We start from the raw sequence: 226,689 nt of genomic DNA, 5'->3' as shown, positions 1-226,689 counted from the left end.
TCCAGCCGGGACCGGAAGACCTCCAGGCCCGGGTCCTCGCGGCAGGCCTCGGTCGTCCCGAACAGGCTGGTGACCAGCCGGTCGATCCCGTTGCCCGACGACGTGCCGAGATCGACGTCCGGGTCGCCGCGGTAGACCGCGATCCGGGTGAGCAGCGACTTCACCTGGTCGACCTGGATGGGCCGCTGGCGCAGGATCCGCCAGATCTCGTCGACCAGCTTGTCCAGCACGCTGTCGTAGCCGATCTCCTCGGCGACGTGCCGGAACAGGTCCCGGATCAGCTGCGCGGTCCGGCCCTGCCGGGTCCGCTCCGCCTCGCTCGGCGGCGTGAACAGCAGCTCCAGGTTCATCGCGAGCACCTGGGACAGGAACTCGTGAGCGTCCTCGGCGGACATCGTGGGGTGCACGTACTCGCCGCGGGCCACCGCCAGCATGCGCAGCTCGCTGGTCGCCTCCATGACGACCGTGTCGGCGTCCCCGGAGTGCAGCCCCGGCCCGACGAACGACGGGACCAGGATCTCCGGCGACGCCCAGTCGGTGCCGAGGAACAGCCCGGCCTCCTCGAGGGCCTGCGCCCGGGCCTGGACCCCGGCGGCACCGCCCGGCTGCAGCAGCACGCGCCGCAGCTGCTCGAGGACCCGCCGGAGCTTCGTGGGCTTGCCGAAGTCGGGGGTCTGGGCCAGGGCCCGGGTGGCGTCGTCGAGCGAGGCCAGGCGCTTGTCCAGCACCGTGGCCCCGCCCGGGACGTCGGCGATCGGTTTCAAAGGCTTCCTCAGACGTAGAAGTCGAGTTCTTCCTGCTTCTTCAACAGCTCACGCATGCGGTACGGGTCGTCACCGAAGAAGTACAGCAGACCCCAGTGGGTACCGAAGGCGGTCCGCTTGGTGACGGTCTCCTCCAGCGGGGCCGAGAGGTCGTGCGACTCGTAGTAGTCGTCGTCCTCGGTCTCCTCCGGGATCTGCAGGTCGCTGACGACCCGCCGCCGCGGGTAGACACCGAAGCAGCCGGCGACGCCCGACGCGTCCTCGACCTCCTTCGGGAAGAAGGCGTCGATCTCCTCCTCGGTGGTCTTCGGGTCGAAGGCCAGCACGAGAGCCTGGTACGCGTTGAACCCGTATGCCCGCTCCAGCAGCTCGAAAACCTTGAAGCCGGGCGGCCGGTAGGCGACCTCGCCGAAGTACATCTCGCCGTCGGAGGTGACGAAGTACTCCGGGTGCACGAACCCGAACTCGATGTCGAAGGTCTTGATCAGCTTCTCGATCTGGGCGGTGATCGCCGGCCGGTACCGCTCCAGCTCGGGGGTGGCCGGGACGAACACGGAGTAGCCGAGCGTGACGTACTCCGAGATGTTCAGGAACTTGATCTTGCCCTTGTGCACCCACGCCTCGACGGCGAACTCCCAGCCGTCCAGGTGCGACTCCATCAGGACCGGGAACTCCTCGTCCGGAATGGTGTCGACCTCGTCCGGCGTGCGGATCACCCGGTGCCCGAGGCAGCCGGCCTTGTCGAACGCCTTGAGGTGGATCGGGTCGTTCGGGTCACCGTCGAGCTTGAGCAGCGTCTGGTTGACCCGCTTGAGGAAGCGGATGACGTCGTCGCGGTCGTGGGCCTCCTCGAAGATCCCGACCCGGATGCCGCCCAGCTGGGCCCGGCGCTTCATCAGCGCCTTGTCCCGCAGCAGCATCGCCTGACCGAACAGACGCGGATTGTCGAGCAGCACCGAATTGATCGCGCCGGCCCATTCGACGGTTTCCTCGAACAGCGGGATCGCGACGTCGACCTGCATTTCCTGCAGGGTCTCGGCGATCTCCATCGAACGGTCGTTGAGCCGCTCGAAGTTCCAGGGAACGTACGGGATGTCGTGCTCCTGGCAGTACTCCTCGGCCCAGTCCGGGGCGACGACGACGTACCTGCGGTCGAACCGGGCCAGCGCCTCGACCGCGTTCAGACTCCAGCCGAGGAGCGCCACGAAACCCTTTTCTGGATTCTTTCCGACCGGCTCGGCCTGAGGCATACAGCAATTCCTCCCAGTTCAGCGAATTCACGTCCACATATTTCGATCACCCCGACCATACCTGGCACCGGATTTTCTCGTGGATCGTGGCGTCGCTCAGGGGCGGCCGGCCCGCTCCTCGGCGCACCGCACGAGCCGCCGCAGCCGGCCCGCGACGGTGTCCTTCGACAGCGGCGGATCGGCCAGCGTGCCGAGCCGGGACAGCGACAGCGTGGCGTGCTCGATCCGCAGCAGCCCGGCGGCGCGCAGCAGCGGCGGGGCGTCCGGGCCCAGCACGTCGAGGGCCCACCGGACCCGGGCCGCGGTCCGGTCGGCGGCCTCCGCGCTGCGCCGCGCGTTCACCGTCTCCAGCATCGGGTTCGGCGCGGCCGAGGGCTCCCGCTCCGGGACCCGGGCGCAGCGCAGCAGCAGATCGGCGACGCCGGGCGCCCCGGTCGCGCGCAGCAGCGCGTCGATGCTGCCGGGATCGCGGATCAGCACCCGGTGCCCGCCCGCGGTCTCCTGCCCGGTGGCCAGCGCGCCGAGCGCGCGGGCGGCGCCGACCAGCGCGAGCGCGACGGCCGGTCCCGGGCAGGTCACCAGCAGCCGGACCCGGCCCGACGAGCGGGCGATCCGGCCTCGGGCGAGCAGCGCGCCGCGCCAGATCCCGGCCGCGACGGTCGCCCCGCCGGCGACGACGGCGGGCGGGAGCCCGTGCACCGGCCGGCCGAGCCGGTCCACCAGCCCGGTCGCCCTGGCCAGGTCGGAGCCCCTCGACGTCATCCTGACGAGATAGCGCTGGGGGCGGCCGCCCGCGGTCACCACGTCGCCGCGGCCGCAGGTGCGGCCGTAGAGCTCGGTCAGGTCCCGGCGCAGCCGGACGGCGGCCTCGGGGGTGTCGAACTCGGCACGGACGACGGTGCGGCCGCCCGCCGTGCTCACCTCGCCGGCCAGCCGCAGCTGGGTGGCGACGCCGGCGTGCCGGACCGCCGGCCGGTCGTCGCGGACCGCACCGAGCTCGCGGTGCAGCTCCGCCGTGAGGCGCTCGGGATCGAACACAGGCCCTCCTGCGGGTGCGCACGAGGGCGGGGTGGGATCACACGTCCCCCGAGGGTGATCCCACCCCGCCGGCCGGACGGGGCGGTGGGACAGCCCCGTCGTGGTCGTGGTCAGGCCCCGTCGGGGGCGGCGTGCATCGGACAGCGCGGATCGACGCACGGGTCCTCGACCGTGCCCGAGCGGTACGCCGCGTTGGCCAGCACCGAACACAGGCAGCCGCGGGCCTTCGCCCGTGGTCCGCCCGGCGCCAGGTCGTCCGGACCGCCCGGTTTCGGACGTTCCGCCTCCCGGTCGCTCGTCCCCTCGATCATGGATCCCCCTCCGCACGCGATGCGCCGGCCTCCCGCGCGGGAGGACCGATTGCATGTACACGCAGTAATCAACCGGCTTGCGATAGTTGCGCACCGTGCCGACCGGGCGGGAGATTACTCTATACGCGGAGTAACGACTATTTCGGACCACTGGCCGTTGGGAGGGGTGCATCCGGGTCGAGCACCAGGCCGTGCTGGCGCGCGATGCCGTCGATCTGCGCCCAGATCAGCACCGTCAGGTGCTCGGTGACCACGTCCCGCTTCATCGTCCGGTGCACCAGCCACCACTCCGCGGTCGCCTGGACCGCGCCGACCAGCGACTGCCCCCACACCTGGACCAGCTCGGGCTCCTCGAACCCGAGCGAGCCCAGGTAGTCGGCCAGCAGCCCGGTCAGCGCGCCGGAGACGAACTCCCGGCCGGCGTCGACGACGTCGCCGCCCTGACCCGGCAGCCGCCGCCGGAACAGCAGATGGACGTTCGGCGAGTCGTCGAGGAACCCGACGAACGCGCCGACCGACGCCCGGATCCGCGGCCGGATCGCGCCGTCGTCGTAGAGGGCCGGCATCAGCCGTTCCATCAGCAGGTTCGTCGCCCGCTCGGCCATCGCGTCCAGCAGCGCCGCCCGGTCCCCGAAGTGCCGGTAGATCACCGGCTTGGTCACCCCGGCCTCCAGCGCCACCTGGTCCAGGCCCAGGTCCCGGCCCTCCCGGCCCAGCACCAGCAGCGCCGCGTCCACCACCTGCTCCCGCCGGCGGGCGCGATGGGCGTCCCAGCGGGTGCTCCGGCCGTCGGCCGGCCGCTCCGCACCGGGGCCGTTCGCATGGCGATCGGGGGACACGGTCGCGATGATCCTCCTTCGGAGCGGCTCCGCACGCCCCCGGACGGACCCGATCGGGCGCGATCACCGGGAGTGGATCACGTCCCGGGCCCGGGTGCCCACCCGGTCCGGACGGCGGGCCGGCCGCCGACCACGATGCGAGGAGGCGCGATGCGACGGGTGCTCTGCCGGGAGTTCGCCGATCCGGAACGGCTGACCGTCGTCGAGGAGCCGGATCCGGTCCCCGGCCCGGGCGAGGTGCTCGTCGAGGTCGAGGCGGCCGCGGTCAGCTTCGTCGACGGCCTGATCGCCCGCGGCGGCTACCAGCTGCGGCCGCCGCTGCCGTTCACCCCGGGCAGCGCGGTCGCCGGGCGGGCCGGCGGCGACCGGGTGCTCGCGCTGCTGCCCTCGTTCGGCGGGTTCGCCTCGCACCTGCTCGCCGATCCGGACCGGCTGGTGCCGGTGCCGGACGGGGTGGACCCCCGGATCGCCGCGTCGTCGGCGGAGAACTACGGCACCATCGCGTTCGCCCTGCAGCACCGGGTCGCCGTCCGGCCCGGCGAGTGGGTCGTCGTGCTCGGCGCGGCCGGCGCGATCGGGCTGGCCGCCGTCGACTGCGCCCGGGCCGCCGGGGCCCGGGTGCTCGCCGTCGCCTCCGACGAGGCGAAGCGGGCCGCCGCGCTCGCCGCGGGCGCGCAGGCCGCCACCGGGTACGACGACCTGAAGACCGCGATCCGCGAGCACACCGGCGGCGGCGCGGACGTCGTCGTCGACCCGGTCGGCGGCCCGGCGGCGGAGGCCGCGCTGCGCGCGCTGGGGCCCGGCGGGCGGTTCTGCGTGCTCGGCTTCACCTCCGGGGAGATCCCGCGGCTGCCGGCCAACGTGGTGCTGCTGCGCAACCGGACCGTGGTCGGCGTCGACTGGGGCGACTGGTCGCGCTCCGACCCGGCCGCCGCCCGCGACCTGGCCGCCGACGTGCTGCGCCGGATCGCCGCCGGCGAGCTGCACCCGCCGGAGCCGGCCGGGCTCCCGCTCACCGGGGCCGGCACCGCGACCCGCGCCCACGCCGAGCGCACCGCCGTCGGGAAGTACGTGCTGGTCCCCTGATCCCGGCGGATCCGCAGCTGGCCGGGACCGGGCACCCGCGGGCATCATGGACGTGGTGAACGAACCGGTGCATCCCGACCAGGTCCGGATCTCCGACGCCGACCGGCAGGCGATGGCCGACCGGCTGCGCACCGCACACGACGACGGCTTCATCGACCTCACCGAGTTCGACGAGCGGATCGCCGAGGTGTGGCGGATGCGCACCCGCGGCGAGCTGGGCCGGGTCACCCGCGACCTGCCCCCGCCGCAGCGCCGGCGCAACGACGGGCTGGTCTTCGCCGACTCGCCCGGCGGCGTCGCGATGAAGGTGCTGGCCGTCATCTGGCTGTGCCTGACCGCGGTCGCCGTGTCCGGCTGGGGGATCGTCGCGCTCACCGCCGGCGTCGAGTACCCGTGGTTCCTGTGGGTGTCCGGCCCGCCCGGGGCGGTCCTGCTGACGCTGTGGCTGACCGGGGCCGGCCGGCCCCGGCGCGGCGACCGGTAGACGATCCGACCGTCCACCGCCGGATGAACGGCCGGTGTACGGACGTTCATCCGGACCCGATACGTTTCCGATCATGGGACACCGCGAGGAGCTGCTGGACGGGGCCGCGCAGTGCCTCTACGAGAAGGGCTTCGGCCGCACGACCGCCCGCGACGTCGTCGCCGCGTCGGGCACGAACCTCGCCTCCATCGGCTACCACTTCGGGTCCAAGGACGCGCTGCTCGTCGAGGCGCTGCTGCGCGCCACCGCCGCCTGGGGCGAGGAGCTGGACCGGGCGCTGGCCGAGCCCGGGCCCGAGCCGGGTCATCCGGACCGGGTCGAGAGCACCTGGAGCCGGGTGGTCGGGCTGTTCACCACCCAGCGCCGGCTGTGGTCCACCCACGTCGAGGCGCTCGCCCAGGCGGAGCGGCTGCCCGAGCTGCGGGCCCGGCTCGCCGAGGCCCAGCGCGAGGTGCGCGAGGGCCTGGCGCTGACCTTCCACACGGTGTCCGAGGAGGACCCGGCGGCCGCCGACCGGCGGGTGCACGTGCTCGGCGCCGTCTACCAGGCGCTGCTCACCGGCGTGATGGTGCAGTGGCTGCTCGATCCCGACACCGCGCCGACCGGCGCCGACATCGCCGAGGGCCTGCGCGCCATCGCCGAGCGCGCCGACGAGCTGGTCTGACCCGCACCGGCCACCCCGGCCACCCGGCCGCTCAGTGCCGGGGCTGCACCCGGCCGATGATCGTCCCGCCGCGGTCCTCGCCGGGCTCGGTGACCCGCACCGACAGCGTGCCGAGCGCGATGAACCGGACCGTCACGGTGCCGCCCGCCGTCACGTCGACCCGGCGCCCCTGCTCGGGGATCAGCACCCGGCGGGCCACGTCGCTGCCGACGGTGAGCACCACCGTCGTCCCGCGCGGGACGATCACCGTCGGTACCGCCTCGACCGGCTCGGTGGAGCGGTGGTCGAACCGGACGGGGGTCATCCCGTCGGCGCCGGCGGTCGCGACCGTCGTCGGCCCGGCCGGCCCCGCACCGGCCACCGGCACGCCGCAGGCCGTGGTCGCGACCAGCACCCCGGCGAGCATCAACCCGGCCGCCCTCCGCATGACCCCATGCTGCCGCAAGGGGCGTTGCGACCCCCTCCCGGCACACCCGATCGTGGCGTTCGGCACCATCGCGTGGTGACCTCCCATCCCGCCGCTCCGGTCCCCGCGACCCTCTTCGACGACGAGCGCGAACAGCGCTGGCGTTCCCGGTTCACCGCGGTGCGGATGTCGAGGCCGTCCTGGGCGGAGGACGCGCCGGACCGCACCGTCTACGTCTCCAACGCGACCGGCACCTTCGAGATCCACGCCTGGGACCGCGGCACCGGTGAGCACCGGCAGGTGACCGACCGCCGCAACGGCACGACGTCGGCGGTGCTGCCGCCGGACGGCGCGCAGGTGTGGTGGTTCGCCGACACCGACGGCGACGAGTTCGGGCACTGGGTCGCCCAGCCCTACGACGCCGTGCCCGGCGCGCCCACCGGGCCCGCCGTGCCCGGGGCCGGCGACGGCTACCCGGCCGGACTGCAGATCGGGCGGCGCCGGACCGCGGTCGGCGTCTCCACCGACGACGGCACCACCCTGCTGGTGCACGAGCGCGGCGCCGCCGACGACGCCCGGATCGTCTACCGGCACACCGAGGACGCCGCCGTCGGCGCGCTGTCCGAGGACGAGACGCTGCTCGCGATCTCGCACTCCGAGCACGGCGACTCCCGGCACCCGTCGCTACGGGTGCTCGATCTCGACGGCGGGGACACCGTCGCCGAGCTGCACGACGGCCCCGGCCGCGGCCTGGACGCGCTGGAGTTCTCGCCGGTCGCCGGGGACCAGCGGCTGCTCGTCGGGCACGAGCGCCGCGGCCGCGACGAACTGCTGATCTGGAACCCGGTCACCGGCGAGGTCACCGAGCTCGCGATCGACCTGCCGGGTGAGCTGGTCGGCGGCTTCTACCCGGACGCCTCGGCGCTGCTGGTCGCGCACACGCACGCCGCCCGCACCCGGCTGCACCGTTACGACCTGGCCGGCGGCGAGCTCACCGAGCTGCCCACGGCGCCCGGCTGCGTCGGTTCCGCCGACGTCCGCCGGGACGGCTCGGTCGAGTACTCGTCGTCGTCGGCGGCGACCCCGTCCCAGATCCGGGTGCTCCGCCCGGACGGCACCGACGACGTGCTCCTCACCCCGCCGGGAGAGCGCCCGCCGGGCTCGCTGCCGGTCCGCGACGTGTGGGCCGACGGGCCGGGCGGCGCCGTGCACGCGCTGGTCACGGTCGCCCCCGGGACCGGCGGGCGTCCGGCACCGGCGGTGTTCGTGCTGCACGGCGGCCCGCACGCGGCCGACGAGGACCGGTTCGACGCCGGCCGGGCCACCTGGGTGGACGCCGGGTTCACCGTCGTCGAGGTCAACTACCGGGGCTCCACCGGTTACGGCTCGGCGTGGCGGGACGCGATCGAGGGGCGGCCCGGGCTGACCGAGCTGGCCGACGTCGCCGCGGTGCAGGACGCGCTGGTCGCCGACGGCACCGTCGATCCGGACCGGTGCGCCGTCGACGGCTGGTCCTGGGGCGGCTACCTGGCGCTGCTGGCCGCCGGGACCCAGCCGCAGCGGTGGGCGGCGGCCGTCGCCGGGGTGCCGGTGGCCGACTACGTCGCCGCCTACGCCGACGAGATGGAGCAGCTGCGCGCGTTCGACCGGGCGCTGTTCGGCGGCTCCCCGGACGAGCTGCCCGACCTCTACCGGGAGACGTCGCCGCTGACCTACGTCGACGACGTCCGGGTGCCGGTGCTGGTGCTGGCCGGCGAGAACGACCCGCGCTGCCCGATCCGGCAGATCGACAACTACCTCGACGCGCTGGCCGCCCGGGCCGCCCGCGGCGAGCCGGTCGCCTACGAGGTCAGCCGGTTCGACGCCGGGCACGGCTCGCTGGTCGTCTCCGACCAGCTGGACCTGATCGCCACCGAGGTCGACTTCGTCCGGCGCGCGCTCGGCTGATCCGGCGTCCCGGGGGCGCCGCTGCGGGCGCACCCGGGACCCGGATCACGATCGGGCGTCGAGCAGGGACAGCACGTTCTCCGGCGGCCGGCCCAGCACCGCCCGGTCACCGGAGCGCACCAGCGGCCGCTCGATCAGCCGCGGCTCGGCGGCCAGCGCGTCGAGCAGGGTGTCCCGGTCGGCCCCCGTGAGACCCTGCTCGCGGAACGCCGGCTCGCCGGTCCGGGCGAGCGCCAGCGGATCGTCGGTGCCGAGCTCGGCCAGCGCCCGCTCCAGCTCGGCCCGCGACGGCGGGTCGTCCAGGTAGCGGCGCACGGTCGGCTCGACGCCGTGCTCCTGCAGCAGCGCGAGGGTGGCGCGGCTCTTCGAGCAGCGCGGGTTGTGCCAGATCTCCACGCCCCGAGCCTAGGAGGCCCGCACCGCCTGCTCGATCCGGTCACCGATGCCCTTGTCGACGTTGCGCCAGTACTCGAAGGCGCGCTGCAGGATCGGCTCGGACACCCCGTCGGACAGGTGCCCGGCGACGTTGTTCACGAACCGCTCGCGGGCCGCGTCGTCGAACACCTCGCGGACCATCGTCCCGGCCTGGCCCCAGTCGTCGTCCTGCTCGTGCAGCACGTTCGCGGTGCGGATCATGTCGCCGTCGGCGTGCCAGAGCGCCTCGGCGACCCGCTTCGGGTCGGCCTCCGGCCCGCCGTAGGAGTTCGGCGCGTAGATCGGGTCACGCGAGTTCGTGATCCGCATCGCGCCGTCCTTGGCGTAGTTGTTCACCTCGGAGCGCGGCGCGTTGACCGGGATCTGCTTGTAGTTCACGCCGAGCCGGGCGCGGTGCGCGTCGGCGTAGGAGAAGCCGCGGGCCAGCAGCATCCGGTCCGGGGACAGGCCGGTCCCGGGCACCAGGTTGTTCGGCTCGAACGCGGCCTGCTCCATCTCCGCGTGGTAGTCCTCGACGTTCCGGTCCAGGGTCAGCGTCCCGACCTTGATCAGCGGGTAGTCCGCGTGCGGCCACACCTTGGTCAGGTCGAACGGGTTGAACCGGTAGGTCTTCGCGTCGGCGAACGGCATGACCTGCACGTGCAGCGTCCAGGACGGGTGGTTCCCGGCCTCGATCTGGTCGTAGAGGTCGCGCTGGTGGTAGTCGGCGTCGGCGCCGGCGAGGTGGTCGGCCTCCTCCTGGGTCAGGCACTCGACGCCCTGGTCGGTCTTGAAGTGGTACTTGACCCAGAACAGCTCACCGGCGGCGTTGATCCAGCTGTAGGTGTGGCTGGAGTAGCCGTTCATGTGCCGCCAGGTCTTCGGCACGCCCCGGTCGCCCATCAGCCAGGTGACCTGGTGCGCGGACTCCGGCGACAGCGTCCAGAAGTCCCACTGCATGTCGTGGTCGCGCAGGTTGTTCGCGACCCGGCGCTTCTGCGAGCGGATGAAGTGCTGGAACTTCATCGGGTCGCGGACGAAGAACACCGGCGTGTTGTTGCCGACCATGTCCCAGACGCCCTCGTCGGTCCACAGCTTCAGCGAGAACCCGCGCGGGTCGCGCCAGGTGTCCGGGCTGCCCCGCTCACCGGCCACGGTGGAGAACCGGATGACGCCGCGGGTCTCCGCTCCCGGCTGCAGGAAGCCGGCCCGGGTGTAGGCGCTGACGTCCTCGGTGGTCTCGAACCTCAGGAACGCGCCGCCGCCCTTCGCGTGCGGCTGGCGCTCCGGGATGCGCTCCCGGTTGAAGTTCGCCATCTGCTCGATCAGGTAGTGGTCGTTCAGCAGGAGCGGACCGTCCGGGCCGACGGTCAGCGAGTGCTCGTCACTGGCGACCGGGCTGCCGGAATCGGTGGTGGTCGGCTTGGGCTGCGAGCTGGTCACTGCCGGGCCTCCTCGTGGTGGGTGGTGCGTCCCCGGCTGGTTTCCCGTGCCCCCCGGAACCAAACAAGTGCCCGCCGGAAACCGCTGGACGGCACGACGCAGGATGGACGGGTGCCCGACGCCACCCACCCCACCGGACCACCGCGTACCGGGCTCGGCGCCTTCGCCGACGTGCTGCGCCATCCCGGCGTCCGCGCGGTCACCGCGATCGGGATGGCCGCCCGGATCCCGGTGACGGCCGTGTCGGTCACCCTGACCCTGCACACCGTGCTGACCCTCGGCCACGGCTTCGCCGCCGCCGGGCTGGTCGCGGCGGCCGTCCCGACCGGGATGGCGATCGGCGCCCCGCTGCTCGGCTCGGTCATCGACCGGTACGGCCTGCGCCCGGTGCTGCTGCTGACGATGACCTCCGGGGTGGCGTTCTGGTCGGTCGCCCCGCTGCTCGGCTACGCCGGGCTGCTGGGTGCCGCCTTCGTCGCCGGGGTGTTGACGCTGCCGGTGTTCTCGCTGGTGCGGCAGGTGATCGCGGCGATCGTCCCGGCCGGGCGGCGGCGCCCGGCGTTCGCGCTGGACGCGATGTCGGTCGAGATCTCGTACATGACCGGCCCGGCGGTCGGGTCGCTGCTGACCCTGTGGCTGGGCAGCGCGGTCGCGATGCGGGTGGTCGGTGCCGGTTTCGTGCTCGCCGGGCTGGCCCTGTGGTGGCTGAACCCGCCGGTCCGGTCGGACGGCCACGCCCCCGGCCGGGAACGACGGCCACCGGTGCGGAGCTGGCTGACCCGCCCGCTGGTCGGCGCGCTGCTCACCGTGTCCGCGGCGGTGCTCGCGATCATGGGCACCGAGTTCGCGTTCATCGCGGCGCTCACCGACGCCGGTGAGGTGTGGGCGATCCCGGTCGTGCTGGCCGGGTGGGGCCTGGCGTCGATGGTCGGCGGCTTCGTCCACGGCGCCGCCCGGCGCACCGTCCCGCTGCCGCTGCTGCTGGCCGTGCTGGGCCTGGCGACGCTGCCTGCCGCGCTGGCCTGGTCGTGGTGGAGCCTGCTGTTCCTGCTGGTACCCGCCGGCCTGGTGACCGCGCCGACGCTGGCCGCCGGCAGCGACGCGATCGGCGGGCTCGCCCCGGACCGGGTCCGCGGGCTGGTCACCGGCCTGCAGGGCTCGGCGACGATGATCGGGGTCGCCGTCGCCGGGCCGCTGTCCGGGTTCCTGGTCGACGTGGCCTCCCCCGCGGTCGCGATCGTCGTGTGCGGGTCGGTCGCGACCGTGCTCGCCGGTGTCGCCGCGCTGCTGATGCGCGGCGGCGGACGCTCCGCCGCCGGGACCGGACGGCCGGGCGGGGACGGCGAACGGCCGATCGCGCAAGCCGGTGGCTGAGAGGCTCCACAGGCGATCGGCGCATCACACCGCCGATCCCGGCGGCGGCACCTCCGGCTCGGGCAGACTTGACTCTCGTGAGCGCGCCGCCCCACCCCGACGCCGAGACCCAGCCGATCCGCCGCGAACGGCCCCGCCGCCGGGTCGGCGCACTCCGCTGGGCGTTCGCGCTGCTGCTCGCCGCGGGGGCGGCCCTCGCGGTCCTGCCCGACCAGGTCGGCCTGGACACCCGCTCGCCGTTCGCGCAGGTCATCGCGTTCCGGCCGCTGATGGTGGCCGGGCTGCTGGTGCTCGTCGTGCTGGGCGCGCTGATCACCGTGTTCGCCCGCCGGTTCTGGCCGGTGCCGGTGGCCCTGGCCGTGGTGGCGCTGATCGGGGCCGCGCTCGTGCTGCCGCGCACCGTCCCGGTCACGACGACGCCCACGGCCGGCGGGCCGACGTTGAAGGTGCTCGCGGCCAACGTGTACGAGGGCCGCGCCGACGCCGACTCGCTCGCCGCGCTGATCGAGGCCGAGGACCCGGACGTGGTCTCGATCCCCGAGTCGGGCGCGAACTACGAGTCCCAGCTCGCGCCGCTGCTGGAGCCGATGGGCTACCGGACCGCGGCCAGCGTCGGGCCGTGGGAGCGCGACGTCACCGGCAACACCGTGGTCTGGGCCGACCGGCTCGGTGACGTGCGGACCCGGATCGGCGAGGACACCCGGTTCCCGTACGTCGAGATCACCGGCGGCGGGCTCGGCGAGCTGCGCTTCGTGGCCTTCCACTCCGTCGCCCCGGTGCCGCGCTCGGTCGCCACCTGGCGGTCAGACCTGTCCGAGGTGCAGAAGTGGTGCTCCAGCGGGTCCCCGGCGATCATCGCCGGCGACTTCAACGCCACCCTCGACCACTCGGTCTTCCGGGACACCATCGCCGGCTGCGGCGACGCCGCGGCGCAGACCGGCAACGGGCTGGCCGGCACCTGGCCGACCTGGGCCCCGCAGTGGCTGGGCCCGCAGATCGACCACGTCCTCGCGACCGCACCGATCACCGCGGAGTCGTTCGAGACCCGGCTGGTGCCGGGCTCGGACCACCGGGCGATCGTCGCGACGCTGCGGCTGCCGGCGTCCTGAGCGGGCGGCCCGGTGCCCGGCCGGGCTCCCCGGCCGCGGGCCGGTGCCGCCCGCGCAACGGCGACGGCCGCCACCCCGGGATGCGGGGCGGCGGCCGTCGTCGTGCTGCCGTGCGCGGGGCTCAGCCCGCGGCGGCGACCGCCTCGGCGACCTCGTAGGTGTTCAGTGCGGCGCCCTTGCGCAGGTTGTCACCGCAGACGAACAGCTCCAGGGTGTTCGGGAAGTCCAGCGACTGCCGGATCCGGCCCACCACGGTCGGGTCCCCGCCGACGGCGTCGGCCGGGGTCGGCCACTCGCCGGCGGCCGGGTCGTCCTTCACCACGATCGTCGGCTGCGCGGACAGCACCTTGCGGGCCGCCTCGACCGACACGTCGCGGGAGAAGGTCGCGTGGATCGCCAGCGCGTGCGTGGTGACCACCGGCACCCGCACGCAGGTCGCGGAGACCTTCAGCTCCGGGATGCCGAGGATCTTGCGGGACTCGTTGCGGACCTTCAGCTCCTCGGACGACCAGCCGTCGTCCTTCAGCGAGCCGGCCCAGGGGACCACGTTCAGCGCCAGCGGCGCCGGGAACGGGGAGCCGTCGCCGACCGGGACGCCCGCCGCCTTCAGCGCGTCGGCGACATCGCCGGAGACGCTCCCGACCTGCTTGCCGGCCAGCGCCTCGATCTCGGCGTAGAGCTGGTCGACGCCGGGCTGGCCGGCGCCGGAGGCGGCCTGGTACGAGGAGACGACGAGCGCCTCCAGGCCGAACTCGCGGTGCAGCGCACCCATCGCCGCCATCATCGACAGCGTCGTGCAGTTCGGGTTCGCGATGATGCCCTTGGGGCGGTCGGTCACCTTGTCGGCGTTGACCTCGGGCACGACGAGCGGGACGTCGGGGTCCATCCGGAACGCACCGGAGTTGTCGACCGCGACCGCGCCGCGGGCGGCCGCGACCGGCGCCCACTCGGCGCTGACCTCGTCCGGGACGTCGAACATGGCGATGTCGACGCCGTCGAACACCTCGGGCTTGAGCTCCAGGACGGTGACGTCCTCGCCGCGCACCTGCAGCACCTTGCCGGCGCTGCGGGCCGAGGCGATCAGCCGGACCTCGCCCCACGGCACCGACTCGCGGGAGCCGATGATGTCGATCATGGTCGTGCCGACGGCGCCGGTGGCGCCGACCAGCGCGAGAACGGGCTTGTTCATGGCCATCTCAGCTCACCGGCCCGTTCCCGCGGCGACCACCGCGTCGTCCTCGGCGCCCAGCCCGAACGCCTCGTGCAGCGCCTGCACCGCGTCGTCCAGCTGGTCCGACCGGCAGATGACCGAGATCCGGATCTCGGAGGTGTTCATCGTCTCGATGTTGATCCCGGCGTTCGACAGCGCCTCGCAGAACGTCGCGGTGACGCCCGGGTGGTTGCGCATGCCGGCGCCGACCAGCGACACCTTGCCGATGTCGTTGTCGTAGATCAGCTCGGAGAAGCCGATCTCGCCCTTCGCGCGCTCCAGCGCCGCGACGGCGGTGTCGCCGTCGGTGCGGGGCAGCGAGAACGTGATGTCGGTCTTCTTGTCCGACACGTTGGAGATGTTCTGCAACACCATGTCGATGTTGATCTCCGCGTCGGCGACCGTGCGGAAGATCTTCGCCGCCATGCCCGGGGTGTCCGGCACACCGGTGACGGTGATCTTGCCTTCGGACCGGTCGTGCGCGACGCCGGTGATGATCGGATTCTCCAACGGGATCTCCTCGATCGAGCCGGAGACCAGCGTGCCCGGCTTGTCGTTGTAGGAACTGCGCACCCGCAACGGCACGCCGTAGCGGCGGGCGTACTCGACGGCGCGCAGGTGCAGCACCTTCGCGCCGGAGGCGGCGAGCTCGAGCATCTCCTCGTAGGTGACGGTCTCGAGCAGGCTGGCCCGGGGGACGATCCGCGGGTCGGCCGAGTAGACGCCGTCGACGTCGGAGTAGATCTCGCAGACGTCGGCGTTCAGCGCCGCGGCCAGCGCGACGGCGGTCGTGTCCGATCCGCCGCGGCCCAGCGTGGTGATGTCCTTGGAGTCGGCGCTCATCCCCTGGAAGCCGGCGACGAGCACGATGTAGCCCTCGTCCAGGGCCTCCCGGAGCCGGTACGGGTTCACCTCGGTGATCCGCGCGTCACCGTGCCGCGAGGTGGTCAGCATCCCGGCCTGGGAGCCGGTGAACGACCGCGCCTCGGCCCCGAGCGAGTGGATGGCCATGGCCACCAGCGCGTTCGAGATGCGCTCACCCGCGGTGAGGAGCATGTCCATCTCGCGGGCCGGGGGTTTCGGGGAGATCTGCTCGGCGAGGTCGGTCAGTTCGTCGGTGGTGTCCCCCATGGCGGACACGACGACGACGACGTCGTGTCCCTCCTTGCGGGTACGGACGATCCGCTCGGCGACCTTCTTGATGCGCTCTGCGCTCTCGACCGACGATCCGCCGTACTTCTGCACGACGAGGGCCACGCCGACCTCCTGTCCTGGCTCCGCTTCTCGAAGCCGTCGGGTGCTCTCTTCGGCCGCGGGCGAGCGTGGGTGGAACGCCCGCGGCGCTGGTCGGAAAGGCACACTACCGGCGGACGGCATCCGATTTCAGGCTCTGACCGGCCGTCGATGACTCAGGACACACGGGCGTGTCACCGGCGCGCCCGTCCGGTATCCCGCAGCGCGCGCGGCCACGGATGATGATGCCCCGCCCGGCCCGCCGGGCGGGGCCGTCAGGCGGCCCGCCCGGACTGGCGGAGCCGGTGCCTGCGGACCGCGTCGGTGTTGCCGCAGCGGGCACTGCAGTAGCGCTGCCTGCCGTTGCGCGACACATCGGCGAAGATCCGCTCGCAGCCCGGCGCGGCGCACCGGCCGAGCCGGTCCATCCCCCGGGTCGCCAGGTGCGTCGCGGTGCCGATCGCGATCAGCGCGTGCAGCACCGCGGCCAGCCCCAGGCCGTCGTCGCGGTGGTGCAGGTGCCAGTGCCCGTCGTGGTCGGTCAGCCGCGGCGGGCCGGTCCCCTCGGCGAGCAGCGCGTTCAGCAGCTCCGCCCGCGCACCGGCCGCCGGCGCGTCGACCACCTCGGCCCAGCGGGCCAGGAAGGCCGTGACGGCGCCGAGATCGGCCGGCTGCGGCGTCCACTCCCGGGCCAGCCCCGCCGCGACGCAGCGGTCGGCCAGCTCGGCCACCGACGACGGCGGGTCGTTCGCCAGGTCGGCGGCCAGCAGCACCGGATCGCGACCGTAAGGGTTGATGTGCACCAAGCCATTACAGCAGGGTCGGACGGGTGAGCACACCCCTGGACCACGAGTGGGAGACGGTGTCCCGGCACCGCACGTCGGACGGGACCGTCCGCTACCGGCGGTGCCGGTGCGGCGCATGGCGGATCGAGCCGGGCGGCGACGTGCCGCCGGCGGTCGTGCTGCCGGGTCAGACCCGGCGCAGCAGCCGGACGACGACGGTGGTCAGCACCAGCCAGAGGACCGCGGCGACGCCGTAGTTCAGGGTCACCGCCAGCTTCGGCTGCTCGGGCGTGAACAGGTCGCCCAGGCCAAGGTTGAACTGCGCGGCCCAGCCCGCGACGAACTCGGTGAGGAAGTTCGCCGGGTTCGCGTCGAGCAGGGTCAGGACGATGTGGGCGACCAGGATGCCGACGATCACCAGCCCGACCACGCGCACGATCGTCGCGATGATGCCGAGCCCCTGTCGCAGGGTCGTTCCCACGGTTGCCGCCATCAGCACACCTCTCCCGTCGTGACGGACGCCATGGTCCCATCCGGGCGCCCTCGCCACCCCTTCAACGACGCGGGCGGCGGCCGGTTGTGATCTCTTCGTTGCGACCGCACATCGCCCCGGCCGAGATCCGCCCGAGATCCACCCGGTCACCGGGTTGCCGCGCAACGGGGGTACCGGGCTACGGTGGACACATGGCGCGCCTGCTCCTTCGCCGCCGCGGCGGGGTCTGACCGACCGGCCCCTCGTCGCGGGGTCTCGCGTGTCCGCCGGTCGCCACGGCCGTCCGGCGAACACAGCGACATCGCCACACTGCGACACATCAGGAGCACCTTCCCGTGACCACGTCTCCCGACGCCTTCGAGTCCCGCGCCCGCAGCAACGTCCGCACCCCGCAGGGCGCACCGCACGACGGGCAGCCCGCGTGGAACCGCCAGCGCGGCTCACAGCTGCCGTTCCACCGGTACAAGCCGTTCCATCAGCTGGTCGAGCCGGTCTCGCTGCCCGACCGCACCTGGCCGGACAAGGTGATCGACACCGCGCCGCTGTGGTGCGCGGTGGACCTGCGCGACGGCAACCAGGCGTTGATCGACCCGATGAGCCCGCTGCGCAAGCGGCGCATGTTCGACCTGCTGGTACGCATGGGCTACAAGCAGATCGAGGTCGGCTTCCCGGCGGCGAGCCAGACCGACTTCGACTTCGTCCGGGAGATCATCGAGCAGGGCGCGATCCCGGACGACGTGCAGATCCAGGTCCTCACCCAGGCCCGGCCGGAGCTGATCGAGCGCACCTTCGCGGCCTGTGAGGGCGCGCACTCGGCGATCGTCCACCTCTACAACTCGACCTCGATCCTGCAGCGCCGGGTGGTGTTCCGGTCCGACCGGCCGGGCATCACCAAGATCGCCACCGACGGCGCGGAGCACGTCCGGCGGATCGCCGAGAAGTACCCGAGCACGGACTGGACGTTCCAGTACTCGCCGGAGTCCTACACCGGCACCGAGCTGGAGTACGCGGTCGAGATCTGCGACGCGGTCAGCGCGGTCTGGGAGCCGACGCCGGAGCGCCCGATGATCGTCAACCTGCCCGCGACGGTGGAGATGGCGACCCCGAACGTCTACGCCGACTCCATCGAGTGGATGCACCGCCGGCTGGCCCGCCGCGACGCGCTGGTGCTCTCGCTGCACCCGCACAACGACCGCGGCTCCGGCATCGCCGCCGCCGAGCTGGGCTACCAGGCGGGCGCCGACCGGATCGAGGGCTGCCTGTTCGGCAACGGCGAGCGCACCGGCAACGTCGACCTGGTCGCGCTCGGGATGAACCTGTTCACCCAGGGCGTCGACCCGCAGATCGACTTCTCCGACATCGACGAGATCCGGCGCACCGTCGAGTACTGCAACCAGCTGCCGGTGCCCGAGCGCCACCCGTGGGGCGGCGACCTCGTGTACACGGCGTTCTCCGGCTCGCACCAGGACGCGATCAACAAGGGCTTCGCAGCCATGCAGGCCGACGCCGCCGAGGCCGGCCGGCCGGTCGACGACCACCCGTGGGAGGTGCCCTACCTGCCCGTCGACCCGCGCGACATCGGCCGCACGTACGAGGCCGTGATCCGGGTGAACTCGCAGTCCGGCAAGGGCGGCATCGCCTACATCATGAAGACCGAGCACCAGATGGACCTGCCGCGCCGGCTGCAGATCGAGTTCAGCCACGTCATCCAGGCCTACACCGACACCGAGGGCGGCGAGGTCGAGCCGAAGGCCATGCGCGACGCGTTCGACGTCGAGTACCTGGGCCGGGAGACGCCGCTCAAGCTGGTCCGGCACCGGATCACCAGCGACGGCGAGGGCCGGGACGAGATCGTCGCGACCGTCCGGGTGGAGTCCGACCTGCACGAGATCACCGGCTCCGGCAACGGCCCGATCGCCGCGTTCGTCGATGCGCTGGCCGGGATCGGGTTCGACGTCCGGGTGCTCGACTACCACGAGCACGCGATGGGCGGCGGGGACGACGCCCGCGCCGCCGCCTACGTCGAGTGCGCCGTCGAGGAGAAGGTGTTCTGGGGCGTCGGGATCGACAGCTCGATCACCAGCGCCAGCCTGAAGGCCGTGGTCAGCGCGATCAACCGCGCCCTGCGCTGAGGTTCAGCGGCCGATCGCGTCGGTCACCGAGAGCGCCGGCCCGGGAACGTCCGGGCCGGCGTCCGGGCCGGTCGCCGGATCCGCCGCCTGCGGGGTGACCTCGTGCGCGGCGATCCGGCCGTCCCGGATCGCCTCGGCGTGGTGGCAGGCCACCCGGTGCCCGGGCCCGATCTCGCGCAGCACCGGCCGCTCGGTGTCGCACCGGTCGGCCTGCCGCCACGGGCAGCGGGTGTGGAAGCGGCACCTGGGCGGCGGCGCCGCGGGCGAGGGCAGGTCGCCGGTGAGCAGGATCCGCTCCCGGGCGTCCTCGGCGGCCGGGTCCGGCTGCGGCACCGCGGACAGCAGCGCCCGGGTGTAGGGGTGCAGCGGCCGTGCGTACAGGTCGGCCGCCGGCCCCTCCTCGACGATCGAGCCCAGGTACATCACGCCGACCCGGTCCGACACGTGTCGCACCACCGCCAGGTCGTGCGCGATCACCAGGTAGGTCAGGCCGAGCTCGCGTTGCAGCGCGCGCAGCAGGTTCAGCACCTGGGCCTGCACCGACACGTCCAGTGCGGACACCGGCTCGTCGGCGACGACCAGGTCCGGCTCGACGCAGAGCGCCCTGGCGATCCCGATCCGCTGCCGCTGCCCGCCGGAGAACTCGTGCGGGTAGCGGTTCAGCGCGGCCTCCGGCAGGCCGACCGCGCCCATCAGGCCGCGCAGCCGCTCCGCGGTGATCGGCAGCCCGTGCGCCGCCATGCCCTCCCGGAGCATCGACCCGACCGACTGCCGCGGGTCCAGGCTGGACAGCGGGTCCTGGAACACCATCTGGAACCGGCGCCGCATCCGGCGCAGCGGCTCCCCGGACAGCGACGCGACGTCGGTCCCGTCGAACCGGACCGAGCCCGCGGTCGGGGCGGTCAGCTTCAGCACCGCCCGGCCCAGCGTGGACTTGCCGCAGCCGGACTCCCCCACCAGCCCGTAGGTCTCGCCGCGCGGGATCCGCAGGGACACCCCGTCGACGGCCCGGACGTGCCCGACGGTGCGCGACACCAGCACGCCCTGGGTGATCGGGAAGTGCACCTCGAGATCGTCGACCTCCAGCAGCGCGTTCATGCGTCGGCTCCGATCGGCTCCGGATTGTGGCAGCGCAGCAGCCCGCCGGCGCCGACGGCGGCCGGCGGGGTGAGCTCGGTGCAGGTCCCGAGTGCGCGCGGGCAGCGCGGCGCGAACGCGCAGGCGTGCTCCCACGGCAGGTTGTCGGCCACCGAGCCGGTGATCGCCGGCAGCTCGTCGGCCGGGTCGGAGTCCAGCCGTGGGATCGAGTGGATCAGGCCGGAGGTGTACGGGTGCCGCGGACCGGCGAACAGCGCGTGCCGGTCGGCCCGCTCGACGACCCGGCCGCCGTAGAGCACGTTGACCCGGTCGCACAGCCCGGCGACGACGCCGAGATCGTGCGTGATCATCACCAGCGCCGTCCCGGTCTCGGCGACGAGCTCGCGCAGCAGCTCCAGGATCTGCGCCTGGATCGTCACGTCCAGCGCCGTCGTCGGCTCGTCGGCGATCAGCAGCCGGGGGCGGCAGGCCAGCGCGATCGCGATCAGCGCTCGCTGCCGCATGCCGCCCGACATCTGGTGCGGGTAGGACCGCAGCCGGAGCACCGGATCGGGGATGCCGACCCGGTCCAGCAGGGTGAGCGCCTCGTCCCGGGCCGCCTTCCGGTCCATCCCGCGGTGCCGGGTGAGCGCCTCGGTGATCTGCACGCCGACCGGCACCACCGGGTTCAGCGACGACAGCGGGTCCTGGAAGACCATCCCGATGTCGCGGCCGCGCCGCTGCCGCAGCTCGGCGTCGGACAGGGTGAGCAGGTCGACCGGCGGGCTCCCGTCGAGCAGTACCGAGCCGGACACCCGGGGGGTGCGCCCGGGCAGCAGTCCCATGATCGCCAGCGAGGTCACCGACTTGCCGCAGCCGGACTCGCCGACCAGCCCGACGACCTCGCCCGGCCGGACGTCGAACGACACCCCGTCCACGGCGACGACGTCGGCCTCGCCCCGGCGGACGAACCGGACCGACAGGTCCTGCACGGACAGCAGCGGGTTCACCGGCGCCCCTTCGGGTCGAGTGCCTCGCGCAGCGACTCGCCGAGCAGCGTGAACCCGAGCGCGACGACGATGATCGCGACCGCCGGGTAGATCGCCAGCGCGGGCCGGATGTCCAGGTAGGGCTGCGCGGAGGCGAGCATCAGGCCCCACTCGGCGCGGGCCGGGTCGGCGTCGCCGAGACCGAGGAAGGACAGTGCGGCGGCGTCCAGGATCGAGGTGGCCAGGGTCAGCGTGGCCTGCACGATCACCGGGCCGATCGCGTTGGGCAGCATGTGCCGCAGCACGACGGCGCGCCGTCGCACCCCGAGCGCGGTGGCCGCCAGCACGTGATCGGACTCCCGCTGGGCGAGCATCGAGCCGCGCAGCAGCCGGGCGAAGATCGGCACGTTCACCAGTGCCACCGCGATGATCACGGTGGTCTGGCTGGGCCGGGCGGCCAGCGCCGCGACCGAGATCGCGAGCAGCAGCGACGGGATCGACAGCAGCACGTCGGTGACCCGCATCAGCACCGTGTCGGCCCAGCCGCCGAGCGCGCCGGCGACGCCGCCGATCAGCGCACCGACGGCCAGCCCGAGCAGGGTGGCGAGCACGCCGACGAGCAGGGTCTGCCGGGAGGCCAGCAGCATCCGGGAGAACTCGTCGCGCCCGTTCTGGTCGCTGCCGAGCGGGAAGCCGTCCTGCGGGCCGGGGATCGAGCCGGGGCGCAGCTCGTCGAGCAGCTCCGGGAACGCCTGCGCCGGATCGTGCGGCGCCAGCACCGGCGCGAGCACCGACACCAGCACGAACAGCCCGACGATCAGCACGCCGACGATCGCGGTGGGGCTGCGCCGCAACCGGCGCAGCGCGTCGGCGCCGAGACTGCGCCCGGCGGTGTCGTCGATCCGCTCGCGGCGCCGGCGCGCCCACGTCGTGGTGCTCACCGCAGCCTGACCCGCGGGTCGATCACGGCGTAGGAGAGATCGACGAGCAGGTTCACCAGCACGTAGATCAGCGCGCCGAGCAGCACCACGGCCTGCAGCCGGGGATAGTCCCGGCGCTCGATGCCCTCGGCGACCAGGGTGCCGATGCCGGGCCGGTTGAACACCTTCTCGGTGAGCACCGCGCCGGCGAGCAGCAGGCCGGTCTGCAGGCCGATCGTCGTCGAGACCGGGAGCAGCGCGTTGCGCAGCACGTGCCGGCCGCGGACGGTGCCGGGGGCCAGCCCCTTGGCGTTCGCGGTGCGCACGAAGTCGGACTCCAGGACGTCGAGCACCGAGGCCCGGGTGATCCGGACGATCACCGCGAGCGGGATGGTGGCGAGGGTGACCGCGGGCAGCACCAGGTGGGTGAGCGCGTCCCAGCTGGCGTCGAACTCGCGGGTGAGCAGGCCGTCGAGGGTCGGGAAGCCGGTGACCGTGGTGGCGTCGATCCCGGTGGCCTGCAGCCCGGACGGCGGGAACCAGCCCAGCTCGACGGCGAAGACCTGCTTGAGCACGTAGCCGAGGAAGAACACCGGGACGGCGACCCCGACCAGGGTCCCGACGATCGTCACGTTGTCCCAGGGCCTGCCCCGGTGGCGGGCGGCCAGGTAGCCGAGCGGGATGCCGGCGAGCACCGCCAGCAGCAGGGCGCAGACGGCCAGCTCGACGGTCGCGGGCAGCGAGCGCCCCAGCTCGCCGAGCACCGGATCGCCGCTGACCAGCGACGCACCGAAGTCGCCGGTGACGGCCCGGCCGAGATAGCGCAGGTACTGGACCGGGATCGGCTGGTCCAGGCCGAGCGTGCGGTTGAGCGCCGCGATCGACTCCGGGGTGGCCTTGTCGCCGAGCAGCGCCCCGGCCGGTCCGCCGGGCAGCGAGCGCAGCCAGGCGAACAGCAGCAGGGACAGGATCAGCAGCGTCAGGATCACCTGGAGCAGGCGGCGCGCGACGAAACGCAGCATGCGGGGAGGTCCTCGTGGTGGGAGGGCGCGAGCCCGGGTGCCGCGAGGTCGTCGCGGCACCCGGGTGCGGACGTCAGTTCTTGGTGACGGTCGAGAAGCGCTCGTCGGTCAGCGGGGACGGGACGAGGCCCTGCACGCCGTCCTTCACGACGATCGCCGGGCCGGTGGTCAGGATCGGCACGGCGGGCAGGTAGCGCGCCATGATGTCCCGGTTGACCTGCTGGTACGCGGCGGCGTGCCCGGCCGGGTCCGGGATCGAGTCGGCGGCGGCGAGCGCGGCGTACATCGCCGGGTCCTGCGGGCCGAACTCGGCCTTCTCGCGGCCGAAGAACGTGCCGACGAAGTTGCCGGCGTCGTTGTAGTCGCCGGTCCAGCCGAGCATGTGCAGGTCGTGCTTGCCGGCCTTCTGGACGTCGTCCTTGTAGCCGCCGTTCCACGGCCGGGCGACCGGGTTCACGGTGATCCCGACGGCCTGCAGGTTCGCCGACATCGCGGAGAACAGGTCGGCCGGGTTCGGCATGTAGGGCCGGGTCACCTCGGTCGGGTAGTAGAAGTTGAGGGTCAGGTTCTGCGCCCCGGCCTCGGCGAGCAGCTGCTTGGCGCGCTCCGGGTCGTAGGGGTACTCGGTGACGTCGTCGGCGTATCCGGCGACGGTCGGCGGCACGAACTCCTTCGCGACCGCGGAACCCTCCGGCATCTTGGTGCGGACCAGGGACTCCCGGTCGATCGCGTGCGCGATCGCCTGGCGCACCCGGACGTCGGCCAGCGCCGGGTTGTTCGTGGTGTTGATACCGAGGTAGAGGATCGAGAACGGGTCCCGGATGAGGACCTGGTTGCCCTGCTCGGTCAACGTGCCGTAGTCCGCGGGCGAGGGGTAGTCGTAGCCGTCGATGGTGCCGGCGGCGAGCTCCTGCTTGCGCGCGTTCTCATCCGGGATGATCTTGAAGATCAGCCGGTCGACCTTGGCCTTCTCGCCCCAGTAGTCGTCGTTGCGGACCAGCGTGATGGTGCCGTTCGCCTTGTCGAAACCCTCGAACCGGAACGGTCCGGTACCGGTCGGGTGTTCGGTGGCGTAGGCGGGATAGGTGAACGAGTCGCCGCTCTGGCTGACGTTGTCGGCGTCGTAGCGCTCCAGCGCGGTCGGGCTGGAGATCGACAGCGAGGTCAGTCCGAACGCCGCCGGGAACGCACCCTTGAAGGTGTTCAGCGACAGCACCGCGGTGGTCGGGTTCTCGGCGGTGCAGGACTTGTAGACCGGATCGCCCGAGGCGTCGCCCTCGTTCTGCTCGAAGCCGCCGAAGACGTCGCCGTAGTAGATCATCTGGCTCTGCGCGGCGGCGCCCTTCATGGTGAACCAGCGGTCGAAGTTCGCGCAGACGGCGGCCGCGTCGAACGGGGTGCCGTCGTGGAACGTCACGCCGTCGCGCAGGGTGAAGGTCCAGGTCCGGCCGTCCGGCGAGGACTCCCACGCGGTCGCGAGCCCGGGCTCCAGCTCGGTGCTGCCCGGCTTGTAGGTGATCAGCGTGTCGAACATCTGCCGGGCGGGCCGGAAGCTCTCGCCGTCGTCGTTGAAGATCGGGTCGAAGTTCTTCGGCGCCCCGGCGGCGCCGAAGACGAACGTGCCCCCGGTCGCGCCCGCCTCGCCGGCTGCGTCCCCGCGCTCCGACGTCGCACAGGCCGCCATCGTCAGCGCCAGCAGACCCGCGGTGACCGCGGTACTCCACCGTCTGGCTCGCATCCATCCCCCAGTCATCGGATGACTGGGGAACCTATAGCGTTGCGTTACTCAACGGTAGATCGTTGCGTCACGATCGTGCTACGAACTGGCACGGGCGTACCAGGTCGGGTCCGGGCGGTGCGCGGGGCCCGTTCAGCCCAGGGTCCGCTCCAGGTCGTCGAGGATCAGCCCGGCGCCGGTGGGGCCGATCGCGAGCATCCAGGCGTCGTCGTCGACGGTGAAGGCGCGGCCCTCCCGCACCGCGGGCAGCGTCTCCCAGAGCGGCGCGACCTGCGCGAACGGCTGGTCGTCGGCGAGCCCGTAGGAGGTCACGTAGACGACGTCGGCGTCGGCGGACCCGATCTGCTCCGGGCCGATGCGGACCGCGATGTCCGGCTCGTCGCGGACGATCTCCGGCTGCGGGAAGCCGGCGTCGGCGAGCACCGAGCCGACGAACGAGCGCGGGCCGTAGAGCCGGATCTCCTCGGGCAGGAAGCGCACCACGCTCACCGTGCGATCGGCCGCGCCGAGCCGGTCGCCCACCTCGGCGGCCCGGGCGGTGTGCGCGTCCAGCAGGTCGCGGCCATGCTGCTCGCGGTTCAGCGCGCCTGCGTAGAGCGCCAGGTTCTCCTTCCAGGCGTCGCCGGTGCGCTCGGCGAACACGGTCGGCGCGATCGCCGACAGCTGCGGGTACAGCGCCTCGTGCCGCAGCTTCGAGGACAGGATCAGGTCCGGCGCGAGCGCGGCGATCGCCTCCAGGTCGGGGGTCGCCATCGGGCCGACCACGGTGATCCCGTCCGGGACCTCCAGGTAGGACGGCAGCGCACCGTCCGCCGCGGCACTCGCCACCCCGACCGGCTCGACGCCCAGCGACAGCGCCACGTCGAGCTCCTGGCTGTCCAGCACGACGACCCGCGCCGGCGACTCCGGGACGGTGGTCGTGCCCATCGCGTGCGCGATCTCGCGCCCGCCCGGATCCGGCGCCGGCTGTTCGCCGGGGGCCGCGGAGCAGCCGGCGAGCAGGGCCGCGGCGAGCAGGAGCAGGACGGGACGAAGCGGACGTACGGTCACCGGCGGAGTGAATCAAGGCGCAACGGGTTCGGCAAGCCTCACCTTGCCGGTGCGGCGATCGTCATGATCAGCCGGCGGCGGCGACCGCGGCGGCGCGGTGCCGGTCGCGGTGGTGCGCGATCAGCGCCCGGGACGCCTCCGGCTCCAGCGCGTCCGCCCGCGCGTCGGCCAGCACCCGGCGGTAGGTCTCCAGGTCCCGCGCCGTGTCGAGGAACGACTCGCCGGCGTGGCCCTCGGTGTGCACCAGGTCCGAGCCCAGCTCGTCCGGGATCGCGAGCACCGAGAACCGCCCGGCGTGCGCCCGCTGCACGCCCGCCGAGAACGGCAGGACCAGCAGGATGACGTTGGGCAGCCGGGACAGCTCCAGCAGCCGGTCGAGCTGGTCGGCCATCACCGACGGCCCGCCGGTCGCCCGCGCCAGCACCGACTCGTCGATCACCGAGCGCAGCCGCAGCGGCGGGTCCGATGTGAGGGCCTCGTGCCGGCGGCGGCGCAGGTGCACCAGCTGGTCGATCTCCCAGCCGTCGTGGCCGGGGAGCCGCGCGGCGAGCACCGCGCGGGCGTAGTCCGGGGTCTGCAGCAGGCCGTGCAGCACCGACAGGTCGAACGCGTCGACGCCGGTCGCGTCGGTCTCGACGGCGGCGTACCGGCCGGGGGCGGGCAGCACGTAGCGCTCGGTGCGCAGGCCCTCGGTGAAGGGTTCCCACCAGCCGCGGGTGCGGCTCTGCGCGACGAGCCGGCGGAGCATCTCCGCCTCCATGCCCTCGACGCCGCCGTAGAGGGCCAGCAGGGCGTCCACGTCGACGGGGCGGGGCACGCCCTTCCCGTTCTCCAGCCGGCTGATCTTCGACGCCGAGCACCTCAGCCCGCGGGCGGCGTCCTCGAGCTTCAACCCGGCGTTGAGCCGCAGGCGGCGCAGCTCCGCGCCGAGCCGGCGCCGCGCGCCGGTGGGCTCCTGCTCCACCTCGTCCTCCTGTCGTCGGGGCCACCCGCTGTCGGTGTCGTCGGAGGGCGCCCGCTGCCAGTGCACTGCACACCTCCGGCTCGTGCAATCCGCCGCGCCGTGCAACTTTCATCAGGAATGCAATTGCACAGAGGCGGGAGGTCGGGCACCCTGGGAGATGCTGGAAGTGACACACAGCACAGTTCGGAACGTACGACGGCCGGGAGGAACGACCAGCACACACACCGAAGGGGGAGGAACATGATCGGCACATCTTCGATCGGCACGGCACGGGTGGGGTGGCCGCGGGCCGACGCGGGGCGGTGGACACCATGACCGCACTGGTGGTACTGGCCGCGGTCGGGATCGTGGTGCTCGGGATCACCGCGATCGTGATCGGCGTGATCGACTCCAGGCGGGCCGGGGCCCGCAGGCGGATCGCCGCCGAGCGGCGGCTGGCCTGGGAGCGGCGGCAGCGACAGCTGCACGGCGGCCCGTACGAGGTCGACGCCTGGGGTGACGAGGACACCGACTGACGGGTCGGCAGGACGGCGCGCCCGGTGGGGGCCGGCGCGCCGGGGCCGGTCGCGTCCGGGGCGTACCCGGCGGGACCGGCCGTCGTCGTGTCCGGGGGCCGTGCGGGTGCTCTGCGGCTGCGGTGCGACTGCCGTGCAGTTGCTCTGCGGGTGCTAGAGCGCGCGGCGGCCGGCGAGCGCCCGGCCGAGCGTCATCTCGTCGGCGAACTCCAGGTCGCCACCCATCGGCAGCCCGGACGCGAGCCGGGTCACGGTGAGCCCCGGGAAGTCGCGCAACAGCCGGACCAGGTAGGTGGCGGTCGCCTCGCCCTCGGTGTTGGGGTCGGTGGCGATGATGACCTCGGCGATCGCGGTCTCGTCGGACGCGGGGCCGGTGCCGCCGAGCCGGGCGAGCAGCTCCCGGACGCGCAGCGTGTCCGGTCCGATCCCGGCCAGCGGGTCCAGCGCGCCGCCGAGCACGTGGTAGCGCCCCTTGAACTCCCGGGTCCGTTCGACGGCCAGGACGTCCTTGGGTTCCTCGACCACGCACACCAACGTCGGGTCGCGGCGCGCGTCGGCGCAGTACCGGCAGCGGGTGTCCGCCGAGACGTTGCCGCAGACCTCGCAGAACGCGACGCCCTGCTTGACCGTCTGCAGGACCTCCTGGAGCCGGGCGATGTCCGCCGGGTCGGCCGCCAGCAGGTGGAACGCGATCCGCTGGGCGCTCTTCGGGCCGACGCCGGGCAGCCGGCCCAGCTCGTCGATCAGGTCCTGGACCGGCCCCTCGAACACCTCAGGCGCCCGGGAGGCCCAGGCCGCCCATGTCCAGACCGCCGGCGAGCGGGCCCATCTTCTGCTGCTGCAGCTCCTGGGCGCGGCGGACGGCGTCGGCGAGCGCACCGGCGACCAGGTCCTGCAGCGTCTCCACGTCGTCCGGGTCGACCACCTTCGGGTCGATCTTCACCGAGCGCGGCTCGAGGCCGGCGGTCACGGTGACCTCGACGAGGCCGTTGCCGGCCTGGCCGGTCACCTCGGCGGCGGCGAGCTCGGCCTGTGCCTCCTGCAGCTGCTGCTGCATCTTCTGGGCCTGCTGCAGGATCATCTGCATGTCGGGCTGACCGGGTTGCACGCGTACCCCTCGCTGTTGCTCCCGGCTCGCGGTCACGGGGGAATCCCCCGACACGGCCGGCGCGGACGTCTCCGCACACCAGGGTAGCCGTGTCAGGCTCTCCGACCGTGCACGCCCCGATCCGTCCCGTCGCCGTCGTCCTGGCCGCGGTCGCGCTCTGCGCGGCGTGCGCCGGAGCCGCCCCGGCCGCCCCGGTCACCCCGTCCGGCACCCCGGAACCCGTCCCACCCGCGCCGCCGCCGGTGGTCGTGCTCGATCCCGGGCACAACGGCGGCAACGCCGCGGACCCGGCCGCGATCAACCGTCCGGTGCCGGACGGCCGGGGCGGGACGAAGGCCTGCAACACCACCGGGACCGCCACCGACGACGGCTATCCCGAGCACGCCTTCAACTGGGACCTCGCCCAGCGGGTCCGGCAGCGGCTGGAGGCCGCGGGTGTGCGGGTGGTGCTGACCCGGCCGGACGACGACGGCGTCGGCCCCTGCGTCGACGAGCGCGGCGCGGCGGGTGGCCGGGCCGGGGCCGCGGCGGTGGTGTCGCTGCACGCCGACGGGGCGGCGCCGGCCGCGGCCGGGTTCCACGTGGCGCACGCCGATCCGCCGGTGCACGGCACCGGACCGGAGGCGCTGCGGCTCGCCGGCACCCTGCGCGACGCGCTGCGGGCCGGGGGTTTCACCCCGGCCGGCTACATCGGGCAGGACGGGCTGGACGGCCGCCCCGATCTCGCCGGGCTGAACCACTCGACCGTCCCGGCGGCGCTGGTCGAGGCCGGGAACATGCGCAACGCCGCGGAGGCACGGGTGCTGTCGAGCCCGGAGGGCCGGGAGCGGTACGCCGACGCGGTCAGCGCCGGGGTGCTCGGGTACCTCGGGCGCTGACCGGCACCGTCATTTCGGGTCGATCGTGCGCGCGCCCAGGTGGGTGGTGAGGATCTCCAGCGCCGCCGCCTCCGGGTCCCGCCGGACGCCGGGCGTCGCCGCCTCGGCCGCGGCCTCGGCGAGCATCGACTCCTCCACCTCGGCCTCGCTGACCGGCCGGGCCGGGCGGGCCACGCCGCCGGACCGGCCGCCGGTCTCGTTCGGATCGGGCGGGGCGTCGTCCGGGGGCGGCTCGGGCGGCAGCGGGATGTCGGAGTCCGGACCGGCCGGGCGCCGGGCCGGGCGGCCGCCGCGCTGCTGGTCACCGCCCTGTCGGTCACCGCCCTGTCGGTCGCTGCCCTGGTGGTCACCGCCCTGGTGGCCGCCGCCGGGCCGCTGGGACGGGCGCTGCGGGATCGGGCGTTGCGGGCGCTCGGCAGCCGGCCGGTTGCGGGCGGCGGTGGCCTCGCCCTGGTCGCAGCGGACCTGCCACTGCACGCCGAGGACGGCCCGGAGCGCGTCACTGATCACGTCGGTGTTGCGCTGCTCGGAGAGCCGCCTGGCCAGCGGCGGCGCCCCGATCGCGAGCACCAGGGTGTCCCCGTCGACGGCCCGGACGGTCGCGTTGACCAGCAGCGCCTCGGTGCTGCGGCTGCGCTTGCGGACCGCGGCGAGGATCTCCGGCCAGACCCGCCGGACGGCGGTGGCGTCCAGCGAGGCCGCCATCGGGGCGGGCTGCGCGGACGCCGGCGGCGCGGCGTCCGGCGGTGCCCCGTCCCGCGGCGGGGCGGGGGTGGTCGCCGGTGGGGTCGGTGGGGCCTGCTCGGTGGGCCCGTCCGGAGCCGGTTTCGCGGAACGCGCCGCGGGCGGTCCGGCGGCGTCGCCCGGCCCGGCGGCGTCGCCCGCGCCCGGACCGGTGGGGTCGCCCGCGCCCGGACCGGCCTGCCCGGCGCCGGTCGGTTCCGCGGAACGCGCCACCCCCGGGTCGGCGGTCTCCCCCGAACCCGGCCCTGCGGCAACCCCCGCGGCGCGTTCCGCGGAACGCGCGCCGGTGTCCCCCGTGCCCGGCCCGGCCGACCCGGCGCCCGCCGGTCCCGCGGAACGCGCAGCGCCCGGTCCGGCGGTCTCGCCCGTGCCCGGTCCGGCGGGCTCGCCGGTGCCCGGTCCGGCCGACCCGGCACCGGCCGGTTCCGCGGAACGCGCGGCCCCCCGATCGGCGGTCTCCCCCGAACCCGACCCTGCGGCAACCCCCGCGGCGCGTTCCGCGGAACGCGCGCCGGTGTCCCCCGTGCCCGGCCCGGCCGACCCGGCGCCCGCCGGTCCCGCGGAACGCGCAGCGCCCGGTCCGGCGGTCTCGCCCGTGCCCGGCCCCGCTCCGGCCGGTCCCGCGGAACGCGTCGCACCCGGTCCGGCGGTCTCACTGGTGCCACGGCCGGCCGGCCCGGCAGCGGTCGGTTCCGCGGAACGCACGGCGCCCGAGCCCCCGGCATCCCCGGCAGCCGGTTCCGCGGAACGCGCCGCGCCCGATCCGGTGGCCGGCTCCGGTGCGGCGGAACCGGCCGCCGCGGGCCGGGATCCCGCCGCGGGACCCGGCTCGGCGGGCCGCTCGCTGGGCCGCACGAACTGCCGGGCCCGGCCGCCGTCGTCGGCGCCGGGGCCGGCGGGATCGGAGACGATCGCGTTCCGCCGCTCGATCCGCTCCAGCCGTTCCAGCAGGCCGCCGTCGGAGGTGGTCGCCGCGGGCAGCAGCATCCGCGCGCACAGCAGCTCCAGGAGCAGCCGCGGCGCGGTCGCCCCGCGCATCTCGATCAGGCCCTGGTGCAGGATCTCGCCGTAGCGGGTCAGCGTCGCCGGGCCGACCCGGGCCGCCTGGTCCGCCATCCGGGACAGCTCGTCGGCAGCGCCGTCGACCAGGCCCTGCTCGGCGGCGTCGGGCACCGCCTGGACGAGCATCAGGTCGCGGAAGCGCTGCAGCAGGTCCGAGGCGAAGCGGCGCGGATCGTGACCGGCCTCGACCAGCCGGTCCACCGCGCCGTAGACGGCGGCGCCGTCGGCCGCGGCCAGCGCGTCCACCGTGTCGTCGATGAGCCCCGCATCGGTGACGCCGAGCAGCGCGACCGCCCGCTCGTAGGTCACCCCCTGCGGACCGGCGCCCGCCAGGAGCTGGTCGAGCACCGACAGCGTGTCCCGGGCCGAGCCGCCACCGGCCCGGATGACCAGCGGGAACACCGGCGGGGCGACGGTCACCTCCTCCTCGCCGCAGATCCGCTCCAGCAGCGAGCGCATGGTGCCCGGCGGGATCAGCCGGAACGGGTAGTGGTGCGTCCGCGAGCGGATGGTCGGCAGGACCTTCTCCGGCTCGGTGGTGGCGAACACGAACACCAGGTGCTCCGGCGGCTCCTCGACGATCTTGAGGAGCGCGTTGAAACCCTGGTTGGTGACCATGTGCGCCTCGTCGACCACGAACACCCGGTAGCGCGACTCGGCCGGCGCGTAGAACGCGCGGTCGCGCAGCTCCCGGGCATCCTCGACGCCACCGTGCGACGCCGCGTCGAGCTCGACGACGTCGATGTTGCCCGGCCCCTCCGGGGCCAGTGCCACGCACGAGGAGCACTCGCCGCAGGGGTCCGGCGTCGGCCCCTGCACACAGTTCAGCGAGCGCGCCAGGATCCGCGCCGACGACGTCTTCCCGCAGCCGCGCGGGCCGGAGAACAGGTACGCATGGTTGATGCGGCCCGCGGTCAGCGCCGTCGACAGGGGCTCGGTGACGTGCTCCTGCCCCACGACGTCGGCCAGCTTGGCCGGGCGGTACTTGCGGTACAGAGCCAGAGCCACGACCGCGAGGCTACCGAGGGGGTCCGACACTCCTCGAGGCGCGGGACGGGCCGCGACACCGGCCCGGAACATGAGGGGACCCCGCGCACCCGCCAGAGCCTGTTGACCCTTGCTGCCTTCCGGCCCTGGGGGAGTTCACAGGATGGACGCCGCACGGGGTCCACGGACAGTGTGCCACGCCGGGGACCCCGCAGCGCGAGGGGGCGGTGACGGTTCGGGAGAGACGGCAGGTAGCCTTCTCCGCGGAGGATTCGCCTAGTGGCCTAGGGCGCACGCTTGGAAAGCGTGTTGGGAGCAATCCCTCACGGGTTCAAATCCCGTATCCTCCGCCAGCCGCAGCAGGCAGAGCGCCGGGCAGCCCCTCGTGGGCGGCCCGGCGTTCGGCGTTCGGCGCTGTTGCGAGACGGCCCTCGGCCCGTGACCCCGCGCCGCCGGCTCCCACCGGAGACCCCGATCCGGGCGGCCCCGCCCGGCCGTCCGGCACGCGACGTGGCCGGCGCCTCGCGGCGGAGTGGCACCCGGCCGGGCAGGGCCGGCGCCGGTAGCATCGCGCCGCGCCTGGCGCCCTTCGTCGGAGACTCGATTCCCGGGACCGGCACTTCTCCGTCGTGGTGCGACCTGGTGAACTGCGATCCGATCGACGCGGTCGGCACAGGAGGACGAGTGAGCTTCGCCGACCAGGTCCGACGTGCAATTGCCCGCACCGAGGACCTGAACTCACTCCGCTATGCGGACCAGCAGGAGATTCGCGAGGCCTGGAGCAAACTCACAGGCCAGGCGGTCGACGACTCGTTCCACCTGATACCTCCGGTCTACTCGGACCACGGGGTCGGAATTCGGGTCGGCCGGAACGTCTTCATCAATCAGAACTGTCGCTTCAATGATCTCGGCGGCATCGAGATCGGTGACGACGTGATGCTCGGCCCGGGCGTCAGCCTGATCTCCTCCGGCCACCCCGTGAGCCCGGAGGAGCGGCGGACCGGGGTGACCACGGGGGCGATCCGGATCGGACGCAACGTGTGGGTCGGCGCCTCGGCGATGATCATGCAGGGCGTGTGCGTGGGCGACGACGCAGTGGTCGCAGCCGGAGCCGTGGTCACCCGTGACGTGCCTGAGCGGACCGTGGTGGGTGGCGTCCCGGCGCGGGTCATCAAGGTCATCGACTGACGGGTCCGGACGAACGGGGTGCGATCGACGGCGGCGTACGCCGGCCCGGAACGCCCTCCGTACCTGCCGGGCGCACGCACACCGAAGTGCCTTTTGTAGACCCTCCACAACTCACCCATGATGCTGTTACGAACCAGCAGTGAGGTAGGAGAGGGACGATGGTTGATCAGGCACCGCACCCCGGCGGTTCGACGTTCGCGATCGAGTTCTGGTCGGATCTCGGCTGCCCGTGGTGCTACCTGGGGAAGCACCGGCTCCGGACCGCGATCGCCCGGCGCCCGGACGCGGGCCGGTTCGAGATCCGCGTGCGGTCGTTCGAACTGAACCCCGCGGCGTCCCGTGAACCGGAGACGATCGAGCAGGCATTCATCCGCACCCACGGCGGCACCGCCGCCGACGTCCTGCGGGGCGAGCAGCAGATCCAGGCCGTCGCCCGTTCCGAGGGCCTCCCGTTCACCCTGGACCGACTCAGCGCCAACACCTTCGACCTGCACCGCGTGGTGCAGTACGCCACTGATCAGGGACTCGGGTTCGAGTTCTTCTCCGGGGTTCAGGACGGGTTCTTCTCCGGAGACCTCGATCCGTACGCCCCTGCCGCCCTGGCCGCTGCGGCGGAGTCGGCCGGGATCGACGGCCGGCGCGTCCGCGAGATCCTGGCGGGCGACGAGTACGCCGACCGCGTGCGCGCCGACCGGGCCGAGGGCCTGGCGCTGGGCGCGACCGGTGTCCCGTTCGTGGTGATCGACCGCCGGGTCGGCGCTCCGGGAGCCCAGGCGGTGCAGGTCTACGCGCAGCTGCTGGCGCAGGTGGCCGGCCCGGTACCGGTCGAGCGTGCGTCGTGAGCGAACCGCGCGACGGCCTGCACATCGTCGCGGCCCCCGCAGCCGGCTGGTGCGAGCCCGACACCGGGACCTGCCGGATCGACCCCTCCGACGACGGGGCCACCGACCCGGATCCGACGGATCGGTCGGCAGGGCCGGCCTCCGACCCGTCTACGTCGTGACCCGAGCCCTGCCCCGACCGACCCCGGTCCGCTCGCTGGTGGCCCGGTTGGCGGCGATCTCCCGGTGGTGGGCGACCGCCCAACCGGCCATCGCCATCACCGCGTCCATCAGCGACCGGCCCAGGCCGGTCAGCTCGTAGTCCACCCGCGGCGGGACCTGGGCGTACGCGGTCCGGGTCACCAGTCCGTCCCGCTCGAGATGCTTGAGCGTCCGGGTCAGCATCCGCTGCGAGATCCCGGGGATGCTCGCCTGCAGGTCGGAGTAGCGCAGCGGGCCCGTGCTCAGGGTGCTGATGATCAACACCGTCCATTTGTCGCCGATCCGGTCCAGCACCTCCCGGATGAACGCGCCGTCCCCGGGCCACGCCTGACAGGGACCGGCGATCTGTCGTGCTGCCGCCACCTCGACACCTCCATCTCAGCAGGTAACCGCACCAACAGTATGTGACGACGTCCCACGACGACCGACCCGAACAGGAGATCCCGTCATGCCCGTCATCGCCATCGTCGGGGCCGGCCCCGGCCTCGGCCTGTCCATCGCCACCACCTTCGGCAGCCACGGCTTCTCCGTCGCGCTCGTCTCCCGCACCCGGGACAAGCTCGATCAGCTCGCCGACGGGCTGACCCGCAACGGCATCGAGGCGGCCGGGTTCGCCGCCGACGTCATGGATCCGCCGTCGATCGCTGCGGCGTTCGACCGCATCAAGGGCCGCTTCGGCGCCGTCGACGTGCTCGAGTACTCGCCCGCCCCGCACGATCCCGTTCCCGGCCCGGCCGATCCGGATCCGCTCCGGGCAACGCGCGACGATCTCCAGCCCCAGCTGGACTACTACCTCTACGGCGGCATCGCCGCCACCCGGCAGGTCCTCCCCGACATGGTCGAACGCGGCAGCGGGACCGTGATCTACACGACCGGCGGCTCCTCCATGGATCCGCTCGCAGCGCCGACCGAGTTCACCGCGACCGCCATCGGCAGCGGCGCGCTGCGCACCTATGCGCTGAAGCTGCACCAGGCCACCGCCGGTACCGGTGTGTACGTGGCGCACGTCCCGATCTTCACCTGGATCGGCGCCGGCGGGCCCGCGACCCGGGCCGACACCATCGCCCGGCACTACTGGAACCTCTACCGCACCCGGGACGGTGCCGAACATCCCTACGCCGCCCCGTGAGGAGCTCGACGGGCCCGGGCCCGGCCGTCCGCCGCTCAGGAACCTGCCGGCGGTGGGCTGTCGATGGCACTGCGCAGCCCGTCCAGCCAGGCGAGGTGGCCCCGCAGGGCCGCGCGACCGGCCGGGGTGAGGCGCAGCCAGGTCCGTGGTCGGCGACCGACCGAGCCCTTGCGGACCTCGAGGTGACCGGCCTCCTCCAGGGTCCGGCTGTGCTTGGAGACGGCGGAGTCGCTGACCCCGACGAGATCGCGGACGGTGCCGAACTCGACCCAGTCCGCGCCCTGGAGCAGGGCGCACAGCGCCAGCCGGGGGCCGGTCTCGAAGATCGCGTGCCGCTCGCCCGCGGCCGCGTCGCCGGCGCCACCGCTCACGGCGTGACCCGGCCGGCCGCGATGTCGTCGCGCATCCGGGAACGGATCCGGACCTGCCCCAGGAAGACGGCCACGGCGACGACCACCAGCAGGACCAGCGCGGCCGGCCGGAGCCCGTTCGCGACCAGCAGCTGGATACCGACGAGGCCGGCGACGGTGGCGACGAGGACGGCGAGCCACAGCCGCCGGGCACCGGGGTAGGCGCCGATCCGGCGCGGGAGGTGCACCCCGGACCGGCGGCGGCCGATCACCGCGTGGGCGGCCGCGGCCAGGGCCACCACGAGCAGGGCCCACTGGACGCCCGGGAGCCCGCCGGGCAGGTACGACGCCCAGATCGGGATTCCCGCGATCAGCACGAGCGCTATCCCGTAGAGGGCCCAGTAGGTCCGTGGGAGCTCGGCGTGCACGGAGAGCCTGCGGCGCGCCTCGGCGACCTGGTCGAGCTCGGGGGTCCCGGACATGTCGTTCTCCCGTCTGCATCAACTTTCGATATGGAAAGCGTATGCGAGTTCGACAGGACAGGTCAACCGGGCAGGTCACCGCGCACTCGACGGGGCGCGACCGGTCGGGCATGGTGGGTGGCAGCGCGACTGGCGGGACGAGGATGGGGAACCATCGGGAAGCCGGATCGCGGGTGCCGACCGCCTGGGTGCCCGCCGAGGCGGTCCCATGACGATCTCCCCCTCCCCCGCACGCCTGCTGCCCGGCGCACCCGTCGCCGAGGCGGTCCTCGCGTCCGTGACGGCCCGGGCCCGGGTGCTCCGCGAGCGCGGCACCGTCCCCTCGCTCGCGACGATCCTGGTCGGCGACGACGACGCGAGCGCCGGCTACATCCGGATCAAGCAGCGCCGGGCCGCCGCGCTCGGGTTCCGCTCCCCGCACGTGCACCTGCCCGCCGACACCACGCAGCAGCAGCTGCACGACGCGATCCGCGCCCTCAACGACGACCCGGACGTGCACGGCGTCCTCGTCCAGCACCCGCTCCCGGCGCACCTGGACCACGGCGCCGCGCTCGAGATCGTCGCCCCGGACAAGGACGTCGACGGCATGCACCCGGTGAACCTGGGCCGGCTGGCGGCCGGGCTGCCCGCGCCGACGCCGTGCACGCCGGCCGGGATCGAGGCACTGCTCGACCACTACGACATCCCGGTCCGCGGCCGGCACGTCGTCGTCCTCGGCCGGGGCGCGACGCTGGGCCGGCCGCTGTCGATCCTGCTGTCGCAGAAGCGGGAGACCGCCGACGCCGCCGTCACGGTCGTGCACACCGGGGTGCCGGACTGGGGCGCCCACACCCGGGCCGCCGACATCCTGGTCGCCGCCGCCGGGGTGCCGGGGATCGTCCGGCCCGAGCACGTCCGGCCCGGCGGCGTCGTCATCGGCGGTGGGGTGCGCTACGACGGACGACGGCTGCTGCCCGACGTCGACGAGTCCTGCGCCGGGACGGCCGGCGCGATCACCCCGCGGGTCGGCGGGGTCGGACCGACGACGGTCGCGATGCTGTTCCGGAACACGATCGACGCCGCGGAGGCGATGGCCGCCGGAGCGTGAGGCGGCACCCGGATCCGGCCGCGCGGCTCACCCGGCCCGCAACTACAGCAGGCAGAACTCGTTGCCCTCCGGATCCCGCATGACGATCCACTCGGCGGCCTCGCCCTGTCCGATGTCGACGCGCGTCGCACCGCGGGCCTCCAGGAGCTCGACCGCAGCGGCCCGGTCCTGCACGCGGAGATCGAGGTGCAGACGGTTCTTCGTCGTCTTGCCCTCGGCGGCCGGTTCGAAGAAGAGGCTCGGACGCCGTCCGTCCGGCGGACGCACCTCGAGCCCGTCCGGAGCGACCTCCCAGCCGAGGGTCTCGGCCCACCAGCGGGCGCAGGCCCGCGGGTCCCGGGCGTCCACGGTCAGCGCTTCCCAGGAGAAGAACACCGGCGGACGGTAGGGGTCAGGCCTGCGCGTTGCCCAGCCGGATCCCGCTGAACCCGAGCGTGCTCGCCGCGACGGCCGCCCAGAAGTCGCCGATCCGGGGCAGCACCCGCAGCCCGATCCCGGCCGCCTCGTGCAGCGCGAGCAGGTCGCCGACCGGTTCCGGCGGCCCGAGCGGCCGGAACCGTCGCGGTCGCGACGTGCGCGTGCGGCTCCGGCTCCCCGAGCGGCGTGAACGGCTCCGCGGGCAGCCGGTAGGCGAACAGCTCGACGCTCCGGATCCGGTCCAGCCACGCGTACTCGACGGCGTGCACGCGCGAGCCCGCGCCGGGGCCGATGATGTGCGCGGCGTCGGCGGTCGTCGTGCGCGGCGTGGTCCAGGCCATCGCCCGGGGGCACTGTCGCGGGAACCAGTAGGCCGGTGCCCGCTCGGCGTCGACGGCCCACACGTAGGCGGCCGCCTGCCGGGAGGTCCGGGCGACGTGCGGCGCGAACACGGTGATCGTCGGGTCCTCGGAGAAGTGCAGCACCTGTCCGGCGTCGGGACGCATCACCCCATCGTCCCGCAGCCGGGGCCGCGGGTCCCCGGGCTCAGCCGACCTGGTTGACCCGGATCAGGTTCCCGGCCGGGTCGCGGAAGGCGCAGTCGCGCACGCCGTAGTCCTGGTCGATGGGTTCCTGGACGACGTCGGCGCCGGCGGCCTGCAGCCGCTCGAACAGCCCGTCGAGGTCGTCGGTGGCCAGCGTGACGGCGGTGTAGGCGCCCTTCGCGATCAGCTCCAGGATCGTGCTGCGCTCGGCGTCGGTGACCCCGGGATCGGCCGCCGGGGGGTGCAGCACGATCGAGGTGCCGGCCCCGCCGGCCGGGCCGACGGTGATCCAGCGCATGTCCTGGTAGCCGACGTCCTGCCGGATCTCGAAGCCGAGCGTGTCGCGGTAGAAGCCGATGGCGGCGTCGGCGTCGGTGTGCGGGAGGAAGGCGTAGTGGATGCTGAGGCTCATGGCGACGACCCTAGGGACGGTCGTCCGGTCCGGGCTTCTCGATTCCTGACCGGTTCCGGACCGGCCTCGTGACCTGCTTCGCCAGGCACGGCGGGATGCCCTCGGCGGCCTGCGAGTGGTCGCGCCGGTAGACGCTCGGGGACACACCGACCAGCTCGGTGAACCGGGTGCTGAAGGTGCCCAGCGACGACGAGCCCACCGCGAAGCAGACCTCGGTGACGGTCAGGTCCCCGCGGCGCAGCAGCGTCATCGCCCGCTCGATCCGCCGGGTCATCAGGTACGAGTACACCGACTCGCCGTAGACGCGGCGGAACTCGCGGCTCAGGTGACCGACCGACATGTGCGCCCCGCGGGCCAGCGCCTCGACGTTCAGCGGCCGGGCGTACTCCCGGTCGATCCGGTCGCGCACCCGCCGGAGGACGACGATGTCGCGCAGCCGCTGCTCCTCCGTCCGGCCCCCGCCCATGCCGTCATCGTGCCACGGGCGGGACCGCACCCTCCGTGACCGGGACCGGTCACCCGTCCGGCATCTCCCGATCGGGGAGTCCGTCGCCCCGGGTCGCCGAAAACTCCCGTTCCGGTCGCATTCCGGCCGAATCGATTTCACCCCATTCAGCGAGTATCGGAACCGTCGGTAATTCATTAGCTCGATGGGGTTGCGCGCATTGCTTTGCAGGCCAACGGATCGCGATCATTCTCGGCAGTCGGTACGGGCTCCCACCTGTTCGTTGTGCCGACACGGAGGGGCGGGCTCTCGGGCACGGCCACGACACATCAGGAGCAAACTGTGCTGAAGAAGGCTGGAATCGTCGTTGCGGCATCGGCGGCGGCCCTGCTCGCCATCAGCCCGATGGCGTTCGCCTCGGACGGCGGCAGCGAGATCGACAAGGACGCCAAGGGCCTCATCGCGGGTCTGAACGGCAACAACGTCAACGTGCCGGTCCAGGTCTGCAACAACAACGTGCCGGTCAACGTGCTGGGCGTCCAGGTTCCGATCGAGGACGCGGCGGCGGGCAACGGCCTGACCGGTGCCCTCGGCATCCTGGGCGACGCCTCGGCCAAGAGCGGCGACTCGGTCACCGACCAGTCCGACGCCTGCGCCCAGTCCTCCGGGGCCGGCGACAGCATCGGCTGACAGCTGACGAGGTCCGCATCCGCGGACACCAGGACGGGCCCCGGGGCGACCATGCCCCGGGGCCCGTCCTGCGTGGGTTGCCTCGCTGTGGGCGATATCTCGTCGGTGTGACGAATCAGCCGCGGCGGTGTCCCAGCGGTCGGTGGCGGGACCGCACCGCCATGAGGTCCCGCCACCGCCCCGCCCGCCTCGACCCGGTGACGGTGACGACGATGCCCCTGCCCGAGACCACCGCGACCGGCACCTGCCCCACGTACCGGCTGGCCACCGGCGCGTTGTGCGCGACGGCGTTCCACCGGCCGGGTGGACGCCTGGTGGTGTGCTGCCTGGGCGCGGTCGACGGCGCGTCCGCCGCCGCCCTCGGCAGCTTCCTGCGGGAGCTGACCGGGCCGGCCCGCTGCGTGGTGCTGGACCTGTCCGGCGTCGAGCACCTCGGCACCGCCGCGATCGAGACCCTCGTCGCGGTCCGCCGGGACGGCACCCGGGTCCGGATCCGCCGCGGACGGACCCGGGACGTGCACCGGGCGCTGGCCGGTAGCGGCGCGCTGACCGTCCTGGAGGACGGCTGAGCAGGGCCCGGGCCGCTCAGCTGCCCGCCGGCACCGGCCGCCGCGCGCCGCGGTACCGGGCGATCACCCCGTGCCGCGGCCCGAACAGGTAGGCCAGCACGAACGCGACGGCGAGGCTGAGCACGACCGATCCGCCGGTGGAGACGTTCGCGTAGTAGCTGACGTAGCTGCCCACCACCCCGGACAGCACGGCCACCGCGACGGCGACCGCCAGCATCGGCTCCATCCGGTCGGTCAGCAGGTACGCGGTCGCCCCCGGGATGATCAGGACCGCGACGACCAGCACGATCCCCACCGCCTGCAGCGCGACCACGACGGCCAGCGCGAGCAGCCCGAGCAGCAGCGCCTCGACCCGGCGCGGATCGATCCCGATCGCGTGCGCGTGCACCCGGTCGAAGGCGACGAGGGTGAAGTCCCGGTGCCGCAGCAGCACCACCGCGACGGTGACCAGCCCGAGCACGACGATCTGCACGACGTCACCGGTGGAGAGCCCCAGCAGGTTGCCGAACAGGATGTGCGACAGGTCGGTGTCGCTGGGCGTGCGCGAGATCAGCACCAGCCCGAGCGCGAACAGCCCGGTGAACACGACGCCGATCGCGGCGTCCTCCTTGACCCGCGAGGTGCGGCGCACCAGCCCGATCAACCCGACCGCGCCGGCCCCGAAGACGAACGCGCCGACGCCGAACGGGATGCCGACGATGTAGGACAGCACCACCCCGGGCAGCACCGCATGCGACACCGCGTCCCCCATCAGCGACCAGCCGACCAGGGTCAGCCAGCAGGACAGCAGCGCGCCGACCGTGCCCGCCACGACGGCGACCAGCAGCGCCCGCTGCATGAACCCGAACTGCAGCGGCTCCAGCAGCCAGGCGATCATCGGGCCTCCCCCTCGCGGACCGGCGGGATGCCGAACACCCGGCCGAGCACCTCCGGTGTGACGACGGCGGACGGCGGGCCGTCGGCCAGCAGCCGGCCGGCCAGCAGCACCGCCCGGTCGCACAGCGTGTCGACGCCCGCGATGTCGTGCGTGGAGACCAGCACGGTCCGGCCGTCGTCGCGCAGCTCGTGCAGCACCGTCGTCATGGCCTCCTGGGTGCCCCGGTCGACCCCGGCGAACGGCTCGTCGAGCAGCAGCAGCGGGGCGTCCTGGGCGATCGCCCTGGCCAGGAACACGCGCTTGCGCTGCCCGCCGGACAGCCGGCCGATCTGGCGGCCCGCGAGATCGGCCAGCCCGACCCGGGCGAGCGCGTCGTCGACGGCCGCCCGGTCCGCGGCGCGGGCCCGGCGGGCGATCCCCATCCGGCCGAAGCGCCCGGTCAGGACGACCTCGCGGGCGGTGACCGGGAAGTCCGGGTCGATCGCCTCGGCCTGCGGCATGTAGGCGATCGCGGCGGACCGGCGGGCCGACCGGACGTCGCCGCCGAGGATCCGGACGGTGCCCGCGTACGGCCGGAGCAGGCCCATCGTGGCCTTGAACAGGGTGGACTTGCCGGAGCCGTTGGCGCCGAGCAGGCCGCACACGGTGCCCGTGCCGAGCTGCAGGTCGACCGCGTCGAGCGCGGTCACCTCGCCGTAGCGGACCGAGACCCCGCGGACGTCGAGCACCGTCACCGGACACCCCCGGTGAGCCCGTCGGCGATCACCCGGGCGTCGTGCCGGAGCAGCTCCAGGTAGCTGGGCACCGGACCGTCCGGTTCGGACAGCGAGTCCACGTAGAGCGGGCCGGCGAGGCGGGCCCCGGTCTCGGCCGCGACCTGGCGCTGCGCGGAGTCGTTGACGGTGCTCTCGCAGAACACCGCGGGGACGGCGTTGTCCCGGACGAAGCCGATCGTGCTCGCGATCTGGTCCGGGGTGCCCTCGGCGTCGCTGTTCACCGGCCAGAGGTACGCCTCGCGCAGGCCGAGATCGCGGGCCAGGTAGGAGAAGGCGCCCTCGCAGGTCACCAGGGCCCGCTGGGTCTCGGGCAGGGCGCCGAGCTCGGTCCGCAGGTCGTCGCCGACCCGGCGGATCTCGGCGGCGTAGCGCTCGGCGTTCGCGGTGTAGACGTCGCGGCCCGCCGGATCGAGCTCGATCAGCGCGTCCCGGATGTTCTGCACGTACCGCTCCCCCGCCACCGGCGACATCCAGGCGTGCGGGTTCGGCCGGTCGCGGTACTCGCCGGCCACGATCGGCAGCACCTCGACGCCCTCGCTGACGGTCACCGAGGTGGCCTCGGAGCGGTCGACGAACTGCTCGAACCAGCGCTCCAGGCCCAGGCCGTTGTCCAGCACCAGATCCGCCCCGGCCCCGCGGACCAGGTCCCCGGGCACCGGCTCGTAGTCGTGGATCTCCGCGCCCGGCCGGGTGATCGACTCGACCCGGACCCGGTCGCCGCCGACCTCGCGGGCCATGTCGGCGATCACCGTGAAGGTCGCCAGCACCACCGGCCGCGGGTCGTCGTCGGCGGCGCCCGGGGCCGGTCCCTGGCCGCACGCGCCGGCCAGCACCGCCACCGCGAGCAGGACCGCCGCGAGCGCCGGAGTTCGCCGCGGCAGCCAGCGCGAGTTAGGCATGGCGAACACTATGTGGCACGAGCCGCCACACGGCAAGGACAGGAGATTGAGATCAGGTGCGGAGCCCGCCGAGCACGCGATCCAGCTCGTCGAGGCAGGCCAGCCCGGCGGAGACCGAGTACCCGTCCCACCAGGCGAGCGGATCGACCTGCGCCACCCGGCCGGCCCGCACCGCGGGCAGCTGCTCCCACAGCCCGCCGGCGGTGTAGCGCTCGAACGTCGCGTCCGCCTCGTCGACCAGGCCGCCGCCCCCGAGGAAGTAGAGGAGCACGTCGGCGTCGGCGAGCACACCGACCGACTCGTCGCCGATCGGCACGTGCGTCTGCTGCGGCGAGGGCAGGTCGGTGGACGGCGGACGGGTCAGCCCGGCGTCGGCCAGGACCGCGGAGCCGAAGATCTGGCCGCGCACGATCCGCAGCTCGTCGGTGGTGAACCGGAGCAGTGCGACGGTGTACCGGTCGATCACCCCGGTGTGCGCCGACCGCACCTGGTCCAGGCGTTCGGCGTAGGCCGCCAGCCTCCGCTCGATCTCCTCGCCCGCGCCGAGCACGTCGCCGATGGTGCGTACCGCCTGCTGCCAGACGGCGCCGCGCCCGGCGTTCTCGTAGGCGACGGTCGGCGCGATCGCGGCGAGCCGGTCGTAGTGCTCCTCGATCCGCTGGGTGTTGCCGATGATGAGATCCGGGCCCATCGCGACCAGCTGCTCCAGGTTGAGCTGGTTGAACCCGAGCGGGGTGAAGTCCGCCGCCGGCGCCGGCAGGTAGGGCGGCACCGGGGCGGCGCCCTGCAACGTCTCGGAGGCGATCAGCGGCACCCCGGCCTCGAGCGCGACCTGCAGGCCGCCGTTGCTGTCCAGCGACACGATCCGCTGCGGCGCCACCGGCACCTGCGCCGTCCCCAGTGGATGCTCGACCGTCCGGCCGCCGTCCGGGGCGTCACCGGCCGGGGCGGCGGGCGAGCACCCGGCCGCGGCGGCCAGACCGGCGAGCGCGCCGGCGGCGAGGAAGCCGCGCCGGTCCAGAGCGGAGCGCGGACGGGCGGTCACGGTGCGGGGGCGGTCCGGCGCGAGCAGCACGATCCGGACGGTAGAGGCGAGCCCTACTTCCGTCCAGCGAGGTCGGAGGCGGCCCACTTCCGGGCCCGCTCCCCGGCGTCGAGCACCGGGCAGGTCAGGCACATCCCGTGCACGCCGTCGGTGAAGTCCAGGCAGCAGGCGCCGCGGACGCCCCACACCTGGTCGTCGGTGGCGCCGTAGCGGACCAGGGCCGGCACCGAGCGGCGCGGCAGCCCGGCCTCGAACAGGTGCCCGGCCAGCGTCTCGGCCCGCCGCCAGGCGGGTGCGCGCTCCCGGCCGAGCTGACGGGCCACGTTCATCATCCCGAAGTGGAGCATGTCGACGACGTAGCTCCACAGTGTCCGCGAGCCCACCCGGGTCCGCTCCCCCAGCAGCCCGACGAGCGGGGCGAGGGTGCCGACGAACGCGGGGGCCAGCTCGCGATCGGCGGCCGGGGCGCCGTCCACCACCAGGACCCGCCCGGTGACGGCGCCGGACTCGACCCGGCAGAGGTAGCGCTGCGGCGACGGCGCAGGGGCGGTCCCGGACAGGTACACCGAGCCCGCCGTCGCGAAGACCAGCTCGCGGACCAGGTCGCGCAGGGTGTGCACGGCGCGCGGGCCGGGCGGTGCGTCGCGGCGGGCGTCGAGCAGCCGGTCCAGGATCGGGTCGCCGGGATCGGCGATCCGGGCCAGCGGGACCCAGCCGGGGCCGGTGGGCGGCGCGGTCGCGAACCCGGGGAGCGGGGCGAACGCCAGCGGCGCGCAGCGCTCGCGGAGCTCGGCCATCGGTCCGCCGGGGCCGGTGTCGGTCATGGCACCAGGGTCGCACGAACCCGCGTCCCGGCCGGCCCGGTCCGATCGGTCACCATCGGGTCCCCCGGGCGGGCCGGTCCGGCATGCTGGGTCCCGGACCGCCGCACGGCGGCACCCCGGACGAGACGCGCCGTACCCGGACCGCCAAGACGACGCACCCTTCGGGAGGACGTGCGTCATGGCGTGGATCTACCTGGTGGTCTCGGGTGTGCTGGAGACGGTGTGGGCGGCGGCGCTGTCGCAGAGCCGGGGTTTCTCCCGGCTCGGGCCGTCGCTGCTGTTCGGCGGCGCGCTGTTCCTGAGCATGGGCGGTCTGGCGCTGGCCCTGCGGGAGCTGCCGGTCGGGACCGCGTACGCGGTGTGGGTCGGGATCGGTGCGGTCGGCACCGCGATCTACGGGATGGTGGCGCTCGGCGAGCCCGCGACGACGGCGCGGCTGCTGTGCCTGCTGGCGATCGTCGCCGGCGTGGTGGGCCTGAAGGTCCTGCACTGAAGGACCGGCCCAGAAGGATCAGGACTGAAGGATCAGTACTGAAGGATCAGGACTGAAGGATCAGGACTGACGGACCGGCCCTGCGGGACCGGGCGGCCCGGGAACGACGGCGGGGCCGCACCCCGTGTGGGATGCGGCCCCGCCGACCGGGGAGCCCCTTTACTCGAAGGGTCCGTTCTTGATGAGCCCGCCGACCGGCCCCTCGACGTAGCCGGCGTTCAGCGGCGGGAGCTCGGTCTCGGTCCCGCTGACGCCGTCCGGGCGGTTGCTCGGCAGGTAGCTGTCCGCGGCGTCGACGAAGCCGAACTGCGCGGTGTCGACCAGCGAGCCGACGGCGTCGATCGCCTGGGTCGGGCTCTGGGTGCTCGGGAAGCCGGTGGTGGCGTCCTCCGCGCCCTCGTCGGCCGCGGCGATCCCGGCGAGCGGGAAGGCCACGGCGCCCAGGGCGCCGACGGCGATCAGCGAGCGTCGCATCCGGTTCTTCATCGAATCCGTCCTTCGTCTGGGGAGCGAGCAGGCCGTCACTCTAACGGCCTAGTGGCGTGCGGCGTATGGACCACGCCGCACGACGATCACATGTTGTCCGCGCCGGTCTTGATGGCCTCGCGGATCCGGTTGTAGGTCCCGCAGCGGCAGATGTTGCGGATCTCGTCCAGGGCCGCGTCGTCGATCTTGCGCCCCTCCTCCTTGCACCGCCGCACCAGCGACACCGCAGCCATGATCTGACCCGGCTGGCAGTACCCGCACTGCGCCACGTCGTTGTCGATCCACGCCTGCTGCATCGGGTGCAGCTCGTCACCGTCGGCCAGACCCTCGATCGTCGTGACCTCGTCGGACTCCGACAGCGCACCGACCGGCACCGCGCAGGGGTTGAACGCCTTGCCGTTCACGTGCGACGTGCACGCCTTGCAGACGTTGATGCCGCAGCCGTACTTCGGCCCGGTGACGCCGAGGACGTCGCGGAGCACCCAGAGCAGGCGGACGTCGTCCTCGACCTCGACCGAGACGCGCTCGCCGTTGAGCGTGAAGGTGTGTGTGGGCATGGGGAAGCTCCTGCTCTCAGCGGGCCAGCTCGAGGCCGTTGGTGGGGGCGGGCGGCACGGGCGGGATCGTCGGGTACGGCTCGAACGGCAGCGGGTCCTTGTGCAGGATCGGGAAGTACTGCGGGACCGTGCCGGTGGCGCGGGCGTAGGCGCAGGCGATCGCGCCGCAGGTGGCGGCGACGCCGAACTCGCCGGCGCCGCCGGGCTCCGGGGCCTCGGAGTCGTCGATGATCACGATGTTCATCTCGGGCGGGGTGTTCCACTGCCGGGTGTAGAAGTAGTTGTCCCAGCTGGCCTCGACGAAGTGCCCGTCGACCAGGTGCAGCCCGGAGGTCAGCGTCATCGCGATGCCGTCGTTGATGCCGCCCATCATCTGCGCCTCGAGCCCGCGCGGGTTGATCACCAGGCCGATGTCGACGACGTAGGTCACCTTGGTGACGCGCGGCCCGGTCCGGGCCTCGCGGATCCGGCGGTTCACCGTCTCCGGGCGGCAGTCGAGCTCGACGACGGCGCAGGCGATGCCCTTGTACTCCTGGTGGATGGCGATGCCCTGGGCGGTGCCCTCCGGCATCGACTTCCCCCAGTCCGCCTCCTCGGCGGCCCGGTCGACGACCTTCTTGAACCGGTCGAGCTTCACGAAGCCGGACCGGAACTCGTACGGGTCCTTGCCGAGCTTCGCGGCGACCTGGTCGATCATCAGCTCGCGGGCGGTGGCCGTGTCCGGCGAGTAGATGTTGCGCATCGAGCAGGTGTTGAAGCGCATGTCGACCTCGTTGAGCAGTGAGGTCGCGACGCCGACGTTGTACGGGTTGGTCTGCGTGGTCAGGTAGATGGCCTGGGAGACCGAGTAGTTGCCGAGCGGGAGCTTCGCGACCGCGGCGGTGATCCCCTCGGAGAAGCCGGGATTCACCTCGGTGGACACGCTGGTGTGCCGGATCTCGAAGCTGGACACCGACTCGCCGGTGACCTGCGCGCGCACCCGGGTGGTGGCCAGCGGGTGCACCCGGCCCTGCCGGGAGTCGTCGGCCCGGGTCCACATGAGCTTGACCGGCTTGCCCATCACCTTCGAGACCTCGGCGGCCTCCTGCAGCGCGTCGAAGAACAGCCGCCTGCCGAACGAGCCGCCGCCCTCGGTGACGTGGATGGTGACCGCGTTCTGCGGCAGCCCGAGCTCCTGGGCGATCTCGGCCTGGGCCGCGATCGGGCTCTTGGACGGGCCCCACAGCTCGGCCGAGCCGCTGCGGACGTCGGCGATCGCGCAGTTGGTCTCCAGTGCGGAGTTGCTGCGGAAGTAGAAGACGAAGTCGCCCTCGACGGTCTCGCCGGGCGCCTGCGGCACGGCCAGCGGCAGCTCGGCGCGGCGCACCGCGGCCAGGATCGACTCGTCGTCCTCGCCCTCGACGGTGCCGCCGTCCCAGCTCACGTCGAGCGCGTTGACCGCGTCGACGGCCTGGCCGAAGGTGACCGCGCGGACCGCGACGCCGGTGCGGACCTGCTCGACGTCGGTGACGCCCGGCATGTTCCGGACCTCGTCGAGGTTGTTCACGCCGGTCGGGGCGGAGTTGAGGTTCGGGCCGCGGCAGATCACGGTCGGCAGCGCGTCCGGGATCTGCAGGTCGGTGAGGAACTTCTTCCGGCCGGTGACCATCGCCCGCGCGTCGGACTTGGTCCGCGGCGTGCCGATGACGGTGAACTCCTCGCGCGGCTTGAGCACGACCTCGACGGCGTCGTCCACCGGGCTCGCGGCGAGCTCGGTGAGCTCGCCGAACGGCAGCTCCTCGCCGTTCTGGCCGAGGATCAGGCCGGTCCGGCTGGTGAGGACGCTCTTCTCCTGGCCCAGCTGCGCGGCGGCGGCGTCGAGCAGCCTGCCCTGGGCCAGCGCGGCGGCGACCCGGATCGGGGTGTAGGTGGAGAACGTCGTCGTCGAGCCGCCGGTGAGCTGGTTGAACACCAGCTCGGGGCGGGCGTCGGCGAGGGTGACGACGACCTGGTCCGGGTCCAGGTTCATCTCCTCGGCGATGATCATCTGGGTGGACGTGATGATGCCCTGGCCGTTGTCCGAGCGGGGCAGCGCGAACGAGACCGTCCCGTCCCGGTTGACCTCGATCCGGATCAGGTTCGCGGTCGGCCGGGCCGCGTCGCGGACGGCGTCGAGCAGGTCGTAGACCTCGGCGGGCAGCGGCGGCGACGGGATCGCCGCGGCGCTGGCCTGCGGCACGCCGCCGCCGAACAGGGTCTGCCGGCCCATCTCGGCGGCGACCACGAGGGTCGGCGCCGCGACGAGGTAGCCGAGGAAGCGGCGTCGGCTGACGTTCGACCGGGGGCCGTCGGACGCCGGACGCTCGGGGGCGGGGGCGCGATGAGCGGGCATCGTTGTCCTCTCCAGGGTGCTGCGGTGACCCACGTGGCGCCCCGCGTGCGGGGAGCGGGGGCGCCATGGGCTCTCGGGGCAGGCAACGAGGCCGATCGTTCGACGGTTACGCGCCGGTAGGCCTTTCCGGTGTCGATCGAATCCGCGCGTCCGCTCGCGGCCGATCACGTTCTTCGCAGGTCAACGAGGTGCCACTCAGGGGAGCCTTACCCGCATCTGCGGAGAAAACACCCTGCACGGCCCCGCACGGCCGCCGTTTCACCCTGTGAGGTGAACCACCCGTCCGGGTGAGGGTCGCTGATTGACACCGAACCGCTGAGGGGGTGTCGTCCGAAGGGGGTCACGTCCGCCGCCGGGAGCCCTGGCGGCGGACGCGACGACCCCGGCGCGTCACCGTGGGCGTCTCACATGGCGTCGGCGCCGGCTCTGATCGCCTCGCGGATCCGGTTGTAGGTCCCGCACCGGCAGATGTTGCGGATCTCGTCCAGGGCCGCGTCGTCGATCTTGCGACCCTCCTCCTTGCACCGCCGCACCAGCGACACCGCAGCCATGATCTGACCCGGCTGGCAGTACCCGCACTGCGCCACGTCGTTGTCGATCCACGCCTGCTGCATCGGGTGCAGCTCGTCACCGTCGGCCAGACCCTCGATCGTCGTGACCTCGTCGGACTCCGACAGCGCACCGACCGGCGTCGCGCACGGGTTGAACGCCTTGCCGTTGATGTGGCTGGTGCAGGCCTTGCAGACGTTGATCCCGCAGCCGTACTTCGGCCCGGTCACCCCGAGCAGGTCGCGCAGGACCCACAGCAGGCGGACGTCGTCGGCGACCTCGACCGAGACCTGCTCGCCGTTGAGCGTGAAGGTGTGTGTGGACATGTGGTGGGAGCTCCTCAGATCGGGCGACGCGTCAACGGGCCAGCTCGAGACCGTTGGTCGGCGAGGGCGGGATCGGGGGGACGGTCGGGTACGGCTCGAACGGCAGCGGGTCCTTGTGCAGGATCGGGAAGTACTGCGGCACCGTCCCGGTCGCGCGGGCGTAGGCGTTCGCGATCGCCCCGCAGGTCGGCGCGACGGAGAGCTCGCCGACGCCGCCCGGCTCGGGCCGCCCGCTGTCGACGATGAAGATGTCCATCTCGGGCGGGGTGTTCCACTGCCGGGTGTAGAAGTAGTTGTCCCAGCTGGCCTCGACGAAGTGCCCGTCGACCAGGTGCAGCCCGGAGGTCAGCGTCATCGCGATCGCGTCGTTGATGCCGCCCATGATCTGGGCCTTGTAGCCGAGCGGGTTGATCACCAGACCGCCGTCGCTGGCGAACACGACCTTGGTGATCCGCGGCCCGGTGCGGGCGGCGCGGATCTCCCGGCCCACCGTCTCCGGCCGGCAGTCGATCTCCACCAGGCAGGCCGCGAAGCTCTTGTACTCGACGTGGAACCCGAGGCCCTGGGCGGTGCCGTCCTTCATGGACCGGCCCCAGTCACCCTCCTCGGCGACCTTGTCGAGGACCGCGCGCATCGCGTCGTTGCGCAGGAACTCGCGGCGGAACTCGTACGGGTCCTTGCCCATCTTCGCGGCGATCTGGTCGACGATCAGGTCGCGCGCGGTGCCGACGTCCGGTGAGTACACGTTGCGCATCGATCCGGTGTTGAACCGCATGTCCACCTCGGACAGCGTGCGGGTCTGCACACCGAAGTCGTACGGCGTGTTCTGGGTGAGCTCCCAGATCGCCTCGGCGACGCCGACCTGGCCGAGCGGCGCCTTGGCCGCGGCGGCGGTGACCGCGTCGCCGAAGCCGTGCCCGAAGTCGCAGGCCACGCTGGTGTGCCGCTGCTCGAAGCTGACCACCGACTCGCCGGCGACGACCGCGCGGATCCGCGAGGTGGCCAGCGGGTGCACCCGGCCCTGGCGGGAGTCGTCGGCCCGGCTCCAGATCAGCTTGACCGGCTTGCCGATCTTCTGCGAGATCTCGGCGGCCTCCATGGCGGCGTCGCCGAACAGCCTGCGGCCGAACGATCCGCCACCCTGGACGATGTGGATGGTCACCGCGTTGACCGGCAGGCCGAGCTGCTCGGCGATGTCGTACTGCACGGTGATCGGGATCTTCAGCGAGGTCCAGATCGTCGCCTTGCCGTCGCGGACGTCGGCGATCGCGGTGTTCGTCTCCAGCGCCGAGCTGCTGCGGAAGTAGAAGGCGAACTCGCCCTCGACGGTCTCGCCGGGCACGGACGGCACGGCGAGCGGCAGCTCCGCGGCGCGGACCTTCGCCAGGATCGACTCGTCGTCCTCGCCCTCGATCGTGCCGGCGTCCCAGCGCACGCGCAGCGCGTTGACGGCGTCGACGGCCTGGCCGTAGGTGTGCGCGCGGACCGCGACGCCGGTGCGGACCTCGACGACGTCGGTGACGCCCGGCATGTCCCGGACCTCGTCGGCGTTCGCGACGCCGAGCGGTGCGGAGTTCAGGTTCGGGCCGCGGCAGATCAGCGTCGGCAGCGCGTCCGGGATCTTCAGGTCGGCGATGAACTCCTTCTTGCCGGTGACGATCGCGCGGGCGTCGTTCTTGGTCCGCGGGGTGCCGATCACCCGGAAGTCCTCGCGCGGCTTCAGCGCGACCTGCACCTCGCGGGTGACGTCGCTGGCCGCGGCCTCGGTGAGCTCGCCGAACGGGATCGCGCTGCCGCCGGCACCGGTGATCAGGCCGGCCCGGCTGGTGAGCGTGTCGACGTCCTGGCCGAGGATGTGCGCGGCCGCGTCGAGCAGCCTGCCCTTGGCGAGCGCCGCGGCGACCCGGATCGGGGTGAAGGTGGAGAACGTCGTGCTCGAACCACCGGTGAGCTGGTTGAACACCAGTTCCGGCCGGGAGTCGGCGAGCGTGACGATCACCTGCTCGGGCTCCAGGTCCATCTCCTCGGCGATGATCATCGCGGTCGAGGTGACGATGCCCTGGCCGTTGTCCGAGCGGGGCAGCTGGAACGACACCGTGCCGTCCCGGTTGACCTCGACCCGGACCAGGTTCGCGGTCGGCCGCGAGGAGTCGCGGACCGCGTCGAGCAGGTCGTAGACATCGGCGACCTGGGGCGGCGAGGGGATCGCCGCGGCCGACGCCCCGGGCGGGGCGAACAGCTGCTGGCGACCCAGCTCGGCCGCGACGACCAGGGTGGGCGCGGCGACCAGGTAGCCGAGAAAGCGCCGTCGGCTGACGTCGCTGCGTGGTGTGCGTGCACGAGTCGGGGCAGACATCGTCGTCCTCTCCATCACCTCCGGCAGCTGTGAAGCAGGGGAGCCGCTCGCCGGAGTCCGTCGAGGGCGAAACGAGGGCCGGTTCGCAGGGATGCGCGCAGCGGTTCGACCCCGATCCGGGGTACTTCTCCGCAGCATGTGCGGTCATCCGCCGGGTTCCCGCAGGTAGATCGGCCACCGTCGAATCTCACGATTCCGCAGATGCGGATGACAGTCGTCACGTTAATCCGCATTAACACGTTGCGGGACGGATTTCGCGATGACCTGTTCGTGTGAGCGTGGACACCTTCTTCGGTGGGTAGGCGCCCGTTCCGGCGTCAGCGGCGGCCGGCCCTCAGCAACCGGACGAAGGTCCACGGCAGCACGACGAGCACGGCGACCGCGGCCAGCACGAGCCCGATCGCGATCGTCCAGGCCGGGGCCCCGCCCGCACCGGACAGCACGCCGAGCACCGGCAGCGCCGCCGGCACGACGACGACCGCCGGCCACACCAGCGTGCCCAGCCACTTCTCGCCGACCGTCCACGCCCGGCCGGTCCAGAGCATCACCACGCCGGCCAGCCAGCCGACGACCGGCAGCACGAAGCCGCCCAGCATCAGCATCAGCACGGTCAGCACGGGGTAGGCGTCCGGGTCGCCGGCGCTGCGCGGGGCCGGGCCGGTCGGGTCGGTCGGGTCGGTCGTCATGGTGGCCATCTCCTGCTCCTCCGTTCCGCGCCGGGTTCCGGCGCCGTGTCCACAGCGTCTCCCGGGGCCGGGGTGCGGGGCATCGGAGCAGGGACGGATCGTGCGCGTCGGACCGTGGTCGGACGCCGGGCGCCGGGGCTCAGCCCCGGTCGGCCAGCGCGCCGTCGAGCACGGTGTCCAGCAGCGCCGCCAGCTCCGCCGCGAGATCGAACGGGGGCGGCTCGACGTGGATCCAGCGCACCACGGCCGAGTAGTAGCCCAGCGAGAGCAGCCGGCCGACCCGGGTCGGGTCCGCCGAGGGACGCAACCGCGCCCCACCGGCCGCGATCAGCTCGGCCAGCTCCTCGCCCAGGTCGTGCCCGAGCAGTGTGTTGCTGTTGCGCAGTGCCACCTCCATCAGCGCCGTCGTCTCGCCGCGGGTCGCGACGTTGAGCGCGGCGAGCGCGGCGAGGTAGCCGCCGAGCAGCTCGCGCAGCGACCGTCCGGCGGGATCGGCGGCGTCCAGCGAACGGGCCGCCGCCTCCCGGCGCCGGCGGGCCCACTCGTCGAGGAACAGCGCCTTGCGCGGGAAGTGGTTGAACACCGTCGTCCGGGCGACCCCGGAGCGGAGCGCGATCTCGTCCATCGAGGTCGCGTCGAAACCCTGCTCGACGAACAACTCGACGGCCGCGGCGTACACCCGGTCCCGGCGCTCGTTGCGCTTGCGGGTGCGCCGGGTCAGCGGCGGCGGGGCGTGCACCGCGGTGGACTCCATCCGGTTCAGTACAGCACAGCTCGACGGACGAAGTTGTACTCGGGTCTTGCTTCGTCGCGGCTCCGAGCCTACCTTCGGCCACACCGAATCTGTACTTGAGTACGGCTTCTCAGGCGAGAGGGACGGTGCACCGTGGCATCAACGACGACCATCCGGGACGTGCTCCGACGGGCGAACCCATGAGGTGGGTGACCTACGACGCCGGGTCCGGCCCGCGCGCCGGGCTGCTGGACGGGGAGACGGTCCGCGGCCTGCCCGCCGGCGTCACCCTGCTCGGACTGCTCGGCGACGACGGCGAGCAGCTCGCCGACGCCGGTGCCACCGCCCGGTCGGCGCCCGCCGAGGTGCATCCGCTGGCCGGCGTCCGGCTGCTGGCCCCCATCCCGCGACCCCCCTCGGTCCGGGACGGTCTGTGCTTCCTGGACCACCTGCGCGGCTGCTACCGGGCCCTCGGCCGGCCCGCCGACCTGCACCCGGCCTGGTCGCAGACCCCCGCCTTCTACTTCGGGAACCCGGCCGCCGTGATCGGCCCGCACGACGACGTCCCGATCGCGCCCGGATCGCGCTGGTTCGACTTCGAGCTGGAGGTCGGCGCCGTCGTCGGCCGGGGTGGCCGTGATCTGCACCCGGACACCGCCGCGCGGCACATCGTCGGCTACACCTTCTACAACGACTGGACCGCCCGCGACCACCAGCTGCGCGACATGGCGCAGGGCATCGGGATGGGCAAGTCGAAGGACAGCGCGATCACCCTCGGCCCGGCCCTGGTCACCGCCGACGAGGTGCCGCCCGGGTTCGAGGTCGCCGCCGCCGTGAACGGCCGGGAGATCGCCCGCGGCTCGCTGTCCGGCATGGACTGGAGCTGGGGCGAGCTGCTCGCGTTCCTCTCCCGCGGCACCGACCTGGTGCCCGGCGACGTGATCGGGTCCGGCACCGTGCCCGGCGGCTGCCTGCTCGAACACGTCGACACGCCCGATCTCGGGGCCTTCACCGGGTGGCTCGCCCCCGGCGACGAGGTCGTGCTCTCCGCGACGGCGCTGGGCGAGACCCGGCAGACCGTCCGCCCGGCCGTAACACCGGTGCCCCTGAGTTCCGGGCACTGAGTTCCGGCACCGAGTTCCGGCACCGAGTTCCCGGCACCGAGCTCGACCCGCCCACCCCCCATCACCCGACGTCAACGCAGACGGAGGACCTCGTGTCCGTTGTCCCACCCCCCGCCGGAACCCCTGCCCCGCAGGCGTCCGCCCCCGTGGAGTCGCTGTTCCTCGGCGGGCTCGCCGATCCCTACCCGCTCTACGCCGAGCTGCGCGAGACCGGCGACGGTGTCCACTGGTCCGACGTGCTGGGCGCCTACGTGGTCACCCGCTACGCCGATGTCCGGCGGATCGGGGCCGACCCGAAGCTCTTCTCCAGCGACGTCTTCCACGACGCCGCCCCGAGCATGCACGACCCGTCCGACCCGGAGCACCTGCGCTTCCTGGACGCGGCGTCGCGGCTGTTCATGTTCGCCGATCCGCCGGTGCACACCCGGATCCGGTCGACCTTCCGGCACGTCTTCACCGCGCAGGCCGTGCAGCGCTGGCGCCCGCTGGTGGAGCGGGTCACCGCGGAGCTGATCGACCGCTACCCGCGCGGCGAGGAGTTCGACATCATGCCCGGCTTCGCCGCGGACGTGCCGGTCGCGGTGATCGCCGCGATCCTCGGTGTGCCCGACGAGATGCGCCCGCGGTTCCGGGACTGGTCCTACGCCTACGCGTCCACGTTCGACCCGGTCGTCCAGGGACCGCGCCGGGACCGGGCGATCGCCACCTCGCTGGAACTGTTCGACTATCTCGGCGAGCTGGTCGCGGCGCGCCGAGCCGAGCCCCGCGACGACCTGATCAGCACCCTCGTGCAGACCGAGACGATCGACGGCGACACCCTCGGCGACATCGAGCTGCTCGCCCAGCTGGCGCTGCTGCTGGTCGCCGGCAACGAGACCACGACCACCCTGATCGGCGCCGGCCTGACCCTGCTGTTCGACCACCCCGAGGTCCGCGGGCGGATCGAGACGGACATGTCGCTGCTGCCCGCGGCGATCGAGGAGATGCTGCGGATCGACCCGCCGCTGCACCTGGTGATCCGCAAGACCACCGCCGACGTCGAGATCGGCGACCGCACGCTCCCGGCCGGGACGATGCTGTTCCCCAGCCCCGCCGCGGCCAACCGGGACCCACGCCGGTTCGACGCGCCGGACACCTTCCTGGTCCCCCGCGAGGACAACAAGCACCTGGCCTTCTACCACGGGGTGCACTTCTGCGTCGGCGCACCGCTGGCCCGGCTGGAGGGCCAGGTCGTGTTCGAGAGCATCCTGCGGTCGTTCCCGGACGCCCGGCCCGGCACCGTGCCGGCGGTCCGCCGCACCACCAACTCGGTCGCCCGCGGCTGGGAGAGCCGGCCGGTGATCCTGTGATCCCGGTCGTCCATCCGGAGTTCTGCGCCGGGAGCGGCGCCTGCGCCCGGGCCGCGCCCACCGTGTTCGGCCTGGACGACCGCGGCTGGGTGGAGCTGCTCGACAGCCACCCCGGGCCGGAGCGGGCCGCCGCACTGCTCGAGGCCCGCGACGCCTGCCCGCTCGCCGCGATCGAGGTGCTCGACGAGCACGGCGATCCGGTCGGCTGAGGCACCCACCGACGATGAGGAGCACCATGAGCACATCGGACTACCGCCGGGGGCTGCACGACCTGGGTCGCGGCTGCCACGCCTGGCTGCAGCCGGACGGCAGCTGGGGCTGGAGCAACGCCGGCCTGGTCACCGGCTCCGGGACGTCGCTGATGGTCGACACCCTGTTCGACCTGACACTCACCCGGGCGATGCTCGACGGCATCGCCCCGGTCGTCGACGAGTTCCCGCTGCGCACCCTGGTCAACACCCACCACGATCCGGACCACACCTTCGGCAACGAGCTGCTCGCCGCCCGCGACGTCGAGATCGTCGCCACCGCCGCGGCCGCCGCGCTGATGACCCAGGAGGCGGCCGACGCCGTCACCGGGGTGAAGCAGCTGGACGGCGCGCTCGGCGACTTCGCCCGGCACATCTTCGGGCCCTTCGATCTCGACGGCATCACGATGACCGGGCCGGACCGCACCTTCACCGGGGAGGAGAGCGTCGACGTCGGCGGACGCGAGGTCCGGCTGATCCAGGTCGGCCCGGCACACACCCCGGGTGACGCGCTGGTGCACGTGCCGGACGCCCGGTTGCTCTACGCCGGCGACGTCGTCTTCGTCGGGGGCACGCCGATCGCCTGGGCTGGGCCGATCGAGCGCTGGGTGGCGGCGCTGGACCTGATCCTGGACATGGAGATCGACACCGTGGTGCCGGGGCACGGCCCGGTCAGCGGGAAGCCCGAGGTCGCGGACATGCGCGAGTACCTGGTATTCGTCGAGGCCGAGGCGCGGAAGCGGTACGAGGACGGCATCGGGGTGGACGAGGCGGTCGCCTCGATCGATCTCGGCAAGTTCGCCGAGCTGCCGGAGTCCGGGCGGCTCGCGCAGAACGTGCTGAACACCTACCAGCACCTCGACCCGACCGTCGAGCGACCGGAGCGGCTCACCGTGCTGACGAAGATCGCCGCACTGGAGGGCTTCCCCGGCACCCCCTGACCCGACCACCCCGGAGGACGCTCCCGCGATGATCCACGACGCGTACGACCTGCTCACGGCCACCGCGACCGCCCGGCCGGAGGCGCCGTTCCTGCTGTTCGACGGCGACGACGGGCCGGTCCGGATCGGCTACGCCGAGCAGGTCCGGCGGGCGGACGCGACCGCGGGCCTGCTCGCCGGGCTCGGGGTGGGCGCCGGTGACCGGGTGCACCTGATCACGGCGAACCGGCCGGAGTTCCTGGACGTCTGGTTCGGCTGCGCCCGGCTCGGCGCCGTCGTCGTGCCGGTGAACCCGCTGTCCACCACCGCCGAGGTCGCGCACCAGCTCACCGACTCGCACGCGACGCTGTCGGTCGCCGATCCGCAGCTGCGGGCCACGGTCGTCGCCGCGGCCGGTGACCTGCCCGTGCTGGACGCCGACGAGCTACCGGCCCGCCGGGCCGACGCGCCGCCACCGCCGCCGCACCGGCCCGCCGCGACCGCGGCGATCATGTTCACCTCCGGCACCACCAGCGCCCCGAAGGGCGTGCAGGTCACCCCGGCCAACTACCTGCGGGTCGGCCGGGCCGTCGCCGCGCACCTGGGCGTCACCGCCGAGGACCGGTGGCTGGTCACGCTGCCGCTGTTCCACGGCAACGCCCAGTACTACTGCCTGATGTCCGCGCTGGTCGCGGGCGGTTCGATCGCGCTCACGCCGCGGTTCTCCGCGACCGGCTGGCCGCGCCAGGCCCGGGTGCTGGAACCGACCCTGGCCAGCCTGTTCGCCGCGCCGATCCGGATGCTGCTCGCCCGCTCCGAGCCCGACCCGGCGGACACGGCCAACGCGCTGCGCCTGGTGCTGTTCGCGCAGAACCTGTCCGGCTCCCAGGCCGCCGCGTTCGAGGCCCGGTTCGGCGCCCCGCTGGTCCAGCTCTACGGGATGACCGAGACCGTCGTCCCGCCGCTGGTGAACCCGCTCGACGAGCGGCGCCGCTGGGACTCGATCGGATTGCCGCTGCCCGGCGTGCAGGTCCGGGTCGTCGACGCCGACGGCGCCCCGGTGCCGCCCGGCACCCCCGGCGAGCTGCAGATCGGCGGGACCCCCGGCGTCGACCTGACCCCCGGCTACGACGGCCGTCCCGACGCCACCGCCGCCCTGTTCGACGACGGCTGGCTGCGCACCGGCGATCTCGTCCGGCTGGACGACGCCGGCCGCGCCTACTTCGTCGACCGGGCCGGTGACCTGGTCAAACGGGCCGGGGAGAACGTGTCGACCGGCGAGGTCGAGCAGGTGCTCGGCGGGCACCCTGCGGTGCTGGAGAGCGCCGTGCACGGGATGCCCGATCCGGTGTACGACGAGATCGTCGTCGCGCACGTCGTGCTCCGGGACGGGCACGAGGCCGGGCCGGAGGAGCTGATCGCCTGGTGCCGGGAGCGGCTGTCCCGGTTCAAGGTCCCGGAGCGGGTGCTGGTGCGCTCCGAGCTGCCCCGCACGACCATCGGGAAGATCCGCAAGGACGTGCTGCGCGCCGAGTTCACCGAACAACAGCACGAGGAAGGACCCGTCCGATGACCCCGATCTCAGGTGCAGTCGCACCTGCCCGGGGGTCGCCGAGATGAAGCTGCGGAGCATCGCCGACGGTGCTGCCCTCGTCGGGGTCTGAGCCGTTCTGCGGCCCCGGGGCCGGCGCGCGCCGGAACGCCGGTAGAGACGGAGCGCACCGGGGCCCGGATCGGGACCGGTCAGGCCACCGTCCGGTCCATCCGGAGGAACTCCGTGATGCGCAGGATCCGCGGTGGCCGGGCCCCCTCGGGCAGGATCCGCTCCGCCTCCTCTTCGGAGACCAGGCGCGGTGCGGACAGCGTCACCTCCTTCCCCTCCACGCGGAGCCCGGCGCCGCCCGCGGCCAGCACGTTCCGCACCCAGTCCGACCGCGACCCGTACACCAGCACGAACAGGTATCCGCCGGGGACGGCATGCGCATCGAGCGGAGTGCGGTACGACCGGCCGGAGCGCCGCCCGACGTGGGTCAGCACCGGCCAACGGCCTCCGGACAGCGCCCGTGGGTTGAAAACACGATTGTTGATCTTCCCCCACCACAGCGGCATCGGCATGCCGATCCCCTCCTCCGTGTCCGGCCCTGCGACGATCGTCGACCATCCGCGGATTCAGGGCTACGGCCGTGCGGAGGAGCCCGCGCCCGTCAGGAGCGCTCGACCGGGGTCCCGCAGTGAACGCGAACGGTTCGTCCCGCCGCCCGTGGGTGCCTACGCCGCGCGGGCCGGCCGGTCCACCACCTCCACGCGGATCTCTGCTCGGACCCGTGCGATGAGCGACGCGAGCGTGGCATCGTCGGGTGCGGCGAGTTGCACCCTCGCGACCTCGGCCCCCAGGGCGGTGGTGGTCCCGATGGGGCTGCCCGGCGCCGCGGCGGCGACCCCCTCCACACCGGTCCAGGTCGGCACGGTGTCCAGGCCGTGGACGGCCCGGAGGACACCCGCCGGACCGTCGTGTCTGACGAAGCACATCCCGAGGCGCGCGTCGAAACCCGGTTCGAGGGTGGTGGGGCTCTCACCGAGGTGGACGGCGAGGGTGTCGGCATAGGGGCGCAAGGCGCTGTGCCGTTCCCACTGCGACGGAATGCCCGCACCGGGCAAGCGGGCGCCGAGCTCGATCAGCACGGGATCACCGTCGGTGGGCAGCTTGATCTCGACGTGAGCGGGCCCGAGGGCGATCTCGAAGGCGTCGAGGACGCGCTGGGCGAACCACGCGACCGTCGCTCGGCCGGGAGTGTCCGGTCCGACCTGGACGAAGTCCCAGTAGGGGTTGTCGTAGTCCCCCGGACCCGGCTGTCGGTACTCCCAGACGTCGAGGACGGTGTGTCCACCGTCAACGGTGAAGGTGTTGACCGCGAACTCGCGGCCGCGGACGTACTCCTCGACCAGCCACTCGTCGATAGCGTCGCCGAACAGGTCGTGTCGATCGGCCCTCGCGATGCGGTCGAGGTCGTTGGGCTCGCGAACCAAGAACACGTTGTGGGACCCGGCTCCGCTCGTGGGCTTGACGATCGCTGGGAGGCCGGTGTGGTGCAGGGCCTCTGCGAGACCCACGGCCGCGGTGGTGAATCGGGGAACTCGGATCCCACGGGCTCGGGCATGCCTGCGCATCCGGCGCTTGTCCCGCAGTGCGGGCGCGACGGCGGCCGGCTGCCCCGGTAGCCCGAACCCACCTGCCAGTCTGGCGGCGACGAGTACACCCGGCTCGGTGGCGGGCACGACTGCCGCCGGGCGGGTGGGCACGTCGGGCTCCCGGGCGTAGACGCTGCGGACGTCCCCCGCGGCGTGGTCAGGGTCCATGGCGGTCACCACGGGGCGGTCGATCGTGTAGACGCCGACAACGTCGAGCCCCCGGTCTGCGCACGCCATCTTGAACGGCGCGCCGTTGAGCACGGGGTCGACGAGAACGACACTGTCACGCTGGGGCACGGTGATCTCCTCAGAGCGTTCGCGTCGGCCGCACGGGGGCGAGCTCGACGACGGCGCGGACCGACTCAGCCTGTCGCCGTGCGGCCTCGAGGGCTCCGGGACCCGTGACCAGTGAGTACGCGACCCGCGAGTCCGAGTTGAGCGGCTGCGCCACCGGATCTCCGGGTTCAAGCAGCGCGACGGTGCCGGCGGACTCCAGGTCGCGCAACGTGCCGCCTGCGGGCGGCAGCGCGTACCAGATCGCCGCGGTGGGTCCAGCTCCACGGGCGGCTCGGACGCCGGTTAGAACGGCGTGGCCCGCCGCCTGACGGGCCGTTGCCTCGACCAGGTCTACGCCCGTCGAGAGCCGCACCAGTTCAGGGATCTCGTCTCCCGCGAGGCGGATGTGGGTCTCGACGACCCGCGGCCCGTCCGGGGTGAGCACCAGCTCCGTGTGGGTGGGTCCGTCGGTCACGCCGAGGGCCGTGAGGACGGCGCGCACGAAGGCGAGCACCTCGGGCCCGACCGGCTCCGGCGGCGGGGTCACGTGGCCGAGCTCCACGACCGTGGCCGGATCCGAGAACTTGCGGACCACGGCGACGACCTCGTGCACGCCTTTCTCGGAGATCGCCTCGACGCTGTACTGCGGCCCGGTGTGGAACCGCTCGACCAGCACCCCCGCGGGCGTGATCCCGTCGAACGGGGTCACGGCCAGCGCGTACGCCGCCTCCGCCCGGTCGGGCGAGTCCACCACGGTCACCCCGGCGCTGCCCGCGCCCCGCGCCGGTTTGACCACGCACGGGCCACCGTGCTCGGCGAGGAAGTCGGTGATGCCGCGGGCGTCGGCGACCAGGACCGACGGGGTCGGGTCCTGTCCGGCGGCCCGCAGCCATGCCCGCATTGCGGCCTTGTCGTGGACGAGCTCCACCGTCTGGGGGGCGGTGGCGGGAACCCCGAGTGCGCTGCCGATCGCCGCGGCGCGGTCCTGGTCCAGCTCGCCGAACGCGGCGACCCGGGTGATCGGGTGATCGGCGTGGACGACCTTCGCGTGCGGTGTCCAGTCCTCCCGCTCGTCGACCTCGACGATCTCTCGGACCAGCTCCTGGTCACGCACTCGGATCCCACCGCCCGCGCGGCACAGCACGGTGACCTGAGCTCCGGCGGCGTGCAAGCGGCTGGGGAAGTCCTGGCCCGTCCCGACGACGAGAACGTGGGGGGTCAGCATCGCCGTGCCTCCTCGGCACGGGTCCGGGTCTGCACGTACCGGATCCGCTGGTCGACTCCCTCCGGGTCGGTCGGCGCAACCGTCGCCGACTCCCGGAAACCGTCCTTGACCAGCCGGATCGGCGCCTCGGCAGCCACCAGGACGTCCACGTCGAGCGGGCTGCGTCGCAGGTTCGCCTGTACGGGCAGGTCGATCTCCAGGCGGGTTCCCACCCGAAGCTCGGCGAGACCGCGAGCGCAGGCGATGTAGGCGGACGCGGTCGCCCGAGCGGCAGCCGCGTCCGCGGCGATGGGTGCGAACCGCCCGACAACGGCGGCGATCCCGTCGTCGTGCAGGCCGCGGTCCACCGCATCCGCGTCGGCGAACCGCTCACCGGCGACGAACCGGGTGTCCAGGTCGGGTGTCATCCCGCTCACCCCGCCTTCGCCAGGGAGCCGCAGCCGGTCCCGCAGCCCGTCCGCTCGGTTGTCGCGAGTGGCAGCAGCGGGCGGCGGGTTCTCGGACCGGTGGGCCGGACCGGGGTCGTACTACGCACCCCGTCGTTCAGCCCGGGGTTGGTGTCCCGCGCGGCCACGAACTCGTCGAGGATGCGCCGGTCGTCCGCAGGGCTGAGGTAGTACATCAGGTTCACGTACCAGGTCCAGCCCAGCTCGGTGAGGGCGTACTCGTGGCCCCGGTCGACGACCATTCCCTCACGGATAAGCTCGTCGAGCCTGCCGAGGATCTCGGGGGAGATCCGCTCGAACGGGATCCGGTCCTTGTCGATCGAGCCGTGGTAGGGCAGCCCGAGGACCAGTCCACGCTCGTAGGGCACGCCGTCCGCCTCGGTGACCTTCACCTTGACGGTGCGGTCCTGCTCGATGGAACGGACATAGCTCGCCCGGGCCTCGTCGTTCATCACGGTCCACCGGCCGGTCTGGGTGACGGCACTGGAGCCGAAACCGACCAGGTCGTCGTCCCAGTGGGACCAGCAGTACTCGTGGTAGGCGTTCGTGTACCGCTTGGAGACGAAGGTCGGCTCGGTCCCGGGGTCCGTCAGCCGGGCGTAGCCGTGGCCGTTGTAGAGCTGGAAACCCGAGGAACGCATGTAGTGGTTGAGGAAGACAGTCAGGCCCATCTTGTCGATGTAGGACAACGGTTCCCGGCCCGCGTCGCGGTAGTTGGTGTGCAGCGTGTTGGTGGTGACGAGATGGTTGACCGGGTAGAACTCACAGGTCTCCGTGCCGAGGTCGATCGCCTGCTGGATGTCGCTCGCGAACTCGCTCACGGTTTGGCCGTGCATCCCGTACAGGATGTCGAAGCTGCGGTGGTCGAAGTACTCGCCGAGCATCTCGGCCGCCGCGTGGGTCTGGTCCAACGTGGCGGTGATGTTGAACAACCTGCGGTACTCGGGGTCGAAGGTCTGCAGGCCGAACCGGGCCTTGGTCACCCCGATCTCCCTGAACGCCTCGGCCTTCTCCCGCGTGGTGCTCTTGACCTCGAACTCGACGGTCCACTCCTCGACCTGGGAAAGGTCGAAGTGCTCGTGCATTGCGGCACCGATGCGGCGGATCTGGTCGGCGGTGAGAATGGACGGGGAGCCGCCGCCGAACCACACCACCCGCGGTGGGACCGCCGTGACAGCGGGGATGCGGGACTTGATCGCGAACTCTGCGCACAGTGCATCGACATAGCGGTTGATCGCCTCGTCGCCCTCGCTGCCCAGACCTCGGTTGAGCGAACAGAAGGTGCAGATCGTCTCACAGAAGGGAATGTGGACGTAGAAGGCCCGGGAGCGGATCGCGGACACATCGAGCAGATCGTGCGCGGAGTGCAGGCCGAACCGGTCGGTGTCCTGGCCCTTGAGCGGGTAGAGCCAGTTGTAGACCGGGAGCTGGCGGTCGAACTTCGTGAGGGTGTGACCGGGGTTGAGCTTCATGGCGTTCTCCTCCATTGGTCAGGCGGGCATCAGATGGGCCCGGGTGTGGTCCCCGCGGCCGACGATGTCCGCGCGGTGTCGGCACTCGCCGAGGCTCGCGAGCAGCTCGGTCAGGATCGTCTCGGGCATGCAGTGGTCGCCGCAGGTGAAGGCGTCGAAGAACAGCGACCGCTGTTCAGGGTAGGTGTGGATGGAGACGTGGGATTCCGAGAGCAGGAAGATCGCGGTCATGCCGGTGGGCTCGAACCGCTTGGTCTGCATCCCACACAGCGTGGCGCCCGAGCGCGTGATGCCGCGCAGCAGCCCGTCGAGCAGCAGTTGCTCGTCGGTCAGGGTGGCGAGGTCGATCTCCGACACATCGGCGATCACGTGGGTGCCCGCGAACGCGAAGTCGCTCATGTCTCCCACCTCGTCAGGTGCTCGGTCAGATCGAGGCAGGCCTGCAGATTCTTCTCGACGTCCATGCTGTCGGTCCCTTCGGCGACGTATCCGATGATCGAGTCGGTGCTGCCATGTGCTCCGTCGAAGTCCCGGGGCACCGGGGTCTTGACGACGAAGTCGGTCATGAAGTCCGGCCGGTCCGCGCCGGGATCGCGCAGCTCGACGAGCCGACCACGGCGCGGCGGGACCAGCAGCCAGCCGTGCCTGCGGTCACCCGCGGCGATCGGGGTACCTGCCCCGTCGGCGAGCCCGAGCTGGTCGCGGATCCACAGACGGGCCGGGTTCACCCCGGTCGTGCGGGCGAAGGACTCCATGATGTGCGCGCCGCCGAGCCGGCAGGCGATCTCGCAGAACACAAGCTCCCCGTCCGGGCGATTGAACACCTCGAGGTGGTAGGGGCTGAACTCCAGCGGCGGCAGAGCGGCGACCACCCGCCGGGTCAGCTCGGCGAGTCGGGGGACGAGTTCGTCGCAGGAGTCGAGCTGGACGCTCCCGAGCGGCTCACCGTCCTGGAACGCCAGGCAGCCGTTGAGGTAGCGCGACGGCAGGACGGACAGGGTCTCCCCCGCCCGGGCGAACCCATCGACGTGGTGGACCTCGCCCGGGACGAACTCCTCGACCAGCACATCCTCGGAAGCGCGGCAGGCGATCTCGGTGGCGAGGGCTGCGGCGTCGCGCACGACGACCACCCCGTGCGACGAGAACCCGAAGCGCGGCTTGACCACCAGCGGGAAGCCGTGGGTCGCGGCGAATGCCCGGACATCGCTGTCCGGACCGGCGAAGGCGGGGGTACGGATCCCCGCGGCGGCGACCCGTTCCTTCATCCGGAGCTTGTCCCGCCAGGGCAGCACGTCCGAGGGGCGCGAGCCGGGCAGGTCGTGACGGTCGCGGGCAGCGGCCGCACGGAGCACGTCGTCCTCGGTCACGTGGACGAGCCCGGACACGGCGTCCGCGCGGCAGGCCGCATCGATCGCTTGCACGACTCCCGGGCCCTCGACGTAGTCGGACACGCCGACGACGCGGGGAAACCTGCCTGCATAGCCGGGCTCGGACTCGACGGACGTGATCAGGGTGATCCGGTCGGTGACCTCGGCGAGCCAGTCGTCGAGCGGGGTGACGGAGTGGGGAATTCGGTGTAGTACGACGAGATCGGTCATGACACCTTCCCGGGATGGATGCGCCTGCTCGCCGCGACGAGCAGCGGCCAGGCGGCGAGCACGACGACGGCAAGCACGCCGAACCACAGGACGCTGCTGTGCGACAGCAATGCCCCTCCGACGACCGGGCCGAGGAAGAACCCGACGTAGCGCAGCTCTGCCAGCCCGAAGGAGGCGCCGGCGCGTGCCGGCGGCACGTGCTCGTGGATGAGGACGTCCGGGAGCGGGACCAGGACGGCTTCCCCGACCGTCCACGCCACGACCCCGGCGAACAGGAACAGCGGCGACACGGTGAGCAGCCCGAACAGTGGAAGCGCCACCGCGAAACCGCACACGCCGATCGCGGCCATCGTGCTCGGCGACCAGCGCCGGGACAGCCGCTCGACGGGGAACTGGAGCAGGATGCCGAGAGCCGCGTTCGCGGCGAGGAGCACGGAGAACCACCCGACGGCCGCCGCCCCGCGCTGCTCCTTGACGAACAGCGGCAGGATCGACTCGAACTGCGAGAACACGAAGAACACGACGAACCCGCCCGCGAGGACCAGCAGCAGCGTGCGGTCTCGCAGGGCCGCGGACCAACTCCCGGGCCCGTCGGCGGCATCGGTCGGAGCATCCAGTCTGCGAAGCCGCGAGGCCTGCACGGAGAAGAAGACCAGGTATCCGGTGAACACCACCGCCGGCAGCACGAACAGCGCCTGCCGGGCGAACGTGTAGAGGCCGGCGCCGACCAGCGGACCGACGATCGCGCCGAGGCACAGCGTGACGTACCGGATGCGGAACACGGCGCTGCCGGTCCCGGATGCCGCGAGCGAGAGCAGCTTCTTCATCGACGGTTCGACGAGCAGCCTCCCCACGCCGAGCAGCAGGATCAGCGGGATCACGAGCCCGACACGCTCGGTCGTCGTGAGCAGGAGGTAGAGCCCGATGTAGAGGGCGAGGCCCGAGCGGATGAGATGCACCGCTCCCCACCGGTCGGTGAGCACCCCACCCAGCAGCCCGCCGACCGCCGCGATCAGGGCGACGGCACCCACCACGGCACCGATCGCGGCGTGCGACAGCGTCGAGATGTCGGACAGGTAGAGAGTCAGGAACGGCAGCGTGGCGAAGAACGCGATGCTGTTGAGGAGGGCTCCGGCCACCAGCAGACGCAGCACCGGGTCTCGCAGCCAGGAACCCGTAGCCGGGCTCGCGGTGGTGGTCACGGCGCCTCCTCGTCGATCCCGTGTGGCCGGTGGTCACCAGGCCCAGCTGTCCAGCTGCTCGATCGGGCCGGGCTCGGCGATGACGGCTGGGGGCGGTGTCGCGGCGACGACGGCCGCCGGGGTGAACAACGCGGTGACGACGGTGAGAGCGGTGAGGGCGGCGCGGACGGCGTGACGGACGCTGCGAGGCATCGGGACTCCCGGAGTAGACGGTGTCCGGTCTCGGACACCACCGAGACTGCCGAGCCGCCCGGCGCCGGGGAACCGCCGAGCCCTGTCCGGATGGTGCCTGGCAACAAGTGGCCGCTACGTCACGCCCACAGGTCAACGACCGACAGCCGCCCCGCCAGGTTCGCCTACGACGGCTCCTGGGCCCCACCGTCACGGCCGGCGATGATCAGTGGGCGGCCGGTCCGGGTCCGTCGGTGCCGGGCAGCTCGTTGACGGACCAGCCACGGGCCCCGAGCGCGAGACCGAGCTCGAACCGGCTGCTCGCATGAAGCTGCCCCATCAGCCCGGAGATCGACCGTCGCACGGTGCGTACCGACAGGCCGAGCTGGCGGCTGACGGCCTCGTCGGTGGCCCCGGTGGCGAGGATCCGCAGAATCGCCGTGCCCACGTCGTCGAGCTCGGCGGGTTCGGGAGGTCGTGGGACGTCGATCGGCTTGGCACCTCGCCAGACCGTCTCGAACAGCGCGACCAGCGCGGTGAGCAGGCCCGCCGCGCGGACGACGAGCGCACCGTCGCGCGGCGACTCGGCATCGATCGGGAGGATCGCCAGCACCCGGTCCGACACGACGAGCCGCATCGGTAGCGCGGCCACCGTGCGAATCTCGGCGCCCTGCTCGGAGAGCCAGCGCAGGTACCCGGCCGTGGCCGGGCGGCGCATCGCGCTCTCCACCACCACGGTCCGCACGGCGACCCCGCGGCCGAGGGTCTCGGCGTCGAGCGCGCGGCTGGACTCGATCGACTCTGGCGTCAGGACGTGCGCGGGCAGCAGCGAGAGCGTCTCCCGCAGCGTGCCGGCTGCCATCTGCTCGAGCCGGCCGCGTAGCACGTCGATCCCGGTGATGTGCTCCATCACCTGGGCAGCCTGGGAGTCTCGGGCCTCCGACCAGCGGTCCTGCAGCCCCGCGAGCATCGCATCGGCCTCTTCGAGTCGCTGCTGGTTCTCAGCGAGCTCACTGCGGCGCAGGACCAGCCGGGTACGCAGGGCGAGCGCGGGCGGAACGACACGGATGCCGTCCGCCTTGCCCTCGGCCTCGCGCAGCACGCCCGCCGCCAGCAGGCCCGCGACACCCGCGGCCGCCTGGTCCGCGGTCAACGAGGTGGTGCGGGCGATCGCATCGAGCAGCTCGGCACGCGACCACACGACGCGGCCGACCGCCACGCCGTAGGCCTCGACCAGGTCCGGCCCCAGGCCCAGGACATCCAGCACGGGCACCTCCTCCGCACCGGCGCCCCAACATCCGTGGCAGCATCCTGCCAGGACACAAGCGGCCGGCCGCTGGGACTGACAGGACCGGGACGAGATGGCAATGCTCGACCACGTGCCCGCAGCATATCCGCAGCCCGGCTACTCCACTGCCGGTTTCGTGATCCGCGTCCGTCTGACGGCTCCAGGCTTCGCCGCCGCGGCCGACATCGACGACGCGGTGGACCTGCTGCTGGGCGCCGCCGCACCGATGGTCCGAGTGGCTGCCGCCCGCACGTGCTCGGGAGAGGCAGGCGTCGAGCTGGACTTCGACACCGCCTGGTCCGACCCGGAACAGGCCCGCGCCCGTGTGGTCGAGGCGGTCCGGGAGCGGACCAGCATGGATGCCCGATTCTCTCGCTGGGTCATCCAGGCGACCATCGTGCAGGCCGGGACCAGCCGGTCGGTTCCGGGGTCGTCGCCGGGTCGGGGAACCGGACGATGATCGGATGGCGCCCCGCAGCGACTCGACCCCGCGCCGGCCGGAACCTGATCGGCCGCATGAATCCGATCGTCACGGATTTCTGGCCGGTCACCCGTCCACCCGGAGTGCGGGCTGCGGGACGCGCGGGACCTCCTCAGCGTGTACATCGGTGACGACCACGTGCCACCGGGGAACCGACCCGGGAGCATCCGTGGATCCCCGCCGGCGAGAGCGACTGCAAGCGGAACTGTCATCGACGACGGAGGGCCGGACCCTGGCCCCGGGGATCCGGCCCTCCGAACAATCCGCGAGTCCCCGAAACGCCGTTTACAGATCGAGTCTCTGAGCACTGAGGCAGTCCCCATTGACCGGCCCGCCCGTGTCCCACCACTCCTCGATGTTTGCTCGAATGACAAGACCGGCTGATTGAACGGAAGAGTTCTTGACGTCATCCGCACTTCCGATCGTCAGTCGCCACCTACTGGTCCCGGTCGGAGTCTCCACCGCGACTTCGCAGTGGACGGCGCCCGACCCGGGATCGACATCAAGCCCCTCAAGAACGATCCTTCTGTGATCGTTCTTGACAAGCGGCTGACTTGCGCTTCGGAACAGCTCGGCTACCGACCACTCGCTCACAGTATCGAGAACCCACCTCACGGCTCGTCAATTGGAACAAAGACCGGACACTCCCGGGGCGCCTGCGCCCTACCCTCGAATGGCAGGCTCGTAGTATTGGGATAGTTCAGCAGATAGGCGGTGATCACGCCCTGCGGCCGGAACCCATCCCTTCCGATAGGGCCGGATCGACCACGACCCTGAACAGCTCGGGTCGCACCGCGCTGATGTTCGAGCACTCCCCCACGCCACCCGGAGCTGCCATCCCGGGCGGCAGGGCCCGGCTCCTACAGCGCAAACGCCACCACAACTGCAACCAACAGCAGAGGGCCGGACCCCCGACTCGGGGATCCGGCCCTCTGACCTGGCGGTAGCGGTGGGATTTGAACCCACGGAGGCGTGAACCTCACGCGCTTTCGAGGCGCGCTCCTTCGGCCGCTCGGACACGCTACCGCCGAGAAGGCTACTAGACGGCCCCGCGCGGAACGGGCGGGGGGTCAGCCCCGGTGATCGGCGAAGAACGACTCCAGCAGGGCCGCCGCCTCGCCCTCCCGGATCCCCCCGACGACCTCCGGACGGTGCGTCAGCCTGCGGTCCCGCAGCACGTCCCACAGCGAGCCGGCGGCGCCGGTCTTCGGTTCCCAGGCGCCGAACACCACCCGCTCGATCCGGGCGAGGGCGATCGCGCCGGCGCACATCGTGCACGGTTCGACGGTCACCGCGAGCGTCGCGCCGGTGAGCCGCCAGGAGCCGACCACCCGCGCGGCGGCGCGCAGGGCGAGCACCTCGGCGTGCGCGGTGGGATCGCCGAGCGCCTCGCGGGCGTTGCAGGCGGCGGCGAGTTCGGAGCCGTCGGCGTCGAGCACGACGGCGCCGATCGGGACGTCACCGGTCGCCGTCGCCGCCCGCGCCACCTGCAGCGCGCGGACGACAGCTGCCTCGTCGGCGGGCCGGAACACGCTCAGGAGTTGACGATCTCGTCCAGCTGGCCGGCGAAGCCGCAGCGCCGGGCGATCGTGTCGAGCTGCTCGTCCGGGTAGAGCTCCAGGTCCGAGACCAGGACCTCCAGCTCGTCGGCGGGCAGGCCGAGATCGGCCAGGATGCCGAGGTCGCCCTCCGGCCAGGGGTCGTCGAGCACGTCGTCGTCCGGCGGGAGCTCGACCCGCAGCAGGTCCAGGACGTCGGCGGCGACGTCGTAGTCCAGCGCGGCGACCGCGTCGGAGATCAGCAGCCGCACCCCGCCCGCGGACGGGCGCAGCAGGACGAAGAACTCGTCGTCGACGTCGAGCAGGCCGAGCACCGCCCCGGTGGACCGCTGCGCGCGCAGCGCGGTGATCGCCGCGTCGAGATCGACCAGCGCCTCGGCATCGAGCCGGACACAGCGCCACCGCCCCTCCTCGCGGATCGCGGCGACCGCGAATCCGGGCAGGGCGGCACCCCGGGTGTCCGGGGCTGCCTCGACGCTCTGGGTTGGCACGTCGACAACGGTACGTCCAGAACGTCGTGTGAGCCACGCCACGACCAGGTATGCGTGGTCACATCGGTCCGGCGGGTCGCCCGGCGGACGACGGTGGACGACGATCGGTCCATGCCCATCACCCACGCGTCGGTGTCCCGCCTGCCCGACGGGCTGATCGCGCAGGCGCGCACGCTCCAGCCGCGGACCGTGGCACTGCGCCGTGAGCTGCACCGGGCGCCCGAGCTGGGCCTCGATCTGCCGCGCACCCGCGACGCCGTCCTCGCCGCCCTGCGGGACCTGCCGCTGACGATCCGGACCGGCCGGTCGTGCAGCTCGGTGGTGGCCGTCCTGGAGGGAACGCGGCCCGGGCCGACGGTGCTGCTGCGCGGGGACATGGACGCGCTGCCGCTGCAGGAGGACACCGGACTGGACTTCGCGTCCGGGACCGACGGCGCGATGCACGCCTGCGGGCACGACACGCACACGGCGATGCTGGCGTCGGCGGCCCGCCTGCTGGCCGGTCGCCGGGACCGGATCGCCGGTCGGGTGCTGCTGATGTTCCAGCCGGGCGAGGAGGGGTTCCACGGGGCCCGGCACATGATCGACGAGGGACTGCTCGACGACGGCCCGGAGCTCGCCTACGCCCTGCACATCTCCTCGACCGTCCCCAGCGGGGAGCTGCACCACCGGCCCGGACCGATCATGGCGGCGGCCGACGTGCTGACGGTCACGGTGACCGGCCGGGGCGGGCACGCGTCCGCGCCGCAGGACGCCTGCGACCCGGTCCCGGCGGCCGCGGCCATGGTCGGCGGGCTGCAGACACTGCTGAGCCGGCGGGTCGCCCCGCACGACGCGGCCGTGCTCACGGTCGCCCGGATCCAGGCCGGGACGACCGACAACGTCATCCCCGAGACGGCCGAGCTGACCGGCACCCTGCGGACGCTGTCCGAGCCGGTCCGAGCCTTGCTGCACAACGAGATCGAGCAGCACTGCCGGTACCTGGCGCTGGCCCACGGCTGCACCGCCGAGGTCCGGATCACCACCGGCTACCCGGTCACGGTGAACGACGGCCCGGCGACCTCGGCGCTGGTCCGGGTCGGCGAGCAGGTGCTGGGCGAGAGCGCCTGCGTGCCGATGGCGAACCCGTTGATGGGCGCCGAGGACTTCTCCTACGTCCTGGCGCGGGTGCCGGGATCGCTGGCGTTCCTCGGGGCGCGGCCACCCGGGGTCGCCGCCGCGGACGCGCCGCCGAACCACTCGAACCGGGTGGTGTTCGACGAGGCCGCGTTCCCCGCCGGGGTCGCGGTCTACGCGGCCCTCGCGCTGGCCGCGCTGACCTGAGCCGGCCGCGAGCGCGTCGGCCGCGGGGGCGGTGCCGGCCGGGGGCTCGGCGTCGGCGGCGGGTGCGATGTCGGCCGCGGACCCGATGCCGGCCGTGGCCCGGCGTCAACGGTGGCCCTGCGTCGACCACGGTCCGGCGTCAACCGTGGGCCGGCGTCAACCACGGGCCGGCGTCAACCACGGCCCGGCGTCAACAACGGCCGCGGCCGGCGGCAGCCCGATCGGCGGGCCCGTCCCGGCGTCAGCCGTGGGCGGGCCAGGGCTTTGTCGGTTCGGCGCGCGGCGCACCGCACCCCTGGCCCGACATCGCACCCCTACCCGCGCTCGGTCGCACCCCTGGCGCGACGCCGCACCCCTCGGAACCGGTGCGGCGCCGAACCAGGGGTGCGAGGCGGGACCCGGGGTGCGACGACGGGCCGGGATGCTGCGTTGCGCCACGGGGCGACGCCCCGCCAGGAGTGCGAGGCCGCCGCCAAGGGTGCGAGGCCCCGCCAAGGGTGCGACGCCCCGCCAGGGGTGCAAGGCCCCGCCAGGGGTGCGACGCCCCGCCAAGGGTGCAACGACGCACTGGCCTGAACCGCCACCGGACGGCACGCTGGACGACGTGCTCCCGCTCCCCGATCTGGTGCGGGCTCTGGACTCCGGCGAGCTCTCCCCCACCGAGCACCTCGACGACGTCCTGGCCCGGCTCGACGCCGACCGCACCGGCAGCGTCATCGTCCTCGACCGCGAGCGGGCCCGCGCCCGGGCCGCCGAGCTGACGGCGCTCGCGCTCCGCGGCGAGCGGATCGGCCCGCTGCACGGGGTGACGGTCGGGATCAAGGACCTCGTCGACGTCGCCGGGCTGCCGACCCGCTGCGGCTCACGCCTGCTCGACGACGCCCCGCCCGCCCGGGCCGACGCCCCGGTGGTGGCGATGCTCCGGGCCGCGGGCGCGGTCGTCGTCGGGAAGCTGCACACCCACGAGTTCGCCTACGGCCCGGTCGGCGACGTCGCGGCGACCGGGCCCGCCCGCAACCCGCACGATCTCGGCCGGGTCACCGGCGGCTCGTCGTCCGGCCCGGCGGCGGCGGTCGCGGCCGGGCACCTGCCGCTCACCGTCGGCACCGACACCGGGGCGAGCGTGCGCACCCCGGCCGCGCTGTGCGGGGTGGCCGGCTGGAAGCCGCGCCGCGGCACCCTGCCCGGGGGCGGGGTGTTCCCGCTGGCGGAGTCGTTCGACACGGTCGGCCTGCTCGCCGCCGACGCCGCCTCGCTCGCGCTCGCCCGGGCCGCGCTCGCCGGCGCAGTGCACGCCGGCGCAGTGCACGCGGGCCCGGGGGCCGCGGTCGCGGCGCCCACGGGAGCACCGGTGGGCGCCGCGGCACCGGGAGCGGCGCACGTGAGCACTCCGGTCGGCGCGGCAGCACCGGGAGCGGCGCACGCGGGCGCGGCAGCACCGGGCACGGCACGCGTGGGAGCGGCGCACGTGGGAGCGGCAGCACCGGGCGCGGCACACCCGGGCGCCACGACCGGGCCCTCACCCACCCGGCCGTACCGGATCGGCGTGGCGACCGGCCCCTGGTGGCGACCGCACGACCCGGTGATCACCGACGCGGTCCGGTCCGTCGCCGACACCCTCGCCGGACTCGGCGCGGACGTGTCCGAACAGGACACCCCTGGCGTCGACGAGCTGGCCGCGACCTACCCGGTGATCACCGGCGCCGAGGCGTTCGCGACCCACCGCGAGTGGTTCACCCGACGCCGCGACGAGTACCAGCCCGCCACCGCCGAGCGCCTCGCCCCGCACGCCGACGTCCCGGCGCACGCCTATGTCGACGCGCAGCGGACCCGGCACCGGCTCGCCGCCGCACTGACCGGGCATCTCCGCTGCGACGTCCTGCTCTGCCCCACCACCCGGCTGCGGGCCACCCCGATCGGCGCCGACTTCGTGTCCACGCCGGACGGTGAGATCCCGGTACGGCCGGCGCTGCTGGAGACCACCTCGCCGTTCAACCTGCTCGACCTGCCGGTGGTGGCGCTGCCGGTCCCGGTCCCGGGGCTCCCGGCGGGCGTCCAGCTGGTGGGCGTCACGATCGGCGACGACGCGCTGCTCGACCTGGCCGGCGCCGTCGAACGGGCACTGCGGTGAGCTGCGGCGTCCGGTCACACCGGGGTGTGCCGGTGACCGGGACGCTGCGGTGATCCTCCCGGTCGCGGTCGCCCGCGGGGTCGCCGACGGCGGGATCGACCGCGCCTACCGCCGCTGGACGAGCGCCCGGGTCCGCGCGGGCTCGATGCTGCGCACCGCGGCCGGCGTCGTCGAGATCGTCGCGGTGGACGAGATCGATCCGTCCTCGATCACCGACGACGACGCCCGCGCGGCAGGAGCCGGCTCCGCCGCGGCCGTCCGCCGGGCGTTCCGCGGCGACCCCGGCGACCCGGTGTTCCGGATCCGGCTGCGCGCCGCCGGGGCCGATCCGCGGGTGGCGCTGCGTGACACCCCGCCCACCGGCCCGGACGAGCTGGACGAGCTGGTCCGGCGGCTGGACCGGCTGGACCGAGCCTCCCGGCACGGCCCGTGGACCAGGGACACCCTGCGCTGCGTCGCCGAGCACCCCGGTGAGCGGGCCGCCGACCTGGCGGGCCGGCTCGGGCGGGAGCGGGACCCGCTGAAGCTCGACGTCCGGAAGCTCAAGAACCTGGGGCTGACCGAGAGCCTGGAGACCGGGTACCGGATCTCGCCGCGCGGCGCGGCCTTCCTGGCGACGGGCCGCTGAGGCGCCCGACCCGGGGGCCTCTACCCTCCGGACGCATGCGAGCGGTGTGCGTACTGGGGACCGGACTGATCGGCGGGTCGCTGATGCGTGCCGCGGCGCGCGCCGGACGCGACGTCTGGGGCACCGCGGCCTCCGAGGCGACCGCCGCCGCGGCCGTCGCGGACGGCTTCGACGTCACCACCGACACCGACGCCGCGCTGGCCCGGGCCGCCGCGGCCGACGCGCTGGTCGTCGTCGCGGTCCCGCTGACCGCGCTCGAACCGGTGCTGCGCCGGATCGACGCCGTCGCCCCCACCTGCCGGCTCACCGACGCGGTCAGCGTGAAGGTCGCCGTCGCCGACGCGGTCGCCGAGTTCGCGCCGCGCGCCCGCTACGTGGGCGGCCACCCGATGGCCGGGACCGCGGAGTCCGGCTGGGCGGCCGGCGATCCGGACCTGTTCGACGGCGCCGCCTGGGTGGTCGCCGCCGACGACGGCCTGGACCTCGACGTCTGGCGCGACGTCGCCGGGCTGGCCTGGGCCTGCGGCTCCCGGGTGGTCCCCGCGGCCGTCGACGAGCACGACATCGCGGTCGCCCGGATCTCGCACCTGCCGCACCTGTTCGCCGCGGTGCTGGCCTCGGTCGGCGCCGGCGACCAGGGTGACGATCTCGCGCTGGCGCTGTCCGCGGGCTCGTTCGCCGACGGCACCCGGGTCGCCGGCACCCGGCCCGAGCTGGTGCTGGCGATGTGCGAGGGCAACCGCGCGGCGCTGCTCGCCGCCGTCGACGACGCGCTGGGCCGGCTCGGCGCGATGCGCGGCGCGCTGGCCTCCACCGGCGGGCTCGCCGCCACCGTCCGGGCCGGCCACGAGGCGCGGATGCGCTGGGCGTCCACCCGGGAGCCGCTGGAGCTGCCGGTGTCCCTGGACGGGGAGCCGTCGGCGGTGCTGGCCGAGCTGCGCGAGCTGGGCCGCCGCGGCGACGTCGTGGAGCGCCCGAAGGACTGAGCCTCAGCCCGCGGGCAGCTCGGTGCGGGCGGCGACGCCCGGGTACCCGATCACGAAGCCGTCGGCGTCGACGGTCAGGTCCGCGGCCGTGCCGCCCGCCTCGAAGCCGACGACGGCGGGCTCGGAGCCGGTGCCCACCCGCACCGTGCGGTAGGTCTGCTCGGTGGCCTCCACCCGCAGCGTCGGGAGGTCCACGAACACCATCGGCACGACGTGCTCGCCCTTGTCCCGGTGCAGCCCGAGCCGGCGGACCGGCAGCGCGTTGAACACCGGGCTGAACGCGAGATCGACGTCGCGGGCGCCGTGGAACTCGCCGCGGGTGCCGCCGGAGCCGTCGTCGACCAGCCAGACGCCGTCGGTGCTGCGGCTGATCGTCAGCTGCTGCTCGCCGCCGGCGGTCGCGACGTCCACGGCCAGCCGGGACAGCGTCCCGTCACCGGCCACGACCAGCCGGTACGACGCGGTCAGCACGCCGCCGGGCAGGTCACGGATGCCGCGGATCATCCGGCCGACCGCGCGGAAACCGCCGCCGGAGGTGGTGATCCGGGCGGACTCCAGACCGTCGGCGCCGTCGGCGTCCGGATCGGCACGCCAGCTGAGCATGATCGCCATGCACACCTCCGCCTCGGGGGTTCGACGTCACGGGACTGCCATTGCACACCGCCGCACCGCGTGCGCAGAAGAGTGATGATCGTGTCATCATCCGGGTTCGCGGCGCACGTCGGACGGGTCGACGTCGTCGCGCACCCCGCGGAACACCGGTTGCCGCAGCCGCCCCGCCTGCGTCCGGCCCAGGTGCGCGACCTCCACCACGACCGACGGGGTGCACCATCTGGCCCCGGCCGCGTCCACCCGCGGGACCGCCGTCGCGAACGGCGGTGTGCCGGACTCCAGCGGCCCCAGCCGCGCGGCGAGCACCTGCTGCACCGCGGACCCGGCGAGGCCGGACCCGACCCGGCCGGCGAACTCCAGCCCGTCCGGGCCGGGGATGCCGAGCAGCAGCGCGCCGATCCGGTTCCCGCTGGTCCGCTCCGGCCGCCAGCCGCCGACCAGGCAGCTCTGCGAGTGCCGGTGCGCGACCTTCACCCAGTCCGGGCTGCGCCGGCCCGGCCGGTACACCGACGTCTCCTTCTTCGCGACGACGCCCTCCAGCCCGCGCTGGGCGGTGACCGCGAGCAGCGCCGCGCCGTCCGGGTAGCGCGGGGACACCTCGACCTGCGGGACGCGGGCCGGGTCCAGCCGGTCCAGCGTCGCGCGGCGCTCGGCCAGCGGCCGGTCCAGCAGCGGCACCCCGTAGAGCCGCAGCACGTCGAACACCATGAACGTGACCGGGCGGCGCTGCGCGGCGGCCGGGCCCACCACCCCCTGCATGCGGTGGGCGAGCGCGGCGAAGCTGGGGGCGCCGTCGTCGAGCAGGACGACCTCGCCGTCCAGCACGACGTCGGGCGCCAGCTCCACCAGTCCGGCGAGCTCGGGGAAGTTCGCGGTGACATTCCGGCCGGAACGGGTACGCAGGCGCAGTACCGGTGCCGTGCCGCCGGGGCCCGCCGGGCCCTCGGTCACCGACGCCAGCACGCGCATGCCGTCCCACTTGACCTCGAACGACCAGCCCGGACCGGTCGGGAGCGGTCCGGGGGTGGCGAGCATGGGCAACACACCGTCATGCTGTCACCGAACGCCGGGGCGAGGGGGATGAGCCAGTGCGTGCCATCTGGAGCGGGGCCGTGTCGTTCGGCCTGGTCAGCGTCCCGATCAAGGTGTACTCGGCGACGTCGAACCACGACGTGCGCTTCCACCAGGTGCACGGCGAGGACGGCGGCCGGATCCGCTACAAGCGGACCTGCGAGGTGTGCGGCGAGGAGGTGTCCTACGCCGACATCGTCAAGGGCTTCGAGACGCCCGAGGGCGAGCTGATCACGCTCGACGAGAACGACCTCGCCTCGCTGCCGGTCTCCACCGGTCACGAGATCGACGTGGTCGAGTTCGTGCCGAACGACCAGATCGACCCGATGCTGTTCGACAAGACCTACTACCTCGAACCGGAGACGAAGGCCGCGAAGCCCTACGCGCTGCTGCGCGAGGCGCTGAACGAGACCGACCGGACGGCCGTGGTGAAGGTGGCGCTGCGCCAGCGCGAGACCCTCGCGCTGCTCCGGGTGCGCGGCAAGGTGATCGTGCTGCAGACCCTGATCTGGACCGACGAGGTGCGCGAACCCGACTTCGACGTGCTGGACACCGACGTCGAGCTGCGCCCGCAGGAGCTGCAGATGGCGGCCTCGCTGGTGGAGTCGATGGGCGCCGACTTCGATCCGGCCGAGTTCCACGACGAGTACCGGGACGCGATGGTCGACCTGATCGAGACCAAGCGGTCCGACGGCGACGCCCGGCCCGCGCCCGCCGCGGAGCGGTCCGACGACGGCGCCGACTCGATGAGCGACCTGCTCTCCGCGCTGCAGGCGAGCGTGGACGCCGCCCGGTCGAGCGGAAAGGGTTCCGGCAGCTCCGGCAGTTCCGGCAGCTCGAGCAGCTCCGGCAGTTCCAGCAGCTCGAGCAGCTCCGGCAGCTCGGGCAGTTCCGGCTCCGGCGGCACGAAGAGCAGCTCGTCGGGCCGGGCGAAGACCGGCACCCGCAGCCGCCGCTCGGGCACCGCCGCGGAGAGCGGCTCCGGCTCGTCCGGCCGGAAGACGTCGTCGGGCACCCGCTCCCGCAGCACGTCCGGCAGCACGGACGGGGACGCGTCCACCGGCACCGACGACGCGAAGCCGGCCACCACCCGCCGGCGCAGCCGCAAGACCGCCTGAGGTCAGGGGCCGAAGCTCGACTCCGGCGGGCGCTGGTCGTTCTGCAGCGCCCCGAACAGCGCCGATGCCCGCTCCCGGTCCCAGCGCAGGTTCGAGCCGCCCGCGCTGCCGCCGATCGGCACCGTCGTCTGGACCCCGTCGCTGCCGGACGCCCCGCGCATCGCCCAGGCCAGCCCGGCGACGTTCCACAGCCGGTCCGAGTCGTCGACGGTGATCGTCTCGGTGACCGCGGACGCCAGCGGGACGGTGCGGAACGGATTGAGCAGGGTCAGCGGGCTGGTCGCCTTGCTGAGCAGCGCGGAGAGGAACTCGCGCTGCCGCTGCACCCGGTCGAAGTCGGAGCCGGGGGTGGCCCGGGTGCGGACGTAGCCGAGCGCGGTCTGGCCGTCCATGTCCTGGCAGCCCGCCTCGATGTCCAGCCCGGCGAGCGGGTCGTTCATCGCCTCGTCCACGCACATCTCGACGCCGCCGACGGCGTCCACCGCGCCGACGAAGCCGCCGAACCCGACCTCGACGTAGTGGTCGATCTGCAGTCCGGTGGCCTGCTCGACGGTCTGCACGAGCAGCTGCGGCCCGCCGAACGCGAACGCGGCGTTGATCTTGTTGCTGCCGTACCCGGGGATCGGGACGTAGGAGTCGCGGGGCAGCGAGACGAGCACGTCGCCGGACCGGCCGCTGTGCAGCAGCATGATCGTGTCGGTGCGCTGGCCGGCCGCGTCGCCGGTCGCCAGGCGCTCCTCGTCCTCGGCGGACAGGCCCTCCCGGCTGTCCGAGCCGACGATCAGGTAGTTCGTGCCGGAGCCGCTGCCCGCACTCTCCGCGGGGAGCGCCTCGACCCGGGTCATGTTCTGGTCGAGATAGACCCCGAACCCGACGAACGCGACCAGCAGCACGATCAGCACGGCCTTCCAGCGGCCGCGCAGCATCCCGCGCGCCCGCCGCCAGTCGGGCAGCGTCGGCCCCTTGGTGATCCGCCCGTCCCGGGGGGCGAGCGAGGCCGGGTGCACGCCGGGGCCGGGGCCGGCGGGACCGGCCGGGCGGGGCATCGCGGTGCCGCGGGGCGGCGCGCCGGAGCGGGGCGTCCGGCCGGGCGGCGGGGAGCGCAGCGGGCCGCGGCCGCGGGCCGGCGGCGGCTGCCGGGGATTCTGGGGCTGCTGGGGTGGTGACGGCGGCGGCATCGGCCGCCCGCCACGCCCGGGGAGCGGGCGGGGGCCGCGCGCCGGCTGGTTCGCCCAGCCCGGGCTGCCCCCTCGCGGGGGCGGGCCGCGGAACTCTCCGGCCATGCCTGCTCCACCGTCCAACCGGCCCGCGGTTCGCGGGGCCCTCACCGTCCGACCATACTGCCCCGCCGGTGATCACCCGTCGTGGAGCACGGGAGCCGCCCTGCGAACGCTGCACTCCACAACGGGTGATCACCGGGCAGGATCTCCCCCGTGGACCTGCCACTGATCGAGGACGACCTGGCCGACGAGGGCGTCATCCGCGCCACCTCGCTCGTGCGCCGCCCGCCCGACATGCCGGACACCGCGGTGCTCTGCTGGTTCCCCGAGGTCGTCGACGCGCTCGGGGCCGGCGACGCCCGCGCGCTGTCCGTGCTGCGCACCGAGCTGGGCCGCACCCCGGTCTGGCGCACGCACGGCCCGGCCGGGCGGCCGGTCGCAGTGCTGCACCCGGGCGTCGGGGCGCCGCTGGCCGCGATGTTCCTGGAGAACCTGGTCGCGATGGGGGTGCGGCGGATCGTCGGCGTCGGCGGGGCGGGCGCGCTGCGGCACGAGCTGACCCTCGGGCACGCGGTGGTGCTGGGCAGCGTGCTGCGCGACGAGGGCACGTCGTTCCACTACCTGCCGCCCTCGCGCACGCTGGACGCCGATCCGGCCGGGATCGCGGTGCTGGAGCGGGCGCTCGGCGACGCGGGCATCCCCTGGGTGGTCGGCCGTTGCTGGACCACCGACGCCGTCTACCGGGAGACCCCCGGCCGCATCGACCGGCGCCGGGACGAGGGCTGCGCGGTCGTCGACATGGAGGCGTCCGCGCTGGTCGCCGCCGCCCGGCGGCTCGGGATCGGCTACGGCCAGGTGTTCCTGGCCGCCGACTCGCTGGCCGGCCCCGAGTGGGAGCACCGCGGCTGGACGACGGCACACGACGCCAGGTCCGGCCTGTTCGGCCTGGCGGTGGCCGCGGCCGAGGCGTGGGACCGGTCGTGACCGGCCCGGTGTTCGACGAGCGCGACCAGCTGGACACGGTCGCCGCCGCGCTGCTGCCCGGCGAACGGATCGTCGCGGTGTACGACGCGGTCGATCCCGGGGCCGGCTTCCTCGGCCTGACCGACCTGCGGGTCCTGCTGCAGGACAACGTCTTCGGCGGGAACCGGACGGCGCTCACCTCCATCCCGTACGCCCGGATCGACGCGGTGTCGGTGCTGTCCGGGCGCTCCCCCGCCGGCGGCTTCGTCCCCTCCACCCGGATCGCCGTCACCGCCGGGGCGCGCACCTACGAGCTGGCGCTGCGGGACCCGGCGCGGGCCCGGCACGCGCACGACGTCGTGCTCGACCGGACCGTCCGCCCGTGACCGGGGGCACGCTCGGCGGCGGGCCCGGCCCGCCGGTTGCGACACTGGGTCCATGAGCCCCGCCCCGTCGCCCGCCGTCCCCGACACCCCGGCGCAGCCCGCTCACGAACGCACCGACGTGCTTGTCGTCGGGGCCGGGCCGGCCGGCTCCGCGGCGGCGGCCTGGGCCGCCCGGCACGGTCTCGACGTCGTCCTCGCCGACGCCGCCGAGTTCCCGCGGGACAAGGCCTGCGGCGACGGGCTGACCCCGCGGGCGATCGCCGAGCTCTCCCGGCTCGGCCTCGGCGACTGGGTCGACGCGCACGGCACCAACCGCGGCCTGCGCGCACACGGCTTCGGGCAGGTCCTGGAGCTGCCCTGGCCGGGCGGCTCGCTGCCCGCACACGGCTCCGCCATCCCGCGCACCGAGCTCGACGCCGGGATCCGGCAGGCCGCGCTCGACTCCGGCGCCGTGCCGATGGACGGCGCGAAGGCCGTCGACGTCGTGTTCGCCGGCGACCGGGTCGAGTCCGTGGTGTTCGCCGACGGGCGCCGGATCGCCTGCCGACGCCTGGTCGTCGCGGACGGGGCGCGCTCCACGCTCGGCCGGGTGCTCGGCCGGGAGTGGCACCAGGACACCGCCTACGGCGTCGCGATCCGCGGCTACATCGGCTCCGGGCGGCACGACGACCCGTGGATCAGCTCGCACCTGGAGCTGCGCGGCGAGAACGACGAGGTGCTCGCCGGGTACGGCTGGCTGTTCCCGCTCAACGACGGCCGGGTCAACATCGGCGTCGGCACCCTCGCCACCGACCGGCGCCCGGCCAACATCAAGCTGCGCTCGCTGGTCGAGCACTACGCGAACGCCCGCCGCGCCGACTGGCAGCTCGACGGCAAGGTCGAGCTCCCGCGCTCGGCGCTGCTGCCGATGGGCGGTGCGGTGTCCGGCGTCGCCGGGCGCAACTGGGCGCTGATCGGCGACGCCGCGGGCTGCGTCAACCCGCTCAACGGCGAGGGCATCGACTACGGCCTGGAGACCGGCCGGCTGGTCGCCGAGCTGCTCACCGCGGGCGCCGACCTGGACACCGCCTGGCCCGCCACCCTGCGCTCGCACTACGGCCTGGCCTTCTCCATCGCCCGGCGGCTCGCCGGGCTGATCACCGTCCCGCGGCTGCTCCCGCTCGCCGGGCCGATCGGGATGCGCTCGCGCAGCCTGATGACCGTCGCGCTGCGGGTGATGGGCAACCTGGTCACCGACGAGGACACCGACCTCACCGCGCGGGCCTGGCGGGCCGCCGGGAAGCTCTCGGTCCGGCTCGACGACCGCCCGCCGTTCCCGGCCGCCGACCTGCGGACCCCCGCCGTCGCGCGCTGAAAAGCCTGGCGTGCCCCGGCCGGCCCGGGGCAGGATGGCCGACCGTGGCTACCGGGGATCCGACCGTCGTACTGGTGCACGGCATGGGCTGCAACGCCTCGTCCTGGAACGGCGTGGTGCGCGAGCTCGCGCTGCGCGGGGTCCGGGCGCTCGCCGTCGACCTGCCCGGGCACGGCGCCGGGGCGCGCATCCCGCGCGGCTACCTCGGCTCCCAGGACCGGGCCCTGCTCGGCTCCGAGTCCAGCGGGATGAAGGGCATCGGCACGCCGGACGACGTCGCCTCGGTCGCCGAGGTGCTGCGCCGTGCCAAGAAGAACGGGCCGGTCGTGCTGGCCGGTGTCAGCCGCGGCGGGCTCACCCTCAACGCCGTCGGCAACAGCCACCCCGAGCTGGTGGACCGGCTCGTCTACATCTCGGCGCACTGCCCGGTGAACGCCGACTCCGGCGCCTACCAGATCGCGCCGGAGAACGCGGACAGCCTGCTGCACCGCACCACCGCGCTGGTCGTGGCGAACCCGACCACGATCCGCGGGCTGCGGCTGAACTGGCGCACCGCCGACCCGGACATGCTGGACCTGCTGCAGGAGGCGCTGCTCGCCGACGGCACCCGCGACGAGCTGCTGGCCTACCTGCACGTGCAGGACCCGGACGAGTCGATCCTGATCGACGACTCCCTGGTGCAGGCCGGGGCGCAGGGCTGGGGCCGGATCCCGCGGCACTACGTCCGGTTGCCCGCCGACCGCGCGCTGCCGGTCGCGCTGCAGGACCGCTACATCGCCGAGGCCGACGCGCTGACCCCGGACAACCCGTTCACCGTGCACGACCTGGACGCCTCGCACATCGGCGTCCAGGTCCATCCCGGCCCGACCGCCGAGCTGCTCGCCCGGATCGCCGCCAGCGGGTGATACCGCGGCTCGCCCGCGTGCCGTCGCAGCGCACGGCACCCGCGGGCCGGTAGCGTCGCCCCACGTTGCGTGCCGTCTCCGTCCCGGGGCCGGTGGCGAGCAGACCTCGGGAGGGCCAGTGCAGCGCGGTGAAGACCGGGACGCGGCCCGCCGCGGTGACGACCGGGACGCGGCCCGCCGCGGTGACGACCGGGACGCGGCCCGCCGCGGTGACGACCGGGACGCGACCCGCCGGGCAGCGCCCGACGCGTGGCGCACCGGGAACCACCGCCGGGGCGGATCCCGCCCGGCCGACCCCGGCCCGGCCGGCCGGCCGCCCCAGGACCCCGGCCCGGCCGGCCGGCCGCCCCAGGACCCCGGCCCGGCAGGCCGCGCCGCCGCCCCGCCACCGCACGGCCCCGGCGGCCGCGGTGGCCCCGGCGGTCCCGGTGGTCCCGGCGGCCCGCAGGACCCGACCCGGCACGCCGCCGCACCGGGCCCGGACGCCACCCGCCGGGTCGGTCCCCCCGCGCCCGACGGCACCCGCCGGATGGACGCCGGCGACCCGACCCGCCGGGTCGGCCCGCCGCCCACCGCCGCCTACGGCGCCGCCCGCCCGCAGCGCCCGGACGCCACCCGGATGATGCCCGCGCCGGTCACCGAGCCGGAGCTGCTCGGCGGCCGGTACCGGCTGGAGGGCCTGATCGGCCAGGGCGGCATGGCCGACGTGCACCGGGCCACCGACACCCGGCTGAACCGCCCGGTCGCGGTGAAGATCTTCGGCCCGGGCAACGACCCGACCGCCGACCAGCGCTTCGAGCAGGAGGCGCAGGTCATGGCCAACCTGCGCAATCCCGGACTGGTCGCGGTGCACGACTTCGCCGTCGAGCCGGACCGCGCCTACCTGGTGATGGAGCTGGTCGACGGGCCGTCGCTGAAGGACGTCATCGCCGCCGAGGACCTCCCGCCCGACGACATCCGCCGGATCGGCACCGAGATCGCGCAGACCCTCGCCTACGTGCACGGCCAGGGCGTCACGCACCGGGACGTGAAGCCGTCGAACATCCTCATCGACTCCGACGGCCGGGCCCGGCTCGCCGACTTCGGGATCGCCGCGCTGCTCGGCGCCGACGGCCACACCGCCGCCGGCGAGATCATCGGGACGCCCGCCTACCTCGCACCGGAGCAGGTCCGCGGCACCGACGTCGGCCCGCCCGCCGACATCTACGCGCTCGGCCTGGTGCTGCTCGAGGCGTGGACCGGCCGCCAGGAGTACCAGGGCGAGGGCCTGCAGGGCGCCGCCGAGCGGGTGCACCGCGCCCCGGTGGTGCCCGCCGACGTGCCGGAGCCGCTGCGCTCGACGATCTCCGCGGCCACCGCCACCGACCCGCAGCGCAGGCCGGACGGCCACCGGGTCGCCGAGATGCTGGCCGCGGCGAGCCCCGCCCCGGCCGCCCCGGTGCAGCCCGAGCCGGAGCCGGGCAACGCCGATCTCGGCTCGTCGAGCCCCGGGAAGTGGATCGCGATCGGCGCGTTCGTCGTCGCGCTGCTGGTGCTGCTGATCGGGTTCCTGCTGTTCGGCGGGGACGACCAGGAGGCCCCGGCGCCCGCGCCGACCGAGACGAGTGCGCCGGTGACGACCGAGGAGACCACCGAGCCCGCCCCGACCACCGAGGAGGAGGGCGGCAACGGCGGGTTCCCGATCCCGACGAACATCCCCACCGAGCTGCCCACGCTGCCGACGAACATCCCGACCGAGCTGCCCGACCTGCCCACGAACCTGCCGAACCCGGACGAGATCACCGAGGGCGCGCAGGGCTTCTGGAACAGCGTCCAGCAGTGGTGGCGCAGCGTCACCGGCGGGAGCTGATCACCGGCCGGCCCGGCCGCGGATCACCCAGCCCGCGACCGCGGACCGGTTCGGCAGCCCGAGCTTGCGCAGGACGCTGCTGACGTGTTGCTCGACCGTCCGCTCCGAGACCCCCAGCCGCCGGGCCGCGGACCGGTTCGAGGCGCCCTCGGCGAGCAGCCGCGCGACCTCCGTCTCGCGCCGGGTGAGCGGACCGAGCACCAGCTCGGTGCCTGCCAGAGCGTCCCGGGCCGCCGCGGCGAACCAGGGCGCGTAGAACGCGTCGGCCCGCGTCGCGGCGTCGGTGAACGCCGCCGCGGCGCCCGGCGCGTCACCGAGGAAGCGCGCGAGCCGGCCCAGCACCAGCGCGACCGGCCCGCCGTAGGGCGTGGTCGCGCCGGCCGTGACGTGCAGGTGCGCGAAGGGGCGCAGCCGCCGCCGGACGGCCTCGGCGCCGATCCGGTCCCCGGCGGCCTCGGCGAGCTCCGCGTGCCCCGCCTCGGCGACCAGTACCTCGGCGGACGCCGGTGGCAGCGCCGCGGCATGCGGTGCCAGCGCCCGCCAGACCGCGACGGCCTCCGCGGCGCGGCCCGACCGCAGCAGCACCCGTCCCCGCCAGCCCTGCGCCAGGAACGGCCCGTCGGCGACCGCCAGTCGCACCTCGGCCTCGATCGCCGCCAGCCCGTCGCCGGTGCGGTGTGCGAGCGCGTGCCGGAACAGCAGATCGAGGAACGACGTGTCCGGGGCACCGGCCGACTCCCCCGCGGCCCGGGCCTCGGCGATCGCCGCACCGACGTCGTCGAGCCGGTCCTCGATCAGGGCCAGCGACGCGTGCACCGACGCCAGCCGCCAGCGCCACACCGGTGACCCGAGCCTGCCGACCAGCGCTGCCAGCTCCGTCAGCTCGGTGTGGAACTCCACCCGCAGGCCCAGCTGCTGCAACGCGTCGAGGCGCCACAGCCGGCCCCAGGCCCGGATGTGGTCGTCACCCGCCGCATCGCCCAGCCCGACGAGATCGCCGGCAACGGCCAGCCGCTCCCCCGTGCCGGCCGGGCCCAGCGCCCTCGCGTGCCGTGCCTGCAACGCGATCGACCGGCGCTCGGCCTCGTCGGGCGGGACCGGGCGGACCGGCTCGGCGGGCCGGACCGACCACGCCGTCGAGATCGCCGTCAGGTGTTCCCCGACCAGCTCGCGCAGCTCCGGATCGGTGTCGCCGAGGGCGGCCATCGCCTCCAGGCACAGCGCCTGGCGGGCGGCGGTGAGGTGCCGCGCGGCGAGATCGGGCCCGCCGACGGCCAGCGCGGCGCGGCCGAGCAGCCCGGCGTCGCCCAGCTCCCGGGCGGTCCGGGCGGCCGCCAGGGCCGCCGCCCACGCCCGGTCCACCGCTCCGGAACGCGCCTCGGAGCGGGCGGTCTCCAGCCGCGAGCGGGCCTCGGCGGAGCGGCTCTCGAACTCGTCGGTACGCATCGCCACCTGCGGGAGTACGGGATTCCTCGGATACCGCGCCGGACCGGGAGGACCCTAGCGTCCGCGACCATGACGAACAGCCTGTCCGAGCGGGATTCCCGGGCTCGTGCCCGATGGGGCGGCATCGCCGCGGTGGTCGCCGGGCTCACCGGTGCGGGTGCCGCGGTGTTCCTGGTGCTGGTGCCACCGGCGGTTCCGGACGACGTCTTCAGCTACCCGCTGACGGCCGCCGGCTTCGCCGTCGCCCAGTCCGCGTTCTTCGTGCACCACCTGGTGGCCGCGACGGCGCTGGAGTTCCTGCGCCGGGCCGGGCTGGCCGGGCACGGACGCGGGGCGGACGCGGCCGGCCTCGCCGCCGTCGTCGTGCTGGTGGTGCTGGGGGTGCAGGAACTGGTGGCGATCGGGGCGGCCACGGCCCCCTACCCGTCACCGCGGACCGATCTCGTCGAGACGGTGTACGGCGCGATCAGCGTCGCGCTGGCGGTGGTGCTCGTCTGGCTGGGCGTCCGGGTCGTCCGGGCCGGGGTGCTCACCGGTGCCGGACGGTGGTCGGTGCTCGTCACCGGCGTCTACGTGTTCGTCCCGCTGACACCGGCCACCTTCGGCCCGTTCGTCGTCGGCCGGCTGGCCGTCGCCGGCTGGCTGCTGCTGTTCACCTGGATCGGTGTCGCGATGCTGCGGTGGGCGGCCGCCGGGCACGGGACCCCGGCGATGCCGCCGCCCGGTCCGCCCGGTCCGCCCGGTGCGCCGGGCCGGCGGGTGACCCGCGCCACCACCGACCGGAGCGGGTGACCCGGGGCGGCGGGGCGACCGGGTCATCGGGGACCATCAGGGGAGGTGCGGGCCACCGGAAAGGACCTGGCCCGCCGCAACCGACCTGCGGAGGAACCTCGGTGAGCGCGAGCACGGAGCCGGCGGCGACCACAGCCCGACCGGACACCGGTGACGGCACCGTCCGGCGCGGTCGCGACCTCCGGCCGTTCACGACGGCGGCGACCCTGCTGCTGGTCGCCGTCTGCGGCGGCGTCGCGGTCGCCCTCACCCTCGGCGACGACGGCTACTGGGGCCAGGGCGGGCTGCCCGTGCCCGACGACGTGGTCCGGATCGGCACCGTGCTGGCCCGGGTCGCGACGGTCGCCGGGATGGTGCTCGCCGCCGGATCGCTGCTGGTCGCCGGGTTCGTGGCGGCGCCGCAGTCGTCCGGGACGGTGGACGTGCAGGGCTACCGGGCGCTGCGCCGCGGCGGGCTGGCCGCGCTGCTCGGCGGCGTCGCCGGGATCGCCGCGGGCTGGCTGTCGGTGGCCGACATGTCCGGCACCTCGCTCGGTGACCTGGCCACCGCCGGGCCGTTCGGCTGGCTCGGCGCGGCCGCGACGCTCAACGAGCCGATGGGCTGGACGCTGGCCGGGTTCGTGCTGCTGCTGGTCGCCGCGGGCGCCGGGTACGTGCTGAGCTGGAAGGCGACCGCCGCGCTCGGCATCCTCGCCGCGGCGACCGCGCTGTTCCCGGCCGCGGTGCACCCGGCCGCCACCGGGATGGCGCACGACTGGAGCGGCGACGGCGTGATGCTCCGGACCGTCGCCGGGGTGGTCTTCCTCGGCGTCGCCGCCGCGCTGGCCGCCTACCGGATCCACGGCGGCCCGCTCACCGGTGCGGCCGGACGGCGCGGCCGGGCGGTGCTCGTCACCGCCGGATCGGTGTACCTGATCGGCGAGATCGTCTTCCAGGTCGTCGTCGTCTGGAACGGGCCGTGGGCCGGGTCCGCCTACGCGACGACCGTGGCCGCCTCCGCGGTGCTGCTGGCGCTGCTGGTCGCCGGGACGGCGGTGCTGGCCCGGTCGCTCACCTCGGCCCGGCCGGACGCCGCAGGCCGGCTGCTCCCGCTGCTCGCGGTGGCCGGGGCGCTGGTCGCCGCGCTCGGCGTCGCCGGGACCCGGCTGGTGCCACCGCGTTTCCTGGTCCGCCCGGACACCGCGCTGGAGACGCTGATCGGCTGGAACATCGACCGGCCGTTCACCGCGCTGACGCTGCTGGTCGAGTGGCGCTGGAACATCGTGTTCGGCACCGGAGCACTGCTGCTCGCCGCGCTGTACGCGCTCGGGGTGCGCCGGCTCGCCGCCCGCGGCGTGCGCTGGCCGGTCGGCCGGACCTGGGCCTGGATGCTGGGCTGTGCCGCGCTGCTGGTCGCGACGTCGTCCGGGCTGGGCTTCTACTCCCCGGCCATGTTCAGCGTCCACATGATCAGCCACATGACGCTGAACATGCTCACCCCGATCCTGCTCAGCCTGGGTGGCGCGGTGACGCTGGCGCTGCGGGTGCTGCGCCCGGCCGGCCGGGGCAACCCGCCCGGGCCCCGGGAGTGGCTGCTGGCCGCGGTGCACTCGCGGGCCGCCCGGGTGCTCACCCATCCCGGCTGCGCCGCGGTGCTGTTCGTCGGGTCGTTCTACGTCCTGTACTTCACCTCGCTGTTCGACGAGGCGCTGCGGTTCCACTGGACGCACCAGCTGATGAACCTGCACTTCGTGCTGGTCGGCTACCTGTTCTTCTGGCCGCTGATCGGCGTCGACTCGGCGCCGCACAAGCTGCCGCACCTGGGCCGGCTGGCGGTGCTGCTCGCGACCATGCCGTTCCACGCGTTCTTCGGGATCGCCGTGATGAGCTCGTCGAACGTGCTCGGCGAGAACTTCTACGCGCAGGTCGGGCTGCCCTGGATCGATCTCGCGTCCGACCAGAGCGTCGGCGGCGGGATCGCCTGGGCCACCGGCGAGCTGCCGATGCTGCTGGTGATGGTGACGCTGGTGGTCCAGTGGTCCCGGGACGACTCCCGGGAGGCGGTGCGCACCGACCGGCAGGCCGACCGGGACGACGACGCCGAGCTCAAGGCGTACAACGAGATGCTGGCGAAGCTGCGCCAGGGCGGCTGATCAGGCGTAGGCGGGCGCGCCGGGGGGCGGGGCGGTCCGCAGCACCACCCCACCGGCCCGCAGCCGGGCCGCGACCGCGGACGGCAGCCCGGAGTCGGTCAGCACGGCGTCGAACCCGGTGAGATCGGCGACCCGGAAGGTGCCCACCCGGCCGTACTTGTCCGAGCCGGCCACCAGGTAGGACCGGGCGGCCACCTCCATCGCGGCCCGCTTCACCGGCACCTTGGCCTCGTGCGGCGTGGTGCTGCCCCGCTGCTCGTCCCAGGAGCTGGTCGAGATCAGCGCGACGTCGAGGTTCAGCTCGCGGACCGCACGCGCGGTCAGCTCCCCGACGGTGGACCGGTTGGCCCGGTCGACCCGCCCGCCGACGTGGTAGAGCTCCAGTCCCGGGTGCTCGCTGAGCAGCACCGCCGTGGTCAGGTCGTTGGTCACCACGGTGAGCCCGGTGTGCGACCACAGCAGCGGCGCGACCTGCCCGAGGGTGGTGCCGGCGTCGAGGTAGACGACCTGGTCGTTGCCGATGAGGCCGACCGCCTCCCGGGCGATCGCCCGCTTCTCGTCCAGCCGGACCGACGCCTTGGCCCGGTACGGCGGCTCGCTGTGCAGCTGATCGACCAGCCGGACCCCGCCCGGCACCGACGCGACCCGGCCCTCGGCCTCCAGCGAGGCGATGTCGCGGCGGACCGTCATGTGCGAGACCCCGAGCAGTTCGACGAGCTCGCGGACCGAGAGCACGCCCGCCCCCCGGAGCTCGACGAGCAGCCGCTCACGACGCTGGTCGGGGATCACCCGGCCACCTCCGAAACACCTCGTCGCACGATCCCGGACGGTAGCGCACCGTACCGCTCCTGTGCTGATACGTGAGGATAGTTGACTCTCATGTGAATTCTTGTGTTAGCTGTCGTCCGACCGGTGGTCGTCGACCACGCCGTGCTGTCGCCACCGGACGTCGTGAGGAGGCCCGATGAACCGTCCGGTCGTGCGCTACGCGCTCACCGGCGCGAAGGGCGGCTTCGGCCGCACCCTGCTCGCGCAGACCCGGCTCACGCCGAGGGCCGAGCCGGCGGTGCTGTGCGATCTCGACGTCGACGGCACCGTCACGATGTGCCGCGAGCTCGGCTTCCGCGCCGACGAGCTGGCCGTCTGCCGCAGCGCCGACGAGCTCGCCGCGCGCCCCCGGGGCACGGTCGCCGTGGTGCCCGACACCGGCCTGCTCGCCGGCGGCGACCACGACGTGCTCGTCGAGGCCACCGGCAGTCCCGCCGCCGGGTACCGGGCCGCCGTCGACGCGCTGGAGCACGACCGGCACGTCGTCATGGTCTCCAAGGAGGTCGAGACCGTCGCCGGGGCCGATCTCGCCCGCCGCGCCGGTGACCGCGGGCTCGGCTACGTGCCCGGCGCCGGGGACCAGCCCGCCAACCTCGTCGAGTGGTTCGCCCGCACCCGCGAGGTCGGGCTGGAGGTGGTCGCCGTCGGCAAGTCCGGCGAGTACGACCTGGTCCTCGACCCGGCCACCGGGCGGTTGCGGCATCTCGAGCAGGAGATCACGGTCGACCACCCCGAGCAGCTGCTGGGCCGCACCGCGGCGATCGGCGACACGCTGCGCGCCCGGGCCGAGGCGGTCGCCGCGATCGGTCGCAGTGCGGCCGCCGATCTCTGCGAGATGGCCGTCGTCGCCGATGCCACCGGCCTGACCCCGGACGTCGAGACCCTGCACTACCCGGTGGCCCGGACCGCCGAGCTCGCCGACGTCTACGCACTGGCCGAGCACGGCGGGATCGTCTCGCGGCCCGGCGTCGTGGACGTGTTCACCGTCCTGCGCCGCCCGGACGAGGCGAGCTTCGCCGGCGGTGTGTTCGTCGTCGTCCGCACGCACGACCCGGTGACCTGGCGGACCCTCGCCGGGAAGGGGCACGTGGTGAGCCGGGACGGCCGGTACGCCTGTCTGTACCTGCCCTACCACCTGATGGGCGTCGAGACCCCGCTGTCGATCCTCGACGTCGCCGCGCGCGGCGCGGCCGCCGCGCCCGCGGACCGGGGCCGGCACGTCGTGCTGGGCGGCCGCGCCCGGACGGCGCTTCCGGCGGGCCGGACGCTCGCGATGGGCGGGCACCACCACGACGTCGACGGCGTCGCCCCGGTCCTGCTCGACGTGCGCGAGGCCCCGGCCGGGGCCGCCCCGCTCTACCTCGCCGCGCACACCACGCTCGCCCGCGACGTCGCCGCAGGCGAGCCGGTCCGGATCGACGACCTCGCCGATCCCGATCCCGCACTGCTCGAGGCCTGGCGCGCCGGCGCGCCGAGCTGACCCGTCCGCTCCCTTCCCACTCCCGATCGGATACATCGTCGTGTCGGACATCTACGTCCTGAGCGCGTTCCTGCTCGCGCTCGTCGTCCTCGTCGTCCTCATCGCCCGCTTCAAGGTCCATCCGGTCGCCACGCTGTTCGTGGTGGTCGTCGGGCTCGGTCTCGCGCTCGGCATGGGCGGCGTCGGGACGATCGAACTGGTCACCGAGGGCTTCGGCAACACGCTGGCCAACGTCGGCCTGCTGGTGATCTTCGGCTGCGTGCTGGGCAAGATGCTGGAGCTCTCCGGCGCCGCGCAGACGATCACCGAGCGCTGCCTGCAGCTGTTCTCCGAGAACAAGGTCCCGTGGGCGGTGGCACTCGCGTCGTCGATCGTGGGCATCCCGCTGATCGCCGACTCGGTGGTGGTCATGCTCATCCCGATCGTGTCGGCACTGGCCGCCCGCACCGGGATCTCGATGATGAAGCTCGGCCCGATCCTCTACATCGGCGCGTACGTGATGACCTCGGTCATCCCGCCGGGGCCGGGCCCGCTCGCGTCCGCCGCGCTGCTCGGCGTGCCGACCGGCGAGGCGATCCTGCTCGGCCTGGCCGTCGGCATCCCCGGCATCATCACCGCGACGCTCTACCTGTCGATGCTGAAGACCCACGTCGACCCGAAGCCCGAGTTCGTGGAGAACCTGGACACCACGGGCGGGAGCGGGGCCGGTGGGTCCGGGCACGCCGACGTCACCACCGAGCAGCGGACCGGCGTCCGCAGCCCCTCGCTGCTGGCCTGCCTGACCCCGATCGTCGCACCGATCGCCCTGATCAGCTCGGCGTCGCTGCTCGGCCCGCTGATGGCCGAGGAGAACCCGGTCCGGACGGTCCTGGAGTTCGTCGGCGAGCCCACCATGGCGCTGTTCCTGGCCTGCCTGCTGTCGCTGCCGCTGTTCGGCGGGCGCTGGAAGGACAGGGCGACGCTGAACGACCTGTTCGAGAGCGGCCTGCGGATCGCCGCCATGCCGCTCGCGCTGACCGGCGTCGGCGGCGCGCTCGCCCTCACGATCCGCGAGACCGGGGTCGCGGAGAACATCGCCGGCGGCGTGCAGGAGATCGGCATCTCGCCGATCGTCATCCCGTTCCTGGTCGCCGCCGCGGTGTGCACGATCACCGGGTCGAACATCCTCGGCGTGATGACCGCCGCCGCGATCATGCAGCCGCTGATCGAGACACTGGGCCTGTCCCCGATCGCGGTCTACCTGGCCTGCGCCACCGGGGCGCAGATCATGAAGCACGCGAACTCGTCGGGCTGGTGGGTCACCACCTCGCTGTCCAACATGACGGTGGGCCAGGGCATCCGGTCGATCGGCGTCGCGTCGGTCATCTCCGGGGTCACCGGGTTCGCCGTGCTGTACCTGTTGCTCGTGACCGGCGTCGTCTGAGTCACCCCACCACCACCGCAGGAGGAGACCGTGCCCCAGCTCGGCGCCATCGCCGACGACCTCACCGGCGCGACCGATCTCGCGATCGTCCTGACCGCGTCCGGGTTCCGCACCGCCGTCGTGCCGGGTGAGGTGATGGCCGGCGGCCCGCCGTCGTCGGTGGACGACGCCGACGCGGTGGTCGTCGCGCTCAAGAGCCGCACCGCCCCGGTCGAGCAGGCCGTGGCGGAGTCGCTCGCGGCGCTCGACGGCCTGCGCGAGGCCGGGTGCACCCGGTTCCTGTTCAAATACTGCTCGACGTTCGACTCGACCCCGGCGGGCAACATCGGCCCGGTCGCCGATGCCCTGCAGGACGCGCTGGGGTCCCGCTGGACCGTGGTGGCACCGGCGTTCCCGGCGAACGGCCGGACCGTCTACGCCGGGCACCTGTTCGTCGGCACCGACCCGCTCGACGAGTCCCCGATGCGCGATCACCCACTCACCCCGATGCGTGACTCCAGCCTGGTCCGGCTGCTGGCACCCCAGGTCCGCGACGGCGCCGCGGCCGTCGGGCACGTCGGGCTCGGCCACGTCGAGGCCGGCCCGGAGGCACTGCGCCGGGCGCTGGACGATGCGGTGGCCGCCGGGGCGCGCTACCTCGTGGCCGACGCCGTGCGCGACGCCGACCTGGTGACGCTGGTCGAGGCCACCGCCGACCTGCCGCTGCTGACCGGCGGCAGTGCGGTCGCCCAGGGCCTGTCCGGGCCGCGGGAGGTCGCCGAGGTCGCCGTCGCGGTCGGGGACGGGCCGCGCGTGGTGCTGTCGGGCAGCGCCTCGCAGGCCACCCAGCGGCAGGTCCGCGCCGGTGTCGCCGCTGGACGCGGGATCAAGCTGGATCCGGCCGCGCTGCGCGCCGACGCCGCGGCCGAGCACGCCGCGCTGGCCGACCGGGTGCTCGACGCCGGCGCCGCCGACGGCCCGGTCGTGGTCCACGCGACCGCCGAGCCCGGCGACGTCGCCGACCCGGCGGACGCACCGCTGTTCGAACGGGCGCTGGCCGCGCTGGCCCGCGAGCTGGTCGACCGGGGCGTCCGCGCGATCGCCGTCGCGGGGGGCGAGACCTCCGGTGCGGTCGTCGCCGCGCTCGGCGTGCGGAGCCTGGCCGTCGGGCCGCGGCTGGACCCGGGGGTCGCCTGGTCGCTCGCCGAGCGGTCCGGGTCCGGGGAGCCGCTGGCGCTGCTGCTCAAGTCCGGCAACTTCGGCGGCGAGGACCTGTTCGTGCGGGCGTGGACCGCCGGGGCGGGCCGGTGACCGGCGACGTCCCGGCCCACCTGCTCCCCGTCGCGGAACGGCTGTGCGCGGCCGGGCACCGGCTGGCCGCACTCGGGCTCAGCCCCGGCTCGTCGGGGAACCTCTCCGAGCGTTCCGGCGACGCCGTCGTCGTGACCCCGACCGGGGTCGGCCTCGCCGACCTGCAGCCGCACCTGCTGAGCGTGACCGACGACGACGGCAGGCACGTCGCGGGCGCGCGGCCGTCCAAGGAGGTGCCGCTGCACCTGGCGATGTACCGGCGGGAGCCCGATCTCGCCGCGGTGGTGCACCTGCACTCGCCGCACGTGGTCGCCGCGTCCTGCCTGCCGCCGTTCTCGGCGGGTTCGGCGTTGCCGCCCGCGACGCCGTACCTGGTGATGCGGGTCGGGCAGGCACCGCTCGCGCCGTACGCCGCACCCGGCTCGCAGGCGCTGGCCGACGGGCTCACCGCGCTGCCCGGCAGGTTCACCTCGGCGCTGCTCGCCCACCACGGCTCGCTGGCCGGCGGCACCGGCCTGGACCGGGCCGTCGACGCCGCCGTCGAGCTGGAGGAGGCGGCGCGGGTGGTGGTGCTGCTCACCGGGACCCCGGCGCGCTGGCTGGACGACGACGCGGTGCGCGAGCTGACCGGGCGCTACGGCACCCACTGGGACCTGCCGGCGGGCTGAGTCCGATCAGCCCTCGACGTACTCCGTCTCGCGGTCCGGGGTACGGACCGAACCCAGGGTCTCGTCGGCCCAGCTCGCGGCCTTGCGCAGGCGCAGGCTGTTGGTCACCACCAGGAACGACGAGATCGCCATCGCCGCGCCGGCGAGCAGCGGGTTGAGCAGCCCGGCCATCGCGACCGGGATCGCGGCGGTGTTGTAGCCGAACGCCCACCACAGGTTCCCGCGGATCGTGCCCATCGTGGCCCTGGCCAGCTCGACGGTCGCCGGGAGCACCCGCAGGTCGTCGCGCACCAGCACGACGTCGGCCGCCTCCAGCGCCACGTCGGTGCCCGATCCGACGGCGATGCCCAGGTCCGCGGCGGCGAGCGCGGCGGCGTCGTTCACCCCGTCGCCGACCATCGCGACCGTCCGGCCCTGCGCCTGCAGCGCGCGGACGTGGTCGACCTTGTCGTCGGGCAGCGCCCCGGCGACGACGTCGTCGATCCCGCAGGCCCGCGCGACGGCGTGCGCCGCGGCCGGCCGGTCACCGGTCAGCAGCACCGGCCGCAGGCCCATCGCGACCAGCTCGGCGACGGCGACCGGCGCGGACTCCTTCACCGGATCGGCCAGCGCGATCACCCCGGCCAGCTCGTCGCGCACCTGCACGGCGACCACGGTGTGCCCGGACGCCTCCCAGCCGGCGATCCGCTCGGCCAGCGCGCCGGTGTCGGCGGGCGGGCGGCCGACCGTGATCGCGACGCCGTCGACGGTGCCGCGGGCGCCGAGGCCGGGCAGCGCGACGAACTCGCCGACCTCGGGGACCGCCAGCCCGGCGTCCCGGGCGTGCCGGCGGACGGCGGCGGCGATGGCGTGCTCCGAGCCGGACTCGACGGCCGCGGCCCGGGCCAGCAGCAGCTCGGGGTCCACCCCGGGGGCGGCGGCGACGTCGGTGACGGTCATCCGGCCGGTGGTCAGCGTGCCGGTCTTGTCGAGCACGACGGTGTCGGCGGCCCGGGTCGTCTCCAGCGCCCGGTAGCCCTTCACGAAGATCCCCAGCTCGGCGCCGCGGCCGGTGGCGACCATCAGCGCGGTCGGTGTGGCCAGGCCCAGCGCGCACGGGCAGGCGATGATCACGACGGCGATCGCCGGGCCGAGCGCGCCCGCCCAGCCGGCGCCCGCGAGCAGCCAGCCGCCCAGTGTCAGCACGGCCAGCACCAGCACCACCGGCACGAACACCGACGACACCCGGTCGACCAGCCGCTGGGTCGCCGACTTCTGCACCTGGGCCCGCTCGACGGCGGCGATCATCCGGGCCAGCCGGGTGTCCGCGCCGACCTGCTCGGCGACGACCACCAGGCGTCCGCCGGCCGGGATGGTGCCGCCGGTGACCGCGTCGCCCGGGCCGACCTCGGCCGGGACCGGCTCGCCGGTCATCGCGCTGGTGTCGACGGCCGCGGCACCCTCGGCGACGACGCCGTCGGCGGCGATCCGCTCACCGGGCCGGACCAGGAAGCGGTCACCGGCCCGCAGCCGGCCGACCGGGATCCGGGTCTCCGCCCCGTCGACGAGCAGGGTGACCTCGTCGGACTCCAGCGCGGCCAGCGAGCGCATCACCCGGCCGGCCGTGCGCCGGGCGCGGGCCTCGAAGTAGCGCCCGGCCAGCACGAACGTCGTGACGCCCGCCGCGACCTCCAGGTACAGCGGGCCCGACGGGTGCAGCACCGCGTCCCACCCGGTGAGCGTGGTGCGGGTGTCCAGGAACGCCATCTCGCCCAGCGACCAGGCCGACGCCGAGATGACGCCGAGCGAGACCAGCGTGTCCATCGAGGTGGTGCCGTGCCGCAGGTTCACGAACGCGGTCCGGTGGAACGGCCACGCCGCCCACACCACGACCGGCAGCGCCAGCGCGACGACCACCCACTGCCAGTACGGGAAGCGCAGCGACGGGACCAGCGACATCGCCAGCGACAGGTCGGCCAGCGGGATGAACAGCACCAGCGCGACGGCCATCCGGGTGCGCAGCCTGCGTAGCGCGGTGTCGTCCTCGGTGGCCGCGTCGCCGGTGTCGGTGACACCCGGGCGCAGCTCGGTGGCCCCGTAGCCGGCCTTGCGGACGGTACCCAGCAGCGTCTCGACGTCGGTGCCGGCCGGGTACTCGACCGTCGCCCGCTCGGTCGCCAGGTTGACGGTCGCCCGGACGCCCTCGAGCTTGCCGAGCTTGCGCTCCACCCGCCCGACGCAGGCCGCGCAGGTCATGCCGTCGATCCGCAGCTCGACCCTGCGGACGTCCACGGCGCCGTCGATGCTCACTCCTCCATGGTTCTACACGAGGTCAAACCTCGACCACCCGGGACCGCGGTACCCCGGAGCGGCGTCGAACACAACCGCCCAGTACAAACAAGGGTGTGACGACCACCCCCGAGGAGGACGGATGATGGCCGCAAAGAGGAGCGCGGGGAAGGGGAAGAACCCGCTCACCGCCAAGAACGGGCCGTCCCAGGCGACGGTGCTCGGCATCATCGTGGTGGTCGCCTTCGCCGCCCTCGTCGGGTTCGGGGTGTACTGGAACAACAGCTCGTCCAGCACCCTGGTTCCGGCGAACGCGACGGCGTCCGGCGTGCCCACCGGCAACGCGGACGCGCCGGCGACCGTCGACGTCTACCTCGACTTCCAGTGCCCGCACTGCAAGACGTTCGAGGAGCAGGCCGGCCCGACGCTGGAGGAGCTGCGCACCTCCGGGCAGGCCCAGATCGTCTACCACCCGGTCGCCTTCCTGGACCGCGTGTCGACCACCCAGTACTCGACCCGGGCCGCGGCCGCCTCCGGCTGCGCCGCCGAGGCAGGCGTCTTCCCGGAGTTCGAGCGGCTGCTCTACCAGAACCAGCCGACCGAGGGCGGTGACGGACTGCCCAACGAGCAGCTCGTCCAGCTCGGCCAGCAGGCCGGGGCCGGTCCGGACTTCGCCGCCTGCGTCGACGACCAGCGGTTCGCGCCGTGGAGCCAGCAGATCACCCAGCAGGCGCTGCGCGACAACGTCTCCGGCACGCCGTCGGTGAAGGTCAACGGTCAGGACGTCGAGGCCAGCCCGCAGGCCATCCAGCAGGCGGTCGCCGCGGGCTGAGCCCCGCGGCACCACGGGAGGGCGACACGATGGCGGACGACCGGGCCGGGGCGATCCTGGCCGGCCTCGGCGGGGCGGCGAACGTCGTCGAGATCGAGGGCTGCATCACCCGGCTGCGGACCGAGGTCCGTGATCCCGGGCTGGTCGACCGGGCGGCGCTGCAGCGGCTCGCGCACGGCGTCGTGGTGTCCGGGACGGTCGTGCAGGTCGTCGTCGGGCCGGAGGCGGACATGATCGCCGACGACATCGGGGACCTGCTGTGACCGTGCACGTCACGGCGCCGCTGGCCGGGCGGGTCGCGCCGCTGACCGCGGTGCCCGATCCGGTGTTCGCCGAGCAGATGCTCGGCTCCGGTCTCGCGATCGAGCCGCCGGGCGGGCTGGTCGAGGCCGTCGCCCCGATCGCCGGGACGCTGGCGAAGCTGCACCCGCACGCCTACGTCGTCGTCGGCGACGACGGCGCGGGCGTGCTGGTGCATCTCGGCATCGACACGGTCGGCCTCGGCGCCTTCGTCGTGCACGCCGAGGAGGGCGCCCGGGTCACCGCCGGCCGGCCGGTCGTCACGATGGACGCGGACGAGGTGCGCGCCCGCGGCCTGTCCGCGATCTGCCCGGTGGTGCTGATGGACTCCGCACCGGACCGCACCCACGCCCACGCGACCGGCGAGGTCCGGCCGGGCGATCCGCTCTTCAGCTGGGACGCCTGAGTCCGCCTCACCCGCCGAGATGCAGCTCAGCGGGCCGGTGGGTGCCCCGCGACCCCGCTGACGTGCATCTCGGCGACGTGCCCGCGCCGTGTCGGTGCCCGCACCGTCTCATCTGCGCAGCGGGCAGTCGAGGCACAGACCGTCGGGTTCGAGCGGGCGCCGCTCCCCCTGGCGCTCCTCCCAGGCGGCCCGGCGCTGCTCCGCCACCCGCTTCCACTCGCGGCGCTGTCCCTCGGTGTCCAGTGACGTGCCGATGAGCAGGGCGAACCAGAACATCAGGAGGATGCCGCCGCCGGCGACGAGATAGGTCGTCATCGGGGCCACCCCCGCTCGCGGATGGCCGGACCGTGCTCCCGGGAACTGACTGTGGTGCCGTCATGGTCGTGCATGGCGCACCCCCTTCAGCGGCTGTTGCCGCTGCTCAGGATCAGGAGGACAGTATGCGTGCGAACAACCGCCTGCACCAGACCCGATGCAATTTCCGACCCATGCAATTGCACGGAGGCAGCCGGTAACATGATCGCAGGCCCGGGCGTGGAGGAGTGGACATGACCGTCACACACGGCCCCGTCGTCATCCGGCGGCGCCTCGGTCACGTCCTCAAGCGGCTGCGCAGTGACCGGAACCTGCAGCTCGCCGAGGTGGCGAAGCGGCTGGAGATCTCGCCGTCGAAGCTCAGCCGGATCGAGACGGGTGCGGTCGAGCCGAAGTACCGGGACGTGCGGGACCTGCTGGACATCTACGAGGCCCAGCCTGAGGAGCGGGACCGGGTACTGGACTGGATCACGGAGGCAAAGTCGCCGGGGTGGTGGCAGCTACACGGCGTGCCATCGGACGAGAAGCTCAACATGCTCCTCTCACTCGAGAAGGAGTCCCACTCGAAGCGAACCTACGCGATTGCTGTCGCTGGACTTCTACAGACAGAGGCGTACGCACGTAGCGTGCTCGGTCCGACCCAGCTGGACATGCCAGCTGAGGAAGTCGATCGCCTGGTGGACATCCGAATTCGCCGGGCTCACGTCATCGAGTTGGATAGGTCCGACGCTCCTCCACTGGAGACCCACGTCATCCTCGACGAGGTAGCGCTACACCGGGTGACCGACCCTGAGATCGCACGCGAGCAGGTTGGACTGCTCCTCGAGCGCATGAGCCAACCGAACGTGACACTGCAGATCCTGCCGTTCAGCGCTGGTTGGACAAGAGCATCCAGCACCTTCTCGATCTTCAAGCCTCGCGACCCGACGACCGACTGGCCGGTCGTCAACGTGGAGAGCACAGAGAACGACGACTTCTACGATGGCGAGCCAACCATCACCAGCTACGAAGGAGTGTGGCAGGAACTTCTCTCGAAGGCCCTCGACCCCGACGCCACTCGGAAGGTACTGCTGCACCAGCTCGCCACGTGAACTCAGGCGCGGAGACCTTCCAGGTCGAACTCCCCATTGCGAACACCGGCGACGAACACCCGCCACTCTGCATCAGTGAAGCGCACCTCAGCACCGCTGACCGTAGACCGAACGACGACACCATCCTCAGGGGCCGCGACGGCGACGCACTCCCTGGCGACACAGAAGGAACTGGTGACAAAACGGGGCTCAGACAAGGCGGCGACCTCGATCTTGTTCTCCACCGCCCGTAGGGGCGGTGACGCGGGGGGGGGAGCTTGCTAGCGGCTTGCCACGAATCGATCAGCACCGGACTCAGCGACCCAGCTGCCAGGACCCGCCGACTGCGATACCAACGTTCCTGACGAGATACCAGGGGAGCTGGAACACTTGCGGTGCGGTTGCCCGAAAGCAGCCGTCGTCCCGTCAAACGAGGGTTTCCCGCAAAGGAAACGCCTCGTCTAGGGGACGCATGCCAAGTCGATCCACCGCGGTTCTTCGTTACTCTCCGCGCTCGCACGCGTCACCGAGGGACGGCTGATGCTCGGGATCGAACTCGCCGGCCCGCACACCGGCGAGGAACGCCTCCCACTCGGGCGCGGAGAACCGCAGCGCGCGATCAGGATCCGAGCTGACCGCGACCTCGACACCCTCCCGGGTGACGGACACCGCGACGCACTCACCGCTGACACAGAACGAGCTGGTGCGGAATCGGTCGGGAAGAGCCATGCGCCCCACCTTCGTGTCACGGTGTCACCGAGACACTGACGGTACGTGTTCCCGCCGCCCACGACGAGTCACCCGTCGATCGCCACCTCGCTCGGCGTCGCGGCGGCCCGGTTCTCCGCCCGCCGGATCAGCACGATCCCGCCGAGGATCAGCACCCCGCCGAGCAGCTGCATCAGCGTCGGCTGCTGGGCCACCAGCAACCAGGCCGCGAGCACCCCGAACAGCACCTCGGACAATCCGACGAACGACGCGACCCGGGTGTCCAGGCGCCGGATCGCGAGGATGCCGGTGACGTACGGCAGTGCGGTCGCGAGCACGACCAGCATCCCGAGCAGCAGCAGCCAGTCGAGCTCGGCGCCGCCGAGGGTCCCGACCGGGGCGCCGGTCTCCCACGGGGTGATCCCGAGCAGCCCGGTGACGGTCAGCGAGACCGCGCCGACGACCATCCCGCCGGAGATCATCAGCAGCGGCGGGACCTGGCCCTCGCGGTTCCCGCCGGGCAGCGCGAAGTAGACGCAGACGCAGACCGCGGAGGCGAGTCCCCAGAGGATCCCGACCAGCTCGACGCGCTGCGGCCCGAACGGGTCCACGACGAACACCAGACCGGCGAGCGCGACGAGACACCCGGCGAGGGTGATCGCCGACGGGGTGCGCCGGCTGGTGATCCAGGTCCAGCCGACCAGCAGCACCGGGGCGAGGAACTCCAGCAGCAGCGCCACCCCGACCGAGAGGTACTGCAGCGCGTGGAAGAAGCACAGCTGCACGCCGGCCACCGCGAACAGGCCGAAGATCACGATCTTGCGGCGGGCCGCCCGGTCCGGCCGGTGCCTGCGGGCCAGCACCACCGCGACCGGCAGGAGCAGCAGCGCGGCGCCGGCGATCCGCATCAGGGTGGTGAGGCCGGGCGACCAGCCGGCGTCGAGGAAGGCGGCCCCGAGCGGGCCGGAGAATCCGTATGCGGCCGCCGAGACCAGCGCCCACGCGAGTCCGCGGACCAGGTGGTCCCGTGTCACGACCGAAGTACTCATAGACTCCTGACACTAGGAACCGAAGATGTCAGGGGTCAACATGGAATTCGCCCATGACACCCAGGTCGTGCTCGCGGCGGCCGCGTCGCTGGTGAACACCGGGCTGACCGACCCGGACGTCCTGGGCGACGCGACGCTGTTCGAGACCTGGATGGACGGCCAGCCCTACACCGGCGACCGCGCCCGCACCGACGACGAGCGGGCCGCCGTCCGGGCGCTCCGGGACCGGCTGGTCGCGCTCTGGCCCCCCGCCGCGCACACCGGCCCGGACTCGGGCACCCCCGCCGGCCCGGGAACAGGCACAGCCGCCCCCGACCGCGACCGCACGGTCGAGCTGGTCAACGCGATCCTCGCCGAGACCGACGCGCGCCCCCGGCTGGCCCGGCACGACGGCTGGGACTGGCACCTGCACGTCACCCCGCGCGACGCGCCGCTGGCCGACCGGATGGGCGCCGAGATCGCGATGTCGGTGGTCGAGCTGGTGCGTGGCGACGACCTGTCCCGGCTGCGCCGGTGCGCCGGCGAGGACTGCGACGCCGTGCTGGTCGATCTGTCCCGGAACCGCTCGAAGCGGTTCTGCGACACCGGCAACTGCGCGAACCGGGCGCACGTGGCCGCCTACCGGGCTCGGCGGGCGGGCCGCGGCTGAGCGGTCACACCCGGGCCAGGTGCCGTTCGAGCAGCGCGTTCACCTCGTCGGGGCGCTCGTAGTTCAGCAGGTGCGCCGCGTCGGCGATCTCGGCGTACTCGGCGCCGGGGACGGCGTCGGCGATCTCGCGCAGCGTCGCCGGCGGCGTCGCCGGGTCGTCGGCGCCGGCCACCACCAGCGCCGGGACCGACACCGAGCCCAGCTCGGCGCGGATGTCGAAGGCGCCGACCGCCGCGCAGCAGGCCGCGTACCCGCCGGGCTTCGCGGCGCGCAGCATGTCCAGCAGCCGCTTCTCCCCCGCCGGGTCGCGGCGCGCCCAGTCCTCGACGTACCAGGTGCCCGGCCGGGACGCGACCATCGCCTCGGTGCCCTGCTCGCGGACCGTCGCCGCCCGCTGCGGCCAGGCCTCCGGGTTCGGGAACCGGGCGGCCGTCGCCAGCACCGCGATGCTGCGGACCCGCTCGCCGCCGTGCACGCCCAGCCACTGCCCGATCGCGCCGCCGATCGACACGCCCACGTAGTGGAAGTCGGTGTCCCCGACGACGGCCAGCGCACCCTCGGCCAGCTCGGCGATCGTCAGGTCGTCGGTGACGTCCGGTGACCCGCCGTGCCCGGGCAGGTCGAAGCGCACGCAGCGGAACCGGTCGGACAGGGCCGCCACCTGGGCGTCGAACAGGTGCAGGTCGGTCCCCAGCGACGGTCCGAACAGGACGACCGGGGCGGACTCGGGGCCGTCGGCGACGTGATGCAGGTCCAGTGCCATGCCCCCATCGTGCCCTCCCTGCGTCCGGTCGGACGCTGCGCGGGGCGGTCCGGGTTCGTAGGGTTCCGGGCGAGGCACCGTCGCCGCAGCCGGGAGGACCACCGATGGCCGAGCTCGAGACGTTCCGGATGCTGATCGGCGGCAGGCCCACCGACGCGGCGTCCGGGGCCACCTTCGAGACCCGGAACCCGTACACCGGACGCCCGTGGGCGTCGGTGCCGGACTGCGGTCCCGCCGACGTGGACGCCGCCGTCGCCGCGGCCCGCTCCGCGCTGGACGGCGAGTGGGGCGCGATGACGCCGTTCGCCAGGGCGGCCTGCCTGCGCCGGCTCGGCGACCTGGTCACCGAGCACGCGGAGGCGCTGGCCCGCACCGAGGTCGCCGACTCCGGCAAGCTCTACCGGGAGATGATCGGCCAGCTCACCGGCCTGGGCGGCTGGTACCACTACTTCGCCGGGATCGCGCCGACGATCGAGGGCCGCCAGATCCCGTCGCCGAACCCGGACCACCTGGTCTACACCCGCCGCGAGCCGGTCGGCGTGGTCGCGGCGATCACCCCGTGGAACTCGCCGCTGCTGCTGATGACCTGGAAGCTGGCGCCCGCGCTGGCCGCGGGCTGCACGGTAGTCGTCAAGCCGTCCGAGCACTCCCCGGCCTCGACGCTGCGCTTCGCCGAGCTGATCGAGCAGGCCGGGTTCCCGGCGGGGACCGTGAACGTGGTGACCACGAACGACCGGGACACCGCCGCCCACCTGGCCGGCCATCCGGGCGTCGACAAGGTGGCCTTCACCGGTTCGACGGCGACCGGCCGGGCCGTCGCCCGGGCGGCCGCGGAGAACATCGCCGCGGTCACCCTGGAGCTGGGCGGCAAGTCGCCGCAGGTGGTCTTCCCTGACGCCGATCTGGCCGCCGCCGCGAACGGGATCGTCGCCGGGGTGTTCGCCGCCACCGGGCAGACCTGCATGGCGGGCTCGCGGCTGATCGTGCACGCCGACGTGCACGACGAGCTGGTCCGGCTGGTCGTCGAGCGGGCGTCCACGATCCGGCTCGGCGACCCGAACGCCGCGGACACCGAGATGGGCCCGGTCGCGAACGAGCCGCAGTACGAGAAGGTGCTCGGCTTCTTCGACACCGCACGGGCGGAGGGCAACACGATCGCCTGCGGCGGCGCCGCGGAGAGCGGCCTCGGCGGCCTGTTCGTGCAGCCGACGGTGGTCACCGGGGTGACCCGGGAGTCGACCCTGTTCCGCGAGGAGGTGTTCGGGCCGGTGCTCGCCGCGCTGACGTTCACCGACGAGGACGAGGCGGTGAAGCTCGCCAACGACACCCCGTACGGCCTGGCCGGTGCGGTGTGGACGAAGGACGTGCACCGCGCGCACCGGATCGCCGGCCGGATCCGCGCCGGGTCGGTCTGGATCAACGCCTACCGGGTGGTCGCCCCGAGCGTGCCGTTCGGCGGGTTCGGGCGGTCCGGGATCGGCCGGGAGAACGGGGTGCACGCGGTCGACGGGTACCTGGCCGACAAGGCCGTCTGGGTGGAGCTGTCCGGCGGCACCCGGGACCCGTTCACCCTGGGCTGAGGGCCGCGTCAGTTCCAGATGGTGACGTAGACGGGCGGCCGGAACCGCGACGGCGACACCCCGGCGCCCGGCTCCCGCAGCAGCCGCATGGCCTCCGGGGTGCTGAGGAAGTTCCGCAGCGAGCCCGCCCCGGCCGAACGCCGGTCGATCGGCAGCATCGTGACGAACCAGACGACCTCCATCGGGGTCCCGGGCACGTCCAGCGGCACCAGCTCCCGGCGCCGGGTGCGGTGCACGGCCAGGTGCGCCAATGACGGGGTGACGCCCGCACCGCCCGCGGCGGCGTCCCAGGCGGCGGTCTGGTGCGGGAACACCCGCATCCGCGACTCCGGGACGCCGAGCCCGCGCAGCAGCCGTGCGACGTCGCTGCCCGGGTCGGTCGCGTCCGCGTCGACCAGCCACGGCCACTGCCGGGGCGAGCCGCGGAACCGGGCGCCGGGTGCGCCCAGCACCACCATCCGGCTGCGGAAGACCGGTTCGCTGACCAGCGGGATGCCGCGCTGGCCGGAGAGGTCCGGGCCGATCGCGGCGTCCGCCAGCCGCTGCGAGACCAGCGCCGCCATCTCCGAGGTGACGGCCACGCCGACCGACACCTCGACGGTCCCGGACGAGCGCGCCCCGAACGCGTCGGCCAGCGGCCCGCCGGCGAACTCGACGACCGTGTTCGAGCCGATCAGCCGCAGCGGTTCAGGGGCGCCGTTCGCCGACCGGACGGCGGCCTCGGCCTCCGCGCCGAGCGCCACCATCTGGGCGGCGATGGTGAGCAGCCGGTTCCCGCCCGCCGTCATCACCATGCCGGTGCCGCCACGGGTCAGCAGCGGATCGCCGAGGTACTTGCGCAGTGCCGCGATCGCCTGCGAGACAGCGGGCTCGCTCACCGAGAGCGCGTCGGCGGCGGCCTTCACCGAGCCCAGGCGCGCCACCAGGACGAACGCGGACAGCTGCGTCAACGTCATGCCGTCAGTCTGGACCCACGCCCGCCGCGAGCACACCTAAGTGATCGGTTATCTGCTGCTGGTGGCGACCCGCCGGGTGCACGACGATGGTGGCGCTGCAGCGCGGCAGGAGGGAGCGGACATGTCTGCGACGGACCACACGCACACCGGGCGGGAGGGGCGTCCGCTCGAGGTGCTCCGCGACATCTGGTCGGCCAACGCGCGCACCGGCGACGAGATCGAGGAGCAGCTGCGCGGGAACCGGCCCACGGTCTGCCGCAACATGCGCTCGATCGGGTTCGGCGGGATGGATCCCGATGTCGTCGCCCCCGGTGAGGGCACCAACACCCCGGTGGACACCGACATCCGCAGCGCCTGGCGGGCGACCCTGGAGCGCGAGGGGAAGTTGCACCCGCAGGGCACCGCCGCGACCGGCCCGGCCCGGCCGCGCACCGATGACTGATCCCGGCGCGCCCGGCTCGGTGCCGGAGCTGACCGCTCTGCTGCGCGACGGCGGCTATCTCGCCGACCGCGGGCTCGCCACCGCCGTGCACGTGGCGCTGTCGCTGCGGCGGCCGATCCTGCTGGAGGGCGAGGTCGGCGTCGGCAAGACCGAGCTGGCCAAGACGCTCGCGACGGTGCTCGGCCGGCGGCTTATCCGGTTGCAGTGCTACGAGGGCATCGACACCGGCCAGGCGATGTACGAGTGGGACTACGCCCGCCAGATGCTCTACATCCGGGCGATGGGCGAGCGGGACGCAGCCTCCCCCGGCGAGGTGGTCTCCGCGCTGTTCGGGGCGGACTTCCTGGTCGAACGACCGCTGCTGGACGCGGTGCGGGCCGGGTCCGGCGCGGTCCTGCTCATCGACGAGATCGACCGCGCCGACGACGAGTTCGAGGCATTCCTGCTGGAGCTGCTCGCCGAGTTCCAGGTGACCATCCCGGAGATCGGCACGATCCGCAGCGACGATCCGCCGCTGGTGCTGCTCACCTCCAACCGGACCCGCGAGCTGCACGACGCGCTCAAACGGCGCTGCCTCTACCACTGGCTGGGCTACCCGGACGCCGAGCGCGAGACCGAGATCGTGACGGTCCGCGAGCCCGGCGTCGGGATCGAGCTGGCCCGCAAGGTGGTGGCCGCGGTGCACCGGCTGCGCGAGCTGGACCTGGCCAAGCCGCCGGGCGTCGCGGAGAGCATCGACTGGGCCCGGACGCTGGCCTTCCTCGGCGAGGACCTCGACCCGGACAGCGCCGAGCTCACCCTGGGCACCGTCGTCAAGGACCACGACGACATCGAGCTGGTCCGCGGCCGGCTCGACGACCTGACCGCCGGATGAGCACGGCCGGCACCGACCTCGTCCGGGTGCTCGTCGCGTTCACCCGGCGGCTGCGCGCCGAGGGGGTCCCGGCCGGCTCCGGTGACCTGCTGACGTTCACCAGGGCGGCGGCCGTGCTGGACCCGACCGACCTGACCGACCTGTACTGGGCGGGACGGGTCTGCCTGGTCACCCGGCGCGACCACCTGACCGTCTACGACCGGGTGTTCGCCGCGTTCTTCCTGGACCGGCCCGATCCGGTCGACGAGCTGGTCCGGGTGCACGCGGGCACCGCGGCCGCCACCGACTCGGCCGTGCAGGTCCCGGCCGCCGAGCCCGGCGACGACCGGGAGGAGGACGAGGCCGCCCGGCTCGGGCCGGTCGCGTCGGACATGGAGCTGCTGCGCACGCGGTCCTTCGCCGGCTGCACCGACGACGAGCTGGTCGCGATCCGCCGGATCATGGCGGCGATCCGGCTGTCCCCGCCCCGGCGGCGCACCCGCCGGACCCGCCCGGCGCGCTCCGGGCCGGTCCCGCACCTGCGCGCCACGCTGCGCCGCAGCCTGCGCTCGCAGGGGGTGCCGATCGATCCCGCCTGGCGCCGCCGCCGGATGCGGACCCGCCCGCTGGTGCTGCTGCTCGACGTCTCCGGGTCGATGGCCGACCACTCGCGGGCGCTGCTGCAGTTCGCGCACGGCACCCAGCACGCGGCCCGGTCGGTGTTCCGGGTCGAGGTGTTCTGCTTCGGCACCCGGCTCACCCGGCTCACCGCGGCGCTGCGCACCCGGCATCCGGACGACGCCCTGCGGCGGGCCGCCGCCGAGGTCGTCGACTGGGAGGGCGGGACCCGGATCGGCGACGCGATCGAGGCGTTCGTCCGCGGGCCCGGACGGCGCGGTGCCGCCCGCGGCGCGGTCGTCCTGATCTGCTCGGACGGCCACGACCGCGGCTCCCCCGCCGTGCTGTCGGCGGCGATGGAACGCCTGGCCCGGCTCTGCCACCGGATCGTCTGGGTCAGCCCGCATCCCGCCGCGGTGGCCGGGCGCGGCCCCGTCCCGGTGGGCATGATGGTGGCCGAACCGCACGTGACCGCCGTGGCGGCGGGCCACGACCTGCGCAGCCTGGAGCAGCTCGCCGCGCTGCTGCCGACGCTGCGATGACCGGGAGGGGAGCCGGGACGTGCACTGGAGCGTGAGCATCCGGACCCGGGGTGATCGGCCGATCCCCCACGACGAGGTGCTGCGGCTGGCCGATGCCGTCGCGGTGCACCGGGGCGTGGCCAGCGGTATCGGCACCCCGGGCTACGGCGCGCAGATCGTGGTCACCGCCGACGGCGAGCAGGACGCGGTCCGGCGGGGCCGGGAGGTGTTCGCCGACGTCGTGGAACGGGCCGGGCTGCCCGCCTTCCCGGTCGTCGGGGTCGAGGCGGTCAGCGAGGAGGACGACGCGCTGCCGGACCCGGCGGACCCGGATCCGCTCCGGTGATCAGGCTCGGCTCGCTGGCCGGGTACGCCTTCTCCGGGCCCCGGCTGCTCGGCGGCTGGACCCCGCCGCCGGTCCCCGCGGTGTACGCGATCCTCTACCGGCCGGATCCGCAGCGCGAACGGTTCGCGGTGACCTGGGTCGGGCACAGCGAGGACCTGAGCGCGGAGGGGCTGCCGTTCCGGCACCGGCGCAGCCCGTGCTGGGTGCAGCGGGCCGGATCGAAGTGGGCGCTGCACATCGCGACGCTGGAGGTGCCCGGCGGCGGGCCGGGGCACCGCAGGGCGATCGCCGAGGAGCTGATCGGGCTGTACGAGCCGCGCTGCAACACCGAGCGGTTCGACCCGTCCTGGCGGGCCGAGTGGATCGGCGGGTACTCCGACGCACCGTCCACCGCGCCGCTCCCCCCGCCCCGGCTCGGGAGCCCGGCCGGGGACGCCGACGCGGCGCCCGGGCCGGGGTGACCCCGGCCCGGGGCCGGTGCCCCCGGCCCGGCTCTCACCCGGCCGGGCGGTACCCCACGGCCTCGGTGAGCCGGGACCGGCGCCGGCCGGACGCCGGCACGGCGACCGCCGGGCGCTGCGGCACCGGGGTCGCGCCGCGGACGATCTCCTCGGCGAACCCGTAGAGCAGCGGGAGCGCGCCGGCGACCGTCCCGGCCGAGCGGTTGACGTGGTCGAGCCCCGGCCCGATCCGTGCGGCGTCGGCGTCGATCCGGCGGACCGCCTCCGAGCACTCCTCCAGGGTGGTCGCGACCCGGGTCAGCAGGGTGCCGACCCAGGCCAGGTAGAACGCGAGACCGGCGATCAGTGCGACGACCGCGAGCACCGACAGCACCACGAGCAGGGTCATCACCGACCGCCTCCGTTCGTCGTCGTGGCGGACCGGTCCGGCGGGACGCGGCCCAGGAACAGGTGGTGTTCCAGACCCTCGGCGAGCACCCGGTCGACCGCGTCACCGGTCTGCGGGATCAGCGTCGTCGAGGCCGTGTTGGCGGTGATCGCGAGCAGCGTGTCCCGGATCCCGGCGACCCGCCGGTCGATGATCTTCACGAACCACACCAGCAGGCTGAGCAGCGCCGCGACCGCGAGCACGACCACGAAGCCCGCGACGACCGCGATCCACCACGCGGTGATCTCCTCCGGACCCATCTCACCCTCCCAGCCGGCCGCGGCCGCGGCGCAGGCCGGCGGTGATCACGTCGGCGTGCTCGACGGTCGTGGCCAGGTCGGCCAGCGGCCGGGTGTTCCGTTCGGCCTCCTGCAGTGCGGCGTCGATCGCCGGGGCCTGCCGCCCGATCCGGTGTGCCAGCACCAGGATCGGGACGACCAGCGCGACCACCACCAGGACCACCGCGATCCCGATGGCGAACCCGACGTACCAGCCGGTCATACCGACTCGCAGAAGTCGCGGACCGGCGCGAGCTCCGCGTTCACCGAGCCGACCACCGCGGGGACCGTCGCGGTGGACGTGGCGATCGCCCGGACCCCGCCGGTCAGGTCGGCGAGGGTCCGGCTCACGTGGCGCAGGTGCAGGATGACCCGGAGCAGGCCGATCCCGGTGACGGCGATGATCAGCGCCGCGATGATCAGTGTCGCCCAGGCGGCAGCGGGCATCAGGGGTTCCCTCCTCGTTCGGGGGCGCTCGGCAGGAGCGTCGCGACGCTGCCGGCGTAGCGGGTGGCCCCCACGGCCACCTGCCGCACCGTCGCGTCGGTGGTGGCGAGCAGCCCAGGGACGGGTTCGAGCCGTCCGGCCAGCCGCCCGCCGTCGGCCAGGATGTCGTCGGCGGCCCAGCGGATCCGCTCCACCGCGGCCAGCACGCGGTTGAGCAGCGCCACGACCACCGGGAACACCACCAGCAGCAGGATCGCGTTCCCGATCCACCAGAGAGTCATCGTCGTCCTCCTAGGAGTGTCCGGGCCGGGTGCTCGGCCCGAGGAAGCGGCGCACGACCCGGCGCAGCGCCATCAGCGCGGCCGAGACGGCGATGCTCAGCGCGCCGGCCGGCCGCGCCCGGACCGCGGTGGCCGTCCCGCCGGACCCGGCGCCGTTGATCTTCGCCTCGACGCAGTCGGCGAAGCCGCGCAGCAGCACCCCGGAGACGTCGGCGATCATGCCGCGGCCGAACTGGGCCGCCGCGCCGGAGACCTGCAGGTCCTGGGCGACCGTGACCTCGGTCCGCCCGCCGGACCCGGCGGCCAGCCGCATCGTCATCGTCATCTCGGCGGTGCCCTTGCCCTTGTCCTCGGAGCCGGCCGCGTGCAGCACCAGCCGGCGCGCGGACTCGTCGGCCTCGACGAGCTCGGCGACCCCGGAGAACCGCAGCGCGACCGGTCCGAGCCGGGTCACCACCCTGCCCTCGTAGCGGTCGTCGCCGACCTCGCGGGTGAGCTCGGCCCCGGGCAGGCAGGGCACCAGCCCCGGCAGGTCCTGCAGCTCCGCCCAGACCCGGTCGGCCGGGGCGGCCACGGTGAACCTGTTCTCGATCAGCACGGCTCAGTCCCCCTTCACCGGCGGCGTACCGGAGTAGTCCTGCCCGGTGCGCAGCGCCTCCCAGACCCGGTCGGGCAGCAGCGGCATGTCGATGTTGCGGACCCCGGTGTGCCGGATCGCGTTCAGCACGGCGTTGGCGAACGCGGCCGGCCCGCCCACCGTCGCGCACTCGCCGACGCCCTTGGCGCCGATCGGGTGGTGCGGGCACGGGGTGACGACCTCGTGCAGCTCGAAGCCCGGCGTCTCCCAGGCGGTGGGCAGCAGGTAGTCCATGAAGTTCGCACCGACGACGTTGCCGTCGCCGTCGTAGGTCTGGAACTGCATGCTGGCCATCGCGTACGCCTCGGTCAGTCCGCCCATGATCTGTCCCTCGACGATCATCGGGTTGATCCGGACGCCGCAGTCGTCGACGGCGACGAACCGCAGCACGTCCCACACCCCGGTCTCCGGGTCGATCTCGACCGTGGCGATGTAGCAGGCGAACGGCCAGGTCAGGTTGGGCGGGTCGTAGTAGGCGTTGCCCTCCAGGCCGGGCTCCATCCCGTCCGGCATGTTCGTGTACGCCGCGGCGGCGCACTCCTGGATGGTCACCCCGCGGCCCGGCGCGCCGCGCACGTGGAACCGGCCGAGCTCCCACTCGACGTCCTCCTCGGACACCTCCAGCAGGTGCGCGGCGAGCTTGCGCGCCTTCGCCCGGATCTTGCGGGACACCATCGACACCGCGGCCCCGGCCACCGGGGTGGAGCGCGAGGCGTAGGTCCCCATCCCGTACGGCGCGGTGTCGGTGTCGCCCTCCTCGACGACGACGTCGTCGGCGGGCAGTCCCAGCTCGTGCGCGACGATCTGCGCCCACGTCGTCTCGTGCCCCTGGCCCTGGCTGCGGGCGCCGGTGCGGAGCATCGCCTTGCCGGTCGGGTGCACCCGCAGCTCGGCGGAGTCGAACATCTTGATGCCGAGGATGTCGTACTCGCGGCTGTTGCCGGCCCCGAGCGGCTCGGTCATCGTCGAGATGCCGATGCCGAGCAGCCTGCCGCGCTCGCGGGCCGCGGCCTGCTCGGCGACGAAGTCCTGGTAGCCGATCGCGTCCAGGCCCAGCTGCAGGCACTTCCCGTACTGGCCGGAGTCGACCAGGAAGCCGAACGGCGTCCTGGCCGGGAAGGCGTCGTCGGGCAGCAGGTTGATCCGGCGGAACTCGGCCTGGTCCATGCCCAGGTCGTCGGCCGCGGCCTGGATCATCCGTTCCTGGAAGTACATCGCCTCGGTGACCCGGAACGAGCACCGGTAGGCGACGCCGCCGGGGGCCTTGTTGGTGTAGGCGCCGTGCGCGCTGATGTGCCCGACCGGGACGTCGTAGCAGGCGAACGCCGAGTGCAGCAGGCCCACCTTGAACTTGCTGGGCTGGGCGTCGGCGAAGAACGCGCCCTGGTCGGTGGTCACGTGCATCCGGACGCCGAGGATCTTGCCGTCCCGGCGCAGCGCGAGCTCGCCGTCGAGGTACATGTCCCGGCCGAACCCGGTGGAGGTGAGGTTGCCCGAGCGGTCCTCGACCCACTTGACCGGTTTCCCGGTGAGGATCGAGCAGAGGATCGAGCACACGTACCCCGGATAGACCGGCACCTTGTTGCCGAACCCGCCGCCCAGGTCGGGCGAGATCACCCGGATCATGTGCTCGGGCAGCTCGGCGACCAGCGCCACCGCGGACCGGATGATGTGCGGCGCCTGCGAGGTCATGTAGATCGTGAGCTTGCCGGTGGCCACGTCGAAGTCGGCGATCGAGCCGCACGGCTCCAGCGGCGACGGATGGCTGCGCGGGTAGTGCAGCGACAGCGTGGACACCGTGTCCGCCTCGGCGAAGGCCCGCTCGGTGGCCGCGGCGTCGCCGACGTCCCACCGGTAGGTCAGGTTGTCGGTCTGGCCCTCCTTGTCGTCCCGGATCACCGGGGCGCCGGGCTCCATCGCCTGCTTCGGGTTGACCACCGGTGGCAGCGCCTCGTACTCGACGACGATCGCCTCCACCGCGTCCCGCGCGATGTACGGGTCGTCGGCGACCACGCAGGCCACCTCCTGGCCCTGGAAGCGGACCTTGTCGGTGGCCAGCACCGCCTGCGTGTCGTAGGACAGCGTCGGCATCCAGGCCAGGTTGCGCCGGGCCGCCATCTCCCCGGTCAGCACCAGCCGGACCCCCGGGACCGCCCAGGCGGCGGAGGTGTCGATGCTGACGATCCGGGCGTGCGCCAGCGGGCTGCGCAGGATCTCCATGTGCAGCATGCCGGGAAGCACCACGTCGTCGACGTAGGTGCCGCGGCCGCGGATGAACCGGGCGTCCTCGGCCCGCTTGCGGCTGGCGCCGAGCCCGCCGATCCTGACCTCGTCCAGTGTGTCGGTCATGGTCGTCGTCCCCTCAGCCGGTCGCGCCGGCGCGCTGCTTCGCGGCCGCCCAGAGCACGGCCTTGACGATGTTCTGGTAGCCGGTGCAGCGGCAGAGGTTGCCCGACAGCGCCCACCGGACGTCCTCCTCGGACGGGTCCGGGTTGCGGCGCAGCAGCTCGGTGGCGGCGAGCATCATGCCCGGGGTGCAGAACCCGCACTGCAGGCCGTGCTCCTCGCGGAACCCCTCCTGGATCGGGTCCAGCTCGCTGGGCGTGCCCAGACCCTCGACGGTGGTCACCTCGTGCCCGTCGGCCTGGACGGCGAGCATCGTGCAGGACTTGACCGGCTCGCCGTCGTAGAGGACGGTGCACGCCCCGCAGTTGGTGGTGTCGCAACCGATGTGGGTCCCGGTCAGACCGAGCCCCTGGCGCAGCAGGTGGGCCAGCAGCAACCGCGGCTCGACCTCCGCCGAGCGCGGTTCGCCGTTGACCGACACCGTGATCCGGCGCTGTTCCACGCCGTCCTCCTTCGTGGTCGGAACGCTCATCAGGCGGCCACCCCCGCGGTGGCGAACCCGGCCAGTGCGCGCCGGGTGAAGGTCGCGACGACCTGCCGCTTGTACCCGGCGCTGCCGCGGTGGTCGCTGCGCGGGCGGGCGGTGCCCGCGGCGAGCTCGGCGGCCCGCTCGATCGCCTCGGGCTCCAGCCGGGTGCCGACCAGCGCGTCGGCCGCCCCGGTCGCGGCCAGGGTGGTGGCGCCGACCCCGGTGAGCGCGAGCCCGGCCCGGGTGACCCGGCCGTCGGCGGCGATCTCCAGCGCGACCGCGAGCCCCGCGGTGGCGAAGTCGCCGACCCGGCGCTCCAGCTTCAGGAACGCGCCGTGCCGGGTGTCGCGGGCCGCGGGGACCCGGGCGGCGACGGCGATCTCGTCGTGCTCGAGCGCGTTCTGGAACGGCCCGGTCGCGAACTCGCCGACCGGGATCCGGCGCTCGCCGCGGACGCTGCGGGCGACGACCTCGCCGCCGAGGGCGATCATCGCGGCGGCCCAGTCGCCCTGCGGGTCGGCGTGGCACAGCGAGCCGACGAGCGTGCCGCGGGTGCGCACCACGGGATCGGCGACCAGCGGCGCGCAGGCGGCCAGCGTGGGGTGCCCGCCGGGGAGCAGCTCGGAGCGCTCCAGGTCGACGTGCCGGCACAGCGCGCCGATCTCCAGCGCGCCGTCCGCGGTCTCCCGGTGGTGGCGCAGCCCGGGCAGGCCGTTGATGTCGACGAGCAGCGCAGGCTGGGCGAACCGCAGCTTGAGCAGCGGGATCAGGCTCTGCCCGCCGGCGAGGACCTTCGCGTCCGGATCGCCGGCGAGCAGCGCGAGCGCCTCGTCCAGGGTCCGGGGCGCCTCGTAGCGGAATCGTGGTGGGTACACGGCGTCTACTCCTCGTGCCCGGCGCGCCGGGCCGGTACCGGATCCGGTGGTTCGGGGATCGCCACCGGCCCGGCGTCGTCCTCCGGATCGGGACGGGGGTGCTGGTGCGGTGGCCACGGGCCGGCCACCGGCTGGCCCGCCACCTTCATGAACTCGACCACCGCGGGGAACGCGAAGACGGTCGGGCTCGCGGCGGGGTCCGGGGAGCCCGGCGGCGCGCCGAACAGCTCGGCCATCCGGGGGTTGCGGTGGCTCCTGTCATCGGGTTCCGTCGTCATCGTCGGTCCCGCCCTTCCGGCGCGCGTGCGTCATGATCAGCGGCACTCTGCCCCGACGTGGCCCAGAGCACATCCGGCTCTTAAGCGAAGGCTTAAGGTCACTTGCCCGCCGGTGTGGCCGGGGACACGATGGCGCGATGCAGGTCCCCGCCCACTTCGAGTACCGACGGGCCACCGACGTCGACGACGCCGTCGCGTTGCTGGCCCGCTTCGGTCCGGAGGCGCGGGTGGTCGCCGGCGGGCACAGCCTGATCCCGATGATGAAGCTCCGGCTCGCCCAGCCCGAGCTGCTGGTCGACATCAACGAGCTGAGCGAGCTGTCCGGGGTCCGGCTGCAGAACGGGCCGGACGGCCCGGAGCTGCGGATCGGTGCGCTCACCCGGCACGCCGAGCTGCTGGACTCCGCGCCGGTCGGCGAGCACGCGGCGATGCTGCACGACGCCGAGCGGGTGATCGCCGACCCGATCGTGCGCAACCGCGGGACCGTCGGCGGGTCGATCTGCCAGGCCGACCCGTCCGAGGACCTGTCCGGCGCCTTCACCGCGCTGCGCGCGGTCGCGGTGATCCGCGGCGCCGACGGCGAGCGCACGGTGCCGGTGCGGGAGTTCTTCCGCGGCCCGTACGAGACCGCGGTCGGCCCGGCCGAGGTGCTCGTCGAGCTGCGGGTGCCGGTCCGGGCGGGCAGCGGCAGCAGCTACCTCAAGGTCGACCGCCGGGCCGGCGACTGGGCGGTCGCCGCCGCCGGGGCCGTGCTGAGCCTGCGCGACGGCCGGGTGAGCGCGGCCGGCCTGGGGCTGACCGCGGTCGGGGCGCCCGGCTTCGGCGCCCCGGACGCCGAGGAGTACCTGCTCGGGCGCACCCCGGATCCGGAGACGTTCGCCGAGGCGGGCCGGATCGCGGCCCGGGCCTGCCGGCCGGTGGCCGACCAGCGCGGCCCGGTGGACTACAAGCTGCACCTGGCGGGCGAGCTGACCGCCCGGGCCCTCACCGCGGCGGCCGCCCGCGCCGCGGACCGGTGAGCCGGCCGTGCAGATCAGGGTCAGCGTGAACTCCGCCGAGCGGGTGCACGAGGTCGAGGCGCGGCTGCTGCTGGTGCACCTGCTGCGCGACGAGCTCGGCCTGACCGGCACCCACTGGGGGTGCGACACGTCGAACTGCGGGGCGTGCACGGTGTGGCTGGACGAGGTGCCGGTGAAGTCGTGCACGGTGCTCGCCGTGATGGCCGACGGGCACCGGGTGCGCACCGTCGAGGGCCTGGAGGGCCCGGGCGGCCTGGACCAGGTGCAGCGGTCGTTCATCGAGTGCCACGGGCTGCAGTGCGGCTTCTGCACGCCCGGGATCCTGATGACGGCCCGGTGGCTGCTCGACCGGGTCCCGGACCCGACCGAGCAGGAGATCCGGGAGGCGATCAGCGGGCAGGTGTGCCGGTGCACCGGCTACGAGAACATCGTCCGCTCGGTCCGGCACGCCGCCGGGTGCGAACAGGCCGAACAGGCCGAACAGGACGGCCGGGCCGGTTGGGCCGCGTCGTGACGCCGGCCGGGTTCGGTCCGCTGCGGCGCAAGGAGGACGTGCGGCTGGTCCGCGGCCGGGGCCGGTTCGTCGACGACATCGCGCTGCCCGGGATGCTGCACGGCGCGATCCTGCGCAGCCCGCACGCGCACGCCCGGATCGTCTCGGTCGACACCAGCGCGGCCGAGTCGCACCCGAAGGTCCGGGTGGTGCTCACCGGGGCGGACCTGGCCGCCCGGGACATGGCCTGGATGCCGACCGCGTCGCACGACGTGGCCGCGGTGCTGGCCTGCGGGAAGGTGCACTTCCAGGGCCAGGAGGTGGCGTTCGTGGCCGCCGAGGACCGGTACGCGGCGCGCGACGCGCTCGCCCTGATCGAGGTCGAGTACGAGCCGCTGCCCGCCGTCGTCGACGCCCGGACCGCGCTCGGTCCCGGCGCGCCGCTGGTCCGCGACGAGCAGCCGGGGCGCACCGACAACCACGTGTTCGACTGGGAGAGCGGCGACGCCGCCGCCACCGACGCGGAGTTCGCCGCCGCCGAGCACGTGTCGGCCTGCGACCTGGTGTACCCGCGGGTGCACCCGGCGCCGCTGGAGACCTGCGGGATCGTCGCCGACGCCGACCCGGTCGAGGGCCGGCTCACCGTGCACGCCACCACCCAGGCGCCGCACACCCACCGGGTGCTCTACTCGCGGATCGCCGGGGTGCCCGAGCACCGGATCCGGGTGGTCGCACCGGACATCGGCGGCGGCTTCGGGAACAAGGTCGCGATGTACCCGGGCTACCTGTGCGCGGTCGTCGCCTCCACCGTGACCGGACGCCCGGTGAAGTGGACCGAGGACCGCTCGGAGAACCTGATGGCGTCGTCGTTCGCCCGCGACTACCACATGCGCGGCGAGATCGCGGCGACCCGCGACGGCCGGATCCTCGCCGTCCGGGTGCAGGTGCTCGCCGATCACGGCGCGTTCAACGCGACGTCGCAGCCGTCGGCGTTCCCGGCCGGCTTCTTCGGCGTCTTCACCGGCTCCTACGACCTGCGGGCGGCGCACTGCCGGGTCACCGGGGTGCACACGAACAAGGCACCCGGCGGGGTCGCCTACGCCTGCTCGTTCCGCATCACCGAGGCGTCCTACCTGGTGGAACGCCTGGTCGACGTGCTCGCGCACGATCTCGGTCTCGATCCGGCCCGGCTGCGGATGGCGAACCTGCTGCGCCCCGAGCAGTTCCCGCACCCGACGCCGACCGGCTGGGAGTACGACTCCGGCGACTACCCGGCGACGCTGGGCCTCGCGCTGGAGATCGCCGGCTACGACGAGCTGCGCGCCGAGCAGGCCGCCCTGCGCGCCGGGTACGAGCGCACCGGCCGCGGGCGGCTGCTCGGGATCGGCCTGAGCTTCTTCACCGAGGCGGTCGGGGCCGGGCCGCGCCGCACGATGGACATCATGGGCCTGGGCATGGCCGACGGCGCCGACCTGCGGGTGCACCCGTCCGGCGACGCGGTGCTCGCCGTGTCCTGCATGAGCCAGGGCCAGGGGCACGAGACGACGTTCGCCCAGCTGATCGGGCACGAGCTGGGCATCCCGGCGGACCGGGTGCAGGTCGTGCAGGGCGACACCGACCGGACGCCGTTCGGGCTGGGCACCTACGGCTCGCGGTCCACCGCGGTCTCCGGTGCCGCGACCGTGGTCGCGGCCCGGCGGGTGCGGGAACGGGCCCGCCTGGTGGCCGGGGCGATCCTGGAGATCGACCCGGCCGACCTGGAGTGGGTGCCGGGCCGCTGGCAGGTGCGCGGGAACCCGACGGTGGGGGTCTCGCTCACCGAGATCGCCGCCGCCGCGTACTCCGGCCGGGAGCTGCCGGACGACGTCGAGGGCCAGCTGGACGCGTCCTGCGTGTACAACCCGCCGAACCTGACGTTCCCGTGCGGCGCCTACCTGTGCGTGGTGGAGGTGGACCCGGTGACCGGGGAGGTCCGGGTGCGCCGGTTCGTCGCCGTCGACGACTGCGGGGTGCGGATCAACCCGATGATCGTGGCCGGCCAGGTGCACCGCGGCCTGGCCGACGGGATCGGGATGGCGCTGATGGAGCTGATCACCTTCGACCCGGACGGGAACCATCTCGCCGCGTCGTTCATGGACTACCTGCTGCCCACCTCGATGGAGTGCCCGTCCTGGGAACTGGGAGAGACCGTGACACCGTCACCGCACCATCCGATCGGCGCCAAGGGCGTCGGTGAGTCCGCCACCGTCGGGTCACCGGCGGCCGTCGTCAACGCCGTGCTGGACGCCATCGGTGTCCGGCACGCCGACATGCCGCTGACCCCGGCCCAGGTGTGGCGGGCCGTGCAGGGCCGCCCGCTGCGCCCCGACCTGGCGATCCGGTGAGCCCGGTGACCAGCGGCGAGATGCTGGCCAGGGTCAGCGACCTGCGCGCGCACCGGACCCCGTTCGTGCTCGCCACCGTGGTCCGTGCCGAGCGCCCGACCAGCGCGAAGCCCGGCGACCGGGCGGTGGTGCTCGCCGACGGCACGATCGACGGTTTCGTCGGCGGTTCCTGTGCCGAGTCGACCGTCCGGTCGGAGGGTCTGCGGCTGCTGCGGGCCGGCGAGTCCGGGCTGCTGCGGATCACCCCGGACGGCGACGACGGCGGCGACCCGGTCGAGGGGCTGCGCACCGTCGGCAACCCGTGCCTGTCCGGCGGGACCCTGGAGATCTTCCTGGAGTCGATCGTCCCGCCGACGATGGTCACCGTCGTCGGCGACTCGCCGGTGGCCAGGGCGCTGGCCCGGGTCGGCCGCAGCCTGGAGTTCGAGGTGACCGCCTGGCCGGCGCCGGAGCAGCCGGTCGCGCCGGACACGGCCGGGGTGGTCGTCGCCTCGCACGGCCGCGACGAGATCCCGGTGCTGCGCGCGGCGCTGGCGGCCGGCGTCCCGTACGTCGCCGTCGTCGCGAGCCGGCGCCGGGCCGACGCCGTCCGCGCCGACCTGGTCGCCGCCGGTGTCGCCGAGCCGGACGTGGCCCGGTTGCACGGGCCGGCCGGTCTGGACCTCGGGGCGCGGACCGCCCCGGAGATCGCGCTGTCGGTGTTCGCCGAGCTGCTGGCCGGCCGGTCCGGCGCACCGCCCGCCGCGCCCGCCGCGGTCCCGGCCGGGTCGGCAGCGCTCGCCGGGCCGGTGGCGCTCGCCGGGCCGGCGGCGCAGGCAGGGCCGGCGGGGCCGGCGGCGGCGGTCGATCCGGTGTGCGGCATGACGGTCACCGCGGCCGCACCGACGCCGTCCGCCGAGCACGGCGGGACCGTGCACTGGTTCTGCTGCGACGGCTGCCGGCGGGCCTTCCTGGCCGGGACGGCGGACGGCTGAGGCCGGCCGCCCGGATCAGGCGACCTCCTCCCAGCCGAGCCGGTCGATCCAGCGCTCGCCGTGGTCGGCGGCGCCGTCGTGGCCGCGCTCCGGGGCCGGGCCGGGATCCGCGGTGCCGATCGGGCCGGGGCCCGCGGGCTCGGGGTCGGCCGGGGTTGCGGGCACGGTTCCTCCGGGGGTCGAGGTCCCGCCGTGCCCGGGGTCGAGGGCCCGGGCACGGCGGGGGTTCGGAGCCACGACCGGGGACCACGACGCCTGCCGGGGGATGTCCGGCGGCGGGGAGCAACGCCGGACGGCGGCGCCGGTGTCCGCCGCGACCCCGTGCGGGGAGCGGGTCGCGGCACCGACGGGGCAGGACGTTACGAGGTCGTACCGGGGTGGGTTCGCTTCCTGAGAGTGCACTCCGCCGAGCGGGTCCGGCGGGACGGCGGGCGGGTAGGCGTTCGGCTCGTCGGCGCACCGGTACCGGCCGGACGCCGCATCGCCGTTCACGGCCGGTGGCCCGCTCATGCCAGCACGATCCGGTCGTTCTCGACGCGGACCGGGCGGGCCGCCAGCGGCGCGCCGGCCGGGCCCTCCAGCGGGGCGCCGCCGTCGATGTCGAAGACGCTGCCGTGGCAGGGGCAGCTGATGCCGGTCGCGGTCACCTGGTCGACCAGGCAGCCGGCGTGCGGGCAGGTCGCGTCGAACGCGGCGAACGTCCCGGCCTGCGGCTGGGTGACGACGACGCCGTCCTCGGCGAACACCCGGCCGCCGCCGACCGGGATGTCGGACGCCGCGGCCAGGCCCTGCTCGGCGCCCTGCTCGGCGGCGGCCTGCGGTTCGGCGGACGGGACCGGGGCGGCCGGTTCCGGGGCGGCGCCGGTCCCGGCGGGTGCCGCGGCCCGGGGTGTGCCGTAGGTCGAGCAGCCCGCGGCGCAGCACGCCGCGGCGGCGGTGCCCACGCCGGCGAGCAGCCTGCGGCGGGTGATCGGGGACATGCGGGGCCTCCTGGTGCGGATCGGGATTCGGGGCCGGGCGGGCTCAGAACACGAGGCCCTGGCCGGTGAAGAACCACAGCGCGGAGGTGAGCCACACCCCGGCGAGGACGGCGAGCAGCACGCCGCCCGCCACCGCGAGTGCCCAGCCGGGCACGCCGCGCCGGTGCAGCAGCAGCATCTTGGTGACGAACGCGCCGTAGAACACGCAGCCCAGCACCGAGTGCAGCAGCACCGACGGTGTCGCCCCGGACCAGCCGAACGCGTACAGGCACTGCGCGGCGACCGGGACGGTCACCAGCACCGCGATCCGGCCGGACCACCGGTGCACCGTCGCGACCGACGGATCGGCGTAGCCGCGGCGCAGCATCCGGCCGGTGACGCCCTGCAGGATCGCCAGCAGCAGCGCCGCGGAGCCGAGCCACGCCTTGGCGGCGGCGCCGCTGGAGAACCCGGCGAGGTTCACCGCGACCCCGGTCCCCTCGTGCTGGCGGGCCCACACGCCGAGCGCCACCGCGACCAGCGACCCGATCACGACCGGCAGGATCACGGCGCGCAGCGACGGGCCGGCCGGCCCGCGCTGCTCCACCGCGGTGTCCGTCGCTGTGTCCGTCCCTGTGTCCGTCGCGGGGGCCGCCGCTGTGGCCGTCGCGGGGGCCGCCGCTGTGTCCGCCGCGGTGGCCGGGCCGGCGGGGCGTTCGGCGAGCCCGGTCGCAGCGGGGCCGGGCTCCGGCCGGCCGGGTCCGCGGTGGCCCCCGGCGGCGCCGGTGCGCCGCCGGGAACCGGACCCGGCCGGGGACCTCTCGTGGCCGGCGTCCCGGGGCGGGCGGCCGGGCGCGACGGCTCCGGCGTCCCGCGCCGGGCGGCGCGGCGGGTCCCCGACCGGTTCCTGCTCCCCGGTCCGGCTCCGCGGGTCGGCGCGGTCGTCGGCCGGGTATCCCGGTGGTGCGCTCCGGCCGTAGGGCTCGAAGAGCTCCCCCGGGGCGTTCGCCCGCCGCCGCCCGGCGGTGCCCGCCCGGCGGTCGGCGTCGCCCGGCGGGCCGGGGGACCACCGGTCGTCGCGGGCGGGATCGGGCCGCGCGGCGCGGGGCCGCGGGCGGCGGGCCCGGCGGCGGCGCGGCGGCGGCACCGGTTCGAGCCACTCCCGCGGGGCGGGATCGACCGGGGCGGAGCCGCCGCTGTCCTCCGGGGTCCGCGGGTTCGGGACGATCGGCGCGAAGCCGAACGGATCGGTGGTCTCGTGGTCGGCGTGCCGCGCGCCGCGGCCCATCAGTACCCGCCCCCGCCGTAGCCGCCGCCGGCCTCCGGGGCCGCGGGGGCGGCCGGGGCTGCGGGTGCCCCGGCCGGCGGTTCGGTGCCTGCCGGGGCGGTCGGCGCGGTGAACTCCCAGGTCCGGCCGCCGGTCGAGGCGGTGCCGGTGGCGGTGCCGTCCTGCACGGTGTACTCGACCCAGCTGCCGTCGTCGGCGGTCAGCCGGGTGGGGCCGTCCTGGGCGACCGGGCCCCGCGTCCACGACTCGACGCTCGCGTCGTCGCAGACGTAGGCCCTGGCCAGGCCGTCCTCGACGGTGATGTCCACGCTGACCTCGCGGTCGGCCGACCATCCCGAGTAGAGGACGGGCCCGGCCGGTGCGGCCTCGGGCAGCGGCGAGCCGAGCGCGAGCGCACCGGTGGCCTGTTCGACGGCGGCCGGTTCCGCGGGCTGGGCGGGCTGGGCGGTCAGCACGACGTTCGCGGTCGCCACCCCGGCACCGACGGCGGCCACCGCGGCCAGCGTCAGCAGCGGTCCGGTGATCCGCATGTCAGCCCACCTCGATCCGGACCGAGTCGAACGCGGGGGTCTGGTTGGCGCGCTGCATCATCGGTGTGCGGTGCGAGCCGTCGCCGGCCCAGGACGAGCACTGCAGCTCGCCGGCCTGGTCGACGCCCGGGACCTCGATGGTGACGCTGTCCGGGGTGGTGCCGCCGCCGCCGTCCTCGGTGGCCTCGAAGAACAGCGGGGCCGGGGCGGAGTCCGGGGCCTCGGCCGGGTCGGCCAGGATCCGGCAGGCGGTGTGGAAGTGGCCGCGCTGCAGGCCCTCGCCGTCGAGCAGCGACGACTCGACGTAGTAGCCGCCCTGCGCCGCGGCGAGGAACCGGTCGCGGACCAGGTTGCGGGTGCTGACGGTGAGCGAGAACGGCTCGCCCGGGGCGACCCGGTCCGGCGCCTCGGTGATCAGCAGCGACGGGCTGCGCTCGGCGTCGGCGACCTCACCGAACGCGGTCGACACGCAGCGCGGGGCCTCCTGGAAGCCGTTGTGCGCGGTGAGCCGGCTGGCGGAGCAGTCGGAGGCGAGGATCTCCAGCGCGGCCGCGGCATCCTGGTCGGGGCCGTCGTTGTTGCCGGCCTCGTCGTCCTGGCCGTTGCCGTCGTCCTGGCCCTCCGGGGCCGGGTCCTGGCCCGAGCCGCCGGAACCATCGGCACCATCGGCGCCATCAGCACCGCCGGATCCATCAGCACCGTCGGCACCGTCGGTGCCCGAGCCGGTGCCGTCCGGGTCCTGCCCGGAGGACGACGTCCCGTGGTCGTGCCCGCCGGACTTCGAGCCGGAGCGCGGCCCGGAGCCGGTGAGCCCGGTCCCGGAGAGGGACTCGGCGATGTTCTCCGCGGCCGGGCCGTCCCGGTCGGCGGTCGCGGCACCCGCCGCGTAGGCGGCGGGCCCGGCGACGAGCAGGCAGGCGACGAAGGCGGCGGCCGCGGCCGTTCGGCGGCGGTTGGTGGTGGACGGGCTCATCGGTGACGACTCCTCGGGGCGGTCCGGTCGCGGTGCGAGCCGGTGGATCGGGACCCGCGACGGCGGTACGCGTGCTCACGTTCGCCGGACGGGTGGGCGTCCTGGTCGGGTTCGAGTGGATGTGCGCCGGACACGCCGCCGAGCGGGTCGTGGCCGGCCGGGTCCGGGTCGAGGGGACCGGGCGGATCGGGATCGAGGCCGTCCGGCGCGTACGGGTCCGGCGCGAAACGGTCGGGCGCAGTGCCGTCGGGCGCGAAACGGGCGGGCGCAGTGCCGTCGGGCGGGAAGCCGTCGGGCGCGAAGCCGTCGGGCGCGAAGCCGTCGGCCGGATAGCCGTCCGGTGGGTAACCGTCCGGTGCGAAGCCGTCGGGCGCGAAGCCGTCCGGCGCGAAGCCGTCGGCCGGGTAGCCGTCGAGTGGGTGGCCGTCGAGTGGGTGGCCGTCCGATGGGTAGCCGGCGGGTGACCGGCCGTCCCGCGCGACGTCGTCCGGTCCGAGGCCGGCCGGCGCGTACGGCTCCGGGGCGAACCCGTCCGGCTCGTGGCGGTCCCCGGCCGACCGGCCGGACCGGTACCCGTCCGGGGCGAGCAGGTCGGCGACGGTGTCCTCGCCCGGCGCGGCGTGCGCCCCGCCGGTCCGCGGGCGCACCTGCGGTGCCCGGGCGAGCTCGTCCCACGGGTCGGGCGGGCCGACCGCGAGCGCGGCCCGCGCGGGTGCGGCGCCGTCGTCGCGGGCCCGGCGCGGCCGCGGGATCGCCCCGCCGGCCGGGAGCAGCCGGGACACCTCGGCCAGCGCGGACGCCCCGGCCGGGCGGCCCCGGCGGTAGAGCGTCATCAGCAGACCACCGGCGGCGAGCAGCGCCACCCCCACCACGAGACCCGGGACGACCAGGTCGGACGGGGTGCGGACGCTGTCCGGGAGCGGCGGCGCGGGCAGCGCGTCGTAGTCGACCAGGCCGGTCGACTCCAGGTAGCCGAGGTGCCGGGTGACGTAGGTGTCGGCCTCGATCGCGAACTGGCGCATCAGCTCGTTGCGGGTGCCGACCCGGACCTCGGTGATCGCCGGCAGCACGCTGCCGTGCGCGGCCCGCAGGATCTGCACGAACTGGCGGTCGTAGTCGGTGCCGGTGCGCGCCGTCAGGTCGTTCATCCAGGCGATCTGCTGGTCGTTCGGGCGGCTGGGGAGCTGCACGCCGAGCTGCTCGGCGACGGTGCGGACCTCGGCGTCCAGGTCGTGGTGCTCCACGCCGAGCTTGCGGGCGACCTCGCGGACGGCCGGCGAGCTGGCCTGCTGCTCGCCCTGCTGCCCGGTGGGGGCCTCCCACAGGCCGGCGAGGCGGACCTTCTCCAGCAGGTCGCGGTCGGCGGGGCCGAGCGGGCCCCACTGGGTCTGGGTCCAGCCCTGGACGGCGGCGAACGGTGCGGCGGCGACCCACGACTGGGCCACCGCGACGACGACGACACCGGCCAGCGCGACCAGGATCGACCAGCGGAGCGGGCCGGGGATCCGGCGGGACATCAGCTTCTCCTCGTGTTTCTCAGACCTGGGCGAACTGCTCGGTGTGCACCCGGTCCTCCGGGACGCCGAGCGAGTGCAGGGTGTCCAGCACGTCGGACACCAGCTGCGGACGGCCGCAGATGAAGTAGTCGTGCCTGCGCGATCCGCCGGCCCCGTCCAGATCGGTCAGCACCGCGGACAGCAGTGCGGTGTCGATCGGTCCGGTGGCGCCGGCCCAGTCCCGCGACGGGCGCCGCAGCACCTCGGTGACCTGCAGGTCGAGCAGGGTCCGCAGGTGCGCGAGCTCGGCCCGGAACAGCAGGTCGGCGCGGTCGCGGGCGTGCACGACGAGCCGGTACGGGCGCCGGTCACCGCGATCCGCCGCGGTGCGCAGCATGCTCATCATCGGGGTGATCCCGACCCCGCCGGCGATCAGGACGAACCCGGTCGAGGGCACGGCGTCCGGGGTGAACGAACCGTACGGACCGTCCACCCACACCGGATCGCCGCGGCGCAGCTCGCGCAGCCGGGAGGCGAAGTCACCGGTGTGCCGGACGGTGAACTCGATCCGGCCGCCGTCCACCGCGGACGAGGCGATCGTGAACGGGTGCTCCTCGACCGACATCCGCTCGAGCCGGAGCCAGGCGAACTGCCCGGGCCGGAACCAGGGCCCGGAGTGCCGTCCGCGGCGCTGCAGGACCAGCGTCGACACGGTCGCGCTCTCCGGCCGCACGACGTGCACCCGGAACTCGCCGGCGTCACCGACCGCCCGCATCCCCCAGCGCACCAGGAGCACCCCGACCAGGAGCAGGCCGAGGATGCCGAGCACCGGGCCCATCACGGCGTCGGTCACCAGGTTGTTCAGCCACAGCACGTGCAGCGACGACGCCCCGACGACCAGCGCGGCCAGGCTCAGGTGCACCCACCGCCACACCTCGTGGGTGCCGGAACGGACCCCGCGCACGGCGAAGAGCAGCAGCACCGCGATCGCGACGGTCCCGATCGTGGCGGCCTGCCCGCGGGCCGGCGCCGACATCGGGACGAGCAGCCAGACCCGTTCCGGGTGGTCGGCGACCACGCACGCCAGGTGCAGCGCGACGAGCGCACCGGCCAGGATGCCGAGCCTGCGGTGCAGGCCGAGCAGCGTCTCCAGCCCGAGCGCGCCGGACAGGCCGCGCACCCGGGAGGGCAGCACCGCGACGACGACCAGCGCGGACAGCGCGAGCAGCCCGGTGAGCACCGACATCTGGTGCAGCAGCGGCTGCGGACCGGAGCGGAGCATCCAGATCACCGACGGCCCGACGAGGGCCGTGACCAGCACCGATCCCCAGATCAGGCGGGCGCGGCGGTGCGCCAGCCAGGCGTCGGCGGGATCGTCGCGCCGGACGGGTGCGGTGACCTGGTGCGAGCCGGGCCGGCTCACGGCGTGCCGGGCACGGGCCCGGCGGTCGTGGCGGGAGCCCGGCGGGCGGTGCGTGGGCGGGGCTGCGCGACACGCGGGGATCGACCCGCTACGGTCGCGCGGACGTCGGGAACACGTCCGGGCAGCAGAGGACCTGGGTGGTTCATCGGGTCACTTCCGGTTCGGGGAGCGGGCCGGGCGGGGGTTCCCGGCCACCGGGGCGGCTCTGGGGGGGGGGGGGGAGCGGGCCGCCGACCGGCAGCGTCGAACATAGGAAGTGTGCGGCGCCGAGGTTGCGTTCCTGAGAGGCGTCACCGCCGTCCGGGCGGCGCCGTCCGGCGAACGGCATGCGATCAGGCCGCCCGGAGTAGTGCTGTCCGTCCGGATGGAGCCGTCACTCTCAGGCGTGGCCGTTCACCGACGGTGGGCGTCCTGTCCCCCGCCGAGCCGCACCGGACACCCGGCGGGCCGCCCCCGCGGCGACGGCCGGCCCGCCGGACCGTGCGTCAGGCGGGCGCCGGGGTAGCCGAACGGACGCCCTCGGCGAGCTCGGCGGCGAGCTCGCGCACCGCGGACGGCCCGCCCTTCCCGAGTGCCTCGACGAACGCCGTCCCGACGATGACGCCGTCGGCGTACCCGGCGATGTCGGCCGCCTGCTCGGCGGTGCGCACGCCCAGCCCGACGCAGACCGGCAGGGTCGCGACCTCGCGGACCCGGGTCACCAGGTCGCGAGCCTCGGCGCCGACCGACCGGACGCCGGTCACGCCCATCAGCGACGCCGCGTAGAGGAACCCGCGGCTGGCCCGGGCGGTGAGCGCCATCCGCTCCGGCGTCGTCGTCTGGGCGACCAGGAAGATCCGGTCCAGACCGTGCCGGTCGGACGCGTCCAGCCACTCCTGGGCGTCGTCGGGCAGCAGGTCCGGGGTGATCAGCCCGGAGCCGCCCGCCGCGGCCAGCTCGGCGGAGAACCGCTCGATGCCGTAGCGGTCGATCAGGTTCCAGTACGTCATGACGACGGCCGGTGCGCCGGCCTCGACCACCCCGCGGACGGCGGTGAACGCGTCCCGGCTGCGGGCACCGTTGTCCAGGGCCTGCTGGGTGGCCCGCTGGATGACCGGGCCGTCCATCAGCGGATCGGAGTACGGCAGGCCGACCTCGACGACGTCCACCCCGCCCTCGACCATCGCCCGCATCGCCTCGACGGATCCGGCGACGTCCGGGTAGCCGACCGGCAGGTAGCCGATCAGCGCCGCCCGGCCCTGGCCGCGGATCTCGCCGATCCGCTCGGCAACGCTCCGCACGCCGGTCATCGGACCTCCCCGTCGGCCACCGTCTCGTCGGTGACGGCCCGGCCCTCGTCGTCGATCAGCTGGAAGTACGTGGCGGCGGTGTCGACGTCCTTGTCGCCGCGGCCGGACAGGTTGACCAGGACGATCGCGCCCTCGCCGAGCCTGCGGCCCTCGCGCAGCGCCCCGGCCAGCGCGTGCGCGCTCTCGATCGCCGGGATGATGCCCTCGGTGCGGCAGAGCAGCCGGAAGGCCTCCATCGCCTCGGCGTCGGTCACCGACTCGTAGCGGGCACGGCGCATGTCGTGCAGCCAGGAGTGCTCGGGCCCGACGCCCGGGTAGTCCAGGCCGGCCGAGATGGAGTGCGAGTCGCGGGTCTGGCCGTCCTCGTCCTGCAGGATGAAGCTGCGGGAGCCGTGCAGCACCCCGACGTCGCCGCCGCCGATGGACGACGCGTGCCGCGGGGTGTCGATGCCGTCGCCGCCCGCCTCGAAGCCGACCAGCTCGACTCCGGCGTCGTCGAGGAAGGCGTGGAAGATGCCCATCGCGTTGGAGCCGCCGCCGACGCAGGCGCACACCACGTCGGGCAGCCGCCCGGTCAGGGCCTGGACCTGCTCGCGCGCCTCGACGCCGATGATCCGCTGGAAGTCGCGGACCATCGCCGGGAACGGGTGCGGCCCGGCGACCGAGCCGATCAGGTAGTGCGTGTCGGCCACGTTGGTGACCCAGTCGCGCATCGCCTCGTTCATCGCGTCCTTGAGGGTGCGCGTGCCGGAGGCGACCGGCCGGACCTCGGCGCCGAGCATCCGCATCCGGGCGACGTTCAGCGCCTGCCGCTCGGTGTCGACCTCGCCCATGTAGACGACGCAGTCCAGGCCGAGCAGCGCGGCCGCGGTCGCGGAGGCGACGCCGTGCTGGCCCGCGCCGGTCTCGGCGATCACCCGGCTCTTGCCCATCCGCTTGGTGAGCAGCGCCTGGCCCAGCACGTTGTTGATCTTGTGCGAGCCGGTGTGGTTCAGGTCCTCGCGCTTGAGCAGGATCCGCGCGCCGCCGGCGTGCCGGGCGAACCGGGGCGCCTCGGTGAGCAGGCTCGGCCGGCCGGAGTACGTCCGGTGCAGCTCGGCGAGCTCGGCCTGGAAGGCCTCGTCGGTCATCGCCGCGTGGTAGGCCTGCTCCAGCTCGTCCAGGGCGGCGACCAGCGCCTCCGGGACGTAGCGGCCGCCGAAGCGGCCGAAGTACGGGCCGGTCTGGTCGACCAGCCGCGCCGGGCCCCCGGCCGGGGGGCGGGCGGTGTCGGTCACGAGTCACTCCCTGACGGATCTGCGGAAACCCGCGATCGCCGGGCGCCGCACGTCGGTGACGGACCCCGGTCCGATCGGGTGCAACCCGACGGTACACCGCGCCCACCACCGACTTTGCGCCGCACGGACGCCGGACCGGGCGTCCCGGCGGGCGTCAGACGAAGCGGGGCCGGCCGACCACCCAGCCCAGGATCATCTCGGCGACGATCACCGCGGCGAGCAGCGCCAGCGACGCCGTCCAGGTCCCGGTGATCCCGTGCAGCATGCCGAACAGGAACGGGCCGGCCGCGCCGAGCAGGTAACCGAAGCCCTGCGCCATCGCGGACAGGTCGGTCGTCTCCGCGGTCTCCCGGGTGCGCAGCGCGATCAGGCCGAGGCCGAGCGGGAAGACCGCCATCCCGACGCCGAGCAGCACCGTCCACAACCAGGGCGCCGCCGCGGGGGCGACGGCGAGCCCGACGATCGCGGCGAGCGAGCAGAACGCCAGCCCGACGATCCAGCCGGACTGCGAGCTGCGGTTCAGCGCGATCGGCGGGATGAGGAAGCTCAGCGGGATCCCGATGACGTTGATCAGCGCGAGCATCAGCCCGGCGGTGGTGCGCGGGATGCCCTCGGAGACGAACAGCTCGGACAGCCAGCCCATCGCGACGTAGGCGACGCAGGCCTGCAGCCCGAAGAAGGCGGTGAGCGCCCAGGCCAGCGGGCGGCGCAGCATCGACCGCCGCTGCACCCCGGCGGTCCGGACCGGGGCCGCGGCGCCGTGCCGGGCACCGGTCGCCCAGACGACCAGCGCGCCCGCGGACAGCGCCGCCCAGGCGCCGACCGCGCCGCGCCAGCCGAGCAGCGGTTCCAGCATCGGGGTGAAGGCGGCGCCGAGCCCGCCGCCCGCCGCGAGCGCCGCGGTGTAGATGCCGGTCACCCGGCCGACGGCGTGCGGGAAGGACTCCTTCACCACGACCGGGATCAGCACGTTCCCGATCGCGATGCCGGAGGCGGCGATGAACGTCCCCCCGAGGACCACCCAGGGCCCGTCGACCACCCGCAGCACCAGCCCCGCGGTGAGCACGGCGAGCGCGACGCCGATCGCCCTGGCCACCCCGAGCCGCCGGCCGAGCAGCGGGGCGACGATCGCGGCGAGGCCGAAGCAGATGGTCGGCACCGCGGTGAGCAGCCCGGTCCACGGTGCGGAGGCACCGAGACCGTCCCGCACCTCGCCGAGCACCGATGCCATGCTGGTGACGGCGGGACGCAGGTTGGTCGCGGCCAGCGCCACGCCGACGACCAGCAGCGGGGTGCCGACCAGCGCCCCGGTCCGGTGCGACGCGGCCCGGCCGGTGGTGTTCGTCTCCCCGGCCCGGGTCCCCTGATCAGCAATGCTCACGAAACGATATTGTTACAGACGTAGGATGTTCGGATGAAAGGATGTCCCGGTGCCTCTCGTCACAGCACGTCGCGGCAGCCTGGTCGACCAGGTCATCGCCCAGATCCGGGACGCCATCTCGTCCGGGCAGTGGCCGGTCGGTCACCGCATCCCGGCCGAGGCCGAGCTGACCGCGCGGCTGGAGGTCGGCCGCAACACCGTCCGCGAGGCGGTCCGCGCGCTCGCCCACGGCGGCCTGCTGGAGGTGCGGCAGGGCGACGGCACCTACGTGCGGGCGACCTCGGAGCTGTCCGGCGCGCTGCGCACGCTGTGCGGGCCGGAGCTGCGTGAGGTGCTGGAGGTCCGGCGGACCCTGGAGGTCGAGGCGGCCCGGCTGGCCGCCGCCCGGCGCACCGACGAGGACCTGGCGCTGCTGCGCCGCTCGCTCGCCGACCGGGACGTCGCCGTCGAGGCGGTCGCCGCGGCCACCCGCAGCGGCACCGAGCCGGGCACGGCCGAGCTGGAACGCGCCGCCCGGGCCGACACCGACTTCCATCTCGCCGTCGTGCGCTGCTCGGGCAACAGCCTGCTCGTCGAGCTGTACCGCGGCGTCGTCGAGGCGGTCGCGGGCAGTGTCGTGACGACGATGCCCAGCACCGTCGGCACCGACGACGACGTGTCGCACACCGGGATCGTCGAGGCCATCGAGGCCGGCGACGTGGAGCGCGCCGCCCGCGAGGCCGGCGACTTCCTGGAGCGGCTGATCGACCGCCGGGGCTGAGCCACCGGGCGGACGCGGCCCGCCCGGCCACCGCTCACCGAGCCGGCGATCCACCCCGCCGAGCGACGACGGCGGACGGCGCGGGCGCCCGGCACCCGGGGCCGCACCGCGGTTAGCCTGCCTCGCCGGACGCGATTTCACCCCGAACGATCGAGGAGTGCGCCGGCGTGCTGAAGGGTTTCAAGGAGTTCCTGCTGCGCGGGAACGTCATCGATCTCGCGGTCGCCGTCGTCATCGGCGCCGCCTTCACCGCCGTGGTCACGGCGTTCACGACGTCGTTCCTCGAGCCGCTGCTGCGGCTGTTCTCCGGCGGCGAGAACGCCGTCCCGCCCGGCACCATCCCGCTCACCGACGAGGTCCGGCTGGACTACGCCGCGTTCCTCAACGCGATGATCCAGTTCATGATCACCGCCGCGGTGATCTACTTCCTGGTCGTCTTCCCGATGAAGTGGCTGCAGGAGCGCCGGAAGAAGGCCGACGAGCAGACCCCGAAGACCGACAGCGAGCTGCTCGCCGAGATCCGGGACCTGCTCAAGGAGCAGGCCGAGCGGGAGCGCGAGCGCGCCCTGGCAGCGACTGCGACTGCGACAGCAGCACCGGCACCGGCCGGGCCGTGGCCGCCGCACGGCCAGCCGGTCCCGCAGGGCCAGCCGGTCCCCCAGGGCCAGCCGGTCCCCCACACCCAGCCGGTCCCGCCGGGCCGGCCGGCGGCGCCGTACCCGCCGGACGCGCCGCGCCGGTCCCGGCACCGCGGCTGACCGCGGCCGCACCGCGGGGCCGACCGCGGGGCCCGCTCCGCGGGACCCGTTCCGCGGGACCCGTTCCGCGGGACCCGTTCCGCGGGACCCGTTCCGCGGGACCCGTTCCGCGGGACCGAACGAGATCGCGACGAAACGGTTTCGATTCGACACGGTGACAGAGGGCGACCAGGCTGACCCGGTCGCGGTGGACGTGGGTCCATCCGCGGGAGGGGGGCGGGACCGATGGCCGAGGCCACCACGAGGACCGGGGAGGACCCGCCCGCCCTGCGGCGGGTGATGGGCCCGAAGCTGCTGCTGCTGTTCATCGTCGGCGACATCCTCGGCACCGGGATCTACGCCCTGGTCGGCCAGGTCGCCGAGGAGGTCGGCGGGGCCGCGTGGCTGCCGTTCCTGGTGGCCTTCGCGGTCGCGATGGTCACCGCGTTCTCCTATCTGGAGCTGGTCACCAAGTACCCGGCCGCGGCCGGCGCCGCGCTGTACGCGCACAAGGCGTTCGGCATCCACTTCCTGACGTTCATGGTCACCTTCGTGGTGATGTGCTCGGGGATCACCTCGGCGTCGACGGCGTCCCGGGCGTTCGCCTCGAACCTCAACGAGGGCTTCGGCCTCGACCTGGGCAACAGCGGGATCGTGCTGATCGCGCTGGGCTTCATGGTGCTGGTCGCGGCGGTCAACTTCCGCGGCGTCGGCGAGAGCGTGAAGGTCAACGTGGTGCTCACGCTGGTCGAGCTCTCCGGCCTGCTGCTGGTGATCCTGGTCGGGGTGTTCGCGATCGCCGGCGGCAACGCCGACTGGGCCCGGGTGGTCGCGTTCGACACCCCGGAGGACAAGGGCGTGTTCCTGGCCGTCACCTCGGCGACGTCACTGGCGTTCTTCGCGATGGTCGGCTTCGAGGACTCGGTGAACATGGCCGAGGAGTGCCACGAACCGCGGCGGATCTTCCCGAAGATCATGCTCACCGGCCTGACCATCACCGGCGTGATCTACGTGCTGGTCGCGATCTGCGCCGTCGCGCTGGTGCCGGTCGGCCCGCTCGCCGCGAGCGAGACGCCGCTGGTCGAGGTGGTCCGGGCCGGCGCGCCGGGCATCCCGGCGGACGCGGTGCTGCCGTTCATCTCAATGTTCGCCGTCGCGAACTCGGCGCTGATCAACATGCTGATGGCGTCCCGGCTGCTCTACGGCATGGCGAACCAGGCGGTGCTGCCCAAGCAGCTGGCCCGGGTGCACCCGTTCCGCCGCACCCCGTGGGTGTCGATCATCTTCACCACACTGATCGCGTTCGCGCTGATCACCTACGTGTCGCTGGACGACGAGTCGGACGTGGTGTCCGCGCTCGGCGGCACCACCTCGCTGCTGCTGCTCGCGGTGTTCACGATCGTCAACATCGCGGTGCTGGTGCTGCGCCGCGACCGGGTCGACGCCGACCACTTCCGGGCGCCGCCCGGGCTGCCGGTGGTCGGGGTGATCACCAGCGCCTACCTGGTGCTGCCGTTCTCCGGTCGGGACGCGATCCAGTACGAGCTGGCCGGCCTGCTGCTCCTGCTGGGGCTGATCCTGTACGGGATCACGATCCTGCTCAACCGCAGGCTGGGCGTGCGGAAGACGACGCTGGACCCGGCCAAGCTCGACGGCTGAGGGACCGGGCCGCCCGGCCGGCCCGGGCGCGCGGCCTGGCCGGGCAGCCCGGGATCAGCTGCTCGGGGTCAGCTCGCGTACCCGCCCGGCCAGCTCCTTCTCGAAGAAGTCGAAGAAGCCGTCCGGGTCGGGCCCGGCGTTGATCAGCGCGAGCCGGTCGTAGCCGGCGTCGACGAACTGCTGGGCGACGGCGAGATGCCGCTCCACGTCGGGACCGGCGCCGAACACGTCGGCCATGTCCTCGACCCGCACGAACCGGGTCGCGGCCTCGAAGTTCCGCACGTTCGGCAGCTCGGCCTGCACCTTCCAGCCGGTCGGGCCGAACCGGAACTTCTCGTGCGCGGCGGCGAGCGCCTCGTCCTCGGTGCGGGCCCAGGCCAGCGGCACCTCGGCGTAGCGGGCGCCGGTGCCGCCGGCGGCGGTGTAGGCCGAGACCAGGTCGGTGCGCGGCTCGGTGACGAACAGCGCGTCGCCCAGCTCGGCGGCGATCCGCGCGGCGTTCGGCCCGCCCGCGGCGACCGCGATCTCCGGGAGCGGATCGGGCAGGTCGAACACCTGGGCGTCGGAGATGCTCAGGTGCTTGCCCCGGTAGCTGCGGTAGCCGCCGGACCAGAGCAGCCGGATGATCTCCAGTGCCTCGCGGAACATCTCGTGCCGCACCCCGGTGACCGGCCACTCCGCGCCCGTCACGTGCTCGGAGAGCCGCTCGCCCGAGCCGACACCCAGGGTGAACCGGCCGTCGGCGAGCAGCGCGGTGGTCGCCGCGGCCTGGGCGATGATCGCCGGGTGGTAGCGGATCATCGGGCAGGTCACCCCGGTGGCCAGGTGGATCCGCTCGGTCCGGGCCGCGATCGCGGCCAGGATGGACCAGGCGAAACCGGAGTGGCCGTGGCTCTCCAGCCACGGGTGGTAGTGGTCGGAGATCTCGACGAAGTCGAAACCCGCTTCCTCGGCGTGGACGGCCTGGCGCACCATCTCCTGCGGTGTGAAGGCCTCGGCGAAGAGCTTGTAGCCGATCTGCATGTCCGGGGGCTACCCGGGATCCGCGCCGTCACGCCTCGGCGGGCCGGTGCACGGTGGCGGTCCCCGTGCGGTCCTGCCACGGAGACCGCCACGGTCGGGTGCCCGGCCGGTGCTCAGCCGAGGTCGACGATCGCGGCGACCGGGCCGCCGCCCTCCGGCCCCTGGTGCGCCGCGGACACCGAGACGAACGCCGCCGGATCGCCGGTGACCGCCGCCGTCACGCCGCCGACGCACGCCTTGATCTGCCGGTGCCAGTGCACGTCGGAGTCGTCGAGCATGGCGTTGCGCCGGCCCCGGACGGTGCCGTCCTGGGACGCCTCGCACTTGAGGAACACGTTCACCAGCCGGCCCTCCAGGTCGGAGGTGTGCGCGCGCTCGGGCAGGTCCAGCCCGGCGTCGCGGATCGCGTTCCAGATGCCGTCGGCGTCCAGCGCGTCGGTCATCACCGAGTGCCCGATCCGGTAGCGGCCGCCGACGCCGCGGGCGTTGCCGACGACGACGACCTGCGCCCGGTCCAGCTCCACCCCGGACGAGCAGGACGCGACGGCCGAGTACAGGTCCCGGTCGTGCATCACGTCGTCGTCGGTCGGCATCTCGATCTCGCCGAGCGCGACGGCGACGCCGAGCGCGGTGCAGCCGTTGGACAGGTCCATCGACTCGTGGGTGTGCTCGGTCCACACCGTCTTCCCGCGGGACTTGGCGTCGCGGATGGTGGAGATGGTGAGCAGCGGGGTCTTCGTCTGGACGTAGTGCACGTCGGCCGGGTCGGTGATGCCGGCCCGCTTCATCGCCGCCTGCACCGCGTCCGCCACCTTGGTGATCATCGGTGTGCGGCCGATGTCCTCCGGCGCGAGCTGCTCGCTCATCGCGAACCCGACGGTGAGCCGCGGCTCCTCCGACGGCGTGGCCTCCTCCGGCGGCACCGTCGCGAAGATCGTCGCGTGCGGGCTGAGCACCCCGTCGGTGCCTCCGGACCAGACGATCGGCACCTCGCGGACCTGCTCGGCGGGGGCGCCCTTCTCGACGAGCACCTCGCGGAACGCGCGATCGGCGATGATCCGGGTGTAGTCGTTCACCCCGCCGTTGCCCTCGGTCTTGCCGATGATCGCGACGACCCGTTCGGCCCGCAGCACCCCCTCGTCGATCAGCGCGGCGAGCTCGCTCGCGTCGGCGACGGAGTGGATCGGGACCTTGCGCACCTCGATGGCGTCGGGCATGACGGCTCCTTCCGTTGACGGACTTCAGTCGGGGACGACGACGGTCCCGGCGGCGCCCGCGGCGGCGTCCGGGAGATGATCGAGATCGGTGATGACAGCCCTGGTCCCGCCGGCCTCGACGAACCGGCAGGCCGCGTCGACCTTGGGGCCCATCGAGCCGCCCGCGAAGTGGCCCTCGGCGGCGTGCGCGCGCAGCGCACCCACCCCGACGACGCCGAGCGGCTCGGCGTCCGGGGTGCCGAAGCGCAGCACCGCCTGCGGCACGTCGGTGCCGATGACCAGCACGTCGGCCCGCACGGTGCGGGCCAGCAGGGCGGCACCGAGATCCTTGTCGATCACGGCCTCGACGCCGGTCAGATCGCCGGTGAGCTGCCGGACGACCGGGATCCCCCCGCCGCCGTTCGCGACGACGACGAAGCCGGCGTCGACCAGCGCCCGGACCGCCGGGCCGTCGACGATCTCCAGCGGCTCCGGCGAGCCGACCATCCGGCGCCAGCCGCGCTCGCCGCGGTCCTCCCAGTGCTGGCCGTGCTCGACCAGCACCGCCGCCTCGGCGGCCGGGAGGTAGCGCCCGATCGGCTTGCTCGGCCGCACCAGACCCGGATCGTCGCCTGCGACGATCGTGCGGGTGACGACGGCCGCGCTGCGCCGGTCGATCCCGGCCCGGGCCAGTGCCGCGTCCAGCGCGGTGGTCAGCACGAAGCCGAGCGTCCCCTGGGTCTGCGCACCGCACCAGTCCAGCGGGACCGGCGGGACGACCGCGGCCGCCAGCTCGTTCTTCACCAGCAGGTTCCCGACCTGCGGGCCGTTGCCGTGGGTCAGCACCACCTCGGTGCCCGCGGCCAGCAGCCCGGCGACCGCACCCGCGGCGACCTGCGCGGCGGCCACCTGGTCCTCCGGCCGGGCGCGGCCGTCCGGGGCGGTCATCGCGTTGCCGCCCAGCGCCAGCAGCACCCTCACGACGCCCGCCCCAGCAGCGCGTCCAGGGTGCGCGTCCCGGCGGGCAGCCCGTGCGCGTCGTAGTAGCCGAACATCGCGTCGAACCAGGCGCCGCGGCCGGACGGGCCGGGCACCCGCTCGGCGGTCGTCCCGGCCTCGGCGGCCAGCTGTGCGACGGTGCCGGTGCGCGAGGCCAGCTCGTAGGTCGCACCCTCGTGACCGGGCCCGGTGAGCACCGTCGCGGCGACCTCGGCGATCTCGGCCAGGTCGGCGAAACCGAACGGGGCGTGCACGTCGTAGGGCACCCGGACCGGCCCGGACAGGTCCAGGTTCTGCAGGTAGGCGCCGGGCTGCAGGATCGTCCAGCGCAATCCGGAGCGGCGCACCAGGTCCTCGGACCGGGCCTTGCCCAGGTGGTGCGGCATCGCCGGGACGTACGGCGAGGCCACCGAGTGGTAGACCACCCGGCCGACGCCCGCCGCGCGCAGCCCGTCGAGCCATCCGCCGACCAGCGCGGGCTCGTCCGGGTGCATGTTGGGCGCGATCAGGTACGCCGCGGCGCAGCCGGCGGCCGCGTCACGGACCCGATCGGCCCGGCCGAGCGGGACGGCGTCGGCGCCGCGCCCGCGCAGCGCCGCCCGCACCGCCCGGCCGGTCACCCCGTTCCCCCCGGGGATCGCGATGCGCACCTGTGCGGCGCCCATCTACAACCGGTCCACGCCGGCGTGCGCGGCGCCCGCGAGGGTCGCGTAGCCGGGTCCGCGATCGAAGAACGCGTCGTCGGTCGCCGACCAGGCGGCCCGCCCGGCCCGCTCGGCGCGGGTGGCCGCCTCGTCGACGCCGAGCGTGTCGTCGTCGATCGAGCCGGTCAGCACGACGCCGTAGTCGGCCAGCGCGGACCCGGCGGACACCTTGTGCCACAGCACGTCCCGCACCACGGCGGCGGGATCGCGGGCGAGCGGGTCACCCCAGCCGCCGCCGCCGGTGGTGCGCACCCGGATGATCTCGCCGGCCGCGACGGGTTCGGCGTCGGCGAGCGCGTCGACCTGCCGCTCGTTCGGCCCGCCCGGGTCGATCACGACCTCGAACGGCCGCCCGGCCTTCCCGCCGCGCACCCCCCAGCAGGACAGGATCGAGCGGTCGGCGATCGACATGAAGTGGCCGTCGCGGAGCATCCGGATGTGCTTCTCGTAGCCGAGGCCGCCGCGGAACTCCCCCGGCCCGCCGGAGTCGACGGCCAGCGACAGCGACTCGACGAGGAACGGGAACCGGGCCTCGGTGAACTCGGTCGGCAGGTTCCGGGAGTCCGGGACGACGTGGATGGTGTCCTCGCCGTCGGCGTAGTAGCGGCCGCCGGAGCCGCCGCCGAGCACCTCGCGCATCAGGTAGGGGCGGCCGTCGACGTCCTCGCCGTACACGCCGGTGTAGCGGATCGTCTCCTGGTCGGCGGGCATCCGGCCGTCGACCGCCTTCGCGACGACCCCGGCGAGCACGCCGAGCAGCCGCAGGATGACGAAGGTGCGGGCGTTCGTCGGGGCCGGGAACACCGGGGTGAGCAGTGTCCCGGGCGGCGGGAACCGCATCTCGATCAGCGGGACGATGCCCTCGTTGACGTCGAGCTCGGCCATCCGCTCCGGCGAGTCGGCCAGGTTCCGCAGGATCGGGGCGAGCCACTTCTTCAGGAAGACGCCGTCGGAGTAGTCGCCGCAGTGGTTGATCGGCCCCTTGGCCTGCGGTGAGGTGCCGTCGAAGTCGATGATCAGGCGCTCGCCGTCCGGGTCGTCGGCGGCGGTGCGGGTCAGCGTGATCCGCTGGGTGTGCAGCCGGGGCGCGTCGACGCCGTCGTGCTCGGCGTAGTCCTCCCAGGTCCAGCTGCCGACCGGGATCCGGCCGAGGATCTCCCGGCGGTAGGTCTCGGTGGTGCGCGCGATGATCGCGTCGAAGCAGGACTCGACGGTCTCCACCCCGTAGCGGTCGAAGAGCTCGCCGAGCCGGCGCGCGCCCATCAGGCAGGCGGAGCACTCGGCGTCCAGGTCGGCCGAGAGCGACTCCGGCATCCGCGAGTTCCGGGTCATGATCGCCAGCGCGGCCCGGTTGGGGACGCCCTCGTCCCACAGCCGGATCGGCGGCACCATCAGTCCCTCCTCGAACACGCTGGTCGCGTTCGACGGCATCGAGCCGGGCACCGCGCCGCCGATGTCGTCGTGGTGCCCGAACGCCTGCACGAACGCGACCACCCGGCGCTCTCCGGCCGCCCCGGCGAACACCGGCACGGTGACGCACAGGTCGGGCAGGTGCCCGATGCCGCCCTCGGAGCGGTAGACGTCGTTGTGGAAGAAGACGTCGCCCTCGCGCATCTGCTCCAGCGGGAACTCGCGGGCGATCGGGTGCACCAGCGCCGAGTAGGAGCGGCCGGTGAGCTTGCGCAGCCGCCGGTCGTGGATGCCGGCCCGGAAGTCGTGCGCGTCGCGGATCATCGGGCTGCGGCTGGTGCGGGCGATGGCGGTCTCGACCTCCATCTCGACGCTCGCCAGCGAGCCCTGGACGATCTCGACCAGCACCGGATCGGCGCTCGCGCCGGCGTCGTCGGTGAGGGCGCCGAACGGGAACTGGGTGGGGGCGCGGCGGGAACCGGTCACGACTGGGCCTTCCGGGTCACGATGATGTTCAGGAACCCGTCGACGCGGGCGGTGAAGCCCGGGTGCAGCGGGACGGTGGAGCCGAACTCCTCGACGATCGCCGGGCCGTCGACGGTCGCGCCGGGCGGAAGGTCGGTGCGCCGGTACACCGGGGTGTCGACGAATCCGTCGGCCGCGGCGAAGCAGACCGGGCGCCTGCCCACCGGCGCCACGACCGGATCGGCGACCAGGTCGTGCCGCGGGATCTCCGGGCGCCGGATCGGCCCGATCCCGGACACCCGCAGGTTGACCCACTCGACCTGCTGGTCGTCGTCGCCGGCGAAGTCGTAGCCGTAGAGCGCGCGGTGCGCGGCGTGGAACGACCCGGCGACCTCGTCCAGGGTGGCGGCGGTGACCGGGCCGTCCGGCACCGGGACCCGCACCTCGAACGCCTGCCCGAAGTAGCGCAGGTCGGCGGAGCGCACGAAGCCGTGCCGGTCGGCGGCGAAGCCCTCCCGGGTCAGCGCGGCGGCGGCCTGCCCGGTCAGGTCGTCGACGATCCGGGCGACGGCGGCCGGGTCCAACCGGTCGGCGAGCGCGACGTGGGTCTGCACGTAGTCGTTCTTGACGTCGACGGTGAGCAGGCCGAACGCGGAGACGTTGCCCGGGTTCGGCGGCACCAGCACGGTCGGCACGCCGAGCACGTCGACCAGCCGGCACAGCAGCAGCGAGCCGGAGCCGCCGAACGTGGTGAGCGCGAAGTCGCGCACGTCCAGTCCGCGCTTGACGGTGACCTGGCGCAGCGCGTTCGCCTGGTTCCAGGCGGAGATCTCCAGGACACCGGTGGCGCACGCCTCCGGGGTGAGCTCCAGCTCCTTGGCGAGGCGCTCGATCCCGGCGCGGGCCGCCTCGACGTCCAGCGGGATCTCGCCGCCGAGCAGGTGCGGCGGGATCCGGCCGAGGAACACGTGCGCGTCGGTGATCGTGACGTCGGTGCCGCCGCGGCCGTAGCAGAGCGGGCCCGGATCGGCGCCCGCCGAGTGCGGGCCGACCTTCAGGGTGCCCTCCGGGGAGATCCAGGCGATCGACCCGCCGCCCGCACCGACCGTGACGACGTCGATCATCGGGATCTTGGACGGGAACCGGCCGACGGTGCCCTCGGTGGTCAGCGTCGGTTCGCCGCCGATCACCACCGACACGTCGGTGGAGGTGCCGCCGCCGTCGGAGGTCAGCACCTTGTCGAAGCCGGCCTCCCGGGCGATCAGCCCGGCGCCGAGCGCGCCCGCGGCCGGCCCGGAGAGGACGGTGGTGATCGGCTGGTGCACGACCTCGTCGGCGGAGAGCACGCCGCCGTTGGACTTCATCACGTAGAACGGGATCTCGCGGTCGTCGTAGCGGGTGAGCCGGTCCTTGATGTTCGAGACGTAGGCCGACAGCCGGGGTTTGACGGCGGCGTCGACGAGCACGGTGGTGGCCCGCTCGAACTCGCGGTACTCGCGCAGCACCTCGCTGGACAGCGACACCACGGCGCGCGGGTGCTCCTCGGCGAGGATCTCCCGCATCCGCTCCTCGTGCGACGGATCGGCGTAGGCGTGCAGGAAGCAGACGCCGAGGGTGTCGACGCCGTGGTCGCGGAACCAGCGGGCGACCTCCCGGGCGCCCGCCTCGTCGAACGGGCGGACCTGCGCGCCGGTGTGGTCGAGCCGGCCCTCCACGCCCTTCACCAGGTCGCGCGGCACGATCCGGTTCGGCTTGACCCAGAAGTAGGAGTTGCCGTAGCCGTCCGGCACGGACTGGCGGGCGATCTCCAGCATGGCCTCGTAACCGGCGGTGGTGACGAAGCCGAGCCGGCCGACCTTGCCCTCCAGCAGCTGGTTGGTGGCGACGGTGGTGCCGTGGCTGACCGCCTCGACGTCGGCGCCGGTCGCCCCCAGCAGGTCGAGCACCTTGTCGATCCCGGCCAGGAACCCGTCGGCCGGGTTGGCCGGGGTGGAGGGGGTCTTGGTGGTGACGAGCTCGCCCGTCCCCTCGTCGAAGGCGACGACGTCGGTGAACGTGCCACCGGTGTCGATGCCGATCCGGATCCGCCGGGTCATGGGGCTCCTCCCGCTCACGCGTCGCTGGCTCCGATTCAACCGGCCCCCACGCCGAGCTGACATGGCAAGGAATGCCGAAGACCCGGCAATCAACTGACAGGTTCTGCCGATGGTGCCGGGGCGGTGCCGGCCGGTCAGGCGGCGGGCGCCTCGGCGGCGCCCGTGCACTCCCCGACGTGGATCTTCGGGTTACCCGGGTCGCGGGCCCGCGAGCTGCTGGACCGCGGCGATCCTGGTGTCCAGGCGCGCCGAGTGCACACCCCGCGCGGCGCGCCGGGCACGGTCGAGCGCCTCCCGTCCGGCGTCGAGCGCGCCCGTCCCCAGGTAGGACTCGGCCAGCCAGGTCAGGTAGAGCGCGACCTCACGCGCATGGTCCGGGGGATAGCCGTCGATCGCCGCGTCCAGCAGCGGCGCCGCCGACCGCGGATCACCGAGCTCGATCATGCACCGGGCGGCCATCACGTCGATCTCGCTCCGGTCGAGCCAGTAGACCCATTCCGGTTCGGCGACGCCGGGCGAGCGCTGCTCGAAGGCGTCGTCCGCCGCGTCCAGCGCGCGTCGAGCGCCGTCGCGGTCGCGGGCACGGGCCGTGGCCCAGGCGACGCGTTCCCGGAGCAGCGCGCGCACCACCGGCGGCGCCGTCCGGGTGCCGGCGACCGCCGTCCTGGCCAGCAGCACCGCATCGGCCGGGTCCCCGACGGTGGCGACCTGATAGCTGAGGGAGGACAGCAGCTGCCCGGCGAGCGCCCGGTCCCCGGCCTCGGCCGCCGCCGTCGTCCCGGACAGGTAGACACGTTGCGCCTCGGCGTGCCGGCCGGCATCGGAGGCGGCCCACCCGGCGAGCTGGGACAGCTCTCCGACGCCGGTCAGCAGGCGTCGACGGGTGGTCTCGGTGCAGCAGCTCTCGCGGACGAGTGTCCGCGCCTCCCGCAGCTCGCGGGCGACGATCGGGAACAGATCGTTCCCGCCGACGACGTCGTCCAGGTGCCGCAGTTCGACGACCCGCCGCTCCAGCTCCGTGGCGAGCGCGTCGCCGACCCGGCGCCCGGCCCGAAGCTGCACCCGCATCGGGGTGTCCGCGACGAGCCACTCGTGGGCGATCCGCAGCGCGTCGTCAGCCGGACCGTGGAGCCGTTCGACGGAGACGCCGAGGACCCGCGAGTACGCGGTCACGTGCTCGGGCCGGATCGCCCGCGCGCCGGTCTCCAGGTGACCGAGCAGGGCCTTGCTGTAGTGGGTGCGGCCGGCCATCGCCGCGAGGGTCACCCCGGCCTCGACCCGGGCCGCCCGCAACCGCCCTGCGAGGCCCTCCGGCACCTGCTCCACCGACCCTGTAGTCGCCTGTAGACGGCCGAACCGTTCCGGCCGACGTTGCGATCCGCAACGCTACCCGGGTCGTGGCCGTCCGAGGAGGGGACTCCCGTGGGAGATCGAGTGTTCAGCGTCCATACGACGCATCCGGGTCGCCCGGGCACGGTGGAGGTCGTCCATGCGAGCGAGCGGGCAGCCCGCGAGTACGCGGCGGACCGGTCGCGCGACGACCGTGTGCTCGCGGCGTCGGTGACCGCGTTCCGGATCGGGGAGCTCGGGACCCGGCAGTGGGTTGCGTGGTACGTCGACGGGGAGGAGCAGCCGCTCCGGTTCGACCGGCCCAACCTCTACCCCGACGGGTGACGGGCGCGAGGACGTCGACCAAGATCCGTGTCTTGGGAGTGGAGACGCGCGCCAGGCGCCTGTGCACTCCCAAGACACGGATCTTGATCCGGCCGGTCAGCCGGCGAGCGCCTCGACGGCGGCTGCGACCTCCAGCAGGTACCGGTCGGCGCCGTGCCGGGCGACGATCTGGATGCCGATCGGGAGCCCGTCGGCGGTCGCGCCGAACGGCACCGAGATCGCCGGGCAGCCGGTCACCGTGATCAGGTAGGCCGAGCGCATCCAGTCCAGGTAGGACTCCATCGGGCGGCCGTCGATCTCGGTCGGGAACTCCTGGTCGGCCGGGAACGGCGGGACCTGCGACACCGGCAGCACCAGCACGTCGTGGTCGGTGAGGAACTCGCGCATCCGGTGCGCGAGCGCGGTCCGCCGCCGGTAGGCGAGCGCGACGTCGGCGCCGGTCAGCGACTCGCCGGCCCGGATGTTCGCGGCGAGGGACGGTTTGAGGTCGTCCGGGTGTGCCGCGAGCAGCTCGCCGAACCGGGCCTGGAAGTGCCAGGCGCGCAGCGTCCGGAAGCACTCGTCGGCGCCGGACAGGTCGGGGGCGGCGCCGGTGACCGAGGCGCCCGCCCCGGCCAGCGCCGTCCCGGCGGCCTCGACGACGCCCGCCACCGCGGGATCGACGGCGAAGGCGCCGCCCAGGTCGGTCGAGAGCGCGACCCGCAGCCCGCCGGGCGCGACCGGCTCGGGCGGCGCCGCGAACAGCTCGCCCGGGTCGCCGAGCGCGTGCGGCGCCCGCGGATCGGGCCCGGCCAGCACCGACAGCAGCAGCGCGAGGTCGCCGACGGTGCGCGCCATCGGGCCGCCGGTCGAGGTGGTCTCCCACATGTTCTGCGACGGCCACTCCGGCACCCGCCCCCAGGACGGGCGCAGGCCGACCACCCCGCAGAACGACGCCGGGTTGCGCAGCGAGCCGCCCATGTCCGAGCCCTCGGCGAGCGGCACCATCCCGGCCGCCAGCGCGCAGGCGGCGCCACCGGAGGAGCCGCCCGCGGAGCGGGACGGGTCGTGCGGGTTGCGGGTGGTGCCGAAGACCGGGTTGAACGTGTGCGAGCCGGCCGCGAACTCCGGCACGTTGGTCTTGCCGATCGGCACCGCCCCGGCCCGCCGGATCCGCTCGACGATCAGGTCGTCGGTGTCCGGGACGTGCTCGGCGTAGAGCGGCGAGCCGTAGGTGGTGCGCCAGCCGGCGGCGGCGTGCGTGTCCTTGAACGCGAACGGCAGCCCGTGCAGTGGGCCGACCTCGGCGCCGGAGGCGAACCGCTCGTCGGCGGCCGCGGCGCCGGCCAGTGCGCGCTCGGGATCGAGCGACACGATCGCGGTGAGCTCCGGGTTCCGCTCGGCGATCCGGTCCAGGTGCAGGGCGGTCAGCTCGCGCGCGGAGATCTCCTTGGCGCGCAGCGCGGCGAGCTGCTCGCGGGCGGTGGAGTCGACCGTCGGCCCGGTCACCGGCGCCGCCCGATCGCGGCGCCGACCAGGACGCCGAGCAGCGCGACCGCGGCGCCGACCCCGACGCCCCGGGTGAAGTCGCCGGCCCCGGAGCCGGGCCCCGGTTCGGGCGCTGATCCGGGCCCCGGTCCACTCGCGCGCGGCGAAGCGAACACCTCCGCCGGCGCGGTGGACCCGGGATCGCCCAGGACCGCCGCACCCGCCGGCGCCGCGCCCGGCACCACAGCACCGGGCGGCGCGGCGATGGCCCTGCCGACGTTGCCGAAGAACTCCGCGGCCATCCGCTTCGACACGCTCGCGAGCATCCGCTGCCCGACCCCGCCGACCATCCCGCCGACGGTGGCGTCGGCGGCGTAGGAGATCCGGGTGCCGCCGTCGCCGAGGTCGTCGAACCCGACGTCGACGACGGCGTCGACGGTGCCCGGCCCGCCGGACCCGCGCAGCGTCATCACCAGCGACTCGTGCTCCTTGAGATCGGACAGCGCGCAGCTGCCCGCGTAGGTGCCCTTGATCGCGGCGACGCCGGCGGTGACCGTCATCGCGTAGGCGTTCTCGCCGGTGGCCTCCAGCTTCTCGCAGCCGGGGATCGTGGTGACCAGCACCCGCGGGTCGAGCAGCGCCGCCCAGACGTGCTCGACCGGGTGCGGGACGACGTCGGTTCCGCTGATCTTCACGCTCGGTGCTCCTCACGCAGGGTGTGCAGGTCGGACGGCGAGATCGGCATCGCGGTGATCGGGAAGCCCTCGGCGTCGGAGATCGCGGCGGCGATCACCGCGGACACCGGGATCACCCCGGCCTCGCCCGCCCCCTTGATCCCGAGCGGGTTCAGCGGGGAGGGCGTCTCCAGGTGGTCGATGTCGATCGCGTCCGGGATCTCGCTGACGTAGGGCATCAGGAAGTCCATGAAGGACGCGTTGAGCAGCTGCCCCGAGTCGTCGTAGGCCATCCGCTCGTACAGCGCGCCGCCGATGCCCTGGGCGACGCCGCCGTGGATCTGGCCCTCCACCACCATCGGATTGATCAGGTTCCCGCAGTCGTGCACCACGGCGTAGCGCAGGATCCGGATCTCCGCGGTGGCCGGGTCGGTCTCGACGACCGCGGCGTGCATCCCGGAGGCGAACGTCGCGTGCACCGGGCTGTAGAAGTCGGTGCCCTCCAGCCCGGGCTGCTCGCCCTCGGCGACCGGCGGCAGCTCGGAGTCCCCGACGGAGAACTGGGTGGCGGCCTGCGACGCCTCGTCGAAGGCGTAGCGCAGCGGATTGGACAGCACCGACAGCGTCCCGAGCGGGATCGACCGGTCGGTGCCGCGGACGCCGACGATCCCGTCGACGATCTCCAGGTCCTCGACCGACGCCTCCAGCGCGTCGGCGGCCAGCCGCAGCGCCTTCTCCCGGGTCCGCCGGGCGGCCTTGTGGATCGCCGAGCCGGACATCACCGCGGCCCGGGACGCGAACGTGCCGACCGCGTACGGCATCCGCCGGGTGTCGCCGGTGACCACCTCGACGTCGTCGAAGCGCACCCCCAGCTCGTCGGCGACGATCTGCGCGAACGCGGTGGCGTGGCTCTGCCCCTGGGTGGTCAGGCCGGTCGCGACCTTCACCTTGCCGGTGGTCTCGACGTGCACGTGCGCGCCCTCGTACGGCCCGACGCCGGTGCCCTCGACGTAGCAGGCCAGCCCGATGCCGACGGTGCGGCCCTGCTCGGCGCAGGCCCGGCGGAACCCGGCGAAGCCGTCCCAGTCGATCAGCTTGCGCAGCTTGTCCAGCGAGGCGGGGTAGTCGCCGGAGTCGTACTCCAGCGCCCGGCCGTCCTGGAAGACGAGGCCGTGGTCGTAGGGGAACTCGTCGGGCCGGATGAAGTTGACCGCCCGCACCTCGGCGCGGTCGCGGCCCAGGTACGCGGCGATCGCGTCCATGGTGCGTTCCATCGCGAAGCAGCCCTGCGGCCGGCCGGCGCCGCGGTACGGGGTGACGATCACGGTGTTCGTGTACATCGACTCGAAGGCGACCCGGTAGGCGCCCGGCTTGTACGGGCCGAGCAGCTGGGTGGAGGTGATGATCGGGACGATCAGCCCGTACGGCGTGTAGGCGCCGTGGTCGTGCCAGAACTCGACGTCCAGGCCGAGCAGCCGGCCGTCGTCGTCGAACCCGACCTCGACGTGCTGGGTCTGGCCGCGCTCGTGTGCCGAGGAGACGAAGTGCTCGCGGCGGTCCTCGGTGAACTTCACCGGCCGGTCCAGCGCGCGGGCGGCCATCGGCACCAGCAGCTCCTCCGGCCACGGGTGCACGATCTTGACGCCGAACCCGCCGCCGACGTCCGGGGTGATCACGTCGACCCGGCCGATGTCCAGGCCGAGCTTCGCCGCGACGGCGGCGCGCACGCCGGTCGAGGTCTGGGTGGACGACCACAGGACCAGCCGGTCGGCGTCGCGGTCCCAGCGGGCGACGGTGCCCCGGCCCTCCATCGGCATGCAGGCGCTGCGCTCGATCTCCAGGTCCAGCGCGAGCCGGTGCGGCGCGGCGGCGATCGCGGCCGGGGCGTCGCCGACGGTCTGCTCCAGGCGGGCGCCGACGTTGCCCGGGACGTCGTCGTGCACCAGCCGGTCCGCGGCGCGGGCGGCGTCCAGCCCGACGACGGCGGGCAGCACCTCGTAGTCGACGACGATCCGGTCCACCGCGTCCTCGGCGAGGTAGCGGTCCTCGGCGACGACGAACGCGATCGCCTCGCCGACGTGGTTCACCTCGTCGCGGGCCAGCGCGTACTGGGTGCGGCCGTGGGTGAGCGCGGGATGCGGGATGAGCACCGGCAGCGGCTCGGCCATCGGGCCGGTCAGGTCGTCGTAGGTGTAGACGGCGTGCACCCCGTCCACGTCGAGCACGCCGGACACGTCGATGTCGAGGATCCGGGCGTGCGCGTGCGGGGAGCGCAGCACGGCCGCGTGCAGCGTGCCGGGGCCGTCCGGGCCGGTCAGCACGTCGTCGACGTAGCGGCCCTCGCCGAGCAGGAACCGGCGGTCCTCGACCCGCGCGACCGGCTGCCCCATCAGCCTCGTGGTCACCGGCTCGACTCCAGCTCGGCGGCGCGCTCCACCGCGCGCACGATGTTCTGGTAGCCGGTGCACCGGCAGAGGTTCCCGGCGATCATGTCCCGGGCGCCCTCGTGGGTCGGGCGCGGATCGCGGCGCAGCCCGGCGGTGACCGTCGTCAGGAAGCCGGGGGTGCAGAAGCCGCACTGCAGGCCGTGGCACTCGGCGAACGCGCGCTGCACCGCGTTCGGCTCGCCGTCCGGCCCGGCCAGGCCCTCGACGGTGGTGATCTCGTGCGCGGTGGCGGTGACCGCCAGCATCAGGCAGGCCCGGACCGGCTCGCCGTCGAGCAGGATCGTGCAGGCACCGCAGACGCCGTGCTCGCAGCCGACGTGCGTGCCGGTCAGCCCCAGGTCGTGGCGCAGCGCGTCGGACAGCAGCCGCCGGGCGGGGACGCGCAGCTCGTGCGTCACCCCGTTCACCCGCAACCGGATCTCGTGCCGGGTCTCGCGCCGGATCTCGTTCATGGCGTCCCTCCCTGGGCGTTCGCGATGGCGGCGGCCACGACCCGGTCGGTCAGCACCCGGACCAGGGTCCGCCGGTAGGCCGCCGTGGCGTGGATGTCACCGACCGGGTCGAGCCGTTCCAGGGCGGCGTCGCCGCGATCGGCCGGCGGCACCCCGGTGAGGTCGACGACGGTGGGCACGTCGCTCACCGACAGGTACCCGACCCGGATCCGCTCACCCTCGACCAGCGCGGCGGCCCCGGCCAGCGCGTAGTCGCCGTGCCGGCGGGCGATCTCGTCGAAGGCGACGCCCGCGCCGGGGGGCAGCGCCGGGAAGAACGCCGAGAGGGCGATCTCGTCCGGCGCGACCGACGACTCCAGCGGGCCGACGAACAGCTCCGGCGCCGCGATGGTGCGCCGCCCGGCGGGCCCGGCGACCTCGACCGACCCGCCGAGCAGGCTCAGCACCACCGGCATCTCGGCAGCGGCGTCGGCGTGCACCAGCGAGCCGACCGTCGTCCCGCGGTTGCGGATGGTGGCGTGCGCGACGTGCTCCAGCGCCATCGGTACCAGCGGCTGGACCCGCGCCACCTCCGGCGACTCCAGCACCGCGGTGTGCCGGGCCAGCGCACCCACCTGCACCCCGCCGGCCGTCACGGTGATCGCGTCCAGCCCGGGCAGACCGTTGATGTCGACGACCAGCGACGGCGACGCGAGCCGCATCGACAGCAGCGGGACGAGGCTCTGGCCGCCGGCCAGCACCTTGCTCTCCGGTGCCGCCAGCGCGGCGACGGCGTCGGCCAGCCGATCGGGACGGACGTAGTCGAAGGGCGGGGGTTTCACGGCTTCCTCCCGGCCTCCCCGTCCTGCTCGGGGACCTCGGTCTCCATCCGGCCGGCCGGCACACCCTCGGCGGGGGTCCCGGCGCCGACCCGCCGGTCGCGCAGCGCGACGACGTGGAAGTAGACGATCACCAGGATCGTGCCGAGCGCGATCCCGCCGATCTCGAAGCCGCCGCCCAGGTCAAGCGCGACACCGCCGATCCCGGCGACCATGCCCGCGGCCAGCCCGACCAGGTTGCGCGGCTCGGCGAAGTCGACGCCGTTCTCCACCCAGATCTTGGCCCCGACCAGCGAGATCATCCCGTACAGCACGAGCGTGATCCCGCCCAGCACGCCGCCCGGGATGGCCGCGACCAGCACCCCGAACTTCGGGCACAGGCCGAGCACGATCGCGACGCCCGCCGCGACGTAGTACGCCGCGGTGGAGTACACCCGGGTCGCGCTCATCACGCCGATGTTCTCGGCGTAGGTGGTCGTCGGGGACCCGCCGAACATGCTGGCCAGCGCGGTCGCGGCACCGTCGGCGCCGAGCGCGCGGCCCATGTAGGGATCGAGATCGTCGCCGGTCATCTCGGCGACCGCCTTGACGTGTCCGAGGTTCTCGGCGACCAGCGCGATCACGCCGGGCAGCACCAGCAGCACGAACACCAGCGAGACGCTGGGGCCGTGCACGGCCGGGACGCCGTCGTCGAGGGTGCCGCTGGGCAGCCCGAACCAGGCCGCCTCGGCGAGCCCGTCGAACCCGACCCGCAGGTGCGGCTCGGGGGTGCAGCCGTCGCCGCCGCAGGAGGTGATCGGGCCCAGCAGGACGTCGAACAGGTAGGACAGCAGGAAGCCGAACACCAGCGCGAGGAACACCGCGATCCGGCCCCAGAAGCCGGGGAACAGCACCGCGGCGAACACCAGGAACGTCGCGGTGAGCAGCGCCGTCCACTGGTCCACCGGCCAGTAGACCGACGCCACGACCGGCGCGAGGTTGAACCCGATCAGCATGACGACGGCGCCGGTCACCGCGGGCGGGAGCACCGCGTGCACCATCCGCGGCCCGGCGAAGTGCACGAACACGCCGACGGCGAGCAGCACCAGGCCGGCCACCATGATCGCGCCGGTGACGTCGGCGGAGTCGCCGCCCATCGCCCGGATCGCGGCGACGCCACCGACGAACGCGGCGCTGGTGCCCAGGTAGCTGGGGACCCGGTTCTTGCAGACGACCAGGAACAGGATCGTGCAGAGCCCGGAGAACAGGATGGCGAGGTTCGGGTCGAGCCCCATCACCACCGGGAAGACGAAGGTGGCGCCGAACATGGCGACGACGTGCTGGATCCCCAGCCCGGCGGTCTTCCCCCAGCGGAGGCGCTGGCGGGCTCCGACCGGCTCGCCGGGTGCGGGATCGACCACCTCCCACTTGAACATCGACATGCTGGTCCCTCCGGTCCGGTGCCTCGCGAACCTGACTCAAGCTAATGAGACCCAGGTCGCACCTCGACGGCGATCCTTGCCGATCGTCCGCCGGATCCGCTGGCACGAATTGATGACGCGAACACTCTCGCCCCGTGCGTTCCCGTGCAGGTTTCCGGCGGATGTCCGGGATGTCGCAGCCGGGGGTCCCGGTAGTCGATCCCGCCGGCCGCCGGCCTCAGTGCTCGATCCCGCCGGCCTCCGGCCTCAGTACTCGATCTTGCGGGCCTGCAGCGCCACCGCCACGTCGAGGCGCAGGTTCGGGTCGGTGGACAGCGGCCCGAGCAGCCGCTCCAGCTTCGAGACCCGGTAGCGCATCGTGTTGTAGTGGAAGAACTGCAGCCGGGCGGCCTCGGCGACGTTGAAGTTGGTGTCCAGCAGGATCTGCAGCGTCTCCCGCAGCTCGGCCGCCTCGGCGGTCGGCTCGGCCAGCGGGCCCAGCGCGTCCCGCACGAACGCGCGCAGCTCGGCCGGGTCCGGGATCAGCGCGATCAGCCGGTGCAGGCCGAGCTGGTCGAAGAACGTCGTCCCGCCGCCGCCACCGATCCGGCGACCCACCTCGACCGCGCGGCGGGCCTGCCCGTAGGCCGCGGGCAGCGCGTCGACGTCGGCCGCCGGCCGGCTGACCCCGGCCGAGAACTGCCTGCGCCCGCCACCCTTGTCCCCGGCCACCGCGGTGACCACCCGCCGGACGATGTCCCGGCCCGCCGGACCGGCCTCGCGGTCCGCGGCGACCGGCAGCAGGGCCACCACCTCGGAGGAGAAGTCGACGGTCGGGATCCCGTCGCCGACCCCGGCGCACACCTGCCGCCAGGCGGCCGAGAAGCGCTTCTGCCAGGCCCGGCGCTGCTCGCCGGACACCGGCTCGTCGGTCGGGTCCAGCTCGGCCGAGACCACCACCATCGGCCGGCGCAGGTCCCAGCCGAAGGTGTCGGCGTGCTCGGCGACGTAGGCCGGATCGGCGGTGCGGCGCAGCAGCAGGTCGCGCAGGAAGTCGCCCTGGTACTTCGTCTCGACCGCGGTGACCGCCTCCTCCCGGACGATCAGCAGTGCGGCGACCGCGGCGGCCCGCTCCAGCGCCCGCACGTCGTCCGCGGCGAGCCGGGCACCCCGGCGCAGGCAGACCAGGCGCGCCAGGTTGGTGCCCCCGGCCGCGACCCGCAGCGTGCGGGCCTCGCCGCCGCCGATCGCGATCCCGTCGGCGCCCATCCGCTCGACCCGCAGCCGCCCGGTCGGGTCGACCAGCTCGTGCTCGGCGAGCAGCTCGCGCAGCTCGCCGGACAGCGCGGAGGCGCGCTCCCGGCCGTCGGTCGAGGTGAAGGCGACCCCGACGCCGAGCACCCGCCCGACCTCCGCCGCGATGCCGTCGAGATCGCCGCCCTCCAGGGCGATCTGGGTGAGCCCGGTGTGCAGGGCGTCGACCCGGGCGAGCGCGGCCCGCGCCGGCAACTCCGGATCCGGACCATCACGTTTGAGCAAGAGTTGCCTTCCCTCGGAGCCGAAGGTGGCACAAATTAACATCGGATCGCGGGATTGCCCAGGCTAGCGTCGGCTCCGTGATCGCCGTCAGCGCGCCCGTCCGGGTCCGGGACCGGCTCCGGTCGGCCGCCGACGGCCCGCTGCGGATCGTGCATCGCGGGCCCGCCGCGGTGTATCTCGCCGTCGGCGGGGAGTGCGTCGGGGTGACCGCGCGGCACGCGGTCGCCGTGCCGTGTGCGCTGCACACCCGGCTCGGGCGGCTCGAGGTGAGCAGAGCAGAGCTGCGCGACGGTGTGCTGCACCTGGACGGCGAGCCGCTGCGGATCCGGCGGTTCACCGACACCCGGGTCCCGCCGCTGCCGGCCGGCGCCCTCTCTCGGCCCGGCACGTCACGGGCGGACGGGCCGGCCGGCGCCCTCGCCCGGCCCGGCACGTCACGGGCGGACGGGACCGGCCGCCCGGCGGAGCCGGGCGCGGCGACCCGGCCCGCGACGGGAACCACGTCCGCGATCGCGGTGCTGCCCGGCCGGGTGTGCCCGGCGACCGTGCCCGGCCTGGTCGGCCGCGGCGACGGCCTCACCCCGCTCGGCGACGACGTGCTGTGCGGCTGGCTGGCCCTGCACCGCGCCGCCGGTGCGGCCACCCCGGCCGTCGACGCCGCCGTCCGGGCCCACCTGCACCGCACCACGCTGCTGTCCGCGACGCTGCTGCGCTGCGCGCTCGACGGCGAGGTGGTGGACCGGTTCGCCCGGTTCGTCGCCGCGCTCGGCTCGCCCGCCGAGCAGCACGCGACCGCGGCGCTCACCGCCGTCGGGCACACCTCGGGTGCCGGGATGCTGCACGGCGCCCGGCTCGCCCTGCGGGAGCTGCACCCGCCCCGCCGGGCCGGCCGGCGGCACGACCCCGCCCAGCACGATCACGCGCAGCACGATCACGCGCGGCACGACCCAGCGCAGTACGACCCAGGGCGGCTCGACCCAGCGCAGCACGACCACCGCCCCCCGGCCGACGAGCACCCTGGAGGGACCGCCGCATGAGCACGCACGTCGAGGTACGACCCGGCGCCTACGCCGACTCGGTGACCCTGCTCCGGGTGAGCCGCACGGTGGCCGGGCTGGACGGGGTGACCGCGGCCCAGGTCGCGATGGCGACGCCGCTGAACGTCGACGTGCTCACCGGGATGGGGTTCGAGGTCCCCGCCGGGACCGGCCCGAACGACCTGGTCGTGGCGCTGCGGGTGACCGGCGACGCGGAGCTCCCGGCGGCGCTGGCCGGGGTGGACACCGCGCTCGCCGAGGCGAACCGGCCCGCCGCGGGCAGCGGCAGCGGTGACGGCACCGGCACCGCCGCGCCGCGGACCACCGGCTCCGCGCTGGACCGGGCGGCCGCGCCGATCGCGCTGGTCTCGGTGCCCGGCCCGCACGCGGCCGTCGAGGCGATGGACGCGATCGAGGCCGGCTGCGACGTGCTGATCTTCAGCGACAACGTCCCGGTCGAGCAGGAGATCGCGCTCAAGCGGGCCGCCGTCGAGCGGTCGGTGCTGGTGATGGGCCCGGACTGCGGGACGGCCGTGGTGCACGGCCTGGGACTCGGGTTCGCCAACACCGTCCCGCCCGGCCCGGTCGGGATCGTCGCCGCCTCCGGCACCGGCTGCCAGCAGCTGCTCGCCCTGCTCGACCACGCCGGCGTCGGCGTGACCTCGGCGCTCGGCGTCGGCGGGCGGGACCTCTCCGCCGAGGTCCGCGGGCTCGCCACCCGGGAGGCGCTGCGCCGGCTGGACGCCGATCCGGCCGTCGAGCTGATCGTGCTGGTCTCCAAACCCCCCGCCGACGACGTCGCCGACGAGATCCGCGCGCTGGCCGCCGGCCTGGCCACCCCGGTCGAGTTCGCCCTGCTCGGGCCGGGCCGGCCGGACCTGACCGCGGCCGCCGGCTCGGTGCTCGCCCGGCTCGGCAGGCCGGTGCCGGACTGGCCGGTGCACGGCTCCGCCCGGCCCGCCGCAGGCGGCCGGTACCTGCGCGGCCTGTTCGCCGGCGGCACCCTCGCCACCGAGGCCGCGACCGTCGCCGCCGCGGCCGGGGCCGGGGCCGGGGCCGGGCACACCTTCCTCGATCTCGGCGACGACGCCTACACCGCGGGCCGCGCCCACCCGATGATCGACCCGACGCTGCGGCTGGAGCACCTGCGGGCGGCGCTGGCCGATCCGGACACCGCCGTCGTGCTGCTCGACGTGGTGCTCGGGCACGGCGCCGAGCCCGATCCGGCCGCGGCCCTCGTCCCGGTGCTGTCGGGCGCCCGGCCACCGGTCGTCGTCACCGTGGTCGGGACGGCCGCCGACCCGCAGGACCTGCACCGCCAGGTCGGCGCGCTGGTCGCGGCCGGCGCCGAGGTCCACCTGTCCCAGGCCGGCGCCACCCGCCGCGCCGTCGAGCTGCTCGGAACCGCCCAGTGAGCACCACCCGCATCCCGGACGCCGTGGTGAGCACCGGCACCGATCTGCTCGCCGACGCCGTCGAGGACCAGGCCGTCCCGGTCACCCGGGTCGACTGGCGGCCGCCGATGGACGGCACCGCCGACGACCTGGCGACGGTCGCCACCGATCCGCTGCGGGCCGCGGCGAACGAGCGCGCGCTGGCCGCGATGCTCGGCGTGACCGCGACCCTGGTCGACGTCGCCCCCGCCGCCGAGGTCCTCGGGCTGGCACCCGGCGAGTTCCTGCACGCCGGGCCGCCGATCACCTGGGACCGGGCGTCCGGGCCGCTGCGCGGCGCGCTGATGGGCGCCGCGGTGCTGGACGGCCTGGTCGACGACCCGGAGGACGCCCCGGCGCTGTTCGAGGCGGGCACCTCGGTGTCGCTGGAGCCGTGCCACCACCGGGCGACGGTGGGCCCGATGGCCGGCGTCGTCACGTCCGGCATGTGGATGTTCGTGCTGGAGGACGCGGCGACCGGGCGGCGCACGTACTGCTCGCTCAACGAGGGCCTCGGCAAGGTGCTGCGCTACGGCGCCTACGGCCCGGAGGTGCTGGCGCGGCTGCGCTGGCTCGGCGACGTGCTGGGCCCGCTGCTGCGGGTCGCGGTGCGCGCCACCCGCGACGCGGGCGATCCGGTCGACGTCACCGCGATCCTGACCCAGATGCTGCAGATGGGCGACGAGGCGCACAACCGCAACCGCGCGGGGACCCTGATGCTGCTGCGCGACCTGTCCCCGGCGATGGTCACCGGCGCGGCGGACGCCGGGCGCTCCACCGACGACGTCGCCGCGGCGCTGCGCTTCGTCGGCGGCAACGACCACTTCTTCCTGAACCTGGCGATGCCGGCCTGCAAGCTCGCGCTGGACGCGGCCCGCGACGTCGACGGCTCCACGATGGTCGTCGCGATGGCCCGCAACGGCACCGACTTCGGCATCCAGGTCTCCGGCACCGGCGACGAGTGGTTCACCGGCCCCGCGCAGCTGGCCGACGGCCTGTTCCTCGGCGACTACGGTCCGGCCGACGCGAACCCCGACATCGGCGACTCCGCGATCACCGAGACGGCCGGCATCGGCGGGTTCGCGATGGCGACGGCCCCGGCGATCGTCCGGTTCGTCGGCGGCACCGTGCCGGACGCGCTGGCCACCACCCGCCGGATGCGCGAGATCACCCTCGGCGCGAACCCGCGGTGGACGGTCCCGGTGCTGGAGTTCGCCGGCGTCCCCAGCGGCATCGACGTGACGAAGGTGTGCCGGACCGGGATCCTGCCGCAGATCAACACCGGGATGGCGGGCCGGGTCGCCGGGACCGGCCAGGTCGGCGCCGGGCTGGTGACCCCGCCGGCCGGGATCTTCCCGGCCGCGCTGGGCGCGCTCGCCGCCCGGACCCGCGCCCGCCGCACGACCTGACCCGTCGGGGCGTTCCGCAGGTCGGAGGATGGACTTCCGGTCCGCGCTCGGTACCGTGGCCGCATCATCCGCAGCGCCGTACCGAACCGGACGCACGGTCCCGCCCGCACCGCCCGGCAGGCCCGGCGCGCTCCGGTGCCCGCGACCGGCGGCGCCCGGTGAGCAGCCCCGGTCCGGTCCCCGAGCGGCCGGCGTCGAAGGTGCGGCTGCGCGACCACGCCCCGCGCCCCGGGATCACCGTGCTCGAGGTGATCGGTGAGATCGACCAGGCCGAGGCGGAGGCGATCCGGCTGCGCATGGTCGAGCTCCTGCGGCGGACCGGGCCGGCGCGGGCCGTGCTCGACCTGTCCGGCGTCGGGTTCCTCGGGTCGCACGGGCTGACCGCGGTGGTCCGCTCCTCCCGGGCCGCCGTCGAGCTCGGGGTGCTGCTGTCCGGGGTGACCGGGCCGGACAACCGGGCGGTGCTGCGGCCGGTCCGGATGACCGGCCTGGACCAGGTGATCCGCTGGTTCCCGGATCTCGACAGCGCGCTGGCCGACGGCCCCGGCCGGCCGCACCTACGGGACGGGCCCGCATCCGGTTCACCGCCGGGGCGGTGACGACTCCCACCGCGGCCGCGGACGTTCACCGTGCATCGGGCGGGTAGCCCGATCGTATGACGGACGTGTCCAACCGAACGGCCCCGGCCCACGACGAGCGCGCAGCGGCGCCGGACGACGCACCCCAGGTGGTCCGCCGCGACCTCCCGGAGGCCGCCGGGCCGGAGCGCGTCCTGGTGCCCGGCGACTCGCTGGAGCCGCCCCGGACCCGCTCCGGCGAGCAGCTCGCCGAGGTGTTCGAGGAGGCGGTCGACCGGCATCCGGACTCGGTCGCCGTCGACACCGGGGACGCCCGGCTCACCTACCGCGAGCTCGACGACCGCGCGAACCGGCTCGCCCACCACCTGCGCGCGGGCGGGACCGGCCCCGGAGCCGTCGTCGGGCTGCTGATCGACGATCCGGTCGAGGCGTACACCGCCGTGCTCGGCGTGCTCAAGACGGGTGCGACGTTCGTGCCGCTGGACGCCGCCTTCCCCGCCGACCGGATCTCCTACATCCTGGACGACTCCGCGGCCGGCCTGCTGCTGGCGACCGGTCCGGTGGCCGAGCGGCTCGACCCGGGCGTCGAGGTGCTGGTGGTCTCCGGCCCCGGCTCCGCGGCCGCCCGGATCGCGCAGCGCCCGGCGGACCGGCTCGATCCCGCGGACCGCCGCGACGGCGGCGAGCACCCCGCCTACCTGATCTACACCTCCGGTTCGACCGGCCGGCCCAAGGGTGTGGTCATCTCGCACCCGGCGATCTGCAACTTCGTCCGGGTCGCCGCCGACTGCTACGGCCTGCGCGCCGACGACCGGATGTACCAGGGACTGACCCTGGCCTTCGACTTCTCGGTCGAGGAGATATGGACGACGTTCCTGACCGGCGCGACGCTGGTACCGAAGCCGGCCGGGGTCTCGCTGGTGGGTGCGGACCTGCACGACTTCCTGGCCGAGCGGCGGATCAGCGCGCTGTGCTGCGTGCCCACGCTGCTCGCCACCCTGGACGCCGATCTCGACGACCTGCGCTTCCTGCTCGTCTCCGGTGAGGCGTGCCCGCAGGACCTGGTCCGCCGCTGGTACCGGGAGGACCGCCGGTTCCTCAACGTCTACGGGCCGACCGAGGCCACCGTGACCGCGACCTGGACCGAGCTGCACCCGGACCGCCCGGTGACGATCGGCGAGCCGCTGCCGACCTACGCGGTCGCCGTGCTCGATCCGGACGATCCGCGCCACGTGCTGCCGTTCGGCGACACCGGGGAGATCGCGATCGCCGGGATCGGTCTGGCCGACGGCTACCGCAACCGTGCCGAGAAGACCGCCGAGGTGTTCGTCGACTCCCCGGTCGAGCTGCCCAACGACCCGACCGGGACCCTCTACCGGACCGGTGACCTGGGCCGGATCGACGACCACGGCGAGATCGAGTACCGCGGCCGGATCGACCTCCAGGTCAAGGTCCGCGGGTACCGGATCGAGCTGTCCGAGATCGAGGCCGTGCTGCAGGACCATCCGGCCGTCGCGATGGCCGTCGTCGACACCCACGAACCGTCGGCGGGCACGACCGAGCTGGTCGGCTACTACAGCGTGGGCCGGGACGCCGCCGCCCCCGATCCCGCCGAGCTGCGCGAACGGCTGCGGGACCGGCTGCCCTCGTACATGGTGCCCGCCTACCTGGAGCAGCTCGACCGCATCCCGATGACGACCAGCGACAAGGCGGACCGCCGGAACCTGCCCGCACCGAGCGGCGGCCGGATCTCCGGCTCCGGGCCGGTCGTCGCACCGGAGACCGGCGTCGAGCGCGGCCTGGTCGAGGAGCTGGCGGCCGCGCTGGGCACCGACCCGGCGGAGGTCTCGGTGACCGCCGACGTGTTCGACGATCTCGGTGCGACGTCGCTGCTGCTCGCCGGGTTCGCCGCCGCGGTCCGGCACCGCGACGACCTGCCCTCGCTGTCGGTGCGCGACGTCTACCGGCATCCGACGCCGCGCGGGCTGGCCGCCGCGCTCGGCGACGCGGTGCCCGCGGCGGCCGCCGCCGAGGTCGAACCGGTCCGGCCGCGGCCGGTCGCGCACGCGCTGACCGGTCTCGGGCAGCTGCTGGTGCTGCTGCTCGGCGGGCTCGCGACGGCCGCGGCGCTGGTCACGAGCTACCGCTGGGTGTCCGCCGCCCCGGACGCCGCCGGGTCCGCCGGGCGGGCCGGGCTCGGCGCGGCCGCCCTCCTGGCCGCCGTCGCGCTGCTCCCGGTGCTCGCCAAGTGGACGCTGATCGGCCGGTTCCGGGAACGGACGATCCCGATGTGGGGGTTCGCGCACTTCCGGTTCTGGGTGGTGTCCACGCTGATCCGCACCAGCCCGGTCACCCTGCTCACCGGCACCCCCGTCTACACGCTGTGGCTGCGGCTGCTGGGCGCCCGGATCGGGCGCGGGGCGACCGTGTCCGGCGCCGTCCCGGTCGCGACCGACCTGGTCCGGATCGGCGCGCGCAGCCTGGTCCATCCGGAGGCGTCGCTGCAGGCGTACCGGGCGGTGCCCGGCGCGCTGGAGTTCGGGCCGGTGGTGATCGGCGACGACTGCATCGTCGGCGAGGCCGGGGTGCTCGACCTGCGGACCGGGCTGGCCGACGGCGCCCAGCTGGGGCACGCGTCCGCGCTGCGCTCCGGGACGACCGTCCCGGCGGGCGAGGTGTGGGACGGCTCCCCGGCCGGCCCGTCCGGCTCGGACTACGCGACCGCCGCGCCGGTCGGCGCCGGCCGGCTGCGCCGGTTCGGCTACGGCAGCGCGCTCGTCGTGCTGCTGTGGCTGGCCGGCTCGGCGGTGCTCGGCGCCGCGGTCACGCTGTTCGGCCTGGTCCCGGGGACGCCGGCCGAGGCGGGCCCCGCCGGTTGGGTCCTGCTCGCGCTGCTCGGCGCCGGCGCCGTGGTCGCGTTGTTCCTGATCGCGCTCGCCGTCGGCGTGGCGGCCGTGCTGACCCTCCCCCGGCTGGCGGCGCTGCTGGTGACACCGGACCGGACCTACCCGCTGTTCGGGCTGCGGCACGCCGCGCAGCAGATCGTGACCGGGGTGTCGAACGCCCGCCTCCTGGTGCTGCTGCTCGGCGACAGCTCGTTCGTCACCGGCTACCTGCGGGCGCTCGGCTACGACCTGGGCGACCTGCGCCAGACCGGCTCGAACTTCGGCACCCAGCTGCGGCAGGAGTCGCCCGGGCTGGTCCGCGTCGGCCGCGGGACGATGGTGTCCGACGGCCTGCGGCTGATGAACACCGAGCGGTCGCACGACTCGTTCCGGGTCCGCCGGGTGGAGCTGGGCCCCGACACGTTCGTCGGCAACGACGTGCACGTCCCGGCCGGCGCCCGGATCGGCGCGGACGTGCTGCTCGCGACGAAGGTGCTGGTCCCGACCGACGGCCCGGTCCGCTCCGGCGTCGGGCTGCTCGGCTCGCCGCCGATCGAGATCCCGCGGAACGGCGCCGGCCCGCATCCGAACCATCCCCGCTCGGACGACGAGCTGGCCGACCGGCTGCGCGCCAAGAACCGCTACAACGCCGGCACGCTGGCCGTCACGGCGCTGCTGCGCGCCCTCGGCGTCGTCGTCGCGCTGGTCCCGCTCGGGTTCTCGGTCGCGCTGTGGCCGGTGTGGGGGCTGTGGGCACCGGGCCTGGCCGTCGCGGCCGGACCGCTGCTCCTGCTGACGTGGTCGGCGCTGCTGGAGCGCGCGACGCTCGGCTTCCGGCCGCTGCAGCCGCGCACCGCGTCGATCTACGACCGCTACTTCTGGTTCCACGAGCGGCTCTGGAAGCTCTACGTGCGCCCGGTGCTGGCCGGCACCCCGCTGCTGGTGTGGCGGAACCGGCTGGCCGGGCTGTCCGCCGGCGCCCGGGTGTTCGACGACGGGGCGTCGTTCCCGGAGAAGAGCCTCACCTCGGTCGGCGACGACGCCGTGCTCAACGCGGGCTCGGTCGTCCAGTGCCACTCGCTGGAGGACGGCCGCTTCGAGTCCGGCCGGGCCCGGATCGGCGCGGGCGCCGCGATCGGCGTGCGGGCGTTCGTGCACCACTCCACCGAGGTGGGTGACGGTGCCCGGCTGGCGGCCGACTCGTTCCTGATGAAGGGCGAGCAGGTCGGCCCGGGTGAGCGCTGGGGCGGCAATCCGGCGGTCGTCGGCTGAGCCGGGCCGGGAGCCCGGACCAGGCGGTGCACGCCGGGCGCCGGTGTCAGGCCACGAGCGCGAGCACGCTCTGCACCCCGACGCCCCCGCCGACCAGGAGCAGCAGCACCGCGAACGACCGGTTCAGCGCGGCCGCGGACAGCCGGTCGGCGACCAGCTTCCCGGCCAGCGCGCCGAGCACGGCGACCGCGACGAACGGGCCGAGCACCGTCCAGTCCGGCTGCAGGTGGCCGGCCCGGGCGGCCAGCGAGCCCGCCGCGTTCAGGGTGAGCACGAGCAGCGAGGTGCCGATCGCGGCGGGCATGCCCATGCCGAGCAGCACGACCAGCGCGGGGACCACCAGGAACCCGCCGCCGACGCCGAGGAACCCGGTCAGGAAACCGATCAGCGATCCGGCGGCCAGCACCTTCGCGGTGCGCACCGCGAGCGCCCGGCGGTGCGGCCGCACCAGCACCGCGGTGCGGCCGTCCGGGCCGGCCGGGCCGTCCTCGGCCGGCACCGACCGGCCCGCCGGACCGGTCGCGGCCGCCGGTTCCTCCCGGGCGTCGCCGCCGCGGACCAGCATCAGCGCGGCGACGGCGAGGGTCAGCCCGGCGAACGACAGCAGCAGCACCGGCTGCGGCACGGCCCGGTTGAGCACCGAGCCGGCCCAGGCCGTCGGCAGGCCGACGGCGCCGAACGCGAGCCCGGTGCGCCAGTCGATGGTCCGGTCCCGCAGCCTGCTCAGCACGCCGACCACGGAGATGATCCCGACGATGACGATGCTGCCGGTGGTGGCCGCGTGCGCGTCCTGGCCGAGCGCGTAGACCAGCGCCGGGACCGACAGCACCCCGCCGCCGCCGCCGAGCGCGCCGATGACCAGGCCGACGACCAGCCCCAGCACCCCGGCGACGATCCCGGTCACCGGCGCGGGTCCGCCCGGTCGGGGCTGCCCAGCAGCTCGAGCTGGTAGCCGTCACGGGTGGCGAAGTCGGCGCGCAGCACGAACCGGTCGCCCCGGACGAGGGTGTGCCGCCACTCGACGCGGCGGCCCTTCGCGGTGCCGAGCCGGCGGATCGAGTAGGCCGCGGTGGACGGACTGCCGCCCAGCAGCCGGTGCTCGGCAGGCGTCGGCAGGATCGGCTGGATGGTCTCCTCGCCGCCGGTCAGCACCACCCCGCACAGCTCGGCGTAGCGCTCGTAGAGGGCGCCGCTGCTGAAGTCGGCCTCCAGCAGCGGGGCGGCCAGCTCGTGCGGCAGCCAGAGCCGGTCCAGGGCGAGCGGATCGCCGCCGGCCAGCCGCAGCCGCTCCAGGTGCACCAGCGGGGTGGACTCCTCCAGGCCCAGCCGGGCGGCGACGACGCCGTCGCGGCGGACGTCGAGCGCGCGGACCACGCTGCGCTGCTCGATCCCCATCGCGCGGACCGACTCGTGCAGGCTGTAGAGCGCGCCGAGCCGCTGCACGATCTCGACCGGTTCCGCGGTGCGGGAGGGGCGGCCGCGGGTCCCGACGACGAGACCCTCGTCGCGCAGCACCTTCACCGCCTGCCGGACGGTGTGCCGGCTGACGCCGTACTCCTCGACCAGCGCCAGCTCGCCGGGGAAGCCGTCGGTGAAGGCGTCGGCGTCGAGCCTGCGCCGCAGGTCGTCGAGCAGCTGGAGCCAGAGCCGGCGGTCCGGGGTGCGGTGCAGTGCCGCCGGACCACCGTTCCCCGTCATGCCCGTGAATGTACGGTCATTTGTTCGGGACGGCCAGCGTCACCGGACGTGACCTGCGTGACGGGCGCCGGTCAGAAGGGGACGTGCGCGGTGTGTGCGGCGCGGGCCGCACCGGCGATCCGGGCGAGCAGCCCGGGCCGGCGCTCCCCGCCGTCGCCGGACGGGGACGGCTCGGCGGGCGGTGGCGGCACGGGACCCGCGCCGGACGCCGGAAGGGGACCGGCGGGCGGCGCGTCCACCTGCGGGGACAGCACGGGGTTCACGGCGGATCGGCTCCGGGGGGGCGTCGCGGCGGGGGCTGATGGGTCTGCGGAGCGGGCCGGACCGCCGGACCGGCGGCACTCAGCCCGCGCAGGGCCCCCGGCGACAGCGACGGTCGTCGACCGACAGCAGCTCCACCGCGATCAGGCACACGACGAACGTGCGATCGGTGGACGGGCCGGTGACGGACACGCCGTCCACTGCACCATGCCCCGGGCGCCACCGCAACGCCCGGACGGTCATCTCCGGGACCAGGCGCAGCCACCGGCGAAAGTGACGGTCTCGCCCTCGATCAGCCGGACCGTTGCGGGCCCGTTCAGCACGGCCCGCGCGACCTGCCCGCCGTCCGGGCCGACCCGGACGTGCTCGCAGGCCGATCCGCGGCCGGGACCCGGGGTGCCGTAGTCGCCCGGCTCCAGGGCCGATCCGACCCGGAACTCGCCGTCGGTGGCCGTCACGGCCGCCACCGGGGCGGGCACCGGCGCGGCGAACGCCTGGGTGGCGGTGGCCTCGGCCGACTCGCCGGGGATCACGAACGAGCGGACCACCAGCAGCGGCACGACGACCGCGAGGAGCACCCACGGCCACAGGACGGTCCGCTCCCCCGCGGCCTGCCGGTCCGCGTAGTAGCGCTCGTACGGTCCGCCGTCGTCCATCCACCCGCCCCGCCGCTCTCGTCGTCACTCTGCCCATCGAAGCGATCGGGCGGGTGCGTTACGCGGCAGGTGGGTGACATCGCAAGGACCGTGCTGGAATGGCCGGGTGAGCACGGGCCGCACCTACGCCGGGGAGTCGGCCGCCGACCGCGCCGAGCAGCGGCGCCGCCGGCTGCTGGACGCGGGCCTGCAGGTGCTCGGCACCGAGGGGTACCGGGCGGCGACGGTGCGCCGGATCTGCCGGGCGGCCCGGGTCGCCGACCGCTACTTCTACGAGTGCTTCGACGGCACCGAGGACCTGCTGCTCGCGGTGCACGCGCAGTGTGTCGACCGGCTGCGGGCGGCGGTGTCCGCGGCGCTGGCGGTGCCGGCCGGGGGGCGCCGGCCGGCCGATCCGCTCGGCCTCGCCCGGACCGGGCTGGACGCGTTCCTGGCCGTCGTCGAGGACGACCCGCGGCTGGCCAGGGTCGTCTGGTTCGAGGTGCTCGGGGTGAGCGAGCGGGTCGAGCGGACCTCGCTGCGGACGAAGTCGGACTTCGGCAGGCTGCTCGCGGCGCTGGCCGCCGAGCACACCGGGACCGCGCTGGACGTCGACGACGACGGTCTCACCGCCGACGCACTGATCGGCGGGATCAGCCACGTCGTCATGACCTGGACGGCGCGCGGGTTCACCCCGCCCCGGGCGCGGGTGGCCGACGCGCTCGCCCGCTTCCTGGTCGGCGGCGCGGGGGCGGCCCACCGGCCGGGCGACGCCGGTCACCCCCAAATGGGGAATCAGCCGTCATCAGATTAGGCTCGGCGATCAGCACCCCCGATGGAGAGGCTCCCGGCATGAAGACGTTCACCGGCCGCACCGCGGCGATCACCGGGGCCGGCTCCGGGATCGGCCGCGCACTCGCGCTGCGGCTGTCCGGCCAGGGCTGTCATCTCGCGCTCGCCGACCGGGACGCCGCCGGGCTCGCCGAGACCGCCGCGCTCGCCGGGCCGCAGGTCCGGGTGACCACCACCGGGCTCGACGTCGCCGACGAGCAGGCCGTGTACGCCTGGGCGGACACCGTCGTCGCCGAGCACGGCGCGGTCGACCTGCTCGTCAACAACGCCGGCGTCGCCCTGTCCGGGACGGTCACCGGGCTGTCGCTCGACGACTACCGGTGGATCATGGACATCAACTTCTGGGGCGTGGTGTACGGGACCAAGGCGTTCCTGCCGCACCTGGAGGAGTCCGGCGACGGGCACGTGGTGAACCTGTCCAGTGTGTTCGGCCTCGCCGCCCAGCCGCTGATGAGCGGCTACAACGCCAGCAAGTACGCGGTGCGCGGGTTCACCGAGTCGCTGCGCCAGGACCTGGAGCTGACCGGGTCCCGGGTGTCCGCGACCTGCGTGCACCCGGGCGGGATCAAGACCAACATCGCGCGGGCCGCGCGGATGGACCCCAGCGTCGCCGACGCCACCGGGCGGTCGCCGCAGGACGCGTCGAAGGAGTTCGAGGCACTCTTCCTGACGACGCCGGACCGGGCCGCCCGGACCATCCTGGACGGCGTGCTGCGCGACCGGCGCCGGGTCCTCATCGGACCGGACGCCTGGGCGATCGACTCGATGGTGCGGCTGCTGCCGACCACCTACCAGCGGATCGTCACCGGGGTCGTCCGGTCCCGGCGGAGCTGAGACCCTCGTCCCCGCCGGGCGGTCCCCGGCCCGACCCCCAGGAGCCGCCCGATGAGCCCCGGCCAGCAGCCTCCGGTCACCGCCTTCGGTCCGGACTTCCCGTTCCCGTTCGACGACTGGATCGCCCATCCCGCCGGGCTCGGCCGGATCCCGGCCGACCGGCTCGGCACCGAGGTCGCCGTGGTCGGCGCCGGGATCGCCGGGCTGGTCGCCGGCTACGAGCTGATGCGGCTGGGACTGCGGCCGGTGGTGTACGAGGCGTCGCACCTGGGCGGGCGGCTGCGGTCGCAGCCGTTCGAGGGCGCCGACGGGATCGTCGCCGAGCTGGGCGGCATGCGGTTCCCGCGCTCGTCGACCGCGTTCCACCACTACGTGGACCTGCTCGGGCTGCGCACCGAGCCGTTCCCGAACCCGCTGACCCCGGCGTCCGGCAGCACCGTGATCGACCTGCACGGACGGACCTACTACGGCCGCACCCTGGCCGATCTGCCGCCGTTCTTCACCGAGGTCGCCGACGCCTGGGCGGCGGCGCTGGAGGAGCGCGTCGGGTTCTCGGCGATCCAGGACGCCATCCGGAACCGCGACACGGCGACCCTGAAGCGGCTGTGGGACGAGCTGGTGCCGCAGTGGGACGACCGGACGTTCTACGACTTCGTGTCCACCTCGAAGCCGTTCGCCGAGCTGAGCTTCGCGCACCGGGAGGCGTTCGGGCAGGTCGGCTTCGGCACCGGCGGCTGGGACTCGGACTTCCCCAACTCGATGCTGGAGATCCTGCGGGTGGTGACGACCGCCTGCGACGAGGACCAGCTGCTCGTCGTCGGCGGCGTCGAGCAGGTCCCGCAGGGCCTGTGGCGGCGCGCCCCGGACGGGATCGCGCACTGGCCCGCCGGGACCAGCCTGTCGTCGCTGCACGGCGGCGGGACCCGGCCGGGCGTCGCCCGGATCCACCGGGTGGACGACGGCACGATCCGGATCACCGACGTCTACGGCGGCGTCCGCGACTTCCCGGCCGTCCTCGCGACCTGCCAGGGCTGGCTGCTGTCCACCCAGATCGAGACCGACGAGTCGCTGTTCAGCCAGGAGCTGTGGATGGCGATCGACCGGACCCGCTACATGCAGTCGACGAAGACGTTCGTGATGGTCGACCGGCCGTTCTGGCGGGACGTCGATCCGGCGACCGGCCGGGACGTCATGAGCATGACGCTGACCGACCGGCTCACCCGCAGCACCTACCTGTTCGACAACGGCCCGGACCGGCCCGGCGTGATCTGCCTGTCGTACACCTGGATGAGCGACTCGCTGAAGATGCTGCCGTACCCGGTCGAGAAGCGGGTCGAGCTGGCGCTGCGCGCGCTGCGCGAGATCTACCCGGGCGTCGACATCGCCGGGCACGTCATCGGCGACCCGATCACCGTGACCTGGGAGTCCGACCCGCACAGCCTCGGCGCGTTCAAGGGTGCACTGCCCGGCCACTACCGCTACAACCGGCGGATGTACTGCCAGTTCGTGCAGGACGACCTGCCGCCGGCCGAGCGCGGGATCTTCCTGGCCGGCGACGACGTGTCGTGGACGCCGGCCTGGGCGGAGGGCGCCGTGCAGACCGCGCTCAACGCCGTCTGGGGGATCATGCACCACCTCGGCGGCAGCTGCCCCGCGGACAACCCGGGGCCCGGCGACCGGTTCGCCGAGCTCGCCCCGCCGGCCCTGCCCGACTGATGCGGATCGCGCTCGCCCAGTGCGTCCCCGGGCCGCGGGACGTGCCGGGCAACCTGCACCGGCTCGACGGGTTCGCCGCGGCGGACACCGATCTCGTCGTCACCCCGGAGATGTTCCTGACCGGCTACGCGATCGGCGCCGACGCGGTGCGGGCGCTCGCCGAACCGGCCGACGGGCCGTCGGCCGCCGCGGTGGCCGCGCTGGCCCGGCGGCACCGCACGGCGGTCCTCTACGGCTATCCCGAGTCCGACGGCGGGCAGGTGTTCAACGCCGTCGCGCTGGTCGGGCCGGACGGCTCCCGGCTCGCCGGGTACCGCAAGACGCACCTGTTCGGCGAGCTGGACCGGGCGCAGTTCAGTCCGGGTGCCGACCGGCCCGCGGTGGTCGAGCTGGACGGCTGGCGGCTGGGCCTGCTGATCTGTTACGACGTCGAGTTCCCGGAGGCGGTCCGCGATCTCGCGCTCGCCGGGGCGGACGCGGTGCTCGTCCCGACCGCGAACATGACCGGCTACGACCGGGTGCCGGCCACCCTCGTCCCGGCCCGGGCGTACGAGAACCAGATCTACGTCGGCTACGCCAACCTCACCGGCGCCGAGGCCGGCCTGGTCTACGGCGGACTGTCCTGCGTGGCCGGTCCGGACGGCGCCGACGTCGCCCGGGCCGGGCGCGGCGAGGAGCTGCTGCACGCCCGGCTGGACCGGACGGCGCTGGCCGCGTCGCGCCGGGAGAACCCGTTCCTCGCCGACCGGCGGCCCGAGCTCTACCGCCGCCTCACCGGCCGCTGACCGGCGCGATCCGGATACCGATCTTCGTCGCGCCGTCGCCCGCCCGGCGGGCCAGCTCCAGCGCTGCCGGGGTCTCGGCCAGCGGCAGCTCCCGCTCCAGGCACTGGCCGACCTCGACCAGCCCGCCGTCGACGAGCTCGAGCGCCTCGTGGAACGAGCGCAGGCCCGGCTCGTACTGCGCGCCGCTCGGCCAGACGATCGTCACGTTGCGCTGGAACGCCAGGTGCGCCGGGAACGCGCTCGGCTCGGTGCGCTCCGGGTACCCGAAGAAGCAGACGGTGCCCGCCCAGCGCACCATGCCGATCGCGGCGGCCCGGCAGTCGTCGTAGCCCGCCGCCTCGACGACGACGTCCGCGCCGCGCCCGCCGGTGAGATCGGCGACCAGCTCCTCCGGGCTCCCGCCGGGCACCTGCACGGTGTGCGTCGCCCCGAGCCGGGCGGCGACGGCCAGCCGATCGGCGTCCCGGTCGGTCACGACGACGGCCGGGTACCCGAGCCGGCGCAGGTGCTGCACGAAGTAGCCGCCCGCCGAGCCCGCCCCGATCACGACGGCCACGTCGCCGTCCGGGCGGCCGACCCGGCGCATCGCGAACAGCGTGGTGCCGAGCTGCTGCGCGGTGACCGCGCGGCGCAGGTCGGTGCCGGGCGCGAGCGGGACCAGGTAACCGGCCGGGACCGCCTGGTACTCGGCGAAGCACTGCCCGGTCGTCCCGGGCGGGACGGTGAGCACCGGGGTGCCGGGCGGCAGCGGCGCGTCCTCCGGCCCGACGACGACGCCGGTGCCCTCGTGGCCGGGGTACCCGGGCCGGCCCAGCATGTCCGGCCGGTGGAAGCCGTCGAACACCGAGTGCACGTCCGAGCCGCACACCGACGAGTAGTGCATCTCGACCAGCAGCTCGCCGGGCCCGTGGACCGGCCGCGGGAACGACCCGACGACCGGCACGCCGGGCGCCGCCAGGGTCGCCGCCGTCATGGGAGGGGTGCTCGCCGAGGTGCTCACGGGGCCGCATTCCAGCATAACCGGTGCGTCGCGGGCACGACCTCGCAGGTAATCGACCCGGGGCGCGGGCCCGCCGATGGTGGACGCAGACACCGGGGACGCACCCCGGGCGACGTCCAGGAGGCGACCATGAACCCCACCACGCACCCCACCACCCGCCCGGCCATCGCGATCCGGCCGGCCCTGCGGGTCGACGCGCTGGCGTCCGGCGCCCTGGGCGCGGCCACCGCCGCCGGGGCGGTCCCGCTGGCACCGCTGCTGGGGCTGCCGGTCGCGCTGCTCGTGGGGGCCGGGGCGTTCCTGGTGCTCTTCGCCGGCGGACTGCTCCTGCTGGCCGCCCGACGACCGGTCCCGCCCGGCGGGGTGTGGGCGGTGGTCGCGGTGAACGTGGCCTGGGTGGTGGCGAGCGTCGCGCTGGTTCAGGTGGCCGCGCCGACCGCGCTCGGTACGGCGTTCCTGCTGGCCCAGGCCGTGGTGGTGGCGGTGTTCGCCGGATGGCAGTCGGCCGCCGGGCGCTGATCGCCGTCCGGTGGGGGTCCGGTGCCACTGGTGGCACCGGACCTCCACGAAGCACTGATCACTTCGGCTGGTCCCCGGTGCGGGTCCGCAGCACCGTGCGGGCGCGCCGGAGCAGCTCGTGTGCCTCGTCGGGACCGAGCACCCCGGCGGCGACCGCCGCGGTCAGCCGGACCGGCATCTCCTCCACCAGCCGCGCGTGCTCGGCCAGGTCGATCTCGTCCGCCACTGCGCACCTCCCGCACCCGGAGCTACGCACGCCGGCGCCGGTCGGTTCACCGGTGCCCCCGGACGCAGCAGGGCCGCGGCGGCGAGCACCAGGCCCGGCCGCTCGCCGAGCAGCAGCCCGGCTACCCGTCCTCGCCCAGCGCGACGTCCGACACCGCCGCGATGTGCTCCCCCATCGCCGCCGACGCCGCGACCGGGTCGCCGGCCCGGATCGCCAGCAGCACCGCGCGGTGCCCGGCCAGCGACTCGGCCGGGCGGCCCGGCCGGCTGAGCGACTCGATCCGGGACTCCCGGATCAATCCGGCGATCTCGCCCATCAGGGTCGCCAGCAGGCCGGAGTGCGCGGCGGCGGTGACGGCGGCGTGGAACTCCTCGTCGGCGGCGATGCCGCGGCCGCCCGCCGCGATGTCGGCGGCCATGCCGGCCAGTGACTCGTCGATCCGCCGCAGGTCCTGCTCGGTGCGCCGCTGTGCGGCGAGCGCGGCGATCCGGACCTCCAGGGCCTCGCGCGCCTCGATCACCTCGCGGAGCCGGTGCTCGCGGGCGCGGACCGCGGCGAGCACCTGGCGGTCGGCGGGGACCTCGCGGATCACCGCGCCGTCGCCGTGCCGGACCTCGATCACGCCCTGCACCTCCAGCGCGACCAGCGCCTGCACGACCGAGGCGCGGGAGACGCCGAGCCGGCCGGCCAGCTCGCGCTCCGGCGGCAGCCGGTCGCCGGGGCCGAGCCGGTGCTCGGTGACGTGCTCCAGCAGCCGCTCGACCAGCTGCTCGTAGAGCCGCGGCCGGGTGAGCGGCTGCAGCGTCGCCGGACGTCGGGGCTCTGCGGGCACCGGTACCTCCGCGCATCTCGTTGACACCCACCGTAGCGCGAGTGGATAGTCCACTGGACGTATTGGACTGTCCACTGCGCCACCGGGTGGCGATCGCAGCGACGCCGGTGACCCGTGACCGAGGGGGTCGCATGCCACCGCAACCGGTTCCGTCCCCGGCCACCCGGACGCCCGGGTCGGCCGCTCTGCTCACCGCGCTGCTCGATCCCGGCTCGTTCCACCCGTGGGACTCCCCCGCGGCCCCGCCCGCCGGGACCGGGCCGGACCACCGGCGCGAGCTCGACGACGCGGCCCGCGCTGCCGGGACCGACGAGTCCGTGATCACCGGGCGGGGCCGGATCGACGGCCACCCGGTCGCCGTCGTGTGCAGCGAGTTCGCCTTCCTCGCCGGTTCGGTCGGCACCGTCGCCGCCCACCGGGTGATCCGCGCCGTCGCCCGGGCCACCGCCGAGACGCTGCCGCTGGTGCTCTCCCCGGCCTCCGGCGGCACCCGGATGCAGGAGGGCAACGCCGCGTTCCTGGCGATGGTCGACATCGCCGACCGGATCGCCGCGCACCGGGAGGCGGGCCTCCCGGTCGTCGGATACCTGCGTCATCCGACGACCGGCGGCGCGTTCGCGTCCTGGGGGTCCCTCGGCAGCCTGGTGTTCGCCGAGCCGGGCGCGCTGATCGGCTTCCTCGGGCCGAAGGTCCACCGGGCGCTGCACGGCGAGCCGTTCCCGCCCGGCGTGCAGACCGCGGAGAACCTGCACGCGCACGGCCTGGTCGACGGCGTCGTCGACGCGGGGGGCCTGCGCGACCGGGTGGCCGGGATCCTGCGCTGCACCGGGCGGGGCGCCCGGCCGCCCCGCACCCCCACGGCCCCCGGGCCGGCCCCGGCCCCGGCCCCGGCAGCGGACCCGGACCATGCAGCGGACCCGGACCATGCAGCGGGCGTCCGCCCCGCCGACGCCCGGACCGCGATCACGGCGACCCGCCGGGACGACCGGCCCGGCGTCCGGGACCTGCTCGCCCACGCCCGGGACGTCGTCGAGCTGCACGGGACCGGCGCGGGCGAGATCGCCGCGGCCACCGTGCTGTGCCTGGCCCGGCTCGGCGACACCGGCTGCGTGCTGGTCGGGCAGGACCGGGCGGCCCGCCGCCCGCCCGGCCCGGCCGATCTGCGGGTCGCGCAGCGCGGCATGCAGCTCGCCCGCGAGCTGCGGCTGCCGCTGGTCACGGTGGTCGACACCGTCGGCGGGGAACTGAGTCCGGCCGCCGAGAACGGCGGCCTGGCCGGGGAGATCGCCCGCTGTCTCGCGACCATGGCGCGATTGCCCGTCCCGACGGTGTCGGTGCTGCTCGGCCGCGGCACCGGCGGGGTGGCGCTGGCCCTCCTCCCCGCGGACCGGGTGCTCGCGGCCGGGCACGGCTGGCTCGCGCCGCTGCCGCCCGAGGGCGCGAGCGCGATCGTGCACGGCACCCCGGACCGGGCGGTCGAGGTCGCCGGGACCCAGCAGGTCACGGCGGGCGAGCTGGCCGCGCTGGGCGCGGTCGACCGGATCGTCGCGGAGGTACCGGATGCCGCGGACGAGCCGATCCGGTTCGTCCGGCGGCTGGCCGGGGTGATCGAGGACGAGATCGCGGTGGCGCGCACGGTCCAGGGGCTGCACCGCAGCCGGTCCGGGGCGATCGGCGGGTGAGCCGGGCCGGGGCCCGGGCCCCGGCACGTTCTCAACGTGCCTGTGATCTTGGCGGCGGCTGCCCTAGGGTCTTCCCCATGTCGTCGTCCGCAGGCACCACCACCGGCCGGTCCCGCCGCCCGGGACCGCCGAAGCGGGACGGCCGGCTGGCCGGCGTCCGCCGGGTCAGCGTGGTCGACGAGCTCGTCGAGCAGATGACCAGGAAGATCGTCACCGGGGTCTGGCCCGCCGGCACGATGCTGCCCTCGCTGCGCGAGTTCGCCGCGGACACCGGCACCTCGATGCTCACCGTGCGGGAGGCCGTCCGCACCCTGCAGGCCCGCGGCTGGGTGGAGACCCGGCAGGGCGTCGGCACCGTGGTGCTGGAGGTCGAGCACGACGGCCGGTTCGTCCCGTGGTCGCTCGGCGCCTCCGACGTCTCCGAGTACGTCGAGATGGTGGAGGCCCGCGAGGCCATCGAGTCCGCGATCGTCGATCTCGCCGCGCAGCGCCGCACCGACGCCCAGCTCACCCGGCTCGACGAGCTGCTCGACGCGATGTTCGAGGCCGGCACGGACATCCCGCGCTTCCTCGCCGCCGACGGCGAGTTCCACATCGTGCTCGCCGAGGCGGCGCACAACCGCATCCTGCTGCGGAACATGCTCGCCATCCGCAGCCCGATGCGCCGGCTGATGGCGAACCGGCTGGAGGCCGAGATCGCCGACCGCGGCGACCTCGTCCGGTCGCACGCCGACCACCGGGACATGGTCGAGTCGGTCCGCGGCCGCGACCCGCGGGCCGGGCGTGCGGCGCTGGGCCGGATGAGCGAGCGGGCCCGGCTGCACCTCGACGCGCTCGGCCCCGCCGACGACGGCTGACCCGCGCCCGCGGTCCTGGTCGGCCACCCGCGGCCCGCGTCCGCGGTCCTGCTCGGCCACCCGCGGCCCGCGTCCGCGGTCCTGCTCGGCCACCCGCGGCCCGCGCCCCCGGTCCTGCTCGGCCACCCGTGGCCGCGTCCGAACACCCGGCGGCCAGCGCACGCCCCCGCACCCGGCCGGGCCCGGCAGGTCATCCCGGGCGGGTGATGCGACCCGCCGGTCCCGCGGCCATCGTCGGCACACGCCGTCCCCGAGCAGCCGGAGTGTGATGACCATGCCGGACGGACCATCCGGCGCGCGCCCCTCGACCCGGCGGCGGCTGGCCGCGGCGCTGGCACTGGCCGCCCTGGTCGCGGCCGCCGCGCTGGTGGTGCTCGCGCTGCTGACCGATCCGCTCGCGATGGTGGCCGGCGTGCTGCTCGTCGTGCTCGCGGTGCTCGCCGGCTGGACCGCGCTGGTCCGGCGCGGCGCCCGCCGGGCCGTCGCCGCCGTGGTCGCCGTGGCCGCGCTGCTGTCGACGGTCGGGGTGCTGCTGCTCGCCGGTTCGGTGCTGCGGCTGGTCGCGGTGGTCGTGCTGGTCCCGCTCGCCACCGCGGCGGCCCGGGTCGCGATCGGCCGCGACCTCGCACCCGAGCCGTCCGCGGCCCGGGCGGTCGGCCCGGCCCGGTCCGGGGTGCTGCTGATGAACCCGCGGTCCGGCGGCGGGAAGGTCGGCCGGTACGACCTGATGGGTGCGGCCCGCCGGATCGGCGTCCGCCCGGTGCTGCTGCGCCCCGGCGACGACCTGCGCGCGCTCGCCGAGCAGGCCGTCGCCGGCGGCGCCGACGTGCTCGGGATGGCCGGCGGCGACGGCTCGCAGGCGCTGGTCGCCGACGTCGCCCACCGGCACGGCGTCGCGTTCGTCTGCGTGCCCGCCGGGACCCGCAACCACTTCGCGCTCGATCTCGGCCTGGACCGGGCCGACGTCCCCGCCGCGCTGGACGCGTTCGGCGCGGCCGTCGAGCGGCGGATCGATCTCGCCCTGGTCGGCGACCGGGTGTTCGTCAACAACGCCTCGCTCGGCGCGTACGCCGCCGTCGTGCGGTCCGAGGCGTACCGCGAGGCGAAGCTGGCGACGGCCGCCGCGATGCTGCCCGACCTGCTGGGTCCGGACGCGCGCCGGCCGGACCTGCGCTTCACCGGCCCGGGCGGCGAGCTGCGGCACACCAGCGACGTCCTGCTCGTCTCCAACGGCGCCTACCGGCTGAGCAGGCTGAACGGCTTCGGCACCCGGGAGCGGATCGACGGCGGCCGGCTCGGCGTCGTCGCGGTGACCGTCGACCGCGCCCGGGACCTGACCACCCTGCTCGCGGCCGAGGCGGGCGGCAGGCTGGACGGGTTCCGCGGCTACCGGGCGTGGACCGTCCCGGAGTTCGAGGTGCGCTCCGCCGATCCGCTGCTCGACGTCGCCGTGGACGGGGAGACCCTGCAGCTGCCGCCGCCGCTGCGGTTCCGGTCGCTGCCGGGCGCGCTGCGTGTCCGGACCCCGGTGGACGCGCCCGGCGCCGCACCCGCCGCGGCCGCCCCGGCCGGGGTGCGGGACGGCGTCACCGCGCTGTTCCGGGTGCTCCGCGGCCGGCCGGCCCGCTGACTCACACGCCGGTCGTCGCCTCGATCCGGCCGTCCCGGACGGCGTCGAGCAGGCTCCGGTGGTCCCGGTCGTTCAGGTCGGCGTAGCGGTGGGCGAACCGGACCATCGCCCGGTCGAACGCGCTGCCCGAGCCGAGATAGGCGGCGACGGCGACCCGGTCGCCGGAGCGCGCGTGCGCGCGGGCCAGCGTCCAGCCGCACAGCTCCGCGTAGACCGCCATGCCCTGCGGGACCATCGCCTCGACCTCGACCGACGCCTTCCAGTCGCGCAGCTGGCGCACGTAGAAGTCCCGCCGCACGCCGTCCAGCCCGAGCTGCTCCTGCCGGCCCAGGAAGATGTCGCCGACCGCCTGCATCAGCCGCTGGCCCTCGATCACCCGGCGGCCCGGCGAGTCCTGCGGCGCCGGCCCCAGGTACTCCTCGAGCACCGACGGCCCCGCCTCCTTCGCCTGCAGGAACAGCGGATCCCGGTCGTCGCGGCCGAGCAGCAGCAGCATCCAGGAGCGGGTCCCGACGCTCCCGACGCCGACCACCTTGCGGGCGATGTCCACCAGGTGGTATCCGTCGAACAGCACCCGGCGCTCGGACGGCAGCGAGTCCCGGTAGTCGCGCAGGAACCCGCGCAGCAGCGCCTCCTGGTCGGCCACCGCCCGGGCCGGGAGCAGCTCGCGCAGCGGGACGACCAGCGGCGGGGCCGCGGTCAGCCGGAGCCCGTCGGCGGTGGTCGTGGTGAACCGGCGCAGCGCGCCCATGTTGTCCCGGCCGTGCGCCCTGGCGATGCCGCGGTCCAGCCGACGGCCGCTCCCGCGCAGCTCGCGGGCGTAGCGGATGCGGATCTGCTCGACCTCCAGCCGGGAGTACCAGACGTCGAGATCGGTCATCGTGGCGAACCGGCGCATCGCCAGCCGGTAGGAGCGGGCGGCCGTGCCGGCGAGCGCGCGCCGGTCCCGCTTCCGCAGACCGCGCTCCCGGGCGGCGATCTCCACGCTGGTGACGAGCCGCTTCACGTCCCACTCCCACGGGCCGCGCAGCGTCTCGTCGAAGTCGTTGAGATCGAACACCAGGCGTCGCTCCGGTGAGGCGAAGAAGCCGAAGTTCGACAGGTGCGCGTCGCCGCACAGCTGCACCGTGATCCCCGACGCGGGCGTCCCGGCGAGGTCGCAGGCCATCACCGCGGCCGCGCCCCGGTAGAAGGAGAACGGCGAGGCGGCCATCCGGCCGTACCGGACCGGCAGCAGCTCGGTCAGCCGGCCCGCGTCCTGGGCGGTGAGCAGGTCGACCGGGCCGGGCCGGGCCGGGTCCGGGACGAACTCGCCGTGCGCCCCGCGCGGTGCGTCGGCCCGCGCGGCGCGGCCGCGGGCGGCGCGCTGATCGACGGTCGCCCGCACGGGCTCGGGGGATCGGACCGGGGTGGTGGTCATCGGGACTCCAGCGGATCGGTCAGTGGATGTGCGGTTCGGGGCCGGCGGCCAGCGCGTGCTCGATCAGCACCCGCGCCGCGGGCTCCACCGGCAACCCGGCGATCCCGGCCGGTGCGAACCACCGGGCGTCGCTGGTCTCGTGCAGGTCCGCCCGCACCGTCCCGCCGACCTCGCGACCGCGCAGGAGCAGGACGAACGGCTGGCGCACCTCGCCGGCCGGGGACCGGACGACGTAGCCGGGATCGGAGTGCACGCCGATCAGCCCGGTGACGGTCACCAGCACGCCGGACTCCTCGGCCGTCTCCCGGACCGCGGCCGCGGCGGCGGACTCCCCCACGTCGACCCGGCCGCCCGGGAGCTCCCAGCCGCCGCTGTCGCAGCGGCGCACCAGCAGCAGGGTGCCGTCCGGTCCCGGCACGGCCACGACGACCGCGGGGACGACGACGGTGGCCGGCGGCGCGGCCGGGTCGTGGTAGTACACCCGCCGGACCGCCGGCTCCCGATCGGTCACCGATCTGCTCACGCCACCCTCCTCGCACCGGGCCCTGTCCTCCGTCCCGCCGAGGATCCGGCGCCCGCGGGCGGGCGCACCTCCTCCGGGACGGATGAACCGGGGATCAGCGGCGGACCGGCCGGGCCGACACCACCGTGAGCCCGAGCGACCGCATCAGCGCGAAGATCCCGCGCAGGTGCGACTCGTCGACCACGGTGCACTCCAGGATGGTGCTCGCCGGGACGGCCTCGATGCGCATGTCGCAGAACTCGTCGACGGCGTGCGCGGGCAGGTCGCCCTCCACCCGGAACCGGTACGTCGTCCGCGGCATCCGGGCCTCCCTCCACCTCGGGCCGGGCTCAGTCCGCCTGCTGTGCGGCGGGCTGGCGGGAGCGGCGCGCCGCCCGGGCGTCGAGCGTCCAGCTGATCTCCAGCTCCAGCGAGACCTCGCCGTGCTCGACCTCGACCTCGATCTCGGCCCGGATCCGCTCCGGCACCCGGAGCTTCGCGCGGCCGCCGCCGAGCCGCAGCTCGACGTGCCCGTCCCCGTCGGCCAGCGCCGCGGCGAGCCCGGACAGGACCGCGGCGGCGGCCGCCCGGTCCAGCGACTCCTCGTGGGTGAACTCGACGTCCGACACGGCGCTCTCCTCGGGTGGGCTCCTCACCGTTCCGCTCCGCCGGAAGTCTCGCCCGGCCCGTCCGCCCGGGCACCACCCGCGCGGGGTGAACCCCCGGCGGCGTCGGCCCGGGCGAGCGCGCCGGCGACCTGGCGGGCGCCGCCGCCGGGCAGTGCCCGCCGCCAGGGCGGGACGCCGTCGATCTCGATCTGCAGCGAGAAGCTCAGGAAGGTCCGGATCAGCACGATCAGCCCGAGCACCGAGACGTTCTGCAGGGTCGGTTCGACCGCGACGGTCCGGACCAGGTCGGCGGCGACCAGGATCTCCAGGCCGAGCAGCAGCACCCCGCCGAAGGTCTCGCGCAGGGTCCGGTACGCGGCCCGGCCGGATCCGGTGCGCCACCGGACCCGGCCGGAGACCGCCGCCGCGACGAGCAGGCCCACCACCAGCACCGCCGCGCCGAGCACCTCGAACGCGACGGCGACGAGCTCCATCGCCCCGGTCGCGACGGTCACCGCGGCCACGCCCGGTTACGCCTCCTCGGCGAACGCCGCGCGCAACCGGCTCTCCTGCTCGTCCGAGAGGTTGGTCGACAGCAGCGTCGCCCCGGTCTCCCGGAACTGGTCGATCACCTTGTCCGCGACGACGTTCGAGGTCATCACGAACAGCGCCGAGGTGCCCGGGGTGACGTTGTCGCGGACCGTGCGGATGAAGTCGTCGTCGATCCCGACGTCGGAGAGCGACCCGGCGAGCGCACCCATGGTGGCCCCGATGGCCGCCCCGAGCAGCGGGATGAAGAAGATCAACCCGAACAGCAGCCCCCAGAAGGCGCCGCCGAGCGCGCCGCCGCCGGCCAGGCTGTGCAGCTGCTCGGTCTTCGGCTTCTTCCGGCCCTCGGTCCAGTACACGTACGCCGCGTCGTCGATCCGGAGCAGCTCCTCCTTCTGCAACCGCTGCAGCAGGTGGAGCGCCCCGTCCGCGCCGCCCGCCGTGTCGAACTTCCATACCGTCAAGGTCGCCATGCCCGTCTCCGTTCGGTCCGCCGGATGGATGCGGCCGCCGACCAGTTCGACGCGGCCACGGCTCCGGACTCTGCGGACGGCCGGTGCCCGGCGCATCACCCCCGGCGGGGGAACCGCCGCTCAGCGGGTCGAGCCGAGCTCGGGCACCGGGATGGTGTGCGAGGTCGACGCGGCCGCGGCCGCGTAGTCGACGGCGTGCGGGCGCGGCGGCCGGTGCGCGGCGAACACCGCGAGCACGATGCTGACCGCCGAGAAGACCGTGAGCACCACGGCGGCGGCGGAGAAGCCGGCGGCCAGCGCGTCGGCGCGGTCGGCGCCGTCCGCGGTGCGGCCGGCGATCACCGACCCGTAGACGCCCGCGGCGACCGCCGTCATCACCGCACCGCCGACGTAGCGGGCCATGTTGGAGATCCCGGACGCCTGCCCGACCTGTTCGGCGGTGACGCAGGAGGTGGCGACCGACGACGCAGGCCCGTTCGTCAGCGAGAGCCCGGCGGCGATGCACAGCAGCGGGATCAGGAACCGGGTGTAGGGCCAGGACGGGGTGACCAGGACGAGCAGCGCGAATCCGGTGCTGAGCACGACGAACCCGCCGAGCACGGCGTTGCGGGTGCCGAAGCGGTGCGCCAGCGGGGTGACCAGCGGGGCCAGGACGATCACCACCGCGGCCAGCGGCAGCATCGCCAGACCCGCGGTCAGGCTGGAGAACCCGAGCGTCGACGGGTCCTGGAAGTAGAGGCTGAGCAGGAAGCTCAGCGCCGCGATCACCCCGGCCCCGACGAAGATCACCCAGGTGGACGCGACGAGCGCGACGTTGCGCAGCAGCCGCAGGTCCACCAGCGGCGAGGACACCCGCTGCTCCACGGCGACGAAGCCGAACCCGGCCAGCACCGTCAGCCCCAGACACAGCAGGGTCGGCAGCGAGAACCAGCCCCAGCCGGGGCCCTCGGTCATCGCGAACACGAACGGCACGAGCACGCAGGCGATCAGCACCGTGCCCGCCAGGTCGATCGTCGGGGGCCGGTTCGGGTCCCGCGACTCGGCGACCGCCCGCAGGGTCAGCGGGATGCAGGCGGCCGCCACCACCGCGTCGATCCAGAACAGCCCCTGCCAGCCGGTCAGCTCGTTGAGGACGCCGCCGATCACCGGTCCGCCCGCCGCGCCCGCCGCCGCGGCCGCACCCCACAGCGTCACCGCGCGCATCTGCGCCGCCCCGGACGACGCGACCGAGAGCAGGCTCAGCCCGCAGGCGAGGATGGTGGCGCCGGCGGCCCCCTGGATCAGCCGCCCCACCACGACCAGCGTGCCGCCCCGGGCGAGCGCGATCAGCGCGCAGGACACCACGAACAGCAGCAGGCCGGCCACGAAGATCCGGCGGCGCCCGAACACGTCGCCGAGCGCGCCCGATGTCACGATCACCGCGGCGCCGACCAGCAGGTATCCGGTCACCGCCCACTGCAACACGTCGACCGGGACGTCCAGGTCGGAGCTGATCGAGGGCAGCAGGATGCTCACCGCGGAGGTGTTCGCGTTCACCACCAGCGTCGACACGCAGGCGGCGGTGAGCACGCCGGCGCCCGGCCGGATCCCGCCGTCGGTGGGCGCACCCACCCCGCGGCCGGTGTCGCCGGTCATGCCCGCGCCCCCTCGTCGCCCGCCGGGACCGGGCCGGCCGGGTCCCCCGCTGCGGGGGTGCCCTTCGGGGTCGACCGCAGCAGCGCGTCGGCCCAGCGGGCCTTCGGATCGAGATCGACCAGCAGCGCCTTCGCCAGCAGCGTCAGCGGGATCGCCAGGATCGCGCCGAGCGGGCCGAGCAGCCAGGCCCAGAACACCAGCGCCAGGAACGTGACCGTCACCGACAGCCCCACCGCGTCGCCGATGAACCGCGGCTGGATGATCGACTGGACGACGAAGTTGATGCCGCAGAAGACGACGATCACCACCAGCATCAGCTGCGGGCCGCCGACCAGCAGCCCGAGCAGTGCCGGTGGCACCACGCCGATCACGAAGCCGATGTTCGGGATGTAGTTGGTGATGAACGCCAGCAGTCCCCAGGTGGCCGCCAGCGGGATCCCCAGCAGCAGCAGGGCGACCCAGTCGAGCACCGCGACGATCAGCCCGAACACCGTGGTGACCAGCAGGTACCGCCGGGTGCCCGAGGCGAAGCGCTCCAGCGCGGCGCTGGTGTGCGGCCGGTCGGCGGCGATCGAGGCGACCCGGTCGCCCGCCCCGCCCGCCTCGACCCCGAGGAACAGCAGCAGCGCCAGCAGGAACACCAGGTTCGACGCCAGCCCGGCGACGCTGCCGAGCAGCGCGCCGAGGATCCCGGCGAGCTTCCCGAGATCGAGCGACGACGCGGCCTGGCGCAGCTGTTCGGGCCCCACACCGGCCCCGGCCAGCCCGGCCGTCAGCCGGTTCACCAGGCCGCTGGCCGCCGCCGCGTACTGCGGGAGCTCGGTCGCCAGCCGGGCCACCGAGTACACGATCCCGAGGGCGAGCCCGATCAGGATCGCGTAGACCAGAAGCACCACGACCACCGTCGTCGCCCAGCCCGGCCAGCCGTGCCGGCGCAGCGCGCCCTGCACCGGGGCGACGCTGATCACGATGATCAGCGCCATGAAGGCGGGCCCGATCAGCCAGGCCACCGCCTGCAGCCCGGCCGCGACGACGATCGCCGCGGCGAGCCCGAGCAGGATCACGAGCGCCCGCGGGATGCCGCGGCGGGCGGCCGCACCGTCGGTCGCGGGTGACGGAACGGCCGTGGCCGGCACCGGCGCGGCACCGGACGGCGGGGTGGCCGGGAGATCGGCTGCCGAGGTCGTCATGGCGCGAAGCTAGGACGGCCCCGCTGCCCCGCCATCACCCGCGACGGGCGACAAACCCCGCGGCACCTGCGGCGGTGGTTTCGCCCGTCCCGGGTGACGTCCGCGGTGCGGGCGGGCTGTTCGGTCGGCAGCGTGCGAGACGACAGCGCATCCCGGGCCACGCCGACCCCCACCTCCCGACGCCGGGCGGTCGTCGTCGCGGTAGTGAGCTCGGTGGCGTCGGTGACGGTCCTGCTGGCCGTGTACTACGCGGCGCCGTTCGACCGCCCGCTGAACCTGCGCACCGAGGCCCTCTTCCTGGGTGCCCTGGCGCTCTACGCCTGGCTGGTGGCGCGCCAGGTGCGGGCGGTCATCGGGGCCGAGTACCCGCGGCTGCGCGCCGCCAGGGCCGTCGCGACCGGCTTCCCGCTGTTCCTGGTGATCTACGCCGGCGCGTACTGCATCGTCACCCACGCCCTGCCGGAGAGCTTCAGCGAGCCGCTCACCCGGACCGACGCGCTCTACTTCACCGTCACCGTGTTCGCCACCGTCGGTTTCGGCGACATCACGCCGGTCACCGAGCTGGCGCGGGTGCTCGTGATGACCCAGATGCTCCTCGGCCTGTTCGTCATCGGGCTCGTCGTGCGGTTGCTGCTCGGCGCGGTCGACCGGGCGGAGCAGGACCGGGAGGCCCGCTCGGCCGATCCCGGGCGCGACGGTGGTCCGTCCGGTCGCGGGCCGCACCGGTGAGCGACGTCGCGGGGACCGGTCGCCCGGTCGACCCAGCGCCGGACAGCAACCGGCGCAACGGTCCGGCATTCGCACCAGCGGCACCGCCCTGCCACGCGACATGTACTGCGCCGCAGCGTCACAGGCGGCCGGAATCCGACGGCCGGATCGGCTCCTGCACCGTCCGGTTAGTCAACAACATTGACGATTGTGTTCCGACCATTGCACAGCGCACGGTACTGGCCCCGCGCCGGAGCACCACGTCGAACGACGGTCGCTCACCGGGAGCCGACCGCGGCGTGCTCGCCGAATCGGGAGGTGAACGCCCGGCCGAGGCGGTGGGACCGCATCCGCCGCCGAGCCGTACCGGGCACCGACATGCATCTGAACCAGCAGCACCCCGACGTCGTCGGGCACCCACCGGAAGGCCGTGCCGTGCGGCCGGCCGGGACCGTCCGGATCCCCTCCGTGAAGATCACCGTTCCGCCGGCCCCGCCGGGGGCGGTGGACCGCGCGGCGCTGGCCGAGCGCCTGACCCGGGGTGCGACGGCCGACCTGTCCCTGGTCTGCGCCCCCGCCGGGTACGGCAAGACGTCGCTGCTCGCCGGCTGGGCCGCCGCCGACGACTCGACCGACACCGCCTGGGTGAGCATCGACCGCGACGACAACACACCCAGCCGGTTGTGGACCTCGGTCGTGGCCGCGGTGATCCGCTGCCCGTCGGTGCCGGCCGGCAGCCGGCTCCGGGCGCCGTGGGAGTGGCGCTCCGGTGCGCTGCCCGAGCTCGTCGCCGAGTTCGCCGGCGCGCTGGCGGCGCTGCCGGGCCCGCTGCGGCTCGTCCTCGACGACGTCGACGAGCTCGTCGATCCCGACGCCGTGCACGGCCTGCGGATCCTCACCCGGATCAAGCCGGCATCGGTGCACCTCGTGCTCGCGAGCCGGTTCGATCCGCCGCTGTCCCTCCCCCGGATGCGGCTCGGCGGACGGCTGCAGGAGCTGCGCGCCGCCGAGCTCGCGTTCACCCCCGCCGAGGCCGCCGCCCTGCTCGAGCGGTCCGGGCTGCGTCTCACCCCCGCCCAGGTCGACACGCTGCACACCCGGACCGGCGGCTGGGCGGCCGGACTCCGGCTCGCCGCGTTCGGCCTGGAGGCGGCTGCCGACCGGACCGCGTTCCTCGAGCGCTTCTCCGGCGACGACCGCTCGGTCGCCGACTACCTGGTCGGCGAGATCCTCTCCGGCCTGCCCGCCGACCGGCGCGAGTTCCTGCGGGTGATCAGCATCAGCAACCCGGTGCCGACCGGGCTCGCCGTCGAGCTCTCCGGCCTGGACGAGGCGGGCGGGCTCCTCGACCAGCTCGAACGCCGCACCTCGCTGCTCACCTCGATCGGGACGGAACCCGGCACCTACCGGGTGCAGGAGCTGCTGCACACCCACCTGCGCGCCGACCTGGAACGGCAGGGCGGCCGCCGGGTCGCCGACCTGCACGCGGTCGCCGCCCGCTGGTGGGCGGACCGGGGCCGGCCGGTGCCCGCGCTGGAGCACGCCGCGCGGGCCGGCGACGACGCCCTGCTGACCGGCATGCTGCACCGGCTCGCCGTCCCGCTGCTGCTCGCCGGGGAGCACCGCGCGGTGCGCGACGCGCTGGCGCGGCTCGGCCCGGACACCGTCGCCGACGACCACCGGCTCGGCCTGATCTCCGCGCTCGGCCATCTCGAGGCGGGCGAGGCCGACGCCGCCCGGGACGACCTGGACACCGCCCGGCGCCGCCCACCGGGCCACGGCGATCCCGCCGATCTCGCCGCGCTCCGCACCGTGGCCGAGCTGTTCGCCGGCCGGCCCGGCCCGTCCGGTACCGGCGCCCCGCTGCCCACCGAGCCGGGCGCCGCCGCGCTGGCCCGGCTCGGCCGCGGCCGGGCGCTGCTCGGCCGCGACCGGGACCGGGCGCGGGCCGAGTTCGACGTCGCCCTGTCGCTGAGCCGCCGGCACGGCTTCGAGTACCTGCAGGCGGTGTCGCTGTCGCTGCTCGGCGTCGTCGCGATCGAGACCGGTGACCTGCGCACGACCCGGTCGCTGTGCGGCTCCGCGCTGGCCCTCGCCGACGACCACGGCTGGGACGGCACGCCGCTGACGGCCACCGCGCGGGCGATGCTGGCCTACACCGAGCTCGCCCGCTGCGCCTGCGCGGAGGCGCAGCGGATCGCCGCGGCCGGCATCGCGGCCGGACCGGCCGCGGCGTCACCGCAGGTCTGGTACGTGTTGCGGGCGGTGCACGGATCCGCCCTCTTCGATCTCGGCGACCGCGCCCGCGGACTGGCCGAGCTGCAGCGGGCGCGCACCGAGTTCGGCGACCGGGCGATCGGCGCCGAGCCGGCCGCCGCGCTGGCGATGCTGGAGTGCCGGCAGGCGCTGCTGCTCGGCCACGCCTCCGCCGCCCAGAGCGCGTTGGCGTGGTCGGCGGAGCGCACCGGCGAGTGCGGCGAGCTGCTGACGATGCGCGCCTGGGCGGAGTCCGCCGGGCAGCACCGGGACCGGGCCAGGGCGCTGGTGCGGCCGGTCCTGGACGGGACGGTGGACACCGTGCTGCCGGTGACCGCGGTGGACGCCTGGCTGCTGGAGACCTCGCTCGCGGTGCGTGCGGACGAGCGGTTCGCCGCCCGGCACGCGCTGCAGACCGCGCTCACCCTGGCCGAACCACTGGACACGGTCCGGCCGTTCGCCGTCGCCGAGCCGGGCGTGCACGAGCTGCTGGTGCACCAGGACGGCGGCTTCGGGCCGGCCGACGAGATGGCCCGGCGCGCGCTGCGGGCCGGGCTCGGCCGGACCCGGCAGGCGTCGATGCTCAGCAACCGGGAGATCACGGTGCTCGAGCTGCTCCCGTCGCTGCTCTCGCTCGACGACATCGCCGTCGATCTCGCCGTCTCGGTGAACACCGTGAAGAGCCACGTGCGCTCCATCTACGCCAAGCTCGGCGTGCGCAGCCGCCGGCTCGCGGTCGCGGCGGCGCACGAGCGCGGGCTGATCGGCAGCCGGCCCCGCTGAGCCGGCCCGGCTCATCCGGTCCGGGCGATGACGGGCCGCGGTCCCGGGCGCACCCTGCCGGAACGGATCCGGACACGGGAGGACGGTGGCGATCGCGATGGCGCGGTACGAGGTGTGTGTCAGCGGGCATCTGTCCGAACCGGCCCGGCGGGCGTTCTCCGAGCTGGAGATGCGGACCCTGCCCCCGCAGACGACCCTCTACGGCGTCTTCCCCGAGCAGGCCGACCTCTACGAGCTGCTGCGGCTGTGCAGCGGCATGGGGCTGGAGGTCGTCTCCCTGCAGCGCCTGCCGGACTGACCCGTCCCGGCTCACCCGCGGCGGGGGAGGAGGAACCGGCGCCGGGCGACGACCCTCGTGGTCGTCACAGCTCACCGGACCGGGAGGAACGATGTCGTCAGTGTCCCAGCACCCCACCCCCACCGACCGGCTCTCACGGGCGCCGCGACCCCGGCCGGCACCCTGGCAGTCCGGCCTCGCCGTGTTCGCCGGGATCATGATGGTCATCGCCGGGGCGTTCGGCGCCGTCCAGGGGCTGGTCGCGCTGTTCTCCAACGAGGTCTACATCACCGCGCCCGGCTACGTCCTCGCCCTCGACCTGACGACCTGGGGCTGGGTGCACCTGATCCTCGGGCTGCTGGTCGGGTTCGCCGGTGCCGCGGTGCTCACCGGCCAGACCTGGGGCCGGGTGGTCGGGATCACGATCGCGATCCTGAGCATGCTCGCGAACTTCGTCTTCATCCCCTACTACCCGGTGTGGTCGCTGTTGATCATCGTGCTGGACGTCTTCGTGATCGCGGCGCTCTGCACCTACACCCGGGGTGCCCAGGACGCATGATCCACGGTGCGGCGGGCCGGGCTGCTCAGGAGAACCGGCTCTGGCCGACGAACCGCGCCCACAGCGCGGCGAGCAACCCGGCGGCGGGCTCGGGATCGGCCGCGGGCCCGGGCACGAACCCGGGCACCGGATCGGGACCGGCCGGGCCGGTCGGTCCCGGCACCGCGCCGGGCGCCTCCGGTCCCGGACCGGGACCGGCCGGGACGCCGTCCCCGCCGGCGGCGGGCTCGTCGGGCCATCGTCGGTTCACGGCCGCCGGTCCCCCCGGTGTCACGAGCCGGGACGCCGCGCCCCGGGACCCCTCACCCGGGGCGCGGCGTCCTGCACCGCAAGGTCGTTGATATTTGTCGTAACGTCTAGTCAAATTATTCGGACGGACGGGACCGGGTCAAGACTCCATCCGCCGCAGACCACCCTGGTGACGGCTGTGCGGCCGGCGCCGTTCGGGCACCGTTGCGGGATGCTCGTATCGAGGAAGCGGCCCGGCGTGCGGGTCACCGACAGCGTCGGGGTGGCGGGCGGCGTCGCGGTCGCCGGGAGCGCGGGCGTCGCCGGGAGCGTCGCCGTCGCGGGGAGCACCGGGGTGGTCGGCAGCGTCGCGACCGCGGGCAGTGCCGGGGTGCTCGGCAGCGTCGCCACCTCGGCGGGTGTCGCGGTGCTCGGGAGCGTGCTGACGTTCCTCGGCATCGGGCTGCTCGGCTGCGTCGGCTGCGCCGCCTGCGTGTTCTGCCGCCGCTGCGTCGGCTGCGCCGCCTGCGTCCGCTGCACCGACTGCGTGGGCTGCGCGGGTTGTGTCGACTGTGTCGGCTGCGTGGGGTGCGTCGGCCTGCGCGGGGCCGTCGGGGTGGTGCGGCAGGCGGCGTGAGGCCGCAGCCCGGCCGCGGGTGACGCCCGGTTCGCCGGTACGACGCCGGGCGGGCGGCCCCGGTCTCCCGGTACCGCCCGCCCGTTCTTCCGTGCCGTCCGGCCCGGCCCGCCCCGTTCCGTCCCCGGCCGGTCGTCGTCCGCTATCCGGTGGTGACGGTCAGCCGGCCCAGCGTGGTCGCGTGGTCCGGATGGTCGGCCGGGACGACCGCCGAGGACAGCGCCGTCCAGCAGGACGGGCAGCTGTACTGGCGGAACACGACGGGCGCGTCGACGTAGTCCGCCGCGACGGCGATGATCTGCGGCCCGGCGTCGGTCGGCGGGCCGTCGTACACGGCCAGGGCCAGCGGTGATCCGCCGCCGGTGTCGCCGAGGATCTCGGCGCAGTGCACGCAGACGATGGTGTCGCCGACCTCGGCGAGGTTGTCGTCGATCCGCCTGGCCGAGGTCAGGTCCGCCCGGCCGCGGGTCCGGCCGACGATCCGGGACCGCGCGCGACGCCCGTCCCGCAACCGGTCCCGCTCGGCCCGGGTGGCATCCGGGTCGACCGCCCCGTCCGCGGCGACCACCCCGTAGACCTCCGCCGCGGCGGCCGGGGTGATCTTCTGCTCGCGCAGGTCGCGCAGCACGGCGGCGGGATCGCGGGTGAGCGGGTCGCCGTAGCCGCCACCCCCCTGCCAGGTCATCGCGAACACCTCCCCGGGGGCGAGATGGCTGGAGACGTAGTTCTGGCCGGGTTCGAGGGTGTCGCTGATCTCGTCGAGCTCGGAGGGCAGCCGGCCGGCGGCCAGCAGCTCGGCGATCCGGCTGTTCCGCGCGACGACGTCGAGCCCGCTGTTGCCGGGATGCCCGCCGCAGAGCCCGGCGTTCTGCGCGACGGCCTTGCCGGCCGAGGCCAGGACCAGGCCCATCGGGATGCTCGTGCCGTGCGGGGTGAGCGCGATCGAGGCGCCGAGCCCGCCGCGGTGCCGCCCCGGGCCGCCGGAGTCGCGCACCTCGCGCCGCCAGAGTGCGAGGACCGGGTACATGAACTCGGTCATCTCGACGTCCGGGACCCGGCCCATCGGGATACCGAGCAGCCCGCCGGTGTCCACGCCGTCGGCGTGCGGCCGGGCGCCGTAGCCGCCGGCCATCGGCTCCATCATGATCGACAGGAACGGCGCGGGCTGCTCGCCGCGCTCGTCCAGCCCGGCGATGACCGCGGTGTCCCAGGTGCCGCAGCAGGTGGCCTGCACGTTCTTGCCGAGCTCCAGGTCGCGATCGAGCATCTGGGACAGGCACTCGGCGATCAGGCTGCCGGTCAGCCAGGCCGGCCCGATCGGCCCGCGCCCGACGGCGGCCGGGAAGGTCGCGTTGTTGAGCGTGCCCTCCTCGGTGACCAGGTCGAAGCAGCGCATCAGCCCGCCCGCCGACCACGGGATGTCGTGGGCGAGGATCGGCAGCAGCGCCAGCATCACGCCGCCGCGCATGCCGGCGTAGGTGCAGTTGATGACGCCGGCCTGCGGATCGGTGCCGGTGAAGTCGAAGGTCAGCCGGTCGGCGGTCTTCGTCGTCCGCACGGTGATCCGGTGCAGGCCGCGGTCGCCCTCGTGCGACTGGTCCTGGTAGCCGGTGGCGGTCCACGAGCCGTCCGGCAGCGCGGCGAGCTTGTCCTTCAGCCGGGACTCGGCGTCGGACATCATCCGCTTCATCACGGCCTTCACGGTGTCCGCGCCGTACTGCTCGACGAGCGCGGCCAGCCGCTCGGCGCCGACGTTGTTCGCGCCGATCTTGGCCCGCAGGTCCAGGCCGACCAGCATCGGTACCCGGGAGCGCCGCACCCACAGGTCGGCGACGTCGCGCTGCAGCTGCCCGCCGCGCACCACCTTGACCGGCGGGGTGGGCAGCGACTCGGAGAACACGTCCTGCGCGGCGGGTGAGAACGACCCGAGCCCGACGCCGCCGAGATCGGGCTGGTGCGCGACGGCGCTGGTCCAGGCGAACAGCTTCCCGTCGTGGAACACCGGCTGGTAGACGATCACGTCGTTCTGGTGCAGCCCGCCGCCGACCCACGGGTCGTTGCACAGGAACATGTCGCCGGCCTCGATGCCCGGGTTGTCCGCCCGGTTCCGCAGCGTCCAGTAGATCGCCAGGTCGACGGCGCCGACCAGCATCGTGTTGTAGAGCCCGACCTGCACCTCCTGACCCAGCTCGTCGGAGATGGCGAAGTCGAAGTCGTTGGCGTCGGTGACGATCGGCGAGCCGGACATGCGCTTGAGCGCCTCGCCCATCTCGTCGGTCACCGACCACAGCCGGTGCCGCACGACCTCGTAGGTGAGCGGGTCCAGCGCGTCGATCTGCTCCTGGCCGACGGTGTGCACGGCCAGCGCCGAGGGCAGCGAGCGGGCGAGCTCGTCGGGATCGACGGGACGGCTGGAGAAGACCTCCGAGCCGGGGATCGGCATGGTCATCAGGCGCTCCTGCGGATGGAGAGGTTGCCGAGGTGGTCGACGGTTCCGGTGGTCCCGCCGGGGACGACGACGGTGGTGGTCGGCACCTCGACGATCGCCGGTCCGTGCAGCACGTGGCCGGCCCGCAGCTCGCGGTAGTCGTGCACCGGGGTGTCGACGTAGCCGAGCCGGGCGTCGAGCTGGACCGGCCGGCTGGTGAACCCGACGGCCTCCGACGTCGCCGCGGGCACCGGGGGCAGCTCGGGGCTGAACGGCAGCACGCCGACCGCCCGGACCCGGAAGGTGATCGCCTGGATCCCGGCCTCGCGGAAGCCGGCGTCCCGGCCGAACAGCTCCGCGTACCGCTTCTCGAACGCGTCCGCGGCGGCCTCGACCTCCGGCATGCCGAGCGGGCCGTCCGCGACCGGCGCGGTGACCTCGGCGAGCTGCATCGAGTACCGCATGTCGATCTCGCGGTGCAGCTCCACCGTGGAGAACGTCACGCCCTGGCGCTCCAGGCCCGCCCGGACCCGCTGCTCCAGCTCGGCGAAGTTCCGCTCCGCGCGCTGCGGGTCGAACGGCACGGTCAGCGGATCGGACAGCTCGGCGGCCAGCACGATGTCGCTGGAGGCCAGCCCGAACGCGGAGAACGCGCTGGCGACCGGCCCCAGCGGGACGACGACCTCGGCGCAGCCGACCTCGGCGGCGTACCCGGCGCAGTGCGCGGGTCCCGCCCCGCCGAAGGCGTAGAGCACGAAGTTGCGCGGATCGTGGCCGGACTCGACGACCGTCTTGCGCAGCAGGTCGCCGGTCTGGGCGTTCTGCACGGTGTAGATCGCGGCGGCCGCCTCCTCGACGGACAGGCCGAGCGGCTTCGCGATCTGGGTGTCGATGGCCTGCCGCGCGAGCTCGAGGGACAGCGGCTTGCGCCCGCCGAGCAGCCCCTTCTCCGGCAGGATGCCGAGCACCAGGTTGGCGTCGGTGTTCGTGGGCTCGGTGCCGCCCGCCCCGTAGCAGGCCGGGCCGGGGACGGCCTGGGCGCTGCGCGGGCCGATCCGCAGGTTCCCGCCGGCGTCCAGCCAGGCGATCGCGCCGCCGCCGGAGCCGATCGCGTCGACCCGCAGCGTGGGGACGTTGATCGGGTGGTGGTTGATCACCGTGGTGGTGTCGCGCACCGGCTCGCCGTCGACGACGAGGCCGGCCAGGAACGTGGTGCCGCCGACGTCGGTGGAGATGATGTTGCGGTGGCCGAGCTGGCGGCCCAGCGCGACGCTCCCGATCACGCCGCCGGTCAGCACCGAGCCGACGGTGGAGATGGCGGCGGCCGGGGCCTCCTTGGCCGCCACGGCGCCGCCGTTGGACTGCATGACCAGCAGCGGGCCGCGCAGCCCGCCCTCCCGCAGCGAGCTCTCCAGCGTCCCCAGGTAGTCACGCAGTCCCGGCCCGATCTGCGTGCTCATGATCGTGGTGGCGTTCCGGGCGAACTCCCGGATCCGCGGGCTGACCTCGCAGGACAGCGCGACGAAGACGTCCGGGTCCTGCTCGGCGATCAGCTCGCGCAGCCGGCGCTCGTGCGCCGGGTTCCGGAACGACCACAGCAGCGAGACGGCGATCGCGCGGATGCCGTCGGCCAGCAGGCTGCGGATCGCGGCGCGCGCCTCGTCCTCGTCGAGCCCGACGACGACGGTGCCGTCCCGGTCGATCCGCTCGGTGACCTCCAGCGCGTGCCGCTTGGGCAGCAGCGCGTGGTCCTTGTCCTGGCCGAGGACGTACTGCAGCTCGTGCGGGGAGCGGCCGAGGTAGCGGCCCTCGACGTTCATGATGAAGATCGAGTCCCGGTGCCCCTTCGTGGTCAGGAACCCGACCGGCGGCACGTCGCCCATGACCAGCGCGTTCAGCGAGGACGTGGTGCCGTGCGCGATGTGGTGGGTCTGCGCCAGCATCCCGGACAGGCTCGTCCCGAGCTGCTCGGCCAGCAGCCGCAGGACGTCGAGGACGCCCCGGGAGTAGTCCGGCGGGGTGGAAGGTGACTTCGCGGCGAGCACGGTTCCGGCGTCGTCGTCGAGAACGGCGTCGGTGAACGTGCCGCCCACGTCCACGCCGATGACATAGGCCATGGCTGGCGCTCCTTCGCGCAGTGGGATGGCTGACGATGGCGTAGAGTATTCAACATCTACGACAGGGTCAATCTTGACTTCTGCGCCCAGCCGTCGTCGAATAATCGACGTTTCTGTCAAGCATTCTGTCGAGCACGACGTCACGGAGGTCCGCCGATGCAGCCACGACGGGTCGCGGTACTGGGCGGGGGCCCCGGCGGGCTCTACGCGGCGCGCCTGCTGAAGCTCGCGAACCCGGCCTGCGAGGTCCGGGTGCACGAGCAGGGCGGGGCCGACACGACCTTCGGGTTCGGGGTCGGGCTCGCCGCCGGCACCCAGCGCAGGCTGGCGGCCGCCGATCCGGACACCCTGCGCGAGCTGGTCGCGACCGGCCTGCGGCACGACTCGACGATGCAGGTCGGGGGGCGCGTCGCCCGGGTGCGCAACGACCGGCTGATCGGCATCGCCCGCACCGATCTGCTCGCCGTGCTGCAGCGGCACGCCGAGAAGGCCGGCGTCGAGCTCGGGTTCGGGGTCCGGCGCAGCGCCGCCGAGCTCGACGCGGACGTCGTGATCGCCGCGGACGGCGTGTCCAGCGCGACCCGCGCGAGCGGCGGCTTCGGCGGGCGGATCGAGACCGGGCGCGGCCTCTACCTGTGGTGCGGCACCGACTTCCCGCTCGACGACGCCGTGTTCGCCCCGGTCGAGACCGAGCACGGGGTGTTCGTCACGCACGCCTACCCCTACTCCGGCGGCCGCTCCACCTTCCTGGTCGAGACCGACGAGCGGACCTGGCGGCGCGCCGGGTTCGACGCGACGACCGCGGCGACCGGGCCCGAGGACTCCGACCAGACGTCGCTGCGCTACCTGGAGCAGGTCTTCGCCGGGCAGCTGCGCGGCCGGCCGCTGATCGGGAACCGGACGCGCTGGCTGCGCTTCCGCACCGTGCGCTGCGACCGCTGGTCGCAGGGCAACACGGTGCTGCTCGGCGACGCCGCGCACACCGCGCACTTCTCGGTCGGCTCCGGCACCAAGCTGGCGATGGAGGACGCCATCGCGCTGGTCGACGCGCTGCGCGAGGCACCGGACGCCGGCACCGCCTTCGACCGCTACGAGGCGGCCCGCCGGCCGTGGGTCGAACGGCTCCAGGAGCTGGCCCGGCGCAGCCAGCTGTGGTGGGAGTCGTTCCCGTCCCGGCTGGGGCTGCCGGTGGAACGGCTGATGGTGGCCTACATGTCCCGGGCCGGGAACGTGCCGCTGGACCGGTTCGCCCGGACCAGCCCGGACGTCGTCGGCGCGGCCCTGCGGCAGTACGGCGACGACGGTCCCGGCACCGACGACCTGGTCGACCGGATCATCGGCACCCCGCTCGTGCACGGCGCCCGCTCGTTCCCCGACCGCACCGCCGTCCCGGCCCTCCCCCGGCTGCACGCCGACCTGCACGACCCGTGGTCGCCGGAGGGCGACGCGCTGGTCGCCCGCGCCCGCGGCACCGACGGCGTGCTGATCACCGGGCCGGACGACCGGCCCGCCCTGCTCACCCGGCTCGATCTCGCCGAACGCGTCCGGTGCGAGACCGGTGTGCTCACCGCCGTGCAGGGGACCGCCGGCCTGCGCGACGATCTCGCCGCCGGGCTGATCAGCGGCCGCACCGATCTCGTCGCCCTCACCGAGGAGAGCGCATGACACCCGTCCCCTACCCGGAGGCCGCAGTCCGCCGCTACCGCGACAGCGGCCTGTGGGGCACCGCGACGATCGCCACCGAGTTCCACCGGATCGCCCGCGCCCACCCGGACCGGGACGCCGTCGTCGCGCTGGACGGGCGGCTCACCTTCGCCGAGCTCGACGAGCGCACCGACCTGCTCGCCGCGGGCCTGGCCGGGCTCGGGCTGCGCCCCGGCGATCCGGTGCTGTTCCAGGTCACCAACCGGCTCGGCGCCGTCGTCGCCTGGTACGGCGTCCTCAAGGCCGGACTCGTCCCGGTCGCCACCCTCGCCGCGCACCGGGCGCACGAGATCGGCGACATCAGCAGGCGGGTCGGCGCGGTCGCGCACCTGGTCGACGCCGGGGTGCGCAACTTCGATCTCGTCGGCTTCGCCGAGGCGACCCGGCGCGACCACCCGACGCTGCGGCACGTGCTCGTGCTCGGCGACGACCCGCGCGGCGTGCCGGTCGACTCGCTCGGCCGGGACCGGGACCCGGCCGGGGCCCGCGCCGTCGTCGAGCGGATCCAGACCGGCATCGACCCGGACGACGTCGCCGCCCACCAGCTCTCCGGCGGCACCACCGGCGTGCCCAAGGTGATCCCCCGGCTGCACGCCGAGTACTGGTACAACGCCGCCGAGTACGCCCGGTCCTGGGGCTGGACCTGCGGGTCCCGGATCGCACACCTCATCCCGGTGATCCACAACGCCGGGATCGTCTGCGCGGTGCACGCCGCGCACAGCGTCGGTGGCTGCCTGGTGCTCGGCTCCCCCGATCTCGACGAGTCGCTGCCGCTGATGGCCCGCGAGGCCGCCACCGACGTGCTGCTCGGGCACGGGCACTACCGGGCCGTCGACCATCCCGGGTTCGCCGCCGCCACCCGGGCGGTCGAGCGGATCGTCCTGTCCGGCAGCAAGGTGCCACCGGCGCTGTTCGACGCGCTGGAGGCCCGCGGATTCTGGATCGGCCAGCTGTTCGGGATGGGCGAGGGCCTGTTCCTGACCACCCGTCCCGGTGCGCCGCGGGCGGCCCGGCTGACGACCGTGGGCACCCCGCTGTCCACACTGGACGAGGTGCGGATCCTGGAACCCGGCACCGAGAGCCCGGTCGGCGACGGCGAGACCGGCGAGCTGTGCGCCCGCGGCCCCTACACGCTGCGCGGCTATCTCGACGCGCCCGAGCACAACGCCCGCGCCTTCACCTCCGACGGCTTCTACCGCACCGGCGATCTCGCCGCGTTCGTGACGATCGACGGCGGCCGCTACCTGTCGATCGAGGGCCGGATCAAGGACCTCATCAACCGCGGCGGCGAGAAGATCAACGCCGAGGAGGTGGAGCTGATCCTGCTGCGGCACCCGCGGATCACCGCGGCCGCCGTGGTGCCGATGCCGGATCCGCGGCTCGGCGAGCGGACCTGCGCCTATCTCGTCGTCGACGGGGAGGAGCTGGCGCTGCCCGCGGTGCAGGAGCACTTCGCGGCGCTCGGGGTCGCGACGTTCAAATGGCCCGAACGCCTCGAGCACCTGCCCGAGATCCCGCGCACCCTCGTCGGGAAGACGGACAAGAAGCGGCTGGCCGCCGACATCGCACGGAAGGTGGCGGGCGGCGGGGCCACCCGTGCACCGGACAGGAGAGCCGACGTGCCCGAGAGCGCACACCCGATCCGGCGGGCCGGACGCCCGGCCCGCCGGGCCGTCCCGGTCCCCGGTGCCGGCCCGGACCGGGACGCGACGTGAGCGCGCCGACCGGCCGCGCGGTGGACCGGCTCGGCGCGGGCCGCGACGTCGACCGGGTGCAGCCACCGGCCGGGGTGACGACGAGCCTGCACGAGCTCACCACCGCCGACGGCGCCCGCGTGACGGGGGTGCTGCACGCGATCGGGGGCTCGACGACGGTCGTCGCGCTGGCCCATCCGCGGCAGATGCTGGCCCACCATCCGATGGTGGCGCACCTGCTGCAGATGGGCGTGTCCGTCTGGACGCAGGACACCCGGTCGCCGAACAACGACATCAACCTGGTGCACGAGCAGGCTCTGCTCGACCTGGCGGCGGGCCAGGTCCGGTTGCGCGAGCTCGGCTTCGGCACGGTGCTGACCTTCGGGCACTCCGGCGGCGGTGCCCTGATGGCCTTCTACATCGAGCAGGCCGGGCTGGAGCCCGGGTCCCGGATCGAGGTCACCCCGGCCGGCAGGCCGGTCCCGCTGGCCGGTGCGCAGCTGCCGGTGCCCGACGGCGCGCTGTTCCTCGCCCCGCATCCCGGGCCCGGTCAGCTGCTCCTGACCTGCATCGATCCCTCGGTCGGCGACGAGACCGATCCGCTGTCGGTCGTGCCGGAACTGGACATGTACGACCCGGGCAACGGCTTCGTCCCGGCACCGGACGCGTCGTCGTACGAGCCGGGGTTCCTCCGGGAGTACCGCGCGGCCCAGCGTCGCCGGGTCGCCCGGATCGACGCCGCCGCCCGGGAGTGGGCGGCCGGGGCCGCCGGGCACCGGGCCCGGTTCGCCCGCACCGCGGACCCGCGGGACCGCCGGGCGGCACTGGCGCCGCGGATCATCACCACCTACCGGACCGACGCCGATCCCCGCTTCGTCGACCCGTCCATCGACCCGAACGACCGCCCGTACGGCTCGCTGTTCGGGCGCAGGCCGGACCTCACCAACTCCGGCCTGGTCGGCTTCGGTCGGCTCACCACGCCGGACGCCTGGCTGTCCACCTGGTCGGCGTTCGCCGGCAACGCCGGGTTCGAACGGTGCGCGGCGGGCGTGCACGTGCCGACCGCGTTCGTCGAGCTCACCGGCGACCAGGCCGCGTTCCCGGACGACAGTGACCGGATGTTCGCGGCGATCGCCGCCCGGGACAAGACCCGCCACCGGGTGCGCGGGGCGCACTTCGGGCAGCCGCTCGCGCCGGGTGAGCCGACCGGTTACGCGGCCGCGGCGGAGATCATCGAGACGTGGGTCGGTGAGCGGTTCGAGACCGTGCGGGGGTGAGCCGGGGCGGCGGCTCAGGTGCACCAGCGTCTCGGCGTCGACTGAACTCGACGCTGCCCCACAGGACGTGCAGCCACTCCTCGCCGGCGCGCCGGGTGGGCGTGGTCGCCCGACAGAGCGGGGCACACAGCACCGACAGTCACGCGTCCACAGCTCACGTACTGGCGCGGTTGAAACCCCACGGATCGGCGCCCGCACCTGCTCGTTGCAGATTTCGCAGACGAGAAACTCCAAGTGCGTGAGCGGGTGTCCGACCGCGAGTCGTTGTCGTGCGGCCCGGTGACGATCACGCGGGTCGACGTCGACTCAGCCCTGCAGGTCACGAGCCCTGGCGGCTTCACCGGGGCGTCACGGCCGCGACCGTCCTGGCCCAGCGGTACACCCGCCATCCCGCACTCGCTGACCTCCTCAGAGGAGTCAGCCTTGCCGACAAGCAAGGACGTCTGGACCATGCCCCCGGCTGCAATCCGGGTCGTCGAGAGCGCTGTCCCGCTCCTGAGGAATCCTGGCCCACCGACGCCCGGATGACCCCGGCATGGTTGTCCACTCCTGACTGGCCTCCCATTCCCGGATCACATCCAGGGTAGGTCGATCGGCGGAGTGGGACTATCCAACCCGCGTGCTCGGTGGACGACATTCTATTTTGTGAAGCTGTGCTGCTCCGCAACCTATTTGCTGGAAGCACTCGATCGAACTCGAGGAAGTGTGATTTTTAGAGATCGCTAGACTACCGCCGGAGCACTTCCCTCGCGGCTCGCAATTCGTCAAGCTGCACATTACATCATCTACTGGAGCGAGTGGAGTCGAGGAGGCAACCTGACTGAGCGGCGAGGTGCGCGAAGAAGATACCCTCAACTCCTGAATTGCATGTCCGTCGGATACTCTTAGATTAATTCTGTCGTGGATTGAGCGGTCGGAATCCAGATCAGTCCGGCCGAAGCTGTGGAGTCACCGAACTCGCTCCATCCGAACTCCTTGAGGTGTGGAACCGTCGGACGCCTTAGGTGGGGCGACCGGAACGCTCCCTATTGAGGGTACGCAAAATGGGCCAAGTCCTCAATTTGAGCAGCGCGACACTTCTTCGTTGTGGGCGGAGCTCGTGGCAGTCCCACGCCGTTCGGTGTCGCGACTCTTGCCTAGCAACTGCCCTGCTGGTCCGGCTCGGCTTTAGCTTGGCCGGATTCGGTCGACGTATTGCAGAACACCCTTACGACGGCATTGCTGTGGTGATGTCCCCTCGGATGGTGTAAGTCGCTCGCGAGGGTCTCTGCAGGTCAGATCATGCCGTGATGAGTTCGGGTCCTGCCACTGGTTGGTCGCCGGCCGGTGGCGGGGCGAGTAGTGCCATGGTGGCTTCGCCGAGGTAGCGGCGGTCACCGGCTTGCCATTCGTCGTGGGCTTCGACCAGGACGGCGCCGGCCAGGCGCAGCAGCGCTTCGGGGTTGGGGAACACCCCGACCACGTCGGTGCGGCGTTTGACCTCCTTGTTCAGTCGTTCCAGCGGGTTGGTCGACCAGATCTACTTCCAGTGCGCGGCAGGGAAATCGGCGAAGGCCAGCAGGTCAGGGGCGGCGTCGCGCAGCATGGTCTCGACCTTCGCTGATTGGCGGCCGAGCATCCCTGCGATCACGTTGAGCTGGTCGCGGACCATGTCGGCCTTGGGCTGGGTGAAGATCGTGCGGATCGCGGCGGCGACCATCTCGGCGTTGCCCTTGGGGACCTGGGCCAGGACGTTGCGCAGGAAGTGCACCCGGCAGCGCTGCCAGGCCGCGCCGAGCAGCACCGCCGAGATGGCCTGGGTGAGCCCGGTGTGGGCATCGGAGATCACCAGTTGCACCCCGCCGAGACCGCGGGCCTTGAGGCTGCGCAGAAACGCGGTCCAGAACGCCCCGTCCTCGGAGTCGCCGACGGCGAACCCGAGAACTTCCCGCCAGCCATCGGCGCGGACACCGGTGGCGATCACCACCGCCTGAGAGACCACGCGGTGATTCACCCGGGCCTTGCAGTAAGTGGCGTCGAGGAACACGTAGGGGAAGCGCTGCTCGGCCAGCGAGCGGTCGCGGAACGCTCCGACTTCGGTGTCGAGGTCGGCGCAGATCCGTGAGACCTCGGACTTGGAGATCCCGGAGTCGGCTCCGAGGGCCTTGACCAGGTCGTCGACCTTCCTGGTCGAGACGCCGTGCAGGTAGGCCTCCATCACCACCGCGAACAACGCCTGGTCGACCCGGCGTCGGCGCTCGAGCAGCGACGGGAAGAAGCTCCCGGTGCGCAGCTTGGGGATCCGCAGCTCCAGATCGCCGGCGGTGGTCGACAGGGTGCGGGTGCGGTGCCCGTTGCGCTGGGCAGTGCGGGCATCGCTGCGTTCGTGCAGCGCAGCGCAGCGCCGATCGTGTCGGCGAGTTCGGCTTCGATCAACGCCTGATAGATCGTCTCTGCGGCGGTGCGGACACGGTCACCGACATCGGCGACCGTGAGTGCATCGAGGACTTCGAGCAGGGCAGACTGGTCCAGGGCCATCGCGTGGCACCTCTCTACGTGTTCCTTGGCGGGTACACGCAGAGACTCACGCGGTGGCCCCTCCTACGAAGTCAGCCACGCCGGACAGGGCCGCTACTTCCACCACCAACGGGGACGCCACCCATTGCTGTCGGTGCCTGGTGCGACCCTGGTGCCGTGCGGCCTGGCGGGGCGAGGGGCCGCCGCCCCTGGACGTGCCCCGCTAGGCCGGCCGTGCACCCGGGGCTGACCGACCGGAAGCATGGCCTCATCGCATGTTCCGGCCCGTCAGCAGTCGAGCTCGATCACCCGTGCCGCCCCGCGAGCACGTCGCCGCATCTCGTCCGGCTCGGCCGGCTCGCACAGACGACCTCGGCAACAACGCCAGCCAACCGGGCAGTTGCTTCGTCCGCAGCGCTGGTAGTCCAGATGCGGCGAGTGCGTCAGCCCGCGAGCCCCAGCTGGCGCAGCAGCCCGAGGGTGTCGCTGTTCTGCCAGTGCTCGGCGATCAGGCCCTCCCGATGGCGGTACCAGTGGGTCTGCGTGACGGTGAACTCGTTCCCCGTCGCGGGGACGTCCATCACCAGCACGCCGTCCGGCGAGTACTTCGTGAGCGGACCGGTGTGGCGGCCGCGCATCGTTGTGTGCACGACGACCAGGTCGTTCTGCGCGACCGCCTCGTGCACGTCCCAGGCGAGCTCGGAGAACATGCCGCGCAACCAGAGCGCGGCGGCGTGGAAGCCCGCAGCACCCGGAGTGCTGCAGGCGGGCGGTGCACCGATGGCCCGGGCATCCCGGTCGCGCGCGGCCGGGTGGCAGCTCCGCTCGAAGGCCTCCAGGTCGCCGGCGGCCATCTCTGCGAGGTGGGTCTCCACCAGGGTGCGGGCGTCGGTGGTGCTGGTCATGGTCGGGGTCCTCTCTGACGTCGGCCGCTTCCCGGCCTCGTGCCCCGAGGGTCGTCCGGCCGGGCCGCGGGCGGATCCGTGCCGGCCACGGAGGCAGCCGTTCGCGCTACGGAGCCAGGACCGGGAGCCAGCCGGCGAGCTCGGCACGGGCGGTCGACCCGGTCTTCGCGAGCAGGCTGCTCACGTGGGTCTCGGCCGTGCGCGTCGACACGTGCAGCCGGGCCGCGATGTCGACGTTGGTCGCACCGCCGGCGACCAGGCGCAGGACCTCCAGCTCGCGGCCGGTGACGCCGAGTGCACGCAGCCGCGGCGGGACCGTGGCCCGGTCCCGCGCCGGGCGGGGGACCGGGAGGCCGAGCATTCGCAGCCGCTCCCGGCACCAACGCACCAGACGCACCTCGCCGGCCGGTTCCCAGCGCGTCAGTGCCTCGCGCAGGAGCACCTCGGCGTCAAACGCGGCCGCGGCACCGTCCGGGCCGATCATCAGGCTGCGCAGGAACAGGCGCTCGTGGTTGTGACCGGCGAGGCTTGCGTCGGCCGCCTCGACGAGCCCGCGCGAGCGTTCCCGGGCACCGGCCCGTGCCGCGAGCACGGCATCGCCGTACTGCAGGGCGGCCCGGTTTGCGACTTGGACCAGGGCGTCCGAGCCGCGCAGCTCCGCCAGCGGCGCCGGGTCGTCCGGGTGCACCACGGTCGACAGCAGCGCCCAGTACCCCCACAGCGGCGCCGGGCGGGACACCGCGCTGGCCCGCAGCGCCTGCACCGTCCGCGACAGCTCGCCCGCCGCCCGCCTGCCGTCGTGGGACAGCCACGCGTCCCAGCACCGGTACGCGGCCCGCGCCGACTCCGCAGCGATCGGGTCCGGGCTCTGCCGCAGGTACTCCTCGAGTGTCGCGGAGGCCCCGGCGGTGTCGCCGCCCCAGTACTGGCCACGGGCGACGAACACGAGAGCGTGCGCGGCGGGCCCCGGGAGACGTAGCCGGGTCGCGGTATCGGCGCACCGGCGCGCGAGCGGCAGGGTCGCAACGTGGCCGTCGATACTGGTGCCGGCCGCGACGAGCTGCAGCTCCATGATGAGTGCCGTGCCGGGCATCCCCGCTCCGGCTGCCAGCTGCCGGGCCTCCCGCAGCCGTCCGAGATCACCCGCGCCATATACATCGTGCGTGGCCAGCTCGGCCAGCGCGCGGACCTGCCATGGCACGAGTCGGTGCTCGGCGGCCAGCCTCGCGGCCTCGGTGAACGCGGCGCGGGACGCCGCGGCATCCGACGACCGTCGCACCCGCCCGGTGATCTCCAGGGCCTCGCAGACCGCCTCGGGCGTCCCCTCCCGCCGGCCGGCCGCGACGGCGTCGGCGGCGAGCCGGAGCGCGCCGTCGACGTCGTGGCGCCCGAGCGCGACGTTCGCTGCAAGGGCGAGGTGCTCGGCGGAGCCCGCCGGAGCGGCAGCCGCCAGATGTAGGCCGGCAGCTTCCCACCGCTCCGCGGCGACGCAGGCCCGGGCGAGCTGGAGCCGGATCCGGGCGGCCCCGTCGACCGGCAGGCCCGGTAGGACCTGCTCGCCGAGCGCGAGCGCGTCGTCGGTCAGCGCTCGCAGCCCGAGCACCCGCAGCCGCTCGACCGCAACCTCCGCGGCCTGCTCGGTGCCGTCGTCCACGAATGCGGCCGCGGAGGCGAGCACGTCACCCGCCGCCACCAGTGCACCCGCCGCGAGGTGCTCGCGGCCGTGGTCGAGCAGCAACCCTGCGGCCCGGGACCGTTCGCCGGCCCGCGCGCACAGGTCGGCCGCGACCGCGCGCTGCGCCCCGGTCAGCGCCGCGTCCTTCAGGTGCGACACGGTCTGGCGCGTCAGCTCGGCCCGCTCCGGCGGGGTCAGATCCTCGAGGACGGCGGCACGTGTGAGCGCGTGCCGCCAGCGCAGCGCGTCCGTGTCGCCGGTGCGGAACAGGCCCGCGTCGACGGCCGCGCGCAGCCCGGCCGCCGGGTCGTCCTGCGCGGTGGCGGTCGCGACAAACCGCCAGTCCAGGTCGTCGCCCAACAGCGCGGCCGTACGGACCAGCACCCGGACCGGTGTGGCCAGCCCGCGGACCCGGCCCGCGACAAGCCGGGTGAACGCTCCTGGCACCCGAGCCTGCACCGGCCCATCGGGACGCCACACCCCGCCCTCGCGGCGCAACCCGCCGGACTGGACGAGGCCGGCGGTGAGCTCGGCGACCAGCAGCGGCAGCCCGCCGGACGCGGCGAACAGGTAGGCCACGGTCTCAGGGGCCACCGGCGCGCCCGCACGTTCGGCTGCGAGTACCGCGACGCCCGCCTCGTCGAGGGGCCGCAGCAACTGCCGGCCGGCGTGCCGGCCGACAGTGACCAGCTCGGCGGGGCCGCGCTCGTCGTCGCGGGCGGCCAGGACCAGCGGGACCGGCGCCGCCCCCGCGCACAGGTAGGCCAGGAGGTCGAGCGTGTCCCGGTCCGCCCAATGCAGGTCGTCGAGCATGAGCACTGCCCGCCGCTCGCCGGCGATCACCTGCAGGAGCACGCGGACGGCCTCACCGAGCACGACGACCGGGTCGACGAGATCCGCTGCCCTGACGGGCGGCAGCGGCGGCCACCCGGGAAGCAGGCGGGCGAGCACGGCGGCGTGCGGGCCGAGTGACGGTGATCCGGCGAGCGAGGGTGGGGCGGCCCCGACCAGCGCCCGCACGAGCGGTCGGTACGGACCGCCGCCCTCGACGGCGCTGCCGCGCAACACGATCGCCGCAGCTCCCCGCAGGCGGTCGGCGAGCTCGTCGAGCAGCCTCGTCTTCCCGACGCCGGCCTCACCGGTCACCAGAACCGCGCCGGGCGGCTCCGAGGCGGTGTGAGCCAGCAGCGCGGACAGCTCATCTGTGCGACCGACGAGGCGGGTGGTCATCACCGCCACAGTATGGAGGCCGCCGCGCAACGTGGGAACGCCCGACAGCACGTCGTTCCGAGTCGGTACACCAGGCTCTGACCTGCTGATCCCTCCTCGACTGCAGCTTCATGTTCCGCAGGGGCCGCCGCAGTGCACAGGGCCTGTAGGTCATCCGCGGAGTCACGAGCACGACCCACCACGGGCGACACCGGTCGCCCGAACCCGGAGCGGCAGGAGAGCGCGGGCATGGAGGACTCCACCTCGATCTGGAACAGCCTGCCGACCCGACCGCCCAGATCCGTTGTTGAGCGCGGCCGCGCCCAGAGGCCGGGATCCCAGGTATCGGCCTGATGCCGCCGGCACCAGATCAGGCACCACCGGGACCTGTCCGTCCAGTTGATGAACCCGCTCGTGGACCACCACGCTGTCCGCACCAGTACGCAGTCAGCGCCGGTGACGTCGGGGCCGAGGTTGCCGGGTTGCAGACCTGCGGGGCGTCGTGATCGTGCCCGGTGTGCGCCCGCGAGATCGCGGCCCGCCTGACCGGGAGGTCCGGCACGTGCTCGGTGCTGTCGCCGAGGCCGACGGATCGGTGCACCTGATGAGCTTCACCATGCGCCACCACCGCGGGCAGGCGCTCCGCGACCTCTGGGACGCGCTGTCCAAGGCGTGGCGGTCGGTGACTTCCGGGCGGGCCGTCGAACGCGAGCGAACCCGATGGGGCGCGCTCGGCATGGTCCGCGTCGTCGAGGCCACCCACGGCGAGCACGGCTGGCACCTGCACGTTCACGCCCTGGTCGCGTTCGATGGCCCGGTCTCGCGTGAGTTGGCCGGCGAGCTGGGCGGGGCGATGTTCGGCCGGTGGGAGCGCGCGTTGAACCGGGCCGGCCTGGCCGCGCCGATCGAGAACCGCGGCGGTCTCGACGTCCGCCCGGTCGACCTCGGCTCGGACTCGATCGACGCGGTCGCCGAGTACCTCGGCAACATCACCGTGGAGATCACCGGCGGCTCGTTCAAGGACGGCCGTGGCGGCAACCGGGCGCCGTTCGCCGTCCTGCGTGACGCCCTGGCGACCGGGCTCGCCGAGGACTGCGAACGGTGGATCGAGTGGGAGCAGGCGTCCCGTGGTCGTCGTCAGATCGCGTGGTCGCTGGGCTTCCGGGAGTTGGGCCGACGCAGAGCGTGAGCGGACCGACGAAGAGATCGCGGCCGAGGACACCGGCGGAGACGACGTCCTGCTGATCGAGCCGGAGGACTGGCCGCGGGTGCCCGAGCGCATCGCCGAGCTGCTCGACGTCGCCGAGCGCGACGGCCCGGACGGCGCCGGCCTCCGAGCTGAACGGATGCGACCGGGGCTTTGTACTGTGCGGCCCCGCACCGATCCCCGGCGCCGGGCCAGCTCCTCGCCGGGACGATCACCTTCCCACGAGGGTCCTACTGCGAGTACGCCAGTCGCGCCGTCACCACCGAGGTTTGGCTGGGCCTGTCAGGCGGCGATGAACGCCACGAGCCAGCCCGGCGTCGTCGCCGACAGCGAAGGACGAGGGACGCACTGCCGGTGCACCGCAGCACGGCGACCCGGAGGGTCAGCATAAAGGCGACAAAGAGTAACAAAAATTGGTGCTCGACCGACCTCGCCCGCGCGTACGGGCACCGGGCCCGACGCGCGAGAGGAGTGCCTCATGACCACCGCATCCGACGGATCCGACGGTGCTAGCTACCTGCCGGACGGCGGCCCACGCACATGGGGCGACGGCGAACTCGGTGAGAACGACGTCATCGAAGCGCGCGACGGCACCGGGTTCCTCTCACGGAGCGACTTCGTGCAAGGGGAACCAGGGCTCGCCCCCGACCTCGCGGACGACGCCGACTAACCCGCGCTGCCGATGACCGACGACACGTACTTCCTCAGCGATGCGTACAACCGGTGGGCAGACGAATTACGTCCAGTCGGCCACGGGCCCCGGCTAGGCGACATCCCAGTGCCTCCTGAACTGCACGCTCACATCAGCAGGCTAGTCAAGCGGTACTACGAGTATTCCAGAGTGGATGACCCAGCCCGCAAGGGCCGGATGATCACGATGAATACCGTCGCTGCCCGAATGCTCGCCGCCCGACACTCACGGGGTCCGTTTCGTATCGCGCCGCAGTCTCGGGGAGTGATCATCTACAGCGATTCGGTTACGACCGAATGCCACTCGGTCCTCTCAGAAACATATTGGCGATCGGGGCATTCGCCATCGAGTGGCAGCATTCCGACCTGACATGCGCTGACATTTCTGAGATAACCCGAATGCTTCTTCTGACTCACGGCGGCTACCGTCCCGACTGGCGCGGAACAGTATCGGACGTAATCTACTTTACCGAAACGCAAGCACGGGCGTGGGAGGAGCTCTCTACACAGGAGGAGATCTGGCGATCTGCTGACCTCCGGATCGGCCACCGGTGCGAGTCCTGCGGGAATGAATGGCTAACCAACCCGCGCCACACCAAGGCTGTCAGCAAGCAGCGTCGCGGCAGGACACTTTTCGGCCTCGGTGCGGCAGCTCTCGGCGGGGGCTTCGGGGGAGCACTGAGCGGCCTCGTCGGTGGCCAAATCCATGCATGTCCGCGTTGCCAGGGAACAAAGTCGCGTGACCGATTACTGGCCTTCTGTGCGCGCTGCACCACCCTGTGCACGGACCAAATACTTCGGACCTGCACGAAGTGCAACACCCCTTTCGGGGCCGACATCAAGAGCGGGACACAGTGGGAAACCAAGCCGAGCTCGTGGGTTTAGCCCAGGCTCTTCATAGCGTGCTGCCCGGCGGGTGACCCCCGAAGGTTTAGTGGCGCCCTCCTGGCGCCGGTGATCTCGTCGCAGCCAGCTCATCGACGCCCTTCCACGGGACGGTGACAGCGGGCAGGGGTACGGCGACCCGCCGTAACATCGCCCCGGCACGTCGCGAGCACCCGGCATGCCGAACACCGCCACGCAGGACCCGGTCATCGAGTCGCCCGCCACCGAGCGGATCGCCACGGATCAGCCGCCGCCGTCAACGCCGCCCTACAACCCGTTCGGCGACGCACGCGAGACGATCGACATGGTGTGGGCTGCCGCGCCGCTGATCTACGAGAGCCGCGATCGGGCGTTCCGCGGTGACCTCACCCCGGAGGAACGCCTCCAGGATCTCCATGAGCTCGCCCAGAAGATGAGTGAACTTCTCGCCGAGCGGGCGGTGACCAGGACGACCGAGCCGTCCGCCCCGGTCGAGCAGGAAACGATCTGGGCTCTGATCCGCCTCTTGGAGGAGATCGTTCTCCGGGATCGGCCCCGGGACGCGGCGGGCTGCGCGATCTCTCAAGCGAAGGCGCAGCTCGCCGTCGTCGCGGGCGGGTTGACCATGACCGGCCTGGGGCTTGTCGTCGGCGCGGCGATAGGTGCGTTGGAGGTCTACGACGGCTGCATCAGGAAATGAGTAGGGGTTACCGGGCTCCCGGTCGGGGGATGAGGCCGTCGCGTTGGAGACCTTCGTAGCAGTAGCGGCGGATCAGGTCGGACCGGTCGATGCCGTCCCGGTCGGCGGCCCGGTCGAGGAGGTCGCGGGACGAGACGGCGGTGCGGAAGCTGACCGGGATCCGGGCCTTCCCGCCGGGGGCGCGGTGCCCTCGTGGTTTCCGGCGGCCGGCGGCGGTCACGCCCCCGCTCCCTGGCGGGCGAGGTGCGCGTCCCAGGCCCGCTGTCGGGCCTCCCCGGGGGTTCGGGTGCGTTGGGCGGGCACGGCGGCGTCACGGCGACGCTGGGCGGTCGTGCGGGCCGATTCGCGGGCGGCGTCACGGGCCCGCTGGGCGCGGTTGCGGTCCGCGGCGGCCTGCCGCCGCGCCGCGGCCTCCTGGCCGGCCACCGAGTCCGGGTCGTCCCGGAACGGGTAGCGGCCCTGCCGGCGGCACACCCCCGGCACACCGGAGTCCTCCCCGGCGCGGAGCACCGCGAGCGGCACCGGGTCCAGGTCGCGGATCCCGACGGCCCACCCGTCGCAGCCCGGGATCTCCGCGGCGGGGTCGTCGACGAGATCCACCGTCGCCCGGATGGATTGTCTTACGATCCGCTCGGCGGCCGCCTCCACCCCCGGCCGTGCCTCCTGCGGCACGACACCGTGCTCCTGCTCCTTCGCCGTCGCCGGGCGACGCCGCAGCACCACGACGTCGCCGCGGGACCGGTCGACGACCTGCTACAGCCACAGCAGCAGCTCCGCGACGTTCGAGATCGCCGCCGACGACACGAACACCCACCGGCGGGCCGTCACGACGACACCACCCGGCGGGCGTCCCGCAGCGACGTCGGGCCCCGCCCGACACCACCCGCGTCCAGGACGAGCACCCCGCGGACCAGGGCCAGGACGACCGCCTGGACACGGTTCGCGGCGCCCAACGCCCGGCAGGCCCGCTGGATGAACTTCTTCGCCATGTCCTCGGAGGTGCCGAGGCGGACGGCGATCTCCCCGTTCGGGGTGCCGGCCGCGGCGAGCGCGAGGGCCTGGACCGCCCGGTGGGACTGTCTGATCTTCGGTGTAACTGGTCCGACACGCCGAGCGCAGCTCGGTGGGAGGAGCAGTCATGACCAGCACGATCGAGCCTGTGCCCGACCGGATTGATCAGCAACAGCTTGCCCAGCAGCTCGTCGAGGCGGCCCGCGCCGAAGGTGTCGAGCTCGTCGGCCCGGGCGGTCTGCTCGCCGGGTTGACCAAGACCGTGCTCGAGACCGCACTGGAGGCGGAGATGAGCGAGCACCTGGGCTACGAACCTCACGACCCGGCCGGTCGCAACGGCCAGAACTCCCGCAACGGCACCAGGTCGAAGACGGTTCTGACCGAGATCGGCCCAGTCGAGATCGAGGTCCCACGCGACCGTGACGCCAGCTTCGCGCCAGTGATCGTGCGTAAGCGGCAACGCCGCCTGGACGGCATCGACGAGATCGTGCTGTCGCTGACCGCGCGCGGCCTGACCACCGGCGAGGTCGCGGCGCACTTCGAGGAGGTCTACGGCGCCAAGGTCTCCAAGGACACCATCTCCCGCATCACCGACAAGGTCGTCGAGGAGATGACCGAGTGGCAGAACCGACCGCTCGACCCGGTCTATCCGGTGATCTTCATCGACGCGATCCACGTCAAGGTCCGCGACGGCCAGGTCACCAACCGCCCGTTCTACGTCGTCATCGGCGTCACCGTCGACGGTCGCCGTGACGTGCTCGGGATCTGGGCCGGCGTCGGCGGCGAGGGCGCGAAGTACTGGCTCGCCGTGCTCACCGAGATCAAGAACCGCGGCACCGCCGACGTCTGCATCGCGGTCTGCGACGGCCTGACCGGTCTCGGCGACGCGATCACCACCGTCTGGCCGGCCACCGTGGTACAGACCTGCATCCTGCACCTGATCCGCAACACCTTCCGCTACGCCTCCCGCCGCGACTGGGAGGCCATGGCCAAGGACCTGCGGCCGGTCTACACCGCATCCACCGAGGCCGCGGCCCAGGCGCGCTACGACGAGTTCGCCGCCCGCTGGTGCGGCCAGTACCCGGCGATCGGGACGCTCTGGACGCGGGCGTGGACAGAGTTCGTGCCGTTCCTGGACTACGACGTGGAGATCCGCCGCGTCATCTGCTCCACAAACGCGATCGAGTCCTTGAATACTCGCTATCGGCGCGCGGTCCGCGCCCGCGGACACTTCCCCACCGAGCAGGCCGCGCTGAAGTGTCTCTACCTGGTCACCCGGTCCCTGGACCCGACCGGGAAGGGCAAGGCGCGGTGGTCGATGCGCTGGAAGCCAGCACTGAACGCGTTCGCGATCACCTTCGAAGGCCGTATCGTCGCGAGCAACACCTGAACCCCATCAACGCCGGTTACACCGTTGATCGGACAGTCCCCCCGGAACACGCCGGGGGGTGTCTCTATGGGGTCGTCAAGCGGCGATTAGGCCGGGATCGGGTTCGCTGAGGGTCGGCGGCGTGTAGGGGCGGCGGTCGCGGAGCATGGCGTAGATGACGTCGGTGCGCCGCCGGGTGAGGCAGATCAGGGCGGCGTTGTGCCGTTTGCCCTGAGCCCGCTTGCGGTCGTAGTAGGCGCGGCTTGCCGGGTCACCGAGGGAGGCGAACGCGGACAGGAACAGGGCCGATTTCAGTGCGTGGTTGCCGCGTTGGGATCGGGTCTCTCCCTTGATCGACGAGCCGGACCGTCGGGTGACCGGGGCGAGGCCGGCGTAGGCGGCCAGGTGTCCGGCGGTGGGGAACGCTCGCCCATCACCGACGATGGTGAGGATCTTGATGGCGGTCCTGACCCCGACGCCGGGCATCGAGGTCAGGACCGGTCCAAGAGGGTGGGCCTCCAGGCGGGCCTTGAGTTCGGTGGCCAGATCGTCGCGTTCGCGGTGAACCTCACGCAGCTGCGTGGCGACACCGGTGACGACCCGGGCGAACGCGGCGGTGCCGGGGACGATCAGGGTCTGGGCATCGAGTGCGGCCAGGATCTGAGTGGGCAGGGTGCGGGCCAGCCGCGGCGAGCGTGGGCGCATCACCTCAGCGATCCCGTCGACACCCAGCTCGCGCAGCGCCTGCGGGGTCGGTGCGACCGCGAGCAGGTCGAGCACTCTGCCGCGGTCCAGACGTGGTCCGATCAGGCGTTCCAGGGCTGGATGGACGTGCAGCATGGCGTCGCGGAGCCGGTTGGTGAGCCGAGTGGACTGTCCGGCGAGGTCGTCGTCGTAGCCGGCCAACACGGTCAGCTCGGCGAGGGTTTCGTCGTCGGTGCCGACCCGGCGCAGGGTGTGGGGCATGGTGCGGGCGGCTTCGGCGATGACGTGTGCGTCGCGGGCGTCGGTCTTGGCCTGGCCGGGGTGCAGGTCGGCGATGCGGCGCATCGCCAGCCCGGGCAGATACGCCACGTCGACGCCCATGTGGCGGGCGAGGGCGACGGCCAAGGCGCCGATCGAGGCGGGCTGATCGACCACTACGAGCACCCGGCCGTGCTCGGCGAGGGCGGTGAACACGGCGCGCAATGCGGTCTCGTCGTTGGGCAGCGGCTTGTCGTGCAGCCGTGTGCCGGTGGTGTCGATCGCGCAGGCGTGGTGTTCGGACTTACCGACGTCGAGGCCGCAGAACACCGCATACCCGGTCGTCGGGGGCTGATCAGGATCGGGCATCGGCCGCTCCCTCCTCGTCGCAGCAGGCCGACCTGGAGCACCCGCGCCGGCAGCCACGTTACGAGCAGACCGAAGTGCGGTCAGGTCTCTGTCAGCGGTCATGAGTGTTCTCCGGCCGCGGCGACAACACCCCCCAGATCATCGAGCGACAGGGGCAACGAGTCATACCGCGGCCGGCGGCCTGCAAGCCCTCACCGGGCTTGATCAAGAAGGTAACGGGGATTCAGAGCTGGAGACGGCACAGGCCGAGGGCCTGATCGTGCGGAACGTGGCGAAGCTGGTCACCCCTCCCCGGTACGTTCCTGCGGAGCGAGGCACCTGGACGGCTGATGAGGTCCGATCGTTCCTGCGGACCGCAGCAGAGGACCGGCTGCACGCGGCGTGGCGGCTGTCCCTGTATGGGTTGCGCCGTGGTGAGGTGCTCGGTCTCCGCTGGGACGAAGACGTGGATCTCGACGCGGGGACCCTGTCGGTGCGGCGGGCCCGGGTTCTCGTTGAGGTCACAGTGATCGAGCAGGAGCCGAAGACCCGTAACGGAGTGCGGACACTGCCCTTGGACGAAGCACTCGCCGGCGCGCTGCGGGCCCTCCGGACGACGCAGGCCCGGGAGCGCCTGGCGGCCGGTGAGGGGTACGAGGCGTCAGGGCACGTCGTGGTTGACGAGCTGGGCGCGCCAGTGCACCCGGAGGTGGTTCTCCGACGAGTTCGGGCGGCTGTCGAAGCCGGCCGCGCTGCGGCGGATCCTTCTGCACGAGGGGTCGGCACACGACCCTGTCGTTGATGGAGAAGGCCGGTGTCCCGGTCTCGATCATCAGCCGGTGGGCAGGCCCACTACGACGCTTCGTTCACGATGCGCCAGTACGTGCATGCCGACCACGCCGAGGACCTGGCCTCGGGGCCGACACCCTCGGCAAGCTCTACACGTTCAACTAGGTGTGAGAAACCGGTGAGACACCGGGCCCCAAACGACGTCAGGCCCAGCCCCACCGGAGTGAAACAAGGGCCTGACCTGGACTTTCTCTTGCGCGCCCGAAGGGATTCGAAACCCCTAACCTTCTGATCCGTAGTGGGTAACAGGCAGAACTTGGACGCCTTTCCCTGTTGAGCGAATAAACACATCGAGACGCTATTTCTGCAGACAGGACAGCCTTTTCCCTCCGGTGCATTGAACGACGTGCACGTACGGGCAGTACCACACGACGACACAATCGACTGCGCGCCCATGTCCGCGGATTGAGCACTCATAGCATTCTTTGGTGAGACGACTGATCGCCCTTGTCCGTCGATACCTCAGACGCGGCAAGCACCGTCAACGCCGAGGCCAGGGCTACGGTCGGGACTGGCCCACACCCTCGCCGATCTCCTGGGTAAGCCGTTATAAAGATCTTGCTCGATCGACCTAGGGACTACACGTCGAGCTCTCCTACGTTCGTCTCATGACGACGAACACCGCACACGCGAACTGCTCGCACGACACGACGAAGTCCGCCCGCTCGAAGTGCCGGCGCACCAAGGGTGCGTCCGTGTACACGATCACGAAGACGGCTGCCCGCGTCGGCCTCGAATTGGTCGAGCCCTGTCGTGCAACGGCCCGACTAACAATGAGCCTTTGCCAACCTGCTGGACGGGCCGGTCAGGACTGATGCGGCGTGGCGTGACCTCGAATGGGTGAAGCTCCTGGTAGACGGGCGATTGCCTAGATCAGTCCGTCCAACCAGGAGCTTCGATGTGTTGTCCTACCCGTCCGGGATGACCGTGTCCAGCCGCGCCCTCGGCGTGCTGGCCGATGCGCTGCGAGCGCACCGCAACCAGCGCCGGACCCGGTGGCGAAAGCTGCCCGCCGGCCGCCAGGCCCTGCTCGTGGTCGCCTACCTGCGCAAAGGCGAGACCTACGCCGACCTCGCCTGCGGCTTCGAGATCGGCACCTCTACCGTTTACCGCTACATCCGTGAGGCCCTCGACCTGCTCGCCGCGCTGGCGCCGACGCTGGAACAGGCGATCGAGGTGGCGAAGCGGAAGGCGTTCGTGATCCTCGACGGCACGCTGTTGCGCATCGACCGAGTCGGGATGAGCTCGGGGTATGACCGGGCGTTCTACAGCGGCAAGCACAAGGCACACGGGGTGAACGTGCAGGTCATCGCCGACCCGATCGGCCGGCTGGTGTGGATCTCACCACCGCTGCCCGGCGCCCGCCACGACATGGGCGCCGCCCGCGAGCACGGCATCATCGACGCGCTGACCGACCATAAGATCCAGGCCGCGGCCGACACCGCCTACCAAGGAGCCGGCCCGACGGTCGCGGTCCCGCAGCGACGTCGCCGCCTCGATCCCGACACCGGCCGCTACCGGCGGCTCTCCCTCAACCAGAAGGACGTGAACACCGCCCACGCTCGCCGCCGTGGACCGGGCGAGCGGGTCAACGCCGAGCTGAAGAACTGGAAGATCCTGAGGAAGATCCGGTCCAGTCCGAACAGCGCCGACAAGCTCATCGCCGCAGTTCAAACCCTCATGCTCGCCAACGCATCATCAGGTTGGCAAAGGCTCAATGGGATCTGCACGCTGTGCGATCGGCTGGCCGCGTGTGCCTGATCCCGTCCCAGCACCTGTCTGCATCGTGCGCGACGCCGAGGGCTGCGAGCACATGCGCAGCGACGACCTGGCCGCCTGTCGTGTCGAGGCTGACCGGCTGGGTGTGGGCGCGTACGTCGAAGTCTTCTGCGTGATCTACCGCGTGACGACCGAGTCCCTGTCCGACCCCACGTACGACCTGTTCAACGACTGAGGGAGAACGATCATGTCCGACACCATCGCCACCAAGCCCGCCGCCGAGCACGTGGGCACCACACCCCGCCTGCTGCGCCAGTTCCTCCGCGCCAGCAAGGACTACGAGGCTGTCGGCTCCAGTGGCCGCTACGCGTTCGAGTCCGACGACCTGCCCGAGCGGAAGACCCGCTTCGACACGTGGGTGGCCGAGCGAGAGGCCGCGGCCAACCAGCTACACCGGTCACGTCGATCACTACTTCGAGCCGATCATCGGCCATGTGCGCCTCGCGGATCTCCGCGTCGAGCACGTTCAGGAGATCTTCGACTACATCGACGAGCACAACGAGAAGTGGGCGCGGGGCAGGGCTACCCGCCCTGTCGGGCCGACGTCTGTGCAGCGCATACGGGCCACTATGCGCGGGGCGCTCAACGACGCCATGCGCCAGGGGCTGATCTCGACCAACCCGGCCAGCCTGGTCAAGCTCAGGACCGCGAAGAGGCCGAAGGGGTTGGTGTGGACAGAGGACCGGGTCCGCCGATGGCAAGGTGAGGTGGACGAGCTACGTCGGGCGGGCAAGAGCGCGAAGCGGGCGCGGCTACTCGCTTCCACACCCAGCCCCGTCATGGTGTGGCGCCCCGATCAGCTCGGGCAGTTCCTCGACACGGCCGCTGGGGACCGCCTGTACGCGCTGTGGCACCTGTACGCGCATCGTGGCCTACGCCGCGGCGAAGCCTGCGGCCTGGAGTGGGACGACGTCGATCTCGACACCGGCACTATCGCCATCGTGCGCCAGCGCATCAGCGTTGCCGGCAAGATCATCGAGGACACCCCGAAGTCCGACGCAGGCGAGCGCACGATCAGCCTCGGCCGCGACACCGTCGAGGTCCTGCGGGCTCATCGCCAGGCTCAGCGCAAGGACCGTCTCGCGGCCGGTGGGGGGTGGATCAGGAGCGGCAAGGTTTTCTGCGGCCCTGACGGCTCGCCCCTCGACCCGAACCAGGTCTCGGACCAGTTCGAGGCGCTCACGATGGACGCGGACCTGCCGCCCATCCGGCTGCACGACCTGCGCCACGGGGCCGCGTCCCTGCTCCTCGCAGCCGGGGTCTCGATGAAGGTCGTCCAGAAGACGCTCGGCCACTCCAACATGGCGCTGACCGCGAACACGTACACCAGCGTCTATCCCGAGGTGGCCAGCGCAGCAGCCGAAGCCGCCTACGCCCTCGTGCCTCGCAGTGTCAGGCACGCGACGCGACGCGTGATCCACACCCACCGTGCGCACGCCCAGCGCGTCCGTAGGCGCGACTGCGCGTTGTCGCTGGGGTGACGACATGGGCGCGAAACGTCAGACGCCCTGAGACGGCAGGGGACGGCGAGCCAGGAACAGCCGCTCGGACTTGACCGCTGCCGCGCGGCGAGCATCGACCTTGGTCCGCAGCTCGGGTTCCTCGTCCTCCCGCAGCTCCCACTTGCTGGTGATGTAGTCGCGGACCTCAGGCACGTACGGCGCGATGGCGGCCAGCGCGACCTTGGCATCGGCCGTGCATTTGATGTGGAACTCGAAGCCGCTCTCAGCCGTGCGCAGGTTCAGGGCTCGGTGCTCCTGGGGTGTCCAGCCAGCGGGCGTCGCCTTCAGACCCTGGGGACGCTGCCGGGAAGCCTGCACCAGCAACAAAGCGGAGAGCGCCGCGTCGAACTTGTCGTGGACCGCCTGCCGGCGGGCCCGGAGCGAGGTCACGGTTGGCGTCAGGAACGCCACCACGAGCGCGACGGACGCGGCGATGATGGCTGCGCTGATCTGGACCACAGCGACAGTGTGTCGCACGCGTCGGAGCACGCCCGGTGTCACACCAGTGTCATCCTGACCAACAAAGAACCCCTGGTGATCGCCATGCAGACGATCTACCAGGGGTTATGTGGCGCGCCCGAAGGGATTCGAACCCCTAACCTTCTGATCCGTAGTCAGATGCTCTATCCGTTGAGCTACGGGCGCATGATCATTCAGTTGTCGACCCGCCGGTCCGGTAGGTCCGCCGTGCCGCTGCGGAGGCTCCGGGATTTGAACCCGGGATGGGGGGTTACCCCAAACCGCATTAGCAGTGCGGCGCCATAGACCAGACTAGGCGAAGCCTCCTCGGTGCCTTACGGCCACCAGCGAGGACAACACTACACGGCGCCTCCCCGGCCGCTGAACCGGGGCCCCGCACGGGGGCCCCGGGACGGTTCGGCTCAGCGACCCGCCAGCTCGACGAACGGGTTCAGCGACTCCGGGTTCTGCAGCGCACCCGCGGAGACGGCCTTCTCCGCCGGGGTCCCGGAGAGGATCTTCTTCACCGGGACCTCGCACTTCTTGCCGTTGAGGGTGCGCGGCACCGCGTCCACGACGACGAACCGGTCCGGCACGTGCCGCGGCGAGAGCTCCTTGCGCAGTGCCGTCCGCAGGCCGGGCTCGACGTCGTCGAGGGTGTACCCGTCGGCCAGCACGAGGAAGCAGAGCAGCGCGCCCTCCTCGCGAGCGCCCAGCGCGGTGGTGTCGATCACCAGCGAGTCGGCGACCCCCTCGAAGCCCTCGACGACGGAGTAGAAGTCCGCCGTCCCCATCCGGACGCCGCCGCGGTTCAGCGTGGAGTCCGACCGGCCGTAGATGACGAACGAGTCGCGCGGGGTGCGCCGCACCCAGTCGCCGTGCCGCCAGCGGCCGGGGAAGTCCTCGAAGTAGGCCTCGCGCAGCCGGCTGCCGTCCGGGTCGTTCCAGAACATCACCGGCATCGACGGCGTCGGCGTCGTGATGATCAGCTCGCCGACGTCGTCGAGCAGGTCGGTGCCGTCCTCGGCGTAGGACCGGACGTCGGCGCCCAGCGCCGCACAGGACAGCTCGCCCAGCCAGACCGGCACGGTCGGCGCGGAGGCGAGGAAGGCCGCGCACACGTCGGTGCCGCCGGACACCGAGCAGATCTGGATGTGGCTCCCCGCGGCCTCACCGATCCAGCGGAAGCCCTCCACCGACAGCGGGGCGCCGGTGGAGCCGAGCGCGCGCAGCGCGGAGAGATCGTGGTCGTCGCCGGGGCGCAGGCCGGCCTTCATGCAGGACTGCACGTACGGCGCGGACACCCCGAACAGCGACACCCGGTAGCGGGCGGCCAGCGCCCAGAGCGCGTTCAGGTCGGGATGGCCGGGGCTGCCGTCGAACAGCACGATCGTGGATCCGACCAGCAGCCCGCCGACCAGGAAGTTCCACATCATCCAGCCGGTGGTGGTGAACCAGAAGAACCGCTCCCCCGGCCCGAGCCCGTGCTGCAGCCGCATCGCCTTGAGGTGTTCCAGCACGATGCCGCCGTGGCCGTGCACGATGCCCTTCGGCAGGCCGGTCGTGCCGGACGAGTACAGCACCCACAGCGGGTGGTCGAACGGGACCGGGGTGAACTCCAGCGGGCCGGCCTGCGCGGTGAACTCGCTCCACGGCGTCGTCCCGTCGAGGGTGGCCTCCGGGTCCAGGTACCCGACGAGCACGGCCTCCCGCAGCGAGGGCATCTGCTGCTGCAGGGACGCGACGTTCGCCCGGACGTCGAAGCCCTTGCCGTTGTAGCGGTAGCCGTCGACGGCGACCAGCACCGTCGGCTCGATCTGGGCGAACCGGTCGTGCACGGCGCGGGCGCCGAAGTCCGGCGAGCAGGACGACCAGATCGCGCCCAGGCTCGCCGTCGCCAGGAAGGCCACCAGCGTCTCGACCGAGTTCGGCGCCAGCGCGACGACCCGGTCGCCCTGCCCGACGCCGGCCCGGACCAGCCCGGCGCGGGCCCTGGCGACCTGGTCGCGCAGCTCGGCGTGGGTGACGGTGCGGGTCAGGCCGTCCTCGCGGACGAACTCGATCGCCACGTCGGCGTCGGCCCGGCCGGGCCCGGGGGTGAGGGCGTGCTCGGCGTAGTTGAGCGTCGCGCCGGGGAACCACTCGGCGCCCGGCATGTCCCGCGAGCCCAGCACGGCGGTGGGCCGGTCGTGGAAGATGACGCCGGAGAACTCGGCGACGGCGCCCCAGAAGCCCTCCAGGTCGGTCACCGACCACTCGTGCAGCTGCCGGTAGTCGGTGACGTCCTCGATCGGCGCGCCCCGCTCGTCCCGGGCCCAGGTCGCGAACCGCACGATCTCGGTGTGCGGCACCTGCTCCGGGTCCGGGCTCCACAGCAGCTCGGGGGTCTCCGGATCGGTCACGGTCTGCACTGACGCCATGGCATCAGCTTCCCTGACCGGACCGGCCCGGCACCAGTGGTCGCGCCCCACATCCCCGCTCCGGAGCTGGGGGTGCACCACACCCCGGTGGTGGGTTCCGGGTGGCCGCTCCCGGTGCGGTCGCGGTCGCGGTCCGCTGCGCGGCGGGCGCCGGCCGGCCCGGCGCTGGGTCCCGCGACGGCCGGTCGGCCCGCCGCTGCACTGCGCGAGGCGGCGACCGCCGCGCCGGGTCGCTGCGCGACGCCGCACCCCTGGCGAGACCTCGCACCCGTTCCAGCAGGTGCGGCGACGAACTGGGGGTGCGGCACTCCGCCCGGCCCAGGCATTCGCACCCCCAGCGCGACCTCGCACCTGCTCCAGGGAGTGCGACAACGAGCCAGGGGTGCGACGCCGGGCCAGGGGTGCGACAACGAGCCGGAGGTCCGACGCCCGCGCCAGAGGCCCGACGCCGCGCCAGAGCTGCGACGCCCGAGCCAGGGGTGCGACGCTGGGCCAGAGGTCCGACGCCCGAGCCGGAGGTCCGACGCCCGCGCCAGAGGCCCGACGCCGAGCCAGAGCTGCGACGCCCGGGCAAGGGGTGCGGCGCCGAGGCAGAGGTGCGACGCCCGGGCAAGGGGTGCGACGCCGAGCCAGAGGTGCGACGCCGGGCCAGGGGCGCGACGCCCGGACCAGGCGGGCGGGGCCGAGCCAGGGGCGCCGCATCGGCTCAGCAGGTGCTACACCGACCCGGCAGGTGCGGCGCCAGGGTCAGCGGACGCGACGCCGATCCGGAGACGCGGCCCCACCGGACCGCACCCCGACCCACGCGATCAGCGCAGGTGCGAGTCGAACCAGTTCAGCACCCGCTCCCACGCCTCCGCAGCCGATTCCGGGTCGTCGTCGAACCGGTGCCCGGTGCTCGGGTAGACGACCACGTCGGTCGCGACACCGGAGGACTCGGCCGCGGCGCGCAGCCGCCCGACGGCGTCGCTGTCGGCCTCGGAGTAGATCCCCAGCCACGGGCAGGTCAGGTCGGGTGCCGCCTCGACCAGCGCGGGGACGCTCGGCGACGGCGAGGACTCGATGCCCTCCCCGGCGACGGTGACCGCCGCGCCGAAGGTGCGGCGGGCCGCGACCTGCAGCGCGACGGTGCCGCCGAGGTCGAACCCGAGCACGCCCATCCGGTCGGCCTCGACGCCGGTGTCGGCGAGCCAGCCGAACGTCGTGTCGCAGTCGTCCATCACCTGCTGGAAGGTCAGGCTGCCGACCCGCTCGGCGACCGTGTCGTCGTCGCCGGCGTCGGGATCGTCGTCCCCGCGGTAGAGGTGCGGTGCGACGGCCAGCCAGCCGTCCGCGGCGAGCCGGTCGACGATCCGCCGGACGATCTCGGTGACCCCCCGGGCCTCGTGCAGCACCACCACGCCACCGCGCACCGGACCGTCGGGCTCGGCGACGCTGAGCCGGAGTTCTCCCCCGTCCGTCAGCGGAACGCCCTCGATCCGGATGCCCGTCGTCATGGGCGTCACTCAACCAGAGCAGGCGTCCGGGTTTCGACCCCCGCCCGTTACCGTTGCCCGCATGACGCCGATCCGTCCCGATCTGGACACGCTGCCCGCCTACGTGCCGGGCCGGACGGTGCCCGGGGCGATCAAGCTCGCCAGCAACGAGGTCTCCGATCCACCTGCACCGCCGGTGCTCGAGGCGATCGCGCGGGCCGCGGCGGGCGCCAACCGCTACCCGGATCTCGGGGTGGTCGAGCTGACCGCGCGGCTGGCCGCGGTGCACGACCTGGAGCCGGAGCGGATCGCCGTCGGCTGCGGCTCGGTGACGATCTGCCAGCAGCTCGTGCAGGCCACCTGCGTCGGGCCGGGCGACGAGGTGCTGTTCGCCTGGCGCTCGTTCGAGGCGTACCCGATCGTGACCCAGATCGGCGCGGCCGCGGTCCGCACGGTGCCGCTGACCGCGGACTTCCGGCACGATCTGGACGCGATGGCCGCCGCCGTCACCGAGCGCACCCGGCTGGTGTTCGTGTGCAGCCCGAACAACCCGACCGGGCCCGCGGTGCACCGCGCCGAGTTCGAGCGCTTCCTGGCCGCCGTCGGGCCGGACGTGCTGGTCGTGCTGGACGAGGCGTACGCCGAGTACGTCACCGACCCGGACGCCGTCTCCGGGCGGCCGCTGCTCGACGGGCACCCGAACCTGGTCGTGCTGCGGACGTTCTCCAAGGCGTACCGGATGGCCGGCCTGCGGGTCGGCTACGCGCTCGCGTCCGCTGAGGTCGCGACGGCGCTGCGGAAGGTCTGCCCGCCGTTCAGCATCAGCGCGGTCGCGCAGGCCGGCGCGATCGCCGCGCTGGAGCACAGCGCGGAGATCCTGGCCGGCTGCGCGGACGTCGTCAGCGAGCGCGACCGGGTGGCGAACGCGTTGCGCGGCAGCGGCTTCACCGTCCCCGACAGCCAGGCGAACTTCGTCTGGCTGCCGCTCGGGGAGCGGGCCGCCGAGTTCGCCGCGCACTGCGCCGAGCGGAAGGTGATCGTGCGCCCGTTCCCGTCGGACGGCGTGCGGGTCACCGTCTCCACCCCGCAGGAGAACGACACCCTGCTCGACGTCGCCGGCGCCTTCGCGCTCTGACTCACCCCTCCAGCTGGTAGCCGGTGCCGCGCACGGTGCGGATCCGCTCGGGGCCGATCTTGCGCCGCAGGTAGGAGATGTAGACCTGCACCAGGTTCGCCGACACCGGCTCGGACCAGGCCCGGCGGGCGAGCTCGTCGTGCGTGACGACCTCGCCGGCCCGTTCGGCCAGCGCCAGCAGCAGCGCGTACTCAGTGGGCGAGAGCGCGACCCGGCGGCCGTCGGCGAACACCTGGCCGGAGTCGACGTCGACCGACACCCCGCCCTGGCCGATCACGGTGGGCGCGGGCAGCCCGACGGCGGCCCGCAGCCGCAGCCGGATCCGCGCGGCGAGCTCGTCGGGCACGAACGGCCGGACCAGGAAGTCGTCCCGGTCGCCGCGGAGCAGTCCGAGCACCCCCGCCCGGCGCTCGCGCGGGACGACGGCGATCACCGGCGTCGGCGGCGACTCCGCCTGCACCGCGCCCAGCAGGACCGTCGGATCGGGGCCGGGCAGCTCGAGATCGAGCACGACGAGATCGGCGGTTCCGGCGCGCACCGCGTCGAGCAGCTCGATGCCGTCGGCGGCGACGGCGAGGTCGAGCCCCTCGGCGCCGAGATCCTGGCGCAGGCCGCGGCCGAGCGAGGCCGATCCCGCGGACGGCGGCACCGCGAGCAGCACGGTCAGCGGAAGCGACGGGGCGCGCGGCGCCGGGATGTACGGACGGGGGTCCGCACCGGACACAGCACCGGACACAGCACCGGACGCAGGACCGGCGGGGGCACCGGGGGCGGGGCCGGGAACGACACGGGGAGCGTGGTCCTTCACGGCACGGACGGTCGGGTTCGGGAAGGCGGGGAGCACATCGGTGTCACCCTCCCGCGACCGGTAGCCGGTCACAATCGGCTAACGGTGCGACGCACTGTGTCGGTGTACGTCGAACGAGTGAATCTGAGACCGCTACTGCGCCGTTCGGCGCAGAGATCCTGCCGATTTGGTCGAATTCTGCAGATCGTCGCTGATTCGCTACCTGTCGGCGCGGGGAGGCAACCACCCTTCTCAGCGAGGCTGTTCACACTGGGTCACGCTACATAGAGTCTTCGATCATGCGACGGAAGAGTTCCGCTGCGGCTGATCAGGTCGACCCCCGCGACCTGATCGAGCGGGTCGCCGCAGAGCACAGCTCCCCCTCTGTGCCCTCCCCCCGGGGCCGGCATGCCGACCCCGCGGCAGCGTCGGCCGTCCCGGCGACGACCCTGCTCGCGGAGGCCCCGGTCTCGGCGTCCGGCCGGCACCGCCGCGCACGGGACGCGGCAGACACGGCCGACCCGGCAGGCACGGCGGGCACGGCGACCGCGCTGGCCATCGCCGAGCTGCACGAGCCGGACGACCGGCCCGCCGGCGGCCGCGCCGGGAACTCGACCGTGATCGAGATCGACCGCGCCGCGTCGGCCCGGCGCTCCCGGATCCGCCGGATCGCGCCGCTCGGCGTGGGCGCCGCGGCGATCCTGGCCGCGACGATGGTGCTCACCCTGCTGCAGCCCGGCACCGAGGACCCGTCGCTCAGCACGGCGCTGCTCGACGACTCGTCGCGCCGGTCGGCCTCGGACAGCACGCTCGCCAGCAACCCGGCCATCGGCTCCGGCGGCGGGACCGCGCTCGGCGACGCCGCACTGGGCGCCACCGACCGGATCGGCGAGGCGATCGCGGCCCGGGAGGCCGCCGAGCGCCGCGCCGAGGAGCGCGCCCGGACCGGTGGCGGCGGCGACCGGCAGCAGGCCCCCGCGGGCGGCGCCGGCGCAGGCGGCGGGAGCGCCCCCCAGGTCGCCGGCGACGGCGTGCAGGCGGCGCTGGCCCGGGGCTGGCAGGCGATCGGCGGCGACGAGTTCACCGGATCGAGCCTCGGCGGCGGCTGGTCCGCCTACGACAGCGCGGGTCACGACGGCAACGGCCGCCGCACCCCGGACGCGGTGTCGGTGGAGAACGGCAACCTGGTGATCCGCGGCGACTCCCAGGGCAACACCGGCGGCATCGCCTGGGGCACCCCGCGGCAGTACGGCAAGTGGGAGGTGCGCGCCCAGTTCCCGGCCGGGGACCGGCAGTACCACCCGGTGATCCTGCTGTGGCCCAGCGAGATCGAGTGGCCGCGAGGCGGCGAGATCGACTTCGCCGAGACCACCAGCGCCAGCGACGACGTGTCGTTCTTCCTGCACTACGGGGCGGACAACTCGCAGGTCGACGCGCGCCGCACGCTCGACATCACGCAGTGGAACAACTACGCCGTCGAGTGGACCCCGAACGCGGTGATCGGCTACATCAACGGCGAGGAGTGGTTCCGCTCCGAGGACCCGCAGACGCTGCCGCCGGGCCCGATGCACGCCGCGATCCAGCTGGACTACTTCCCCGGCGGCGGTGGCCCGCCCGCACCGAGCGAGATGCGGGTCGCCTGGATGCGCATGTACTCCTGACGTCCCGCCCGGGCACCCCCGCCGTCCGGCGCTCCCCATCGGACGGCGGGGGTGCCCGGCGGTCAGCCGGTCGCGAGCCCGAGCCGGGTGAGCAGCGGCTCGATCCGCGGGTCCCGGCCGCGGAACGCGCGGTAGGCCGTCATCGCGTCCACCGAGCCGCCGCGGGACAGCACCTCGCGGCGGAACCGGTCGCCGTTCTCCCGGCGCAGCCCGCCGTGCTCGCCGAACCAGGCGACCGTGTCGGCGTCGAGCACCTCGGCCCAGATGTAGGAGTAGTAGGCGGCCGCGTAGCCGCTGCCGCCGAAGACGTGGTTGAAGTACGTCGTCCGGTAGCGCGGCGGGATCAGCGGATGCGCGATCCCGGCCGCCTCCAGGGCCTGCTGCTCGAACGCGCCGACGTCGGCGACCGCGTCGGCCTCCTCCGGCGAGAGCCGGTGCCACGCCTGGTCGAGCAGCGCCGCCGCCAGGTACTCGGTGGTGGCGAATCCCTCGCCGTACCCGCGGGCGGCGAGCGCCGCCGCGAGCAGCTCGGCGGGCAGCGGCTCGCCGGTCGCGTGGTGCCGGGCGAACGACGCCAGGATCTGCGGGTCCTCCAGCCACATCTCGTTGACCTGGCTGGGGAACTCGACGAAGTCGCGGGGCACCGCGGTGGCGGCGAACGTCGGGTACTCGACGTCGGAGAACAGCGCGTGCAGGGCGTGCCCGAACTCGTGGAACAGCGTCCGGACCTCGTCCAGCGACAGCAGCGCCGGCTCGCCGGCGGCCGGCTTCACCAGGTTCAGCGTGTTCAGCACGACCGGGGTCGTCCCGAGCAGCGACGACTGCGTGACCAGCGAGTTCATCCAGGCACCACCGCGCTTCGACGGCCGCGCCCACAGGTCCGCACCGAACAGGCCGAGCACCGCGCCGGCGTCGTCGCTGACCTCCCACCAGCGGACGTCGGGGTGGTAGGCGGGCAGGTCGGTGCGCTCGGCGAACCGGATGCCGTAGAGCTCCCCGGCGGCCCGGAACACGCCGTCGGTGATCACCCGCTCGGCCTCCAGGTACGGCCGCAGCGCCGCGTCGTCGACGGCGAGCCGCTCCCGGCGGAACCGCTCGGCGTGGAACGCGCGGTCCCACGGCTCGAGCTCGGTCCCGGCGAGCCCGGCGAGGTCGGCCAGCTCCCGGTCGGCGTTCGCGACGGCGCCCGGGACCAGCGACTCCAGCATCTCCCGGGCCGCCTGCGCGGTGCCCGCGGTCGCGTCGTCGATCACGTAGGACGCGTGGTCCGGGTAGCCGAGCAGCCGCGCCCGCTCGGCCCGCACCCGCACGATCCGCAGTACCGTCGCGCGGGTGTCGTGCTCGCCGTCCAGCCCGCGCGACACCGAGGCGCGGTGCAGCTCCTCGCGCAGCGACCGGTCGGTCAGCGCCCCGAGGGCGGGCTGACCGGTCGGCAGCACCAGGGTGAGCAGCCAGCCGTCGTCGTAGCCGCGGTCGGTGGCCGCCGCCGCGGCGGCCGCGATCGCGTCGTCGGAGAGCCCGTCGAGCCGGGACCGGTCGGTGACGTGCACCGCGGCCGCGTTCGCCCCGGCCAGCAGCATCGCGCCGAACGCGGTGGTCAGCCCGGACAGCTCCTCGTTCAGCTCCCGCAGCCGGGCCTGTTCGGTCGCACCGAGCTGCGCCCCGGCCCGGACCATGTCCCGGTGGTGGCGCTCCAGCAGCCGCAGCGACTCGGCGCCGAGCCCGAGGGTGTCCCGGCGGGCGTGCAGCGCGTCGATCCGGGCGAACAGCTCGGGATCGAGCCGGATCGCGTCGACGTGCGCGGCGAGCAGCGGCGCGACCCGGGCCTCGATCTCCTGGATCGCCGGGGAGGTGTGCGCCGACACCCGGGTGAAGAACAGCGCCGACACCCGGTCCAGCACGGAGCCGGAACGCTCCAGCGCGGCCACCGTGTTCTCGAAGGTCGGCTCCCCGGCGCCGACGATCGCGGCCACCTCGGCGCGCTGCTGCGCCATCCCGGCCTCGAACGCGGGCAGGTAGTGGTCGTCGCGGATCCGGGTGGTGTCGGGGAGTGCGAACGGCAGCTCGCTCGGGGTGAGGAACGGGTTCTCCGCGGTCGTCATACCGGCGACACTACGAGCCCAGGTCCCGGCGCATCGCCAGCCGCGGCCAGACGTCCAGGCCGCGGGCGATCTCGGCGTCCCGGACCGCCCGCAGACCGGGGCCGAGCTCGATCAGCTCGCGGAACCCGAGCCGCAGCCAGTACGGCCCGTTCCACGGCACGTCCCGGTAGGTGGTGAGGGTCAGCGCGGACAGCCGCCGGTCGCGGGCCCACCCGGCCAGGTGCTCGACGAGTGCCTCGCCGATCCGGGAGCCGCGCATCCGGGGCAGCACCGACACCTGCTCCAGGTGCGCGCAGCCGTCGACGAGCTCGGTGAGCAGGTACCCGGCCGGGCGGCCGTCGTGCTCGGCGACGAACGCGCGCCCGGCCGTCGCGTAGGCCGCCAGCAGCGCGGCCGGTGGCGGCTCGTCGTCGGCGACGACGTCCAGCCCGATCTCCCGGAACGGCTCGCCCGCGGCCCGCTCGATCTCGCGCAGCGCCGGTGCGTCGGCCGGGACGGCGGGCCGGATCACGACGCCACCACCAGGTCGGCGGCCCGCTCGCCGATCATCACGGCGGTGGCGGCCGGGCCGCGCCGCGGGACCGACGGCAGGATCGAGGTGTCCGCGACCCGCAGCCCGGCCAGGCCGTGCACCCGCAGGTCCGGCCCGACGACGGCGTCCGGCCCGGTGCCCATCCGCGCGCTGCCGGACAGGTGCACCGAGGTGGTCAGCCGCCCCTGCACCCACTCGTCGAGCCGGGTGTCGTTGCCCAGCTCCCAGCCGGCCGGGCCGCCGTCGTCCGCCCCGGCCCGGTCCCAGCCGGCCACCCGCAGGATCTCCGCGCCGATCCGGACCGCGGCCCGCATCCGGTGCCGGTCCGAGGTGCTGCGCAGGTAGCGGAAGTCCAGCCGCGGCGGGTCCGCCGGGTCCGGTGAGGTGACCGCGAGCATCCCGCGGCTGTCCGGGCGCTGCACGGCGCACATCAGGTGTGCCGGGCCGCCCGGCGCGAACGGATGAGCGAACAACAGGACCTCCAGGTCGCCGGCCGGGTCGGTGCCCGAGTCCAGGTTCAGCGCGGCCTGGCCGGCCACCGCGTCCGGGTCCGGATCGGGCAGCCCGCTGCGCAGCGGCAGGAACACCGCCGGATGGTCCGACCAGCCGCGCCCGACGCCCGGAAGCTCGTGCCGGACCGGGACCCCGGCCGCGCGCAGGGTGTCCTCCGGCCCGATCCCGGACCGCTGCAGCAGCGCCGGGGTGCCCACCGCACCGGCACTGACGACGACCTCCCCGGCGAGCAGCTCGTCGTCGCCGATCCGGACGCCGTGCACCCGGCCACCGGAGTGCAGCAGGGTGTCGACGGCCCGGCCGCCGAGCACGGTCAGCGCGTCGCACCACTCGGCCTCGCCCCACGGCGGCGGCAGGTACGCGGTCGCCGAGCTGATCCGCCGGCCGTCGACGGCGTTCGTGGGGACCGGGCCCGCGCCGGGCGGGTCGCCGGAGTTCTTGTCCGGCTCGGCCGGGTAGCCCAGCTCGGCGCAGGCCCGCAGGAACGGTTCGGTGACCGGGGCCAGCAGCGGGCCGGCCGGCCGGGAGATCCGCAGCGGCCCGGAGTCGCCGTGCACGTCGGCGGTGCAGAAGTCGAGATCGCGCTCCAGCCGCCGGTAGTAGGGCAGCACGTCGTCGTAGGACCAGTCCGGGACGGCCCAGTCCGCGAAGTCGGCGGGCACCGCGCGCACGAAGTAGCCGCCGTTGATCGCGCCGGAGCCGCCGAGCACCCGGCCGCGCGGCACCGTCGCCTCCCGGCCGTGCGCCAGCGTCGCGTGGTACGCCCAGTTCAGCACGTGCCCGGGCGCGGTCGCGGCGAGCGAGGCGATCGGCGTCGACTCCGGCGGGACGACGACGGCCCCGGCCTCCACCAGCGCCGTCCGGATCCCGCGCGCGGCGAGCCGCCCGGCCAGCGCGCAGCCCGCTGACCCGGCGCCGACCACCACCACGTCGAAGGTCTCCGTCATCGCCGCCATCATCACTGACAGGATGCCTCACGTGACCGACGCCGCCCGTGATCTCTCCGCGTTCCTCACCGCGAGCCCGTCGCCGTACCACGCGGTGGCCGAGGCCGTCCGCCGGCTGACCGCCGAGGGCTTCGTCGAACAACCCGAGGACGGCCCGTGGATCGACGGCGCCGGCGGCCGGTACCTGGTGCGCGACGGCACGATCCTGGCCTGGTGGCAGCCCGCCGGCGCGCCGCGGCCGCTGCGGGTGTTCGCCGCGCACACCGACTCGCCGGGGTTCAAGGTCAAGCCGAACCCGGACGTCGGGACGGCGGGCTGGCGGCAGGTCGGCGTCGAGGTCTACGGCGGCGCGCTGTGGAACTCGTGGCTGGACCGCGACCTGGGGCTGGCCGGGCGGCTCGCGCTCTACGACGGCCGGGTCGTGCCGGTGCTTGTGGACCGGCCGCTGCTGCGCATCCCGCAGCTCGCGATCCATCTCGACCGCGGCGTGAACCAGGGCCTCACCCTGGACCCGCAGCGGCATCTGCTGCCGGTCTGGGGGATCGGCGACCCGGCGGGCGGCGATCTCGTCGGGTTCCTGGCCGCGCTCGCCGGGGTGGACCCGGCCGACGTCGCCGCGCACGACCTGTTCACCTTCGACCTCACCCCGCCGGCCACCCTCGGCCGCGACGAGGAGCTGCTGGCCGCGCCCCGGCTGGACAACCTGGCGTCGGTGCACGCCGGGATCTCCGCACTGCTCACCGCCGCCCGGCGGGACCCGGCGACGGTGCCGGTGTTCGTCGGGTTCGATCACGAGGAGATCGGCTCGGACTCGGCGACCGGGGCGGCCGGGCCGCTGCTGGAGACCGTGCTGACCCGGCTGGCCGGCGGGTTCGACGACCGCCGCACCGTGTTCGCGCGGTCGCGCTGCCTGTCGGTGGACGTCACCCACGCGGCGCACCCGAACCACCTGGACAAGCACGACACCGACCACCTGTCGCTGCCCAACCACGGGCCGTCGCTGAAGGTCAACGCGGTGCAGCGGTACGCCACCGACGCGCCCGGCGCGGCCGCCTGGAAGCGCGCCTGCCGGGCCGCCGACGTGCCGAACCAGGTGTTCGTCTCGAAGAACACGGTGCCCTGCGGGTCGACCGTCGGGCCGATCATGGCGACCCGGCTGGGGATCCGGACCGTCGACGTCGGGATCCCGGTGCTGTCCATGCACTCGGCCCGTGAGCTGTGCGGGGTGCGCGATCCGGAGCTGCTGCAGCAGGTCGGCGTCGAGTTCCTGACCGACCCGGACTGACCCGCCCCGCGCCCCCGCGCCGCCCCGAGCCCCCGCGCCACCGCTCCGCACCTCGTCGCACCGCGCACCGCCCGCGCCCGCGCCGCACCTCACACCGCGCCACGCAGCGCGCCGCGCACCGCCGTAACGCACCTCGCACCGCCGCTCCACGCCACGCAGCGCGCCGCGTCGCACCTCCCGCGCCGCGTCGCACCTCCCCCGCGCCGCGTCGCACCCCCCGCGCCGCGTCGCACCCCTCGCGCCGCGTCGCACCCCTCGCGCCACCGAGATGCAGATCAGCGGGCCGCAAAGATCAACAATTCCCGCTGATCTGCATCTCGGCGCGGAGCGGGGGCACGGCGGGGCACGGCACGGCGCGGCGCGG

General features: G+C 74.0%; 218 protein-coding genes, 4 tRNA genes, 1 other RNA gene, 4 pseudogenes and 1 riboswitch (1 of these 228 only partly in view). Of the genes and pseudogenes, 90 read left to right on the top strand and 137 right to left on the bottom strand.

All coding sequences use genetic code 11. The features are described 5' to 3' along the window. The 5 genes from ABD160_RS16330 to ABD160_RS16310 form a co-directional block, all read right to left on the bottom strand. A protein-coding gene (locus ABD160_RS16330) for a hypothetical protein (RefSeq protein ID WP_344023258.1) crosses the window boundary here: on the bottom strand, positions 1–764 show its beginning. Its footprint begins 1,255 nt before the window's first position; the window shows 764 of its 2,019 coding nt (coding positions 1–764); it begins with the start codon at positions 762–764; the stop codon falls past the left edge of the window. Between the two features lie 8 nt (positions 765–772). Then, a complete protein-coding gene (locus ABD160_RS16325) occupies positions 773–2,014 on the bottom strand; it encodes an ATP-grasp domain-containing protein (RefSeq protein ID WP_344023256.1) in 1,242 nt (413 codons plus the stop codon). 96 nt (positions 2,015–2,110) lie between these two features. Continuing rightward, a complete protein-coding gene (gene whiA / locus ABD160_RS16320) occupies positions 2,111–3,052 on the bottom strand; it encodes a DNA-binding protein WhiA (RefSeq protein ID WP_344023254.1) in 942 nt (313 codons plus the stop codon). A gap of 110 nt (positions 3,053–3,162) precedes the next feature. Further along, positions 3,163–3,363 (bottom strand): hypothetical protein, encoded by a 201-nt coding sequence (locus ABD160_RS16315; protein WP_344023252.1) that lies wholly within the window; start codon positions 3,361–3,363, stop codon positions 3,163–3,165. 137 nt (positions 3,364–3,500) lie between these two features. Continuing rightward, positions 3,501–4,202, bottom strand: a complete 702-nt coding sequence (locus ABD160_RS16310) for a TetR family transcriptional regulator (RefSeq protein ID WP_344023250.1) — start codon at positions 4,200–4,202, stop codon at positions 3,501–3,503. A gap of 150 nt (positions 4,203–4,352) precedes the next feature. Between ABD160_RS16310 and ABD160_RS16305 the strand changes: the two genes are divergently transcribed. The 3 genes from ABD160_RS16305 (at position 4,353) to ABD160_RS16295 (ending at position 6,436) form a co-directional block, all read left to right on the top strand. Continuing rightward, complete coding sequence (locus tag ABD160_RS16305; protein ID WP_344023248.1) at positions 4,353–5,288, top strand: NADPH:quinone oxidoreductase family protein; 936 nt, start codon at positions 4,353–4,355, stop codon at positions 5,286–5,288. 55 nt (positions 5,289–5,343) lie between these two features. After that, on the top strand, positions 5,344–5,772 hold the full coding sequence (locus tag ABD160_RS16300) for a DUF1707 SHOCT-like domain-containing protein (RefSeq protein WP_344023246.1): 429 nt from the start codon (positions 5,344–5,346) through the stop codon (positions 5,770–5,772). Between the two features lie 73 nt (positions 5,773–5,845). Then, positions 5,846–6,436, top strand: a complete 591-nt coding sequence (locus ABD160_RS16295; protein ID WP_344023244.1) for a TetR/AcrR family transcriptional regulator — start codon at positions 5,846–5,848, stop codon at positions 6,434–6,436. A 31-nt stretch (positions 6,437–6,467) separates the two neighbouring features. Here the strand turns inward: ABD160_RS16295 and ABD160_RS16290 are convergent, their stop codons facing one another. Further along, positions 6,468–6,863, bottom strand: coding sequence for a hypothetical protein (locus ABD160_RS16290; RefSeq protein ID WP_344023242.1), 396 nt, complete (start codon positions 6,861–6,863; stop codon positions 6,468–6,470). Positions 6,864–6,938: 75 nt separating this feature from the next. Between ABD160_RS16290 and ABD160_RS16285 the strand changes: the two genes are divergently transcribed. Beyond that, positions 6,939–8,789 (top strand): S9 family peptidase, encoded by a 1,851-nt coding sequence (locus ABD160_RS16285; RefSeq protein WP_344023239.1) that lies wholly within the window; start codon positions 6,939–6,941, stop codon positions 8,787–8,789. A 45-nt stretch (positions 8,790–8,834) separates the two neighbouring features. On the opposite strand, the gene arsC is transcribed toward ABD160_RS16285, so the two are convergent. Together arsC and ABD160_RS16275 are read right to left on the bottom strand one after the other, a co-directional pair. Next, a complete protein-coding gene (gene arsC, locus ABD160_RS16280; protein WP_344023237.1) occupies positions 8,835–9,185 on the bottom strand; it encodes an arsenate reductase (glutaredoxin) in 351 nt (116 codons plus the stop codon). A gap of 9 nt (positions 9,186–9,194) precedes the next feature. Further along, positions 9,195–10,646, bottom strand: coding sequence for a catalase (locus ABD160_RS16275; RefSeq protein WP_344023235.1), 1,452 nt, complete (start codon positions 10,644–10,646; stop codon positions 9,195–9,197). A gap of 111 nt (positions 10,647–10,757) precedes the next feature. Between ABD160_RS16275 and ABD160_RS16270 the strand changes: the two genes are divergently transcribed. Both ABD160_RS16270 and ABD160_RS16265 read left to right on the top strand, forming a co-directional pair. Then, entirely contained in the window at positions 10,758–12,020 is a 1,263-nt protein-coding gene (locus tag ABD160_RS16270) for an MFS transporter (protein WP_344023233.1), read from the top strand. Between the two features lie 77 nt (positions 12,021–12,097). Continuing rightward, positions 12,098–13,129, top strand: a complete 1,032-nt coding sequence (locus ABD160_RS16265; protein WP_344023230.1) for an endonuclease/exonuclease/phosphatase family protein — start codon at positions 12,098–12,100, stop codon at positions 13,127–13,129. Positions 13,130–13,250: 121 nt separating this feature from the next. Here ABD160_RS16265 and ABD160_RS16260 read toward each other — a convergent pair whose 3' ends face one another. The 4 genes from ABD160_RS16260 to ABD160_RS16245 all read right to left on the bottom strand — a co-directional run bounded on the left by ABD160_RS16260 (position 13,251) and on the right by ABD160_RS16245 (position 16,850). Next, entirely contained in the window at positions 13,251–14,324 is a 1,074-nt protein-coding gene (locus ABD160_RS16260; RefSeq protein ID WP_344023228.1) for an aspartate-semialdehyde dehydrogenase, read from the bottom strand. Positions 14,325–14,330: 6 nt separating this feature from the next. Then, positions 14,331–15,596 carry an aspartate kinase gene (locus ABD160_RS16255; RefSeq protein WP_344023226.1) on the bottom strand — a complete coding sequence of 422 codons (1,266 nt, stop codon included), beginning with the start codon at positions 15,594–15,596 and terminating at the stop codon, positions 14,331–14,333. Between the two features lie 251 nt (positions 15,597–15,847). Beyond that, positions 15,848–16,375, bottom strand: a complete 528-nt coding sequence (locus ABD160_RS16250) for a CGNR zinc finger domain-containing protein (protein ID WP_344023224.1) — start codon at positions 16,373–16,375, stop codon at positions 15,848–15,850. A 169-nt stretch (positions 16,376–16,544) separates the two neighbouring features. Beyond that, positions 16,545–16,850: a hypothetical protein gene (locus ABD160_RS16245; protein ID WP_344023222.1), complete on the bottom strand. Its 306-nt coding sequence runs from the start codon at positions 16,848–16,850 to the stop codon at positions 16,545–16,547. A 335-nt stretch (positions 16,851–17,185) separates the two neighbouring features. Here ABD160_RS16245 and leuA point away from each other — a divergent pair, with 335 nt between their 5' ends. After that, positions 17,186–18,982, top strand: a complete 1,797-nt coding sequence (gene leuA / locus ABD160_RS16240; RefSeq protein WP_344023220.1) for a 2-isopropylmalate synthase — start codon at positions 17,186–17,188, stop codon at positions 18,980–18,982. Positions 18,983–18,985: 3 nt separating this feature from the next. Here the strand turns inward: leuA and ABD160_RS16235 are convergent, their stop codons facing one another. The 7 genes from ABD160_RS16235 to ABD160_RS16205 form a co-directional block, all read right to left on the bottom strand. Further along, positions 18,986–20,080, bottom strand: a complete 1,095-nt coding sequence (locus ABD160_RS16235) for an ABC transporter ATP-binding protein (RefSeq protein WP_344023218.1) — start codon at positions 20,078–20,080, stop codon at positions 18,986–18,988. Further along, the gene (locus tag ABD160_RS16230; RefSeq protein WP_344023217.1) at positions 20,077–21,069 is read right to left on the bottom strand and encodes an ABC transporter ATP-binding protein; all 993 of its coding nucleotides are present in this window, start codon (positions 21,067–21,069) and stop codon (positions 20,077–20,079) included. The genes ABD160_RS16235 and ABD160_RS16230 overlap by 4 nt, the downstream gene beginning before the upstream one ends. Further along, a complete protein-coding gene (locus ABD160_RS16225) occupies positions 21,066–21,989 on the bottom strand; it encodes an ABC transporter permease (protein WP_344023215.1) in 924 nt (307 codons plus the stop codon). Before ABD160_RS16225 ends, ABD160_RS16230 begins: the two co-directional genes overlap by 4 nt. Further along, positions 21,986–22,990, bottom strand: a complete 1,005-nt coding sequence (locus ABD160_RS16220; protein WP_344023213.1) for an ABC transporter permease — start codon at positions 22,988–22,990, stop codon at positions 21,986–21,988. The genes ABD160_RS16225 and ABD160_RS16220 overlap by 4 nt, the downstream gene beginning before the upstream one ends. Before the next feature lie 73 nt (positions 22,991–23,063). Next, positions 23,064–24,728, bottom strand: a complete 1,665-nt coding sequence (locus ABD160_RS16215) for an ABC transporter substrate-binding protein (RefSeq protein ID WP_344023211.1) — start codon at positions 24,726–24,728, stop codon at positions 23,064–23,066. 132 nt (positions 24,729–24,860) lie between these two features. After that, a complete protein-coding gene (locus ABD160_RS16210) occupies positions 24,861–25,778 on the bottom strand; it encodes an ABC transporter substrate-binding protein (RefSeq protein WP_344023209.1) in 918 nt (305 codons plus the stop codon). A gap of 67 nt (positions 25,779–25,845) precedes the next feature. Then, the gene (locus ABD160_RS16205) at positions 25,846–26,742 is read right to left on the bottom strand and encodes a helix-turn-helix domain-containing protein (protein WP_344023207.1); all 897 of its coding nucleotides are present in this window, start codon (positions 26,740–26,742) and stop codon (positions 25,846–25,848) included. A 311-nt stretch (positions 26,743–27,053) separates the two neighbouring features. Between ABD160_RS16205 and ABD160_RS16200 the strand changes: the two genes are divergently transcribed. Continuing rightward, positions 27,054–27,257 (top strand): hypothetical protein, encoded by a 204-nt coding sequence (locus tag ABD160_RS16200; RefSeq protein ID WP_344023205.1) that lies wholly within the window; start codon positions 27,054–27,056, stop codon positions 27,255–27,257. Between the two features lie 153 nt (positions 27,258–27,410). Here the strand turns inward: ABD160_RS16200 and recR are convergent, their stop codons facing one another. Then, positions 27,411–28,028, bottom strand: a complete 618-nt coding sequence (gene recR / locus ABD160_RS16195; protein WP_344023203.1) for a recombination mediator RecR — start codon at positions 28,026–28,028, stop codon at positions 27,411–27,413. A gap of 1 nt (position 28,029) precedes the next feature. Then, positions 28,030–28,344 carry a YbaB/EbfC family nucleoid-associated protein gene (locus ABD160_RS16190; protein ID WP_344023306.1) on the bottom strand — a complete coding sequence of 105 codons (315 nt, stop codon included), beginning with the start codon at positions 28,342–28,344 and terminating at the stop codon, positions 28,030–28,032. Between the two features lie 128 nt (positions 28,345–28,472). Between ABD160_RS16190 and ABD160_RS16185 the strand changes: the two genes are divergently transcribed. Next, the gene (locus ABD160_RS16185) at positions 28,473–29,243 is read left to right on the top strand and encodes an N-acetylmuramoyl-L-alanine amidase (RefSeq protein WP_344023202.1); all 771 of its coding nucleotides are present in this window, start codon (positions 28,473–28,475) and stop codon (positions 29,241–29,243) included. Positions 29,244–29,252: 9 nt separating this feature from the next. Here the strand turns inward: ABD160_RS16185 and ABD160_RS16180 are convergent, their stop codons facing one another. The 3 genes and pseudogenes from ABD160_RS16180 to ffs form a co-directional block, all read right to left on the bottom strand. Next, the gene (locus ABD160_RS16180; RefSeq protein ID WP_344023304.1) at positions 29,253–29,948 is read right to left on the bottom strand and encodes a hypothetical protein; all 696 of its coding nucleotides are present in this window, start codon (positions 29,946–29,948) and stop codon (positions 29,253–29,255) included. Between the two features lie 489 nt (positions 29,949–30,437). After that, positions 30,438–32,057, bottom strand: a pseudogene (locus ABD160_RS16175) (DNA polymerase III subunit gamma and tau); the annotation flags it as partial. Positions 32,058–32,127: 70 nt separating this feature from the next. After that, an RNA gene (gene ffs, locus ABD160_RS16170) (signal recognition particle sRNA small type) lies at positions 32,128–32,222 on the bottom strand. Between the two features lie 79 nt (positions 32,223–32,301). Between ffs and ABD160_RS16165 the strand changes: the two genes are divergently transcribed. The 3 genes from ABD160_RS16165 to ABD160_RS16155 all read left to right on the top strand — a co-directional run bounded on the left by ABD160_RS16165 (position 32,302) and on the right by ABD160_RS16155 (position 34,066). After that, positions 32,302–32,389 (top strand) — tRNA-Ser (locus ABD160_RS16165). 331 nt (positions 32,390–32,720) lie between these two features. Beyond that, on the top strand, positions 32,721–33,224 hold the full coding sequence (locus ABD160_RS16160) for a DapH/DapD/GlmU-related protein (protein ID WP_344023200.1): 504 nt from the start codon (positions 32,721–32,723) through the stop codon (positions 33,222–33,224). 158 nt (positions 33,225–33,382) lie between these two features. Next, on the top strand, positions 33,383–34,066 hold the full coding sequence (locus ABD160_RS16155; RefSeq protein WP_344023198.1) for a DsbA family oxidoreductase: 684 nt from the start codon (positions 33,383–33,385) through the stop codon (positions 34,064–34,066). Between the two features lie 150 nt (positions 34,067–34,216). Here ABD160_RS16155 and ABD160_RS16150 read toward each other — a convergent pair whose 3' ends face one another. Beyond that, a complete protein-coding gene (locus tag ABD160_RS16150; protein ID WP_344023196.1) occupies positions 34,217–34,630 on the bottom strand; it encodes a winged helix-turn-helix transcriptional regulator in 414 nt (137 codons plus the stop codon). 85 nt (positions 34,631–34,715) lie between these two features. Here ABD160_RS16150 and ABD160_RS16145 point away from each other — a divergent pair, with 85 nt between their 5' ends. Continuing rightward, positions 34,716–35,396, top strand: a complete 681-nt coding sequence (locus tag ABD160_RS16145) for an SDR family NAD(P)-dependent oxidoreductase (protein ID WP_344023194.1) — start codon at positions 34,716–34,718, stop codon at positions 35,394–35,396. Positions 35,397–35,431: 35 nt separating this feature from the next. Here ABD160_RS16145 and ABD160_RS16140 read toward each other — a convergent pair whose 3' ends face one another. Both ABD160_RS16140 and ABD160_RS16135 read right to left on the bottom strand, forming a co-directional pair. Further along, complete coding sequence (locus tag ABD160_RS16140; protein WP_344023192.1) at positions 35,432–35,767, bottom strand: winged helix-turn-helix domain-containing protein; 336 nt, start codon at positions 35,765–35,767, stop codon at positions 35,432–35,434. Next, a complete protein-coding gene (locus tag ABD160_RS16135; protein ID WP_344023190.1) occupies positions 35,764–36,228 on the bottom strand; it encodes a hypothetical protein in 465 nt (154 codons plus the stop codon). The genes ABD160_RS16140 and ABD160_RS16135 overlap by 4 nt, the downstream gene beginning before the upstream one ends. A gap of 208 nt (positions 36,229–36,436) precedes the next feature. On the opposite strand from ABD160_RS16135, the gene ABD160_RS16130 reads away from it, so the two are divergent. Further along, entirely contained in the window at positions 36,437–37,315 is an 879-nt protein-coding gene (locus ABD160_RS16130) for a bifunctional 5,10-methylenetetrahydrofolate dehydrogenase/5,10-methenyltetrahydrofolate cyclohydrolase (RefSeq protein ID WP_344023188.1), read from the top strand. A gap of 42 nt (positions 37,316–37,357) precedes the next feature. On the opposite strand, the gene ABD160_RS16125 is transcribed toward ABD160_RS16130, so the two are convergent. The 5 genes and pseudogenes from ABD160_RS16125 to ABD160_RS16105 all read right to left on the bottom strand — a co-directional run bounded on the left by ABD160_RS16125 (position 37,358) and on the right by ABD160_RS16105 (position 39,155). Beyond that, the gene (locus tag ABD160_RS16125; RefSeq protein WP_344023186.1) at positions 37,358–37,690 is read right to left on the bottom strand and encodes a VOC family protein; all 333 of its coding nucleotides are present in this window, start codon (positions 37,688–37,690) and stop codon (positions 37,358–37,360) included. Between the two features lie 16 nt (positions 37,691–37,706). Further along, complete coding sequence (locus ABD160_RS16120) at positions 37,707–37,826, bottom strand: DUF6886 family protein (RefSeq protein WP_344023302.1); 120 nt, start codon at positions 37,824–37,826, stop codon at positions 37,707–37,709. Between the two features lie 109 nt (positions 37,827–37,935). After that, a pseudogene (locus tag ABD160_RS16115) lies at positions 37,936–38,238 on the bottom strand (DUF6886 family protein); the annotation flags it as partial. 40 nt (positions 38,239–38,278) lie between these two features. Continuing rightward, positions 38,279–38,689, bottom strand: a complete 411-nt coding sequence (locus tag ABD160_RS16110) for a VOC family protein (RefSeq protein ID WP_344023184.1) — start codon at positions 38,687–38,689, stop codon at positions 38,279–38,281. A 10-nt stretch (positions 38,690–38,699) separates the two neighbouring features. Further along, on the bottom strand, positions 38,700–39,155 hold the full coding sequence (locus tag ABD160_RS16105) for a helix-turn-helix transcriptional regulator (protein WP_344023182.1): 456 nt from the start codon (positions 39,153–39,155) through the stop codon (positions 38,700–38,702). 321 nt (positions 39,156–39,476) lie between these two features. Here ABD160_RS16105 and ABD160_RS16100 point away from each other — a divergent pair, with 321 nt between their 5' ends. Both ABD160_RS16100 and ABD160_RS16095 read left to right on the top strand, forming a co-directional pair. After that, positions 39,477–39,824: a hypothetical protein gene (locus ABD160_RS16100; RefSeq protein ID WP_344023180.1), complete on the top strand. Its 348-nt coding sequence runs from the start codon at positions 39,477–39,479 to the stop codon at positions 39,822–39,824. Positions 39,825–40,036: 212 nt separating this feature from the next. Beyond that, complete coding sequence (locus ABD160_RS16095) at positions 40,037–40,393, top strand: STAS domain-containing protein (protein WP_344023178.1); 357 nt, start codon at positions 40,037–40,039, stop codon at positions 40,391–40,393. Positions 40,394–40,409: 16 nt separating this feature from the next. Here ABD160_RS16095 and ABD160_RS16090 read toward each other — a convergent pair whose 3' ends face one another. From ABD160_RS16090 to ABD160_RS16070, 5 genes are read right to left on the bottom strand one after another with little or no spacing between them, the layout of a single operon-like run. Then, positions 40,410–41,270: a metal ABC transporter permease gene (locus ABD160_RS16090; protein ID WP_344023176.1), complete on the bottom strand. Its 861-nt coding sequence runs from the start codon at positions 41,268–41,270 to the stop codon at positions 40,410–40,412. After that, positions 41,267–42,004, bottom strand: coding sequence for a metal ABC transporter ATP-binding protein (locus ABD160_RS16085; RefSeq protein ID WP_344023174.1), 738 nt, complete (start codon positions 42,002–42,004; stop codon positions 41,267–41,269). Before ABD160_RS16085 ends, ABD160_RS16090 begins: the two co-directional genes overlap by 4 nt. Then, positions 42,001–42,945 carry a metal ABC transporter substrate-binding protein gene (locus ABD160_RS16080; RefSeq protein ID WP_344023172.1) on the bottom strand — a complete coding sequence of 315 codons (945 nt, stop codon included), beginning with the start codon at positions 42,943–42,945 and terminating at the stop codon, positions 42,001–42,003. The genes ABD160_RS16085 and ABD160_RS16080 overlap by 4 nt, the downstream gene beginning before the upstream one ends. A gap of 52 nt (positions 42,946–42,997) precedes the next feature. Beyond that, positions 42,998–44,020, bottom strand: a complete 1,023-nt coding sequence (locus tag ABD160_RS16075; protein WP_344023170.1) for an iron-siderophore ABC transporter substrate-binding protein — start codon at positions 44,018–44,020, stop codon at positions 42,998–43,000. A 23-nt stretch (positions 44,021–44,043) separates the two neighbouring features. Continuing rightward, a complete protein-coding gene (locus ABD160_RS16070) occupies positions 44,044–44,814 on the bottom strand; it encodes a hypothetical protein (protein ID WP_344023168.1) in 771 nt (256 codons plus the stop codon). A 95-nt stretch (positions 44,815–44,909) separates the two neighbouring features. Next, a riboswitch (guanidine-III (ykkC-III) riboswitch) is annotated at positions 44,910–44,973 on the top strand. A 19-nt stretch (positions 44,974–44,992) separates the two neighbouring features. Here ABD160_RS16070 and ABD160_RS16065 point away from each other — a divergent pair. Beyond that, the gene (locus ABD160_RS16065) at positions 44,993–45,307 is read left to right on the top strand and encodes a DMT family transporter (RefSeq protein ID WP_344023166.1); all 315 of its coding nucleotides are present in this window, start codon (positions 44,993–44,995) and stop codon (positions 45,305–45,307) included. 159 nt (positions 45,308–45,466) lie between these two features. Here the strand turns inward: ABD160_RS16065 and ABD160_RS16060 are convergent, their stop codons facing one another. The 7 genes from ABD160_RS16060 to ABD160_RS16030 form a co-directional block, all read right to left on the bottom strand. Beyond that, on the bottom strand, positions 45,467–45,793 hold the full coding sequence (locus tag ABD160_RS16060) for a hypothetical protein (protein WP_344023163.1): 327 nt from the start codon (positions 45,791–45,793) through the stop codon (positions 45,467–45,469). An 86-nt stretch (positions 45,794–45,879) separates the two neighbouring features. Continuing rightward, a complete protein-coding gene (locus ABD160_RS16055) occupies positions 45,880–46,350 on the bottom strand; it encodes a (2Fe-2S)-binding protein (protein WP_344023161.1) in 471 nt (156 codons plus the stop codon). Positions 46,351–46,366: 16 nt separating this feature from the next. Then, positions 46,367–48,721, bottom strand: coding sequence for a molybdopterin cofactor-binding domain-containing protein (locus ABD160_RS16050; RefSeq protein ID WP_344023159.1), 2,355 nt, complete (start codon positions 48,719–48,721; stop codon positions 46,367–46,369). Between the two features lie 404 nt (positions 48,722–49,125). Further along, the gene (locus ABD160_RS16045; protein WP_344023157.1) at positions 49,126–49,596 is read right to left on the bottom strand and encodes a (2Fe-2S)-binding protein; all 471 of its coding nucleotides are present in this window, start codon (positions 49,594–49,596) and stop codon (positions 49,126–49,128) included. 31 nt (positions 49,597–49,627) lie between these two features. Further along, the gene (locus tag ABD160_RS16040; protein WP_344023156.1) at positions 49,628–51,952 is read right to left on the bottom strand and encodes a molybdopterin cofactor-binding domain-containing protein; all 2,325 of its coding nucleotides are present in this window, start codon (positions 51,950–51,952) and stop codon (positions 49,628–49,630) included. Between the two features lie 317 nt (positions 51,953–52,269). Continuing rightward, the gene (locus tag ABD160_RS16035) at positions 52,270–52,647 is read right to left on the bottom strand and encodes a hypothetical protein (RefSeq protein ID WP_344023154.1); all 378 of its coding nucleotides are present in this window, start codon (positions 52,645–52,647) and stop codon (positions 52,270–52,272) included. Positions 52,648–52,777: 130 nt separating this feature from the next. After that, entirely contained in the window at positions 52,778–53,392 is a 615-nt protein-coding gene (locus ABD160_RS16030) for a TetR/AcrR family transcriptional regulator (RefSeq protein ID WP_344023152.1), read from the bottom strand. 179 nt (positions 53,393–53,571) lie between these two features. Between ABD160_RS16030 and ABD160_RS16025 the strand changes: the two genes are divergently transcribed. The 5 genes from ABD160_RS16025 to ABD160_RS16005 all read left to right on the top strand — a co-directional run bounded on the left by ABD160_RS16025 (position 53,572) and on the right by ABD160_RS16005 (position 58,585). Beyond that, complete coding sequence (locus ABD160_RS16025; protein WP_344023150.1) at positions 53,572–54,495, top strand: fumarylacetoacetate hydrolase family protein; 924 nt, start codon at positions 53,572–53,574, stop codon at positions 54,493–54,495. Between the two features lie 146 nt (positions 54,496–54,641). Next, positions 54,642–55,844 (top strand): cytochrome P450, encoded by a 1,203-nt coding sequence (locus tag ABD160_RS16020; RefSeq protein ID WP_344023148.1) that lies wholly within the window; start codon positions 54,642–54,644, stop codon positions 55,842–55,844. After that, positions 55,841–56,053 (top strand): ferredoxin, encoded by a 213-nt coding sequence (locus ABD160_RS16015; protein ID WP_344023146.1) that lies wholly within the window; start codon positions 55,841–55,843, stop codon positions 56,051–56,053. The genes ABD160_RS16020 and ABD160_RS16015 overlap by 4 nt, the downstream gene beginning before the upstream one ends. A gap of 26 nt (positions 56,054–56,079) precedes the next feature. Further along, a complete protein-coding gene (locus ABD160_RS16010) occupies positions 56,080–57,033 on the top strand; it encodes an MBL fold metallo-hydrolase (RefSeq protein ID WP_344023144.1) in 954 nt (317 codons plus the stop codon). Between the two features lie 28 nt (positions 57,034–57,061). After that, positions 57,062–58,585, top strand: a complete 1,524-nt coding sequence (locus tag ABD160_RS16005) for a class I adenylate-forming enzyme family protein (RefSeq protein ID WP_344023142.1) — start codon at positions 57,062–57,064, stop codon at positions 58,583–58,585. Positions 58,586–58,755: 170 nt separating this feature from the next. Here ABD160_RS16005 and ABD160_RS16000 read toward each other — a convergent pair whose 3' ends face one another. The 10 genes from ABD160_RS16000 to ABD160_RS15955 form a co-directional block, all read right to left on the bottom strand. Continuing rightward, positions 58,756–59,127, bottom strand: coding sequence for a nitroreductase family deazaflavin-dependent oxidoreductase (locus tag ABD160_RS16000; RefSeq protein ID WP_344023140.1), 372 nt, complete (start codon positions 59,125–59,127; stop codon positions 58,756–58,758). A gap of 153 nt (positions 59,128–59,280) precedes the next feature. Further along, positions 59,281–60,498, bottom strand: coding sequence for an ATP-grasp domain-containing protein (locus tag ABD160_RS15995; protein ID WP_344023139.1), 1,218 nt, complete (start codon positions 60,496–60,498; stop codon positions 59,281–59,283). A gap of 10 nt (positions 60,499–60,508) precedes the next feature. Next, positions 60,509–61,702 (bottom strand): ATP-grasp domain-containing protein, encoded by a 1,194-nt coding sequence (locus ABD160_RS15990; RefSeq protein WP_344023137.1) that lies wholly within the window; start codon positions 61,700–61,702, stop codon positions 60,509–60,511. After that, entirely contained in the window at positions 61,696–62,109 is a 414-nt protein-coding gene (locus ABD160_RS15985; protein WP_344023135.1) for a hypothetical protein, read from the bottom strand. The genes ABD160_RS15990 and ABD160_RS15985 overlap by 7 nt, the downstream gene beginning before the upstream one ends. Before the next feature lie 5 nt (positions 62,110–62,114). Continuing rightward, on the bottom strand, positions 62,115–63,620 hold the full coding sequence (locus ABD160_RS15980) for a radical SAM protein (RefSeq protein ID WP_344023133.1): 1,506 nt from the start codon (positions 63,618–63,620) through the stop codon (positions 62,115–62,117). An 18-nt stretch (positions 63,621–63,638) separates the two neighbouring features. Next, complete coding sequence (gene speD, locus ABD160_RS15975; protein WP_344023131.1) at positions 63,639–64,019, bottom strand: adenosylmethionine decarboxylase; 381 nt, start codon at positions 64,017–64,019, stop codon at positions 63,639–63,641. Then, positions 64,016–65,218 carry an ATP-grasp domain-containing protein gene (locus ABD160_RS15970; protein ID WP_344023129.1) on the bottom strand — a complete coding sequence of 401 codons (1,203 nt, stop codon included), beginning with the start codon at positions 65,216–65,218 and terminating at the stop codon, positions 64,016–64,018. Before ABD160_RS15970 ends, speD begins: the two co-directional genes overlap by 4 nt. Beyond that, positions 65,215–66,420 (bottom strand): MFS transporter, encoded by a 1,206-nt coding sequence (locus ABD160_RS15965; protein ID WP_344023127.1) that lies wholly within the window; start codon positions 66,418–66,420, stop codon positions 65,215–65,217. The genes ABD160_RS15970 and ABD160_RS15965 overlap by 4 nt, the downstream gene beginning before the upstream one ends. A gap of 33 nt (positions 66,421–66,453) precedes the next feature. Then, positions 66,454–66,612, bottom strand: coding sequence for a hypothetical protein (locus tag ABD160_RS15960; RefSeq protein ID WP_344023125.1), 159 nt, complete (start codon positions 66,610–66,612; stop codon positions 66,454–66,456). Between the two features lie 205 nt (positions 66,613–66,817). Then, complete coding sequence (locus ABD160_RS15955; RefSeq protein ID WP_344023123.1) at positions 66,818–67,858, bottom strand: LuxR C-terminal-related transcriptional regulator; 1,041 nt, start codon at positions 67,856–67,858, stop codon at positions 66,818–66,820. A 100-nt stretch (positions 67,859–67,958) separates the two neighbouring features. Between ABD160_RS15955 and ABD160_RS15950 the strand changes: the two genes are divergently transcribed. Then, positions 67,959–68,339 (top strand): hypothetical protein, encoded by a 381-nt coding sequence (locus ABD160_RS15950; protein WP_344023121.1) that lies wholly within the window; start codon positions 67,959–67,961, stop codon positions 68,337–68,339. A 959-nt stretch (positions 68,340–69,298) separates the two neighbouring features. On the opposite strand, the gene ABD160_RS15945 is transcribed toward ABD160_RS15950, so the two are convergent. The 3 genes from ABD160_RS15945 to ABD160_RS15935 all read right to left on the bottom strand — a co-directional run bounded on the left by ABD160_RS15945 (position 69,299) and on the right by ABD160_RS15935 (position 70,410). After that, positions 69,299–69,386 (bottom strand) — tRNA-Ser (locus ABD160_RS15945). A 44-nt stretch (positions 69,387–69,430) separates the two neighbouring features. After that, positions 69,431–69,892 carry a nucleoside deaminase gene (locus ABD160_RS15940; protein WP_344023119.1) on the bottom strand — a complete coding sequence of 154 codons (462 nt, stop codon included), beginning with the start codon at positions 69,890–69,892 and terminating at the stop codon, positions 69,431–69,433. Positions 69,893–69,894: 2 nt separating this feature from the next. After that, positions 69,895–70,410 carry a tRNA adenosine deaminase-associated protein gene (locus ABD160_RS15935; protein WP_344023117.1) on the bottom strand — a complete coding sequence of 172 codons (516 nt, stop codon included), beginning with the start codon at positions 70,408–70,410 and terminating at the stop codon, positions 69,895–69,897. A gap of 111 nt (positions 70,411–70,521) precedes the next feature. Here ABD160_RS15935 and ABD160_RS15930 point away from each other — a divergent pair, with 111 nt between their 5' ends. From ABD160_RS15930 to ABD160_RS15915, 4 genes are all read left to right on the top strand, one after another. Then, on the top strand, positions 70,522–71,733 hold the full coding sequence (locus ABD160_RS15930) for a M20 metallopeptidase family protein (RefSeq protein WP_344023115.1): 1,212 nt from the start codon (positions 70,522–70,524) through the stop codon (positions 71,731–71,733). A gap of 604 nt (positions 71,734–72,337) precedes the next feature. Next, positions 72,338–73,864 (top strand): amidase, encoded by a 1,527-nt coding sequence (locus ABD160_RS15925; protein WP_344023113.1) that lies wholly within the window; start codon positions 72,338–72,340, stop codon positions 73,862–73,864. 49 nt (positions 73,865–73,913) lie between these two features. After that, the gene (locus tag ABD160_RS15920) at positions 73,914–74,492 is read left to right on the top strand and encodes a hypothetical protein (protein WP_344023111.1); all 579 of its coding nucleotides are present in this window, start codon (positions 73,914–73,916) and stop codon (positions 74,490–74,492) included. A 35-nt stretch (positions 74,493–74,527) separates the two neighbouring features. Beyond that, positions 74,528–75,478 carry a prephenate dehydrogenase gene (locus ABD160_RS15915; RefSeq protein WP_344023109.1) on the top strand — a complete coding sequence of 317 codons (951 nt, stop codon included), beginning with the start codon at positions 74,528–74,530 and terminating at the stop codon, positions 75,476–75,478. A 3-nt stretch (positions 75,479–75,481) separates the two neighbouring features. On the opposite strand, the gene ABD160_RS15910 is transcribed toward ABD160_RS15915, so the two are convergent. Then, a complete protein-coding gene (locus ABD160_RS15910; protein WP_344023107.1) occupies positions 75,482–76,090 on the bottom strand; it encodes a putative glycolipid-binding domain-containing protein in 609 nt (202 codons plus the stop codon). 87 nt (positions 76,091–76,177) lie between these two features. Next, on the bottom strand, positions 76,178–77,125 hold the full coding sequence (gene ligD / locus ABD160_RS15905; RefSeq protein ID WP_344023300.1) for a non-homologous end-joining DNA ligase: 948 nt from the start codon (positions 77,123–77,125) through the stop codon (positions 76,178–76,180). 53 nt (positions 77,126–77,178) lie between these two features. Between ligD and ku the strand changes: the two genes are divergently transcribed. After that, a complete protein-coding gene (gene ku, locus ABD160_RS15900) occupies positions 77,179–78,279 on the top strand; it encodes a non-homologous end joining protein Ku (protein WP_344023105.1) in 1,101 nt (366 codons plus the stop codon). Between the two features lie 2 nt (positions 78,280–78,281). Here ku and ABD160_RS15895 read toward each other — a convergent pair whose 3' ends face one another. Next, a complete protein-coding gene (locus tag ABD160_RS15895; protein WP_344023103.1) occupies positions 78,282–79,562 on the bottom strand; it encodes an LCP family protein in 1,281 nt (426 codons plus the stop codon). A gap of 150 nt (positions 79,563–79,712) precedes the next feature. On the opposite strand from ABD160_RS15895, the gene ABD160_RS15890 reads away from it, so the two are divergent. From ABD160_RS15890 to ABD160_RS15870, 5 genes are all read left to right on the top strand, one after another. Continuing rightward, entirely contained in the window at positions 79,713–80,483 is a 771-nt protein-coding gene (locus ABD160_RS15890) for a nucleoside phosphorylase (RefSeq protein WP_344023101.1), read from the top strand. Beyond that, the gene (locus ABD160_RS15885) at positions 80,480–80,848 is read left to right on the top strand and encodes a hypothetical protein (protein ID WP_344023100.1); all 369 of its coding nucleotides are present in this window, start codon (positions 80,480–80,482) and stop codon (positions 80,846–80,848) included. The genes ABD160_RS15890 and ABD160_RS15885 overlap by 4 nt, the downstream gene beginning before the upstream one ends. A 52-nt stretch (positions 80,849–80,900) precedes the next feature. Beyond that, positions 80,901–82,202 (top strand): geranylgeranyl reductase family protein, encoded by a 1,302-nt coding sequence (locus ABD160_RS15880; RefSeq protein ID WP_344023099.1) that lies wholly within the window; start codon positions 80,901–80,903, stop codon positions 82,200–82,202. Positions 82,203–82,246: 44 nt separating this feature from the next. Next, positions 82,247–83,107 (top strand): alpha/beta hydrolase, encoded by an 861-nt coding sequence (locus tag ABD160_RS15875; RefSeq protein WP_344023098.1) that lies wholly within the window; start codon positions 82,247–82,249, stop codon positions 83,105–83,107. A 118-nt stretch (positions 83,108–83,225) separates the two neighbouring features. Continuing rightward, a complete protein-coding gene (locus ABD160_RS15870; protein WP_344023096.1) occupies positions 83,226–84,956 on the top strand; it encodes a serine/threonine-protein kinase in 1,731 nt (576 codons plus the stop codon). On the opposite strand, the gene ABD160_RS15865 is transcribed toward ABD160_RS15870, so the two are convergent. After that, positions 84,957–86,402: a LuxR C-terminal-related transcriptional regulator gene (locus ABD160_RS15865; protein WP_344023094.1), complete on the bottom strand. Its 1,446-nt coding sequence runs from the start codon at positions 86,400–86,402 to the stop codon at positions 84,957–84,959. Between the two features lie 69 nt (positions 86,403–86,471). Between ABD160_RS15865 and ABD160_RS15860 the strand changes: the two genes are divergently transcribed. Together ABD160_RS15860 and ABD160_RS15855 are read left to right on the top strand one after the other, a co-directional pair. After that, the gene (locus ABD160_RS15860) at positions 86,472–87,194 is read left to right on the top strand and encodes a hypothetical protein (RefSeq protein WP_344023092.1); all 723 of its coding nucleotides are present in this window, start codon (positions 86,472–86,474) and stop codon (positions 87,192–87,194) included. Positions 87,195–87,295: 101 nt separating this feature from the next. After that, positions 87,296–89,326, top strand: a complete 2,031-nt coding sequence (locus tag ABD160_RS15855; RefSeq protein ID WP_344023090.1) for a cytochrome c oxidase assembly protein — start codon at positions 87,296–87,298, stop codon at positions 89,324–89,326. Here the strand turns inward: ABD160_RS15855 and ABD160_RS15850 are convergent, their stop codons facing one another. Next, on the bottom strand, positions 89,327–90,115 hold the full coding sequence (locus tag ABD160_RS15850) for a DeoR/GlpR family DNA-binding transcription regulator (RefSeq protein ID WP_344023088.1): 789 nt from the start codon (positions 90,113–90,115) through the stop codon (positions 89,327–89,329). A gap of 175 nt (positions 90,116–90,290) precedes the next feature. On the opposite strand from ABD160_RS15850, the gene ABD160_RS15845 reads away from it, so the two are divergent. The 4 genes from ABD160_RS15845 to ABD160_RS15830 are packed head-to-tail and all read left to right on the top strand — an operon-like array spanning position 90,291 to position 95,015. Then, entirely contained in the window at positions 90,291–91,634 is a 1,344-nt protein-coding gene (locus tag ABD160_RS15845) for a homoserine dehydrogenase (RefSeq protein ID WP_344023086.1), read from the top strand. Positions 91,635–91,674: 40 nt separating this feature from the next. Then, on the top strand, positions 91,675–93,057 hold the full coding sequence (locus tag ABD160_RS15840; protein ID WP_344023084.1) for a GntP family permease: 1,383 nt from the start codon (positions 91,675–91,677) through the stop codon (positions 93,055–93,057). 30 nt (positions 93,058–93,087) lie between these two features. After that, positions 93,088–94,347 (top strand): 3-oxo-tetronate kinase, encoded by a 1,260-nt coding sequence (gene otnK / locus ABD160_RS15835; RefSeq protein WP_344023082.1) that lies wholly within the window; start codon positions 93,088–93,090, stop codon positions 94,345–94,347. Continuing rightward, entirely contained in the window at positions 94,323–95,015 is a 693-nt protein-coding gene (locus ABD160_RS15830) for a class II aldolase/adducin family protein (protein ID WP_344023080.1), read from the top strand. The genes otnK and ABD160_RS15830 overlap by 25 nt, the downstream gene beginning before the upstream one ends. 6 nt (positions 95,016–95,021) lie before the next feature. On the opposite strand, the gene ABD160_RS15825 is transcribed toward ABD160_RS15830, so the two are convergent. Then, on the bottom strand, positions 95,022–97,304 hold the full coding sequence (locus tag ABD160_RS15825; RefSeq protein WP_344023078.1) for a heavy metal translocating P-type ATPase: 2,283 nt from the start codon (positions 97,302–97,304) through the stop codon (positions 95,022–95,024). Positions 97,305–97,428: 124 nt separating this feature from the next. On the opposite strand from ABD160_RS15825, the gene ABD160_RS15820 reads away from it, so the two are divergent. From ABD160_RS15820 to ABD160_RS15810, 3 genes are read left to right on the top strand one after another with little or no spacing between them, the layout of a single operon-like run. Beyond that, the gene (locus ABD160_RS15820) at positions 97,429–98,115 is read left to right on the top strand and encodes a DsbA family protein (RefSeq protein WP_344023076.1); all 687 of its coding nucleotides are present in this window, start codon (positions 97,429–97,431) and stop codon (positions 98,113–98,115) included. A gap of 29 nt (positions 98,116–98,144) precedes the next feature. Next, positions 98,145–98,378: a PTS sugar transporter subunit IIB gene (locus tag ABD160_RS15815; protein ID WP_344023074.1), complete on the top strand. Its 234-nt coding sequence runs from the start codon at positions 98,145–98,147 to the stop codon at positions 98,376–98,378. Next, positions 98,375–98,821: a PTS sugar transporter subunit IIA gene (locus ABD160_RS15810; protein WP_344023072.1), complete on the top strand. Its 447-nt coding sequence runs from the start codon at positions 98,375–98,377 to the stop codon at positions 98,819–98,821. The genes ABD160_RS15815 and ABD160_RS15810 overlap by 4 nt, the downstream gene beginning before the upstream one ends. A 108-nt stretch (positions 98,822–98,929) precedes the next feature. Here ABD160_RS15810 and ABD160_RS15805 read toward each other — a convergent pair whose 3' ends face one another. After that, positions 98,930–99,136, bottom strand: coding sequence for a hypothetical protein (locus ABD160_RS15805; protein WP_344023070.1), 207 nt, complete (start codon positions 99,134–99,136; stop codon positions 98,930–98,932). Between the two features lie 233 nt (positions 99,137–99,369). Between ABD160_RS15805 and ABD160_RS15800 the strand changes: the two genes are divergently transcribed. Beyond that, on the top strand, positions 99,370–100,227 hold the full coding sequence (locus ABD160_RS15800; protein WP_344023068.1) for a helix-turn-helix domain-containing protein: 858 nt from the start codon (positions 99,370–99,372) through the stop codon (positions 100,225–100,227). A 2-nt stretch (positions 100,228–100,229) separates the two neighbouring features. Here the strand turns inward: ABD160_RS15800 and ABD160_RS15795 are convergent, their stop codons facing one another. From ABD160_RS15795 to ABD160_RS15785, 3 genes are all read right to left on the bottom strand, one after another. Then, positions 100,230–100,451, bottom strand: a complete 222-nt coding sequence (locus tag ABD160_RS15795) for a DUF397 domain-containing protein (protein WP_344023066.1) — start codon at positions 100,449–100,451, stop codon at positions 100,230–100,232. A gap of 256 nt (positions 100,452–100,707) precedes the next feature. Then, positions 100,708–100,935, bottom strand: a complete 228-nt coding sequence (locus ABD160_RS15790) for a DUF397 domain-containing protein (RefSeq protein WP_344023064.1) — start codon at positions 100,933–100,935, stop codon at positions 100,708–100,710. Positions 100,936–101,003: 68 nt separating this feature from the next. Continuing rightward, on the bottom strand, positions 101,004–101,948 hold the full coding sequence (locus ABD160_RS15785) for an EamA family transporter (RefSeq protein ID WP_344023062.1): 945 nt from the start codon (positions 101,946–101,948) through the stop codon (positions 101,004–101,006). A gap of 55 nt (positions 101,949–102,003) precedes the next feature. Here ABD160_RS15785 and ABD160_RS15780 point away from each other — a divergent pair, with 55 nt between their 5' ends. Beyond that, positions 102,004–102,612, top strand: coding sequence for a CGNR zinc finger domain-containing protein (locus tag ABD160_RS15780; RefSeq protein WP_344023060.1), 609 nt, complete (start codon positions 102,004–102,006; stop codon positions 102,610–102,612). Between the two features lie 4 nt (positions 102,613–102,616). Here ABD160_RS15780 and ABD160_RS15775 read toward each other — a convergent pair whose 3' ends face one another. Then, positions 102,617–103,375: an alpha/beta fold hydrolase gene (locus tag ABD160_RS15775; protein WP_344023058.1), complete on the bottom strand. Its 759-nt coding sequence runs from the start codon at positions 103,373–103,375 to the stop codon at positions 102,617–102,619. Between the two features lie 104 nt (positions 103,376–103,479). On the opposite strand from ABD160_RS15775, the gene ABD160_RS15770 reads away from it, so the two are divergent. Next, positions 103,480–104,955: an aldehyde dehydrogenase gene (locus ABD160_RS15770; protein WP_344023056.1), complete on the top strand. Its 1,476-nt coding sequence runs from the start codon at positions 103,480–103,482 to the stop codon at positions 104,953–104,955. 8 nt (positions 104,956–104,963) lie between these two features. Here ABD160_RS15770 and ABD160_RS15765 read toward each other — a convergent pair whose 3' ends face one another. Then, on the bottom strand, positions 104,964–105,911 hold the full coding sequence (locus ABD160_RS15765) for a LysR family transcriptional regulator (protein ID WP_344023054.1): 948 nt from the start codon (positions 105,909–105,911) through the stop codon (positions 104,964–104,966). A gap of 121 nt (positions 105,912–106,032) precedes the next feature. Between ABD160_RS15765 and ABD160_RS15760 the strand changes: the two genes are divergently transcribed. Genes ABD160_RS15760 through ABD160_RS15740 form a run of 5 tightly spaced genes read left to right on the top strand, consistent with a single transcriptional unit; the run spans position 106,033 to position 109,152 of the window. Continuing rightward, positions 106,033–106,353, top strand: a complete 321-nt coding sequence (locus tag ABD160_RS15760) for a hypothetical protein (RefSeq protein ID WP_344023052.1) — start codon at positions 106,033–106,035, stop codon at positions 106,351–106,353. Continuing rightward, positions 106,346–107,227, top strand: coding sequence for an AAA family ATPase (locus ABD160_RS15755; RefSeq protein WP_344023050.1), 882 nt, complete (start codon positions 106,346–106,348; stop codon positions 107,225–107,227). Before ABD160_RS15760 ends, ABD160_RS15755 begins: the two co-directional genes overlap by 8 nt. Continuing rightward, positions 107,224–108,366: a vWA domain-containing protein gene (locus ABD160_RS15750; RefSeq protein ID WP_344023048.1), complete on the top strand. Its 1,143-nt coding sequence runs from the start codon at positions 107,224–107,226 to the stop codon at positions 108,364–108,366. Before ABD160_RS15755 ends, ABD160_RS15750 begins: the two co-directional genes overlap by 4 nt. Positions 108,367–108,397: 31 nt before the next feature. Next, positions 108,398–108,691, top strand: coding sequence for a hypothetical protein (locus tag ABD160_RS15745; protein WP_344023046.1), 294 nt, complete (start codon positions 108,398–108,400; stop codon positions 108,689–108,691). Continuing rightward, a complete protein-coding gene (locus tag ABD160_RS15740; protein ID WP_344023044.1) occupies positions 108,688–109,152 on the top strand; it encodes a hypothetical protein in 465 nt (154 codons plus the stop codon). Before ABD160_RS15745 ends, ABD160_RS15740 begins: the two co-directional genes overlap by 4 nt. A 34-nt stretch (positions 109,153–109,186) precedes the next feature. Here ABD160_RS15740 and ABD160_RS15735 read toward each other — a convergent pair whose 3' ends face one another. The 10 genes from ABD160_RS15735 to ABD160_RS15690 are packed head-to-tail and all read right to left on the bottom strand — an operon-like array spanning position 109,187 to position 115,250. After that, positions 109,187–109,540, bottom strand: coding sequence for a hypothetical protein (locus ABD160_RS15735; protein WP_344023042.1), 354 nt, complete (start codon positions 109,538–109,540; stop codon positions 109,187–109,189). Beyond that, the gene (locus ABD160_RS15730; protein WP_344023040.1) at positions 109,540–109,839 is read right to left on the bottom strand and encodes a hypothetical protein; all 300 of its coding nucleotides are present in this window, start codon (positions 109,837–109,839) and stop codon (positions 109,540–109,542) included. Before ABD160_RS15730 ends, ABD160_RS15735 begins: the two co-directional genes overlap by 1 nt. A gap of 1 nt (position 109,840) precedes the next feature. Then, positions 109,841–110,080, bottom strand: coding sequence for a hypothetical protein (locus ABD160_RS15725; RefSeq protein ID WP_344023038.1), 240 nt, complete (start codon positions 110,078–110,080; stop codon positions 109,841–109,843). Then, entirely contained in the window at positions 110,077–110,304 is a 228-nt protein-coding gene (locus tag ABD160_RS15720) for a hypothetical protein (protein WP_344023036.1), read from the bottom strand. Before ABD160_RS15720 ends, ABD160_RS15725 begins: the two co-directional genes overlap by 4 nt. Further along, positions 110,304–110,585: a hypothetical protein gene (locus ABD160_RS15715; protein ID WP_344023034.1), complete on the bottom strand. Its 282-nt coding sequence runs from the start codon at positions 110,583–110,585 to the stop codon at positions 110,304–110,306. The genes ABD160_RS15720 and ABD160_RS15715 overlap by 1 nt, the downstream gene beginning before the upstream one ends. Positions 110,586–110,595: 10 nt before the next feature. Further along, on the bottom strand, positions 110,596–111,183 hold the full coding sequence (locus tag ABD160_RS15710) for an SRPBCC family protein (protein ID WP_344023032.1): 588 nt from the start codon (positions 111,181–111,183) through the stop codon (positions 110,596–110,598). A 3-nt stretch (positions 111,184–111,186) separates the two neighbouring features. Next, entirely contained in the window at positions 111,187–113,571 is a 2,385-nt protein-coding gene (locus tag ABD160_RS15705; RefSeq protein WP_344023030.1) for an aerobic carbon-monoxide dehydrogenase large subunit, read from the bottom strand. Positions 113,572–113,584: 13 nt separating this feature from the next. After that, a complete protein-coding gene (locus ABD160_RS15700; protein WP_344023028.1) occupies positions 113,585–114,100 on the bottom strand; it encodes a (2Fe-2S)-binding protein in 516 nt (171 codons plus the stop codon). After that, positions 114,100–114,972 carry an FAD binding domain-containing protein gene (locus ABD160_RS15695; RefSeq protein ID WP_344023026.1) on the bottom strand — a complete coding sequence of 291 codons (873 nt, stop codon included), beginning with the start codon at positions 114,970–114,972 and terminating at the stop codon, positions 114,100–114,102. The genes ABD160_RS15700 and ABD160_RS15695 overlap by 1 nt, the downstream gene beginning before the upstream one ends. A 5-nt stretch (positions 114,973–114,977) precedes the next feature. Beyond that, a complete protein-coding gene (locus ABD160_RS15690; RefSeq protein ID WP_344023024.1) occupies positions 114,978–115,250 on the bottom strand; it encodes a hypothetical protein in 273 nt (90 codons plus the stop codon). A 137-nt stretch (positions 115,251–115,387) separates the two neighbouring features. Here ABD160_RS15690 and ABD160_RS15685 point away from each other — a divergent pair, with 137 nt between their 5' ends. The 4 genes from ABD160_RS15685 to ABD160_RS15670 are packed head-to-tail and all read left to right on the top strand — an operon-like array spanning position 115,388 to position 120,120. Beyond that, positions 115,388–116,269: an FAD binding domain-containing protein gene (locus tag ABD160_RS15685; protein ID WP_344023022.1), complete on the top strand. Its 882-nt coding sequence runs from the start codon at positions 115,388–115,390 to the stop codon at positions 116,267–116,269. Between the two features lie 7 nt (positions 116,270–116,276). Beyond that, on the top strand, positions 116,277–116,783 hold the full coding sequence (locus tag ABD160_RS15680) for a (2Fe-2S)-binding protein (RefSeq protein WP_344023020.1): 507 nt from the start codon (positions 116,277–116,279) through the stop codon (positions 116,781–116,783). Next, a complete protein-coding gene (locus ABD160_RS15675; RefSeq protein WP_344023018.1) occupies positions 116,768–119,146 on the top strand; it encodes an aerobic carbon-monoxide dehydrogenase large subunit in 2,379 nt (792 codons plus the stop codon). Before ABD160_RS15680 ends, ABD160_RS15675 begins: the two co-directional genes overlap by 16 nt. Before the next feature lie 5 nt (positions 119,147–119,151). Continuing rightward, entirely contained in the window at positions 119,152–120,120 is a 969-nt protein-coding gene (locus ABD160_RS15670) for an XdhC family protein (RefSeq protein ID WP_344023016.1), read from the top strand. 15 nt (positions 120,121–120,135) lie between these two features. On the opposite strand, the gene ABD160_RS15665 is transcribed toward ABD160_RS15670, so the two are convergent. From ABD160_RS15665 to ABD160_RS15620, 10 genes are all read right to left on the bottom strand, one after another. Further along, positions 120,136–120,285: a hypothetical protein gene (locus ABD160_RS15665; protein ID WP_344023014.1), complete on the bottom strand. Its 150-nt coding sequence runs from the start codon at positions 120,283–120,285 to the stop codon at positions 120,136–120,138. Positions 120,286–120,626: 341 nt separating this feature from the next. Further along, entirely contained in the window at positions 120,627–121,100 is a 474-nt protein-coding gene (locus ABD160_RS15660; protein ID WP_344023012.1) for a Rieske (2Fe-2S) protein, read from the bottom strand. A gap of 43 nt (positions 121,101–121,143) precedes the next feature. Then, positions 121,144–122,367 carry a DUF6529 family protein gene (locus tag ABD160_RS15655; RefSeq protein ID WP_344023010.1) on the bottom strand — a complete coding sequence of 408 codons (1,224 nt, stop codon included), beginning with the start codon at positions 122,365–122,367 and terminating at the stop codon, positions 121,144–121,146. Continuing rightward, entirely contained in the window at positions 122,367–122,897 is a 531-nt protein-coding gene (locus ABD160_RS15650; protein ID WP_344023009.1) for a hypothetical protein, read from the bottom strand. The genes ABD160_RS15655 and ABD160_RS15650 overlap by 1 nt, the downstream gene beginning before the upstream one ends. A 1-nt stretch (position 122,898) precedes the next feature. Further along, positions 122,899–123,870, bottom strand: a complete 972-nt coding sequence (locus ABD160_RS15645) for a hypothetical protein (protein ID WP_344023007.1) — start codon at positions 123,868–123,870, stop codon at positions 122,899–122,901. Continuing rightward, positions 123,867–125,387, bottom strand: a complete 1,521-nt coding sequence (locus ABD160_RS15640) for a DUF4142 domain-containing protein (RefSeq protein WP_344023005.1) — start codon at positions 125,385–125,387, stop codon at positions 123,867–123,869. Before ABD160_RS15640 ends, ABD160_RS15645 begins: the two co-directional genes overlap by 4 nt. Before the next feature lie 19 nt (positions 125,388–125,406). Continuing rightward, the gene (locus ABD160_RS15635; RefSeq protein ID WP_344023003.1) at positions 125,407–126,789 is read right to left on the bottom strand and encodes a ferredoxin reductase family protein; all 1,383 of its coding nucleotides are present in this window, start codon (positions 126,787–126,789) and stop codon (positions 125,407–125,409) included. Positions 126,790–127,274: 485 nt separating this feature from the next. Next, positions 127,275–128,078, bottom strand: coding sequence for a tryptophan synthase subunit alpha (trpA, locus tag ABD160_RS15630; protein WP_344023001.1), 804 nt, complete (start codon positions 128,076–128,078; stop codon positions 127,275–127,277). Then, positions 128,075–129,355 carry a tryptophan synthase subunit beta gene (gene trpB, locus ABD160_RS15625; RefSeq protein WP_344022999.1) on the bottom strand — a complete coding sequence of 427 codons (1,281 nt, stop codon included), beginning with the start codon at positions 129,353–129,355 and terminating at the stop codon, positions 128,075–128,077. The genes trpA and trpB overlap by 4 nt, the downstream gene beginning before the upstream one ends. A gap of 154 nt (positions 129,356–129,509) precedes the next feature. Further along, positions 129,510–130,736 (bottom strand): CynX/NimT family MFS transporter, encoded by a 1,227-nt coding sequence (locus ABD160_RS15620; protein WP_344022997.1) that lies wholly within the window; start codon positions 130,734–130,736, stop codon positions 129,510–129,512. A 49-nt stretch (positions 130,737–130,785) separates the two neighbouring features. Here ABD160_RS15620 and ABD160_RS15615 point away from each other — a divergent pair, with 49 nt between their 5' ends. From ABD160_RS15615 to ABD160_RS15605, 3 genes and pseudogenes are all read left to right on the top strand, one after another. Beyond that, complete coding sequence (locus tag ABD160_RS15615; RefSeq protein ID WP_344022995.1) at positions 130,786–131,496, top strand: FadR/GntR family transcriptional regulator; 711 nt, start codon at positions 130,786–130,788, stop codon at positions 131,494–131,496. A 167-nt stretch (positions 131,497–131,663) separates the two neighbouring features. Further along, positions 131,664–132,038: pseudogene (mscL, locus tag ABD160_RS33335) on the top strand (large-conductance mechanosensitive channel protein MscL); the annotation flags it as partial. 441 nt (positions 132,039–132,479) lie between these two features. Continuing rightward, on the top strand, positions 132,480–133,892 hold the full coding sequence (locus ABD160_RS15605) for an APC family permease (RefSeq protein ID WP_344022991.1): 1,413 nt from the start codon (positions 132,480–132,482) through the stop codon (positions 133,890–133,892). Between the two features lie 54 nt (positions 133,893–133,946). On the opposite strand, the gene ABD160_RS15600 is transcribed toward ABD160_RS15605, so the two are convergent. From ABD160_RS15600 to ABD160_RS15570, 7 genes are all read right to left on the bottom strand, one after another. Further along, entirely contained in the window at positions 133,947–134,915 is a 969-nt protein-coding gene (locus ABD160_RS15600) for a TIGR03557 family F420-dependent LLM class oxidoreductase (RefSeq protein ID WP_344022988.1), read from the bottom strand. A gap of 113 nt (positions 134,916–135,028) precedes the next feature. Further along, positions 135,029–136,132 carry a barbiturase gene (gene bar / locus ABD160_RS15595; protein ID WP_344022986.1) on the bottom strand — a complete coding sequence of 368 codons (1,104 nt, stop codon included), beginning with the start codon at positions 136,130–136,132 and terminating at the stop codon, positions 135,029–135,031. Between the two features lie 24 nt (positions 136,133–136,156). Next, on the bottom strand, positions 136,157–137,092 hold the full coding sequence (locus ABD160_RS15590; RefSeq protein WP_344022983.1) for a carbamate kinase: 936 nt from the start codon (positions 137,090–137,092) through the stop codon (positions 136,157–136,159). Next, positions 137,089–137,775, bottom strand: coding sequence for an SDR family oxidoreductase (locus tag ABD160_RS15585; protein ID WP_344022980.1), 687 nt, complete (start codon positions 137,773–137,775; stop codon positions 137,089–137,091). The genes ABD160_RS15590 and ABD160_RS15585 overlap by 4 nt, the downstream gene beginning before the upstream one ends. After that, positions 137,776–139,710: a hydantoinase B/oxoprolinase family protein gene (locus ABD160_RS15580; protein WP_344022978.1), complete on the bottom strand. Its 1,935-nt coding sequence runs from the start codon at positions 139,708–139,710 to the stop codon at positions 137,776–137,778. Continuing rightward, positions 139,707–141,785: a hydantoinase/oxoprolinase family protein gene (locus ABD160_RS15575; RefSeq protein ID WP_344022976.1), complete on the bottom strand. Its 2,079-nt coding sequence runs from the start codon at positions 141,783–141,785 to the stop codon at positions 139,707–139,709. Before ABD160_RS15575 ends, ABD160_RS15580 begins: the two co-directional genes overlap by 4 nt. A 189-nt stretch (positions 141,786–141,974) precedes the next feature. Continuing rightward, complete coding sequence (locus ABD160_RS15570; RefSeq protein WP_344022974.1) at positions 141,975–143,111, bottom strand: helix-turn-helix domain-containing protein; 1,137 nt, start codon at positions 143,109–143,111, stop codon at positions 141,975–141,977. A gap of 96 nt (positions 143,112–143,207) precedes the next feature. Between ABD160_RS15570 and ABD160_RS15565 the strand changes: the two genes are divergently transcribed. Further along, positions 143,208–143,459, top strand: a complete 252-nt coding sequence (locus tag ABD160_RS15565) for a hypothetical protein (RefSeq protein WP_344022972.1) — start codon at positions 143,208–143,210, stop codon at positions 143,457–143,459. Between the two features lie 96 nt (positions 143,460–143,555). Here the strand turns inward: ABD160_RS15565 and ABD160_RS15560 are convergent, their stop codons facing one another. From ABD160_RS15560 to ABD160_RS15530, 7 genes are all read right to left on the bottom strand, one after another. Further along, a complete protein-coding gene (locus ABD160_RS15560; RefSeq protein ID WP_344022969.1) occupies positions 143,556–144,947 on the bottom strand; it encodes an amidase family protein in 1,392 nt (463 codons plus the stop codon). Then, a complete protein-coding gene (locus ABD160_RS15555; protein WP_344022967.1) occupies positions 144,944–145,621 on the bottom strand; it encodes an SRPBCC family protein in 678 nt (225 codons plus the stop codon). The genes ABD160_RS15560 and ABD160_RS15555 overlap by 4 nt, the downstream gene beginning before the upstream one ends. Continuing rightward, positions 145,618–148,005, bottom strand: coding sequence for an aerobic carbon-monoxide dehydrogenase large subunit (cutA, locus tag ABD160_RS15550; protein WP_344022965.1), 2,388 nt, complete (start codon positions 148,003–148,005; stop codon positions 145,618–145,620). Before cutA ends, ABD160_RS15555 begins: the two co-directional genes overlap by 4 nt. Beyond that, positions 148,002–148,499: a (2Fe-2S)-binding protein gene (locus ABD160_RS15545; RefSeq protein WP_344022963.1), complete on the bottom strand. Its 498-nt coding sequence runs from the start codon at positions 148,497–148,499 to the stop codon at positions 148,002–148,004. The genes cutA and ABD160_RS15545 overlap by 4 nt, the downstream gene beginning before the upstream one ends. Beyond that, positions 148,496–149,320 (bottom strand): FAD binding domain-containing protein, encoded by an 825-nt coding sequence (locus ABD160_RS15540; RefSeq protein ID WP_344022961.1) that lies wholly within the window; start codon positions 149,318–149,320, stop codon positions 148,496–148,498. Before ABD160_RS15540 ends, ABD160_RS15545 begins: the two co-directional genes overlap by 4 nt. After that, on the bottom strand, positions 149,317–150,732 hold the full coding sequence (locus tag ABD160_RS15535) for a uracil-xanthine permease family protein (protein WP_344023298.1): 1,416 nt from the start codon (positions 150,730–150,732) through the stop codon (positions 149,317–149,319). Before ABD160_RS15535 ends, ABD160_RS15540 begins: the two co-directional genes overlap by 4 nt. A 252-nt stretch (positions 150,733–150,984) precedes the next feature. Continuing rightward, positions 150,985–152,226: a PucR family transcriptional regulator gene (locus tag ABD160_RS15530; RefSeq protein ID WP_344022959.1), complete on the bottom strand. Its 1,242-nt coding sequence runs from the start codon at positions 152,224–152,226 to the stop codon at positions 150,985–150,987. A gap of 107 nt (positions 152,227–152,333) precedes the next feature. On the opposite strand from ABD160_RS15530, the gene ABD160_RS15525 reads away from it, so the two are divergent. From ABD160_RS15525 to ABD160_RS15505, 5 genes are all read left to right on the top strand, one after another. Next, positions 152,334–153,293 carry an oxamate carbamoyltransferase subunit AllH family protein gene (locus tag ABD160_RS15525; RefSeq protein ID WP_344022957.1) on the top strand — a complete coding sequence of 320 codons (960 nt, stop codon included), beginning with the start codon at positions 152,334–152,336 and terminating at the stop codon, positions 153,291–153,293. Beyond that, entirely contained in the window at positions 153,290–154,708 is a 1,419-nt protein-coding gene (locus tag ABD160_RS15520; RefSeq protein WP_344022954.1) for an AllF/FdrA family protein, read from the top strand. The genes ABD160_RS15525 and ABD160_RS15520 overlap by 4 nt, the downstream gene beginning before the upstream one ends. Continuing rightward, the gene (locus tag ABD160_RS15515; RefSeq protein WP_344022952.1) at positions 154,705–156,135 is read left to right on the top strand and encodes a YlbE family protein; all 1,431 of its coding nucleotides are present in this window, start codon (positions 154,705–154,707) and stop codon (positions 156,133–156,135) included. Before ABD160_RS15520 ends, ABD160_RS15515 begins: the two co-directional genes overlap by 4 nt. A 158-nt stretch (positions 156,136–156,293) precedes the next feature. Then, positions 156,294–156,734, top strand: a complete 441-nt coding sequence (locus ABD160_RS15510; RefSeq protein WP_344022950.1) for an STAS domain-containing protein — start codon at positions 156,294–156,296, stop codon at positions 156,732–156,734. 65 nt (positions 156,735–156,799) lie between these two features. Continuing rightward, positions 156,800–160,870: a Pls/PosA family non-ribosomal peptide synthetase gene (locus tag ABD160_RS15505; protein ID WP_344022948.1), complete on the top strand. Its 4,071-nt coding sequence runs from the start codon at positions 156,800–156,802 to the stop codon at positions 160,868–160,870. 46 nt (positions 160,871–160,916) lie between these two features. Here the strand turns inward: ABD160_RS15505 and ABD160_RS15500 are convergent, their stop codons facing one another. From ABD160_RS15500 to ABD160_RS15485, 4 genes are all read right to left on the bottom strand, one after another. Further along, positions 160,917–161,774: a sulfite exporter TauE/SafE family protein gene (locus ABD160_RS15500; protein ID WP_344022945.1), complete on the bottom strand. Its 858-nt coding sequence runs from the start codon at positions 161,772–161,774 to the stop codon at positions 160,917–160,919. Beyond that, entirely contained in the window at positions 161,771–162,568 is a 798-nt protein-coding gene (locus ABD160_RS15495; protein WP_344022942.1) for a GntR family transcriptional regulator, read from the bottom strand. Before ABD160_RS15495 ends, ABD160_RS15500 begins: the two co-directional genes overlap by 4 nt. Positions 162,569–162,639: 71 nt before the next feature. Continuing rightward, positions 162,640–162,831 (bottom strand): hypothetical protein, encoded by a 192-nt coding sequence (locus ABD160_RS15490; RefSeq protein ID WP_344022940.1) that lies wholly within the window; start codon positions 162,829–162,831, stop codon positions 162,640–162,642. Between the two features lie 237 nt (positions 162,832–163,068). Continuing rightward, entirely contained in the window at positions 163,069–163,485 is a 417-nt protein-coding gene (locus ABD160_RS15485) for an Rv1352/Rv1906c domain-containing protein (protein WP_344022938.1), read from the bottom strand. 106 nt (positions 163,486–163,591) lie between these two features. On the opposite strand from ABD160_RS15485, the gene ABD160_RS15480 reads away from it, so the two are divergent. From ABD160_RS15480 to ABD160_RS15465, 4 genes are read left to right on the top strand one after another with little or no spacing between them, the layout of a single operon-like run. Continuing rightward, a complete protein-coding gene (locus tag ABD160_RS15480) occupies positions 163,592–164,278 on the top strand; it encodes a TetR/AcrR family transcriptional regulator (RefSeq protein ID WP_344022936.1) in 687 nt (228 codons plus the stop codon). Between the two features lie 38 nt (positions 164,279–164,316). Beyond that, the gene (locus ABD160_RS15475; RefSeq protein WP_344022933.1) at positions 164,317–165,150 is read left to right on the top strand and encodes an SDR family NAD(P)-dependent oxidoreductase; all 834 of its coding nucleotides are present in this window, start codon (positions 164,317–164,319) and stop codon (positions 165,148–165,150) included. A gap of 51 nt (positions 165,151–165,201) precedes the next feature. Then, a complete protein-coding gene (locus ABD160_RS15470; protein WP_344022931.1) occupies positions 165,202–166,866 on the top strand; it encodes a flavin monoamine oxidase family protein in 1,665 nt (554 codons plus the stop codon). Next, positions 166,866–167,651: a carbon-nitrogen hydrolase family protein gene (locus ABD160_RS15465; protein WP_344022929.1), complete on the top strand. Its 786-nt coding sequence runs from the start codon at positions 166,866–166,868 to the stop codon at positions 167,649–167,651. The genes ABD160_RS15470 and ABD160_RS15465 overlap by 1 nt, the downstream gene beginning before the upstream one ends. Here ABD160_RS15465 and ABD160_RS15460 read toward each other — a convergent pair. Then, on the bottom strand, positions 167,638–168,624 hold the full coding sequence (locus ABD160_RS15460) for a zinc-binding dehydrogenase (RefSeq protein WP_344022926.1): 987 nt from the start codon (positions 168,622–168,624) through the stop codon (positions 167,638–167,640). The two genes, ABD160_RS15465 and ABD160_RS15460, sit on opposite strands and share 14 nt — an antisense overlap. A gap of 156 nt (positions 168,625–168,780) precedes the next feature. Here ABD160_RS15460 and ABD160_RS15455 point away from each other — a divergent pair, with 156 nt between their 5' ends. After that, on the top strand, positions 168,781–169,170 hold the full coding sequence (locus tag ABD160_RS15455) for a hypothetical protein (RefSeq protein ID WP_344022924.1): 390 nt from the start codon (positions 168,781–168,783) through the stop codon (positions 169,168–169,170). A 58-nt stretch (positions 169,171–169,228) separates the two neighbouring features. On the opposite strand, the gene ABD160_RS15450 is transcribed toward ABD160_RS15455, so the two are convergent. Next, the gene (locus ABD160_RS15450; protein ID WP_344022922.1) at positions 169,229–169,396 is read right to left on the bottom strand and encodes a hypothetical protein; all 168 of its coding nucleotides are present in this window, start codon (positions 169,394–169,396) and stop codon (positions 169,229–169,231) included. Between the two features lie 121 nt (positions 169,397–169,517). Beyond that, positions 169,518–170,228 carry a FadR/GntR family transcriptional regulator gene (locus ABD160_RS15445; RefSeq protein ID WP_344022920.1) on the bottom strand — a complete coding sequence of 237 codons (711 nt, stop codon included), beginning with the start codon at positions 170,226–170,228 and terminating at the stop codon, positions 169,518–169,520. A gap of 131 nt (positions 170,229–170,359) precedes the next feature. Between ABD160_RS15445 and ABD160_RS15440 the strand changes: the two genes are divergently transcribed. The 3 genes from ABD160_RS15440 (at position 170,360) to ABD160_RS15430 (ending at position 174,397) form a co-directional block, all read left to right on the top strand. Continuing rightward, positions 170,360–171,910, top strand: coding sequence for a carboxyl transferase domain-containing protein (locus ABD160_RS15440; protein ID WP_344022918.1), 1,551 nt, complete (start codon positions 170,360–170,362; stop codon positions 171,908–171,910). Between the two features lie 77 nt (positions 171,911–171,987). Continuing rightward, positions 171,988–172,767, top strand: coding sequence for a FadR/GntR family transcriptional regulator (locus tag ABD160_RS15435; protein WP_344022916.1), 780 nt, complete (start codon positions 171,988–171,990; stop codon positions 172,765–172,767). A 274-nt stretch (positions 172,768–173,041) separates the two neighbouring features. Beyond that, positions 173,042–174,397 carry a diacylglycerol/lipid kinase family protein gene (locus ABD160_RS15430; protein ID WP_344022914.1) on the top strand — a complete coding sequence of 452 codons (1,356 nt, stop codon included), beginning with the start codon at positions 173,042–173,044 and terminating at the stop codon, positions 174,395–174,397. 1 nt (position 174,398) lies between these two features. On the opposite strand, the gene ABD160_RS15425 is transcribed toward ABD160_RS15430, so the two are convergent. The 8 genes from ABD160_RS15425 to ABD160_RS15390 form a co-directional block, all read right to left on the bottom strand. Further along, a complete protein-coding gene (locus tag ABD160_RS15425; RefSeq protein WP_344022912.1) occupies positions 174,399–175,817 on the bottom strand; it encodes a DUF2252 domain-containing protein in 1,419 nt (472 codons plus the stop codon). 19 nt (positions 175,818–175,836) lie between these two features. After that, on the bottom strand, positions 175,837–176,340 hold the full coding sequence (locus tag ABD160_RS15420) for an NUDIX domain-containing protein (RefSeq protein WP_344022910.1): 504 nt from the start codon (positions 176,338–176,340) through the stop codon (positions 175,837–175,839). Positions 176,341–176,434: 94 nt separating this feature from the next. Next, positions 176,435–176,641 (bottom strand): hypothetical protein, encoded by a 207-nt coding sequence (locus tag ABD160_RS15415; RefSeq protein WP_344022909.1) that lies wholly within the window; start codon positions 176,639–176,641, stop codon positions 176,435–176,437. A gap of 28 nt (positions 176,642–176,669) precedes the next feature. Next, complete coding sequence (locus ABD160_RS15410; protein WP_344022907.1) at positions 176,670–176,975, bottom strand: amphi-Trp domain-containing protein; 306 nt, start codon at positions 176,973–176,975, stop codon at positions 176,670–176,672. Continuing rightward, entirely contained in the window at positions 176,972–177,451 is a 480-nt protein-coding gene (locus ABD160_RS15405; protein ID WP_344022905.1) for a DUF1622 domain-containing protein, read from the bottom strand. The genes ABD160_RS15410 and ABD160_RS15405 overlap by 4 nt, the downstream gene beginning before the upstream one ends. A gap of 6 nt (positions 177,452–177,457) precedes the next feature. Beyond that, positions 177,458–177,949, bottom strand: a complete 492-nt coding sequence (locus ABD160_RS15400) for a DUF1269 domain-containing protein (protein ID WP_344022903.1) — start codon at positions 177,947–177,949, stop codon at positions 177,458–177,460. Positions 177,950–178,069: 120 nt separating this feature from the next. Further along, positions 178,070–179,584, bottom strand: coding sequence for an MFS transporter (locus tag ABD160_RS15395; protein ID WP_344022901.1), 1,515 nt, complete (start codon positions 179,582–179,584; stop codon positions 178,070–178,072). Further along, positions 179,581–180,774: an AI-2E family transporter gene (locus tag ABD160_RS15390; protein ID WP_344022899.1), complete on the bottom strand. Its 1,194-nt coding sequence runs from the start codon at positions 180,772–180,774 to the stop codon at positions 179,581–179,583. Before ABD160_RS15390 ends, ABD160_RS15395 begins: the two co-directional genes overlap by 4 nt. A 132-nt stretch (positions 180,775–180,906) precedes the next feature. On the opposite strand from ABD160_RS15390, the gene ABD160_RS15385 reads away from it, so the two are divergent. The 4 genes from ABD160_RS15385 to ABD160_RS15370 all read left to right on the top strand — a co-directional run bounded on the left by ABD160_RS15385 (position 180,907) and on the right by ABD160_RS15370 (position 185,357). After that, a complete protein-coding gene (locus ABD160_RS15385; RefSeq protein WP_344022897.1) occupies positions 180,907–181,503 on the top strand; it encodes a potassium channel family protein in 597 nt (198 codons plus the stop codon). A 447-nt stretch (positions 181,504–181,950) separates the two neighbouring features. Next, entirely contained in the window at positions 181,951–184,521 is a 2,571-nt protein-coding gene (locus ABD160_RS15380) for a helix-turn-helix transcriptional regulator (RefSeq protein WP_344022895.1), read from the top strand. 85 nt (positions 184,522–184,606) lie between these two features. Then, entirely contained in the window at positions 184,607–184,819 is a 213-nt protein-coding gene (locus tag ABD160_RS15375; protein ID WP_344022893.1) for a hypothetical protein, read from the top strand. A gap of 91 nt (positions 184,820–184,910) precedes the next feature. Next, positions 184,911–185,357, top strand: coding sequence for a DUF7144 family membrane protein (locus tag ABD160_RS15370; RefSeq protein WP_344022891.1), 447 nt, complete (start codon positions 184,911–184,913; stop codon positions 185,355–185,357). Between the two features lie 25 nt (positions 185,358–185,382). Here the strand turns inward: ABD160_RS15370 and ABD160_RS15365 are convergent, their stop codons facing one another. Beyond that, positions 185,383–185,607 (bottom strand): hypothetical protein, encoded by a 225-nt coding sequence (locus ABD160_RS15365; RefSeq protein WP_344022889.1) that lies wholly within the window; start codon positions 185,605–185,607, stop codon positions 185,383–185,385. 210 nt (positions 185,608–185,817) lie between these two features. Between ABD160_RS15365 and ABD160_RS15360 the strand changes: the two genes are divergently transcribed. Then, a complete protein-coding gene (locus ABD160_RS15360; RefSeq protein ID WP_344022887.1) occupies positions 185,818–186,222 on the top strand; it encodes a hypothetical protein in 405 nt (134 codons plus the stop codon). Positions 186,223–186,364: 142 nt separating this feature from the next. Here the strand turns inward: ABD160_RS15360 and ABD160_RS15355 are convergent, their stop codons facing one another. Continuing rightward, positions 186,365–188,671 carry a hydantoinase B/oxoprolinase family protein gene (locus ABD160_RS15355; RefSeq protein ID WP_344022885.1) on the bottom strand — a complete coding sequence of 769 codons (2,307 nt, stop codon included), beginning with the start codon at positions 188,669–188,671 and terminating at the stop codon, positions 186,365–186,367. After that, on the bottom strand, positions 188,671–190,767 hold the full coding sequence (locus ABD160_RS15350) for a hydantoinase/oxoprolinase family protein (RefSeq protein WP_344022883.1): 2,097 nt from the start codon (positions 190,765–190,767) through the stop codon (positions 188,671–188,673). Before ABD160_RS15350 ends, ABD160_RS15355 begins: the two co-directional genes overlap by 1 nt. Before the next feature lie 156 nt (positions 190,768–190,923). Here ABD160_RS15350 and ABD160_RS15345 point away from each other — a divergent pair, with 156 nt between their 5' ends. The 3 genes from ABD160_RS15345 to ABD160_RS15335 are packed head-to-tail and all read left to right on the top strand — an operon-like array spanning position 190,924 to position 195,442. Beyond that, on the top strand, positions 190,924–192,432 hold the full coding sequence (locus ABD160_RS15345) for an FAD-dependent monooxygenase (protein ID WP_344022881.1): 1,509 nt from the start codon (positions 190,924–190,926) through the stop codon (positions 192,430–192,432). Then, the gene (locus ABD160_RS15340) at positions 192,429–194,186 is read left to right on the top strand and encodes a (2,3-dihydroxybenzoyl)adenylate synthase (RefSeq protein ID WP_344022879.1); all 1,758 of its coding nucleotides are present in this window, start codon (positions 192,429–192,431) and stop codon (positions 194,184–194,186) included. Before ABD160_RS15345 ends, ABD160_RS15340 begins: the two co-directional genes overlap by 4 nt. After that, positions 194,183–195,442, top strand: a complete 1,260-nt coding sequence (locus tag ABD160_RS15335; protein ID WP_344022877.1) for an alpha/beta hydrolase — start codon at positions 194,183–194,185, stop codon at positions 195,440–195,442. The genes ABD160_RS15340 and ABD160_RS15335 overlap by 4 nt, the downstream gene beginning before the upstream one ends. Positions 195,443–196,721: 1,279 nt before the next feature. Here the strand turns inward: ABD160_RS15335 and ABD160_RS15330 are convergent. The 3 genes and pseudogenes from ABD160_RS15330 to ABD160_RS15320 form a co-directional block, all read right to left on the bottom strand. Next, positions 196,722–197,959 (bottom strand): annotated as a pseudogene (locus tag ABD160_RS15330) (IS256 family transposase). 422 nt (positions 197,960–198,381) lie between these two features. Then, positions 198,382–198,843 carry an ester cyclase gene (locus tag ABD160_RS15325; RefSeq protein ID WP_344022875.1) on the bottom strand — a complete coding sequence of 154 codons (462 nt, stop codon included), beginning with the start codon at positions 198,841–198,843 and terminating at the stop codon, positions 198,382–198,384. A gap of 106 nt (positions 198,844–198,949) precedes the next feature. After that, positions 198,950–201,748 (bottom strand): ATP-binding protein, encoded by a 2,799-nt coding sequence (locus ABD160_RS15320; RefSeq protein WP_344022872.1) that lies wholly within the window; start codon positions 201,746–201,748, stop codon positions 198,950–198,952. Positions 201,749–202,289: 541 nt separating this feature from the next. Here ABD160_RS15320 and ABD160_RS15315 point away from each other — a divergent pair. From ABD160_RS15315 to ABD160_RS15305, 3 genes are all read left to right on the top strand, one after another. Next, positions 202,290–202,916 (top strand): rep family protein, encoded by a 627-nt coding sequence (locus ABD160_RS15315; protein WP_344022870.1) that lies wholly within the window; start codon positions 202,290–202,292, stop codon positions 202,914–202,916. A 496-nt stretch (positions 202,917–203,412) separates the two neighbouring features. Next, on the top strand, positions 203,413–203,604 hold the full coding sequence (locus tag ABD160_RS15310) for a hypothetical protein (RefSeq protein ID WP_344022868.1): 192 nt from the start codon (positions 203,413–203,415) through the stop codon (positions 203,602–203,604). Between the two features lie 1,083 nt (positions 203,605–204,687). Further along, positions 204,688–205,188: a hypothetical protein gene (locus tag ABD160_RS15305; protein WP_344022866.1), complete on the top strand. Its 501-nt coding sequence runs from the start codon at positions 204,688–204,690 to the stop codon at positions 205,186–205,188. Between the two features lie 7 nt (positions 205,189–205,195). Here the strand turns inward: ABD160_RS15305 and ABD160_RS15300 are convergent, their stop codons facing one another. From ABD160_RS15300 to ABD160_RS15290, 3 genes are all read right to left on the bottom strand, one after another. Further along, on the bottom strand, positions 205,196–205,408 hold the full coding sequence (locus tag ABD160_RS15300; protein ID WP_344022864.1) for a hypothetical protein: 213 nt from the start codon (positions 205,406–205,408) through the stop codon (positions 205,196–205,198). Beyond that, positions 205,405–205,911, bottom strand: a complete 507-nt coding sequence (locus ABD160_RS15295) for a hypothetical protein (protein ID WP_344022862.1) — start codon at positions 205,909–205,911, stop codon at positions 205,405–205,407. The genes ABD160_RS15300 and ABD160_RS15295 overlap by 4 nt, the downstream gene beginning before the upstream one ends. 101 nt (positions 205,912–206,012) lie before the next feature. Beyond that, a complete protein-coding gene (locus ABD160_RS15290; RefSeq protein WP_344023296.1) occupies positions 206,013–206,273 on the bottom strand; it encodes a LuxR C-terminal-related transcriptional regulator in 261 nt (86 codons plus the stop codon). A 53-nt stretch (positions 206,274–206,326) separates the two neighbouring features. On the opposite strand from ABD160_RS15290, the gene ABD160_RS15285 reads away from it, so the two are divergent. Beyond that, positions 206,327–207,589: an IS256 family transposase gene (locus ABD160_RS15285; RefSeq protein WP_344022860.1), complete on the top strand. Its 1,263-nt coding sequence runs from the start codon at positions 206,327–206,329 to the stop codon at positions 207,587–207,589. Between the two features lie 75 nt (positions 207,590–207,664). On the opposite strand, the gene ABD160_RS15280 is transcribed toward ABD160_RS15285, so the two are convergent. Continuing rightward, entirely contained in the window at positions 207,665–208,900 is a 1,236-nt protein-coding gene (locus ABD160_RS15280) for an IS110 family RNA-guided transposase (protein WP_344022858.1), read from the bottom strand. Between the two features lie 268 nt (positions 208,901–209,168). Here ABD160_RS15280 and ABD160_RS15275 point away from each other — a divergent pair, with 268 nt between their 5' ends. The 4 genes from ABD160_RS15275 to ABD160_RS15260 all read left to right on the top strand — a co-directional run bounded on the left by ABD160_RS15275 (position 209,169) and on the right by ABD160_RS15260 (position 212,988). Next, a complete protein-coding gene (locus tag ABD160_RS15275) occupies positions 209,169–209,681 on the top strand; it encodes a site-specific integrase (RefSeq protein WP_344022856.1) in 513 nt (170 codons plus the stop codon). A gap of 947 nt (positions 209,682–210,628) precedes the next feature. Next, positions 210,629–211,489 carry a transposase family protein gene (locus tag ABD160_RS15270; RefSeq protein ID WP_344022854.1) on the top strand — a complete coding sequence of 287 codons (861 nt, stop codon included), beginning with the start codon at positions 210,629–210,631 and terminating at the stop codon, positions 211,487–211,489. A gap of 25 nt (positions 211,490–211,514) precedes the next feature. Further along, complete coding sequence (locus ABD160_RS15265) at positions 211,515–211,682, top strand: hypothetical protein (RefSeq protein WP_344022852.1); 168 nt, start codon at positions 211,515–211,517, stop codon at positions 211,680–211,682. A gap of 259 nt (positions 211,683–211,941) precedes the next feature. Next, complete coding sequence (locus ABD160_RS15260; protein ID WP_344022850.1) at positions 211,942–212,988, top strand: tyrosine-type recombinase/integrase; 1,047 nt, start codon at positions 211,942–211,944, stop codon at positions 212,986–212,988. 18 nt (positions 212,989–213,006) lie between these two features. Here ABD160_RS15260 and ABD160_RS15255 read toward each other — a convergent pair whose 3' ends face one another. The 5 genes from ABD160_RS15255 to ABD160_RS15235 form a co-directional block, all read right to left on the bottom strand. After that, positions 213,007–213,468, bottom strand: coding sequence for a hypothetical protein (locus ABD160_RS15255; protein ID WP_344022848.1), 462 nt, complete (start codon positions 213,466–213,468; stop codon positions 213,007–213,009). A 110-nt stretch (positions 213,469–213,578) separates the two neighbouring features. Further along, a tRNA-Arg gene (locus ABD160_RS15250) sits at positions 213,579–213,654 on the bottom strand. Between the two features lie 51 nt (positions 213,655–213,705). After that, positions 213,706–213,795, bottom strand: a tRNA-Ser gene (locus ABD160_RS15245). 95 nt (positions 213,796–213,890) lie between these two features. Continuing rightward, on the bottom strand, positions 213,891–215,888 hold the full coding sequence (locus ABD160_RS15240; RefSeq protein ID WP_344022846.1) for an acetoacetate--CoA ligase: 1,998 nt from the start codon (positions 215,886–215,888) through the stop codon (positions 213,891–213,893). An 809-nt stretch (positions 215,889–216,697) separates the two neighbouring features. Then, complete coding sequence (locus ABD160_RS15235; protein ID WP_344022844.1) at positions 216,698–217,384, bottom strand: dienelactone hydrolase family protein; 687 nt, start codon at positions 217,382–217,384, stop codon at positions 216,698–216,700. 61 nt (positions 217,385–217,445) lie between these two features. Here ABD160_RS15235 and hisC point away from each other — a divergent pair, with 61 nt between their 5' ends. After that, positions 217,446–218,498, top strand: coding sequence for a histidinol-phosphate transaminase (gene hisC, locus ABD160_RS15230; protein WP_344022842.1), 1,053 nt, complete (start codon positions 217,446–217,448; stop codon positions 218,496–218,498). Between the two features lies 1 nt (position 218,499). Here hisC and ABD160_RS15225 read toward each other — a convergent pair whose 3' ends face one another. Then, positions 218,500–219,222 carry a response regulator transcription factor gene (locus ABD160_RS15225; protein WP_344022840.1) on the bottom strand — a complete coding sequence of 241 codons (723 nt, stop codon included), beginning with the start codon at positions 219,220–219,222 and terminating at the stop codon, positions 218,500–218,502. Between the two features lie 362 nt (positions 219,223–219,584). Here ABD160_RS15225 and ABD160_RS15220 point away from each other — a divergent pair, with 362 nt between their 5' ends. Beyond that, entirely contained in the window at positions 219,585–220,946 is a 1,362-nt protein-coding gene (locus ABD160_RS15220) for a glycoside hydrolase family 16 protein (protein ID WP_344022837.1), read from the top strand. Positions 220,947–221,008: 62 nt separating this feature from the next. On the opposite strand, the gene ABD160_RS15215 is transcribed toward ABD160_RS15220, so the two are convergent. The 3 genes from ABD160_RS15215 to mftG are packed head-to-tail and all read right to left on the bottom strand — an operon-like array spanning position 221,009 to position 225,040. Beyond that, positions 221,009–223,048 (bottom strand): M3 family metallopeptidase, encoded by a 2,040-nt coding sequence (locus ABD160_RS15215; protein ID WP_344022835.1) that lies wholly within the window; start codon positions 223,046–223,048, stop codon positions 221,009–221,011. A 10-nt stretch (positions 223,049–223,058) separates the two neighbouring features. Next, complete coding sequence (locus tag ABD160_RS15210) at positions 223,059–223,559, bottom strand: GNAT family N-acetyltransferase (RefSeq protein WP_344022833.1); 501 nt, start codon at positions 223,557–223,559, stop codon at positions 223,059–223,061. After that, complete coding sequence (gene mftG, locus ABD160_RS15205) at positions 223,556–225,040, bottom strand: mycofactocin dehydrogenase MftG (protein ID WP_344022831.1); 1,485 nt, start codon at positions 225,038–225,040, stop codon at positions 223,556–223,558. The genes ABD160_RS15210 and mftG overlap by 4 nt, the downstream gene beginning before the upstream one ends. 31 nt (positions 225,041–225,071) lie before the next feature. Here mftG and ABD160_RS15200 point away from each other — a divergent pair, with 31 nt between their 5' ends. Next, the gene (locus ABD160_RS15200) at positions 225,072–226,325 is read left to right on the top strand and encodes a M18 family aminopeptidase (RefSeq protein ID WP_344022829.1); all 1,254 of its coding nucleotides are present in this window, start codon (positions 225,072–225,074) and stop codon (positions 226,323–226,325) included. Positions 226,326–226,689: the final 364 nt, after the last annotated feature.

This window comes from Pseudonocardia kongjuensis (genome assembly GCF_039526905.1).
In the GTDB taxonomy this organism is placed as follows: domain Bacteria; phylum Actinomycetota; class Actinomycetes; order Mycobacteriales; family Pseudonocardiaceae; genus Pseudonocardia; species Pseudonocardia kongjuensis.
The sequence above is the reverse complement of the archived record's forward strand: the minus strand, read 5'-3'. Positions and strand labels throughout refer to the sequence as shown.

What these genes read in the sequence shown, in the direction of transcription:
- ABD160_RS16325 (WP_344023256.1), bottom strand. Translation starts at nt 2,014, where the DNA reads ATGCCTCAGGCCGAGCCGGTCGGAAAGAATCCAGAAAAGGGTTTCGTG.
- ABD160_RS16315 (WP_344023252.1), bottom strand. Translation starts at nt 3,363, where the DNA reads ATGATCGAGGGGACGAGCGACCGGGAGGCGGAACGTCCGAAACCGGGC.
- ABD160_RS16305 (WP_344023248.1), top strand. Translation starts at nt 4,353, where the DNA reads ATGCGACGGGTGCTCTGCCGGGAGTTCGCCGATCCGGAACGGCTGACC.
- ABD160_RS16295 (WP_344023244.1), top strand. Translation starts at nt 5,846, where the DNA reads ATGGGACACCGCGAGGAGCTGCTGGACGGGGCCGCGCAGTGCCTCTAC.
- ABD160_RS16290 (WP_344023242.1), bottom strand. Translation starts at nt 6,863, where the DNA reads ATGCGGAGGGCGGCCGGGTTGATGCTCGCCGGGGTGCTGGTCGCGACC.
- ABD160_RS16260 (WP_344023228.1), bottom strand. Translation starts at nt 14,324, where the DNA reads ATGGCCATGAACAAGCCCGTTCTCGCGCTGGTCGGCGCCACCGGCGCC.
- ABD160_RS16245 (WP_344023222.1), bottom strand. Translation starts at nt 16,850, where the DNA reads ATGGCGGCAACCGTGGGAACGACCCTGCGACAGGGGCTCGGCATCATC.
- ABD160_RS16235 (WP_344023218.1), bottom strand. Translation starts at nt 20,080, where the DNA reads ATGAACGCGCTGCTGGAGGTCGACGATCTCGAGGTGCACTTCCCGATC.
- ABD160_RS16220 (WP_344023213.1), bottom strand. Translation starts at nt 22,990, where the DNA reads ATGCTGCGTTTCGTCGCGCGCCGCCTGCTCCAGGTGATCCTGACGCTG.
- ABD160_RS16215 (WP_344023211.1), bottom strand. Translation starts at nt 24,728, where the DNA reads ATGCGAGCCAGACGGTGGAGTACCGCGGTCACCGCGGGTCTGCTGGCG.
- ABD160_RS16200 (WP_344023205.1), top strand. Translation starts at nt 27,054, where the DNA reads ATGACCGCACTGGTGGTACTGGCCGCGGTCGGGATCGTGGTGCTCGGG.
- ABD160_RS16190 (WP_344023306.1), bottom strand. Translation starts at nt 28,344, where the DNA reads ATGCAGATGATCCTGCAGCAGGCCCAGAAGATGCAGCAGCAGCTGCAG.
- ABD160_RS16180 (WP_344023304.1), bottom strand. Translation starts at nt 29,948, where the DNA reads ATGGCGGCCTCGCTGGACGCCACCGCCGTCCGGCGGGTCTGGCCGGAG.
- ABD160_RS16155 (WP_344023198.1), top strand. Translation starts at nt 33,383, where the DNA reads ATGGTTGATCAGGCACCGCACCCCGGCGGTTCGACGTTCGCGATCGAG.
- ABD160_RS16145 (WP_344023194.1), top strand. Translation starts at nt 34,716, where the DNA reads ATGCCCGTCATCGCCATCGTCGGGGCCGGCCCCGGCCTCGGCCTGTCC.
- ABD160_RS16135 (WP_344023190.1), bottom strand. Translation starts at nt 36,228, where the DNA reads ATGTCCGGGACCCCCGAGCTCGACCAGGTCGCCGAGGCGCGCCGCAGG.
- ABD160_RS16130 (WP_344023188.1), top strand. Translation starts at nt 36,437, where the DNA reads ATGACGATCTCCCCCTCCCCCGCACGCCTGCTGCCCGGCGCACCCGTC.
- ABD160_RS16110 (WP_344023184.1), bottom strand. Translation starts at nt 38,689, where the DNA reads ATGAGCCTCAGCATCCACTACGCCTTCCTCCCGCACACCGACGCCGAC.
- ABD160_RS16105 (WP_344023182.1), bottom strand. Translation starts at nt 39,155, where the DNA reads ATGGGCGGGGGCCGGACGGAGGAGCAGCGGCTGCGCGACATCGTCGTC.
- ABD160_RS16095 (WP_344023178.1), top strand. Translation starts at nt 40,037, where the DNA reads ATGCCCCTGCCCGAGACCACCGCGACCGGCACCTGCCCCACGTACCGG.
- ABD160_RS16090 (WP_344023176.1), bottom strand. Translation starts at nt 41,270, where the DNA reads ATGATCGCCTGGCTGCTGGAGCCGCTGCAGTTCGGGTTCATGCAGCGG.
- ABD160_RS16080 (WP_344023172.1), bottom strand. Translation starts at nt 42,945, where the DNA reads ATGCCTAACTCGCGCTGGCTGCCGCGGCGAACTCCGGCGCTCGCGGCG.
- ABD160_RS16070 (WP_344023168.1), bottom strand. Translation starts at nt 44,814, where the DNA reads ATGACCGACACCGGCCCCGGCGGACCGATGGCCGAGCTCCGCGAGCGC.
- ABD160_RS16065 (WP_344023166.1), top strand. Translation starts at nt 44,993, where the DNA reads ATGGCGTGGATCTACCTGGTGGTCTCGGGTGTGCTGGAGACGGTGTGG.
- ABD160_RS16060 (WP_344023163.1), bottom strand. Translation starts at nt 45,793, where the DNA reads ATGAAGAACCGGATGCGACGCTCGCTGATCGCCGTCGGCGCCCTGGGC.
- ABD160_RS16055 (WP_344023161.1), bottom strand. Translation starts at nt 46,350, where the DNA reads ATGCCCACACACACCTTCACGCTCAACGGCGAGCGCGTCTCGGTCGAG.
- ABD160_RS16050 (WP_344023159.1), bottom strand. Translation starts at nt 48,721, where the DNA reads ATGCCCGCTCATCGCGCCCCCGCCCCCGAGCGTCCGGCGTCCGACGGC.
- ABD160_RS16045 (WP_344023157.1), bottom strand. Translation starts at nt 49,596, where the DNA reads ATGTCCACACACACCTTCACGCTCAACGGCGAGCAGGTCTCGGTCGAG.
- ABD160_RS16040 (WP_344023156.1), bottom strand. Translation starts at nt 51,952, where the DNA reads ATGTCTGCCCCGACTCGTGCACGCACACCACGCAGCGACGTCAGCCGA.
- ABD160_RS16035 (WP_344023154.1), bottom strand. Translation starts at nt 52,647, where the DNA reads ATGGCCACCATGACGACCGACCCGACCGACCCGACCGGCCCGGCCCCG.
- ABD160_RS16030 (WP_344023152.1), bottom strand. Translation starts at nt 53,392, where the DNA reads ATGGAGTCCACCGCGGTGCACGCCCCGCCGCCGCTGACCCGGCGCACC.
- ABD160_RS16025 (WP_344023150.1), top strand. Translation starts at nt 53,572, where the DNA reads ATGAGGTGGGTGACCTACGACGCCGGGTCCGGCCCGCGCGCCGGGCTG.
- ABD160_RS16010 (WP_344023144.1), top strand. Translation starts at nt 56,080, where the DNA reads ATGAGCACATCGGACTACCGCCGGGGGCTGCACGACCTGGGTCGCGGC.
- ABD160_RS16005 (WP_344023142.1), top strand. Translation starts at nt 57,062, where the DNA reads ATGATCCACGACGCGTACGACCTGCTCACGGCCACCGCGACCGCCCGG.
- ABD160_RS16000 (WP_344023140.1), bottom strand. Translation starts at nt 59,127, where the DNA reads ATGCCGATGCCGCTGTGGTGGGGGAAGATCAACAATCGTGTTTTCAAC.
- ABD160_RS15990 (WP_344023137.1), bottom strand. Translation starts at nt 61,702, where the DNA reads ATGCTGACCCCCCACGTTCTCGTCGTCGGGACGGGCCAGGACTTCCCC.
- ABD160_RS15985 (WP_344023135.1), bottom strand. Translation starts at nt 62,109, where the DNA reads ATGACACCCGACCTGGACACCCGGTTCGTCGCCGGTGAGCGGTTCGCC.
- ABD160_RS15980 (WP_344023133.1), bottom strand. Translation starts at nt 63,620, where the DNA reads ATGAAGCTCAACCCCGGTCACACCCTCACGAAGTTCGACCGCCAGCTC.
- speD (WP_344023131.1), bottom strand. Translation starts at nt 64,019, where the DNA reads ATGAGCGACTTCGCGTTCGCGGGCACCCACGTGATCGCCGATGTGTCG.
- ABD160_RS15970 (WP_344023129.1), bottom strand. Translation starts at nt 65,218, where the DNA reads ATGACCGATCTCGTCGTACTACACCGAATTCCCCACTCCGTCACCCCG.
- ABD160_RS15960 (WP_344023125.1), bottom strand. Translation starts at nt 66,612, where the DNA reads ATGCCTCGCAGCGTCCGTCACGCCGTCCGCGCCGCCCTCACCGCTCTC.
- ABD160_RS15950 (WP_344023121.1), top strand. Translation starts at nt 67,959, where the DNA reads ATGCTCGACCACGTGCCCGCAGCATATCCGCAGCCCGGCTACTCCACT.
- ABD160_RS15930 (WP_344023115.1), top strand. Translation starts at nt 70,522, where the DNA reads ATGCCCATCACCCACGCGTCGGTGTCCCGCCTGCCCGACGGGCTGATC.
- ABD160_RS15915 (WP_344023109.1), top strand. Translation starts at nt 74,528, where the DNA reads ATGCGAGCGGTGTGCGTACTGGGGACCGGACTGATCGGCGGGTCGCTG.
- ABD160_RS15910 (WP_344023107.1), bottom strand. Translation starts at nt 76,090, where the DNA reads ATGGCGATCATGCTCAGCTGGCGTGCCGATCCGGACGCCGACGGCGCC.
- ligD (WP_344023300.1), bottom strand. Translation starts at nt 77,125, where the DNA reads ATGCTCGCCACCCCCGGACCGCTCCCGACCGGTCCGGGCTGGTCGTTC.
- ABD160_RS15895 (WP_344023103.1), bottom strand. Translation starts at nt 79,562, where the DNA reads ATGGCCGGAGAGTTCCGCGGCCCGCCCCCGCGAGGGGGCAGCCCGGGC.
- ABD160_RS15880 (WP_344023099.1), top strand. Translation starts at nt 80,901, where the DNA reads ATGAGCCCCGCCCCGTCGCCCGCCGTCCCCGACACCCCGGCGCAGCCC.
- ABD160_RS15865 (WP_344023094.1), bottom strand. Translation starts at nt 86,402, where the DNA reads ATGCGTACCGACGAGTTCGAGAGCCGCTCCGCCGAGGCCCGCTCGCGG.
- ABD160_RS15860 (WP_344023092.1), top strand. Translation starts at nt 86,472, where the DNA reads ATGACGAACAGCCTGTCCGAGCGGGATTCCCGGGCTCGTGCCCGATGG.
- ABD160_RS15845 (WP_344023086.1), top strand. Translation starts at nt 90,291, where the DNA reads ATGAACCGTCCGGTCGTGCGCTACGCGCTCACCGGCGCGAAGGGCGGC.
- ABD160_RS15820 (WP_344023076.1), top strand. Translation starts at nt 97,429, where the DNA reads ATGGCCGCAAAGAGGAGCGCGGGGAAGGGGAAGAACCCGCTCACCGCC.
- ABD160_RS15815 (WP_344023074.1), top strand. Translation starts at nt 98,145, where the DNA reads ATGGCGGACGACCGGGCCGGGGCGATCCTGGCCGGCCTCGGCGGGGCG.
- ABD160_RS15805 (WP_344023070.1), bottom strand. Translation starts at nt 99,136, where the DNA reads ATGACGACCTATCTCGTCGCCGGCGGCGGCATCCTCCTGATGTTCTGG.
- ABD160_RS15800 (WP_344023068.1), top strand. Translation starts at nt 99,370, where the DNA reads ATGACCGTCACACACGGCCCCGTCGTCATCCGGCGGCGCCTCGGTCAC.
- ABD160_RS15790 (WP_344023064.1), bottom strand. Translation starts at nt 100,935, where the DNA reads ATGGCTCTTCCCGACCGATTCCGCACCAGCTCGTTCTGTGTCAGCGGT.
- ABD160_RS15780 (WP_344023060.1), top strand. Translation starts at nt 102,004, where the DNA reads ATGGAATTCGCCCATGACACCCAGGTCGTGCTCGCGGCGGCCGCGTCG.
- ABD160_RS15775 (WP_344023058.1), bottom strand. Translation starts at nt 103,375, where the DNA reads ATGGCACTGGACCTGCATCACGTCGCCGACGGCCCCGAGTCCGCCCCG.
- ABD160_RS15770 (WP_344023056.1), top strand. Translation starts at nt 103,480, where the DNA reads ATGGCCGAGCTCGAGACGTTCCGGATGCTGATCGGCGGCAGGCCCACC.
- ABD160_RS15765 (WP_344023054.1), bottom strand. Translation starts at nt 105,911, where the DNA reads ATGACGTTGACGCAGCTGTCCGCGTTCGTCCTGGTGGCGCGCCTGGGC.
- ABD160_RS15760 (WP_344023052.1), top strand. Translation starts at nt 106,033, where the DNA reads ATGTCTGCGACGGACCACACGCACACCGGGCGGGAGGGGCGTCCGCTC.
- ABD160_RS15755 (WP_344023050.1), top strand. Translation starts at nt 106,346, where the DNA reads ATGACTGATCCCGGCGCGCCCGGCTCGGTGCCGGAGCTGACCGCTCTG.
- ABD160_RS15750 (WP_344023048.1), top strand. Translation starts at nt 107,224, where the DNA reads ATGAGCACGGCCGGCACCGACCTCGTCCGGGTGCTCGTCGCGTTCACC.
- ABD160_RS15735 (WP_344023042.1), bottom strand. Translation starts at nt 109,540, where the DNA reads ATGACCCTGCTCGTGGTGCTGTCGGTGCTCGCGGTCGTCGCACTGATC.
- ABD160_RS15730 (WP_344023040.1), bottom strand. Translation starts at nt 109,839, where the DNA reads ATGGGTCCGGAGGAGATCACCGCGTGGTGGATCGCGGTCGTCGCGGGC.
- ABD160_RS15725 (WP_344023038.1), bottom strand. Translation starts at nt 110,080, where the DNA reads ATGACCGGCTGGTACGTCGGGTTCGCCATCGGGATCGCGGTGGTCCTG.
- ABD160_RS15720 (WP_344023036.1), bottom strand. Translation starts at nt 110,304, where the DNA reads ATGCCCGCTGCCGCCTGGGCGACACTGATCATCGCGGCGCTGATCATC.
- ABD160_RS15715 (WP_344023034.1), bottom strand. Translation starts at nt 110,585, where the DNA reads ATGACTCTCTGGTGGATCGGGAACGCGATCCTGCTGCTGGTGGTGTTC.
- ABD160_RS15705 (WP_344023030.1), bottom strand. Translation starts at nt 113,571, where the DNA reads ATGACCGACACACTGGACGAGGTCAGGATCGGCGGGCTCGGCGCCAGC.
- ABD160_RS15700 (WP_344023028.1), bottom strand. Translation starts at nt 114,100, where the DNA reads ATGAGCGTTCCGACCACGAAGGAGGACGGCGTGGAACAGCGCCGGATC.
- ABD160_RS15690 (WP_344023024.1), bottom strand. Translation starts at nt 115,250, where the DNA reads ATGACGACGGAACCCGATGACAGGAGCCACCGCAACCCCCGGATGGCC.
- ABD160_RS15685 (WP_344023022.1), top strand. Translation starts at nt 115,388, where the DNA reads ATGCAGGTCCCCGCCCACTTCGAGTACCGACGGGCCACCGACGTCGAC.
- ABD160_RS15660 (WP_344023012.1), bottom strand. Translation starts at nt 121,100, where the DNA reads ATGTCCCCGATCACCCGCCGCAGGCTGCTCGCCGGCGTGGGCACCGCC.
- ABD160_RS15655 (WP_344023010.1), bottom strand. Translation starts at nt 122,367, where the DNA reads ATGGGCCGCGGCGCGCGGCACGCCGACCACGAGACCACCGATCCGTTC.
- ABD160_RS15650 (WP_344023009.1), bottom strand. Translation starts at nt 122,897, where the DNA reads ATGCGGATCACCGGACCGCTGCTGACGCTGGCCGCGGTGGCCGCCGTC.
- ABD160_RS15645 (WP_344023007.1), bottom strand. Translation starts at nt 123,870, where the DNA reads ATGAGCCCGTCCACCACCAACCGCCGCCGAACGGCCGCGGCCGCCGCC.
- ABD160_RS15640 (WP_344023005.1), bottom strand. Translation starts at nt 125,387, where the DNA reads ATGTCCCGCCGGATCCCCGGCCCGCTCCGCTGGTCGATCCTGGTCGCG.
- trpA (WP_344023001.1), bottom strand. Translation starts at nt 128,078, where the DNA reads ATGACCGGCGTGCGGAGCGTTGCCGAGCGGATCGGCGAGATCCGCGGC.
- ABD160_RS15605 (WP_344022991.1), top strand. Translation starts at nt 132,480, where the DNA reads ATGGCCGAGGCCACCACGAGGACCGGGGAGGACCCGCCCGCCCTGCGG.
- ABD160_RS15600 (WP_344022988.1), bottom strand. Translation starts at nt 134,915, where the DNA reads ATGCAGATCGGCTACAAGCTCTTCGCCGAGGCCTTCACACCGCAGGAG.
- bar (WP_344022986.1), bottom strand. Translation starts at nt 136,132, where the DNA reads ATGCCCGACGCCATCGAGGTGCGCAAGGTCCCGATCCACTCCGTCGCC.
- ABD160_RS15585 (WP_344022980.1), bottom strand. Translation starts at nt 137,775, where the DNA reads ATGGGCGCCGCACAGGTGCGCATCGCGATCCCCGGGGGGAACGGGGTG.
- ABD160_RS15575 (WP_344022976.1), bottom strand. Translation starts at nt 141,785, where the DNA reads ATGACCCGGCGGATCCGGATCGGCATCGACACCGGTGGCACGTTCACC.
- ABD160_RS15545 (WP_344022963.1), bottom strand. Translation starts at nt 148,499, where the DNA reads ATGAACGAGATCCGGCGCGAGACCCGGCACGAGATCCGGTTGCGGGTG.
- ABD160_RS15535 (WP_344023298.1), bottom strand. Translation starts at nt 150,732, where the DNA reads ATGTTCAAGTGGGAGGTGGTCGATCCCGCACCCGGCGAGCCGGTCGGA.
- ABD160_RS15520 (WP_344022954.1), top strand. Translation starts at nt 153,290, where the DNA reads ATGAGCACGCACGTCGAGGTACGACCCGGCGCCTACGCCGACTCGGTG.
- ABD160_RS15495 (WP_344022942.1), bottom strand. Translation starts at nt 162,568, where the DNA reads ATGACGGGGAACGGTGGTCCGGCGGCACTGCACCGCACCCCGGACCGC.
- ABD160_RS15485 (WP_344022938.1), bottom strand. Translation starts at nt 163,485, where the DNA reads ATGGACGACGGCGGACCGTACGAGCGCTACTACGCGGACCGGCAGGCC.
- ABD160_RS15475 (WP_344022933.1), top strand. Translation starts at nt 164,317, where the DNA reads ATGAAGACGTTCACCGGCCGCACCGCGGCGATCACCGGGGCCGGCTCC.
- ABD160_RS15470 (WP_344022931.1), top strand. Translation starts at nt 165,202, where the DNA reads ATGAGCCCCGGCCAGCAGCCTCCGGTCACCGCCTTCGGTCCGGACTTC.
- ABD160_RS15465 (WP_344022929.1), top strand. Translation starts at nt 166,866, where the DNA reads ATGCGGATCGCGCTCGCCCAGTGCGTCCCCGGGCCGCGGGACGTGCCG.
- ABD160_RS15460 (WP_344022926.1), bottom strand. Translation starts at nt 168,624, where the DNA reads ATGACGGCGGCGACCCTGGCGGCGCCCGGCGTGCCGGTCGTCGGGTCG.
- ABD160_RS15455 (WP_344022924.1), top strand. Translation starts at nt 168,781, where the DNA reads ATGAACCCCACCACGCACCCCACCACCCGCCCGGCCATCGCGATCCGG.
- ABD160_RS15440 (WP_344022918.1), top strand. Translation starts at nt 170,360, where the DNA reads ATGCCACCGCAACCGGTTCCGTCCCCGGCCACCCGGACGCCCGGGTCG.
- ABD160_RS15435 (WP_344022916.1), top strand. Translation starts at nt 171,988, where the DNA reads ATGTCGTCGTCCGCAGGCACCACCACCGGCCGGTCCCGCCGCCCGGGA.
- ABD160_RS15430 (WP_344022914.1), top strand. Translation starts at nt 173,042, where the DNA reads ATGCCGGACGGACCATCCGGCGCGCGCCCCTCGACCCGGCGGCGGCTG.
- ABD160_RS15425 (WP_344022912.1), bottom strand. Translation starts at nt 175,817, where the DNA reads ATGACCACCACCCCGGTCCGATCCCCCGAGCCCGTGCGGGCGACCGTC.
- ABD160_RS15415 (WP_344022909.1), bottom strand. Translation starts at nt 176,641, where the DNA reads ATGCCGCGGACGACGTACCGGTTCCGGGTGGAGGGCGACCTGCCCGCG.
- ABD160_RS15400 (WP_344022903.1), bottom strand. Translation starts at nt 177,949, where the DNA reads ATGGCGACCTTGACGGTATGGAAGTTCGACACGGCGGGCGGCGCGGAC.
- ABD160_RS15395 (WP_344022901.1), bottom strand. Translation starts at nt 179,584, where the DNA reads ATGACCGGCGACACCGGCCGCGGGGTGGGTGCGCCCACCGACGGCGGG.
- ABD160_RS15390 (WP_344022899.1), bottom strand. Translation starts at nt 180,774, where the DNA reads ATGACGACCTCGGCAGCCGATCTCCCGGCCACCCCGCCGTCCGGTGCC.
- ABD160_RS15370 (WP_344022891.1), top strand. Translation starts at nt 184,911, where the DNA reads ATGTCGTCAGTGTCCCAGCACCCCACCCCCACCGACCGGCTCTCACGG.
- ABD160_RS15360 (WP_344022887.1), top strand. Translation starts at nt 185,818, where the DNA reads ATGCTCGTATCGAGGAAGCGGCCCGGCGTGCGGGTCACCGACAGCGTC.
- ABD160_RS15355 (WP_344022885.1), bottom strand. Translation starts at nt 188,671, where the DNA reads ATGACCATGCCGATCCCCGGCTCGGAGGTCTTCTCCAGCCGTCCCGTC.
- ABD160_RS15350 (WP_344022883.1), bottom strand. Translation starts at nt 190,767, where the DNA reads ATGGCCTATGTCATCGGCGTGGACGTGGGCGGCACGTTCACCGACGCC.
- ABD160_RS15345 (WP_344022881.1), top strand. Translation starts at nt 190,924, where the DNA reads ATGCAGCCACGACGGGTCGCGGTACTGGGCGGGGGCCCCGGCGGGCTC.
- ABD160_RS15340 (WP_344022879.1), top strand. Translation starts at nt 192,429, where the DNA reads ATGACACCCGTCCCCTACCCGGAGGCCGCAGTCCGCCGCTACCGCGAC.
- ABD160_RS15325 (WP_344022875.1), bottom strand. Translation starts at nt 198,843, where the DNA reads ATGACCAGCACCACCGACGCCCGCACCCTGGTGGAGACCCACCTCGCA.
- ABD160_RS15320 (WP_344022872.1), bottom strand. Translation starts at nt 201,748, where the DNA reads ATGACCACCCGCCTCGTCGGTCGCACAGATGAGCTGTCCGCGCTGCTG.
- ABD160_RS15310 (WP_344022868.1), top strand. Translation starts at nt 203,413, where the DNA reads ATGACCACCGCATCCGACGGATCCGACGGTGCTAGCTACCTGCCGGAC.
- ABD160_RS15305 (WP_344022866.1), top strand. Translation starts at nt 204,688, where the DNA reads ATGCCGAACACCGCCACGCAGGACCCGGTCATCGAGTCGCCCGCCACC.
- ABD160_RS15285 (WP_344022860.1), top strand. Translation starts at nt 206,327, where the DNA reads ATGACCAGCACGATCGAGCCTGTGCCCGACCGGATTGATCAGCAACAG.
- ABD160_RS15280 (WP_344022858.1), bottom strand. Translation starts at nt 208,900, where the DNA reads ATGCCCGATCCTGATCAGCCCCCGACGACCGGGTATGCGGTGTTCTGC.
- ABD160_RS15240 (WP_344022846.1), bottom strand. Translation starts at nt 215,888, where the DNA reads ATGGCGTCAGTGCAGACCGTGACCGATCCGGAGACCCCCGAGCTGCTG.
- ABD160_RS15235 (WP_344022844.1), bottom strand. Translation starts at nt 217,384, where the DNA reads ATGACGACGGGCATCCGGATCGAGGGCGTTCCGCTGACGGACGGGGGA.
- hisC (WP_344022842.1), top strand. Translation starts at nt 217,446, where the DNA reads ATGACGCCGATCCGTCCCGATCTGGACACGCTGCCCGCCTACGTGCCG.
- ABD160_RS15220 (WP_344022837.1), top strand. Translation starts at nt 219,585, where the DNA reads ATGCGACGGAAGAGTTCCGCTGCGGCTGATCAGGTCGACCCCCGCGAC.
- ABD160_RS15215 (WP_344022835.1), bottom strand. Translation starts at nt 223,048, where the DNA reads ATGACGACCGCGGAGAACCCGTTCCTCACCCCGAGCGAGCTGCCGTTC.
- mftG (WP_344022831.1), bottom strand. Translation starts at nt 225,040, where the DNA reads ATGACGGAGACCTTCGACGTGGTGGTGGTCGGCGCCGGGTCAGCGGGC.